This window comes from Streptomyces sp. Tue6028, assembly GCF_002300165.1.
In the GTDB taxonomy this organism is placed as follows: Bacteria; Actinomycetota; Actinomycetes; order Streptomycetales; family Streptomycetaceae; genus Streptomyces; species Streptomyces siamensis.
Window position 1 is genome coordinate 1 of record NZ_MLCE01000036.1, and the last position, 230,686, is coordinate 230,686.

The 230,686-nt window shown below is 72.1% G+C and carries 188 protein-coding genes, 1 tRNA gene and 2 pseudogenes (1 of these 191 cut by a window edge); 108 read left to right on the forward strand and 83 right to left on the reverse strand.

Annotated elements, in window-relative coordinates; translation table 11 throughout:
• The 3 genes from BKI49_RS32840 to BKI49_RS32850 form a co-directional block, all read left to right on the forward strand.
• Positions 1-576, forward strand: a 576-nt coding sequence (locus tag BKI49_RS32840) for a LysR substrate-binding domain-containing protein (RefSeq protein WP_257005052.1), incomplete at its 5' end; no start/stop codon positions are given.
• 131 nt (positions 577-707) lie between these two features.
• Positions 708-781, forward strand: a tRNA-Pro gene (locus tag BKI49_RS32845).
• A gap of 443 nt (positions 782-1,224) precedes the next feature.
• Positions 1,225-3,039 carry an ABC transporter ATP-binding protein gene (locus BKI49_RS32850; RefSeq protein ID WP_095937947.1) on the forward strand — a complete coding sequence of 605 codons (1,815 nt, stop codon included), beginning with the start codon at positions 1,225-1,227 and terminating at the stop codon, positions 3,037-3,039.
• 191 nt (positions 3,040-3,230) lie between these two features.
• Here BKI49_RS32850 and BKI49_RS32855 read toward each other — a convergent pair whose 3' ends face one another.
• Positions 3,231-5,126, reverse strand: coding sequence for an FAD-dependent oxidoreductase (locus BKI49_RS32855; protein WP_095937948.1), 1,896 nt, complete (start codon positions 5,124-5,126; stop codon positions 3,231-3,233).
• A gap of 235 nt (positions 5,127-5,361) precedes the next feature.
• On the opposite strand from BKI49_RS32855, the gene BKI49_RS32860 reads away from it, so the two are divergent.
• The 7 genes from BKI49_RS32860 to BKI49_RS32890 all read left to right on the forward strand — a co-directional run bounded on the left by BKI49_RS32860 (position 5,362) and on the right by BKI49_RS32890 (position 10,682).
• Entirely contained in the window at positions 5,362-6,486 is a 1,125-nt protein-coding gene (locus BKI49_RS32860; RefSeq protein WP_095937949.1) for a SchA/CurD-like domain-containing protein, read from the forward strand.
• 68 nt (positions 6,487-6,554) lie between these two features.
• Complete coding sequence (locus BKI49_RS32865; RefSeq protein ID WP_095937950.1) at positions 6,555-7,037, forward strand: cupin domain-containing protein; 483 nt, start codon at positions 6,555-6,557, stop codon at positions 7,035-7,037.
• Positions 7,034-8,311 (forward strand): beta-ketoacyl-[acyl-carrier-protein] synthase family protein, encoded by a 1,278-nt coding sequence (locus BKI49_RS32870; RefSeq protein ID WP_095937951.1) that lies wholly within the window; start codon positions 7,034-7,036, stop codon positions 8,309-8,311. Before BKI49_RS32865 ends, BKI49_RS32870 begins: the two co-directional genes overlap by 4 nt.
• A complete protein-coding gene (locus BKI49_RS32875) occupies positions 8,308-9,555 on the forward strand; it encodes a ketosynthase chain-length factor (RefSeq protein WP_095937952.1) in 1,248 nt (415 codons plus the stop codon). Before BKI49_RS32870 ends, BKI49_RS32875 begins: the two co-directional genes overlap by 4 nt.
• A gap of 25 nt (positions 9,556-9,580) precedes the next feature.
• On the forward strand, positions 9,581-9,838 hold the full coding sequence (locus BKI49_RS32880; RefSeq protein WP_095937953.1) for a phosphopantetheine-binding protein: 258 nt from the start codon (positions 9,581-9,583) through the stop codon (positions 9,836-9,838).
• 1 nt (position 9,839) lies between these two features.
• Entirely contained in the window at positions 9,840-10,319 is a 480-nt protein-coding gene (locus BKI49_RS32885) for an SRPBCC family protein (RefSeq protein ID WP_095937954.1), read from the forward strand.
• Between the two features lie 27 nt (positions 10,320-10,346).
• Positions 10,347-10,682: a TcmI family type II polyketide cyclase gene (locus BKI49_RS32890; RefSeq protein ID WP_095937955.1), complete on the forward strand. Its 336-nt coding sequence runs from the start codon at positions 10,347-10,349 to the stop codon at positions 10,680-10,682.
• 87 nt (positions 10,683-10,769) lie between these two features.
• Here the strand turns inward: BKI49_RS32890 and BKI49_RS32895 are convergent, their stop codons facing one another.
• The 6 genes from BKI49_RS32895 to BKI49_RS32920 form a co-directional block, all read right to left on the reverse strand.
• The gene (locus BKI49_RS32895) at positions 10,770-11,798 is read right to left on the reverse strand and encodes a methyltransferase (RefSeq protein ID WP_095937956.1); all 1,029 of its coding nucleotides are present in this window, start codon (positions 11,796-11,798) and stop codon (positions 10,770-10,772) included.
• A gap of 52 nt (positions 11,799-11,850) precedes the next feature.
• Positions 11,851-12,915, reverse strand: coding sequence for a right-handed parallel beta-helix repeat-containing protein (locus BKI49_RS32900; RefSeq protein WP_095937957.1), 1,065 nt, complete (start codon positions 12,913-12,915; stop codon positions 11,851-11,853).
• A gap of 179 nt (positions 12,916-13,094) precedes the next feature.
• Complete coding sequence (locus tag BKI49_RS32905) at positions 13,095-13,685, reverse strand: hypothetical protein (protein WP_143658543.1); 591 nt, start codon at positions 13,683-13,685, stop codon at positions 13,095-13,097.
• A 117-nt stretch (positions 13,686-13,802) separates the two neighbouring features.
• A complete protein-coding gene (locus BKI49_RS32910) occupies positions 13,803-14,033 on the reverse strand; it encodes a DUF397 domain-containing protein (protein ID WP_095937959.1) in 231 nt (76 codons plus the stop codon).
• Positions 14,030-14,893 (reverse strand): helix-turn-helix domain-containing protein, encoded by an 864-nt coding sequence (locus tag BKI49_RS32915; RefSeq protein ID WP_095937960.1) that lies wholly within the window; start codon positions 14,891-14,893, stop codon positions 14,030-14,032. The genes BKI49_RS32910 and BKI49_RS32915 overlap by 4 nt, the downstream gene beginning before the upstream one ends.
• A gap of 298 nt (positions 14,894-15,191) precedes the next feature.
• Complete coding sequence (locus BKI49_RS32920) at positions 15,192-17,411, reverse strand: NADP-dependent isocitrate dehydrogenase (protein WP_095937961.1); 2,220 nt, start codon at positions 17,409-17,411, stop codon at positions 15,192-15,194.
• Between the two features lie 322 nt (positions 17,412-17,733).
• On the opposite strand from BKI49_RS32920, the gene BKI49_RS32925 reads away from it, so the two are divergent.
• Complete coding sequence (locus BKI49_RS32925; RefSeq protein WP_095937962.1) at positions 17,734-19,290, forward strand: M1 family metallopeptidase; 1,557 nt, start codon at positions 17,734-17,736, stop codon at positions 19,288-19,290.
• 65 nt (positions 19,291-19,355) lie between these two features.
• Here BKI49_RS32925 and BKI49_RS32930 read toward each other — a convergent pair whose 3' ends face one another.
• The 3 genes from BKI49_RS32930 to BKI49_RS32940 all read right to left on the reverse strand — a co-directional run bounded on the left by BKI49_RS32930 (position 19,356) and on the right by BKI49_RS32940 (position 22,732).
• Entirely contained in the window at positions 19,356-20,456 is a 1,101-nt protein-coding gene (locus tag BKI49_RS32930; protein ID WP_095937963.1) for a mechanosensitive ion channel family protein, read from the reverse strand.
• 474 nt (positions 20,457-20,930) lie between these two features.
• Positions 20,931-21,695, reverse strand: coding sequence for a crotonase/enoyl-CoA hydratase family protein (locus BKI49_RS32935; protein WP_095937964.1), 765 nt, complete (start codon positions 21,693-21,695; stop codon positions 20,931-20,933).
• A 62-nt stretch (positions 21,696-21,757) separates the two neighbouring features.
• On the reverse strand, positions 21,758-22,732 hold the full coding sequence (locus tag BKI49_RS32940) for a lysylphosphatidylglycerol synthase transmembrane domain-containing protein (RefSeq protein ID WP_257005053.1): 975 nt from the start codon (positions 22,730-22,732) through the stop codon (positions 21,758-21,760).
• A 288-nt stretch (positions 22,733-23,020) separates the two neighbouring features.
• Here BKI49_RS32940 and BKI49_RS32945 point away from each other — a divergent pair, with 288 nt between their 5' ends.
• Both BKI49_RS32945 and BKI49_RS32950 read left to right on the forward strand, forming a co-directional pair.
• Entirely contained in the window at positions 23,021-24,943 is a 1,923-nt protein-coding gene (locus tag BKI49_RS32945) for an ABC transporter ATP-binding protein (protein ID WP_095937966.1), read from the forward strand.
• Between the two features lie 403 nt (positions 24,944-25,346).
• On the forward strand, positions 25,347-26,411 hold the full coding sequence (locus tag BKI49_RS32950; RefSeq protein ID WP_179332668.1) for a LacI family DNA-binding transcriptional regulator: 1,065 nt from the start codon (positions 25,347-25,349) through the stop codon (positions 26,409-26,411).
• Here the strand turns inward: BKI49_RS32950 and BKI49_RS32955 are convergent.
• Genes BKI49_RS32955 through BKI49_RS32970 form a run of 4 tightly spaced genes read right to left on the reverse strand, consistent with a single transcriptional unit; the run spans position 26,374 to position 31,004 of the window.
• Positions 26,374-27,774, reverse strand: a complete 1,401-nt coding sequence (locus BKI49_RS32955) for a glycoside hydrolase family 32 protein (RefSeq protein ID WP_095937968.1) — start codon at positions 27,772-27,774, stop codon at positions 26,374-26,376. The two genes, BKI49_RS32950 and BKI49_RS32955, sit on opposite strands and share 38 nt — an antisense overlap.
• Complete coding sequence (locus BKI49_RS32960) at positions 27,771-28,625, reverse strand: carbohydrate ABC transporter permease (RefSeq protein WP_095937969.1); 855 nt, start codon at positions 28,623-28,625, stop codon at positions 27,771-27,773. Before BKI49_RS32960 ends, BKI49_RS32955 begins: the two co-directional genes overlap by 4 nt.
• Before the next feature lie 16 nt (positions 28,626-28,641).
• Positions 28,642-29,598 carry a carbohydrate ABC transporter permease gene (locus BKI49_RS32965; protein WP_095937970.1) on the reverse strand — a complete coding sequence of 319 codons (957 nt, stop codon included), beginning with the start codon at positions 29,596-29,598 and terminating at the stop codon, positions 28,642-28,644.
• Positions 29,595-31,004: an extracellular solute-binding protein gene (locus tag BKI49_RS32970; RefSeq protein ID WP_095937971.1), complete on the reverse strand. Its 1,410-nt coding sequence runs from the start codon at positions 31,002-31,004 to the stop codon at positions 29,595-29,597. The genes BKI49_RS32965 and BKI49_RS32970 overlap by 4 nt, the downstream gene beginning before the upstream one ends.
• Positions 31,005-31,206: 202 nt before the next feature.
• Here BKI49_RS32970 and BKI49_RS32975 point away from each other — a divergent pair, with 202 nt between their 5' ends.
• The 7 genes and pseudogenes from BKI49_RS32975 (at position 31,207) to BKI49_RS33010 (ending at position 39,555) form a co-directional block, all read left to right on the forward strand.
• Positions 31,207-32,748, forward strand: a complete 1,542-nt coding sequence (locus BKI49_RS32975; RefSeq protein ID WP_095937972.1) for a glycoside hydrolase family 32 protein — start codon at positions 31,207-31,209, stop codon at positions 32,746-32,748.
• 167 nt (positions 32,749-32,915) lie between these two features.
• Entirely contained in the window at positions 32,916-33,326 is a 411-nt protein-coding gene (locus tag BKI49_RS36095) for a PAS domain-containing protein (protein WP_095938134.1), read from the forward strand.
• Positions 33,299-34,171, forward strand: a pseudogene (locus BKI49_RS32985) (SpoIIE family protein phosphatase); the annotation flags it as partial. The gene BKI49_RS36095 and the pseudogene BKI49_RS32985, both read left to right, overlap by 28 nt.
• Before the next feature lie 226 nt (positions 34,172-34,397).
• Positions 34,398-34,817 (forward strand): aspartate 1-decarboxylase, encoded by a 420-nt coding sequence (gene panD / locus BKI49_RS32990; RefSeq protein WP_028798813.1) that lies wholly within the window; start codon positions 34,398-34,400, stop codon positions 34,815-34,817.
• Positions 34,818-34,876: 59 nt separating this feature from the next.
• Entirely contained in the window at positions 34,877-35,221 is a 345-nt protein-coding gene (locus BKI49_RS32995; protein ID WP_095937973.1) for a GNAT family N-acetyltransferase, read from the forward strand.
• Positions 35,221-35,931, forward strand: coding sequence for an aspartate/glutamate racemase family protein (locus BKI49_RS33000; RefSeq protein ID WP_257005054.1), 711 nt, complete (start codon positions 35,221-35,223; stop codon positions 35,929-35,931). Before BKI49_RS32995 ends, BKI49_RS33000 begins: the two co-directional genes overlap by 1 nt.
• Positions 35,932-36,444: 513 nt before the next feature.
• The gene (locus BKI49_RS33010; RefSeq protein ID WP_095937974.1) at positions 36,445-39,555 is read left to right on the forward strand and encodes a hypothetical protein; all 3,111 of its coding nucleotides are present in this window, start codon (positions 36,445-36,447) and stop codon (positions 39,553-39,555) included.
• Positions 39,556-39,696: 141 nt separating this feature from the next.
• Here BKI49_RS33010 and gndA read toward each other — a convergent pair whose 3' ends face one another.
• Positions 39,697-41,136 (reverse strand): NADP-dependent phosphogluconate dehydrogenase, encoded by a 1,440-nt coding sequence (gene gndA / locus BKI49_RS33015; protein WP_095937975.1) that lies wholly within the window; start codon positions 41,134-41,136, stop codon positions 39,697-39,699.
• 597 nt (positions 41,137-41,733) lie between these two features.
• Here gndA and BKI49_RS33020 point away from each other — a divergent pair.
• On the forward strand, positions 41,734-42,933 hold the full coding sequence (locus tag BKI49_RS33020; protein ID WP_095937976.1) for a transglycosylase family protein: 1,200 nt from the start codon (positions 41,734-41,736) through the stop codon (positions 42,931-42,933).
• Here BKI49_RS33020 and BKI49_RS33025 read toward each other — a convergent pair.
• Positions 42,923-44,185, reverse strand: a complete 1,263-nt coding sequence (locus BKI49_RS33025; RefSeq protein ID WP_095937977.1) for a DMT family transporter — start codon at positions 44,183-44,185, stop codon at positions 42,923-42,925. The genes BKI49_RS33020 and BKI49_RS33025 overlap by 11 nt on opposite strands.
• Before the next feature lie 210 nt (positions 44,186-44,395).
• Between BKI49_RS33025 and BKI49_RS33030 the strand changes: the two genes are divergently transcribed.
• The 7 genes from BKI49_RS33030 (at position 44,396) to BKI49_RS33060 (ending at position 56,289) form a co-directional block, all read left to right on the forward strand.
• Entirely contained in the window at positions 44,396-45,145 is a 750-nt protein-coding gene (locus BKI49_RS33030) for a (2Fe-2S)-binding protein (protein WP_179332660.1), read from the forward strand.
• A gap of 98 nt (positions 45,146-45,243) precedes the next feature.
• On the forward strand, positions 45,244-46,395 hold the full coding sequence (glgA, locus tag BKI49_RS33035) for a glycogen synthase (RefSeq protein ID WP_095937978.1): 1,152 nt from the start codon (positions 45,244-45,246) through the stop codon (positions 46,393-46,395).
• A gap of 79 nt (positions 46,396-46,474) precedes the next feature.
• Entirely contained in the window at positions 46,475-47,695 is a 1,221-nt protein-coding gene (glgC, locus tag BKI49_RS33040) for a glucose-1-phosphate adenylyltransferase (RefSeq protein ID WP_095937979.1), read from the forward strand.
• 342 nt (positions 47,696-48,037) lie between these two features.
• Positions 48,038-50,563 (forward strand): PA14 domain-containing protein, encoded by a 2,526-nt coding sequence (locus tag BKI49_RS33045; protein WP_373557627.1) that lies wholly within the window; start codon positions 48,038-48,040, stop codon positions 50,561-50,563.
• A 252-nt stretch (positions 50,564-50,815) separates the two neighbouring features.
• Positions 50,816-53,146 (forward strand): GH92 family glycosyl hydrolase, encoded by a 2,331-nt coding sequence (locus tag BKI49_RS33050; protein ID WP_095937981.1) that lies wholly within the window; start codon positions 50,816-50,818, stop codon positions 53,144-53,146.
• A 199-nt stretch (positions 53,147-53,345) separates the two neighbouring features.
• Entirely contained in the window at positions 53,346-54,674 is a 1,329-nt protein-coding gene (locus BKI49_RS33055) for a wax ester/triacylglycerol synthase family O-acyltransferase (RefSeq protein ID WP_095937982.1), read from the forward strand.
• 103 nt (positions 54,675-54,777) lie between these two features.
• Positions 54,778-56,289 (forward strand): SDR family NAD(P)-dependent oxidoreductase, encoded by a 1,512-nt coding sequence (locus BKI49_RS33060; protein WP_095937983.1) that lies wholly within the window; start codon positions 54,778-54,780, stop codon positions 56,287-56,289.
• On the opposite strand, the gene BKI49_RS33065 is transcribed toward BKI49_RS33060, so the two are convergent.
• From BKI49_RS33065 to BKI49_RS33075, 3 genes are all read right to left on the reverse strand, one after another.
• Entirely contained in the window at positions 56,268-57,578 is a 1,311-nt protein-coding gene (locus tag BKI49_RS33065; RefSeq protein WP_095937984.1) for an MFS transporter, read from the reverse strand. The genes BKI49_RS33060 and BKI49_RS33065 overlap by 22 nt on opposite strands.
• A 209-nt stretch (positions 57,579-57,787) precedes the next feature.
• A complete protein-coding gene (locus BKI49_RS33070; protein ID WP_095937985.1) occupies positions 57,788-58,618 on the reverse strand; it encodes an SDR family oxidoreductase in 831 nt (276 codons plus the stop codon).
• 25 nt (positions 58,619-58,643) lie between these two features.
• Positions 58,644-59,204, reverse strand: coding sequence for an HD domain-containing protein (locus BKI49_RS33075; protein WP_095937986.1), 561 nt, complete (start codon positions 59,202-59,204; stop codon positions 58,644-58,646).
• Positions 59,205-59,710: 506 nt separating this feature from the next.
• On the opposite strand from BKI49_RS33075, the gene BKI49_RS36220 reads away from it, so the two are divergent.
• Positions 59,711-59,884, forward strand: coding sequence for a hypothetical protein (locus tag BKI49_RS36220; protein WP_179332661.1), 174 nt, complete (start codon positions 59,711-59,713; stop codon positions 59,882-59,884).
• Between the two features lie 58 nt (positions 59,885-59,942).
• Positions 59,943-60,425, forward strand: a complete 483-nt coding sequence (locus tag BKI49_RS33080) for a GNAT family N-acetyltransferase (RefSeq protein ID WP_095937987.1) — start codon at positions 59,943-59,945, stop codon at positions 60,423-60,425.
• Positions 60,426-60,575: 150 nt separating this feature from the next.
• Here the strand turns inward: BKI49_RS33080 and BKI49_RS33085 are convergent, their stop codons facing one another.
• Entirely contained in the window at positions 60,576-61,916 is a 1,341-nt protein-coding gene (locus BKI49_RS33085; RefSeq protein WP_095937988.1) for an amidase, read from the reverse strand.
• Positions 61,917-62,270: 354 nt separating this feature from the next.
• Between BKI49_RS33085 and BKI49_RS33090 the strand changes: the two genes are divergently transcribed.
• The 7 genes from BKI49_RS33090 to BKI49_RS33120 all read left to right on the forward strand — a co-directional run bounded on the left by BKI49_RS33090 (position 62,271) and on the right by BKI49_RS33120 (position 72,867).
• Complete coding sequence (locus tag BKI49_RS33090; protein WP_095937989.1) at positions 62,271-64,646, forward strand: alpha-L-fucosidase; 2,376 nt, start codon at positions 62,271-62,273, stop codon at positions 64,644-64,646.
• 220 nt (positions 64,647-64,866) lie between these two features.
• Positions 64,867-65,784: a cyclase family protein gene (locus BKI49_RS33095; protein ID WP_095937990.1), complete on the forward strand. Its 918-nt coding sequence runs from the start codon at positions 64,867-64,869 to the stop codon at positions 65,782-65,784.
• A gap of 122 nt (positions 65,785-65,906) precedes the next feature.
• Positions 65,907-67,487 (forward strand): GMC oxidoreductase, encoded by a 1,581-nt coding sequence (locus BKI49_RS33100; RefSeq protein ID WP_095937991.1) that lies wholly within the window; start codon positions 65,907-65,909, stop codon positions 67,485-67,487.
• A gap of 205 nt (positions 67,488-67,692) precedes the next feature.
• Positions 67,693-68,487 (forward strand): SDR family oxidoreductase, encoded by a 795-nt coding sequence (locus BKI49_RS33105; RefSeq protein ID WP_373557628.1) that lies wholly within the window; start codon positions 67,693-67,695, stop codon positions 68,485-68,487.
• 34 nt (positions 68,488-68,521) lie between these two features.
• On the forward strand, positions 68,522-70,006 hold the full coding sequence (locus BKI49_RS33110; RefSeq protein WP_095937993.1) for a cytochrome ubiquinol oxidase subunit I: 1,485 nt from the start codon (positions 68,522-68,524) through the stop codon (positions 70,004-70,006).
• Complete coding sequence (locus BKI49_RS33115; protein ID WP_095937994.1) at positions 70,003-71,043, forward strand: cytochrome d ubiquinol oxidase subunit II; 1,041 nt, start codon at positions 70,003-70,005, stop codon at positions 71,041-71,043. The genes BKI49_RS33110 and BKI49_RS33115 overlap by 4 nt, the downstream gene beginning before the upstream one ends.
• 45 nt (positions 71,044-71,088) lie before the next feature.
• On the forward strand, positions 71,089-72,867 hold the full coding sequence (locus tag BKI49_RS33120) for a cation:proton antiporter (protein WP_095937995.1): 1,779 nt from the start codon (positions 71,089-71,091) through the stop codon (positions 72,865-72,867).
• A gap of 10 nt (positions 72,868-72,877) precedes the next feature.
• On the opposite strand, the gene BKI49_RS33125 is transcribed toward BKI49_RS33120, so the two are convergent.
• The 4 genes from BKI49_RS33125 to BKI49_RS33140 form a co-directional block, all read right to left on the reverse strand.
• Complete coding sequence (locus BKI49_RS33125) at positions 72,878-74,716, reverse strand: glycoside hydrolase family 15 protein (RefSeq protein WP_095937996.1); 1,839 nt, start codon at positions 74,714-74,716, stop codon at positions 72,878-72,880.
• A gap of 165 nt (positions 74,717-74,881) precedes the next feature.
• On the reverse strand, positions 74,882-75,820 hold the full coding sequence (locus tag BKI49_RS33130; RefSeq protein WP_095937997.1) for a DUF389 domain-containing protein: 939 nt from the start codon (positions 75,818-75,820) through the stop codon (positions 74,882-74,884).
• Positions 75,821-76,050: 230 nt separating this feature from the next.
• A complete protein-coding gene (locus tag BKI49_RS33135) occupies positions 76,051-77,037 on the reverse strand; it encodes a magnesium transporter CorA family protein (protein ID WP_257005056.1) in 987 nt (328 codons plus the stop codon).
• Positions 77,038-77,351: 314 nt separating this feature from the next.
• Positions 77,352-78,395, reverse strand: a complete 1,044-nt coding sequence (locus BKI49_RS33140) for a LacI family DNA-binding transcriptional regulator (RefSeq protein WP_095938139.1) — start codon at positions 78,393-78,395, stop codon at positions 77,352-77,354.
• A 230-nt stretch (positions 78,396-78,625) separates the two neighbouring features.
• Here BKI49_RS33140 and BKI49_RS33145 point away from each other — a divergent pair, with 230 nt between their 5' ends.
• The 6 genes from BKI49_RS33145 to BKI49_RS33170 are packed head-to-tail and all read left to right on the forward strand — an operon-like array spanning position 78,626 to position 88,217.
• Positions 78,626-79,915: an ABC transporter substrate-binding protein gene (locus BKI49_RS33145; RefSeq protein WP_095937998.1), complete on the forward strand. Its 1,290-nt coding sequence runs from the start codon at positions 78,626-78,628 to the stop codon at positions 79,913-79,915.
• Positions 79,916-79,921: 6 nt separating this feature from the next.
• Positions 79,922-80,902, forward strand: coding sequence for a carbohydrate ABC transporter permease (locus BKI49_RS33150; RefSeq protein ID WP_345656717.1), 981 nt, complete (start codon positions 79,922-79,924; stop codon positions 80,900-80,902).
• On the forward strand, positions 80,899-81,804 hold the full coding sequence (locus tag BKI49_RS33155; protein WP_095938000.1) for a carbohydrate ABC transporter permease: 906 nt from the start codon (positions 80,899-80,901) through the stop codon (positions 81,802-81,804). The genes BKI49_RS33150 and BKI49_RS33155 overlap by 4 nt, the downstream gene beginning before the upstream one ends.
• A gap of 33 nt (positions 81,805-81,837) precedes the next feature.
• Entirely contained in the window at positions 81,838-83,085 is a 1,248-nt protein-coding gene (locus BKI49_RS33160; RefSeq protein ID WP_095938001.1) for a glycoside hydrolase 5 family protein, read from the forward strand.
• A gap of 54 nt (positions 83,086-83,139) precedes the next feature.
• Entirely contained in the window at positions 83,140-85,170 is a 2,031-nt protein-coding gene (locus BKI49_RS33165) for an endo-beta-N-acetylglucosaminidase (protein ID WP_095938002.1), read from the forward strand.
• Positions 85,171-85,199: 29 nt separating this feature from the next.
• Positions 85,200-88,217 (forward strand): alpha-mannosidase, encoded by a 3,018-nt coding sequence (locus tag BKI49_RS33170; RefSeq protein WP_095938003.1) that lies wholly within the window; start codon positions 85,200-85,202, stop codon positions 88,215-88,217.
• 365 nt (positions 88,218-88,582) lie between these two features.
• Here the strand turns inward: BKI49_RS33170 and BKI49_RS33175 are convergent, their stop codons facing one another.
• Positions 88,583-89,314: a FadR/GntR family transcriptional regulator gene (locus BKI49_RS33175; protein ID WP_179332662.1), complete on the reverse strand. Its 732-nt coding sequence runs from the start codon at positions 89,312-89,314 to the stop codon at positions 88,583-88,585.
• 194 nt (positions 89,315-89,508) lie between these two features.
• On the opposite strand from BKI49_RS33175, the gene BKI49_RS33180 reads away from it, so the two are divergent.
• From BKI49_RS33180 to BKI49_RS33215, 8 genes are read left to right on the forward strand one after another with little or no spacing between them, the layout of a single operon-like run.
• The gene (locus BKI49_RS33180) at positions 89,509-90,588 is read left to right on the forward strand and encodes a sugar ABC transporter substrate-binding protein (RefSeq protein WP_095938004.1); all 1,080 of its coding nucleotides are present in this window, start codon (positions 89,509-89,511) and stop codon (positions 90,586-90,588) included.
• Positions 90,585-92,078, forward strand: a complete 1,494-nt coding sequence (locus BKI49_RS33185; RefSeq protein WP_095938005.1) for a sugar ABC transporter ATP-binding protein — start codon at positions 90,585-90,587, stop codon at positions 92,076-92,078. Before BKI49_RS33180 ends, BKI49_RS33185 begins: the two co-directional genes overlap by 4 nt.
• A complete protein-coding gene (locus BKI49_RS33190; protein WP_095938006.1) occupies positions 92,071-93,096 on the forward strand; it encodes an ABC transporter permease in 1,026 nt (341 codons plus the stop codon). Before BKI49_RS33185 ends, BKI49_RS33190 begins: the two co-directional genes overlap by 8 nt.
• A gap of 59 nt (positions 93,097-93,155) precedes the next feature.
• Entirely contained in the window at positions 93,156-94,511 is a 1,356-nt protein-coding gene (locus tag BKI49_RS33195) for an L-fuconate dehydratase (protein WP_095938007.1), read from the forward strand.
• On the forward strand, positions 94,508-95,272 hold the full coding sequence (locus BKI49_RS33200; protein WP_095938008.1) for an SDR family NAD(P)-dependent oxidoreductase: 765 nt from the start codon (positions 94,508-94,510) through the stop codon (positions 95,270-95,272). Before BKI49_RS33195 ends, BKI49_RS33200 begins: the two co-directional genes overlap by 4 nt.
• Positions 95,269-96,255: an aldo/keto reductase gene (locus BKI49_RS33205; RefSeq protein ID WP_095938009.1), complete on the forward strand. Its 987-nt coding sequence runs from the start codon at positions 95,269-95,271 to the stop codon at positions 96,253-96,255. Before BKI49_RS33200 ends, BKI49_RS33205 begins: the two co-directional genes overlap by 4 nt.
• On the forward strand, positions 96,252-96,566 hold the full coding sequence (locus BKI49_RS33210; protein WP_095938010.1) for an L-rhamnose mutarotase: 315 nt from the start codon (positions 96,252-96,254) through the stop codon (positions 96,564-96,566). Before BKI49_RS33205 ends, BKI49_RS33210 begins: the two co-directional genes overlap by 4 nt.
• Positions 96,563-97,402: an amidohydrolase family protein gene (locus tag BKI49_RS33215; protein ID WP_095938011.1), complete on the forward strand. Its 840-nt coding sequence runs from the start codon at positions 96,563-96,565 to the stop codon at positions 97,400-97,402. Before BKI49_RS33210 ends, BKI49_RS33215 begins: the two co-directional genes overlap by 4 nt.
• 69 nt (positions 97,403-97,471) lie before the next feature.
• On the opposite strand, the gene BKI49_RS33220 is transcribed toward BKI49_RS33215, so the two are convergent.
• On the reverse strand, positions 97,472-98,905 hold the full coding sequence (locus BKI49_RS33220; protein WP_095938012.1) for a lipase maturation factor family protein: 1,434 nt from the start codon (positions 98,903-98,905) through the stop codon (positions 97,472-97,474).
• A 116-nt stretch (positions 98,906-99,021) separates the two neighbouring features.
• Here BKI49_RS33220 and BKI49_RS33225 point away from each other — a divergent pair, with 116 nt between their 5' ends.
• The 3 genes from BKI49_RS33225 (at position 99,022) to BKI49_RS33235 (ending at position 103,487) form a co-directional block, all read left to right on the forward strand.
• Positions 99,022-100,362, forward strand: a complete 1,341-nt coding sequence (locus BKI49_RS33225) for a DUF6777 domain-containing protein (protein ID WP_095938141.1) — start codon at positions 99,022-99,024, stop codon at positions 100,360-100,362.
• A 79-nt stretch (positions 100,363-100,441) separates the two neighbouring features.
• Positions 100,442-102,517: a SpoIIE family protein phosphatase gene (locus BKI49_RS33230; protein WP_095938013.1), complete on the forward strand. Its 2,076-nt coding sequence runs from the start codon at positions 100,442-100,444 to the stop codon at positions 102,515-102,517.
• Between the two features lie 109 nt (positions 102,518-102,626).
• Positions 102,627-103,487: an Fpg/Nei family DNA glycosylase gene (locus tag BKI49_RS33235; protein WP_095938014.1), complete on the forward strand. Its 861-nt coding sequence runs from the start codon at positions 102,627-102,629 to the stop codon at positions 103,485-103,487.
• Between the two features lie 52 nt (positions 103,488-103,539).
• Here the strand turns inward: BKI49_RS33235 and BKI49_RS33240 are convergent, their stop codons facing one another.
• The 3 genes from BKI49_RS33240 to BKI49_RS33250 all read right to left on the reverse strand — a co-directional run bounded on the left by BKI49_RS33240 (position 103,540) and on the right by BKI49_RS33250 (position 105,600).
• A complete protein-coding gene (locus BKI49_RS33240) occupies positions 103,540-104,190 on the reverse strand; it encodes a zf-HC2 domain-containing protein (RefSeq protein ID WP_095938015.1) in 651 nt (216 codons plus the stop codon).
• Between the two features lie 209 nt (positions 104,191-104,399).
• Positions 104,400-104,915, reverse strand: a complete 516-nt coding sequence (locus tag BKI49_RS33245) for a hypothetical protein (protein WP_028798764.1) — start codon at positions 104,913-104,915, stop codon at positions 104,400-104,402.
• Between the two features lie 136 nt (positions 104,916-105,051).
• Positions 105,052-105,600 (reverse strand): sigma-70 family RNA polymerase sigma factor, encoded by a 549-nt coding sequence (locus tag BKI49_RS33250; RefSeq protein WP_095938016.1) that lies wholly within the window; start codon positions 105,598-105,600, stop codon positions 105,052-105,054.
• Between the two features lie 713 nt (positions 105,601-106,313).
• Here BKI49_RS33250 and BKI49_RS33260 point away from each other — a divergent pair.
• Positions 106,314-107,531 carry a CapA family protein gene (locus BKI49_RS33260; protein ID WP_095938017.1) on the forward strand — a complete coding sequence of 406 codons (1,218 nt, stop codon included), beginning with the start codon at positions 106,314-106,316 and terminating at the stop codon, positions 107,529-107,531.
• A gap of 37 nt (positions 107,532-107,568) precedes the next feature.
• On the opposite strand, the gene BKI49_RS33265 is transcribed toward BKI49_RS33260, so the two are convergent.
• The gene (locus BKI49_RS33265) at positions 107,569-108,048 is read right to left on the reverse strand and encodes a universal stress protein (RefSeq protein ID WP_095938018.1); all 480 of its coding nucleotides are present in this window, start codon (positions 108,046-108,048) and stop codon (positions 107,569-107,571) included.
• Between the two features lie 297 nt (positions 108,049-108,345).
• On the opposite strand from BKI49_RS33265, the gene lysX reads away from it, so the two are divergent.
• Together lysX and BKI49_RS33275 are read left to right on the forward strand one after the other, a co-directional pair.
• On the forward strand, positions 108,346-111,624 hold the full coding sequence (gene lysX, locus BKI49_RS33270) for a bifunctional lysylphosphatidylglycerol synthetase/lysine--tRNA ligase LysX (RefSeq protein WP_095938019.1): 3,279 nt from the start codon (positions 108,346-108,348) through the stop codon (positions 111,622-111,624).
• An 81-nt stretch (positions 111,625-111,705) separates the two neighbouring features.
• Entirely contained in the window at positions 111,706-112,548 is an 843-nt protein-coding gene (locus BKI49_RS33275) for a polysaccharide deacetylase family protein (RefSeq protein ID WP_095938020.1), read from the forward strand.
• Positions 112,549-112,587: 39 nt separating this feature from the next.
• On the opposite strand, the gene BKI49_RS33280 is transcribed toward BKI49_RS33275, so the two are convergent.
• Positions 112,588-113,250 carry a class F sortase gene (locus BKI49_RS33280; protein ID WP_095938021.1) on the reverse strand — a complete coding sequence of 221 codons (663 nt, stop codon included), beginning with the start codon at positions 113,248-113,250 and terminating at the stop codon, positions 112,588-112,590.
• A gap of 731 nt (positions 113,251-113,981) precedes the next feature.
• Here BKI49_RS33280 and BKI49_RS36105 point away from each other — a divergent pair.
• Positions 113,982-114,374 (forward strand): annotated as a pseudogene (locus BKI49_RS36105) (hypothetical protein); the annotation flags it as partial.
• A 176-nt stretch (positions 114,375-114,550) separates the two neighbouring features.
• Here the strand turns inward: BKI49_RS36105 and BKI49_RS33290 are convergent.
• From BKI49_RS33290 to BKI49_RS36110, 3 genes are all read right to left on the reverse strand, one after another.
• Complete coding sequence (locus BKI49_RS33290; RefSeq protein WP_095938022.1) at positions 114,551-115,084, reverse strand: hypothetical protein; 534 nt, start codon at positions 115,082-115,084, stop codon at positions 114,551-114,553.
• A gap of 226 nt (positions 115,085-115,310) precedes the next feature.
• Complete coding sequence (locus BKI49_RS33295; protein ID WP_095938023.1) at positions 115,311-116,072, reverse strand: bestrophin-like domain; 762 nt, start codon at positions 116,070-116,072, stop codon at positions 115,311-115,313.
• 16 nt (positions 116,073-116,088) lie between these two features.
• Positions 116,089-116,217 (reverse strand): hypothetical protein, encoded by a 129-nt coding sequence (locus tag BKI49_RS36110; protein WP_257005057.1) that lies wholly within the window; start codon positions 116,215-116,217, stop codon positions 116,089-116,091.
• An 816-nt stretch (positions 116,218-117,033) separates the two neighbouring features.
• On the opposite strand from BKI49_RS36110, the gene BKI49_RS33305 reads away from it, so the two are divergent.
• From BKI49_RS33305 to BKI49_RS33320, 4 genes are all read left to right on the forward strand, one after another.
• A complete protein-coding gene (locus BKI49_RS33305) occupies positions 117,034-117,978 on the forward strand; it encodes an SCO0930 family lipoprotein (RefSeq protein WP_095938024.1) in 945 nt (314 codons plus the stop codon).
• 588 nt (positions 117,979-118,566) lie between these two features.
• Positions 118,567-119,379 carry an SAM-dependent methyltransferase gene (locus BKI49_RS33310; RefSeq protein ID WP_095938025.1) on the forward strand — a complete coding sequence of 271 codons (813 nt, stop codon included), beginning with the start codon at positions 118,567-118,569 and terminating at the stop codon, positions 119,377-119,379.
• Entirely contained in the window at positions 119,376-121,511 is a 2,136-nt protein-coding gene (locus BKI49_RS33315) for a putative bifunctional diguanylate cyclase/phosphodiesterase (RefSeq protein WP_095938026.1), read from the forward strand. Before BKI49_RS33310 ends, BKI49_RS33315 begins: the two co-directional genes overlap by 4 nt.
• Before the next feature lie 101 nt (positions 121,512-121,612).
• Positions 121,613-122,392: an SDR family NAD(P)-dependent oxidoreductase gene (locus BKI49_RS33320; protein ID WP_095938027.1), complete on the forward strand. Its 780-nt coding sequence runs from the start codon at positions 121,613-121,615 to the stop codon at positions 122,390-122,392.
• A 345-nt stretch (positions 122,393-122,737) separates the two neighbouring features.
• On the opposite strand, the gene BKI49_RS33325 is transcribed toward BKI49_RS33320, so the two are convergent.
• Complete coding sequence (locus tag BKI49_RS33325) at positions 122,738-123,619, reverse strand: LysR family transcriptional regulator (protein WP_143658545.1); 882 nt, start codon at positions 123,617-123,619, stop codon at positions 122,738-122,740.
• Between the two features lie 119 nt (positions 123,620-123,738).
• Here BKI49_RS33325 and BKI49_RS33330 point away from each other — a divergent pair, with 119 nt between their 5' ends.
• The 8 genes from BKI49_RS33330 to BKI49_RS33365 all read left to right on the forward strand — a co-directional run bounded on the left by BKI49_RS33330 (position 123,739) and on the right by BKI49_RS33365 (position 131,973).
• Positions 123,739-124,410 (forward strand): succinate dehydrogenase, encoded by a 672-nt coding sequence (locus BKI49_RS33330; protein WP_095938029.1) that lies wholly within the window; start codon positions 123,739-123,741, stop codon positions 124,408-124,410.
• A 1-nt stretch (position 124,411) separates the two neighbouring features.
• A complete protein-coding gene (locus BKI49_RS33335) occupies positions 124,412-126,370 on the forward strand; it encodes a fumarate reductase/succinate dehydrogenase flavoprotein subunit (protein WP_095938030.1) in 1,959 nt (652 codons plus the stop codon).
• Positions 126,367-127,116, forward strand: a complete 750-nt coding sequence (locus BKI49_RS33340; RefSeq protein ID WP_095938031.1) for a succinate dehydrogenase/fumarate reductase iron-sulfur subunit — start codon at positions 126,367-126,369, stop codon at positions 127,114-127,116. Before BKI49_RS33335 ends, BKI49_RS33340 begins: the two co-directional genes overlap by 4 nt.
• A 99-nt stretch (positions 127,117-127,215) precedes the next feature.
• On the forward strand, positions 127,216-128,241 hold the full coding sequence (locus tag BKI49_RS33345) for a hypothetical protein (protein ID WP_095938032.1): 1,026 nt from the start codon (positions 127,216-127,218) through the stop codon (positions 128,239-128,241).
• A 159-nt stretch (positions 128,242-128,400) separates the two neighbouring features.
• Positions 128,401-129,171, forward strand: a complete 771-nt coding sequence (locus tag BKI49_RS33350; RefSeq protein ID WP_095938033.1) for a GNAT family N-acetyltransferase — start codon at positions 128,401-128,403, stop codon at positions 129,169-129,171.
• A gap of 293 nt (positions 129,172-129,464) precedes the next feature.
• Positions 129,465-130,235, forward strand: coding sequence for a lysophospholipid acyltransferase family protein (locus BKI49_RS33355; protein ID WP_218835056.1), 771 nt, complete (start codon positions 129,465-129,467; stop codon positions 130,233-130,235).
• 103 nt (positions 130,236-130,338) lie between these two features.
• Positions 130,339-131,520: a pentapeptide repeat-containing protein gene (locus tag BKI49_RS33360; RefSeq protein ID WP_095938035.1), complete on the forward strand. Its 1,182-nt coding sequence runs from the start codon at positions 130,339-130,341 to the stop codon at positions 131,518-131,520.
• Entirely contained in the window at positions 131,521-131,973 is a 453-nt protein-coding gene (locus BKI49_RS33365; protein WP_095938036.1) for a hypothetical protein, read from the forward strand.
• Here BKI49_RS33365 and BKI49_RS33370 read toward each other — a convergent pair.
• On the reverse strand, positions 131,960-134,308 hold the full coding sequence (locus tag BKI49_RS33370; protein WP_095938037.1) for an ATP-binding cassette domain-containing protein: 2,349 nt from the start codon (positions 134,306-134,308) through the stop codon (positions 131,960-131,962). The genes BKI49_RS33365 and BKI49_RS33370 overlap by 14 nt on opposite strands.
• A 66-nt stretch (positions 134,309-134,374) precedes the next feature.
• A complete protein-coding gene (locus tag BKI49_RS33375; protein WP_095938038.1) occupies positions 134,375-135,388 on the reverse strand; it encodes an LLM class flavin-dependent oxidoreductase in 1,014 nt (337 codons plus the stop codon).
• Between the two features lie 362 nt (positions 135,389-135,750).
• Here BKI49_RS33375 and BKI49_RS33380 point away from each other — a divergent pair, with 362 nt between their 5' ends.
• The 3 genes from BKI49_RS33380 to BKI49_RS33390 all read left to right on the forward strand — a co-directional run bounded on the left by BKI49_RS33380 (position 135,751) and on the right by BKI49_RS33390 (position 140,023).
• Complete coding sequence (locus tag BKI49_RS33380; protein ID WP_179332663.1) at positions 135,751-136,524, forward strand: nuclear transport factor 2 family protein; 774 nt, start codon at positions 135,751-135,753, stop codon at positions 136,522-136,524.
• Between the two features lie 81 nt (positions 136,525-136,605).
• Positions 136,606-137,574, forward strand: coding sequence for an aldo/keto reductase (locus tag BKI49_RS33385; protein ID WP_095938040.1), 969 nt, complete (start codon positions 136,606-136,608; stop codon positions 137,572-137,574).
• 553 nt (positions 137,575-138,127) lie between these two features.
• Positions 138,128-140,023: a ricin-type beta-trefoil lectin domain protein gene (locus BKI49_RS33390; RefSeq protein WP_257005058.1), complete on the forward strand. Its 1,896-nt coding sequence runs from the start codon at positions 138,128-138,130 to the stop codon at positions 140,021-140,023.
• 75 nt (positions 140,024-140,098) lie between these two features.
• Here the strand turns inward: BKI49_RS33390 and BKI49_RS33395 are convergent, their stop codons facing one another.
• The 3 genes from BKI49_RS33395 to BKI49_RS33405 all read right to left on the reverse strand — a co-directional run bounded on the left by BKI49_RS33395 (position 140,099) and on the right by BKI49_RS33405 (position 143,828).
• Positions 140,099-141,343, reverse strand: coding sequence for a polysaccharide deacetylase family protein (locus tag BKI49_RS33395; protein ID WP_179332664.1), 1,245 nt, complete (start codon positions 141,341-141,343; stop codon positions 140,099-140,101).
• Positions 141,344-141,552: 209 nt separating this feature from the next.
• Positions 141,553-142,299, reverse strand: a complete 747-nt coding sequence (locus tag BKI49_RS33400) for a DUF4232 domain-containing protein (RefSeq protein ID WP_095938042.1) — start codon at positions 142,297-142,299, stop codon at positions 141,553-141,555.
• Between the two features lie 143 nt (positions 142,300-142,442).
• Positions 142,443-143,828 (reverse strand): serine/threonine-protein kinase, encoded by a 1,386-nt coding sequence (locus tag BKI49_RS33405; protein ID WP_095938043.1) that lies wholly within the window; start codon positions 143,826-143,828, stop codon positions 142,443-142,445.
• Between the two features lie 46 nt (positions 143,829-143,874).
• Between BKI49_RS33405 and BKI49_RS33410 the strand changes: the two genes are divergently transcribed.
• Both BKI49_RS33410 and BKI49_RS33415 read left to right on the forward strand, forming a co-directional pair.
• Complete coding sequence (locus BKI49_RS33410) at positions 143,875-144,426, forward strand: RNA polymerase sigma factor (RefSeq protein WP_095938044.1); 552 nt, start codon at positions 143,875-143,877, stop codon at positions 144,424-144,426.
• A 169-nt stretch (positions 144,427-144,595) separates the two neighbouring features.
• Positions 144,596-145,087, forward strand: a complete 492-nt coding sequence (locus BKI49_RS33415; RefSeq protein WP_095938045.1) for a phosphatase domain-containing protein — start codon at positions 144,596-144,598, stop codon at positions 145,085-145,087.
• 71 nt (positions 145,088-145,158) lie between these two features.
• On the opposite strand, the gene BKI49_RS33420 is transcribed toward BKI49_RS33415, so the two are convergent.
• Positions 145,159-145,374, reverse strand: coding sequence for a dodecin (locus BKI49_RS33420; protein ID WP_179332665.1), 216 nt, complete (start codon positions 145,372-145,374; stop codon positions 145,159-145,161).
• 290 nt (positions 145,375-145,664) lie between these two features.
• Here BKI49_RS33420 and BKI49_RS33425 point away from each other — a divergent pair, with 290 nt between their 5' ends.
• Entirely contained in the window at positions 145,665-146,927 is a 1,263-nt protein-coding gene (locus BKI49_RS33425) for an extracellular solute-binding protein (protein WP_095938047.1), read from the forward strand.
• 121 nt (positions 146,928-147,048) lie between these two features.
• Here the strand turns inward: BKI49_RS33425 and egtD are convergent, their stop codons facing one another.
• The 4 genes from egtD to egtA are packed head-to-tail and all read right to left on the reverse strand — an operon-like array spanning position 147,049 to position 151,470.
• Positions 147,049-148,020, reverse strand: a complete 972-nt coding sequence (egtD, locus tag BKI49_RS33430) for an L-histidine N(alpha)-methyltransferase (RefSeq protein WP_095938048.1) — start codon at positions 148,018-148,020, stop codon at positions 147,049-147,051.
• Positions 148,017-148,808, reverse strand: a complete 792-nt coding sequence (gene egtC / locus BKI49_RS33435; protein WP_095938049.1) for an ergothioneine biosynthesis protein EgtC — start codon at positions 148,806-148,808, stop codon at positions 148,017-148,019. Before egtC ends, egtD begins: the two co-directional genes overlap by 4 nt.
• Positions 148,808-150,139, reverse strand: coding sequence for an ergothioneine biosynthesis protein EgtB (gene egtB / locus BKI49_RS33440; RefSeq protein WP_095938050.1), 1,332 nt, complete (start codon positions 150,137-150,139; stop codon positions 148,808-148,810). The genes egtC and egtB overlap by 1 nt, the downstream gene beginning before the upstream one ends.
• The gene (gene egtA, locus BKI49_RS33445) at positions 150,136-151,470 is read right to left on the reverse strand and encodes an ergothioneine biosynthesis glutamate--cysteine ligase EgtA (protein WP_095938051.1); all 1,335 of its coding nucleotides are present in this window, start codon (positions 151,468-151,470) and stop codon (positions 150,136-150,138) included. Before egtA ends, egtB begins: the two co-directional genes overlap by 4 nt.
• A 257-nt stretch (positions 151,471-151,727) precedes the next feature.
• On the opposite strand from egtA, the gene BKI49_RS33450 reads away from it, so the two are divergent.
• Positions 151,728-152,558 (forward strand): TIGR02452 family protein, encoded by an 831-nt coding sequence (locus BKI49_RS33450; protein ID WP_095938052.1) that lies wholly within the window; start codon positions 151,728-151,730, stop codon positions 152,556-152,558.
• Positions 152,559-152,567: 9 nt separating this feature from the next.
• Here BKI49_RS33450 and BKI49_RS33455 read toward each other — a convergent pair whose 3' ends face one another.
• The 4 genes from BKI49_RS33455 to BKI49_RS33470 all read right to left on the reverse strand — a co-directional run bounded on the left by BKI49_RS33455 (position 152,568) and on the right by BKI49_RS33470 (position 156,817).
• Positions 152,568-153,014 carry a type II toxin-antitoxin system PemK/MazF family toxin gene (locus BKI49_RS33455; RefSeq protein WP_095938053.1) on the reverse strand — a complete coding sequence of 149 codons (447 nt, stop codon included), beginning with the start codon at positions 153,012-153,014 and terminating at the stop codon, positions 152,568-152,570.
• Positions 153,015-153,169: 155 nt separating this feature from the next.
• Positions 153,170-154,660, reverse strand: coding sequence for an SPFH domain-containing protein (locus tag BKI49_RS33460; RefSeq protein ID WP_095938054.1), 1,491 nt, complete (start codon positions 154,658-154,660; stop codon positions 153,170-153,172).
• A gap of 460 nt (positions 154,661-155,120) precedes the next feature.
• A complete protein-coding gene (locus BKI49_RS33465) occupies positions 155,121-155,339 on the reverse strand; it encodes a hypothetical protein (protein ID WP_179332666.1) in 219 nt (72 codons plus the stop codon).
• A gap of 26 nt (positions 155,340-155,365) precedes the next feature.
• Complete coding sequence (locus BKI49_RS33470) at positions 155,366-156,817, reverse strand: amidase (protein WP_257005059.1); 1,452 nt, start codon at positions 156,815-156,817, stop codon at positions 155,366-155,368.
• A 159-nt stretch (positions 156,818-156,976) separates the two neighbouring features.
• Here BKI49_RS33470 and BKI49_RS33475 point away from each other — a divergent pair, with 159 nt between their 5' ends.
• From BKI49_RS33475 to BKI49_RS33485, 3 genes are all read left to right on the forward strand, one after another.
• Positions 156,977-158,011 (forward strand): LacI family DNA-binding transcriptional regulator, encoded by a 1,035-nt coding sequence (locus tag BKI49_RS33475; protein ID WP_095938144.1) that lies wholly within the window; start codon positions 156,977-156,979, stop codon positions 158,009-158,011.
• A gap of 77 nt (positions 158,012-158,088) precedes the next feature.
• Complete coding sequence (locus BKI49_RS33480; protein ID WP_095938057.1) at positions 158,089-159,267, forward strand: 4-hydroxybenzoate 3-monooxygenase; 1,179 nt, start codon at positions 158,089-158,091, stop codon at positions 159,265-159,267.
• Positions 159,268-159,314: 47 nt separating this feature from the next.
• On the forward strand, positions 159,315-160,751 hold the full coding sequence (locus tag BKI49_RS33485; RefSeq protein WP_095938058.1) for a benzaldehyde dehydrogenase: 1,437 nt from the start codon (positions 159,315-159,317) through the stop codon (positions 160,749-160,751).
• Between the two features lie 54 nt (positions 160,752-160,805).
• Here the strand turns inward: BKI49_RS33485 and trxA are convergent, their stop codons facing one another.
• Positions 160,806-161,327 carry a thioredoxin gene (gene trxA, locus BKI49_RS33490; RefSeq protein WP_306453585.1) on the reverse strand — a complete coding sequence of 174 codons (522 nt, stop codon included), beginning with the start codon at positions 161,325-161,327 and terminating at the stop codon, positions 160,806-160,808.
• Between trxA and BKI49_RS33495 the strand changes: the two genes are divergently transcribed.
• Complete coding sequence (locus tag BKI49_RS33495) at positions 161,308-162,735, forward strand: dihydrolipoyl dehydrogenase family protein (protein WP_095938060.1); 1,428 nt, start codon at positions 161,308-161,310, stop codon at positions 162,733-162,735. The two genes, trxA and BKI49_RS33495, sit on opposite strands and share 20 nt — an antisense overlap.
• Positions 162,736-162,739: 4 nt before the next feature.
• Here BKI49_RS33495 and BKI49_RS33500 read toward each other — a convergent pair whose 3' ends face one another.
• Positions 162,740-164,326, reverse strand: coding sequence for an ABC-F family ATP-binding cassette domain-containing protein (locus tag BKI49_RS33500; protein WP_095938061.1), 1,587 nt, complete (start codon positions 164,324-164,326; stop codon positions 162,740-162,742).
• Between the two features lie 1,105 nt (positions 164,327-165,431).
• Positions 165,432-166,088, reverse strand: a complete 657-nt coding sequence (locus BKI49_RS33505) for a peptide deformylase (RefSeq protein ID WP_095938062.1) — start codon at positions 166,086-166,088, stop codon at positions 165,432-165,434.
• A 222-nt stretch (positions 166,089-166,310) separates the two neighbouring features.
• Here BKI49_RS33505 and BKI49_RS33510 point away from each other — a divergent pair, with 222 nt between their 5' ends.
• Positions 166,311-167,696, forward strand: a complete 1,386-nt coding sequence (locus BKI49_RS33510; RefSeq protein ID WP_095938063.1) for a PepSY-associated TM helix domain-containing protein — start codon at positions 166,311-166,313, stop codon at positions 167,694-167,696.
• Positions 167,697-167,824: 128 nt separating this feature from the next.
• On the opposite strand, the gene BKI49_RS33515 is transcribed toward BKI49_RS33510, so the two are convergent.
• The 3 genes from BKI49_RS33515 to BKI49_RS33525 all read right to left on the reverse strand — a co-directional run bounded on the left by BKI49_RS33515 (position 167,825) and on the right by BKI49_RS33525 (position 169,389).
• On the reverse strand, positions 167,825-168,172 hold the full coding sequence (locus tag BKI49_RS33515) for a tetratricopeptide repeat protein (protein ID WP_095938064.1): 348 nt from the start codon (positions 168,170-168,172) through the stop codon (positions 167,825-167,827).
• Positions 168,173-168,247: 75 nt separating this feature from the next.
• A complete protein-coding gene (locus tag BKI49_RS33520) occupies positions 168,248-168,733 on the reverse strand; it encodes a MarR family winged helix-turn-helix transcriptional regulator (RefSeq protein ID WP_095938065.1) in 486 nt (161 codons plus the stop codon).
• Between the two features lie 89 nt (positions 168,734-168,822).
• A complete protein-coding gene (locus BKI49_RS33525; RefSeq protein ID WP_095938066.1) occupies positions 168,823-169,389 on the reverse strand; it encodes a MarR family winged helix-turn-helix transcriptional regulator in 567 nt (188 codons plus the stop codon).
• A gap of 176 nt (positions 169,390-169,565) precedes the next feature.
• Between BKI49_RS33525 and BKI49_RS33530 the strand changes: the two genes are divergently transcribed.
• Entirely contained in the window at positions 169,566-170,531 is a 966-nt protein-coding gene (locus tag BKI49_RS33530; protein WP_095938067.1) for a pirin family protein, read from the forward strand.
• A 215-nt stretch (positions 170,532-170,746) separates the two neighbouring features.
• Here the strand turns inward: BKI49_RS33530 and BKI49_RS33535 are convergent, their stop codons facing one another.
• From BKI49_RS33535 to BKI49_RS33545, 3 genes are all read right to left on the reverse strand, one after another.
• Positions 170,747-172,117, reverse strand: a complete 1,371-nt coding sequence (locus BKI49_RS33535; RefSeq protein ID WP_095938068.1) for a VWA domain-containing protein — start codon at positions 172,115-172,117, stop codon at positions 170,747-170,749.
• Positions 172,114-172,974, reverse strand: coding sequence for an AAA family ATPase (locus BKI49_RS33540; protein ID WP_095938145.1), 861 nt, complete (start codon positions 172,972-172,974; stop codon positions 172,114-172,116). Before BKI49_RS33540 ends, BKI49_RS33535 begins: the two co-directional genes overlap by 4 nt.
• A 224-nt stretch (positions 172,975-173,198) precedes the next feature.
• Positions 173,199-174,554, reverse strand: a complete 1,356-nt coding sequence (locus BKI49_RS33545; protein ID WP_095938069.1) for a hypothetical protein — start codon at positions 174,552-174,554, stop codon at positions 173,199-173,201.
• 113 nt (positions 174,555-174,667) lie between these two features.
• On the opposite strand from BKI49_RS33545, the gene BKI49_RS33550 reads away from it, so the two are divergent.
• The gene (locus BKI49_RS33550; protein ID WP_095938070.1) at positions 174,668-175,894 is read left to right on the forward strand and encodes a molybdopterin-dependent oxidoreductase; all 1,227 of its coding nucleotides are present in this window, start codon (positions 174,668-174,670) and stop codon (positions 175,892-175,894) included.
• Positions 175,895-176,345: 451 nt separating this feature from the next.
• Here the strand turns inward: BKI49_RS33550 and BKI49_RS33560 are convergent, their stop codons facing one another.
• From BKI49_RS33560 to BKI49_RS33570, 3 genes are read right to left on the reverse strand one after another with little or no spacing between them, the layout of a single operon-like run.
• Positions 176,346-177,197, reverse strand: coding sequence for a class I SAM-dependent methyltransferase (locus tag BKI49_RS33560; RefSeq protein ID WP_095938071.1), 852 nt, complete (start codon positions 177,195-177,197; stop codon positions 176,346-176,348).
• A complete protein-coding gene (locus BKI49_RS33565) occupies positions 177,194-177,814 on the reverse strand; it encodes a TIGR04282 family arsenosugar biosynthesis glycosyltransferase (RefSeq protein WP_095938072.1) in 621 nt (206 codons plus the stop codon). The genes BKI49_RS33560 and BKI49_RS33565 overlap by 4 nt, the downstream gene beginning before the upstream one ends.
• A complete protein-coding gene (locus tag BKI49_RS33570) occupies positions 177,811-178,545 on the reverse strand; it encodes a glycosyltransferase family 2 protein (protein ID WP_095938073.1) in 735 nt (244 codons plus the stop codon). The genes BKI49_RS33565 and BKI49_RS33570 overlap by 4 nt, the downstream gene beginning before the upstream one ends.
• A 511-nt stretch (positions 178,546-179,056) precedes the next feature.
• Here BKI49_RS33570 and BKI49_RS33575 point away from each other — a divergent pair.
• Both BKI49_RS33575 and BKI49_RS33580 read left to right on the forward strand, forming a co-directional pair.
• Positions 179,057-179,791: a response regulator transcription factor gene (locus BKI49_RS33575; RefSeq protein ID WP_095938146.1), complete on the forward strand. Its 735-nt coding sequence runs from the start codon at positions 179,057-179,059 to the stop codon at positions 179,789-179,791.
• A 34-nt stretch (positions 179,792-179,825) separates the two neighbouring features.
• Positions 179,826-180,938: a sensor histidine kinase gene (locus BKI49_RS33580; protein WP_095938074.1), complete on the forward strand. Its 1,113-nt coding sequence runs from the start codon at positions 179,826-179,828 to the stop codon at positions 180,936-180,938.
• Positions 180,939-181,028: 90 nt separating this feature from the next.
• On the opposite strand, the gene BKI49_RS33585 is transcribed toward BKI49_RS33580, so the two are convergent.
• The gene (locus tag BKI49_RS33585; RefSeq protein ID WP_095938075.1) at positions 181,029-182,024 is read right to left on the reverse strand and encodes an NAD-dependent epimerase/dehydratase family protein; all 996 of its coding nucleotides are present in this window, start codon (positions 182,022-182,024) and stop codon (positions 181,029-181,031) included.
• 878 nt (positions 182,025-182,902) lie between these two features.
• On the opposite strand from BKI49_RS33585, the gene BKI49_RS33595 reads away from it, so the two are divergent.
• Entirely contained in the window at positions 182,903-183,697 is a 795-nt protein-coding gene (locus tag BKI49_RS33595) for a SigB/SigF/SigG family RNA polymerase sigma factor (RefSeq protein ID WP_095938077.1), read from the forward strand.
• A 173-nt stretch (positions 183,698-183,870) separates the two neighbouring features.
• On the opposite strand, the gene BKI49_RS33600 is transcribed toward BKI49_RS33595, so the two are convergent.
• The 3 genes from BKI49_RS33600 to BKI49_RS33610 form a co-directional block, all read right to left on the reverse strand.
• Complete coding sequence (locus BKI49_RS33600; RefSeq protein WP_095938078.1) at positions 183,871-184,197, reverse strand: ANTAR domain-containing protein; 327 nt, start codon at positions 184,195-184,197, stop codon at positions 183,871-183,873.
• Between the two features lie 252 nt (positions 184,198-184,449).
• Positions 184,450-185,760, reverse strand: coding sequence for an ABC transporter permease (locus BKI49_RS33605; RefSeq protein ID WP_095938079.1), 1,311 nt, complete (start codon positions 185,758-185,760; stop codon positions 184,450-184,452).
• Between the two features lie 3 nt (positions 185,761-185,763).
• Complete coding sequence (locus tag BKI49_RS33610) at positions 185,764-186,552, reverse strand: ABC transporter ATP-binding protein (protein ID WP_037761948.1); 789 nt, start codon at positions 186,550-186,552, stop codon at positions 185,764-185,766.
• A 177-nt stretch (positions 186,553-186,729) separates the two neighbouring features.
• Here BKI49_RS33610 and BKI49_RS33615 point away from each other — a divergent pair, with 177 nt between their 5' ends.
• Genes BKI49_RS33615 through BKI49_RS33625 form a run of 3 tightly spaced genes read left to right on the forward strand, consistent with a single transcriptional unit; the run spans position 186,730 to position 189,013 of the window.
• Positions 186,730-187,410 carry an ABC transporter permease gene (locus BKI49_RS33615; protein ID WP_095938081.1) on the forward strand — a complete coding sequence of 227 codons (681 nt, stop codon included), beginning with the start codon at positions 186,730-186,732 and terminating at the stop codon, positions 187,408-187,410.
• Positions 187,407-188,078, forward strand: a complete 672-nt coding sequence (locus BKI49_RS33620) for an ABC transporter permease (RefSeq protein WP_095938082.1) — start codon at positions 187,407-187,409, stop codon at positions 188,076-188,078. The genes BKI49_RS33615 and BKI49_RS33620 overlap by 4 nt, the downstream gene beginning before the upstream one ends.
• A gap of 11 nt (positions 188,079-188,089) precedes the next feature.
• On the forward strand, positions 188,090-189,013 hold the full coding sequence (locus tag BKI49_RS33625; RefSeq protein WP_095938083.1) for an ABC transporter substrate-binding protein: 924 nt from the start codon (positions 188,090-188,092) through the stop codon (positions 189,011-189,013).
• A gap of 301 nt (positions 189,014-189,314) precedes the next feature.
• Here BKI49_RS33625 and BKI49_RS33630 read toward each other — a convergent pair whose 3' ends face one another.
• Positions 189,315-190,469 carry a betaine/proline/choline family ABC transporter ATP-binding protein gene (locus tag BKI49_RS33630; RefSeq protein ID WP_095938084.1) on the reverse strand — a complete coding sequence of 385 codons (1,155 nt, stop codon included), beginning with the start codon at positions 190,467-190,469 and terminating at the stop codon, positions 189,315-189,317.
• Positions 190,470-190,817: 348 nt separating this feature from the next.
• Between BKI49_RS33630 and BKI49_RS33635 the strand changes: the two genes are divergently transcribed.
• Complete coding sequence (locus BKI49_RS33635; protein ID WP_095938147.1) at positions 190,818-193,844, forward strand: alpha-L-rhamnosidase; 3,027 nt, start codon at positions 190,818-190,820, stop codon at positions 193,842-193,844.
• 61 nt (positions 193,845-193,905) lie between these two features.
• Here BKI49_RS33635 and BKI49_RS33640 read toward each other — a convergent pair whose 3' ends face one another.
• The 6 genes from BKI49_RS33640 to rhaI form a co-directional block, all read right to left on the reverse strand.
• On the reverse strand, positions 193,906-194,553 hold the full coding sequence (locus BKI49_RS33640; RefSeq protein ID WP_095938085.1) for a LutC/YkgG family protein: 648 nt from the start codon (positions 194,551-194,553) through the stop codon (positions 193,906-193,908).
• Positions 194,550-196,025: a LutB/LldF family L-lactate oxidation iron-sulfur protein gene (locus BKI49_RS33645; RefSeq protein ID WP_095938086.1), complete on the reverse strand. Its 1,476-nt coding sequence runs from the start codon at positions 196,023-196,025 to the stop codon at positions 194,550-194,552. The genes BKI49_RS33640 and BKI49_RS33645 overlap by 4 nt, the downstream gene beginning before the upstream one ends.
• Complete coding sequence (locus BKI49_RS33650) at positions 196,022-196,777, reverse strand: (Fe-S)-binding protein (protein WP_095938087.1); 756 nt, start codon at positions 196,775-196,777, stop codon at positions 196,022-196,024. Before BKI49_RS33650 ends, BKI49_RS33645 begins: the two co-directional genes overlap by 4 nt.
• 98 nt (positions 196,778-196,875) lie before the next feature.
• Positions 196,876-198,264: a rhamnulokinase gene (locus BKI49_RS33655; RefSeq protein WP_095938148.1), complete on the reverse strand. Its 1,389-nt coding sequence runs from the start codon at positions 198,262-198,264 to the stop codon at positions 196,876-196,878.
• Positions 198,265-198,320: 56 nt separating this feature from the next.
• Positions 198,321-200,360, reverse strand: coding sequence for a bifunctional aldolase/short-chain dehydrogenase (locus BKI49_RS33660; RefSeq protein WP_095938088.1), 2,040 nt, complete (start codon positions 200,358-200,360; stop codon positions 198,321-198,323).
• Between the two features lie 131 nt (positions 200,361-200,491).
• Entirely contained in the window at positions 200,492-201,652 is a 1,161-nt protein-coding gene (gene rhaI, locus BKI49_RS33665) for an L-rhamnose isomerase (protein ID WP_095938089.1), read from the reverse strand.
• A 382-nt stretch (positions 201,653-202,034) separates the two neighbouring features.
• On the opposite strand from rhaI, the gene BKI49_RS33670 reads away from it, so the two are divergent.
• The 8 genes from BKI49_RS33670 (at position 202,035) to BKI49_RS33705 (ending at position 210,927) form a co-directional block, all read left to right on the forward strand.
• Positions 202,035-203,549 (forward strand): sugar ABC transporter ATP-binding protein, encoded by a 1,515-nt coding sequence (locus BKI49_RS33670; RefSeq protein WP_095938090.1) that lies wholly within the window; start codon positions 202,035-202,037, stop codon positions 203,547-203,549.
• Positions 203,546-204,586, forward strand: a complete 1,041-nt coding sequence (locus BKI49_RS33675; protein ID WP_095938091.1) for an ABC transporter permease — start codon at positions 203,546-203,548, stop codon at positions 204,584-204,586. Before BKI49_RS33670 ends, BKI49_RS33675 begins: the two co-directional genes overlap by 4 nt.
• Positions 204,579-205,568 (forward strand): ABC transporter permease, encoded by a 990-nt coding sequence (locus tag BKI49_RS33680; RefSeq protein ID WP_028798687.1) that lies wholly within the window; start codon positions 204,579-204,581, stop codon positions 205,566-205,568. The genes BKI49_RS33675 and BKI49_RS33680 overlap by 8 nt, the downstream gene beginning before the upstream one ends.
• 187 nt (positions 205,569-205,755) lie before the next feature.
• Positions 205,756-206,838 carry a rhamnose ABC transporter substrate-binding protein gene (gene rhaS, locus BKI49_RS33685; RefSeq protein WP_095938092.1) on the forward strand — a complete coding sequence of 361 codons (1,083 nt, stop codon included), beginning with the start codon at positions 205,756-205,758 and terminating at the stop codon, positions 206,836-206,838.
• Between the two features lie 17 nt (positions 206,839-206,855).
• Complete coding sequence (locus BKI49_RS33690; RefSeq protein WP_095938149.1) at positions 206,856-207,176, forward strand: L-rhamnose mutarotase; 321 nt, start codon at positions 206,856-206,858, stop codon at positions 207,174-207,176.
• Between the two features lie 370 nt (positions 207,177-207,546).
• Entirely contained in the window at positions 207,547-208,566 is a 1,020-nt protein-coding gene (locus tag BKI49_RS33695; protein ID WP_095938093.1) for a LacI family DNA-binding transcriptional regulator, read from the forward strand.
• Positions 208,567-208,723: 157 nt separating this feature from the next.
• Positions 208,724-210,025, forward strand: coding sequence for an alpha/beta fold hydrolase (locus BKI49_RS33700; RefSeq protein WP_095938150.1), 1,302 nt, complete (start codon positions 208,724-208,726; stop codon positions 210,023-210,025).
• Between the two features lie 65 nt (positions 210,026-210,090).
• Entirely contained in the window at positions 210,091-210,927 is an 837-nt protein-coding gene (locus BKI49_RS33705) for an enoyl-CoA hydratase/isomerase family protein (RefSeq protein WP_095938094.1), read from the forward strand.
• Between the two features lie 17 nt (positions 210,928-210,944).
• Here the strand turns inward: BKI49_RS33705 and BKI49_RS33710 are convergent, their stop codons facing one another.
• Positions 210,945-211,820, reverse strand: coding sequence for an SDR family oxidoreductase (locus BKI49_RS33710; RefSeq protein WP_095938095.1), 876 nt, complete (start codon positions 211,818-211,820; stop codon positions 210,945-210,947).
• A 215-nt stretch (positions 211,821-212,035) separates the two neighbouring features.
• Between BKI49_RS33710 and BKI49_RS33715 the strand changes: the two genes are divergently transcribed.
• Positions 212,036-212,884, forward strand: coding sequence for a pentapeptide repeat-containing protein (locus tag BKI49_RS33715; RefSeq protein ID WP_095938096.1), 849 nt, complete (start codon positions 212,036-212,038; stop codon positions 212,882-212,884).
• Here the strand turns inward: BKI49_RS33715 and BKI49_RS33720 are convergent.
• On the reverse strand, positions 212,846-214,336 hold the full coding sequence (locus tag BKI49_RS33720; RefSeq protein ID WP_095938097.1) for a cytochrome P450: 1,491 nt from the start codon (positions 214,334-214,336) through the stop codon (positions 212,846-212,848). The two genes, BKI49_RS33715 and BKI49_RS33720, sit on opposite strands and share 39 nt — an antisense overlap.
• Positions 214,337-214,443: 107 nt before the next feature.
• Here BKI49_RS33720 and BKI49_RS33725 point away from each other — a divergent pair, with 107 nt between their 5' ends.
• Both BKI49_RS33725 and BKI49_RS33730 read left to right on the forward strand, forming a co-directional pair.
• The gene (locus tag BKI49_RS33725; RefSeq protein ID WP_095938098.1) at positions 214,444-215,052 is read left to right on the forward strand and encodes a TetR/AcrR family transcriptional regulator; all 609 of its coding nucleotides are present in this window, start codon (positions 214,444-214,446) and stop codon (positions 215,050-215,052) included.
• A gap of 118 nt (positions 215,053-215,170) precedes the next feature.
• Positions 215,171-215,896, forward strand: coding sequence for a DUF2470 domain-containing protein (locus tag BKI49_RS33730; RefSeq protein WP_095938099.1), 726 nt, complete (start codon positions 215,171-215,173; stop codon positions 215,894-215,896).
• Here BKI49_RS33730 and BKI49_RS33735 read toward each other — a convergent pair.
• From BKI49_RS33735 to BKI49_RS33745, 3 genes are all read right to left on the reverse strand, one after another.
• Entirely contained in the window at positions 215,864-217,105 is a 1,242-nt protein-coding gene (locus BKI49_RS33735) for a lactonase family protein (protein WP_095938100.1), read from the reverse strand. The two genes, BKI49_RS33730 and BKI49_RS33735, sit on opposite strands and share 33 nt — an antisense overlap.
• Positions 217,106-217,229: 124 nt before the next feature.
• The gene (locus BKI49_RS33740; protein ID WP_095938101.1) at positions 217,230-218,288 is read right to left on the reverse strand and encodes a hypothetical protein; all 1,059 of its coding nucleotides are present in this window, start codon (positions 218,286-218,288) and stop codon (positions 217,230-217,232) included.
• Between the two features lie 65 nt (positions 218,289-218,353).
• Positions 218,354-219,616 carry an FUSC family protein gene (locus BKI49_RS33745; protein ID WP_095938102.1) on the reverse strand — a complete coding sequence of 421 codons (1,263 nt, stop codon included), beginning with the start codon at positions 219,614-219,616 and terminating at the stop codon, positions 218,354-218,356.
• Positions 219,617-219,730: 114 nt separating this feature from the next.
• Here BKI49_RS33745 and BKI49_RS33750 point away from each other — a divergent pair, with 114 nt between their 5' ends.
• Positions 219,731-220,327, forward strand: a complete 597-nt coding sequence (locus BKI49_RS33750) for a TIGR03086 family metal-binding protein (protein WP_095938103.1) — start codon at positions 219,731-219,733, stop codon at positions 220,325-220,327.
• 254 nt (positions 220,328-220,581) lie between these two features.
• The gene (locus BKI49_RS33755; RefSeq protein WP_095938104.1) at positions 220,582-220,923 is read left to right on the forward strand and encodes a helix-turn-helix transcriptional regulator; all 342 of its coding nucleotides are present in this window, start codon (positions 220,582-220,584) and stop codon (positions 220,921-220,923) included.
• 7 nt (positions 220,924-220,930) lie between these two features.
• On the opposite strand, the gene BKI49_RS33760 is transcribed toward BKI49_RS33755, so the two are convergent.
• Complete coding sequence (locus tag BKI49_RS33760; RefSeq protein WP_095938105.1) at positions 220,931-221,425, reverse strand: FBP domain-containing protein; 495 nt, start codon at positions 221,423-221,425, stop codon at positions 220,931-220,933.
• Between the two features lie 82 nt (positions 221,426-221,507).
• On the opposite strand from BKI49_RS33760, the gene BKI49_RS33765 reads away from it, so the two are divergent.
• Together BKI49_RS33765 and BKI49_RS33770 are read left to right on the forward strand one after the other, a co-directional pair.
• A complete protein-coding gene (locus tag BKI49_RS33765) occupies positions 221,508-222,455 on the forward strand; it encodes a DUF3626 domain-containing protein (protein WP_095938106.1) in 948 nt (315 codons plus the stop codon).
• A gap of 123 nt (positions 222,456-222,578) precedes the next feature.
• Positions 222,579-223,541, forward strand: coding sequence for a phosphotransferase family protein (locus tag BKI49_RS33770; RefSeq protein ID WP_257005062.1), 963 nt, complete (start codon positions 222,579-222,581; stop codon positions 223,539-223,541).
• A 48-nt stretch (positions 223,542-223,589) separates the two neighbouring features.
• On the opposite strand, the gene BKI49_RS33775 is transcribed toward BKI49_RS33770, so the two are convergent.
• The 4 genes from BKI49_RS33775 to BKI49_RS33790 are packed head-to-tail and all read right to left on the reverse strand — an operon-like array spanning position 223,590 to position 228,172.
• The gene (locus BKI49_RS33775; protein ID WP_095938107.1) at positions 223,590-224,948 is read right to left on the reverse strand and encodes a GH1 family beta-glucosidase; all 1,359 of its coding nucleotides are present in this window, start codon (positions 224,946-224,948) and stop codon (positions 223,590-223,592) included.
• 29 nt (positions 224,949-224,977) lie between these two features.
• Positions 224,978-225,850, reverse strand: a complete 873-nt coding sequence (locus BKI49_RS33780; protein ID WP_078628812.1) for a carbohydrate ABC transporter permease — start codon at positions 225,848-225,850, stop codon at positions 224,978-224,980.
• The gene (locus tag BKI49_RS33785; RefSeq protein ID WP_095938108.1) at positions 225,843-226,841 is read right to left on the reverse strand and encodes a carbohydrate ABC transporter permease; all 999 of its coding nucleotides are present in this window, start codon (positions 226,839-226,841) and stop codon (positions 225,843-225,845) included. The genes BKI49_RS33780 and BKI49_RS33785 overlap by 8 nt, the downstream gene beginning before the upstream one ends.
• A gap of 14 nt (positions 226,842-226,855) precedes the next feature.
• On the reverse strand, positions 226,856-228,172 hold the full coding sequence (locus tag BKI49_RS33790; protein WP_095938109.1) for an ABC transporter substrate-binding protein: 1,317 nt from the start codon (positions 228,170-228,172) through the stop codon (positions 226,856-226,858).
• Between the two features lie 168 nt (positions 228,173-228,340).
• Between BKI49_RS33790 and BKI49_RS33795 the strand changes: the two genes are divergently transcribed.
• Together BKI49_RS33795 and BKI49_RS33800 are read left to right on the forward strand one after the other, a co-directional pair.
• Positions 228,341-229,639, forward strand: coding sequence for an ROK family transcriptional regulator (locus tag BKI49_RS33795; RefSeq protein ID WP_095938110.1), 1,299 nt, complete (start codon positions 228,341-228,343; stop codon positions 229,637-229,639).
• Positions 229,640-229,768: 129 nt separating this feature from the next.
• On the forward strand, positions 229,769-230,602 hold the full coding sequence (locus BKI49_RS33800; RefSeq protein ID WP_095938111.1) for an alpha/beta fold hydrolase: 834 nt from the start codon (positions 229,769-229,771) through the stop codon (positions 230,600-230,602).
• Between the two features lie 58 nt (positions 230,603-230,660).
• Here the strand turns inward: BKI49_RS33800 and BKI49_RS33805 are convergent, their stop codons facing one another.
• Positions 230,661-230,686, reverse strand: partial view of an SDR family NAD(P)-dependent oxidoreductase gene (locus tag BKI49_RS33805; RefSeq protein WP_095938112.1) — the end only. Its footprint extends 934 nt past the window's final position; the window shows 26 of its 960 coding nt (coding positions 935-960); its start codon lies off the right edge, out of view; its stop codon occupies positions 230,661-230,663.

Sequence of the window (230,686 nt, forward strand, 5' to 3'; positions counted from 1 at the left end):
CTGCGCCGCAGCCACCCGGCGATCACGGTCACCACCCGGGAGGGCGCCACCCCCGTCCTGGTCCGGGCGCTGCGGGCCGGCACCCTGGACCTGGCGCTGCTCGCCTCCGCACCGCCGTTCCGCCCCTTCGACACGGAGACGCCCCCGCTGGTCCTGCGCACGCTCACCGAACGCAGTCTGCGGCTCGCGGTGCCCGTCAACCACCCGCTCGCCGCGAGCGACCACGTCGACGTCGCCGACCTGCGCGGACAGCGCTGGATCGCCGGCCCGTCCGCCGGTGAGGAGAAACTCATGGGCGTCTGGCCCGGCCTGGACGAACGCCCCGAGATCGCGCACACCGCCCGTGACTGGCTGGCCAAGCTGCACCTCGTCGCGGCCGGCTGCGGCCTGACCACCGTGCCCGCCGCACTGGCTCCGGCCGCCCCGCCCGGCGTCCGGATCGTGACGGTGCACGGGGGCCCAGAGGAGCGGCGCCGACTCGTCCTGGCCCGCCTCCCGCGCCCCCTGCCGGAACCGGCGGCACGCCTGGCCGACGCACTGCGGGCCGCGGCCGCCGACCTGCACGGCGGGGACTGACCGCCCCCCGCCCGCACGGTTCCGCGCCCCGGACCGGCGGAGGCGGCCGTCACGACGTGTGCACGGCCATCCACGCACGTGCGGTAGGGTTTACCTGCACGATCACCCGGGGCAGCCCGGGTGGGACGCATCGGGACGTGGCGCAGCTTGGTAGCGCACTTGACTGGGGGTCAAGGGGTCGCAGGTTCAAATCCTGTCGTCCCGACAGCATGAAGGGCCTTCGCGGGCGGAAGTCCGCGGGGGCCCTTCGCACGTCGTCATCCGGCCTGGCGTCGGCCTTGCCTCCGCACCGCCCGAACCCGTCGCGATCGCCCCGTCCGGCGCACTGCTGACGGCCGGACACACGGGACATCCACGGAGCTGCCCCGGTCCACCCGTGGACGCACCGGAGGGCGAGGTGCCGATGGCCGAGAAAAATGCTTGGCCCGGCCAGGTGCCCTCGCGGGAAAATGCGATGTCCGACCTGCCTGTACGCGCACATCGCCGTCCCCGAGAGCCTCGTGGGGGTCCGTCGACGTGCCCGCCGGTCGGAGGGCGCCCCGGCAGGGGCGCTCACCCGGACCGCAGTTCCGCACGGGCACTCCCCAGGCGACCGCAGCTCCGCGGGAGCTCCCGTGGCGGGCTGCCACACGACGACACAGGGTTGGGATGGGATCGCCTGAATCGCGCGAGGTCTCCCCGGGTAGGGGCTCGGTGCTCCTCGCCCTTCGCTACTACGGACGGGAGTTGGCCCGGCTCCGGCCGCTGACGCTCCCCGCCATGCTGCTGCCGGCGCTCGGCAACATCGGCATCAACTACGTGGCGCCGCTGGTCGTCGCGAAGCTCGTCGGCCGGATCGCCGACGACGCCGACACCGGCTTCGGCTCCACACTGCCCTACGTCCTCGGCTTCGCCGGAGTGCTGCTGCTCGCCGAGACGTTCTGGCGCATCGGACTGCACTGCCTGAACCGTCTCGCCGCCCACGGCGTCGAGCGGCTCTACGTGATCGGCATGGACGAGCTGTTCGCCAAGGACGCCGCGTTCTTCCACGACAACTTCGCCGGGGCGCTGACCAAGCGGGTCCTGAGCTTCGCCTCCCGCTTCGAGGAGTTCGTCGACACCATGACCTTCCAGGTGGTGGGCAGGTTCGTGCCCCTGCTGTTCGGGTCGGTCGTGCTCTGGCGCTACGAACCGCTGCTCGTCGTCGGGCTCCTGCTGATGATCGCGCTGACCGCTCTGTGCGCAGCGCCCCTCATCCGCCGCCGGCAGTCTCTCGTCGACCAGCGCGAGGAGGCGATCGCCCGGGTGTCCGGCCATGTCGCCGACAGCCTGATGAACATGGACACGGTCCGCGCCTTCGCGGCCGAGGAGCGCGAGGCCGCCGAGCACCGCTCCCGCGTCGCGACGTCACGGCGGCTCACCCTGCGGTCGTGGGACTACGGCAACCTGCGCATCGACACGTTCGTCGCGCCGATGTCCGTGCTGACCAATGCGCTGGGTCTGCTGCTCGCGGTCACGCTCAGCGGCAGCGGACAGGGCGTGGAGACCGTCGTCGTCGCCTTCACGTACTACACGAACGCGACGCGGATCATGTTCGAGTTCAACCAGATCTACCGCCGCCTGGAGAGCTCGATGACGGAGGCCGCGCAGTTCACCGCACTGCTGCTGACACCGCCCACCGTGCTCGACCCGGCGACGCCGGAACCGCTGACGTCCCGGGCCTCGGACGTCCGCTTCGAGAAGGTGACGTTCGCCCACGCGGGTGCGGAGCCGCTCTTCGCCGACCTCGACCTGGCCGTGCACAGCGGGGCGAAGATCGGCCTCGTCGGCCGCTCCGGCGGCGGGAAGACCACGCTCACCCGGCTGCTGCTGCGGATGACCGACATCGACGGCGGACGGATCCTGATCGGTGGTCAGGACATCAGCAGACTGCGCCAGGCCGACCTGCGGAGCCTGATCGCCTATGTGCCGCAGGACCCGGCGATGTTCCACCGCACGCTGCGGGACAACATCGTGTTCGCCCGCCCCGACGCCACCGACGCCGAGATGCGCCGCGCGGCCGAGGCGGCCCATGTGACGGAGTTCGCCGACGCGCTGCCGGACGGCTTCGACACGATGGTGGGTGAGCGCGGCGTCAAGCTGTCCGGGGGCCAGCGCCAGCGGGTCGCCCTCGCCAGGGCGATCCTGCGCGACGCCCCGATCCTGCTGCTCGACGAGGCGACCAGCGCACTGGACTCGGAGAGCGAGATCCTCGTGCAGGAGGCGCTGTGGCGGCTCATGGAGGGGCGGACCACGCTCGTGGTGGCGCACCGGCTGAGCACGGTCGCCGCGATGGACCGGCTCGTCGTCCTGGACCGGGGGCGGATCGTGGAGCAGGGCACCCACCAGGAGCTGCTCGCCTCCGAGGGCGCCTACGCGAAGCTCTGGCAGCACCAGTCGGGCGGCTTCCTCGACGACAGCCCGGCACGCGCCGACCTGCGCTGACCACGGGAGGCGGAGGCCGCACAAGCACGGCCGTACACGTGAGGCCGTACAAGCACGGCCGTACACGGGAGGCCGTACAAGCACGGCCGTACACGGGAGGCCGTACAAGCACGGCCGTACACGGGAGGCCGTGCCGGACTGCTCCGGCACGGCCTCCCGTTCCTTGTCACGCCGCAGGGCGTGACCGAGGGTCAGCGGCGGTCCAGGACCGCCGCGAGAACCTCACGCAGTGCCGTCGCGGGATCCGCCACCGCTCCTTCCGAGCGCCAGGCGACGAATCCGTCCGGACGGACCAGCACCGCACCGTCCGCGGTGACGCCATGGACCGCGGCCCAGTCGGCGTCGCCCTCCGGGATCAGCTCCGCGTCGCGGCCCGCGCCGACCCGGTACGACTCGAGCGGCACGGACATCCGCCGTGCGACCTCCTTCGCCGCGGCGTGCCAGTCGCAGGCGCCGCCCGCCGCGCTCAGCAGCACCGGCGTCCGCTCGTACAGGTCGAGGGTGGAGACCCTCGCACCGGAGCTGTCGAGCCACATGTGGGGCGCGCGGCTGCCGGGCTCGCCGTTCAGACGCATGCCCTCGGGCACGATCGGCAGCGCCGGGTCGGCACCGAGGACCGCGCCTCGCGGGTACCGGTAGGCCAGCGCCACGTTGAGGATCCCGCCACCGGGTCCACCGGGTCCACCGGGTCCACCGGGTCCGCCGGGTCCGCCGGGTCCGCCGGGTCCACCGGGTCCACCGGGTCCACCGGGACCGCCCGGTCCCCCCGGACCACGGCCGGCAGCCGCACCGGGGCCGCCGGGTCCGCCAGGCCCGCCAGGCCCGCCCGGTCGTCCCGGACCACGGCCGGCAGCCGCGCCAGGTCCGCCAGGTCCGCCCTGGCCGGAGGGCGCACCGGGACCACCCGGGCCCGCGGGGCCGCCGACTCCGGGCTCGGGCGTGTAGCCGGGGTGGCTGTGCTCGACCGAACGGGACGAGGCCCGCGCGCTCGTCGCCTGCGCGACCGGACGGCGTTCGGCGTCGTAGGACGTGAGCAGCTCGGGACCGGCCCAGCCGCCCAGTACCGCGGCCAGCTTCCAGGCCAGGTTGTGGGCGTCCTGGATACCGGTGTTCGAGCCGAAGGCGCCGGTCGGGGACATCTCGTGGGCCGAGTCGCCCGCGAGGAACACCCGCCCCTCCCCGTACCGTTCGGCGACCCGCTCGGCCGCGTGCCAGGCGGCCCTGCCGGTGATCTCCACATCGAGGTCCGGTACGCCCACGGCCCGCCTGATGTGGTCCGCGCACCGCTCGTCGGTGAACTCCTCCAGCGTCTCGCCGTGTTCGGGGTGCCAGGGAGCGTGGAAGACCCAGTGCTCCTTGTTGTCGACCGGAAGCAGAGCGCCGTCGGCGTTCTCGCTGGTCAGGTAGCACACGATGAAGCGCCGGTCGCCGACGAAGTCCGCGAGGCGGCGCGAGGTGAAGGTGACGCTCACGTTGTGGAACAGGTCACCCGGGCCGGTGTGCCCGATGCCCAGGCTCTCCCGGATCGGGCTGCGCGGACCGTCCGCGGCGACGAGATAGTCCGCGCGGATGGTCGTGTGCTCGCCCGACTCGCGGCTCTTCACCCGGGCGGTGACCCCGTCCGCGTCCTGCTCGAACGACATCAACTCCGTGGAGTAGCGCAGGTCTCCGCCCAGCTCCCGGGCACTGCGCAGCAACACCGGCTCGAGGTCGTTCTGGCTGCACAGGCACCACGCCGCGGGGCTGAAGCGGGCGAGGCCGCCACCCGGGTCGATCTGCTTGAACAGCCACTCACCGGCATCGCCCACCAGGCTCGGGGTCTGCATGATGCCGTGGTTCTCCGCCAGGATCGACGCGGCCTCCTCGATGCGCCGCTGCACCCCGGCCACCCGGAACAGCTCCATCGTGCGCACGTTGTTGCCGCGCCCGCGGGGATGGATCGACGTCCCCGAATGGCGCTCGACAAGGGTGTGCGGCACACCCAGACGCCCCAGGAACAACGAGGTGGACAGCCCCACAAGGGATCCGCCGACGATGAGGACGGGCGTGTGGTGACCGACCTCGCCGGCCTCTTCCAATCGGTTCATTGATCGCCTCCAGTGTCACCTGCGACACGAGTCAGGGATGGGGATGCAGGTTCCATGCCCTGTGCGGGCCCGTTCGCGCGGTCGGGGCACCCGGATGACACGCGGTTCACTCGTCCGCACCGTGGGGCTCGCGCACTTCGGGACTCCCACTAACGATCGGCTCATGGCGACCCCGGCCTTTCGGGTACGGCGGTCGTTCCTGACCAATCGTGAAAGAAGAGAAGAGGTGTGCCGGATGACCACTTCGGGACGCATATCGCAGTCGGCGTTCGACGGCTCCAGGCTTCGGGTGATCCTGCTGCTGGACCTGTACGAAGGTGCCCAGCAGCAATTCCTGGACGCGTACGAGCACATGCGCAACCAGGTCGCTTCGGTCCCCGGCCACATCAGCGACCAGCTCTGCCAGTCGATCGAGAACCCCTCGCAGTGGCTCATCACCAGTGAGTGGGAGAGCGCCCCGCCCTTCCTCGCCTGGGTGAACAGCGAGGAGCACGTCGAGACCGTACGGCCGATGCACAACTGCGTTCGGGACACCCGTTCGATGCGCTACAGCATTCTTCGGGAGACCAGCCCGAGCCAGCCGCACGAGGCGACGACGGGCAGGTCGGACATGCAGGTGGAGGCCCGCGTGGGTGACGGTGTGGCACGCCACGCCCTCACTTTCACCGTGAAGCCCGGTTCGGAGTCGAAGGTCGCCGAGATCCTCGCCGGATACCAGTCCCCCGAGGCACGGGTCGACGACACCACCCGGTTGCGCCGTACCTCTCTGTTCATGCACGGCAACCGTGTCGTGCGTGCCGTGGAGGTCGAGGGCGACCTGCTCGTGGCCCTGCGTCACGTGGCGCGGCAGCCGGAGGTACGGGCGGTCGAGGAGGCCATCAACCCGTACCTGGAGCAGGAGCGGGACCTGACCGACGACGACTCGGCGCGGGTCTTCTTCACCCGGGCGGCGCTCCCCGCGGTGCACCACGTGGTGTCCGGCGGGCCGGCCCCGGCCGATCTGCGGCGCCACGCGCTGTTCTACCCGGCCAAGCGGGGCTGCGGGATGGACCTCGCCCGGCTCCTCGCCCACCAGGACGAGGCGGCGGCGGACGACCCGAAGAGCCCCGTGTACGGCAGCACCGTGTTCCAGCGGGACGACATCGTCGTCCGTCTGATCGACGTCGTGGGCGACTTCGACGCCGACCCCGTCGCCTCCCTCGGCCTCAAGGGCCAGAAGAAGGCGGCGGAGCTGGAGCGACTCCTCGACGGTGCGGCCATCGGCGTCGAGGGCTCCCTGGAGACGGAACGCAACATCAACCGCCTCCTGTCGCACGCCGACATGCTGCCCATCACCGACCGCAGCTCGGCCGACTCCTGACGGACAAAGGCGGCCCCGCACCGGGGCCGCCCCACCCGTCCGTCACTGCAACACCGGAGGGAAGAACCATGATCAAGAAGCATCCACGCATCGTGGACCTGAGCGAGACAGAACCCAACACCAGGCGCGGCGGCGACATCCGGGCCATGCTCACGCCCGCCACCGCCGGCTCCACCAGCGGCTTCATGGGGCTGGCCATCATCCAGCCCGGTGAGCGCATCGGCGAGCACTACCACCCGTACTCCGAGGAGTTCGTGTACGTCGTCAACGGCAAGCTGGAGGTGGACCTGGACGACGAGGCGTTCGCGCTGCAGCCCGAGCAGGGCCTCCTGATCCCGATCAACATGCGGCACCGCTTCCGCAACGTCGGCGACACCGAAGCCCGCATGGTCTTCCACCTGGGCCCGCTCGCTCCCCGTCCGAGCCTCGGCCACGTCGACACGGAAGAGACCGACGACGCCGTGTCCGGCCGCGCGATGGCCACCGCCGGAGCGGACCTGTCCGCGCCAGACAACGGACGGCCGTCCGAGCGAAGTGGGGCCATAAAGTGACCCGGCGGGTGGCCGTCACCGGTATCGGTGTGGTCGCTCCGGGCGGCACCGGAGCGACGGCGTTCTGGGACCTCCTCGCCAACGGCCGCACCGCGACCCGCGGCATCACGCTGTTCGATCCGGCGGGTCTGCGCTCGCGCATAGCCGCCGAATGCGACTTCGACCCGCTCGAGCAGGGCTTCGACCCCGACCTGCGAGACCACGCCGACCGGTACATACAGTTCGCCGTGGTCGCCGCCCGGGAAGCCGTACGCGACTCCGGACTCGACACCGGCCAGGAGAACCCCTGGCGCGTAGGCGTCTCACTGGGCAGCGCCGTCGGCGGCACCACCCGCCTGGAACACGACTACGTGCTGGTCAGCGAGCGGGGCCGACGGTGGGACGTGGACCACCGCACGGCCGAGCCGCAGCTGCACAAGGCGTTCTCGCCCAGCACGCTCGCCTCCGTCGTGGCCGAGCAGTTCGGTGCCCAGGGGCCCGTCCAGACCGTCTCCACCGGATGCACGTCCGGACTCGACGCGGTCGGCTACGCCTTCCACACCATCGAGGAGGGCCGTGCGGACGTCTGCATAGCCGGCGCGTCCGACTCCCCGATATCCCCGATCACCATGGCCTGCTTCGACGCCATCAAGGCGACGTCGCCGAACAACGACGACCCGGAGCACGCCTCCCGGCCCTTCGACGCGCACCGCAACGGCTTCGTCATGGGTGAGGGCGGCGCCGTCCTCGTCCTGGAGGAGTACGGGCACGCCCGTGCCCGCGGCGCGCACATCTACTGCGAGATAAGCGGCTACGCCACCTACGGCAACGCCTACCACATGACCGGTCTGACCAGCGAGGGACTGGAGATGGCCCGGGCGATCGACACCACGCTCGACCAGGCCCGTCTCGACCCCACCCTGATCGACTACGTCAACGCGCACGGTTCCGGCACCCGGCAGAACGACCGGCACGAGACCGCGGCGGTCAAGCGGTCCCTGGGTGCCCACGCCTACGACACGCCCATGAGCTCCATCAAATCCATGGTGGGGCACTCGCTCGGCGCGATCGGCGCGATCGAGGTGGTCGCCTGCGTCCTGGCACTGAAGAACCAGGTGGTGCCGCCGACGGCGAACTACGAGACCCCCGACCCCGAGTGCGATCTGGACTACGTGCCGCGCAACGCACGTCCGCGGAAGCTGAACAACGTGCTCTCCGTGGGCAGCGGATTCGGCGGCTTCCAGTCCGCGGTGCTCCTGACCGGGCCGGGCGGGAGGAGCGGGAGGACAAGATGAGCACTGAGCGCCCCCGGGGTGCGGCCATCACCGGCATCGGTGTGATCGCGCCCAACGGCCTGAGCGCCGAAGCCTACTGGAAGTCCGTCAGGGAAGGGCTCGGCGTGATCGACCGGATCACCCGTGAGGGATGCGGGCACCTTCCGCTCCGCGTCGCGGGCGAGGTCCGGACGTTCGACGCCGCGGCCCTCATCGAGGAGCGGTTCCTCGTCCAGACCGACCGGTTCAGCCACTTCGCGATGGCCGCGGCCGCCCTCGCCCTCGAGGACGCCGGGCTCGGTAAGGGAGACACCGCGGAGCCCTACTCGATCGGCGTGGTCACCGCGGCCGGGTCCGGCGGCGGCGAGTTCGGTCAGCGGGAACTCCAGAAGCTGTGGGGACAGGGCTCCCGCTTCGTCGGCCCGTACCAGTCCATCGCCTGGTTCTACGCCGCGAGCACCGGCCAGATCTCCATCCGCAGCGGCTTCAAGGGTCCCTGCGGTGTGGTCGCCAGCGACGAGGCCGGCGGCCTGGACTCCATCGCACTCGCGGCCCGCGTCGTGAGGCGCGGCACGGACGCGGTGGTCGTCGGAGCCGCGGAGGCGCCCCTCGCCCCCTACTCGATGGTCTGCCAGCTCGGCTACCCCGAGCTCAGCACCGTGGAGGACCCCGAGCGGGCCTACCGGCCCTTCACCTCGGATGCCTGCGGTTTCGTACCCGCGGAGGGCGGCGCCATCCTCGTCGTGGAGGACGAGGAGCACGCCCGCGAGCGCGGCACGCCCGTCCGGGCCACCGTGGCGGGACACGGCGCCACCTTCACCGGCGCCTCCCGCTGGGACAAGTCCCGCGAGGGACTCGCGCAGGCGATCCGGGTCGCCCTCGACGAAGCGGGCTGCGCGCCGGAGGAGATCGACGTCGTCTTCGCCGACGCCTTCGGCGTACCCGAGGCGGACCGTGCCGAGGCGCTGGCCATCGCCGACGCGCTGGGCGCGCACGGTACCCGCGTGCCCGTCACGGCCCCCAAGACCGGGATCGGGCGCAGCTACTGCGCGGCACCCGTCCTGGACACGGCGGCGGCGGTGCTCGCCATGGAACACGGTCAGGTACCGCCCACCCCGAACGTGTTCGACATCTGCCACGACCTCGACCTGGTGACCTCCAAGGCTCGCCCCGCCGAGCTGCACACGGCCCTGGTCCTCTCCCGGGGACTCATGGGCTCCAACGCGGCGCTGGTCGTGCGCCGCGGCGGCGACTCCGCCCGGTAGGACCGGGCGGGAAGGGAGAACAGACATGATCATCGAAGTGACTGTCGGCGAACTGGCCACGCTGATGAAGAAGGCGGCCGGTGTCACCGTCGACCCCATGGAGCTCGCGAAGTCGTCCGACTCGCCGTTCGGCACCCTCGGACTCGACTCGCTCGGCCTGCTGGGCATCGTCGGCGAACTGGAGAACCAGTACAGCCGGCCGCTGCCCGTCGACGCGGAGCGCTGCAGGACGCCGCGTGAGTTCCTCGACCTTGTGAACACCACCCTCAAGACTGGAGCCTGAAGTGGCCGGACACACCGAGAACAGCATCACCATCGACGCCCCTCTCGACCTGGTCTGGGACATGACCAACGACATCGAGAACTGGCCCCGCCTGTTCAGCGAGTACGCGTCCGTCGACGTCCTCTCCCGCGAGGGCGACTCGACGACCTTCCGTCTGACCATGCACCCGGACGAGAACGGCACGGTCTGGAGCTGGGTGTCGGAGCGCACCGTGGACCGCGCCGACCGGACGGTGCGGGCGCGGCGCGTCGAGACGGGCCCCTTCGCCCACATGAACATCCGGTGGGAGTACAAGGAGACCGCCGACGGCGTCCACATGCACTGGGTGCAGGACTTCGCGATGAAGCCCGACGCTCCGGTCGACGACGACTGGATGACGGACAACATCAACCGCAACTCCGTCACGCAGATGGCTCTCATCCGCGACAAGATCGAAAAGGCGGCGCGCGAACGTCAGAGCGCGCCCGCCATGCCCCGCTGACCACAGGACGAGGAAGGACGACCCCTGATGCACCACGCCCTGATCGTCGCCCGCATGGCGCCCGGCTCGGCGCCCGCGATCGCCGACGTGTTCGCCGCCTCCGACCGCGGTGAGCTCCCGCACCTGATCGGCGTCGACCGGCGCAGCCTCTTCCAGTTCGGTGATGTGTACCTGCACCTCATCGAGTCGGAGCAGGACCCCGCGCCGGCCATCGCGAAGGTGGCCGGGCACCCCGAGTTCCGCAGCATCAGCGAGCAGCTGTCGGCGTACGTCAGCGCGTACGACCCGCAGACATGGCGCAGCCCCAAGGACGCCATGGCGCAGTGCTTCTACCGCTGGGAGCGGGAGCCCGCCTCCACCTGACCCGACGCAGCGACAGACCCGAGGCCGCCGGCTCCGCGACGAAGCGGAACCGGCGGCCTCGGGTCTACCGGGATCGACCGGGGAGGATCAGGCGGGGGTGGTGCACTCGAAGGCGTGCAGATACGGGTTGACCGGGCGGATCTCACCGATGACCAGGCCGGCGTCCGTCAGCCTGTCGACCATGCTCTGCCGGGTGTGCTTCGCGCCGCCCACGTTGAGCAGCAGCAGCAGGTCCATGGCCGTGGTGAACCCCATCGACGGGGTGTCGTCCACGAGGTTCTCGATGACGACGACACGGGCACCGGGCCGGGCCGCCTTCCGGACGTTCGCCAGCGCCCTGCGGGTGCTGTTGTCGTCCCACTCCAGGATGTTCTTGATGATGTAGACGTCCGCCTGGACCGGGATGTCCTTGCGGCAGTCGCCGGCCACGATGCGCACCCGGTTGGCGAGCGGGCCTCCGTCGCGCAGGCGCGGGTCGGCGTTCTCCACCACCCCGGGCAGGTCGAGCAGCGTGCCGTGCATCGAGGGGTGCTTCTCCAGCAGGCTGGCCACGACCTGGCCCTGGCCGCCGCCGATGTCCGCGACCGAGGACACGCCGCTCAGGTCGAGCAGGGCGGCGACGTCGCGTGCCGACTGCTCGCTGGACGTCGTCATGGCCCGGTTGAACACGTGCGCCGACTCGGGGGCGTCGTTGTTGAGGTAGTCGAAGAACTCCTTGCCGTACACGTCCTCGAAGACGTTGTGGCCGGAGCGGACCGCCTCGTCGAGCTTCGGCCAGACGTTCCACGTCCAGGGCTCGGTGCACCACAGGGCGATGTACCGCAGGCTCTGCGGGTCGTCCTCGCGCAGCAGCCGGGACATCTCCGTGTGGACGAAGGTGCCGTCGGGGCGCTCCGCGAAGACACCCTGGCAGGTCAGGGCGCGCAGCAGCCGGCGCAGCGTGTTGGGCTGCGTCTTCACCGCCGCCGCCAGGTCCTCCACGCTCATGGGCTTGTCGTCGAGGGCGTCGGCCACGCCCAGGCGGGCCGCGGCCCGGACGGCGGCGGCGCGGGCCGCACCGAAAACGAGCTCCCTGAACCGCATGGACGGTGGGGGAGCCTGCTCAACCGTGGTCATCCATTGCCTCGCTTCTGCTGTCGTGCTCTGTGGGGGGTGAGGGAGGGGCCGGTCAGCACATGCCGGCGGGCTGGGAGACAGCGCACCGGTTGCCGCGGAAGGAGTTGCCCTTGCCGGTGTCCCGGTTGGCCAGGTCGGCGGCGCCGTTGCGCAGCACGACGTTGTCGCGGATCACGTTGTTCTGGTTCTGCGCGCCGACGAAGCTCTTGAAGAGGACGATGCCGCCGGACAGCGGGGAGTTGCCCACGTTGTCCTCGACCCTGTTCCTCGTCACGCGCGCGTCCTCGGCGCCGGTCAGGACGATGCCCGAACCCTGGAGGTAGGGCAGGCGGGGGGTCTTGGCGCAGTACTTGTTGTTGGCGTGGATGTAGTTGTGGTCGACGCTCAGGGCTCCGACGCGCGGCTTGTTCTCGTCGCCGACGACGAACACCGCGGTGCAGTTGCCCGTGGCCTCGTTGTGGTCGACGCTCAGGTTGCGCAGCCGTCGCACCGTGACACCGATCCGGTTCCCGGAGGCCAGGTTGTGGCTGATCACCGTGCCCTTGGTGTCCCGGGCGCCCTCTTCGGTGTCGACGGTGTTGGACACGAACAGTCCGGCGTCGCCGTTGTTCCTGACGGTGTTGTGGCGGAACACCCCGCGCACGGACCGCTCCTGGGCGATGCCCCACTGGCCGTTCTTCTCGGAGATCACGTCCCGGACGGTCAGGCGGTCGGTGCCGGACGCCCACAGGCCCTGCTTGGCGAAGCCGCTGAGGGTCAGTGACCTGACGGTGACCCCGGTGACGGGGTTGCGCTCGGTGCCCGTCACGCAGATGCCGTTGCCGGCCTTGGCGCACGTGCTGCTCTTGTCGGCCGCCTTCGGCACGATGACGGTGGACCGGGCGTCGGAACCGCGCAGCGTCAGGTTCGACACCGTGACGCTGACGCTCTCGTGGTAGGTGCCGGGGGAGAGGAGGACGGTGTCCCCCGGCCGGGCGGAGTTCACGGCCTTCTGGATCGACTCGCCGGGGCTGACCCGGTGCACCGTCAGGTGGTCGGCGGACGGGGCGGCGGCGCCCAGCCCCGATGCCACGACGGCCGCGGCGCAGGCGAGGTAGGCCATCTGTCGTTTGGTCATAGGCCGAAGCTATGAGGGGGTGTTCCGGCCCGCCACCGCTGATCCCCCAGGCGGGCAGCGCTTGTCGCCCTTCCGCGCGGGCGGTTCGGCCGTACGCGTGTCCGCCGCCCGTCGACCGTGCCTTTCCCCGTGTCAGGGGGCCGCCGTGCCGGGCGGCTTCGGCCGTCCCCGCGGCGCGGTCACGGCCTGACGAGGGGGAGCTGGCGCGGCACGCGCCGGGCGGGCGGCACGGGTAACTGCTCGACCCGGACGTCGAGCAGCGAGTGCCGGCAGTGGTACGAGGGGACGGTGTCGACGAGCAGCAGATACGTGATCGTCGTGCCGCTGCCGATCCGCCCGGGGCCGATGCTCAGCTCCGAGCCGAGCACCGAGACCGGCGGGGGCTGCGCCGCGCTCGGCTCCGACTCCGCGGCGACCATTTCGAGGTACGGCACGGCGAGGTCCACACGGAAGGGCTGCCCCCGGTCGAACGCGCTGCTCGGGATGTCGCGCCGGCCGGGATTGGTGAGCACCAGCCGCACCAGGTGCGGGTCGGTCAGCAGGGTGCCGTTGCGGCGGATCTCCAGACGGCCGCCGACGAGCTGGTTGACCAGCGGGTCGTGGCCCGTCGTGTACGTCAGGCGCCGCCTGGGGTGGGAGGCGCGCAGCGCGGCCCAGATCGCGCCGCCTCCCATGAGGACGGCCACGGCGACTCCGGCCGCGGTCCAGAAGGTCTCCGCGGTGTAGAAGGCGCCGGACGCGACGGGCGCGAGGGTTCGAACGTGGTACACGGGCAGCCCGACGCGCCGAGGGGCCGGCCGCGCGTCGTACTCCATTCGTACGTGCGGCAACGTTCCGGTACTTCCCTCACCGCCCCGGCCCGCCGACGGTCCCCTGCTGACGAAGGATCAGGGACGGCCCCCGTCGTCGTGGCCCGCCGCGTCCAGGAACGCGGTCCATTCGGCCGGGGCGAAGACGAGCGCGGGACCGCCGGTGTCCTTGGAGTCCCGTACGGCGACGAGGCCCTCGACGAAGGCGACCTCGACGCACGCGCCGTTCCCGGAACTGCGACGGCTCCTGCGCCACGCGGCGCCGCTCAGGTCGATCTGCCGGCCCGTCCGTCCGTCGTGCCTGCTCATGTGCTGTACATCTCCCTTGCGATCTTCTCCAGGGTGGCGGGGGTCTCCTGCGGATCTGGGGCCGCGGCCCGCACCAGGTCGAAGGTCTGGATGAAGGTGCGGACGTCGCGCTCCTTCTCCAGGTACACGTTTCCTGCGATCGAGTTGACGTAGACGACGGTGGGCGTGCGGGGCTCGAACTCCAGCAGGGAGAAGGTCCCGGCGAGCGCCGCGTGGGCGCCCTTCGCCGTCGGCATGACCTGGATGGTCACGTTCGGCAGGGCCGTCGTCTCGGCCAGGTGGGCGAGCTGGGCCGCCATGACGTCCCGGCCGCCGACCGGGCGGCGCAGCGCGCTCTCCTCCAGCACGACCCACAGCTCCAGCGGTTCGGGCTCCCGGGTGAGCAGCGCCTGGCGCTCCTTGCGGAAGCGCACCAGCTGGTCCACCTCGTACGGCTCGTTGGGCCGGGCGGCGGCGATCACGGCGCGGGCGTAGTCCTCGGTCTGGAGCAGACCGTGGACGAACGTGGGTTCGTACGAGCGCAGGGCGCGCGCGTCGGACTCCAGGCCCGCGTAGGTGGCCATGCCCGAGGGCAGCACCTCCCCGTAGTGCGCCCACCAGCCCTGCTGCTGGGCGTCCTTGTGGATCTGCATGACCGTCTCGGTCTGCGCGGGGTCGGTGACGCCGTACCACTGGAGCAGGTCCCGGACGTCGCGTGCCTTGATGGGCGCCTGTCCCGTCTCCACGCGGCTGATCTTGGACATGGAGCATTCCAGGTGCGCCGCGACGTCCTCGATCTTCTTGCCCGCGTGCTCACGCAGTCTGCGCAGCTCGGACCCGAGCTGACGGCGTCGTACGGTCGGTCCACCGGCTGTGGCCATCGTCCCTCCCCACACCGGACGTGCTGGCGTCTTGCTCGACGCAAGTGTGCCCGCCCGCCAACTCCCCTGTCATCCCTTTCAGTTGGTTCGAGACATTTGGCTGACGCACTTGCGTGGAGGAAGTCGCCCGGTCGCGCCGAGGCGTGCGCCCCCGACAGTACGAAACCGCCCCGGCCGGAGGGTCCGGCCGGGGCGGCGCGTCACGGACGAGGTCCGCGGAGGTGTCACGGTCACGGGCCGCACAGGGCCCGTGCGCGGCGCACGGTCACGGACCGGGGCCCGTGACCGAGCGCGTGGATCAGGCGAGGGTCGCCAGCGTCTCGTTCCAGGTCGCCGACGGGCGCATGACCGCCGCGGCCTTGGCGGGGTCGGGCTGGTAGTAGCCGCCGATCTCGGCCGGGGAGCCCTGGGCCGCGATCAGCTCGTCGACGATGGCCTGCTGCTGCGCGGTGAGCGTCTCGGCGAGCGGGCCGAACGCCTTCGCGAGGTCCGCGTCGTCGCTCTGCGCGGCCAGCTCCTGCGCCCAGTACAGGGACAGGAAGAAGTGGCTGCCGCGGTTGTCGATGCCGCCGACGCGACGGGTCGGGGACTTGTCCTCGTTGAGGAAGGTCGCCGTGGCGCGGTCGAGGGTGTCGGCGAGGACCTGGGCGCGAGCGTTGCCCGTGGTCGTCGCGAGGTGCTCGAAGCTGGACGCCAGCGCGAGGAACTCGCCGAGGCTGTCCCAGCGCAGGTAGTTCTCCTTGACCAGCTGCTGCACGTGCTTCGGGGCGGAGCCGCCGGCACCGGTCTCGAACAGGCCGCCGCCCGCCATCAGCGGGACGATCGACAGCATCTTGGCGCTGGTGCCCAGCTCCAGGATCGGGAACAGGTCGGTCAGGTAGTCGCGCAGCACGTTGCCGGTGACGGAGATGGTGTTCTCCCCGCGGCGGATGCGCTCCACGGACAGCTTCGTCGCCTCGACGGGGGACAGGATGCGGATGTCCAGGCCCTCGGTGTCGTGCTCCGGCAGGTACTGCTTGACCTTCTCGATGAGCACGGCGTCGTGCGCGCGGCTCTCGTCGAGCCAGAACACCGCCGGGTCGCCGGTGGCGCGGGCGCGGGTGACGGCCAGCTTCACCCAGTCCTTGATCGGGGCGTCCTTGGTCTGGCAGGACCGGAAGATGTCGCCCGCGGAGACCGTCTGCTCCAGCACGACGTTGCCGGCCTCGTCGACCAGGCGGACCGTGCCCGTGGTGGGGATCTCGAAGGTCTTGTCGTGGCTGCCGTACTCCTCGGCCTTCTGCGCCATCAGACCGACGTTCGGGACGGTGCCCATGGTCGACGGGTCGAAGGCGCCGTTGGCGCGGCAGTCGTCGATGACGACCTGGTAGACACCCGCGTAGCTGCTGTCCGGCAGGACCGCGAGGGTGTCGTGCTCCTGGCCGTCCGGACCCCACATGTGGCCCGAGGTGCGGATCATGGCCGGCATGGAGGCGTCGACGATGACGTCCGACGGGACGTGCAGGTTGGTGATGCCCTTGTCGGAGTCGACCATCGCCAGCTCCGGGCCCTCGGCGAGCTCGGCGTCGAAGGAGGCCTTGATCTCGGCGCCCTCGGGCAGGGACTCCAGGCCCTTGAAGATGCCGCCGAGACCGTCGTTCGGGGTCAGGCCGGCGGAGGCCAGCGTCCGGCCGTACTTCGCGAACGTCTTCGGGAAGAAGGCGCGCACCACGTGGCCGAAGACGATGGGGTCGGAGACCTTCATCATCGTGGCCTTGAGGTGCACGGAGAAGAGCACGCCCTCGGCCTTGGCGCGGGCGATCTGAGCGGTGAGGAACTCGCGCAGCGGCGCGACGTGCATCACGGACGCGTCGACGACCTCGCCGGCGCGGACCGGTACGGACTCGCGCAGCACGGTGGTGGAGCCGTCGTCGCCGGCCAGCTCGATGCGGAGCGTGCCCGCCTCGGAGATCACCGTGGACTTCTCCGTCGAGCGGAAGTCGTCGACGCCCATGGTGGCGACGTTCGTCTTCGACTCGGGGGTCCACTTGCCCATGCGGTGCGGGTGGGTCTTGGCGTAGTTCTTGACCGACGCGGGGGCGCGGCGGTCGGAGTTGCCCTCGCGCAGGACCGGGTTCACGGCGCTGCCCTTGACCTTGTCGTAACGGGCGCGGATGTCGCGCTCCTCGTCCGACTTCGGGTCGTCCGGGTAGTCCGGAAGCGCGTAGCCCTGCCCCTGGAGCTCGGCGACCGCGGCCTTGAGCTGCGGGATGGACGCCGAGATGTTCGGCAGCTTGATGATGTTCGCCTCGGGCGTCTTGGCGAGCTCACCGAGCTCCGACAGGGCGTCCGCGATGCGCTGGCCCTCCGAGAGGAACTCGGGGAAGAGGGCGATGATGCGCCCGGCCAGCGAGATGTCGCGGGTCTCCACAGCGACGCCGGCCTGCGAGGCGTACGCCTGGACCACCGGCAGGAACGAATACGTCGCCAGGGCCGGGGCCTCGTCAGTGTGCGTATAGATGATGGTCGAGTCAGTCACCGGGTGCTCCGCTCCACGTCTGCAACATTGCTCGACATCAAGATATCTCGTGAGCGACCCCGGTTCGACAGGGGTCCGCTCCGGTACGCCGCGCGGCGTACCCGGCCACAGGCCGCCGGCCGCGGAAGGCGACCGAGCGTGACGGCCGAGACACCGGTGACAGCAGTAACCACATGTGAACAGAGAAGTGAACAGAGAAAAGGCGTGCCGCAGGCAACCGCACTCTCCTCTCACGCGTACTGCAAGTGGATCGATCAGCACAGTCGATCACCACATCCGACGGCCCGGCGCCAGACCCGGGCCGTCCGAACGAAAGCGGACCATGAGATATCGCACCAGAGTGACGGCCCCGGCCGCGGCCCTGATAGGCACGGCCGCCGCGCTCGCCACGGGGCCCGGGGCCCACGCACGGACCTCGGCCTTACGGGGTGACGGCGCGGGAGCCCCGGGCGCGGAGACCCTCGGCGACCCCGTCTTCCCGGCACTCGGTAACGACGGCTACCGGGTGGCGGCCTACCACCTCGACCTCGCGTACGAGGCGACCACCCGCCTCGTGGACGCCACCGCGACCCTCACGCTGCACACCACCCAGGTCCTGACCCGCTTCTCGCTCGACGCCCTCGGCCTGGACATCCGCGCCGTACGCGTCGGCGGCGTGCCCGCCGTCTTCGAGCAGGTGGAGGAGAAGCTGCGCGTCACACCCGCCCGGACCCTGCCGGACCGGGCCCGGGTCACCGTCTGCGTCGAGTACACGGCCGACCCGGCCAAGCCGCTCGCGCACACCGCGTGGGTCCCGACGCCCGACGGGTTCGCCGTGTGCCCGCAGCCGAACTCCGCGCACACCGTCTTCCCGTGCAACGACCACCCCACGGACAAGGCGTCCTTCACCTTCCGCGTCACCGTGCCCGGCACACTGCGCGGAGTCGCGAGCGGCACCCTGGTGCGCACGGAGAGCCTCGACGGCGACCGGACCGCGTACACCTACCGCTCCCGCTCCCCGATCGCCACCGAACTCGTCCAGATCACGGTCGGCGACTACACCGTCACCTCACGGCAGGGGCCGAACGGCCTGGCGCTGCGCGACGTGGTGCCGACCGCCCGGGCCGCCGCGCTCGAACCCGCGCTCGCCCTGACCCCCGGCCTGCTGGAATGGCTGGAACAGCGGCTCGGCGCGTACCCCTTCGAGACGTACGGCCTGTTGCCGTGCAACTCGGACGACCCGAACGCCTTCGACTTCACCGGCCTGGAGACGCAGACGCTGACGCTCTACAAGCCGAACTTCCTGCTCCAGGAGGAGAAGAAGATCGGCTCGCACATGATGCACGAGCTGGTCCACTCCTGGTTCGGGAACAGCGTCAGCCCCGCCACCTGGGCCGACCTGTGGCTCAACGAGGGCCACGCCGACTTCTACGGACTGCTCTACCGCTACGAGCGCGGCTGGCCCGACTCGCTCGGCCTGACCACCATGGAAGCCCGCATGAAGGACACCTACGCCAGGGGCGACCAGTGGCGGCAGAGCTCCGGGCCGGTCGCCGCGCCGAACGCCGCGAACCTCTTCGACAGCCAGCGCTACCTGGGCGGCGTGCTGGTCCTGTACGCGCTGCGCGAGGCCGTCGGCGAGGACGTCTTCAACCGCATCGAACGCACCTTCCTGGAGCGCCACCGCAACTCCGCGGCGACCACCCAGGACTACATGGCGGTCGCCTCCGAGGTCTCCGGACAGGACCAGACCGGCTTCCTCGGTGACTGGCTGTACGGCACCAGGACGCCGCGCATGCCGAACCATCCCGACTGGACGGTCACCCCGGTGACTCCCGGCTTCGTCGCTCCCCGCAACCGTGGGAACGGCCATTACCACGACGCGTCCGCCACGCTCTGAGCGGACGGGAGCCGGGCGGACGCGTGCCGCCCGGCTCCGTGCCGTGCCGGGGCCCTACGTCGTGGCTACGGCAGCGTCGTGGCCTCGCGCTGGTGGGGGATGCCCGCCTCGGGGATGCCGGCCTCGGGGACGGCCGGTCCACCGGGCTGCAGAGCCACCGTGCGCGCGGGCGCCGGAATGCGGATGCCCTCCTCCCGGTAGCGCTTGTGCAGGCGCTTGATGAACTCGTGCTTGATCCGGTACTGGTCGCTGAACTCGCCCACCCCGAGGATCACCGTGAAGCCGATCCGGGAGTCGCCGAAGGTGTGGAAGCGCACGGCGGGTTCGTGGTCCGGCACGGCACCGGTGATCTCGGTCATCACTTCCGTCACCACCTCGCTGGTCACCCGCTCCACGTGCTCCAGGTCGCTGTCGTAACCGACGCCGACCTGGACCGTCAGCGTCATCTGCTGTTCGGGCCGGGTGAAGTTGGTCATGTTGGTGCCGGAGAGCTGGGCGTTGGGGATGATGACCAGGTTGTTGGAGAGCTGACGGACCGTGGTGTTGCGCCAGTTGATGTCGACCACGTAGCCCTCCTCACCGCTGCTGAGGCGGATGTAGTCGCCGGGCTGGATCGTCTTCGACGCCAGGATGTGCACACCGGCGAAGAGGTTGGCGAGGGTGTCCTGGAGGGCGAGGGCCACCGCGAGACCGCCCACGCCCAACGCCGTGAGCAGCGGGGCTATCGAGATGCCCAGCGTCTGGAGGACGACGAGGAAGCCCATCGCCAGCACCAGCACCCTGGTGATGTTGACGAAGATGGTCGCGGACGCGGCGACGCCCGACCGGGACTGCGCCACGGCCCGGACGAGTCCGGTGATCACCCGCGCCGCGGTGACCGTCGAGACAAGGATGAGCAGCACGGTCAGGGACCGGTTGACGTTGCGTCCGACGACCGAGGTCAGCGGCAGCACCGCGGCGGCCGACGCTACACCGCCGGCGAACGCCGCCCAGGGCACCAGGGTGCGCAGCGCGTCGACGATGACGTCGTCGCCGCTCCACCGGGTGCGCTCGGCGTGCTTGCCCAGCCAGCGCAGCAGTACTCGCAGAAGGAACGCCGCCAGCAGGCCGGCGGCGACGGCTATGCCCGCGACCATCAGGTCGTCCAGGGTGAGGGCGCGTTTCACCGGTGACCTCCCTCGTGTCCGGGACCGGGGAGAGGGCCCGCGGGCCGAATGCGCTGTGTCGTCACTTGCCACCTGCTCGAATCCGGGAATGCACGATCACGCCCGGACCGGTGTCGGCCGTCCGGGGCGACCGCTCATCCTGCCGTATCCGGCTGTCCACTCGTCACCACCCCCGAACGGAACCGGCCTTGACGTCCGGGGCGTGCGGGACGGAGCCGTCTTTGGTGGTTGGGGCGTGCGGGACGGAGCCGGCCTTGGCGGTTGGGCGTGCGGGACGGAGCCGGCCTTGGCGGTTGGGCGCGCGGGACGGGAACCTGCCGTGACGTCCGGAGCGCGCGGGACGGGTCCGGCCTCGGCGTCCGGACGGCACCCGGGCGGAAACCGGCTTCGGCGTCCGGACCACCACCGACGACGGCCCGAGGCTTCCGGCCGGTCCGTGTCCACCTGCCCGGAGACCGGGGTGGTGAGTTTCCGTCAGGCCGGGTCGAAGGAACCGTGGCGGCCCGCGCCCGCGCTGAAGCGGGCGGCTCCCTCCTGGCTCTCGGCCAGCACGCCCATTCCGTGCAGGAGTTCCGTGCGCATGGCGGCCTTCTCGACCAGTCCCTCCTGGTCCAGGACCGAGGCGCGGTCGCTGCGCAGACACGCCTGCGGGAAGTCGGCGATCGTGGCGGCGAGGAGTTCCGCCTCCGCGCGGGCCCGGCCGGTCGGGACCAGGCGGTTGGCGAGGCCCATCTCGAACGCCTCGCGTGCGGAAACGGCGCGCCCGGTGAGGATCATGTCCATCGCGCGACTGGTGCCGATGAGACGGGGGAGCCGTACCGTCCCGCCGTCGATGAGCGGCACACCCCAGCGCCGGCAGAACACGCCGAAGACGGCGTCCTCCTCGGCGACCCGCAGATCGCACCAGAGCGCCAGCTCCAGGCCTCCGGCCACGGCGTGGCCCGCGACCGCCGCGATCACCGGTTTGGACAGCCGCAGCCGGGTGGGACCCATGGGCCCGTCGCCGTCCTCGGCGACCTCGTTGCCGCGCTCGGTGCCGATGGCCTTGAGGTCCGCGCCCGCACAGAACGTGCCGCCCTCGCCCCAGAGCACGGCGACCCTCGCCGTCTCGTCCGCCTCGAACTCACGGAAGGCGGCGGCGAGTTCGGCGGCGGTCGGGCCGTCCACGGCGTTGCGGGCCGCGGGCCGTGAGAGGACCACCGTGCTGACGTGGCCCTGACGTTCGATGCGGACCGCCATCGGTGGACCCCTTCCTACGAACGGTGCGCTCGGTGCGGGCCGAGGCTACCCGCGTCGGCGGCTCAGATCACCTTCCAGCGGACCAGCGCGCCCAGAGTCAGCGCCCCGGGCAGCAGCGGCAGCCACACCGTGATGATCCGGTACGCCAGGACCACCGCCGTGGCCACGGCTGCCGGGCCGCCCGCCGCGACGAGGGCGACGACCAGCGCGGCCTCCACCGAACCGATCCCGCCCGGCGTCGGCACGAGTGCGACCGCGGCCGTCGCGGCCAGATAGGCGACCGCCATGTGCGCGGGCGGCACCGGCAGCCCCAGTGCCTGCCCCACGGCCGCCAGCCCGGCCGCCTGGAGCAGCGGGAAGGCCAGCGATCCGCCCCACAGGGCGAGCGCCCGGGCGGGCCGCGAGTGCACCGAACGCGCCTCGGCGAGCGCGGTGCGCACGAAGGAGAGGACGGCCGTGCGCAGTCGCCGCACGAGGACGAGGACCGCCCCCGCCGCGCACGCCGCCACGCCGACGCACAGCAGCAGCGGGCCGAGCGCCCCCTCGGGCAGCAGGCTGCCGAGCCGCAGCGCGCCCGGGAAAGCGATCAGCAGTCCCACGAGCAGACCGATCCGGGCGATGGACTCCGCCAGCATGTACAGCGCGAGCGCGGCCGACGAGCGGGCGAGGGGCACGCCGCACACCGTCATGAACCGCAGATTGACCGCGCTGGCGCCCAGCCCCGTCGGCAGCAGGTGGTTGGCCGCGCCCGCCGCGAACTGGGTCGCGAGCAGCCGCCGTGCGGGCAGCCGCTCCACGACCGCTCCCTGGCGGGTGACGGCCGCCGCGACCCAGGTCAGGCAGGTCGCCACGGCCGCCGCGAGGAGCCAGGGCCACTCGGCGGACTCCAGATGGCCGAAGCCCTCGGCGAGCACCGACCGATGGCGCACCCCGACCACCAGGACCAGGGCGAGCGGGAGCAGACACAGGGCCGGCCGGACGGCAGGCCGCAGGGGGAAGCGTCGGGGGAGTCCCTGGGGGAGTCGTACCGCAGTCACATCGGGAGAGGTTTTCCACACCGCACCAACGTGGGGTTGCGGGAGCGGAGACGGCGGCTGACACGCCGGGCAAGGTGCGGGAGGGGCCGCTTCCCGGTGCTGAGGGCTCATGGGCTCCTTCGTACTGACGGACACGCGTGCGACGCGTGCGGACCCGGCGCCGGACTTCCCCGCGAAGTCCGCGGACTTCTTCGCACAAGCCGGGATGCTTTTCGCACAACGTGGCGGCTTCTTCGCCCGGTGGTTGACCTCGACATTGCTTGAGGTCCTACCGTCTCTCTCATGAGCATGGAGACCACAGCCTGGACACAGCTGCACAGCGTCATGACCGCGCAGCAGGAGCGCCGGCCCTTCGCCCGCGCGACGCTGCGCCGCATCGGCGCCTTCGCCCGCCCGCACCGCCGCCGCATCGGACAGTTCGTGGGCCTCAGCGTGGTGACCGCGCTGCTCGCCGTCGCGACGCCGGTGCTCGCGGGGCACGTCGTGGACGCCATCGTGTCCGGCGGCGACGAGGACACCGTCATCCGCCTTGCCGTGCTCATCGCGGTCATCGCCGTCGCCGAGGCGGCGCTCGGGCTGCTCGGCCGCTGGCTCTCGTCGACGCTCGGCGAGGGACTCATCCTCGATCTGCGGACGGCTGTGTTCGATCATGTGCAGCGCATGCCGGTCGCGTTCTTCACACGCACTCGTACGGGCGCGCTCGTCAGTCGTCTCAACAACGACGTCATCGGCGCCCAGCGCGCCTTCAGCAACACCCTGTCCGGAGTGGTCGGCAACCTCGTGACGCTGCTGCTCACGCTCGTGGTCATGCTCACCCTGTCGTGGCAGATCACCCTGCTCGCGCTCGTGCTGCTGCCGGTGTTCGTGGTGCCCGCACGGCGGATGGGCGGCCGCATGGCCAGGCTCCAGCGCGAGGCGGCCGACCTCAACGCCGCCATGGGCACCCGGATGACCGAGCGCTTCTCCGCACCCGGCGCGACGCTCGTCAAGCTCTTCGGGCGGCCCGAGGAGGAGTCCACCGAGTTCGCGGCGCGAGCCCGGCGGGTACGGGACATCGGCGTGCGTACGGCGATGGCGCAGTCCACGTTCATCACCGCCCTGACGCTCGTCTCCGCGCTGGCCCTCGCGCTCGTCTACGGACTCGGCGGCTGGTTCGCGCTGCGCGGCTCCCTGGAACCGGGCGCCGTCGTCTCGCTGGCGCTGCTGCTGACCCGCCTGTACGCACCGCTCACCTCGCTCGCCGGAGCACGCGTCGAGGTCATGAGCGCGCTGGTCAGCTTCGAGCGCGTCTTCGAGGTCCTCGACCTGAAGCCGCTCATCGAGGAGAATCCGGACGCCCGCACCCTGCCCGAGGGGCCCGCGTCCGTGGAGTTCGACGGCGTCCGCTTCACCTACCCGTCCGCCGACAAGGTGTCCCTCGCCTCGCTCGAAGAGGTCGCCGCGCTGGACACCCGGGGCGGCGCCGAAGTCCTGCACGGCATCTCGTTCCGTGCCGAACCCGGGCAGACCGTCGCGCTCGTCGGCTCCTCCGGCGCGGGCAAGTCGACCATCGCGCAGCTGCTCCCGCGCCTCTACGACACCGACGAGGGCGCCGTCCGGGTCGGCGGCGTCGACGTCCGCGACCTGAGCGCCGTGACGATGCGCGAGACCCTCGGCATGGTCACCCAGGACGGGCACCTGTTCCACGACTCGGTCCGCGAGAACCTGCTGCTGGCCCGCCCGTCAGCGAGCGAGGAAGAACTGTGGGACGTGCTGCGCCGCGCCCGCCTCGACGCACTCGTCCGCTCCCTGCCCGACGGCCTGGACACGGTGGTCGGCGAACGCGGCTACCGGCTCTCCGGGGGCGAGCGCCAGCGCATGACCATCGCCCGGCTGCTGCTGGCCCGTCAGCGCGTCGTCATCCTCGACGAGGCCACCGCCCATCTCGACAACACCTCGGAGGCAGCCGTCCAGGAGGCGCTCGCCGAGGCGCTGGAGGGGCGCACCGCCGTGGTGATCGCCCACCGGCTCTCGACCGTGCGGGCCGCCGACGTGATCCTCGTCGTCGAGGCGGGCCGGATCGTGGAACGCGGCACGCACGACGAACTGCTGGAGGCCGGCGGCCGGTACGCGGAGCTGTACCGGACGCAGTTCGACCAGCACGCGGTGAACGGGGCACCGCGGGACGCGGACGTACCGGACATCGAGGCGGCGGGCGAGGCCGTGGCGTGACCGCCACGGCGGCCGGCCCGTGACCCGGGCGCAAGGACGGCCGTTGCCGTTGCCGTTGCCGTTGCCGTTGCCGTTGCCGTTGCCGTTGCCGTTGCCGTTGCCGTTGCCGTTGCCGCAGCCGCAGCCGCCCGGCGGGTGGGGCTGTGCTGCGCCGCTACAGCGGCCGGCCCTGCGGTCCCGGCGCACCGGTGGCGAGGCAGTGGCCGTGACGGCCGCGGCGGCCGGCCCGTGGCACGGGTGCCGCGGTGGGTGAGGCCGTGGCCGCCGCGGCCCCGGCCGGGCCGCGTGGGTTCGCGCCCCGTCACCGGGGGCGCGACCTCTCCGCCCCCGTGTCCCGCGCCCGGCGTCACGGATAGGGTGAGCAGTGATCGACAGGCTGGGCGGGGGAGGAGCGGCGGACGGCATGGGCGGCGCCGAGGAGCGAACGACGACGGGACCCGCGCGACCGACCTCGAAGGACGTCGCGCGACTGGCCGGCGTGTCGCACACCGCCGTGTCCTTCGTGTTCAACGGCCGCGCCGAGGGCAACCTCTCGCCCGCCACCCAGGAACGCATCCGGCAGGCCGCCACACAGCTCGGCTACCGCCCCGACCCCGTCGCACGCGGCCTGCGCCGCCGCCGTACGTCGGTGCTCGGCCTGGTCACCGACGAGATCGCCTCCTCGCCCTTCGCGGGCCGGCTCCTGCGCGGCGCCATGGAGACCGCCTGGGGCAGCGAGAACCTGGTCCTGACCGTGGACTCCGGCGGGGACCCCGCCAAGGAGGAGGCCGCGGTCGCCGAACTCCTGGACCGCCGCGTGGACGGCATCATCTACGCCGCCATGTCGCTGCGCCGGGTCCGGGTCCCCGAGGGTCTGCACCGCACCCACTCGGTCCTCGCCAACTGCCTGCCGGACGACGGCTCGCTGCCCGCCGTCGTCCCCGCCGAGCGGGCCGGGGGCCGCACCGCGGCCCGGCTCCTCCTCGACCAGGGGCACCGCAGGGTCGGCCTGGTCGGCGGCCTCGACGACATCGCGTCGACCGAACGGCTGCGCGGGTTCCGGGACGCCCTGCGGGCCGCGGGGATCACCGTCCCGAAGGAGTGGGTCGTACGGACCGGCGGCGAGATCTCCGGCGGCTACGAGGGCGCGCTGCGACTGCTCGAAGGCGTCGGCCGGGACCGGCGGCCGACCGGGATCTTCTGCTACAACGACCGGGTCGCGGCGGGCGTCCTGCACGCCGCGACCCGGCTCGGGATCGCCGTCCCCGACGAGCTGTCGGTGATCGGCTACGACGACCAGGAGCACATGTCGGCCTTCCTCACCCCGCCCCTGACCACGGTGGGGCTGCCGCACCGGGCGATGGGCGAGGCCGCCGCCCGGCTGCTCCTCGACGCGATCGACTCCGGACGCACGCCCCCGGCGACCGTACGGCGGCTCGCCTGCCCGCTGATCAGCCGCGCGTCGGTGGGACCAGCGCCCACCCCGTGACGTCGGCGTCCGCCCCGGTCACGGTGAGCTCGGCCGTGTCGTCGTCGCGTCGGTAGACCCGTTCGGTGGCCACGGCACGGTCGTCGACGAAGAGCTCGACCAGGGAGCCGTCCACGAGGATCCGTACGGTGGTCCGCGGACGCCGCGCCGCCAGCACGAGAGGTGCCGTGCTCCCGGGGCGCGGCCAGCCGCCGCGGTCCAGGACCACCGTGCCCTCGTCCGGGTCCAGACGGACCGTCAGTTCCGCCCCGGCGGCGGACCGCAGCAGCGAGACGGTGGTCCGTGAACAGGCCGACACGGTCAGGTCGTACGCCTCGGGCAGTCGGCTCCGTCCTCCGGTGCCGGTGACGAACGGCTCGTCCGCGCGCAGCAGTTCGAGTTCCGGCGCCGGGGCGACCCGCAGGGAGCCGTCGGGGTGCAGGTCCACGACCCGGGGCGCCGTCAGGACGCCGGCCCAGCCGCTCCGCTCGGTGTCGGTCCGCGCGCGTGCCTCCCACGACCACCCCCACGCCAGGACGCGCCCCGCGTCCTGGAACACGGCCGGCGCGTAGAAGTCGCGCCCCTGGTCGAACCTGCCGCCCGAACGCGTCACCAGGCGCAGACCACCCTCGCCGTCCTCCTTCAGACAGCCCGTCAGATAGCCGGTGGCGCACGGATCTCCGTCCCACAGCGAGACGACGAGCACCCACTCCCCGTCGTGCGCGGCGAACAGCTGGGGGCACTCCCAGCCGACCGCCCCGTCACCGAACAGACCTGCGGCCACTGGGTCGTTGCCGTCCAGGAGGACCCCGGCGAACCGCCACGCCGTCAGGTCCTCGCAGTCGTAGAGCAGGACCGAAGGGGTGCCGTCGGAGTGGCCCGCCCCGACCAGGGCCCAGCGCCGCCCACCGTGCCGGAAGACGAACGGGTCGCGGAACATCACCACGTCCAGTCCCGCGGGCGGTCCGGTCACCACCGGCGCGGGCAGCGGCCGCCACGTGACCAGCCGGTCGTCGTCGGGCTCTGCGGCGCGGGCCAGACAGATGGCGCCGAGTCCGGTGTGCGCGTGGTCGATTCCCGTGTAGACGGCCGTGGGCACGCCGTCGTCATCCACCACACAGCCCGACCAGCAGCCCGCCTCGTCCGGACCGCCGGGTGTCGGCGCGAGCGCGACCGGATGGTGCTCCCAGCGCGCGAGATCCGGGCTGGAGGCGTGGCCCCAGTGGACGTTCGCGTGCACCGGGGCGTCCGGGTTGTGCTGGTAGAAGAGGTGGTAGCGGCCGCGCCAACGGAAAGGCCCGTTCGGGTCGTTGATCCAGTTCGCGGGCGGACGGACCCGGAAGCGCGGGGCGTGCGGGTCACGGGACGGAGCGGCGGGGCTCAACGGTTGACTCCTGCTGAGGTGATGCCCTCACGGAGAGGGCGCTGGCCGACGACGAACACGGCGACGGCGGGAAGCATGGACAGGACGACTCCGGCGAGGACCACCGAGACGGAACCGGTGCCGAGATTGCCCTGGAGGGAGACCAGCCCCAGAGGCAGCGTGTAGTTCTGGCCGGAGGTCTCCAGGATCAGCGGCCGGAAGAACTCGTTCCAGTGGTAGTTGAAGGCCAGCACGCCGACGATCGCGAGACCGGGCGCGGCCAGCGGCGCGTACACGGACCGGAAGATCCGCCACGGGCCGGCGCCGTCGAGCATGGCCGCCTCCCCCAGGTCCCTGGGCATGCCCAGGAAGTACTGGCGCATCAGGAAGGTCCCGAACGCGGTCGGGAAGGCCGGGACGATCAGCCCGAGCAACGTGTCCGTCAGGCCCATCGACTTCAGGACCAGGAACACCGGCACGATCGTGACCTGGAGCGGCACCATCATGGTCGCCAGGACGAGACCGAACAACGGCTTCTTGAAACGGAATTCGAGGCGCGCGAAGGCGTATCCGGCGAGCCCCGCGGTGATCATCTGCCCCACCGCGATCAGCGCGGTCACGAGTGTGGAGTTGAGGGCGAGCAGCCACACGTCGATCTGGTCGATCACCCCCCGGTACGCCTCGGTCGTGGGGTGCGCCGGAACGATCGTCGGCGGCAGGTCGAAGGACTCGGCCGGGGTGCGCAGGGACGTGGAGACGGTCCAGACGACCGGGCCGAGGGTCAGCAGCGCGCACACGGCCAGCACGGCGGCGCGCGCCCAGGGCGCCAGGGAGTACCGCACGCGGCGGGAGGTCAGGGTCGCTTGGCTCATGGAAGGCTCACCCGGCTCACTGGTAGTGGACGAAACGCCGGCTGAGCCGGAACTGGAGGGCGGTGACCGCCATGATCAGCACGAAGAGCAGCACGCCCACCGCGGACGCGGTGCCGAAGCGGAGCTGCTCGAACGCGGTCTCGTAGATCACCATCACGACCGTGCGGGTGGAGTCGCCCGGACCGCCGTCGGTGAGGACGTACGGCTGCTCGAAGACCTGGAGCGCGTTGATGACGCCGACCACGGACGCCACCAGCAGGGTCGGCGACAGCAGCGGGAGCGTGACGTGCAGGTGCTTGCGCAGACCGGTCGCGCCGTCGAGCGAGGCGGCCTCGTGGACCTCCTTGGGGATGTTGTTCAGGCCCCCGACGAACAGCAGGAAGGAGAAGCCGAACTGCTGCCACACATAGACCAGGACGACCGTGGCCATCGCCCCGTGCTCCGACGTCAGCCAGGGCACGGGGGAGATGCCGACCAGGCCGAGCAGCCAGTTGACCACGCCGAAGTCCTGGTTGAAGAGGTACTTCATCACCACCGAGACGGACGCGGCGGACAGCACCAGCGGGAAGAAGAACGCCGAGCGGAACACCGAGCGCAGCCACACCGGCATCCGCCCGTTCACGGCCAGCGCCAGGGCCAGGGCGATCAGCAGTTGCAGCGCGACCGCCAGCACCATGAAGACGAGGGTGTTGCGGAAGGAGACCAGGACGGTCGAGTCGCCGAACGTCTCACGGTAGTTGGCGAGGCCGGACCAGCGCGGATCGTCGATCACGTTCCAGTGGAAGAGGCTGAGGACGACCGATCCGGCGATCGGGACGACCGTGAAGACCACGATCCCGACGATCGTCGGCGCCAGGAACAAGGACGCCAGCAGTCGCGTGCCCCGCTCGCGGCCACCACGCCGTGCCGGGGCGACGGCGGTCCGGGCAGCGGCGGGCGCCGGCCGTACGGCGGGTATGCGGGTGTTCGTCATGCGTCACGCTCCATGGCCGTCTCCAGGTCGTCCTGCATCCGGCGCAGCGCGGGACGCACCGCACCGGACGAGGCGAGTGCGGTCCCCGTGTGCTTGAGCAGTACCTGCTCGACCTCGGCCACCTGGGGCGGCGCGGGGATCGGCCCGGTGTCGGGGAACCGGTCGAGGGTGTCGTAGAAGACCTGCCAGTGCGCGGGGCCGGACTCCCGGTAGCGGTCCGCGGTCAGCATCGACCTGCGCGCCGGGGTCGTCTGGTTGGCCCTGAACAGCCGGGTCAGGGTGTCCTTGCGGGCCGCGTACTTGATGAACTCCCAGGCCTGGTCCTGCTTCGTCGAGGTGCGCAGCATGGCGTAGCCGGCGGCGCCGAACTGCATGCGCTGGGTGCGCCATCGCGGGAAGTACTGGACGTCGTAGTCGGCCGGCTTCATGCCGGCCAGGTGCAGTCCGCCCGCCCAGAAGCCGCCGGCGGGCGTGACGCCGACGCGGCCGGTGGAGAACACGCCGACGAGGTTGCTGCCGTTGCCGCCCTCGGGGCGGGTGCACAGGTCGTCCCTGATGAGGGAGGCGAGGTAGTCGTACGCCTCCGCCACGCGGTCGTCGGTGGCCTGCGGGGTGGTCCAGCGGAATCCGCCGCCGCGGCCCCGGCGTTCGGCGGCCGGGTAGAAGGTGTCCCACAGCCAGTCGCCGCCGGGCGCCTTGGACTCGGCGAGCAGGTTGGTGCCGTTGGCGAACAGCCAGGGCACGACGCCGCCCCACAGGCGGTTGGTCCAGAAGTACGGGGTGAAGTGCGAGTCGCTGGACCTCTTCATCCGCCGCAGCAGCGCGGTGAAGTCGTCGCGGGTCCAGTCGGCGGGCGGCAGACTGGTGCCGGCGCGCGCGAGGACCTGCTTGTTGAGGTAGATGTCGGCCGCGTTGAACTCGACCGGCAACTGGTGGAGGCTCCCCTCGTACATCATCGACTCGACCAGGGCGGGATGGACGTCGGCGAAGTACTCGCGCAGTTCGGCCGCGTCCCTGCGGACCCAGCGGTCCAGCGGTACGCCGAGCTGTCCCGCGAACAGCTGGACGCCCTCGGTGGCGACATAGACCAGGTCGGGGGCGGTGCCGGCGGCGATCTGGGTGAGGATCTTCGCGAAGAAGTCCGACCAGTCCACGGCCTGCACCGCGTTGACGCGCAGACCGATGTCGGGGTGGACGCGCCGGAAGCCCTCCTGCAGCGCGCGCACGGCGGCCGGGTCGAAGGCGGACCCGAGGGTGGCGACGACGAGGGAGCCGTCGTCGCGGCCGGGGATGTCGGCTCCGGTGAGCCGGTCCCAGCAGGCTGCGGTGCCTGTCAGGGCGGCGGCCCCCGCGCCGTAGGCGCCGTACCGCAACAGGGCCCGGCGGGTGAGGTGCGAGTCGGTCATCGAATGGGCCTAACTCGTGTTAGTCGAAAGTGATGCCCAGATGATGAAAAGCGCGTCACGTGCCTGTCAAGAGTCTCTGCGGCACTTGACCTTTAACGAGTTAGGTCTACAGTCCTGGAGCCACGGACCACTTGCACCGACCGTTCACGAGACGCCGTGACGCGCCTTCGTCGTGCCGTCACGCAGAAAAGGACGATGTGTGATGCGTGGAATCTCCAGGAGAGGGCTGTTCGCCGGTTCGGCCGTGGGGGCGGCGACCGCCCTGCTGCCCGTCACCCCGGCGACCGCGAAGCCCGGGGCCACCACCTGCACGAGCTACCGAGCCCGCTACCACTTCACGGTTCCCGACCAGTGGAAGAACGACCCCCAGCGGCCGGTCTGGATCGACGGCGAGTACCACTACTACTACCTCTACAACGCCGACTACACGGCCGGCGCCGTGGGCACCGCGTGGCGCCGGGCGACCAGCTCCGACCTGGTCTCCTTCAAGGACCGCGGCATCGCCGTACCGAAGGACACCACGCCCAACGGCGACGTCTGGTCGGGCTCCGCGGTCGTCGACACGGACGGCACGGCGGGCTTCGGGGCGGGCGCGGTCGTCGTCCTCGTGACGATGTCGCCGCACGACGGCCCCACCGACCAGGCGCAGTACCTGTACTACTCCACCGACGGCGGCCGCAGCTTCACCCCGCACGGCACCGACCCGGTGCTGCCCAACCCCGGCGTGCGCGACTTCCGCGACCCCAAGGTGATCCGGGACGCGGAGCGCGACCGGTGGGTGATGGTCCTCGCCGAGAACCACAAGATCGGTTTCTACCACTCCGACGACCTCAGATCGTGGACGTACGCCGGCGGCTTCGTCGAGGACGGTCTCGGCGTGCTGGAGTGCCCCGACCTGTTCCGCATCACCGCCCAGGACGGCACCCGGAAATGGGTGCTGGGCGCGAGCGCCAACGGCAAGGGCTCGGGACTGCCCAACACGTACGCGTACTGGACCGGTTCGTTCGACGGCACGACGTTCACCGCCGACGCGGGCGATCCCCAGTGGCTGGACCACGGCTGGGACTGGTACGGCGCCGTCACCTTCGAGAAGCGGGACGCGGACGGCACGCTCGACGAGACGACGCGCCACGCCATCGGCTGGCTCAACAACTGGGACTACGCGAACACCACCCCCACCATCGACTGCGACGGTTTCAACGGCACCGACTCGATCGTCCGCGAGATCACCCTGCGCAAGGACTCCGGCGGCACCTACCACCTCGCCTCACGACCGGTCCCCGCGCTGGACTCCCACGTCTCGCGCACGGTGGACCTCGGTGACGTGGCGGTCGACGGCACGAAGGTCCTCACCTACCGGGGCACCTCCTACGAGCTGTCCTGCGAGATCACCTGGGACCGACTCACCGGTGCGGGCGTGCAGTTGCGCCGTTCCCCCGACGGCGGACGGCACGTCGACGCCGGGATCTACACCGACTTCGCCTTCCTCAACCGCCGGCCCACGGTGAACCCCGACGCCTCCGGCAAGTGGCAGGAGAGCCACAGCCCCTTCGACCCGTCGGCGGGCACCGTGCGGCTGCGGATCCTCGTCGACCGGACGTCCGTGGAGATGTTCGTCGACGACGGGCGCCATGTGCACTCGTCGGAGGTGTTCCCTTACCTGATCGACGACCGGCTGGCGCTGTTCACCATCGGCGGGCCGGCCGTCTTCCGGAACACGGTGATACGGGAGTTCGGCCGCTGAATCCGGACGGGACCCGACCCGGATGTCAGCGCCCTGCCCTGCCCGGCGCCGCGCGGCTGTCTCTCGTCCCGCGTGTCCGAGGAGGCGTCAGCGGGTGCGGGGCCCGTCGGACTGCCGAAGACCGGTGGGTACCGTGAGCGACCGCATGATGAAGAAGCCGAGGTGTCATGACGGAGCACGGCACCACTGCCGAGGAGCCGCCCCCTGTTCCTCCCGGCGAGACGGACGTCGTCACGGCCACCACCGATGTGCGGGGCAGGGTGACCGGGTGGAGCGAAGGGGCCCGGCTCCTGCTCGGCTACCGGGCCGAGGACGTCGTGGGGCGGTCCGCGGTCGGTCTTCTCGCCGAGGATGTCGGGGCTGTCGGGGCAGCCATGGCCGGGCGGCGGAGCTGGACGGGACACGTGGCGCTGTGGCACCGGGACGGCCGCCGTGTGGAGGGCGAGCTGCTCGCCATCGCCGGGTGCTGCGGAGCGGCTGCGACTGGCTCCTCGTGTGGGGGGACGCCCGGGGGGCCGCGCCCGCCGGGGAACGGCATCCCGGTCCCGCACATCTGGACGATGCCGTCATTCGTCTGAACACGGAAGCGCGCGCCGACTCCGACTCCGACCCTGACTCCGACTGCGGCACCGCGGCCCCGGGGGACGTGGGCGCCACGTGCCTCTACGCGATCTACGACCCGGTCTCCCGACGCTGCACCCTCCGCGTCGGGCACTCCCCGCCCGTGGTGCGCGGCCCGGACGGCACCGTGGACCTCCTCGACGTCCCCGCCGGTCCGCCGCTCGGTCCGGGCGGCCTCCCTTTCGAGGCGACCGAGATCGAACTGCCCGAAGGCAGCGTCCTGGCCCTCTGCACCGACGGCCCGGACCTCCGCGACAAGCGGAGCGACGGCGACGCCGCTGACGGGCTCGACAGGCTGCACGACGCTCTCGCCCGGCCCGTCGGCTCGCTGGACGCCGCCTGCGGCGCCGTACTCGACGCGCTGCTCCCCGGACCGCCCGACGACGACATCGCGCTGCTGCTCACCCGCACCCGTGTGCTGCCGGCCGACCGGGTCGCCACCTGGGACATCCCGTACGCCTCCTCGTCCGTCGCCGAGGCACGGAAGAAGGTCGCCGACCAGCTGGCCGCATGGGGGCTGGAGGAATGCGGGTTCGTCACCGAACTGGTGGTCAGCGGACTGGTCATCAACGCGATCCGCTACGGCGGGCCGCCCGTCCTGCTGCGGCTCATCCACGACCGCAGCCTCATCTGCGAGGTCACCGACCGGAGCAGCACGGCGCCGCACCTCAGACGGGCCCGGGTCCTCGACGAGGGCGGACGCGGCCTGCTCCTGATCGCCCAGCTCACCCAGCGGTGGGGAACCCGCTACACCCGTCTCGGCAAGACCATCTGGGCGGAACAGGACGTGCCGCGGCCGTGACGCAGATCTCGATGCGCCTGTGCCGGGGGTGTCCATACCCTGGTCCGGTTGCGTGTGCGGGTGAGGTGACGGTCCGTGACTGACGCGGTGTCAGCAAGGCCGGCCGACGGTCGGAGCGAAGCCCCGTCCGCGGACGAACCTCAGCTGGGCAGCACGCTGTTGTAGCCTCAAAGAACAGCCCTTGACCTGCAGAAAGCGGGCAGGGAGCGAATTTCGGGAGTTCTGAATGCTGCGCACCATGTTCAAGTCCAAGATCCACCGCGCCACCGTCACCCAGGCCGACCTGCACTACGTCGGATCGGTCACGATAGACGCCGACCTGCTCGACGCCGCCGATCTGCTCCCCGGCGAGCTCGTCCACATCGTGGACATCACCAACGGCGCCCGGCTGGAGACGTACGTCATCGAGGGGGAGCGCGGCTCCGGAGTCGTCGGCATCAACGGAGCGGCCGCCCACCTCGTCCACCCGGGCGACCTGGTGATCATCATCAGTTACGCTCAGGTCTCCGACGCCGAGGCGCGGGCGCTGCGGCCGCGGGTCGTGCACGTGGACGGCGACAACCGCATCGTGGACCTCGGCACCGATCCGTCGGCGCCGGTGCCGGGCTCGGACCAGGAGCGCAGCCCGCAGGCTGTCTCCGCCTGAGACCCGGCCGAGGACAGCAGGACAGAGCGACCGAGGCCGCGACGACCCGAGGAGCGTCCATGAGTGACATCGAGATCCGCGACGACCGGGAGGCCGGCCGGCTGGAGGCGTTCGCCGGGGAGGAAGTGGTCGGCCACATCGAGTACTTCGTCCTCGAAACTCCCGCACGGGCGCTCGTCCCGGTGCACACCATCGTGGAGCCCGAGCACGAGGGCAAGGGCATCGCGGGCTCGCTCGCCCGGGAGCTGTACACGATCGCCGGGCGTGAGGGCGTGGTCGTCGCTCCACTGTGCCCGTACGTCGTGAAGTGGGCGGCCCGGCACCCCGAGGAGGCACCGGCGGCCGACCCGGAGCTGCTCAAGTCGGCGGTCCAGTGGCTCAAGGCGCATCCGGGACGCTTCTGATGACGCGGCCCGGACCGCTCGGTGCGGGGCCCGGACCGCTCACGACGGGGCCGGAGTGGCCCGGACCGCTCGCGCTGCTGCACACCTCGCCCGCGCACATCCCCGTGTTCGAGGCGCTGCGCGACCAGGACCACCCCGGTCTGGAGCTGCGGCACACGGTGTCCGAGGAACTGCTGGCCCGTGCCCGCGCCGAGGGGCCCGACTCGGTGGCCGCCGCGGTGCGGGCCGCACTCGACGCGGCCCTCGCCGACGGTGCGCGGGCCGTGCTCTGCACCTGCTCGACGATCGGCGGAGTCGCGGAGGACGCGGGCGCCGCGCTGCCCGTGCTCCGCGTCGATCGTCCGATGGCCGCCGCCGCGGTCGCCGCGGGCACCCGGATCGTCGTCCTCGCCACGGTGGAGAGCACGTTCTCGCCGACCGTCGCCCTCGTCGAGGAGGAGGCGCGCCGCGCCGGGCGTCCCGTGGACGTGCGCACCGTGCTCGCCGGAGACGCGTGGGCCCTCTTCGAGGCGGGTGACACGGACGGCTACGCCCACGCCGTGGCCCGTGCCGCCGACGCGGTCACCGGGGCCGACGCGATCGTCCTCGCCCAGGCGTCCATGGCCCCGGCCCAGCGGCTGACCGGCACCTCGGTCCCCGTGCTGTCGAGTCCGCGGCCGGGCCTCGCCGCGGGGGCGGTGGCCGTGCGCGCCGCGCGGAGCGTCACCTGAGCGGCGCCGGCCAGGCCCACCTGGTTGTCATCCCTCACGCGACGGGGTGAGTGGGTGCGCCGGTGCCGGGTACGCGTGGGACAAGTCCAGGGCCGACGTACCGACTGGCTGGAGGACACCATGACGCATCCGTTCCCCGACCCGGTGAAGCCGGGACCCACCCCGGGGCCGGGGCCCGACCGCCCGCAGCCCTTCCCCGACCCCGCCCCCGACCCGGGTCCGCACCCCGGACCCGAGCCCGTGCCGACCCCGTCCCCGATCCCGAAACCGCCGGGCCCCGACCCGGTACCGGAACCGGATCCCCAGCCCGGGCCGATCTCCTGAACCGAGCCCGGCACCGGGCGCGAGCCGACGCCCCGCGCGGGGTCGGAAGCCGAGGCTTGCCTAACAGAGGGTGAGTATTTCTCATCCCGCAACTCCATTGCGTGACCGCCCGGTCCCTGTCAACGTGGTCTCCAGGGGCGCGTACGACGTGTCCCCGAGGGGCGTGTGGTACGGGGACGGGGGTCCGCGATGGGGGACGGGGCGAGCACGGGCGCGGGCGGGGCGGAGGCCGAGGGAGCCGAGGTCACGGAAGCCGAGGGCACCGGTGCGACGGAGGCCGGATCGGCCCGCGTGAAGGTCGTCGGCGCCGGAGCCACGGGGCGGGTGGGCACCCGCGCGGCAGCCGAGCGTGTGGGTGCCGGCGGGGCGGAAGCCAGGCACGAAGGCGTCGGCGGGGCGGAAGCCGGGCACGAAGGCGAGGACCGGGGGCGTCCGGCGCGCGTGGAGGTCGTGGAGCTGCTCGTGCCCGGCCTCGGACCCGTCGACCGGGAGCGGCTGATCCGGCCCCCGGCGACCGTCGGGAGGGTCAGCGGCGACGAGAAGGCCGGCCTGTACCGGACCGTGGTCGACCTGAACAAGGCACCCCACAAGGTCGTGCGCGAGGTCTACGACTGGACGCGGCTCACCATCGGCGGCGCGTCCCGTGCGCTGTGGCTGTTCCTGATGCCCTTCCTGCTGATCAACCTCGTGGCCTGGATGCAGCCGCGCTGGCCCTGCGGCAAGGACAAGCGCTGGCGCAAACTGGCGGGCGGGGTCTACGAGTTCGGCGCCCGGCTGCTGGCGCTCTCACTCACGGTGCTGGTGGTGGGCACCGTCGGCCAGCTGGCGATGGACCAGTTCGCCTGGCAGTGCAGCCCGCAGGCCGGACAGGACGTGTGCGCCGACGACAATCCGGCCGTCCGCATCCTTCGGTCCTGGGACACCGCGGGACCTCAGTGGGGGTTCGTGGTGGCCGCCCTGGCCCCCGCTCTCGTCGTGTTCGTCCTGTTGCTCGCGGCCCGCGACACCAAGCAGGAGTATCTGCCGGTACTGGAGACCGTGTCGGAGGAGGAGGCCGAGCTGGCCCGGCTGCAACGGGCCGGGAAGGGAGAGGACGGCCACCCGCTGGAGCTGCCCGGATTCTGGGAGCACAACCGCCGCGACCCCGGCATGGCCGCCCAGCACGTGTGGGCCGGACTCCTCACCACCGCGGGGCTGCTCACCTGGACCCCGCTGCACCAGGACCTCCGCGGGAACGGTCCCGAGGGCCTCGGCCGCGCCCTGTTCGCGGTCATCCTGTTCATGACCCTGATCCTGCTGATCTCCGTCCCCTGGGTGCACCGCAAGACCTGCCTTCCGCTGCCTCCGTCCTCGCTCCGGTCACGACTCCTGGAGCGGATCCCGCTCGTCCGGGGGAAGATCGGCGAACGGCGGAGCGGTGGGCGGTACTTCCCGCTGTGGCCCACGCACTATCCGATCGTCGCGGGCATCCTCTGCGCCTGCGTCAACGTGGCCGCGGTGCTCTACTGCCTGGTCCCCGACCGGCGTTGGACCGTGGACCGGGTGCTGCCCGGGATGCAGGTGCAGTCGACGGTGCTGCTGCTCGTCCAGGCCTTGGGCGTCTGTCTGCTGACCCTCGCCTCCCTCGTGCTGCCCGTGGCCGGGACACGGCGCGGCATGGCGCTGCTCGGCCTCGCGGGCCCGGCCATGGCGGTCCTGGCCTGCTTCGTGGCCTGGCTCTACACGACGGCCTCCTCCCAGTGGACGGGCTCCTGGCTCGCCCGGCCCGGCAGGCGTACCGACGTGCCCCAGCCGGTGGACGTCATGGGCATGGTCCTCGCCCCGGTGCTGGTGCTCAGCGCGGTGTGCGGCGCGGTCGTCTTCGCCCTCGTCTGGTTCGTCCACGTCGCGGGGCCCGCCGCTCCGGGGCCCGACGGCCGGCCGGGGCCAGGCCTGGTGAAGCGGTTCGTCCGCGCGTACCGGGCGGACTCCCGGGAGGAACGCGACGACCGGCGGCACCTGCACGAACTCAGGGCCGCCCGGCGCAAGCACGCCTATCTGCTGCGCGAGGCGGACTGGATGATGGGCACCGCCGCGGTCCTCGTCGTGGCCGTCACCGGAGCGTTCTACTTCCCGCTGGGGATCCGGCCGGGGCTGCGGGACGCGCGCGACCTCGCGGCCGGGGCGCTGGGCTCGCTGAGCATCCCCCTGCTCGCCGGGCTGGCCGCGCTGATGCTGCTGGCGTTCCGGACGTTGGCCATCCGCTCCGACATGCGTCAGAACGCCGGTCTCGCCTGGGCGTTCGGGGCGTTCTGGCCGCGCGCCGCGCACCCCTTCGCGCCGCCGTCCTGGACGGTCAGGGCCGTCCCCGAACTCGTCCACCGGCTGCGCGTGCTGCTGAAGGACGAGCGCGGCCGGGTCCTCGTCCGGGCCAACTCCATGGGCACCGTCCTGGTGATGGCGGCCGTGTGGCAGCTGGACGCGGCGTTACGCGCGCGGATCTCGCTGATCACCACGGGCTGTCCGGTCGGCATGTTCTTCTCCCGTAACTACCCCGCCTTCGTCTGCGTCGAGTCGATCGACGCGCTCGGTCCGCGCGGTGAGCGGCCCGGGCTGGCCGGCTGGATCAACGTCTGGCGCGACACCGACCCGCTGGGCGGACCCGTCGGCATCGAGGACGTGGACGTCCGCTGGGCCGACGACGCGGAGGGTGCGGACGGGGGCCCGGGCGCGTACCGGCGGACCCGGGAGGCACCGGTGTTCCCGCCGATCGAGGGCCATCGCGGCTACACCGGCGACAGCCGACTGATGCCGCTGCGCAACCGGCTCCTGGCCGAACTGGTCGCCTCCCACCCACCGGAGCCGCCCCCGGGACCGACCGCAGGAGCGGAGCCGACGGCGCCGCCCGAGCGGGCCGGATCGCCCGAGCCGACGCACACGCCCGAGCCGACGCACACGCCCGAGCCGACGCGCACGCCCGAGCCGACGCGCACGCCCGAGCTGCAAGGGGCGCCTGAGGCGATGGAGCTGCTTGAGCCGGCGAGGGCGGGTGAGGGAACCAGCCCGCCTGAGGGGACCGGTTCGCCTGAGGCGGCCGACCCGGCCGATTCGTTCGGCACATCCGGCGCGACCGGCGCGACCGGCTCGGCCGGACCAGCCGGACCAGCCGGACCAGCCGGATCAGCCGGATCAGCCGGATCAGCCGGATCAGCCGGATCAGCCGGACCGGACGCCCCCACCCCCGTGGCCCCCGACGACCCCCCGGTCGTCCCCGGCCCCGGACACGCAGAAGCCGTCCCGGCCCCGGGACGAGGCACGTGACGGCTTCAGCGACGGGTCGGCGCCCCGCGGCGCATCCTGAAGCACAGGCACAGGCACAGGCACAGGCACAGGCACAGGCACCGACGTCAGCGCCGGACGGGGGCGCACCCCGTGCGCCGCCGCGACGGCGATGCCCGCGTGCTACGCCTCGACCTCGGACCGGTCCCCGCCCCACAGCGTGTGGAACGAACCCTCCCGGTCGGTCCGCCGGTAGGTGTGCGCCCCGAAGAAGTCCCGCTGCCCCTGCGTGAGGGCGGCGGGCAGCCGCTCGGCGCGCAGCGCGTCGTAGTAGGCGAGGGCGGCGGAGAAGCCCGGCGCGGGCACGCCCTGGCGGGTGGCCGCGACGAGCACCTCGCGCCAGTCGTCCTGGGCCGCGGCGATCTCCTGGGCGAAGGTCTCGTCCGACAGCAGGCTGGGCAGGTCGGGCCGGGCGTCGTAGGCGGCCCGGATCCGGTCGAGGAACGCCGCCCGGATGATGCAGCCGCCGCGCCAGATGGACGAGACGGAGCCCAGGTCGATGTTCCAGTCGTACTCGTCGCTGCCCGCCTGGATCTCGTGGAAGCCCTGCGTGTAGGACACGATCTTCGACGCGTACAGCGCCTGCTCCACTCGGTCCGCGAAGGCCGCGGCCTCCGCCTCGTCGAGCTGCTCGGCCTTCGGACCGGCGAGCCCGCGCGACGCGTCGCGCAGGTCGGCGTGCCCGGACAGGGAGCGCGCGAAGACCGCCTCCGCGATGCCGGACACCGGCACGCCGAGGTCGAGGGCGATCTGCACGGTCCAACGGCCCGTGCCCTTCTGCTCCGCCCGGTCCTGGACGACGTCGACGAACGGCTTGCCCGTCGCCGCGTCCACGTGCGACAGCACCTCGGCGGTGATCTCGATCAGGTAGGAGTCGAGCCGGCCGGTGTTCCAGGTACGGAAGATGTCGGCGATCTGCGCGGGGGAGTACCCGGCGACGTCGCGCAGCAGCTGGTACGCCTCGCCGATCAACTGCATGTCCGCGTACTCGATGCCGTTGTGGACCATCTTCACGAAGTGTCCGGCGCCGTCGGGGCCGACGTGCGTCACACAGGGCGCCCCGTCCTTCGCCTTCGCGGAGATCTTCTCCAGCATCGGTCCGAGCGACGCGTACGACTCCTTCGAGCCGCCCGGCATGATGCTCGGCCCGTGCAGTGCGCCCTCCTCGCCGCCGGAGACGCCCGTGCCCACGAAATGGATGCCCTGCTCGCGCAGGGCGCGCTCACGGCGCCGGGTGTCGGCGAAGTGTGCGTTGCCACCGTCGATGATCATGTCGCCGGGCTCCAGGAGCGGGGCGAACTCCTCGATCACCGCGTCGGTCGGATCGCCCGCCTTCACCATGATCACCAGGCGTCGCGGCCGTTCCAGCGCGGCCACGAAGTCCTTCGCGGTCTCGGCCGCCACGAACTCGCCTTCGTGGCCGAACTCCTCGACCAGCGCGTTCGTCCGCGCCACGGTGCGGTTGTGCACGGCGACCGTGTAGCCGTTGCGCGCGAAGTTGCGGGCGAGATTGCGCCCCATGACCGCGAGACCCGTGACGCCGATCTGGGCTGAAGTGCTCATACGGTTGGCTCCTAAGGATCCTGGAATCGGTGTTGCCAGTCGTGCTCGTCAGTGCTGCCGGTCCTGCTCGGCCAGTATTGCCCCCTGCCATCCTGACGCGTGGGGGGTGGGTACGCACGGGAACGCCGGGCCGCGTCGTGCGCCGCCCGCGGAGGGCGCACGGACCCGGCCACGACCGGAGGCCGTGGCCGGGGCACGGCCGGCCCGTCGACGGCCTCCGGACCGCCCGCTGCCTCGGGAATCGGCGGATCGACGGCCGTCGAACGTTTTGCGCCGCGCCGCCGAGCGGACGTCCGTGCCGTCGAACGGGCCCCGCGCCGGCGTTCCGCGCCGGCCGGCCGGCCTGCTGCGACGCCCCGGAGGGCGACGTGGAACGGGCCGACTCGCCTCTCTACTGCGTCGGGTCGGTGGCCCACTGCACGAAGTCCGGCCCGGACGGGCTCCGCCCGCCCCCGCGCCCGGTGCCCGGACGACGCGCCCGCCCCCTGCGTTTCACCGCTCGACCGCCGTTTCGGAGCGACCGGTTGCCGTCTTGTCCTGGCCTGTTCCGCACGCTTACTTTTGCCGCTCCTGACGCATGTCTAGGGGGGCTCGCTCATGGCCGAACGCGGTCGGCACCGCCGGTATCAGCCGAACAGGATCAACCGGGCGTCGCTGACCGTCACGGCGGGCGGCGCGGGCATCGCACTCCCGCTCGTCGGGGCCGGCTCCGCCCACGCGGCCGACGTCGGCACCTGGAACAAGGTCGCCGCGTGCGAGTCCAGCGGCAACTGGAGCATCAACACGGGCAACGGCTACTACGGCGGTCTCCAGTTCACCCAGTCGACCTGGGCGGCGTACGGCGGCACGGCCTACGCGCACCGTGCCGACCAGGCGACCAAGGACCAGCAGATCGCCGTCGCCGAGAAGGTGCTCAGAGGCCAGGGGCCCGGCGCCTGGCCGGTGTGCTCGGTCCGCGCCGGGCTGACCAGGGGCGGCGGCACCCCCGACATCCACCCCGCCGGTACGGCGCCGCGGACGGCGCAGCGCACCGTACGGGACGTGAAACCGCAGACGACGCCCCAGTCGCAGGCGGGCACCGCCGAGATGTACACCGTCGTCCAGGGCGACACGCTGTCCGGCATCGCCGACGCACGGCACGTCCGGGGCGGCTGGCAGGGCCTGTACGCCGCGAACCGCGGGACGGTGGGTGCCGACCCCGACCTGATCCTGCCCGGCCAGCGCCTCGACCTGCACGGCACGCACCGCACACCCGTCCGCAAGGAGCAGTCACCCGCTCCGGCGGACCGGTCCACGACCGACAGGACCAAGGCGCAGAAGACCGAGGAAAAGCGGGCCGAGCAGGAGAAGACCAAGCAGGAGAGGGTCAGGCAGGAGAAGGCCAGGAAGACCCCGTCCGTCGTCGCGCCCGTGAACGCGGCGACCGGAACGCCCTATCGCGCCGCCGGGTCGTCGTGGTCGAAGGGCTACCACACGGGCGTGGACTTCGCCGTGCCCACCGGCACGTCCGTGAAGGCGGTCGCGGCGGGACACGTCGTCAGCTCGGGCTGGGGCGGCTCCTACGGCTACCAGGTGGTGATACGGCACGCCGACGGCCGCTACACGCAGTACGGCCACCTGTCGGCGATCTCCGTGAAGGCGGGGCAGAACGTCGTAGGCGGCCAGCGGATCGGCCGCTCCGGGTCCACGGGCAACAGCACGGGCCCGCATCTGCACTTCGAAGTGCGGACGGGGCCCGGCTTCGGGTCCGACATCGACCCGGTTGCCTACCTGAGGGCGGGCGGGGTCAGGATTTGACCCTCGTGCGGTGGTGGTTCACGAACGGGATGGGCAGGTAGGGCCCGCCGTACATGGCCGTGTAGCGGGGCAGTTCGTCGACCGCGGAGTCCTGCGACGCGCCCTGCGCCGCCGCGGTCGCCGGCGTCCGCCGCGGGGCCGGCAGGAGGACGTCCTCGACCACGGACGGCTCCGGAAGCCCCGCCAGGAGCTCCTCGACGTCCGCCTCGCCCGCCGTGAGGGCGGCGAGACTGGAGTCCGCCTCCGCGGCCGCGACGACCGCCAGGTCGGCGTCCAGCCCTAGAGGCACCTGGTCCGGCAGGGCCAGGTCGGCCGCGAGGACCGTTTCGGCGACGACGGGAACCGCGAGGGGTTCGACGCCGAGACCCCGCGGGGCCGCTTCCTGCGTGAGCTGCGCCGGAACGGGCGCGCTCTCCGGACGGCTGCCGCCGATCCGCTCGGTCGTGAGGAGGATCAGCCCGCCCGCGGCGACGACGCCGCAGCCCAGTGCGAGGGCGGTGCCGGTCGTGCCGTAGCGGAAGGTTTCGCCGAACATCGTGATGCCGACGGCCGCCGCCACCACGGGGTTCACCACCGTCAGGGTCGACAGCGGCGCCGCCAGACCGCCGCCGCGGTAGGACGCCTGCGACAGCAGCATGCCGGCCGTCGCGAAGACGCCGATCACGCCGAGGCTGGACATGTCCGAGAGCGAGACCTGCTGCGACCAGTCCACGGCGACCGTCTTGGTGAACACCGAGGACATGCTGAACGCGACGCCCGCCGCCACGGCGAGCAGCACACTGCGCACCGCGGGGTGCCGGTGCGCGGCCCGCCCCGCCACCATCAGCGCGGCGACCGCGCCGGCGGAGACCAGGGCCAGTGCCACACGCTCGGCGCCGCCCAGGGACTGTGCGTCGGAGGAGCCGACGAGGGACAGCAGGCCCGCGAGACCCACCGTGGCCATGATGGCGCCGCGCCATGCGGTCGCCCCGGCCCTGCGGCCCACGAAGAGGGCCGCCATCGGCAGCGCGAAGACGATGGTCAGCGCGCCCAGCGGTTGTACGAGGCTCAGCGGTCCGTAGGCGAGCGCTGCCACGTGCAGCAGCCCGCCGAGGCCGTTGAGTGCCACCGCGGCCCACCAGCTCGGCCTGCGCAGTGGTGCGTAGGTCTGACCCGGAGAGGTCAGGGCGACCTGCTCCTGCACGATCGCACCGCCTGCGTACGCGACGGCGGAAACGAACGAGAGCAGCACGGACAAAGCGAGGGCGCTCATGGGTCCCTCCTCTGCGTACGGCGTGGGCACTCGGCCCGGCGCGACGAACGGTCGGCTTGCATGGGAACAACGATGCCTCGTGATTTAGTTCTCGTCGTCGTCCCTGAGCAGTCATTGGGTCCTACTGCCGATGGAGTACGAATCGCCCTCGCTCCTCCCCAAGGTGGGCGACATGAGGCCCGGACCCGCTGGTGGTCACCCCTAGGGGGCTTGGTACTACTGCTCTTCGTGGACCTCGACCCCCGGCTCACGGCGCTCGGCGCGCTCGGCGGCTTCTCCGTACTACGCACCGGCGTACCGCCGCGCGGCCCGCTGCCCACCCTCCGGGAGGCCTACGCGGCGACTCCAGAAGATGCCCGGGACGATGTTTACGGGGATCCGGTAACTTTCCGCGTCCGGAAGATCACACAGAGTCTCCGGGCGCCCGAGGTGCGCGTCGCGGTCTCCGTGGCCCAGCAGGCCCTGGCGGCCCGGCTGTGGTCCGTCGCGCTCGGTGCGGCGGCCCTGTACGGACAGGTACCCGATCTCGACCCGGAGCTGCTGCACTGGGACCCGGACGGCAGCGCCCCGGAGGACCTGTGGCTGGCCGAGGTGCGGCCCCTGCCCGACACCGCCGTCGGCCGTCTCGTCCTGGACGCCCACCTCGCCCCGCTGGCAGTCGTCCTGCACTCCCGCTACCACGTCTCACCAGGCCTGTTGTGGGGCAACGCGGGCTCGGCCCTGGCCGGCGCGGCACGCCAGCTCGACCGCTGGGCCCTGGCGCACGGGCGCAGTGACGTCGGGGAGCGGGCCCGGTCCCTCGCCGCGGGGCTCCTCATGGACCCCCGTCTCGCCGCCACCCTCGCCCCGGGGACGCTCCGGCGTCGCAGCTGTTGCCTCTACTACCGGCTGCCCGGCGGCGGGCTGTGTGGCGACTGCTGCTTCGACCGCCCGCCCCGCAGGAAGCCCGCCGGTCCCTGAGCGCGCCCGTCGTTCGCCACAGCCCCGACCGGCGGTCTTCCCCAACCGCCCCGACTGGGTGACCATGAGGGCACCAGTCGCCAGATGGGGGGTTCTGTGTGCGCGTGGGACTGCTGACCCGGGAGTACCCGCCGGACGTGTACGGCGGCGCGGGCGTCCATGTCGAGTTCCTCGCACGGGAGTTGCGCAGCCTCACTGAACTCGACGTGCACTGCTGGGGCGAGGGAGGCGCGGGCGGGGTCGTCCGCCACCGGCCCTGGTCCTCGCTCGACGGCGCCAACGACGCCCTGCGCACCTTCTCCGTGGACCTCTCCATCGCCGCCGCGCTCGAAGGCCGCGAACTCGTCCACTCGCACACCTGGTACGCCAACCTCGCGGGCCACCTCGGCAAGCTCCAGCACGGCATCCCGCACGTGGTGACCGCCCACTCGCTGGAACCCCTGCGCCCCTGGAAGGCCGAGCAGCTCGGCGGCGGATACGCCCTGTCCAGTTGGGCCGAGCGCACCGCCATCGAGGCCGCGGACGCCGTGATCGCCGTCTCCGGCGCGATGCGCGAGGACATCCTGACCTGCTATCCGGCCCTGGACCCGGCCAAGGTCCGCGTCGTGCACAACGGCATCGACACCGCGCTCTACCGGCCCGACCACGGCACGGACGTGCTGGACCGCATCGGCGTCGACGCCGGCCGCCCCTACGTCCTGTTCGTCGGCCGCATCACCCGGCAGAAGGGCGTGCCCCAACTGATGCGCGCCGTACGGGACATCGACCCCGCCGCACAGGTGGTGCTGTGCGCGGGCGCCCCCGACACCCCGGAGATCGACCGCGAGTTCCGCGAGCTCTTCCAGGAGCTGAGCGCCGTGCGGGAGGGCGTGCACTGGATTCCGCAGATGCTGCCGCGCCCCGACGTCATCCAACTCCTCACGCACGCGGCCGTGTTCGTCTGCCCGTCGGTCTACGAACCGCTGGGCATCGTCAACCTGGAGGCGATGGCCTGCGGCACCGCGGTGGTCGCCTCACGGGTCGGCGGCATCCCCGAGGTCGTCGACGACGGGACGACCGGCGTGCTCGTGCCGGTCGACGACGACTTCGAGGCGGGGCTGGCCCGTGCCCTGGACGCGCTGATCGCCGACCCGGACACCGCCCGGCGCATGGGCGAGGCCGGACGGACGTGCGCGGTGCGGGAGTTCGGCTGGGACGCGGTGGCCCGGCGGACCGTCCAGTTGTACGAGGAAGTCCTCAAAGCGGGGTAACCATCGGACAGGCACAGTTCAGCGAGAGGGCCGGTCCGGGACCGGGCACGGCCCGACCGGGCGTAGAGGGGCGGCGGTTATGCGGCGCGGTGGGCCTTCGGTGCTGGGAATCGTACTGGCGGGTGGAGAGGGCAAGAGGCTCATGCCCCTCACCGCGGACCGCGCGAAACCCGCGGTCACCTTCGGCGGCACGTACCGCCTCGTCGACTTCGTGCTCTCCAATCTCGTCAACGCCGACATCCTGCGCGTCTGCGTACTGACGCAGTACAAGTCGCACTCGCTGGACCGGCACGTGACGACGACCTGGCGGATGTCCAGCCTGCTCGGCAACTACGTCACACCCGTCCCGGCGCAACAACGGCTGGGCCCGCGCTGGTACTTGGGCAGTGCCGACGCGATCCTGCAGTCCCTGAACCTCGTGTACGACGAACAGCCCGACTACATCGCGGTGTTCGGTGCCGACCACGTCTACCGCATGGACCCGCGCCAGATGCTCGCCCAGCACATCGAGGGCGGCGCGGGCGTGACGGTGGCCGGGATACGGGTGCCGCGCGCCGAGTCCTCGTCCTTCGGGGTGATCAGTCCGGGCTCCGACGGGCAGACCGTGCAGGGCTTCCTGGAGAAGCCCGCCGACCCGCCCGGCCTGCCGGACGACCCGGGGTGCGTGTTCGCCTCCATGGGCAACTACATCTTCACCACCAAGGCCCTCATCGAGGCGCTCCAGCGGGACGCCGAGGACGAGCACTCGGTGCACGACATGGGGGGCTCGATCCTGCCGATGCTCACCGAGCGGGGCGAGGCGCAGCTGTACGACTTCAGCGACAACCACGTACCCGGCGAGACCAGCCGGGACCAGGGCTACTGGCGCGACGTCGGCACCCTCGACGCGTACTACGAGGCTCACATGGACCTGATCGCCGAGCGGCCGGCGTTCAACCTGTACAACCGCAGCTGGCCCGTCTACACCCACTCCGGTCAGCTGTCGCCCGCGAGATTCAACGCCGGTGGCATCGCGGGGGAGTCCATCATCAGCGCGGGCTGCCTGATCCGCGGGCAGGTCACCCGGTCCGTGCTCTCCCCGGGCGTCGTCGTGGACCCGGGAGCGGTGGTGCAGGGGTCGGTGCTCCACGACAACGTGCACATCGGCCGGGGCGCTGTGGTGCGCGGCGCGATCCTCGACAAGAACGTCGAGGTGCCGCCGGGGGCGACGATCGGCGTCAACCCGGAACGGGACGCGGACCTCTACACGGTCTCCAAGAGCGGGGTGATCGCGCTGGGCAAGGGCCAGCGCGTGTCGTAGACCCGCCGGTTCCACGGCCCCCGGTGCGCCTTTCCGGCACCGGGGCCGTCGTCGTGTCCGCTCGCCGCCGCGAGCCCGGCGTGCTGCGCGGGTTTCCGCCGTGCCCGGCCGCCGCCACCGCGCGTGCGGCGCCGTCCCGCCCTTGTCAGGTCCCTGGACAGGAAGCGGAACCCCGTGTTGTCATGCCAACTGCTCCCGTTTACAACGTTGTTCCACACGTGCAAGTGCCCACACACCCGTCCTCGACGAGGAGGATTCGTGCGCACCACCAGACTCGGAAGACTCAGGGGCCGCCTCGCCGCGCTGCTCGCCGTGGCCCTGGGCCTGGGAGGACTGACCGCCATGCCGGCGGCGGCCGACGACCCCGTGGAGATCCACGGGCTGAAGGGCGAGTACTACACCCAGTCCGCGCCCGGCGCCTTCGACTTCCACGAGCTCAAGGCCACCGGCTTCGACCCCCGGCTGGACTTCGCCGACCTCGAATCCCGGCTGCGCTTCACCACGGGCCAGGACAACGATGTCAGCGTCCGCTGGACCGGCAGGATCGTGCCCGAGAAGACGGGTCCCACCACCTTCTCCGTCATCGGTGACAACGGGTTCCGCCTCTGGATCGACGGCAGGCTCGTCATCGACCACTGGGTGGACGACTGGGACCGCGAACAGACCGCCCAGCCCGTCGATCTGACGGCCGGTCACGCCTACGACATCAAGCTGGAGTACTTCGAGCACTACGGCGGCTCCAACCTCCATCTGCGCTGGACCGAGCCGGGCGGCAGCAAGGTGGCCGTGCCGCAGTCGGCGTTCCGTCTGCCCGACGGCTACGCCTACGACGGCGCCCTCGCCGCGACGGTCCTCGCCGACGGGCGCACCCTCAAGCTCGACTTCGCACGGCCCCTGGACCGCCTGCCCAGCGGCCTGACCGAGCACGTCGAGGCGGTCGTCGGCGGCGCCGAATGGCCGCTCGGGAAGGCCCGGCCCGACCCCGCGGACCCCAGGTCCGTGCTCGTCGCGCTCAAGGAACCCGTCGTCGGCAACAAGACCGGCACCGCGCGTGGCACCGCCGACATCCGCTACGACGGCAACGGCGGACTCGCCGGCGGGGGGAAGGCGATCGGCGCCTTCTGGAGCAGCGGCCCCAACCGCTCCATGTACGAGCTGCGCACCCGGTGGGCCGACGAGGTCGGACCGGACAACGCCCTGCCCGAGTATCCGAGGCCCCAACTGACGCGTACCGCCTGGAAGAACCTCAACGGGCGCTGGCAGTTCGCGGCGGCCGAGGCCGGTGAACGGCCGCCGGTGGGCAGGACCCTGGGCGAGCACATCCTCGTCCCGTACCCCGTGGAGTCGCAGCTCTCCGGCCTCGAACGCCACGAGGACCGCATGTGGTACCGCCGCACGTTCACCGTCCCGGCGGACTGGCGGATCGGCTCCGGCAAGCGGCTGCGGCTCAACTTCGGCGCCGTCGACTGGCAGGCGAAGGTGTACGTCAACGGCGTCGAGGTGGCCGAACACCAGGGCGGCTACGACAAGTTCTCCGCCGACGTCACCGACGCGCTGAAGCCGGGCCGCACCCAGGAGCTGATCGTCGGGGTGTACGACCCGACCGACGCGTCCGGCGGGGAGAACCCGCCCGTCGGCAAGCAGCGGCTGGACCCGAGCGGCATCTGGTACACCCCGTCGTCCGGGATCTGGCAGACGGTGTGGATGGAACCGGTCGCGGCCGACCACGTCGACTCGCTGAAGCTCACGCCGGACGTCCCGGACGGCAAGGTCACCGTGGAGCCCAGAGGATTGCGCGACGGACTGCCGTTCACGGCGACCGCCTACGACGGGAAGCGGAAGGTCGCTACCGCGACCGGGCGCACCGGGCAGCCGCTGGCCCTCGACATCGCGGAGCCGCACCTGTGGTCCCCGGACGACCCGTTCCTGTACGACCTGGTGGTCACCGTGGGAGCGGACCGCGTCGGCAGCTACTTCGGGATGCGGTCGGTCGCCGTGCAGAAGGTGGACGGCACCCCGCGCACCCTCCTCAACGGCAAGCCCGTGTTCATGATGGCCACGCTCGACCAGGGCTTCTGGCCCGACGGTCTGCACACCGCGCCGACGGACGAGGCCCTCGCGTACGACCTGCGGATGCACAAGCAGCTCGGCTACAACGCGGTGCGCAAGCACATCAAGGTCGAGCCCGACCGCTGGTTCTACTGGGCGGACCGGCTGGGCCTGCTGGTCTGGCAGGACATGCCCGCGATGACCGCCGGGGTGAACCCGAGCGCCGCGTCGCGCGCCGAGTACGAACGCGAGATGAAACGGATGATCGACGACCACGTCAGCAGTCCGTCGGTGGTCATGTGGGTGACGTTCAACGAGGGCTGGGGCCAGTACGACGAGGCCCGGATCGCCGACCAGGCCAAGGCCTGGGACCCGACGCGGCTCGTGAACGGCATGTCGGGCCTCAACCTCGGGGCGGACGGCGGCACCGGCGACATCATGGACGAGCACGGCTACCCGAGTCCCGCGCTGCCGCCCTCCCCGGACGGCGAACGCGCCCTCGTCAGCGGCGAGTACGGCGGTCTCGGCCTTGCGGTGCCCGGGCACGCCTGGTCCGTCCAGCAGTCGTACGTGGACGTGGACCCCGCGGCGTACACCGACGGCTATCTGGCCCGCCTCGACGAGGTGCGCGCGCTCGCCTGCCGGGGCGGCAACGGCGCGGTCTACACCCAGATCTCGGACGTGGAGGGCGAGCTCAACGGCCTCATGACCTATGACCGCCGGGTCGTGAAGCCGGACGTGGCCCGGGTGCGGGCCGCGCACGAGGCGCTCATCCGCGACGCGTCCCGGGCCGCGCCCGCGGGCTGCCCCGGAACCTGAACCGGCGCACTCTCCCGGGCGGCCCGCGGGCCGCCCGGGAACCCGGCCGCAACCGTGTGCCGGGCCGCCCGCCCGGCCGCCCGGCCGGCACCTGTCACCCGGCAAGCCCCGCCGGCACCCGTTCCCGGAACCGCGGGCCGCCCGCGGGCCCCCGCCCGCGACACGGCCCGGGCACGGCCCACGGGCCGCCGGAAAAAGTCCCGCCACCCCCACCATCAGGACAACGATGCCGACCCACCGGAGGTCTCCCGCATGAGATGGACCCGGCGCCTGCGCCTGTGCACGGCCGGGCTGGTGGCAGCGTCCGCGCTGTTCGCCCTGCCCACCGCACAGGCCGCCGAACCGAGCGACGGCCGCCTCACCGATCTGGTCAACTCGTTCATCGGCACCGAGAACGAGGGCAACACCTACCCCGGCGCCGCCGTGCCCTTCGGCATGGTGCAGTTCTCGCCGGACACCGGCCACAACACCGGCTACGACTACTCGCAGAACCACATCCGCGGCTTCTCCCTCGTCCATCTCTCCGGTGTCGGATGCGGCCTCGGCGGCGACCTGCCCGTGCTGCCGACCACGGGCGACGTCACGCGGACGGACTACGCGCAGTACCAGGCGGAGTTCGGCCACGAGAGCGAGAGGGCCGAACCCGGCTACTACCGTGTCGGCCTGAAGACGGGCATCGACGCCGAGCTGACCGCGACCGCGCGCACCGGCGTGCAGCGCTACACCTTCCCGGCCACGGACAAGGCCAACGTCCTGCTGAACACGGGCCAGTCGCTGCACAGGACGCTCTCCACCGAGGTCGAGATCCTCGACGACCGCACGGTGCGCACGGCGATCACCGGAAGCGGCTTCTGCCAGGACACCCGGCCCTACACCGTGTACACGATCACCCGCTTCGACCGGCCCTTCACGACCTCCGGCACCTGGAACGGCGACACCGTCACCGAGGGTTCCAAGAACACGACCGGCACCGGACGCGCCGGCGCCTTCGTCCGCTTCGACACCACGAAGGACCGCACGGTCGAGGCGACCACCGCGCTCTCGTACGTGGACGCGCACGGCGCCGCGGTCAACCTCCGCTCCGAGGGCGGCCGTTCGTTCGACGCCGTCCGCGCGGGCGCCCACCGCGCGTGGGAGGACCGGCTCGACGACGTACGGGTCCGGGGCGGCGCCGACTCCCTGCGCCGGACCTTCTACTCGTCGCTCTACCGTTCCTTCCTGGCCCCCAACATAGGCAGCGACGCCGACGGCCGCTACACCGGCTGGGACCAGAAGATCCATCGCGCCCGGGGCTTCACCTACTACCAGAACTGGTCGCTCTGGGACACCTACCGCACCCAGTCGCAGCTGCTGTCCCTGCTCGCGCCGCGCGAGGCACGGGACATGGCGATCTCCGTCATCAAGATCGACGAGGAGAGCGGCTGGCTGCCCAAGTGGGGGTACGGCACGGTCGAGACGAACATCATGACCGGCGACCCCGTCACCCCGTTCCTCACCAACGCCTACCAGCAGGGCCTGCTCAAGGGGTACGAGGAGCGGGCCTACCGGGCCCTGAAGAAGAACGCCGACGGGGTGCCGCCCGCCGACTCGCCCGCCGTGGGACGCGAGGCGAACAAGGAGTACCTCGCGAACGGCTTCGTGCCCTACGTCAAGGACCGCCCGCACGCGAAGCCCGGCGACTCGGACTACGACCACGGCGCCTCCGCGACGCTCGAATACGCCCTGTCGGACGCGATGCTCGGGGCGATGGCACGCGACCTGGGCCACGACGCGGACGCCGCCCGCTATGCCGCACGGGCCCAGAACTACCGCAGGATCCACGACGGTTCGACCGGCTTCTTCCGCGCGCGGGACGCCTCGGGCGCCTTCACCGGACCGGCGGACCCCGCCCTGAGCGAGGGCTTCCACGAGGGCACGTCCTGGCAGTACCAGTGGCTCGTGCCGCAGGACCTGCCGGGCATGGTCGGCCTGATCGGCGGCAAGCAGGCGGCGAACGACCGGCTCGACTCGTTCTTCGCGTACGACCAGCTGCTGACGGACCCGGCGAAGACCGCCCGGGAGGTGTGGGTCAACGGCCCGTACGACTACTACAACGCGGACAAGTACAACCCGCAGAACGAGCCCGACCTCATCGCCCCGTACACGTACCTGTCGACCGGGCAGCCCTGGAAGACGACCGACGTGGTGCACGCCGCCCTGACCCTGTTCACGGACGGGCCGACCGGCATGACCGGGAACGACGACCTGGGCACGATGTCCGCCTGGAACGTGCTCTCGTCCATCGGGATCTTCCCGGTCCAGCCGGGCTACGACACCTGGGGCCTGTCGACCCCCGTGTTCGAGCGGGTGGACCTGACCCTCGACCGGCGCTACTACCCGCGCGGCGCCCTGACCGTCACGGCGCCGGGCACCTCGGACGGCGACCGGTACATCCGGTCGGCCCAGGTCGACGGGACACCGTACGACCGGACGTACCTGACCACCGACACCCTGCGGGACACGCGCGCGCTCTCCTTCACGGTGGGGGCCGAGCCGTCCGAGTGGGGGACGTCCGAAGGAGCCGCGCCGCCCGCCCTGAACTGACCGCCGCCGCGCCGGGAGCACCGGTCGCGCACCACGAGCCCCACGCGGCTCAGCAGTCGCGCAAATGTCCCGCCCCTCACTCTTGGGGCGGGACTTAATCTGCTGTTAACTGTGCGTAGCTTGATCGTACTTGACCGTAATCGCCTGTCGGGGTTTGACTGCTTGTCTCCACCCCCGTCGTCGACGCGAGAGCAAACCTTTGACTTCAGATCCGCTGGCACCACTCGACCTGGCGTTCTGGAACATCGAGTCCGCCGAGCACCCCATGCATCTGGGTGCCCTGGGCGTCTTCACCGCCCACTCGCCCACCGCGGGCGCGCACGCCGCGGACCTGCTCGCGGCCCGCGCCGTCGCGGTGCCCGGGCTGCGCATGCGCATCCGCGACGTGTGGCAGCCGCTGGCCCCGCTCACCTTCGGCAGCGCGACCCGCGAAGCCGCCCCCGACTTCGAACCGCTCGACCACGTCCGGCTGCACGCGCCGACGGACGACTTCCAGGCCGCCGCGGGCCGGCTCATGGAGCGTCCGCTGGAGCGCGGCCGGCCGCCGTGGGAGGCGCACGTCCTGCCCGGCGAGGACGGCGTCTCCTTCGCCGTCCTCTTCAAGTTCCACCATGCGCTCGCCGACGGCCTCAGGGCGCTGATGCTCGCCGCCGCGATCATGGACCCGATGGACATGCCCGAGCCCCGCCCGCGCCCCGCGGAGGCCCCCCGAGGACTCCTCCCCGACGTCCGCAAGCTGCCCGGCCTGGTCCGCGGCACCCTCACCGACGTGGGCCGCGCCCTCGACATCGGCACCTCGGTCGCCCGCGCCACCCTGGACGTGCGGTCCTCGCCCGCGCTCACCTCCGAGCCCACCGGGACCCGCCGCACCGCGGGCGTGGTCCTCGACCTCGACGACGTGCACCGCGTCCGCAAGACCGTCGGCGGCACCGTCAACGACGTCCTGATCGCCGTCGTCGCCGGCGCCCTGCGCTGCTGGCTGGACGAGCGCGGCGACGGCAGCGAGGGGGTCGCCCCGCGCGCCCTGATCCCCGTCTCCCGGCGCCGGCCGCGCACCGCGCACCCACAGGGCAACCGGCTCTCCGGCTACTTGATACGGCTTCCCGTCGACGATCCCGACCCGCTCGGACGGCTGCGCGCGGTGCGCACGGCCATGGACCGCAACAAGGACGCGGGGCCCAACCGGGGAGCGGGCGCGGTCGCGCTGCTGGCCGACCATGTGCCGCCGCTCGGGCACCGGCTCGGCGGGCCCGTCGTCGGACAGGCGGCCCGGCTGCTCTTCGACATCCTCGTCACGAGCGTGCCGCTGCCCAGCCTCGGCCTGAAGCTCGGCGGCTGCCCGCTCGCCGAGGTCTACCCCTTCGCCCCGCTCGCCCGCGGGCAGGCGCTGGCGGTGGCCGTCTCGACCTACCGTGGCCGAGTTCACTACGGACTCGTCGCCGACGCGAAAGCCGTGCCCGACCTGGGGCTGCTGGCGCGTGCGCTGTCCGAGGAGGTGGAGACCCTGATCACCGCCTGCCGTTCCTGATCACCACGGGTTTGGTGCCGCGCACGATTGCTCCGTAAAATTCCGCCTTCGAAAGCGAGCGCGGTTCGAACGCGGCGCACGGACCCGAGGAACGGCCAAGGCGATGACGGTGACAGAGGACGGCCAGGCGACCCCCGCCGTGGACACGGCAGCGGCGGGGTTCTCGTACGGCCCCGGTATCGACCCGGAGCGGCTGGCCGTCTGCCTCAGCGTGCTCGACGAGCTCGACAAGCTGGAGGTCGACCACCCCGACGCCGTCACCGTGCGCCGGGCCACCGCCGGCATCTACCGCACGGTGAAGCAGCGCCGCCGCCAGGAGCGCCGCGCCGCCAAGACCGCCCACGACAAGGCGGTCACCGAGGCCACCGCGACCGGCTCCGCCCAGCGCATCGACGACGAGACCGAGGGCATCCTGCCGTCGTCGGTCACCGAGACGGGCCAGGTCGCCGGGATACTCCAGCGCCCCCGGTCCTGCTACACCTGCAAGGCCCGCTACGTCGAGGTCGACTACTTCTACCACCAGCTCTGTCCCGACTGCGCCCGGACGAACCGCGCCAAGCGCGACGCCCGCGCCGACCTCACGGGCAAGCGCGCCCTGCTCACCGGCGGCCGTGCCAAGATCGGCATGTACATCGCGCTGCGGCTGCTGCGTGACGGCGCCCACACCACCATCACCACCCGCTTCCCCAAGGACGCCATCCGCCGCTTCAAGGCCATGGACGACTCGGCGGACTGGATCCACCGGCTGGAGGTCGTCGGCATAGACCTGCGCGACCCGGCGCAGGCCGTCGCTCTCGCCGAGCAGGTCACCGAGGCGGGCCCGCTCGACATCCTGATCAACAACGCGACGCAGACCGTGCGCCGTCTGCCCTCCGCGTACGCGGCCCTGGTCGACGGCGAGAGCGCCCCGCTGCCCGCCGGGGAGCTCCCCGCCCACCACGTCATCGGCGCCTTCGGGTCCGGCGCCGTCGACGGCATCGCCGCACTGCCCCTCGGCAGCAGCGGACTGGACGCGCAGAAGGTCGCCGACCTCGCGCTCGTCGCGGGCAACGCCAGCGTCGCCCGGCACCTCGACGGCACCGCCATCGACGCCGGCGGCCTCGTCCCCGACGTCGTCGACACCAACACCTGGGTGCAGACCATCGACCAGATCTCGCCGGTCGAGCTGCTGGAGACCCAGCTGTGCAACTACACGTCGCCCTTCATCCTGATCAGCGCTCTGCGCCCGGCGATGGCGGACGCCGCGAAGAAGGCGGCCAGCGGCCGTTCCTACGTCGTCAACGTCTCGGCGATGGAAGGTGTCTTCGGCCGCGGCTACAAGGGCGCCGGGCACCCCAACACCAATGCCGCGAAGGCGGCCATGAACATGGTCACGCGGACCAGCGCCCAGGAGATGTTCCAGACCGACGGCATCCTCATGACCTCCGTCGACACCGGCTGGATCACCGACGAGCGTCCGCACTACGACAAGCTGCGCCTCGCCGAGGCCGGCTTCCACGCCCCGCTCGACCTCGTCGACGGCGCGGCCCGCGTCTACGACCCCATCGTCCGCGGCGAGCAGGGCGACGACCTCTTCGGCGTCTTCATGAAGGACTACGAGCCGGGCAAGTGGTGAGTGCGGGCGGGGAGTTCCGGGACGCCGCCGCCATCCGGACTTCCGCCGTGTGACACGCCGTACGTCCCGGGAGCCGGACGGGGTACGCCCTCGGGTTCCCGGGCTCCGGCCCGCAGCGCCCGGCGCACGACGACGGGCGCCACGAGTCCCGTCACCGTGAACAGGGCACCGACCACGTACCAGCCGGGCCGACCCCAGGTGATGCACAGGGCGATGAGCAGACCGGGCCCGAGGGCCTCGGCGAGCCCCGCCCCCAGACCGAACACGCCCAGGTACTGGCCGGTGGCGTGTTCCGGTGCGAGGGAGAAGGACACCTCGAAGCCCCCGGCGGCGTGCCACAGCTCACCGATCGTGTGCACCACGACGGCGGTCAGCAGCAGCGTCGCCGCCGCCGCGGCAGGCAGGCCCGCGGACAGGGAGATCAGGGAGCACGAGGCCAGAAAGGCCACGCCGGAGCGGCGGTAGGCGCGCCCCCCGGCGGTGGGGGAGTCGACGCTGCGGCTCGCCACCACCTGGAACACGATGACGAGGGCGGTGTTGACGAGCATGGTGCCCGACATCAGCCAGCGCGGGGCGGTGGTGGCCGTGACCAGCCACAGCGGGACGGCCACGGTCAGCACCTTGAACTGGATGGCCATGACGCCGTCCAACGCGGTGAGCAGCAGATAGGGGCGGTCGCGCAGCGCGAGCCGGCGAGGGCCGCCGGGCCTCGGCCGCGGCTCGACCGGCGGCAGGGGTACCAGGATCGCCGCGGCGGCGGCCAGCGATACGGCGTTGCCGAGCACGAGCAACTGGTACGCGGTGTGCGTGCCCACCTGCACGGCCCAGCCCGCGAGGAGCGCGCCCAGGGAGATGCCGATGTTGGTCACGGCCCGCAGATGGGCCCGGAAGTCCTGCGGGCGGCTCCCGCCGTAGTGCCGGATGAGGGGACTGCGTGCGGCGATCCCGGCGGCCTTCGCACCCGTGGCGGCGCCCACGGCGAGCACGAAGGACCAGAAGCCGTCCACCAGCACGAAGCCGGCCGTGGCCAGCGCCTGGACGGCCAGGGTGGCCGCGTAGACGCCGCGGGCGCCGCGCCGGTCCGCGAGATGGCCGACGGCGATGCCCAGGACGAGCGAGACGATCCCCGCGATGCCGAGGCCCAGCCCCACCTGGCCGGCCGGCAGACGCACCGCCTCGGTGAAGTACAGGACTCCGGCGGTCAGATAGAGGCCGCTGCCGACGGTGTACACGAAGTTCGAGGCGGCGATGACGCGTCGGGGACCGGCTTCGGGCAGCAGTGAGGGCATGGCGTGGCTCCGCGACCTGTTCGAGCGGTAAGGACCGGCCCAGCTTGTTGCATATTACTTGCAAGAGCAACCGGGTGGCGAGAAGAGGTTGCTCGGCCGGTGTCCCGTGCTCTCCGGCGGCCATCGCCACGCGGGGTCGGTGGGCGTCGTTCGGCGCGCGCCCGCAGGTTCGGCCCTGGTGCGCCGCTGCCGTGGGTGTGCGGTCCCGGCTAGCCGGCGCCGGGCCCGGAGTCGGGGGTGCGGGTCCGCAGACGGTCCTGGACGGCCCGGCCCGCGCCGTCCGCGGCGTACGCGGCCCGGACGCGGGTTCCGCCGTCGACGAGCAGGTCCGCGCCGGTGATCCACTCGGCCGCGTCCGAGGCCAGCCAGACCACCGCGCGGGCGATGTCCTCGGGCAGTCCCAGCCGGCCGAGCGGAAGCCCGGCCCCCAGTTCTTCCTCGCAGCCCTCCCACACGAAGCGGGCCATCTCGGTGCGGACGAGTCCGGGGGAGACGGAGTTGACCCGGACCTTCGGCGCCAGCTCGCCCGCGAGCTGGCGGGTCAGGTGCAGCAGGGCGGCCTTGCTGGTGCCGTAGGCGCCCACCCGGGGTCCGACATGGCCGGCGCCCTCCGTGCAGACGTTGACGACCGCGCCGCCGTGCTCGCCCATCCACGCCCGCCAGGCGTGCTGCACCAGACGCAGCGGCGCCTCCACGTTGACGGTGAACGCCGCGCGCCAGCGGTCCGGGTCGGCGTCCATCAGGGGGCCGTAGGGCTGATTGGTCGCCGCGTTGTTCACCACGACGTCGATGCGCCCGAACTCCGCGAGCGTGCGGTTCGTCAGCTCCCGCAGGTGCCCGGGATCGGCGACCGAGCCCGCCAGCCCGATGCCGCCCACCCGCTGTGCGGCCCGGTGCACCGCGTCCGCGTCTCGCGCGGTGACGCACACCCGGGCCCCCGCCGCGGCGAGCGCCTCGGCGACGGCGAGACCGATTCCCCGCGAGGCGCCCGTGACGATGGCGACCCGGCCCTCGAACCCGTACGCAGGCGTCGGCGTCATCCGCGTACCGTCTCATGACGGACCGTCAGTCGACAGCCCCGAGCCGCGCGCGCTGTGCGGCGACCAGCTCCAGCACCGTGCGCCAGTCCTCCATGACCCCGGCGTCCAGGCCGACCACCTTGCCCGCGTCGTCGGCCTGCCGCAGCGTCACCGCGTCCTCGGCCAGCGGATCGTGTTCGAACGCGGCCGCCTCCCGCGGCGTCATCGGTCCGCCCTGGCGGGTCAGCGTCAGCGCGCTCTGCGGGGACAGTGCCCGGCCCGGCGACGTGGCGGCGAGGTAACGCTTGGCCGTCACGTGCAGGCGGACCAGGCGGGAGACCCGCTCGCCGAGCAGGGGGCGGACCGCGTCGGCGGCGTGGTCGGCGTGCCCGGCGTCGTCCCCGGGTCTGAGCAGGTGCCCGATGTCGTGCACCAGGCCGGCCACCTGGAGCTCCTTGTCGCTGGGATGGCCGCGCCGCAGCAGCGCGGCGGTCTGCAGTGCGTGATCATGCAGATCGACGGGGTCGCCGCCGCGGTCCGGGCTGTCCCAGGCACCCCGGCAGGCGTGCAGCAGATCCATCAGCTCCTCGACGCTGCGCAGTTCCATGCGTCAGTCCTCCCGCGAGAAAAGCCGTTGCCGTGCGTCAGCAGATCATGGCCGCCTTGCGTTTCGGCCAACGGGACCTGAACTGCACGCCCGGGTTCGGAAGCGACCCCGGTGCCGGTCCCGTCGGCCGTCGGTTCCCGAGTCGCCCATCGATGGTCGGAATTGAGCCAAATGGGTGGTGGCGAAGAGGGCATCATGTTTCAAATCGCCGCAGATCTGGGCCTGATGGGCGTCTCGCGACTTGTGACAGTAACGCTTTGTTTTCGGCCCCATCGAGCGGCCACCCGCTCATTTGGTTAACCTGTATCGGACGGACAGCCCTTCTGGTGTTCCACCCACACCCACGGTCCGTCCCGGGACAAGCCGGTCACCACGGCCTGCTCTCACACGAGTTACCGGCGCCACCGCGTCCCTAACTGCCTTCGACTCAGACCCGAGCGGGCGTCAGGCGACCGGAGCGACGGTGGTGACGTCCCGAGGGTGACCCGACACATAAGGAGTGCGCGGTGACACCGGAGAAGAATCGCGATCAGCGCCCCAAGGAACAGACGGAGCGCACGGGCCGTGGGACCGAGAAGAAGCTCGGCAGCCTGGACGTGTGGGCCAGGTCCGCCCCGATCCGCCTCGCGGGGTACGAGGACGACCTCGCCGAGCCGCACATCCTGCCCAGCGTCGACTGACGCTCCGCGGGAGGCACGTCGCGATCACCGTCGGCATGGGCGTGCCAGACTCACGCCCATGCTGATCAGAGAAGCCGCGGCCGACGACTGGGCGAGCATCTGGCCTTTCTGGCACCGTATCGTCGCCGCCCGCGAGACCTACGCCTGGGACCCGGACACCTCCGAGGAGGCGGCCCGCGCCCTGTGGGCGGGACCGGGCAAGCACGTGTTCGTCGCCGAGGACGACTCCGGGACCGTGGTCGGGTCGGCCTACGTCGCCCCCAACTACGGCGGCCCCGCCGCCCGGATCGCGAACGCCGGTTTCATGGTCGACCCGGACCACTCGGGACGCGGCATCGGCCGCGCGCTCGCCGAGCACATCCTGGCCGAGGCCAGGTCCGACGGCTATCGAGGCATGGTCTTCAACGCCGTCGTGGAGACCAACCCCGCCGTCGGGCTGTGGACTTCGCTCGGCTTCCGGATCCTCGGCACGGTGCCGGACGCCTACGAGCACGCCCGGTTCGGACTAGTGGGGCTGCACATCATGTACCGGGATCTCTAGGGTCGCGCCTTATGTACCGGGTTCTCCAGGGGCGTTCCGTATGCACCGGGATCTCGGAGGCCTGTTCGTGGATACCGGAACATCCAGGGCCTGTCCGGCCCGACAGGCCCTGGGGTCGCCCGCGCGGCCGGACGCGCCCGCGTCCGCGCGCTATTCCACGGGCGCGGTCCGCCGCCACGGGCGCGCCTGTTCCAGCCGGCCCGCCAGGTCGAGGAGCAGGGCCTCGGAGCCGGGGCGGCCCACGAGCTGCACCGCGCACGGAGCCCCGCCCGGCAGGGTGCCGAAGGGCACCGACATCGCCGGCCAGCCGGTCAGGTTCCACGGCGGAGTCATCGGCGAGCAGGCGCTGTTGGCCAGCAGATTGCGCAGCCAGCCCCGCTCGTGCCAGGCCGCGGCGGCCGGACCGCGCCGGGCGAGCGCCGGCGTGAGCAGGACGTCGTGCTCCTCGAAGAACGGCTCCAGGCGCCGGCGCAGTTCCTCGCGGCGCCCGCTGGTGCGCACCCCGGCCACGAAGCGGCGTCCCACGGTGGCGTGCACACGGGTGCGCCGGGTGAGCCGGCGCGGGTCGAGGTCCTCGGCGTCCACGGCGGTGCCCGCCGTCCAGTGCGCGAGCGAGGTCGTGCCCAGCCACAGGGGGTACGGCGGCTCGGCGGGCCGCACCTGGTGGCCCGCACCGGACAGCGCCTCCGCGGCCTGCCGGGCCGCGGTCGTATACGGCCGGGTGACGCGAATCCCGGCCAGGGGACTGCGCACGGACAGGGCGACCTTCCGGGCGGTGGTCTCCCCGGGCTCTGCCACCCCGCCGTCCGCGAGGACCGAGAACATCAGCCGCGCGTCCTCCACCGTCGTCGCCAGCGGGCCGTTCTCCGACATGCCGAACCAGTCGCCGTGACCGATGCCCGCCGGGATCACCCCGTGGCCCGGCTTCAGGCCGATGAGACCGCAGTGGGCGGCCGGGATGCGCAGGGAGCCCATGCCGTCGTTGCCGAGGGCGATCGGGACCATCCCGGCGGCGACCGCTGCGGCGCTGCCGCCCGACGAGCCGCCCGCCGTGCGCGCGGTGTCCCACGGGTTGCGGGCGGTGCCGTGCACGCCGTCCGTGGTGCCGAAGACGCAGAGTTCGGGCACGTTCGTCAGGCCTACGACCACGGCGCCCGCCGCGCGCAGCCGGGCCACCGTCACATGGTCGTGGGCCGCGGGCGTGTCCGAGGTCGCGGCGGAGCCGTTGCGGTTCGACTCGCCCTGCACCGCGAGGTTGTCCTTGACCGCCACCGGCACGCCCGCGAGGGGGAGTCCGTCGAGGTCCCGCGCGGCCAGCGCCTCGGCCTCCGCGAGGGCGGACCCGGCCCGGACGGTGCGGAACGCGCCGATCCCGCCGTCGAGGCGTTCGATCCGCGCGAGGTGCTCGGCCACCACCTCGCGGGGCGTGACCCGCTTCTCGCGAACGGCTGCGGCGATCTCGGCGGCGGTCCGGCCGACCCAGGTGGTCACGGGCGCTCCTAAAACTCGTTCGTGTGCGTCTCGTGGTGTGCGTGCGCACTTCCCGGTGCTCGTGCGCGAACGCTCACCCGAACTCGCGCGCGCACGGGGCGTTCCGCGCACGTCGACGAGTCCGTACTCGTGAGTAGTGCGAGGAGCACTCTGCCCGGACCGGGGCGCCACGTCGAGAGGTACCGCCTCCCGGACCTGCGACGCGGACCTCGTGGACACCCGTGACGCAACCTTCGCGTGCGTCCGGTGGCCGGGAGATCATCCGACCACTTCTCCAACTTCCGCTCCTGCGGGCCCCATTGACAGCTTTTTATGACGCATCAATCATCAGACATCCGATGAATGGAGCCGCTCATGAGCATGCATCCAAGACGTCAGGTACTGGGAGCCGCGGCGGGCGCCGCCGCCGCGGCCGCCCTTCCCCTCGCCGGCCCGGCACACGCGCGGACCGCGGAGCAGGGACACCCCGAGCCGGCCGGGGCCGTCGGCGAGGCAGCCGCGGACCAATGGGGCACGGTCCCCGATCCGGTCCCCGTCCCGCTCGACGCGCACTTCGACAACGACGGCCTCGACACCGCCGCGGCACGCGGCGGGAACTTCGACGGCTCCGGCTACACCTTCCCGGGTGAGGAGCTCCCGGCCGGCCCCGTCGAGGTGAACGGCATCGCGTTTCGGTTCCCCTCCTCCGGTGCGGGCGCCCAGAACAACGTGGTCGCTCTCGGGCAGCGCATCGAGCTGCCCAAGGGGCGCTATCTGTCCGCCCTGTTCCTCACCGCGGGCAGTTACGGCAACGCCTCGGGCCAGACCACTGTGCACTACGCCGACGGCTCCACGACGACCGCCGGACTCGGCGGCTCGGACTGGTACGCGGGGGGCGGTTCCCTGTCGGCGCCGTACCGCTACAAGCCGGACGGCACCAAGGACGCGCACCCCGTCGGGATCGGCACGGCGGAGGTCTGGATGGACCCGCAGCGCGAGGCCGTCGCCCTGACCCTGCCCACCACCAACCCCGCCGAGGAGAACAAGACCTCCCTGCACGTCTTCGCCCTGTCGCTGCAACCCGCCGCCCAGGGGCGGGCCCTGGCCCTGCGGGACGCGCACTCCACCTTCTCGCTCCTGGAGTCGAGCGGCGCCCAGAGCGTCGAGGCCACCGTCGTCAACGCGGGCTCCGTCACCCTCCTCGCCGCGGACCGGGTGACGGTCGGTGTCGACGTACCGGGCGCCCGCACCGTCGAGCCCGCGCACGTGACCCGCCTCGACCCCGGCGAGCAGGCACGCGTCAGGGTCGGCATCCGCAACCGCGTGGGCACGACACCGGGAACCACCCGGCGGGGCACGGTCACGGTCGGCGGACGCGGTGGCCGGGCCGCCGCGTCCGCAGCCGACCTCACACTCGGGACTCCGGACTACCGGCCCACCGAGGATTCGCTCTCCGGCCACCAGGCCCCCTACTGGTTCCACCGCGCCAAGTTCGGCATCTTCATCCACTGGGGCGTATACTCCGTGCCCGCCTGGTCACCCGTCGGCAAGCAGTACGCCGAGTGGTACTGGAACCACATGCAGAGCCCGGACAACGCCGTCCACGCGTACCACCGGGACACGTACGGGGAGGACTTCGCCTACGACGACTTCATCCCGATGTTCACGGCCGAGCGGTTCGACCCCCGGGCCTGGGTCGAGCTGTTCCGTGACGCGGGAGCCCAGTACCACGTGCTGACCTCGAAGCACCACGAGGGATTCGCCCTGTGGGACACCAAGGTCGCCGACCGCAACGCCGTGCGGATGGGCCCGAAGCGTGATCTGATCCGCGAACTCTTCGACGCCTCCGAGCGGTTCACGCCGGAACTGCACCGGGGCCTGTACTTCTCCATGCCCGAGTGGTTCAACCCCGACAACCCCTGGATGGGCCACGCCCCGCGCAATCCGTACACCCAGGAGCCCGTCCCGTACACCGGATACACCGCGGGCAAGGACTATGTGAAGGACTATCAGGCCCCGCAGATGCTGGAGCTGATCCACGGCTACGACCCGTCCGTGCTGTGGTGCGACATCGGCGGCGCCAACGACAGCCTGAACGTGCTCGCGGAGTACTTCAACCACGGCAAGAACCGCTCGCAGCCGTACGAGGTGGCCGTCAACAACCGCGCGGGCATCGGCTTCCACGACTTCACGACACCCGAGTACACGACGTACGAGAACACCGTCGTCGCCAAGTGGGAGTCCAGCAGGGGGCTCGACCCGTTCAGCTACGGCTACAACCGGGCCACGCCGGACGCCGAGTACATGACCGCGGAGGAGGTCGTCCGCAGCCTCGTCGACATCGTCTCCAAGAACGGCAACTTCCTGCTCGACATCGGCCCGCGCGCCGACGGCACCATTCCGGAGATCATGCAGACCCGGCTGCGCGAGACCGGACGCTGGCTGCGGACCAACGGCGAGGCGATCTACGACACCACCTACTGGTCGCGGATGGCACAGCTCGGCGAGGACCTGCGGTTCACGGTGCGGCAGAACGAGGCCTTCTACATCCACTCGCTGGCCGCACCCGGCGCCCGGCTGACCGTCGAGGCACCGGTGCCGGTCCGCGCCGGGGACAAGGTGACCATGCTGGGCCACGACCGGCCGCTGAGCTGGACCGTGCGCAACGGCGCGCTGGTGATCGATGTACCGGAGGCCGCCCGCCGGGCGGGACGGTACGTGTGGGTGTTCAAGGTGGACTGGCAGGTGTAACGGGCGGGGGAGCGGGGCCCGGGATGCGCCGGGCCCCGCGGAGGCCGACATTGGAAGCACAGCCCGTGCTCACGAGGAGGACCTCACGTGACGCTTCGTCCGTACGGAACCGGGCCCACGCCCCGGCACCCGCCCCGGTGAGCCCCGGCGCCCGCCCGCCGTCGTCATGAGCCCGGACCGGCACGACCCCGCACCGTCGCACCCGACGGCGCCGCCACCCATGTCCGAGGCGGCGTTCCGGTCCCTGTACGACCGGCTGCGCGCACAGGCCCTCGGTGGCGGCGCGGACCGGCGGCGCGGAACGCTGAGCCGCCTCACGCCCGACCGCGTGGTGGCCGCCGCGGCCGGGGTCCGCTCCGGACGCACCGTGTCGCTCGCCGCTCCCGTCGAGACCAGCCCGGGCCCGGACGACCCGCACCCGGCGTCCCACTCGATGATCGCCCCGGCGGACGGGGACGCCGACGGGCACGGACTCCGGTTCGCCCTCGACAGATTTGCCATGAACGTGCACGGCGACGCCGACAGCCACCTGGACGCGCTCTGTCATGTGATCTTCGACGGTGAGCTCTACGGCGGTGTCCCGGCGAGCACCGTGACACCCGATGGTGCCGGCGCGCTGACGGTGGACCTCGTGCGGGACGGCATCGTCGGCCGCGGGGTCCTCCTGGACATCCCGCGTCTGCGGGGCGTGCCGTGGCTCGACCCCGGCGACGCGGTGACCGCCGACGAACTGGAGGCCGCCGAGGCCGCCCAGGACGTCACGGTCGGCCCGGGCGACCTGCTGTTCGTGCGCGTGGGGCACCGCCTGCGGCGTCGCAGCCTCGGCCCCTGGGACGCGGCACGGGCGCGTGCGGGCCTGCATCCGAGCGCGATGGACTTCCTGGCCGAGCGGGGCGTCGCCGCCCTCGGGTCGGACGGCAACAACGACACGGCCCCGAGCGTGGTGGCCGACGTCGCGTTCCCCGTCCACGTACTGGCCGTGCAGGCCATGGGAATGCACCTCATGGACTACCTGGACTTCGAGGAACTCGTGCCGGTGTGCGAACAGTCGGGCCGCCGGCACTTCCTGTGCGTGGTCGCGCCCCTGCGGCTGCCGTCGGCCACGGGCTCACCGGTGAACCCCATCGCCGTCCTGTGACGGACGGGGCCCGTGGCGCTCCGGGTGCCGCCGCGCCACGGGCCGTATATGTTCGAGGAGGGGAGGGCCGAGACAGGTTCCGGCACCGCTCCGAGACCGCACGAGCGAGGACGGTGGTCGCCATGGGCGACTTCCCCCACTATGACGTCATCATCATCGGCACCGGCGCCGGCGGAGGCACACTCGCCCACCGGCTGGCCCCCTCCGGCAAACGCGTCCTCATTCTCGAACGCGGCGACTACCTGCCGCGCGAACGGGACAACTGGGACTCGACGGCCGTGTTCGTCAAGGGCAAGTACCGGGCGCCGGAATTCTGGCTCGACAAACACGGCGACGAATTCCCGCCCGAGGTCAATTACTACGTCGGCGGCAACACCAAGTTCTACGGCGCCGCGCTGTTCCGGCTGCGTCCGGAGGACTTCGGGGAACTGCGCCACCACGACGGCGTCTCTCCCGCCTGGCCGATCCGGTACGAGGACCTGGAGCCGTACTACACCGAGGCCGAACACCTCTACCTGGTGCACGGCCGGCACGGTGAGGACCCGTGGGAAGGCCCGTACAGCGGTCAGTACGCCTACCCGCCGGTCGAACACGAGCCGCGCATCCAGCAGTTGAGCGACGACCTGGAGAAGCAGGGACTGCACCCCTTCCACCTGCCGATCGGCGTCGACCTCACCCAGGACGCGAGCGGCGGGGCCACCCACTCCAGTGTCTGCATCCGCTGCAACCGGGTCGACGGCTTCCCGTGCCTGGTCCGCGGGAAGTCCGACGCCCAGGTGATCTGCGTGGAACCCGCCCTGCGGCACCCGAACGTCGAGCTCGTCACCAACGCCCGTGTGACGCGGCTGGAGACCGACCCGACGGGCCGCAGCGTCACCGCGGTCGTCGCCCAGCTTCCTGGGGCGGAACAGGCCCGCTTCTCGGGCGACGTCGTGGTCGTGGCCTGTGGGGCGGTCAACTCCGCTGTCCTGCTGCTCGTCTCGGCCAACGACCGGCACCCGGGCGGACTGGCGAACAGCTCGGACGTGGTCGGCCGGCACTACATGCGCCACAACAACCTGGCCCTGATGGCGATCTCGAAGGAACCCAACGACACCCAGTTCCAGAAGACCCTGGCCCTGCACGACTGGTATCTGGGCGCGGACGACTGGGACTACCCCCTCGGGGGGATCCAGATGCTCGGCAAGTCGGATGCCGAGCAGATCCACGGCGAGGCCCCGCGGTGGGCCGGGGCGGTCGCACCGGACATGCCGTTCGAGGTCCTCGCCCATCACGCCGTCGACTTCTGGCTGTGCGGAGAGGACCTCCCGCAGCCCGGCAACAGGGTCTCCCTGGACGCCGACGGCCGTATCCGTCTGGCACTCGACGAGAAGAACAACATCGCCGGTCTCGACCGCCTGCGGCACAAACTCCAGCACATGCTGGGCCACTTGGGCATGCGTGAGCACCATCTGCTGTCCCACAGCATCTACCTGCACAAGGGCATGCCCATCGGCGCCACCGCCCACCAGGCGGGCACCGTACGGTTCGGCGACGACCCGGCGTCCTCCGCCCTGGACGTCAACTGCAAGGCCCACGACCTCGACAACCTCTACGTCGTGGACACGAGCTTCTTCCCCAGCATCGGCGCGGTCAACCCGTCCCTGACGGCCATCGCCAACGCCCTCCGGGTCGGCGACCACATCGTCGAGCGGCTGTCCTGAACCACGGCGGACGCCCCCTCCGACCGGACGAAGTTCCTCAGCCGCCCAGCGCAACACAGATGCTCCCGACATGCGCGCACGCGTTCACGGTGATCGTGTGACACCCGAAACCTCCGGGCCGCGGCCCGGCCGACCGGGTCCCGTGATCGAGGAGACAGTCATCGTGAGTTCCGAGGGCGCACCTCAGGGCGTGGTCCCCGCCCACCTGCTCAAGGGCCAGAAGGCGCTGGTGACCGGAGCCAACTCCGGGATCGGCCGGGCCACGGCCGTCGCTCTGGGCCGCGCGGGAGCCGACGTGGTCGTGAACTACGTGGCCGGCGGCGAGGAAGCCGAGAAGGTGGTCGAGGAGATCACCGCCTTCGGCGTGCGGGCGGCGGCCTACGAGGCGGACGTCTCCGACGAGGACCAGGTCGTCGCCATGACGGACCGGATGGTCGAGGAGTTCGGCACCATCGACATCCTGGTCGCCAATGCCGGGCTGCAGCGTGACTCCGCCTTCACCGAGATGACCGTCGCCCAGTGGCAGAAGGTGCTGGACGTCAACCTCACCGGCCAGTTCCTCTGTGCCCGGGAGGCGACGAAGGAGTTCCTGCGGCGCGGCGTCGTCCCCGAGGTGTCACGCGCCGCGGGGAAGATCATCTGCATGAGCTCGGTGCACCAGATCATCCCGTGGGCCGGGCACGTCAACTACGCCTCCTCCAAGGGCGGCGTACAGATGATGATGCAGACCCTGGCCCAGGAACTCGCCCCGAAGAAGATCCGGGTGAACGCGGTCGCCCCCGGCGCCATCAAGACCCCCATCAACCGCAGCGCCTGGGAGACACCTCAGGCCCGTGAGGACCTCCTGCGGCTGATCCCGTACGACCGTATCGGCGACCCCGAGGACATCGCCTACGCGGTCGTCGCCCTCGCCTCGGACCTCATGGACTACGTCGTGGGCACCACCGTTTACGTGGACGGCGGGATGACCCTCTTCCCCGGCTTCGCCACCGGCGGCTGACACCCCTCGTCGCGCCGGCCCTGGAGAGACTCACATGCACATCGCTGTCGCCCTGCTGACGGACGCGCCGGCGCAGATGCTCCCGGCCCGATCGATGATGGCCTTCACCCTGGCCTCGCACATCATCCTCGTGCCGCTGGGTGTGGCGCTGCCCCTGATCACGCTCGTCATGCACGGCTACGGGCTGCGCCGCGGCGACCCGGACGCACTGCTGCTGGCGCGGCGGTGGTCCGCGGTCATGGCGGTCCAGTTCGCCATCGGGGTCGTCACCGGCACCGTGCTGTCCTTCGAGTTCGGGCTGCTGTGGCCCGGCATGATGGGCCGGTGGGGCGATGTGTTCGGCATCGGGTTCGGCGTCGAGGCCTGGGCCTTCTTCCTCGAAGCCGTACTCATCGCCATCTATCTCTACGGCTGGCGAAGGCTTCCGTCGCGCATCCACTTCCTGCTCGGCCTGCCCCTGCCCTTCGCGGCCCTGCTGGGTGCCTTCGGCATCCTGGCCGCCAACTCCTGGATGAACACCCCGCGGGGCTTCACCCTCGACTCCGCCGGCAACCCGGTCGACGTGAAGATCTGGAAGGCGATCTTCACGCCCATGTTCGGGCCGCAGTACTGGCACTTCGTCGTGGCGATGTTCGTGACGGCGGGTTACGTCGTGGCCGGCGTCTACGCGGTCGGTTGGCTGCGCGGGCGCCGGGACCGGTACCACCGGCTCGGCTTCACCGTCCCGTTCACGGTGGCCGCGGTCCTCACGCCGGTGCAGTTCATGCTCGGCGACTCCATCGCCCGCCAGGTGTTCCACAAACAGCCGGTGAAGTTCGCCGCCATGGAGATCGTCTGGAACACCGACACCCACGTGCCGGAGTACCTGTTCGGCCGGCTGCACCCCGACGGCACGGTCTCCGGCGGCATCAAGATCCCCCAACTCGACTCGATCCTCGCCGGTTTCCGCCCCGACACGAGGGTGACCGGACTGACCTCCGTCCCCGCGAGCGACCGGCCCACCGCCACCCAGGCCACCATCACGCACTTCGCGTTCGACGCCATGGTCTTCATCGGCTCACTGCTGCTCCTGCTCGCCCTCTGGTACGGCGTCCTGTGGCTGTGGCGCCGCCGACTGCCCACCTCCCCGTGGTTCTTCCGCGGCGCGGCCTGCGCGGGCGTGGCCTCCGTCGTCGCCGTCGAATGCGGCTGGATCACCACCGAAGTGGGCCGCCAGCCCTGGATCGTGTACGAGAACATGCGGGTCGCCGAAGCGGTCACGTCGACGCGTTCCACCGGCCTGTGGATCACCTTCGGCATCGTCGTCGCGGTGTACGTCTTCGTCTTCGGGTCGTTCCTGGTGGTGCTGCTGAAGATGCGGACCCGCTGGCGCCTCGCCGACGAGCGCTCCGGCCCCGCCACACCCGCGGAGACGCCGGAGACGGACACCCCGTACGGGCCGCGGTCCGCGGTCACGGCGGCCGACACCTCCCGCACCGGCGGCGACGGACCCTCCTCCGCCCCGGGAGGCCGACCGTGATCGCCGGAGTCGTCGCCGTCGTCCTGCTGCTCGTGATCACCGCCTACGCGTGCGCCGGGGGCACCGACTACGGAGCCGGTTTCTGGGACCTGACCGCGGGCGGAGCCGAACGCGGCAAGCGCCCCCGCTGGCTCATCGACCACGCGATGGCCCCCGTATGGGAGGTCAACAACGTCTGGCTCATCTTCGTGCTGGTCATCATGTGGACGGGGTTCCCGGTCTTCTTCCAGCAGGTGTTCACGGCGATGTGGCTGCCCCTGGCGCTGGCCGTCGTCGGCACCGTCCTGCGCGGCGCCGGCTTCGCCCTGCGCAAACCCAGCCGGCGGCTGGCCGGCCGCCGCCTGTACGGAGCCGTGTTCGCCGTCTCGTCGCTGCTGACGCCGTTCTTCCTCGGCGCCGCGGCCGGGGGAGTGGCCTCGGGCCGGGTGACGGCGGGAACCATGGCGGCGACCGAGGCGTGGGCCAACCCCACCTCGCTCCTGTTCGGTCTCCTCGCCGTCGCCACGACGGCCCTGCTCGGCGGTGTCTTCCTGGCCGCGGACGCCCGGCGCTTCGACGCACCCGATCTCGACGGCTACTTCCGGCGGCGCGCCCTGGGCGCCCTGGCCGTCGTCGCCGTCCTCGCCCTGGTCACGCTCTTCGTCACCCACGGCGACGCCCCCCACCTGTGGCACGGACTCACGCACGGCGTCGGCCTGTTCTTCGTCGTCGTGGCCGCACTGAGCACGCTCGCGACGGCCTGGCTGCTGATGCGTCCCTCCGGGGGCTGGGCCCGGGTGAGCGCCGTCACCGTGGTCGCGTCGTCCGTCATCGCCTGGGGCATGGCACAGCGCCCCTACCTCATCCCGACGTCGATGACGATCGCCGAGGGCGCGGGTGCGCACACCACACTGCGCTGGTTGACGTTCGTCACCCTCGTCGCGGTCCTGCTGATCATCCCCGCGGTCGCCCTGCTCTACTGGCTGGACACCCAGGGCGAACTGGAGGGCCTCACCGACGCCGATCTGCGCCGCGGCGGCAGCGGTGACGAGGGCTGATCGCATGGCGGCCACACGCGGGGCACGCGGAGGAGCGACGCCGCGATGACCGAGGACGACATCCTGCTCGGCACGGGCCTGACCGTCCTGCTCGCCGTGGGCTCCCAGATCCTCGCGAGCCGGCTGCGGATACCGGCCCTGATCGTGCTCCTGCCCGTCGGGTTCGCCGCCGGAGCCCTCACCGACGTGGTCCATCCCGACCAGCTCCTCGGCGAGGCCTTCTCACCCCTGGTGTCGCTGTCGGTGGCGATCATCCTCTACGACGCCGGTCTCGGGCTGGACCTGCGCCATCTCCAGGGCGCCACGCGCAAGGTCGTCGTACGGCTCATGGTGACCGGTGTGCTGCTCACCTGGGGAACCGTCCTCGCGCTGGGGCCCGCCCTGCTCGGTGTGCCCCTGGCCGTGGCCAGCGTGATCGGCGTCGTCCTCGTGGTGTCCGGGCCGACCGTGGTCGGCCCGCTGCTCGACCACGTCAGGCCGTCGGACAAGGTGCGGCGGATCCTGGTGTGGGAAGGGTCCCTGATCGATCCCGTCGGGGGCATCCTCGGCGCCGTCGCCCTGCACTCCATCGTCTCCGGCGGTCTCCAGGCCGGTCATTTCCGCTTCGGTTCGTTCGTCGCCGGCATCGCCGTCGGACTGGCCGGCGGCGCGGTCGGCGCCGCACTGCTGTGGTTCACCCTGCGCGTGCTCCGCCTCGGCGAGACGCTCGGCACGCTCGCCCAGCTGGGCACCGTCGTCGTGGTGGCCGCGGGCTGCGACATGGTGTTCGCCGACACCGGGCTCATCGCCGCGATCATCGCGGGGCTGACGGTCGCGAACCTTCCCGGCTTCGACCTGCCCGCCCGCCGCCCGTTCTTCGAGACGCTCGTCCAGCTGATCATCGGTCTGCTGTTCATCGCCATCTCTGCCACGGTGGCGCCGAAGGCGGTCGTCCCGGTCCTGCTGCCCACACTCGTGCTCGTCGCCGTGCTCGTCCTCGTGGTCAGACCGCTGGTCGCCCTGGTGTCCACCGCCGGGACGGACGTCGTCGCGCCCGAGCGCGCCTTCATCGGCTGGCTGGCTCCGCGCGGCATCGTCGCGGCGTCCACCGCCACGACGTTCTCCGCCTCGCTCGCCGCCGCCGGCCTGCAGGGCGCGGACAAGATCCTCCCCGTCACCTTCCTGGTGATCGTCGGGACGGTCGTGGTCTATTCGCTGACGGTGAGACCGGTGGCCATGAAGCTCGGCATCGCCCGCCCCGAGCGCGCCCGCCCGCTGCTGGTGGGCGGCACCCCGTGGGTGGTCGATCTCGCCCGGACGCTGCGCGGCGCGGGACTCGACGTGCTGATGTGGGCCGGATCCGTCCAGGACAGGAACCGCATCGAGGAAGCCGGCATCGAGCTGGCCACCGGCGAACTCATGTCCGCGGCCACCGATCCGCAGGCGCGGCTGGAGGGCGTCACATCGCTCTATCTGCTCACGGACGACGACGATTTCAACGCGCTGGCCTCGATCGTCATGGCGGACAGCGTCGAGGGTCCGGTCCACCGCATCGGCCCGCCTCCCGACAGCCGGGGCGTCGTCGCCCCCTACACCGTCGGTGACACGCTCTTCGGCCCGGAAATCGTCCGCCACGCCGTGGCGACCCGCCACGCGCAGGGCGCCCGGTTCCATGTGTGGCCCGCCGCGGATCCGCCTCCGCCGGGCCACGAGACCCTGTTCGTGGTACGGCGCGACGGGCGGCTGGAACCGGTCACCGGGGCACGGCCGGTCACCGCCGTGGCCGGCGACGCACTCGTCCTGCTCGGACCCGCGCCGGTGCCGGGCGCGCCGGTGCACGGCTGACCGGCTCCGGTCATCGCCGGTCGAGTGACGCGTTCAGCGTGATGGCGGCGTCGATGAGTGCGAGATGCGTGAACGCCTGTGGGAAGTTGCCGAGTTGGCGGCCTGTCAGGTCGATCTCCTCGGCGTACAGGCCCAGATGGTTGGCGTACCCCAGCATCTTCTCGAACACCAGCCGGGCCCTGTTGGTCCGCCCCGCGCGTGCCAGCGCGTCGACATACATGAACGTGCACAGCGAGAAGGTGCCCTCCGTGCCGCGCAGCCCGTCGGGCGAGGCCGCGGGGTCGTAGCGGTAGACCAGACTGTCGCTGACCAGCTCCTGTTCCATGGCGTCCAGGGTCGAGACCCACAGCGGGTCCTCGGGGGTGATGAACCCCACCGTCGCCATGCGCAGCAGCGAGGAGTCGAGCACCTCACCGCCGTAGTGCTGGACGAAGGCCCGACGTTCCTCGCTCCACCCCTCGGCCATGACCTGCTCGTAGATGTCGTCGCGCGCTCCGTGCCAGCGTGCTGCCGCGGAGGGCCGGCCGTTCGACTCGGCGAGCCGCAGAGCGCGGTCGAAGGCCACCCACGACATCACGCGGCCGTACGTGTAGTTCTTGCGTCCGCCGCGGCTCTCCCACAGGCCGTCGCCCGCCTGGTCCCAGTGGTCGGCCAGCCAGTCGAGGTTCGTCAGCAGCGACGTCCATCCATGGTGCCCCAGCTGGATTCCGTGCCGGTCCGCGAAGTGGATGCTGTCCAGCGCCTCGCCGTAGATGTCCAACTGGAGCTGGGTGGCGGCGCCGTTGCCGATCCGCACCGGCGCGGAACGCGCGTAGCCCTCCCAGTGGTCGAGAACCTGTTCCTCCAGGTCCGAGGAGCCGTCGACCTTGTACATGATGTTGAGCGGCCCGGAGTCCCCGTCACTGCCGGCCCGCTCCTTGACCCGGTTGCTCAGCCATACGATGAAGGCCTTGGCCTCCTCGGTGAAACCCAGTCCCAGCAGGGCGTACACGGAGAAGGAGGCGTCACGGATCCAGGTGAAGCGGTAGTCCCAGTTGCGCTCGCCGCCCAGTTGCTCGGGCAGTGCCGCCGTCGGGGCGGCCACCAGCGCGCCGGTGGGGGCGTAGGTCATCAGCTTCAGCGTGATCGCGGAGCGCTCGACCGCTTCCCGCCAGCGTCCCGAGTACCGTGACTGCCCCATCCAGGAACGCCAGAACGCGACGGTGTCGTCGAAGAGCCGCTGGTAATCGGCGAGACGGAACTCGTGGGGAGGCCCGTCGGCGTCCGAATCCAGGATCAGCCCGCGCTGCTGGCCCGCTCGCAGGGTCAGGGAGAAGTGCAGATCGTCCTGTCGGTCGATGAGGACGTCGAGCATCCGCTCGTCCTCCGGTTCGCGGATCGAGTGCACGGTGAGTTCCGTGCCGTCCTCCGCGGCGAACACCGCTCCGTGCTCGGTGATGTGCATGCGGTGGGCCTTGCGGCCGTAGTCGAACCGGGGGGCGATGTCGACGTCGAACGTCATGCTTCCGCGCACGCAGCGGACCATGCGGACCAGCCGGTGGCGGGACGTGACCGTCTTCCCCGTCACGGGCATGAAGTCGACCACCTCGCCGGCGCCCGCCTCGGTCATGAACCGGGTCACCAGGACCGCCGTGTCGGGGAGGTACAACTGCCGGGTCGCGTACGTCGCATGTATCGGGCGCACCGTGCAGTGCCCGCCCTTCTCCTTGTCCAGGAGCGCGCCGAACACGCTGGGGGAGTCGAACCGCGGGACGCAGAACCAGTCGACCGTGCCGTCGACGGTCACCAGCGCCGCGGTCTGCAGGTCGCCCAGCAGGCCGTGGTTCTCGATCAGCGGGTAGTCGTCCATCGGCGCGCCCTTCCGGTACGGGATCCAACCCGAACGCACCCCCCTGATCAGCCTAAGTGGAGGGCAGGACTCCGTCCCGCTGGGCCCGGAGCGGGGCAGGACGGGCGCGGCCCCGCCGGCGCGCCGCCCTCCTGCGCCGGTGCGCCCCGGCCACCTGCGCGGACGCTACGGACGCTCGGCGGTCCTGCGGGCGACACGGCGCCACAGACGACGCTGGAGGCGAAGGGTGAGCACCCCGACGCCCACGAGTACGACCACGTTGAGCAGCAGCTGGAGCAGCGATCCCCGTGCCTGACGCCATTCGGTGAAGGCGACCGAGACGGCGATGTCGGAGGCGGCGGGAATCGTCGTCACGGAGATGAACACCCCGAGCAGGGCGCTGCCGCGGGCCTCGGTCAGCGAGACGATCCCGACGACGCCGGCGAGGAAGGCGACGACGACGGAGAAGAAGTCGGGCGTGTCGATGAGGTGGGAGACCGGTCGCAGACCCAGCTCGAAGGCCTGGGACTGGAGGTGGGCGGCGCGCGACAGCACGGCGAACACAAAGGTGACCGCGATGGCCAGCAGGAAACCGGTCGTCAGCGCGCGCGTCCCCTCCCGGACCCGGCGCCGGTTGCCCTGGTCGAGGCCGAGGGCGATGCTGGTGATGGCGCGGTACTCGGGACCGACCACCATGGCGCCCACGATGAGGATCTGCGAGTTCGTCATGATGCCGACGGCCCCGATGATCCCGGCGATGACCAGGAACAGGTAGAAGGAGGGCGGGTAGGTCCCCTCGGCCCGGATGTGGGCCTCGACCGCGGCCCACAGCGGCGCGTGCGCGCCGGGCCGGGCGGCCTCGATCCGTTCCGCGCTGCGCGAGAACATCAGGTCCACGCCGTCGACGGCGATCGCCCCCGCACGGTCGACGCCCAGCTCGCGCAGGTCTCCCAGCACCGCGTCGGCGGCGCCCTTCAGCACGTCGCACTCGACCGCGTCGCCGTCCGGGACGCGAACCGACCGCACGACGACCACGTTGAGGACGCGATCGTCCGAGGTGAGCAGGTCGAGTGCGGGCCGGGTCAGCGCGGCCGGCATGACCATCCGGAAGTGGATCACGTCCATCCGGGCCTCCAGCGGTCGGGAGCCGGACCGTCCACCGGTCGGGCGGGGTCCTGATGCGTGACGGACCGCGGACGGCCGGGGCGACGGTCCGGCGCGCGCTTCGGTACCGAACCGGTCGACCGGGCCACGGACCCGCTACCGTTCCGCGGACACGGGTACGTGTCCGCCGTCACCCGGAGCGCTCCGTGCGGCCCGGCGCGGTACCGGCGCCGCCGCTCGGACCCCGGGGCTCACCGGTCCTCCCAGCCCTCGTCGCGCAGCCGTCGCCAGAGGTTCGTGCGGTGCAGCACGTAGAGGGCACCGACCAAGGAGATCAGCTGCAACCCGACGGCGAGCAGCCAGAAGACCACTCCGCTCTCCAACTCGTCCGTCAGATAGGTGAAGTTCATGCCGAAGTACCCGGTGAGGAAGGAGAGCGGCAGAAAGATGGTCGACACGATGGCCAGCCGGTTGATCACGCCGTTCTGTTCGCCGGAGACCAGGGACGTGTAGCTGGCGAAGGCGCGACGGGTGGCCTCCTGGAGCGACTCGATGTCCGTGAGCACCAGCCGGCACCCCTGCTGGAACTCCCGGGCGAGCCGCTGGCGTTCCTCGGGGAAGGTGCTGCTCAGCATGCGCCGCGTGATGATCTCGTCCATCGTCTGGAGGTAGGGCAGCAGCGAGTGGTGCAGGAGGGCCGCTCGCCGCCGCAACTGCGAGAGACGGTAGACCTGCTCCGCGCGTCGGTTCTCGAACATCTCGTCCTCGAGGTCCTCCACCGTCAGGAGGGCCGCCACAGCGGCCCGTCGGAAGGTCTCCAGCGCCGCCTGCAGCATCAGGAACAGCACGGCCACGGCGTCGGCGGGCCGTTCCTCCCGCAGCTGCGAGGTGAGGTTCTCCAGCGGCTCGACCTGCCCCCGATGGGCCGTGACCAGGTACCGCTCGGTGACCAGGACGTGGACATGGGCGACCCGGTCCACCAGGTACATCGGTACGACGAAGGTGGCCCTGTCCCCCTGGTACTCGGCCCGTACGGGTTCACCCTTCCTGCCGAACCAGGCGTAACGTGCGGCGTCGAGGCCGAGCTGGGGGGCGAGGGGCTCTTCGTCGGGTGCCGCTTCCTCGGGGAGCTCGACGTCGACGAGCAGGAAGGCGGACGTGGCGAGACGCTCACGTGCCTGGGCCACGTCCGTGCGCGTGACGAGCCCTTCCGGCATCGACACCACCGATACGATCATCGCCCCTCACCGTCGTCACGAAGTCCGTACGTCCCACCGTGCGCACACTCGGGCGGGCACGCACGCGGACGGAGGCAGCCGCCCCGGAGGGTGCCCCGAACAGGTGAAACCGCGAGGAGCGCGGCAGAGCGCGGGCGCAGGGCGGAGCAGGCGGGACGCGGGGCGCGGGCGCGGAGCGGAGCAAGCGGGACGCAGGGCGCGCGCGGAGTGGAGCAGCCGGCACGCGGAGCGCGGGGCGCAAGCGGGACGGGCGCGGGGCGCAAGCGGCGCGGTGAGACGGGGCGGCCGGTCGGCCGGCGGCCCGCCCCGGCCGGTCACGCCCCGCAGGGGCCCGTGCTGTCCCGCTCGATCAGGCGCGGCACCGGTACCTGCACCGTACGCGCCGGACCGCCGTCGAGGAGCGCGGTCAGCTCCTGCGCGGCGGTGCGCCCGAACTCCACTGTGTCCCGGGAGAGCGCGGACAGCCAGGGCTTGACCATGCGGCACAGCGCGGAGTCCTCCCACGCCACCACCGACACCTGGCCCGGCACGGAGAAGCCCAGCTCGGTGGCGGCGGCGACGCCGGCGACGGCCATCACGTCGTTGTCGTAGACGAGCGCGGTCGGCGGGGTGCCGCCCTCCAGCACGCGGCGGGTGACCGCGGCGGCCTCCGAGTCGGAGTAGTCGGTGGGCACCGAGCGGACCTCGGTCAGACCGCGCCGCTCGGCCTCGGCACGCAGCGTACGGATGCGCCGCTCGGTGTGGGCGAGCCCCGGCAGACCCGCGATGTGCACGATCCTGCGGTGGCCGAGCGAGTACAGCTCGTCGACGACCGCGGCCATCGCACCCGCGTCGTCCGCCCACACGGTCGACAGGCCGGGGTGCCGGGCGTCCGGTACCCCGCCGATCACCACGGCGGGCAGGCCCAGTTCGTCGAGCAGGTCCGGACGCGGATCGTCGACGCGCGGGTCGACCACCATCACTCCGTCCACCCGGTGCTCGGCCCACCAGCGACGGTAGACACCGCACTCTGCGTCCACGTCCTCGACCACCTGGAAGAGAAGGCCGAGATGGCGCTCAGCCAGTACCTCCTGGATGCCGGAGATGAGCTGGAGGAAGAAGGAGTCGACGCCGAGCGTGTCGGCGGGGCGCGCCACCACGAGGCCGACCGTGGCCGCTCCCTCACCGGACAGCTGGCGTGCCGCCGTGCTGGGCCGCCAGCCCAGTTGTTCGGCGACCCGGCGCACCCGGTCGCGCGTGACCTCCGAGACTCCGGGCCGGTCGTTGAGCGCGAAGGAGACCGCGCTCTCGGAGACCCCGGCGCGCCGCGCGATGTCCTTCATCGTCGGCCGGCGCGCGGGTGACCGCTTGGCTGGCACCTGACCCCCCATTTCTCCGAGCCATGCACTAATGCGCTTGAGTGATCCAACCCTAAAGCGCATTAGTGGGAACCTGCAAGTGTGTGGTGGCACGGCTCTGACCTGGACTAATGCTCTGCGGATTCATTTAGTCCGCACGAATCCATTGACTTTCCCGAAGCGTGCCGGGCAAGGTCGCTGGCGCCACCTCCGCGCACCACCCGCCGACGCCGCAAGGGAGCCGTGTCACCGTGCCCATACCCCGCAGAGCCCTCGTCGCCGCCGCCGTCGCCCTCGTCCTGCCGCTGAGTGCCTGCGGCTCCGGGGACGACTCCGGCGGCTCCACGGACGCCTCCGGCAAGATCGAGGGCGACATCACCTTCCAGACCTGGAACCTGAGGGCCAACTTCAAGCCGTACTTCGAAGGCGTGATCGCCGACTTCGAGAAGAAGTACCCCGGCACCCACGTGAAGTGGATCGACCAGCCCGCGGAGGGCTACGCCGACAAGATCAGCGCCGACGCGGCCGGCGGCACCCTGCCCGACGTCGTCAACGTCTCGCCCGACCTCGTCGCGCCGCTCGCCAAGGCGGGCCTCGCGCTCGACCTCGACAAGTCCGCCGCGCAGTACAAGAAGGAGTACCTCGACGGCGCCTGGGCGAGCCACCAGATCCCGGGGATGAACGGGACGTACGCCTTCCCCTGGTACCTCAACACCGGGCCGCTGTTCTACAACAAGTCGCTCTTCAAGGAGGCCGGGCTCGACGCCTCCAAGCCGCCCACCACGTACGACGAACTCTTCACCGAGGCGCTCCAGCTGGCGAAGAAGAGCGACGGCAAGGTCGCCACGCTCGCCAACGTGCCCACCATCGAGGACTTCGGCCGCTATGGCGTCGAGCTCATGAACAAGCAGGGCACCGGCTTCGCCTTCAACGACGCCAAGGGCGTCGAACTCCTCACGAAGTACAAGGAGTTGTACGACGCCAAGGCGCTCGACCCGCAGGCCCTGACGGCGACCCCCGAGTCGTCCGGCAAGAAGTTCCTCACCGGCGCCGTCGCCATGAACCCGGGCAGCGCGCTGGACCTCGGAAACTTCAAGAAGCAGGCGCCGAACCTGTACAGGAACATCGGCATCACGGACCAGATCACCAGCACCGGCAAGGTGAACATGTACGTGATGGGCGTGATGGTCAACGCGCGCACCAAGCACACGCCGGCCGCCGTCGCCTTCGCGCACTACGTCACCGACGCGCAGAACCAGATGTCCTTCGCCAAGAAGGTCGCGATCTTCCCGAGCACGGCCGGATCGCTCGACGACCCCTACTTCACCAAGGAGGACGGGACCGACGAGACGCGGGTGCGCATCGCCGCCGCCAAGTCCCTGAAGAACGCGGTGAACTACACCCCGGTCCTGTTCAGCGAGCAGATGAAGACGGCGCTGCGCAACGAGGTCGCCAAGGCGCTGCAGGGCAAGGAGAGCCCCAAGGCAGCTCTTGACAACGCTGTCAAGGCCTCCGACCGGCTGCTCCAGCAGCAGGGCTGATCAGGCATGGCGAGTCCCTCCAGTACCGCACGGGTGCCGCGCTCCGCAGCGCGGGGGCGGCACCCCGGCTCCGCGACCCGCGAGCAGGGCCCCGGCGCGCCCCGGCCCGGCTCCCGGGTGAGGCGTCAACTGCCCACCAGCCCCTGGCTGTTCGCAGCTCCTGGAATCCTGGTCGTCGGCGTCTTCATCCTCTACCCCTTCGTCTCCACCCTGGTGAACGCCTTCACCGACCGCCGGACCCTGATGCCCGGCGAGTACGTGGGCCTGGCCAACTTCCGGGAGCTGCTGCACGACGAGATGTTCTGGACCGGGCTGCGCAACAGCACGCTGTACGTCCTCGGGGTCGTCCCCGCGCTCGTCCTGCTGCCGCTGCTGCTCGCCCTGCTCGTCCAGAAGAACATCCCCGGCATCACCTTCTTCCGGTCGGCCTTCTACACGCCGGTGGTCGCGTCCATCGTCGTGGTCGGCCTCATCTGGGTGTGGCTCCTGGACGAACGCGGCCTGGTGAACGCGCTGCTGGAGGCGATCGGCGTCGGCAAGGTCGGCTTCCTCAGCGACCAGTGGCTGCTCCTGCTGAGTGCCATGGCCGTCACGGTCTGGAGGGGCCTCGGCTACTACATGATCATTTACCTGGCGGCGCTCGCGAACGTCCCGCGGGAACTGCACGAGGCCGCCCAGGTGGACGGCGCGGGCGCCGTGCGCCGCTTCTTCACCGTCACCGTACCCGCCGTCCGCTCCACCATGGTGCTGGTCGCCGCGCTCTCCTCGGTCTCCGCCTTCAAGGTGTTCTCCGAGGTCTACCTGATGGCGGGACCCGACGGCGGCCCGGCGGGCGAGGACACCACCCTCGTGATGCTCGTGCAGCGCACCGGCACCGGGCTGACCGGCCGGGTCGGCTACGCCTCCGCCATCTCGGTCGTCGTCTTCCTCGTCACCGTCGTCCTGATGCTGCTGGTGCTGCGCGCCGACCGGAAGGAGGAGACGTGAGCGTCACCGAGAAGGCACCACCCGCCGAGACACCCGCCACGGCCCGCGCGCCCCGGCTCCGCGACGAGCACGGCCGGCGCATCCGGGTGTGGGAACTCGTCCTGCGCTACGCGCTGTTGCTCGGTGTCCTGGCCCTCACCGTGGGCCCGTTCCTGTGGCAGCTGTCCACCTCGCTCAAGGGCCCGCACGAGGACATCTTCAGCTCCCCGCCACGGTTCCTGCCGGGCGATCCGACCCTGCACAACTACCAGCGCGTCGCCGACACCATCCCCGTGTGGGACTACGCCCTCAACTCGCTGAAGGTGGCGGCGGCCAACGTGGTGACCAACTGCGTGGGCTCCGCACTCGCCGGGTACGCCCTCGCCCGGCTGCGCTACCGCGGCCGCAGACTCGCCACCCTGGTCTTCGTCCTCGCCATGCTCGTGCCGGCGGAAAGCATCATCATCGCCCAGTTCACGACCATGCGGGAGCTGGGCCTCAACAACACGCTGATCGGTGTCGTGCTGCCCGGCTGCATCGGAGCGATGAACGTCCTGCTGATGCGCAACGCCTTCCTCAACCTCCCCTACGAGATCGAGGAGGCCGCCTTCGTCGACGGCGCGAACGCCTGGCAGCGCTTCCTCAGGATCGCGCTCCCGTCGGTGAAGGGCACCCTCGCCGTGGTCGCGATCTTCGCCTTCATGGGTGCCTGGGACGACTTCCTGTGGCCGCTGATCGTGCTCAGCGACCCGTCGAAGTTCACCCTGACCATCGGACTCAACTATCTGCACGGCACCTTCGCCAACGACGAACGGCTCGTCGCCGCGGGCACCATCATCGCCGTCGCACCCCTGATCGCCCTCTTCGCCTGCCTCCAGCGCTACTTCTTCCGCGGTGTGGGCGAGGGCGCCGTCAAGGGCTGACCTCCCGTACCACCGATTCCGCAAGGACCCCGCATGCCCCCTGCCGTGCGCTTCGGCGTCAACTACACCCCCAGCGAGGGGTGGTTCCACCACTGGCTCGACTTCGACCTCGACTCCGTACGCGCCGATCTCGACTCGATCGCCGCGCTCGGTCTCGACCACATCCGGGTCTTCCCGCTGTGGCCCCTCTTCCAGCCCAACCGGACGCTGATCCGGCCGCGTGCCGTCGAACAACTCGTCGCGCTCGCCGACGCGGCGGCCGAGCGCGGACTCGACGTCAACGTGGACGGACTGCAAGGACACCTGTCGAGCTTCGACTTCCTGCCGGCGTGGACGCAGACCTGGCACCGGCGGAACATCTTCACCGACCCGGACGTGGTCGAGGCCCAGGCGGAGTACCTGCGCACCCTGGCCGCCGCACTCGCGGACCGGACCAACTTCATCGGGATGACGATCGGCAACGAGGTCAACCAGTTCGCGGCCGGCCCCCACCCCGACCCCGACCGGATCACCTCCGAGCAGGCCGGCCACTGGCTGGACCGGCTGCTCACCGCCTGCTCCGACGGAGCTCCCGGCAAGCTCCACCTGCACGCCTCGTACGACGCCGCCTGGTACCAGGACGACCAGCCGTTCACCCCCGCGCACTCGGCACGGCTCGGCGCGGTCACCGCCGTGCACTCGTGGGTGTTCAACGGCACGGCGCAGCGCCACGGGCGTACGGGTGTCGCCACCGAGCACCACGCCGCCTACCTCATCGAGCTGTCCAAGGCCTGGGCCGACGACCCGCACCGCCCCGTCTGGCTCCAGGAGGTCGGCGCGCCCGCCCCGCTGATCCCCGCCGAACACGCCGCGGCCTTCACCGAGGCCACCGTCGCGCACGCCCTCGACTGCCCCGGACTGTGGGGCGTCACCTGGTGGTGCTCGCACGACGTCAGCCGCGGCCTCGCCGACTTCCCCGAACTCGAGTACAGCCTCGGCCTGCTGACCAACGACCGGCGTACCAAACCCGCCGGCGAGAGCATCGCCCGGATCGTCAAGGAACAGCGCCCGGAGGCACCCGCGCCGCGCACCACCGCGCTGGTCGTCGACACCACACCGGGCCGTTCGGTCTGCGCGCCCGGCGGCCCCGTCTTCGAGGCCTTCGCCCGGCTGACCGCCGACGGGGCGAGGCCCACCACCGTGCTCGCGGGCCGCGCCGCCGACGCGGAACACCTCGCGGCGCGGGGCATCACCGAGGTCGTCACCCCGGACCAGGTCGTTCCGGACCAGGTCACGCGGTGACCGTGGCACCACCGCAAGCACCGTAGTCCGTCCCCCAACGATACGGAGCACACAGTGAACCTCAGCAGACGCACCGTTCTGCTCACCGCGGCCGGCGCCGCGACAGGACTCGTGCCGGGCCTGTCCGGCACGGCGACCGCGGCGCCCCGCGGCGCCGCGGCGACGGCCGCCGCCCGGGACCTCCAGCCCTACGCGTCCTACTGGTACCCCGACTCACTGCCGTCGGGCACCCCGGGCAACGGAATCACCTGGCGCAGCCTCAAGGCATGGCGCGCGGACAGCGACGCCGACCTGGCCTTCAACGCCGCGTCCGTGCCGCTCGCCGCGCGCTTCACCCCGACCCCGGCGAACACCACGGCCCGCTCCGGCCAGGCACGCATCCAGTCCCTGGTCTCCTTCGGGCCCACGTCGGCCAACCCCTCGCAGGGCTCGGCCGACGCCGACTACTACGCCCTCACCCACTGGGCGTACATCGACGAACTCGTCTTCTGGGGCGGCTCCTCGGGCGAGGGCCTGATCCTCGCGCCCAACGCGCCGATCGTGGACGCGGCCCACCGGCACGGGGTTCCCGTCCTCGGCAACGTCTTCCTGCCGCCCGTCGCCTACGGCGGACAACTCCAGTGGACCCGCGACCTGGTGCAGAAGGACGCGAACGGCCGCTACCCGCTGGCCGCGCAACTGGTCGCCGTCGCCGCGGCGTACGGCTTCGACGGCTGGTTCGTCAACGCCGAGACCGGCGGCGGGAACACGGCGCTGGCCACCGGCATGCTCGGCTTCCTGCGCGAACTGAAGTCCCTCGGCGCCGCCAGGGGACAGCGCGTCACCTGGTACGACGCCATGACCCTGAACGGCTCGGTGAGCTGGCAGGGCGCGCTGAACAACCAGAACAAGACCTTCTTCCAGGCCGCGGACTCGATGTTCGTGGACTTCCGCTGGTCCGCCGGCAGCCTGGCCTCCTCCGGGACGACCGCGCAGCAACTCGGCCGCAGCCGCTACGAACTGTGGGCCGGCGTCGACGTCGAGGCGAGCGGCACCGCCGCGTCCGTGAACTGGGACGCCATCGTGCCGGCCGACAAGGCGCACGTCACCTCCATCGGCTTCTACCGGCCCGAGTGGACCCGCAACCACCTCCCCGCGAACCGCACGCCCGGCGACTTCCACGCCGCCGACGACCTGTTCTGGACCGGTGCCTCGCTCGACCCCGCCAGGCCGGACACCCATGCCGCCTGGCGCGCCCCGGCCGTCTCCGTCGCCGATCGCTCCACCGTCACCTCCGTCCCGTTCGCCACCTCCTTCAACACCGGCCACGGCCTGAAGTGGTACGAGGACGGAAAGGTCACCTCGGGCTCCGCCTGGAACCATCTGGGCCTCCAGGACCGGCTGCCCTCCCGCCGCTGGGTGGTGCGGACCACCGGCCGCCGCCCCGCCGTCACCTTCGACTTCGCGGACGCCTGGCGGGGCGGCAGCAGCGTCCTGGTCGCCGGCAGCCCGGACGCGCCCACCACGCTGGACCTGTACGCCACGCGGCTGCCGATCGGTCCGGACACGGTGGTCGAGGTGACCCACCGCACGGAGGCGGGAAGTCCCGCCCTGGAACTGGCCGTCGCCACCGCGGAACCGGGCACCGCGGGCGGCGCGCCCCCGTACACGTATCTCCCGCTGCCGGTGACCCCCGGCGGCGGCTGGCAGACCTCCACCGTGCGGCTCACCGGCCTGTCGGGCACCGTCCGGGCGCTCGGGGTCCGGATGACCGGCGGCGGAGCGGTCCGCTGGCGCCTCGGCGCCCTCGCCGTCCGGGACGCGCCGGTGACCCCCGCCGCACCGGCCGGCCTGCGCGTCACCGACGCCGACGGAGGCAGCCTGCGCCTCGCCTGGCAGGGCGCCCCCGGACCCGTACGCCACTACGAGCTGTACCGGATCCTCCCCGACGGCACGCGCCGCTTCCTCGGCGGCACCTGTCAGCGCGCGTTCCACGTCGGCGGTCTCGCACCCGAACAGGGCGAGACGGCCGCGCGGTTCGAACTGCGCGCGGTGGGGGAGCTGTTCACCGTCTCCACCGCAGCCACGACCACCCACACCTGGTAGCCCGCACCCTCACCTCACGGAGCACTCTCATGCATGACGACCGCACCCTGGTCGAAGCCCGCCTCAAGCGCGTCCTGGACGAGCGCATACGTCCCGCCGTGTACCCCGAGTCCGTACCGCTGGACGTGGCCGTGTGGCACGCGCCGGGAGAGCCGGTACCGGTCGCCGAGGGAATCGCGGCGAGCGTGGAGCCGATCGAGGCGGGCGCGCGCTGGGGTGCTCCGTGGGGCACCAGCTGGTTCCGCGTCACCGGGACCGTCCCCCGGGCGTGGGCCGGCCGGACCGTCGAGGCGCTGCTGGACCTCGGCTTCGACGAGAACATGCCCGGCTTCCAGTGCGAGGGACTCGTCTACCGGCCCGACGGCACTCCCGTGAAGGGCCTGAACCCGCGCAACCAGTGGGTACGCATCGGCGCGCCCGTCGAGGGCGGGGAGGAGGTCCGGCTGCACGTCGAGGCCGCCTCCAACCCGGTCATCCTCGACTACCACCCCTTCCTGCCCACCCAGCTCGGCGACAAGGAGACGGCCGGCAGCGAACCGCAGTACCGTCTGGAGCGCATGGACCTCGCGGTCTTCGACGAGACCGTCTGGCAGCTCGTCGTCGACCTGGAGGTCCTCGGCGAGCTGATGGCCGAACTGCCCCTGGAGTCCGCCCGGCGCTGGGACCTCCTGCGCGCCGTGGAGCGGGCCCTGGACGCGCTCGACCTCCAGGACGTCGGCGGCACGGCGGCCGCGGCACGCGAGCGGCTGAGCGACGTGCTGTCCACGCCTGCCGCGCCCTCCGCCCACCGCATCAGCGCCGTCGGGCACGCGCACATCGACTCCGCCTGGCTGTGGCCGCTGCGCGAGACCGTCCGCAAGGTCGCCCGGACGACCTCCAACATGACCGCGCTGCTGGAGGACGAGCCGGACTTCGTCTTCGCCATGTCCCAGGCCCAGCAGTGGGCCTGGGTGAAGGAACACCGGCCCGAGGTGTGGGCCCGGGTCAAGAAGGCCGTGGCCGACGGGCGTTTCGTACCCGCCGGCGGCATGTGGGTCGAGTCCGACACGAACATGCCCGGTTCGGAGGCGATGGCCCGTCAGTTCGTGCACGGCAAGCGGTTCTTCCTCGACGAGTTCGGCGTCGAGAACGACGAGGCCTGGCTGCCCGACACCTTCGGCTTCGCCGCCGGTCTCCCGCAGATCATCAAGGCGGCCGGCTCCAAGTGGCTGCTCACACAGAAGATCTCCTGGTCGCAGACCAACAAGTTCCCGCACCACACCTTCCAGTGGGAGGGCATCGACGGCACCCGCATCTTCACGCACTTCCCGCCCGTCGACACCTACAACTGCTCCATGAAGGGCAGCGAGATCGCCCACGCGGCGGCCAACTTCAAGGACAAGGGCGTGGCCCGGCACTCCCTCGCGCCCACCGGCTGGGGCGACGGGGGCGGTGGCACCACGCGCGAGATGGTCGCCAAGGCGGCCCGGCTGCGTGACCTCGAAGGCTCCGCCACCGTGGTGTGGGAGACGCCCGGGGAGTTCTTCACCAAGGCCGCCGCCGAGTACCCCAACGCCCCCGTGTGGGTCGGTGAGTTGTACCTCGAACTGCACCGCGCCACGCTCACCAGCCAGGCCGGCACCAAGCAGGGCAACCGGCGCAGCGAACACCTGCTGCGGGAGGCCGAGCTGTGGGCGGCGACCGCGGCCGTACGGACCGGGCTGCCCTACCCGTACGAGGCGCTGGACCGGATCTGGAAGACGGTGCTGCTCCACCAGTTCCACGACATCCTGCCGGGGTCGTCCATCGCCTGGGTGCACCGGGAGGCGCGCGCCACCTACCGCCGCGTCGCCGAGGAGCTGGACGGCATCATCGACGTCGCCCAGCGCGCCCTCGCCGGTGAGGGCGCGACCGACCTGGTGTTCAACTCCGCCCCGCACGGCCGGGACGGGGTCCCCGCGGGTGGCGCCCGTACGCCGCGGATCGAGGGTGTCGCCGCGCTCGCCCCGCGCGTCCAGGGCGGCTACGTCCTGGACAACGGCCTGCTGCGCGTCGAGATCGACGGCCGGGGACTCGTCGTCTCCGCGTACGACCTCACCGCCGACCGCGAGACGATCGCGCCCGGAACCGCCGCGAACCTCCTCCAGCTGCACCCCGACTTCCCGAACATGTGGGACGCCTGGGACGTCGACGAGTTCTACCGCAACACGGTCACCGACCTGGTCGGCACGGACGAGATCACGCCCGGTGAGGACGGCGTGTCCGTCCGGATCGTACGGTCCTTCGGCGCGTCGCGGGTCACCCAGGTGCTCTCGCTCGCGGCCGGCGAGCCCCGCCTCGGCATCGACACCGAGGTCGACTGGCACGAGACGGAGAAGTTCCTGAAGCTCGCCTTCCCGCTCGACGTGCACGCCGAACGGTACGCGTCCGAGACCCAGTTCGGGCACTTCCACCGGCCCACGCACACCAACACCTCGTGGGAGGCCGCCAAGTTCGAGGCGTGCAACCACCGGTTCGTGCACATCGAGGAGCCCGGCTGGGGCGTCGCCCTGGTGAACGACTCCACGTACGGCCACGACGTCACCCGGACCGTGCGCGACACCGACGGGGGCACGACCACCACGGTGCGTGTCTCGCTGCTGCGGGCCCCGCGCTTCCCCGACCCCGAGACCGACCAGGGCGTGCACCGCTTCCGGCACGCCCTCGTGCCGGGCGCCGGGATCGGCGACGCGGTGCGCGAGGGCTGGCGGATCAACCTGCCGGAGCGGCGGGTGAGCGGCGCGCACGAGGTCGCGCCGCTGGTGAGCGTCGAGCAGGACGCGGTCGTCGTGACCGCCGTCAAGCTGGCCGACGACGGGACGGGCGACGTCGTCGTCCGCTTCCACGAATCGCGCGGCGGTCGCACCCGGGCCACGCTCACCCCGGGCTTCGAGGTCGCGACCGTCACGGTCACCGACCTTCTGGAGCGGCCGCTGGCCGACGCGACGGAACCGGGCCGCGACGGCGACCGGATCACCGTCCCGCTGCGCCCCTTCGAGCTGGTGACGCTCAGGCTGCGGCGCGCCTGAGCGGGGACGGGGACGCTCTGACGTGACGGCGACGCCCTGACGTGACGGGGGGGGGCCGCCGCACCGTGACACGGCTGCGGCGGGCCCTCCCCGTACGTCCCTGATGGGGGATCCGTGGCCGGATCACGTCCGGATCAGGTCCGGATCAAGTCCGGGTCGGGCCGAGGTGCGGGGCGCTGGGCGGGCATCCCGGTCCCGAGGGGCGGACGTGCGCGGTCACAGCGGGCACCTCGGTCCGCCGCAGCGGGCACCTCGGTCCGTGGTCGGCGGATGCGCGGGCTGCGGGGTTCGAGCAGGGCGTCCCGGCCCGGAGCGCACGGAGGCGCGAGCCTCCGGGAGAGCTCCCGGGCGGCGAACAGGGCTCGCTACGTGGCGAGTTGGCTGCGCAGCCACTCCTCGACCTCGCCCACGTGGGCGGCCGCCGCCGCCCGGGCCGCCTCCGGGTCGTGGGCCACCAGGGCGCGGTGGATCGCCGCGTGTTCGCGCCGGGTCCGCTCGAACGCGCCCTCCTCCTGGTAGCCGCGCCAGACACGGGCCCGGAAGGTGCGGGAGGACAGACCTTCCAGGATCGCCGCCATCGTCTCGTTGCCCGCGGCCATCGCGATGGCACGGTGGAACGCGAGGTCGTGGGCGATGATCTCCTCAGGGTCGTCCGTCGCGTTCATCGCCGCCAGATGCTCCTCCACCTCGGCGAGCTGGTCCGGCGTGATGCGGGCCGCGGCGAGAGCGGTCGCCGTCGACTCCAGGATGCGGCGGACTTCCAGGAGTTCGACCAGCCGCGGCCCCCGGGACAGATCGGCCACCACGCCGAAGGTCTCCAGCAGGTCCCCGGCCTCCAGCTGCGTGACGTAGATGCCCGAGCCGTGCCGTGCCTCCAGGACACCGAGGACGGTGAGCGCCCGGATCGCCTCGCGCATGGAGCTGCGTGAGATGCCGAGCTGCGCCGCGAGGTCCCGCTCGGTCGGCAGCCGCTGGCCCGGTTCGAGGCGGCCCTCGCCGATCATCGCCTTGATCCGCTCGATGGCGCGCTGCGTCACGGTGCCCTTCTGCGGGGGCGACTCGGCCGACTCCGTCTCCTTGGCCAGGGTCTCGTCCACGCCACATCCTCCTGTTGCCGGGTGCGCCGCAGTCTAACCAGCCATGTGGTCCGACCACTACGGCTGGAAACCGTGAAAATCTGGCGACGGAGGGTGTTGTGACCCCGAAGTGGTCTGATAAATATTCGTCCCGGCTGGAAGAGGGACCTCCGGCCACGCATCCTGCTCGATCACGCTCGATGAGGAGCCGTCAGATGGCCGGCAGAACTGTGCGGAACAGGCGAACCCCGTCGCGAGCGGCACGTGCGGCGCTCGCGGCAACCTGCGCGACCCTCGTGCTCGCGGCATGCGGCAGTACCAAGGACACCGCCGCCTCGGGCGGAGGAGGAGGAGGCGACGGCACCGGCAAGGTCGGGGTGATCCTGCCCCTGCTGACCTCGCCGTTCTGGCAGTCGTACAACGACTACGTCCCCAAGATGGCGAAGTCCGAGGACGTGGACGCGCTCAAGACCGTCAACTCCAACAGCGATCCCTCGCAGCAGATCACCGACATCAACAACCAGCTGAACCAGGGCGTGAAGGGCCTCGTCGTGGCCCCCCTGGACAGTGCCGCGATCGCCGCCGGACTCGACCAGGCCGAACGCAAGGGCGTCCCGGTGGTCGCCGTGGACGTGGCACCTGACAAGGGCAAGGTCGCCATGGTCGTACGCGCCGACAACGTCGCGTACGGGGAGAAGGCCTGCGAGTACCTCGGCAAGCAGGTCGGGTCCGGCAAGGTCGTGCAGATCATGGGCGACCTCGCCTCCGTGAACGGCCGCGACCGCTCCGAGGCGTTCCGCAGCTGCGTCAAGAAGAACTACCCGAAACTGAAGGTCCTGGAGATCCCCGCCAAGTGGGAGTCGGACACCGCGGCCTCCAAGCTGGACACCCTGCTCAACGCCAACCCCGACATCAAGGGCATCTACATGCAGGCCGGCGGCGTCTACCTCGCGCCGACCCTGCAGACCCTCAAGTCCAAGGGGATGCTGAAGAAGGCGGGCGAGGCGGGCCACATCACGATCGTCTCCAACGACGGCATCCCGCAGGAGTTCGACGCCATCCGCAAGGGCCAGATCGACGCCACCGTCTCCCAGCCCGCCGACGCCTACGCCAAGTACGGCATGTACTACATCAAGGCGGCGATGCAGGGGAAGACGTTCCAGCCGGGCCCGACGGACCACGACTCGGAGATCGTCAAGCTGCCCAGCGGCATCCTGGAGGACCAGCTGCCCGCCCCGCTGGTGACCAAGGACAACGTCGACGACCCCAAGCTGTGGGGCAACACGGTCAAATGAGTACACCACTGGTCGAGGCGCGGGGGATCGTCAAGCGGTACGGACCCACCGTCGCACTCCAAGACGGCCGGCTCACCGTCCTTCCCGGTGAGTCGCACGCCCTCGTCGGCCGCAACGGCGCGGGCAAGTCCACCCTGGTCACCGTGCTCACCGGACTCCAGGCCGCCGACGAGGGCACCGTCCACTTCGACGGTGAGCCCGCGCCCGCCCTCGCCGACCGGGACGCCTGGCGCCGCAAGGTGGCATGCGTCTATCAGCGGCCCACCGTCGTCCCCGAACTGACGGTCGCCGAGAACCTCTTCATCAACCGGCAGCCGACCGGCAGGGGAGGTCTCATCAGCTGGCGCCGGCTGAAGACCGAGGCGGCCGAGGTCCTCGACACCTGGGACGTGCACGTCGACCCGGACGCGCGGACCGCCGACCTCAAGGTCGAGGACCGTCAAATGGTCGAGATCGCACGGGCGTTGAGCTTTGGCGCCCGGTTCATCGTGCTCGACGAACCGACCGCCCAGCTCGACAACCGGGAGATCGACCGGCTGTTCACCCGGATGCGGGCGCTCCAGGAGTCGGGGGTGACCTTCCTGTTCATCTCGCACCACCTCCAGGAGGTGTACGAGGTGTGCCAGACGGTCACGGTCCTGCGCGACGCCCGCTGGATCACCACCGCGCCGGTCGCCGAACTCCCGCGCCCGGCCCTGGTGGAGGCCATGGCGGGCGAGTCGATCGCCGAACGCCGGGTCGCGGACCGGACGGTGGCCGCGGACGCGCCGGTGATCCTCGACGTCGAGGGCCTCACCTCGGGCGCCTACGAGGACATCGACCTCACCGTCCGCCGCGGCGAGGTCCTCGGCCTAGCCGGCTCCAGCGGCAGCGGCAAGATCGAGCTCGCCGAGTCCCTCGCCGGACTGCACACCCCGACCGGCGGAACCGCGCGGCTGGACGGCGAGCGCCTGCCGTTCGGCGACGTCCAGGCCGCGCTGCGGGCGGGCGTCGGCTGCGTGCCGCGCGACCGCCACGACCAGGGGCTCGTCTCCTCCATGAACGTCGGCGACAACACCACCATGACCGTCCTCGGACGGCTCGGACGCCACGGATTCATCGGCACCGACCGCAGGCGCACCTTCGCCGCCGACCTCATCGAGCGCCTCGACATCCACACCGAGGGCCCGGAGCAGCCCGTCTCCGACCTCTCCGGAGGCAACGCGCAGAAGGTCGTGATGGCCCGCGCCCTCGCCACGGACCCGCGTCTGCTCGTCCTCATCAACCCCACCGCGGGCGTCGACGTGAAGTCCAAGGAGTCCCTGCTGTCACGCATGGACAGCGCCCGGGAGGACGGCACGGCCGTGCTCGTCGTCTCCGACGAACTCGACGATCTGCGCCGCTGCGACCGCGTCCTCGTCCTTTTCCACGGCCGCGTCGTCGCCGAGCACCCCGCCGGCTGGCACGACCACGAGCTCATCGCCTCCATCGAAGGAGTGGACCATGGCTGACACCAAGGCCCCGCCGCTCACCCCCCTCCGGGCCCCGGACCCGCGTGCCGCCAAGACGATGCTGCTCCGCCGCGCCCGCGAACTCGCCCTCGTACCAGCCCTGTTGCTGCTCATGGTGCTCGGAGCGTTCGTCAACGACTCCTTCCTCACCGAGCGCAACCTCATCTCGATCCTCGGCGCGTCGGCGGCCCTCGCCATGGTCGTGCTCGCCGAGTCCCTCGTGCTCATCACCGGCAAGTTCGACCTGTCGCTGGAGTCCGTCGTCGGCATCGCGCCCGCAGTCGGCGCGCTGCTCGTCCTGCCCGCGGCCCAGTCCGGCTGGGGCACCGAACTCCCCGCGGCGCTCGCCCTTCTCGCGATCCTCCTGGTGGGCGCGGCCATCGGCGCCTTCAACGGCATCCTCGTCGTGAAATTCAAGCTCAACGCCTTCATCGTGACCCTCGCCATGCTGATCATCCTGCGCGGGCTGCTGGTCGGCGCGACCAAGGGCAAGACGCTGTTCGGCATGCCCGACGCGTTTTTCTCGCTGGCCACCACCACCTTCCTGCGCGTCCCGATGTCCGTGTGGCTGGCCGCCGTCGCCTTCGGTGTCGCGGGCCTGGTCCTCAAGTACCACCGTGTCGGCCGCGCCCTGTACGCGATCGGCGGCAACGCGGACGCCGCCCGCGCGGCCGGCATCCGCGTCGAGCGCGTCATGCTCGGCGTGTTCGTCGTCGCGGGAGTCCTCGCCTCGGTCGGCGGGATCATGCAGACCGGCTACGTCGGGGCGATCAGCGCCAACCAGGGCAACAACATGATCTTCACCGTGTTCGCGGCGGCGGTCATCGGCGGCATCAGCCTGGACGGCGGCAAGGGCACCATGTTCGGCGCCCTGACCGGCGTCCTGCTGCTCGGCGTCGTGCAGAACCTGCTCACGCTCGCCCAGGTGCCGTCCTTCTGGATCCAGGCCATCTACGGCGGGATCATCCTGGTCGCCCTCATGATCGCCCGCGTGACGACGGGCCGCGCCCAGGACTGACCCCCGTCGACTCCGTACGGGCCCTCCGTACGCCCCCGTCCCGGACCGAAAGGCCTCCTGTGTCCCCAACTGCCGCCCGTATCAACGCGGTCGACACCTACGACATCCGTTTCCCCACCTCGCGTGAGCTCGACGGCTCCGACGCGATGAACCCGGACCCCGACTACTCGGCGGCCTACGTCGTACTGCGCACCGACGACGCCGGCCTTCCCGAGGGGCACGGATTCACCTTCACCATCGGGCGGGGCAACGACGTCCAGGTCGCCGCGATCGACGCGCTGCGCGGACATGTGATCGGCCGGTCCGTCGACGAGCTGTGCGCGGACCCGGGATCGCTCGGCCGGGACCTGATCGGAGACAGCCAGCTGCGCTGGCTGGGACCCGAGAAGGGCGTGATGCACATGGCGATCGGCGCCGTCCTCAACGCCGTCTGGGACCTCGCCGCCAAACGCGCCCGCAAGCCGCTGTGGCGGCTGCTCGCCGACGCCGACCCCGAATGGCTGGTCGGCCAGGTGGACTTCCGCTACATCACCGACGCGCTCACCCCGCAGGAGGCACTGGACCTGCTGCGCCGCGGGAAGGAGGGGGCCGAGCAGCGCCGGGCCGTCCTCCTGGAGCGCGGCTTCCCCGCGTACACCACCTCGCCCGGCTGGCTCGGCTACGACGACGAGAAGCTCACCCGGCTCGCGGCCGAGGCCGTCACGGCCGGGTTCCGCCAGATCAAACTCAAGGTGGGCGCGGACCTCGACGACGACCTGCGCCGCTGCCGGGTCGCCCGGTCCGTGGTCGGCCCCGGCATCAGGATCGCCATCGACGCCAATCAGCGGTGGAACGTCGACGAGGCGATCGCCTGGACCAACGCGCTCGGCGAGTTCCAGCCCTACTGGATCGAGGAGCCGACCAGCCCGGACGACGTTCTCGGGCACGCGGCCGTCCGCAAGGCCGTGACACCCGTGAAGGTCGCCACCGGCGAACACGTCCAGAACCGCATCGTGTTCAAGCAGCTCCTCCAGGCCGGCGCCATCGACGTCCTCCAGATCGACGCGGCCCGCGTCGGCGGGGTCAACGAGAACCTGGCCATCCTGCTGCTCGCCGCCAAGTTCGGCGTGCCGGTGTGCCCGCACGCCGGCGGGGTCGGACTGTGCGAACTGGTCCAGCACCTCTCGATGTTCGACTTCGTGGCGCTGTCCGGCACCACCGACGACCGGGTGATCGAGTACGTCGACCACCTCCACGACCACTTCGTCGACCCCGTGGTGATCCGCGACGGCCACTACACGGCACCGTCGTCACCCGGCTTCTCGGCCACCATGCGGCCCGAGTCCATCGCGGAATTCACCTACCCCGGCGGTACCTTCTGGGCAGCCGACCTCGCGCAGCAGTCACGGACCGACCGGAAGGGGGCGGCCGCATGACGGACGCACAGGACTTCGACGGGCTCAAGGCGCTGGTGACCGGCGGTGCGTCCGGCATCGGGCGGGCCACCGCGGACCTGCTCGCCGCCCGCGGCGCCCGGGTCGCCGTGCTCGACCTGGACCCGTCATCGGTCGAGGGGCCGCTGCTCGGCCACCGCGCCGACGTCACCGACGACGCCTCCGTCCGCGCCGCCGTGGCCGCTGCCGCCCAAGCCCTCGGCGGCCTCGACGTCCTCGTCAACAACGCGGGCATCGGCGCCCAGGGCACGGTCGAGGACAACGACGACGCCGAGTGGCACCGCGTCCTCGACGTCAACGTCCTCGGCATCGTGCGCACCACCCGCGCCGCGCTGCCCCTGCTCCGGCGGTCCGCGCACGCGGCCGTCGTGAACACCTGCTCCATCGCCGCCACCGCGGGCCTGCCCCGGCGCGCCCTGTACTCCGCCACCAAGGGCGCCGTCCTCTCCCTCACCCTCGCCATGGCCGCCGACCACGTCCGTGAAGGCATCCGGGTCAACTGCGTGAACCCCGGCACCGTGGACACGCCCTGGGTCGGCCGGCTGCTGGACGCCGCCGCGGACCCGGCCGCCGAACGCGCCGCGCTGGAGGCCCGCCAGCCCACCGGCCGACTCGTGACGGCCTCCGAAGTCGCCGGCGCCATCGCCTACTTGGCGAGCCCCCTGTCCGGTGCCACCACCGGCACCGCGCTCGCCGTCGACGGGGGCATGCAGGGCCTGCGACTGCGGCCGGTGGGTCAGTGAGCGCGCTGGGAGGCAGCGGGGTCGAGATCGGTGCGCTGTCCTTCGGCGGGGCGGCCATCGGCGGCCTCTACACCGAGGTCGCCGAGGAGCAGGCGTACCAGGCCGTCGACGCCGCCTGGGAGTACGGCATCCGCTCCTTCGACACCGCGCCGCACTACGGCATCGGCCTCTCCGAACGGCGCCTGGGCGCGGCCCTGCGCGACCGGCCGCGCGCCGCGTACACCCTGTCCACCAAGGTGGGCCGCGTCCTGGAGCCGACCGACGAGGGCGGCGACGACCTCGCCCACGGCTTCGCCGTCCCCGCCACCCACCGCCGCGTCTGGGACTTCAGCGCCGACGGAGTACGGCGGAGCCTGGACGCCAGCCTCGAACGCCTCGGACTCGACCGGGTCGACGTCGTCTACCTGCACGATCCCGACGACCACGCCGAGCAGGCCTTCCGCGAGGGCTATCCCGCCCTGGAGGACCTGCGCGCGCAGGGCGTGGTCGGCGCGATCGGCGCGGGCATGAACCAGACCGCGATGCTCACCCGCTTCGTCCGCGACACGGACGTCGACGTGGTGCTGTGCGCGGGCCGCTACACCCTCCTCGAACACGGCGCCCTCGCCGACCTGTTGCCCGCGGCCGAACAGCGCGGCACCTCCGTCGTCGTCGGCGGCGTCTTCAACTCCGGTCTGCTGGCCGACCCGCGTCCGGGAGCGACCTACGACTACTCCGCGGCACCCGCGGAGGTCCTGGAGCGCGCCCTGCGGCTCAAGTCCGTCGCCGAACGGCACGGCACCACGCTGCGGGCCGCCGCCCTGACGTTCCCGGCCGCCCATCCGGCGGTCGCGAGCGTCCTGGTCGGCTGCCGCTCCGCGTACGAAGTCCGCGACTGCGTCGCACAGTTCACCACGAAGGTGCCTGCCGGCTTCTGGCACGAACTGCGTGTGGAAGGCCTGCTGCCCGCGGGCGCCCCCGTACCCGTACCGGAGCCGTCATGAGAGTCGCCCTGCACACGAAGGTCCGCGCCGACCGGGTCGCCGCGTACGAGGCCGCCCACCGCGAGGTCCCCGAGGAACTGACCGCCGCGATCCGCGCCGCCGGAGCCACCTCCTGGACGATCTGGCGCAGCGGCACCGACCTGTTCCACGTCCTGGAGTGCGAGGACTACGGGCGCATGCTGGCCGAGCTGGAGAAGCTGCCGGTCAACATCGCCTGGCAGGCCCGCATGGCCGAACTCCTCGACGTCGTCCACGACTACTCCGGCGCGGGCTCCGACGCGGGACTGCCCGTGGTGTGGGAGCTGCCGTGACCGTCGACGCCCACCACCACGTGTGGGACCTGTCCGTCCGCGACCAGGACTGGATCACCGGGCCCGGACTCCAGCCACTGCGCCGGGACTTCGGGATGTCCGACCTTGAGCCCGAGGCGCGCGCCGTCGGCGTCGACCGGACCGTCCTCGTCCAGACGGTCACCGTGGCCGGGGAGACCCCGGAGTTCCTGGCCCTCGCGCGGGAGAGCGCACTGGTGGCGGGGGTCGTCGGCTGGACGGATCTGACCCGCCCCGACGTCGCCGAGGAGCTGGCCCGCCTGCGCGAGCTGCCGGGCGGCGGGTACCTGAAGGGCATCCGTCACCAGGTCCAGGGCGAGTCCGACCCGCAGTGGCTGCTGCGCCCGGACGCCCGCCGAGGACTCGCCGCCGTCGCCGCGGCGGGACTCGTCTACGACCTGGTCGTGCTCCCGCACCAGCTGCCCGCGTGCGCCGCGGCGGCCGCCGACCACCCCGGACTGACCTTCGTGCTCGACCACGCGGGCAAGCCGCCGATCGCCCAGGGCGTCCTGGAGCCCTGGGCCGCGTCCGTCCGCACGCTGGCCGCCCTGCCCAACACGGTCTGCAAGCTCTCCGGACTGGTCACCGAGGCGGACCCGGCCGACTGGACGGTCGAGGACCTGCGCCCCTACGCGGACACGGTCCTGGACGCCTTCGGCCCCGCCCGCCTGATGTTCGGCTCCGACTGGCCCGTGTGCACCCTGGCGGCGACCTACGGTCGGGTCGTCGACGCCACACGGGAGCTGCTGTCCGGCCTCGACGGCGAGGAGACCGAGGCCGTCCTCTCCGGCACCGCCACGCGCGTCTACGGCGTCTGACGCGCCCGCCGTCCACCGGGACCGGCTCCCGCGCGCGAGGGGCGGACCACCTTTGTGCTCGGAGGGCCGTCAGTACGGGACGCGGCGGCGCTCGGCGGCCGTCTCCAGGCGCGTCGGAGGCAGGAAGTCGCGCACGTACGTGCGGTGCCAGCAGGCGCCGGTCTCCCGCAGTTCGCGCCATGTCGTGTACCGGTAGCGGTAGAGACGGGCGCGGACGTAGCGGGGCGGCGCGTCGGCGGGGAACGGCGAGCGGCGCAGCAGGCGCAGGGTGTCCCGGTCGTTCTCCAGCAGCCGCTCCACCAGACCCGCGAACCAGGCGCCGGCGTACGCGGGCGACAGCGCCGCGAACCACATCAGCCAGTCCAGCCGCAGATGGTAGGGCGCGAACTGGCGCGGCCAGTGGCGGGGATCGCCCGGCTTGCCCTTGAACTCGTACTCCCGCCACCGCGAGTGCTCACGCGGCAGATCGTCCGCGGTGCCCTCGACGACCACCTCGTGACGCACCCGGCTGACACTGCCGAACGCCCCGTAGGTGTTGACCAGATGGAGCGGGTCGAAGGAGCGGTTCATGACCTGGCGCCGGGAGAGCAGATTGCGGGCCGGCCGGTAACTGAGCGCGAGCAGACCCGCGGCCACGGCGAGCACGACGACCTCGTACCAGAGCGGTGGCCCGGCGACGCGCGGGGCCGTGCCGGGGAACCGGACCGCCGACAGGGCCACCACGATGGTCGTCCAGTTCAGCCACGCGAAGTTCCCGGACAGCACCAGCCACAGCTGGGTGAGGATCATCAGCGAGGCGGCCGCGCCGGCGATCGGCTGCGGCGTGAAGAGGAGCACCGGGACGACGAGTTGGGTGAAGTGGTTGGCGGCCACCTCGATCCGGTGGAACGCCTTGGGGAGGTGGTGGAAGAACCAGCTCAGCGGGCCCGGCATCGGCTGGGTCTCGTGGTGGTAGTACAGGCACGTCAGCTTCCGCCAGCACGCGTCCCCCCGCATTTTGATCATCCCCGCGCCGAACTCCACGCGGAACAGCACCCACCGCAGCAGGAACAGCACGACGATCGGCGGAGCCACCTCGTCGTTGCCGAGGAAGACGGCGAGGAAGCCCACTTCGAGCAGCAGGGACTCCCACCCGAACGAGTACCACGTCTGGCCGACGTTGACGATCGACAGGTACAGCGCCCACGGGACGAGCCACAACAGCATCCCGCCCCACAGCGGCAGCAGCGAGTCGGCCCCCGCGATCAGTGCCACCGACACCGCGCAGCCCGTCCAGGACCAGAGCGCGAAGAAGCGGTCCGAGTAGCGCAGATGGAACACGCTCGGCGCGGCACGGAACGGCACCCGGTCCACGAAGCGCGGGACCGGCAGCATCCCGCGCTCCCCGAGCAGCGCACGGAACTGCAGCGCCGCGCCCAGGAAGGCCATCAGGTACACGACGGCCAGCGCCCGCTGGAAGACCAGCCGGCTCCACCAGTACTCGGGGGCGACGAACCACTCCACGATGAGCCCTCCTCTCCCTTCCATTGTGACGCTGGGTGACCGCTTCGGCTTGCGTGACCCGAGCGGGTGACGCAGACAATGGTGGTCGAATTGCCCGGGATGAACGGGAGAACGTGGTGCACATACCCACCAGGGCCCTCGTCACGGCCTGCACGCTCGCGGCGGCACTCCTCGTCGCCGGCTGCGGCGGCGACAGCGACCAGGCCAGCGCGTCCGGCGCCGCGTCCGGCGAGGACGTCTACCTCCAGCCCGTCGCGGCCCAGGGGCCCGACCCCTTCACCGACTCCACCGCAACCGCCGGCAGGGCGGATCCGGATGTCACCCGAACGCCGCAACCGGCGGCGAGCGGCGGCGCCTTCGACCCGCGGAGCACGCTCGTCGTACCGGGCTCCCTGCCGGGCCTGTACGGCGGCACCCGGAACACCGGGAGCTGCGACGTGGAGAAGGAGATCCGCTTCCTCGCCGCCGACCGGAGCAAGGCGCGCGCCTTCGCCGGGGTCTCGGGCATCTCCCGGTCGTCGATCCCGGGCTACCTGCGCGGGCTGACCTCGGTCGTGCTGCGCGCCGACACCCGGGTCACCAACCACGGGTTCAGCGACGGACGGGCGACCAGTTTCCAGTCCGTTCTGCAGACCGGCACCGCCGTCCTCGTCGACGACCGGGGCGTACCCCGGGTCCGCTGCGCCTGCGGCAACCCGATCGGCACGCCGGCCGCGCGCGGGAGCGGGTCGGGCATCCGCGGCACGCCCTGGTCGGGATATCGGCAGTCCCAGATCGTCGAGGTCGCCCCGGCGCCCACGGTGATCACCGACCTCACGATCGTCGACGTCGACGACCACCAGTGGATCGAGCGCCCGACGGGGCACGACGGCCATCGCCACGACCACGTCGTACCGGCGCCGGACGGTTCGGCCGCGACGGAGCGCCCCGACCGGTCGTCGCCCGGTCCGCACGACTCGGCCCCAGGGGCCGACCCGAACGGGCGGGGCACCGGTCCGGACTGTGGCACGCCGACCGCGGCCGCCCCCGTGCCGTCGCGGCCGACGGGCACCGTCCCGGGCCGGCCCCCAGGGACGGCTCCCCCCGGCTCGGACAGCGGTTCCGATCTGGCCGCGGCGGACGCCGCCAGGTCCGGTCCCACACGGTCCGGCACCCCGACGGGCACCCCCTCGGCCGGGGACCGGGCGGCCCCGTCGGCCGCGTGCCCCACGGCCACGGCGTCGGCGACGGAATCCGGGACCGCGCAGAGCCCGCCGGACAGGAGCACCGCACCCGGACGGTCCGCGTCCGCGGTACCGCCCGCCCCGCCGAGCGACCCGGGCACCCCGGACGAGGACATGGGCCCCGACACGGTGCCCGAGGATCCCGACGTCCCCGACGGCGGTGGGCTCGTCCCCGAGGAGTCCGCCGACACGGACACGATCTTCGACGCGGCGACGGACGTGTTCGGCAGCTGACCGTCCGCTCGGCCCGGGGAGCCCGGAAACGGGCTCCCCAGAAGTCGAACAATCGGACAAACCCTGGCAAGGTGGCCCCATGGTTCATCGGGGAGCGAGCGCCCTGTCACTCCCGGACGACTGGCCCGCCCACCCGGATCCGATCCTGGCGCTCAACCGCATGGGCAGCTTCGACTGGGACCTGGACACGGGTCTGATGCACATGGACGCCCAGGCCCACGCGGTCTTCGACATGCGCCCGGGCGAATACGACGGCAACCCTGTCACCCTGTCCGTGCGCGTGCCCGCCACCGAGTCGTACCGCCTCGACACCATGGTGTCCCAGGCCCTCAAGGACGGCAGCGAGAACTACGGCGCCTACTTCCGCATCCGCTGCCGCGACGGCTCCCTGCGCTGGACGCACACCCAGGGCTACATCCGCCGCGACGAGACCGGACGGCCACGCCGGATCATCGGCATCGTGCGCGACGCCACCGAGGAGCTGAGCGAGAGCGCGGCACGCCGTGAGCAGGCCGCCGAGGACGAGGCCCGCCGGCAGCAGACCAGCGTCGTGCAGATCACCACCGCCGCGCTCGCCCACGCCCGTACCGTCCAGGACGTCATCGACGTACTCAAGGACTCCCACGGCCTCACCCACCTCGGTGCGACGAGCCTGGTCATGGGGCTGGTGGAGGCGGGCCGCATCCGGCTGGTCGCCGAAGGGCCCGCGGGCAGCTTCGTCCCCGGCACCCTGGTCACCCGCATCGACGAGCAGTACCCGATGAGCGAGGTCGTACGGACCCTCGCCCCGCGTTTCATCGAGTCGCCCGAGGACTTCGCCGAGTCCTACCCGCTGCTGTGGCCGCACATCACCGATCTCGAGATCACGTCGGCCGCGTATCTGCCGCTCATCGCCCAGGCCCGCCCGATCGGGGCGATGGGCCTGCTCTACAACGACCGGTACGGCTTCTCGGCCGAGGACCGCAACGTCCTCGTCGCGCTCGGCAGCAGCATCGCGCAGAGCCTCCAGCGCGCCATGTTCTACGAGCAGGAGAAGGACCTCGCGCAGGGCCTCCAGCAGGCGATGCTGCCGCGCTCCATCCCCAGCGTCCCCGGCGCCGACGTCGCCGTCCGCTACCGCTCCGCCTCCCTCGGACGGGACATCGGAGGCGACTGGTACGACCTGATCCCGCTGCCCGGCGGACGCGTCGGCGCCGTCATCGGCGACGTCCAGGGCCACGACACGCACGCCGCCGCCGTCATGGGCCAGCTGCGCATCGTGCTGCGCGCCTACGCCGCCGAGGGCCACACCCCGGCCACCGTGATGGCCCGCGCCTCGGTCTTCCTGCACGAGCTCGACACCGACCGCTTCGCGACCTGCCTGTACGCCGAGGCGGACCTCTCCACGGGGGTGGTCCAGCTGGTCCGGGCCGGCCACATCGACCCGCTGGTCCGGCACACCGAGGGCACCTGCCGCAGGGTGAGCGTCGAAGGAGGCCTGCCGCTCGGCCTGTCCGCCGAGTTCGGGCGGCTGGAATACCCGGTCACCAGCATCGAGCTCGACCCCGGACACACCCTCCTGCTGTGCACCGACGGCCTCGTCGAGCAGCCCGGCACCGACCTAGACGACGGGATGCACACCCTGCGCGAGCTCATCTGCTCGGGCCCGGACGACGTCCGCGAGCTCGCCGACCGGCTGATCGACGTGGCGGAGGACCGCGGCGGCGACGACGACGTGGCGCTGCTCCTCCTGCGCCGTCGCGGCCTCACCGACCAGCGGTCGGGCGGACGGCTCCAGCAGCACGTCGTCCCCGGCGACCCCGAGGCCCTCTCCGAGGCGCGCCACATGATCCGCGCCGCGGTCCGTGCCTGGGGCGCGGGCGAGCGCGCCGACGAGATCGAGCTGGTCGCCGACGAACTGATCACCAACGCCCTCATGCACACCGAAGGCTCGGCGATCGTCACCCTGCGCGTGCTCACCGGGTCCGACCGCCGGCTGCGCGCCGAGGTGGAGGACGCGTCCAGCGCCCTGCCGCGCCGCCGGGAAGCCGGCGAGTCCGGGGTCTCCGGCCGCGGTCTCCTCCTCGTCGACCTCCTCACCGACGTGTGGGGTGTGGAGGCCCGCGGCGGCGGCAAGTGCGTGTGGTGCGAGTTCATCGTCCCTGACCGGGACTGACCGGGACCGACCCGGACCTGGCCCGCGACCCGGACCTGGACCGAGCCGGACCTGCCGCGCGTGTCCGGTGCGCCATGGGGTTGTCGGTGCCGGATGGCACTCTGGACGTATGCCGGAACTGCCCGAGGTCGAAGCGCTCAAGGACTTCCTGACCGACCATCTCGTCGGCCGCCAGGTGGTGCGGGTGCTGCCCGTCGCCATCAGTGTCCTCAAGACGTACGACCCGCCGGTCACCGCCTTCGAGGGACGCGAGGTCACGGCCGTGCACCGGTACGGCAAGTTCCTCGACATCGAGGCGGACGGCCTGCACTTCGTGACGCACCTGGCCCGCGCGGGCTGGCTGCGCTGGAAGGACACACTGCCCGACGGGCCGCCCCGTCCCGGGAAGGGCCCGCTGGCGCTGCGGGTGGCGCTGGAGACCGGCGAGGGCTTCGACCTCACCGAGGCGGGCACCCAGAAGCGCCTCGCGGTGTACGTCGTGGACGACCCGGCCACGATCCCCGGCGTGGCCCGGCTCGGTCCCGACCCGCTCGCCGACGACTTCGACGCGGCCCGCCTCGCGGCACTGCTGTCGGGGGAGCGGCGTCGTCTCAAGGGGGCGCTGCGCGACCAGAGCGTGATCGCGGGCGTGGGGAACGCCTACAGCGACGAGATCCTGCACGCCGCGAAGATGTCGCCCTTCAAGCTCGCCTCCTCGCTGACACCCGAGGAGACGGGACGGCTGTACGAGGCGCTGCGCTCCACCCTCACCGAGGCCGTCGAGCGGTCGCACGGGCTGGCCGCCGGGCGCCTCAAGGCGGAGAAGAAGAGCGGGCTGCGGGTGCACGGCAGAGCGGGCGAGGCCTGCCCGGTGTGCGGAGACACCATCCGGGAGGTGTCCTTCAGCGACTCCTCGCTCCAGTACTGCCCGACCTGCCAGACCGGCGGCAAGCCGCTGGCGGACCGCCGGATGTCGCGGCTGCTCAAGTAGCGACGTCCACCGGGGGCTTTCGTCGGGGGCTCCCGGTGAGCGCGCGGCGTGGTCATCGGGGCTTGAGGGTCACCAGGTGTTTGCCGTCGGTCGTGCGCACCTCGAACTGGCGGATGTCCTCGGGCCGCATCGCTGCGCCGCCCTGCATGCTGGTGGTCCTGCCGTCGTTCGGGGGCTCCATCCAGCTGGTCACCGTCTGCTCGGAGCCGTCCATGCCGACGACGACCAGCTGACAGGCGCGCGGCCCGCCGCTGTCCTTGACCTGGACATCGACCTCGCTGCCCCACACCCGGTCCTGGGTCGTGACCTGGGCCCACACCCCGGTCCGCGTGTCCGTCGCGGAGATCTGGTCCGAACGCGGCTCGTGCGAGGTGACGATCGCGATCGCGGGACCGCCCACCGCGAGCACCACGGAGGCCGCCACGGCGTACAGCCAGCGCCTGCGCCCGGTGCGGTTGCGGGCCGCCACCTCGCCGAGCAGCCGGTCGAGCAGCCGGGGCCCGGGGGCGGCGAAGGGATGCACGGAGCGCGGAGTGGCTCGTCGGTACAGCATCAACTGCCGTGTGGCGGGGCGGAACTCACTCACCTGCGCCGAGCACTGGGGGCACTCCATGAGGTGATCCTCGAAACGGAAAGCCTCCGCCTCGTCCAGCACGCCGAGCGCGTAGGCGCCGACGTCGCGATGCCGTTCCAGGGACCTCATACCGAATACCGAATCCTCGTGGCCATGGTGCGGGGTGGGGGTGGTGTTGCTGTTGCCCACCGATACGCACCGGGCCGGCGAATCATTCAAGACTCGTCCGGAATCGCGGACAAGACATTCGGAGCGGGGGGCCCCGCGGATTGGTGCGAGCCGAGAAAACTTTGCCCGCGGGTGCGACAGCGCCGCCTCGGTGGTGTGCCGACGCCGTCTCAGAAGAGGTGGATCGCCAGATGCCCGAGCGGCAGCCCCAGCCGCCAGGCCGGCGTCCACACCTTCGGGCCGTCGTCCTCGCCGGGCACGGAACCGCCCCCCGGCACCGCGTCCAGGTCGGGCGCGAGCAGCTCGGTCTCCTCCAGCCAGCGCCAGGCCGCGGCCGCGAGTTCCAGGTCCGGGGCGGGAGCGCCGGACGCGGTCGCCTCGGCGGTCCGCCGCGCCATGTGCTCACGCACCCAGTCCTGCCACGGCTGGTCGTACGCCGTCAGCGAGAGCCAGGTGTCGAGCTGGGTGACGACCCGGATGCCGGAGAGTTCGTCCCCGCTGTCGGCGAGGTAGATGGTCAGCGCCAGGGCGTCGCGCCCGGCGCGGAACTCGAAGGACGTGGGCGGCATCAGGTCGCCGGTCCGCAGCAGCTCGTCGGCGATGTACTCGGCGTACAACCAGGCCATGGGGACGGTGAGTTCGCCACCGCCTGTGCCGTCCGTGCTCTCTTGACCTCTGTGCAGCATCCCTTCCTGCCTTCCTCCGGTACGTGCGCGTCGCCCGAACCCGGGCCCCCAGTCCGGAACACGGATGAGGCAAGCTGATTGCTCAACCATGGTCCTCAGCAAGGCGCTTTACGGAGGTTTGACTCAGCCCACGGTTTCACCGCAGGTCGGCCGCGTATCCCGGAAGGACTCGGCGCAGGGCGCGCAGCGCGTAGTACGCGCGGGACTTCACGGTACCGGGCGGAATCCCCAGCGCTGCGGCGGCCTCCGCCACACTCGCCCCCTGGAAGTACACCAGCACCAGGACTTCACGGTGCTCGGGAGTGAGTGTCTTCACAGCTTCCCGCACGTCGAGCATCGCCGCGGACCGTTCGGCGTGATCGGCGCAGACGCGCGCGCTCTCCAGCACCGCGTCGCCGACCTCGGCGGGGCGCGCCTGACGGGCCCGCCGCGCGTCTATCGCGAGCCGCCGTCCGACGGTGAGCAGCCAGGGGCGTACGGAGTCGAAGTCGTCGGCGCGCAGCGCCTCGGGGTGCTGCCAGGCGCGCACGAGTGTCTCCTGCAGCAGATCCTCGGCGCGCTGCCGGTCGCCGTCGGAGAGGCGGAGCAGCAGGGCGAAGAGGGGCCGGCCGTGCTCGCGCTGAAGCGCGGCCAGCTCGTGCTCGGCGGTCGTCCCGTGCGTGATGGTGGTGGTTCCGGCCGTCATGGCCCGTATGCCAGCGCGATGCGCGCCGCTCGGACAGGCCGGGCGCACGGTTGTGCGGTGGGCGGTCGAAGCCGTCGGTGAACGGTGCGCCGAACGGTCAACCGGGTCCGGAGCGGCGTTCGCCGAACGGTCGCGCGGGGCCGGGGCCGCGCTCGCCGAACTGTGGCCCTGAGCCACAGTCGAGGTCGGAGACGGAGCCTCGGCCCGATCGGGAGCCGGAGTCGGAGCCACAGCCGGGTTGGATACGGAGCCTGGGCCCGATCGGGAGTCGGAGCCCGATCCGGAGCCACAGCCGGGTTGGCGACGGAGCCTGTGCCCGATCGGGAGTCGGAGCCGGAGCCGGAGCCTGTGCCCGATCGGGAGTCGGAGCCCGAGCCGGAGCCTGTGCCCGATCGGGAGTCGGAGCCGGAGCCTGTGCCCGAGCCCGAGCCCGAGCCCGAGCCCGAGCCGGAGTCGGAGCCCGAGCCCGAGCCGGAGCCGGAGTCGGAGCCCGAGCCGGAGTCGGAGCCGAGCCCGAGCCGGAGTCCGGGCCGGGCCGTGTGCGACGCGACGCGTGCCCGTCCCCGGCGCTCCTTCGCCCTGACGGGCCCGTCCCGGAGCGCCGGACGGGCTACCGGCGTGCGTTGCTCCTTGACTCCCGGCGGCCCCCATATGTGGATTCTTCTCAATTCCTATCTGTTCATAAGGAAATCCGACTGCATCGGGGCGATTCGATGAACGCACGCACACGACGGACCACCCTGGCCCTCGCGGCCGTGGTCGTCACGGCTCTCACGGGCTGCCAGGCCCGGCACCAGGCCCCCGAGGCCTCACCGTCCAGGCAGTCGTCAGGCCGGTCGGCCGCACCGTCGTCCGGACATCCGGCGGCGCCCGCGCCACGGACCGGGTTCACCCTCGTCGCCTCCGGGGACATGCTGCCCGACACCTCGATCATCGAGCGCGCTCAGTTCGACGCGGGGGGCCTGGGATACGACTTCCGGCCCATGCTCGCGGGGGCCGGACCCGCGGTCTCCGGCGCCGACCTGGCGATCTGCCACATGAATGCGGTCTACGGCGGGGACGGCGACGCGTCCGGCTCCCCGTCCGGCTCCCCGTCCGGCGCCCCGGCCCCCAAGGCGCCGCCGCAGATGGCCGACGCGCTGGCCGCGACCGGCTACGACGGCTGCTCCACCGCCTCGGACCACAGCCTGGACGACGGGGCCGACGGCATCCGGCGGACCCTGGACGCGTTCGACCGCGCCGGCGTGCGGCACGCGGGGTCGGCACGCACGAAGGAGGAAGCGAAGAGCGTGACCATGATGCGCGCCGGCGACGCCCAGGTCGCGCACCTCGCCTACACCGTCGGCCCGAAGGGCCGGTCGCTTCCCGAGAGACAGCCCTGGGCCGTCGACCTCCTCGACCGCGACAAGATCGTCGAGGACGCCCGGGTGGCCCGCAGGGCGGGCGCCGACGTGGTCGTGGTGTCCCTGCACTGGGGCACCGAGTGGCAGGACGCGCCGGACGCGCAGCAACAGAAGCTGGCCAAGCAGCTCACGGCGTCCCGCACCGACGGGCGGGCGGACATCGACCTGATCCTCGGCACCCACGCGCACGTCCCGCAGGCGTACGAGAAGGTGGACGGCACCTGGGTCGTCTACGGCCTGGGCGACCAGATCGCCGGCGAGACGGACAACCGTGGGGTCCGGGACCCTCGGGGCAACGAGAGCACGATCGCGCGGTTCACGTTCGCGCCTCCGGCGCACGAGGGCGAGCGCTGGCCGGTGGCCAGGGCCGAGTTCGTCCCGCAGGCGTTCGACGTGGACGCGGGCCGCGTCGTCGACCTCAACGCCGCCCTGCAGCAGGGCGCCGACGTCGGCGACATGCGCGACCGGATCCGGGACGTCGTCCTGAGCCGGGGAGCGGCCCAGGCCGGGCTGGTCATGGCGCAGTGATCCCGCGCGGACGGGGCGCCGTTCGCCGGCGGCCGGTCTACGGGACGACCGTGACCGGCCAGCGGCCCGCCTTCACCAGCCGGATCGCCACCGAACCGATGATCCGGTGCCCCGCCTGCTCGGACGCGCCGACCACCACGGCGTCCGCCTTCAGCTCGTCCGCGGCCTTCACCAGGCCGTTGTAGGGATCGCCGCGGAAGGTGTGGAACTCCCAGCGCACCTCGAATATCCCCTTGACCCGCTCGGTCGCGTCACGGATGTACTTGACCAGGTCCTCGGCGATCTCGTCGGTCGTCTCCGCGACCGGCACCCCGAGCGCCGCACCCGCCGCCATCACCGGCTGGACGTAGACGACCGCGAGCAGCGCGCGCTGCCGTCTGGCCAGGCCTCCGGCATACGCCGCCGCGCGGAGCGACGAGTCGGAGCCGTCCACACCGACCAGGATGACCTTCGGCCCGTCCGTGCCCCGCTCGAACTGATGCGGCTCGGACTGAGGTGAGTGCTGCTGTTCCGTCACGGCTGTGAGGTTATCGGAATCTGCAGGTCCGGAAGCCGTACGAGACCGAGGGATCTTGCCCGGCCGGCGGAGCGGACCGTGCCCGCCGGGCGACGGGGACCGGCACGCGGGGGCCCGGGAGCCGCGCCACGGTCAGGCGCCGCAGCTTCCCCGGGGGTCTTGAGCCGCCCGGGGCGAGGACGGGACCCGTGGCGCGGTGTACGGAAGGCGCGGCGTCCGGTGGGCGGAGGGCGTCCGCCGGGCGGCCCGATGGGGCTCGACGGGCGGGGGTGCGTCGGCCTTCCTACAGTCGGAACCATGAGTGCCACCGTGGAGGCCCGTCCGCCCAAGGACTCGGCGGGTGCGGCGAGGCGGCCCGGGGCAGGCTTCCCCGACAGGGTGCCGGAGGGCTTCGCCACCTTCTTCGGCGCCCTGGGACTGCTCTGCGTCCTGCTCGCCTTCTTCGCGCCGCTGCGCAGGCTGCTGCGCCCGGTGGTGCGCTTCCTGGACCTGCTGATCGTGCCGGTCAGCGCCAACCTCGCGTACGCCGTCTTCCTCTTCCTGCTGGCCGCGGCGACCGCCGCCCGCAAGAAGATCGCCTGGTGGCTGGTGGTGGTCTACCTGGGCCTGCTGGTCCTGGTGGGCATCCTGGGCGTCGCGGCGGGCCTGTTCGCCCAGTCGATCCCCTCCCTCGTCGTCTGCGCACTGCTGCTGGCGCTCCTGATCGTGGCCCGCGGCGCCTTCTACGCCGACTCCCGGCACGGCGCCGTCCGGCGGGCCCTCGTCGTCCTGCTGGCCGGGCTGGCCGTGGCGATCCTGGTGGGCTGGGGCCTGGTGGAACTGTTCCCCGGCACCCTGCCGCGCGGGCAGCGACTGCTCTGGGCGGCCAACCGGGTCTGCGGCGGACTCGTCTCCGGGCAGTCGTTCGACGGGCGTCCGCCCCGCTGGCTGTTCTTCCTCCTCGGGCTGTTCGGCGCCCTCGCCCTCCTCAACGCCGCCGCCGCCCTCTTCCGCTCCCAGCGCCTGGAAGCGGCGCTGCGGGGCGACGAGGAGTCCCGCATCCGGGCACTGCTGCGCACCTATGGGGCGGACGACTCCCTCGGCTACTTCGCCACCCGCCGCGACAAGGCGGTCGTCTTCTCCCCGAGCGGCAAGGCCGCCGTCACCTATCGCGTCGAGGCCGGCGTCTGCCTCGCCAGCGGCGACCCCGTCGGCGACCGCGAGGCCTGGCCGCACGCCATCGGCTCCTGGCTCGACATGGCCCGCCGCTACGCCTGGGCGCCCGCCGCCATGGGTGCGTCCGAGGAGGGCGCCAAGGCGTACGCCCGATGCGGCCTCGGCGCCCTGCAACTCGGCGACGAGGCGATCCTGCACGTCGCCGACTTCGACCTCGGCGGCCGGGAGATGCGGGTCACGCGCCAGGCGGTCAACAGGGTCCGGCGCGCCGGCGCCACCTGCCGCGTACGCCGTCACTCCACCCTCACCGACCAGGAGATGAGACAGGTCGTCGACAAGGCGGACGCCTGGCGCGACACGGAGACCGAACGCGGCTTCTCGATGGCCCTGGACCGGCTCGGCGACCCCGCCGACGGCGACTGTCTGCTCGTCGAGGCGCTGGGCGCCGACGGCCGGCTCCTCGCGCTGCTCTCCTTCGTGCCCTGGGGGCCGGACGGCATCTCCCTCGACCTGATGCGCCGCGACCGCAGCGCACCCAACGGCGTCATGGAGTTCATGGTCGCCGAACTGTGCGCGGTGGCCGGAAAGTTCGGCGTACGGCGGATCTCGCTCAACTTCGCCGTGTTCCGCTCGGTCTTCGAGGAGGGCGCCCGCATCGGTGCAGGACCGGTGCTCAGGCTCTGGCGCCGGCTGCTGCTGTTCTTCTCCCGGTGGTGGCAACTGGAGGCCCTGTACCGCTCCAACGCCAAGTACCACCCGCAGTGGTACCCCCGCTTCATCTGTTACGGCGAGACCGGCGCCCTCGCACGGATCGGCCTCGCGTCCGGCATCGCCGAGGGCTTCGTCTCCGTGCCGTCGCTGCGCAAGCTCTGGGGCAACGGGCACACCCGTGGCGCACCCGTACCCGCCACCGCCGAGGGCCTGCCCGCGCCGTCGGCCCCCGGGACGGGCGGTACGGAGGAAGCCGGGGCGGAGGAGCCGTACCAGGGCCTGCCCGAGCAGGTCCGGATCCGTCACCGGACCCTCGACCGGCTCCGTGCCGAGGGCACGGACCCCTACCCGGTGGGTGTCCCGTCCCGCACGCACACCCTCGCCGACGTGCCGCAGGGCGCCGACGTCACGGTCGCCGGACGTGTGATCCTCGTACGCGACTTCGGCGGCATCCTGTTCGCGGTGCTGCGCGACTGGTCCGGAGACCTTCAGATCGCCCTCACCCGGGCGGAGTCGGGCGCCGCGCTCGACCGGTTCCGCAAGGACGTCGACATCGGCGACCACATCACCGCGAGCGGTCTCGCCGGCGCCAGCGACCACGGAGAGCGGACCGTCTTCGCCACCTCCTGGCAGCTCACCGGCAAGTGCCTGCGCCCGCTGCCGGACAAGCGCCGGGGACTCGCCGACCCCGAGGCGAAGGTCCGCCGCCGCTACCTCGACCTGGTGTGCAGCCCGGACGCCCGCTCCGTCGTGCGGGCCCGCTCCACGGCCGTACAGGCCCTGAGGCAGGGCCTGCTCGACCGCGGCTACCTGGAGGTCGAGACGCCGATGCTCCAGCAGATCCACGGCGGCGCCAACGCCCGGCCCTTCACCACCCACATCAACGCCTACGACCTCGACCTGTATCTGCGCATCGCGCCCGAGCTGTACCTGAAGCGGTTGTGCGTCGGCGGCCTGGAGAAGGTCTTCGAGATGGGCCGCACCTTCCGCAACGAGGGCGTCTCCTACAAGCACAACCCCGAGTTCACGATGCTGGAGGCCTACCAGGCGTTCGCCGACTACGACGTGATGCTCGACCTCGCCCGCGAGCTGATCCAGGACGCGGCCACCGCCGCCTTCGGCACGGCCGTCGCACGCAAGGACGGCACCGAGTACGACATCTCGGGGCCGTGGCCCGTCAAGACGGTGTACGGCGCCCTCTCGGAGGCTCTGGGGGAGCAGGTCGACGCCGACACACCGCGGGAGACGCTGGTGCGGTGGTGCGACCGCGCCCAAGTGCCGTACGGGCCGAAGGACTCGCGTGGCGACGTCGTGCTGGAGATGTACGAACGGTTGGTCGAGGAGCGGACCGGGCCGCCCACCTTCTACAAGGACTTCCCGACCGAGGTCTCACCGCTGACCCGGCAGCACCGCGTCGACCCGCGTCTCGCCGAACGCTGGGACCTCGTCGCCTTCGGCACCGAACTGGGCACCGCCTACTCCGAGTTGACCGATCCCGTGGAACAGCGCCGGAGGCTGACCGAGCAGTCCCTGCTCGCCGCCGGGGGAGACCCGGAGGCCATGGAGCTGGACGAGGACTTCCTGGACGCCCTGGCGTACGCGATGCCGCCCACCGGGGGTCTCGGCATCGGAGTCGACCGGCTCGTGATGTTCCTGACCGGTCTGACGATCCGCGAGGCGCTGCCGTTCCCGCTGGTGCGCCGCCGCTGAAATGGTCCCATCGGGTGTTTTCGCGGGTCCGCACCCGTGTTGCTCAGCCGCGCCGCCCCTGCTCGGGGTGACTCATGAGTCATGAAAAAGGATCAGCTGTTCACCCGGCGCCGGATGTTGATCGCCGGTGCTGCCGTCCTGGGCGCGGCCGGGGCGGCGGGCACGGCCCGAGTCCTGACGGCCGAGCCGGCCGCGCGACCGGCGAGTGTCCCGTCCGGCCAGGGCCCGCAGTTGCGCACGGCGCTCAAGCCCTCCGCCTTCCGCCTCCAGCCGATGGCGGGATACGGACCGCCTCGGCACCGGCCGGTGAAGACCGCCGTCCGCCGCGAGCCGATCCTGCAGATGTCCGGAAGCGGCCGCCGCATGGTGCTGACCTTCGACGACGGTCCCGACCCGCGGTACACCCCGCACATCCTGAGCACCCTGCGCGAGTACGACGTGCGGGCCATGTTCTTCGTGTGCGGGGAGATGGCCGTCGACAACAAGGACCTGCTGCGCGAGATGGCCGACGACGGCCACATCGTCGGCAACCACACCTGGACCCACCCGCAGCTGACCGAGCTCTCGCGTTCCGCGATCCGCCGCGAGATCGAGCGCACCTGCGAGGTCATCGACGAGGCCTACGGCGAGCCGCCCGCCTGGTTCCGCGCACCGTACGGCGCGTGGAACCGGAACACCTTCAAGATCGGCGCCGAACTCGGCATGGAGCCGCTGGCCTGGACGGTCGACTCGCTGGACTGGACGACCCCGGGCACCCGCACCATCGTCGACCGGGTCGAGGAGGGCGCCGCCCCGGGCGTCGTGATCCTCTCGCACGACGCGGGCGGCGACCGTTCGCAGAGCGTGCGGGCGCTGCGCGAATACCTTCCGCAATTGCTGGACTCCGGCTACCACATCACCGTGCCGCACCGGAAATTCGTGTAGAGACGGCATGCGGGCATTCGCCCGCCCGGCCGGGAACGCTCAGCGAACCTCGACCAGGCGGGCGAACACCACGACATTCCCGTCGTAACCGTGCTGCTTGGAGAAACCGCCGCCGCAGGTGATGACCCGCAATTCCGGGGTGCCCTTGCTGCCGTACACACGGTCGCCGGGGAAATTGCTCTTCTCGAACACGTCGACGCCGTACACCTCGAACACGGCCGTCTTCCGGTCCTCGCGCAGGACCTCGACCTTGTTGCCCTTCTTGAGCGCCCCCAGTCCGTAGAAGACCGCGGGGCCCTTCATGTTGTCCACGTGGCCGACGATGACCGACGTGCCCTTCTCACCGGGCGAGACCGCGCCGGTGAACCAGCCGGCCAGGTTCGGGTCGTCCGGGGGCGGCGCGTCGACCCAGCCGCCGATGTCCAGACCCACCGGCACGGTCGGGGCGTCGACCTGGATCGCCGGGATCTTCACCCGCTGCACCGAGGAGAACGGCAGGCCGGACGGCCCGTTCGAGAAGGTGCCGGCCGACGTGCGGCTGTCCGCCGCGGCCGCCGAAGCGGGCTGCGGCGGACCCACGTCGAACTCACCGGAGCCGTTCCGAATGAGTGCGAGGCCGGTCAGCAGAACAAGCGCTATAACGCCCCAAGGGGCGCGCTTCCTCCGCCTCTCCTCCTCTTCGGCCAGTTCGGACGCAAGCATTCGTCATCCCCTCTCGACGTGGCCGTCGCCACGTCCGTCGAGCATATGAGAACGCTAATTCCAGCACGGCCGTCCGGCGACGGGACGCGAGCGAACGGGTGGCGGAGTACATCGCTCGTGAGCCATCCGAGTCCCCGGGACCAGGAATTTTCTGACGGTCCGTGACCTGCGGCAATATCCGATTGTGTGGAATTCCTTCGGCGTGTCCTCTCACCAGGACGGACCATTCTCGAAATGCGGGCCCGTGCCCGGCATCTGAAGGTCGGACTGGGAGGCGCTGTCTCGCCGATCCACCGGGGACGGTTCCCGGGGCGTCTTCCGCGGAGGATCACATGCGCAACGCACGCGCCCTGGCGGCCTCGGCCGCCGCGGCCGCACTCCTCGGGACAGTCGCCCCGGCGGCTCTCGCCGACGGTATGGGCGGCGGCACGGGCACCCAGAACGGCACCATTGTGGGCGGCGGCACGGGCAACCAGAACGGCACCATCGTGGGCGTCGTGCCCGGCACCGGCGTCGTGCCGGGCAACGGCTTCGTGCCGGGGTACAACAACGGATTCGGCTTCAACAACGGGTTCAACAACAACAACGGCTACAACAACGGCTTCAACAACGGGTTCAACAACGGCTTCAACAACGGGTTCAATAACAACGGCTTCAACAACAACCACGGGAACAACTACGGGTTCGGCAACAACAACGGGTTCGGCAACAACCACGGAGGCGGCTCGCGGAACATCGTCGCCCAGCCCAACGTCATCGCGGCCGGGGGTCGGCTGACGGTGACGGTCGACGGATGCCGCAACGGCGGCACCATGACCTCGCCCGGATTCGGGCGCGCCACCCTCGCCCGGGTCCCCGGCAACAACGACACGGCGAGCGGGACGGCGACCGTGAACCGTGACGCGCGCCCCGGCCCGTACGACATCACCGTCAACTGCGTCGGTGTGGGCGCACTGACCCGCCCGAACGCCTACACCGTCATCGGCGGTGTGCGCGGTGGCCTCGGTGGCAGCACCACCGGTGCGGCGCCCGCCGACATGGCGATCGGCGGCGCTCTGGTGGCCTCGGCGGTGATCGGCGGCGGCGTCTTCTGGCTGCGTCGCAGGTCCGAGAAGAAGATCTGACCGGCGTCCTCCGGAAGAGAACCGGTCCCGTCCCCCTTCGGAGACCGTCCGTCCTCCTCCGGGACCCGTCGGCCCGCGCGGAGACCGCATGTGACAGCCCTCCGCCCCGGATGCCCCCGACAGGGCGGCCGGGGCGGAGGGTCGTGCCGCTCCGGCCCTGGGGCCCTCGGAGCCCGTCATGAGTTGTCGGGCGTGGCGCGGCGGCGCGCCACGTACCACGCGGCGCCGATGGAACCGGTGACGAGAGCCGCTCCCAGGCCGATCTCCCGGAGGTCGAAGCCGTCGCTGCTGCCGCCGACACCGGCGTCGACGCCCTGTTGCGCGGGGACGGTCGTCACGTCGGCCGAACCGCCACCCGCGATGGCGAGATCCGTGTGACCGGTCGTGCCGCCGCAGGAGAACGTCACCTCGTACACGGCACCCGGCTTGGCGTTCCGGTCGACCACGACGGTGGCGGAGGACTGTGCCGCGGGGATGCTGACGGTGTCGAAGACGCCCGAGGAGACCGTGGCCGCGCCGCTGCAGCCGCCGCTGTCCCGCTTCAGCTGGAGCGAGACCTGGCCGCCCGCGACGACCGTCGAGGGCTGGACGGCGAAACCGAACGGCGTGATGTCGGAGTCGCTGCCGTCGTCGGCGAGCGCGGCGGGTGCCGTGCAGGCCAGGAAGGACACGCCGAGCAGTGCGGCCGACGCGACGCGTATCGCGTGCATGGTGAAGCCTCCGGGTCCCGAGGTGCCTCGCTGCGGACCGTTCCGCTCGCGTCGGAAATGCGCCTCGACGGGACGAAACGCTAGGAAAGGGTGCGCGCGGGCGCGATCGCAGTCGCGCGAACGGGTCAGTCGTGTGGGCCGTACGGGGGATGACGTACGTACGGCCGGGGGACGGGAGCGGCGTGGCTCCCGTCCCCCGGCCGCGCGGTGGTCGTCGAGGGTTCCGTCACCCGGTCAGGTGCGGGAACAGCGCGGTGAACGGCTCCGCCGAGGCGGCGATCCCTCTGCTGTAGGGCGCGTCGAAGTCCCAGATCAGGAAGAGCAGGAAGGCGATCAGCGCGGAGAACAGCCCGGCGAGGATCAGCTCCCGGGCGGTGCGCCGGATCTGCAGCGCGAACACCATCCCGACGGTCACCAGGGCTCCGGTGATCAGCCCGAACCACACCACGCCCGGCATGGTCGCCCCGGTCGAGTCGGCGCGGGCGTTGCGCGCGGCGTCCGCCGCCGTGACCTGGTCGACGAGCGGCTGGTAGGCCTGGGCCTCGAAGTCCGACTTCGGCTGGTAGTCGGTGACGTCCTGGCGGATGCGGTCGAGGAGCCGGCCACCCTCGGCGGTCATCCGGCCCTTCTCCATCGCCTTCCACTCGGTCGTGACGACGTGGCCGGCATAGGCGTTGACGTCGTCACGGACGCGGTCGCGCACCTCGGGCGGGTAGACACGGACCCGCTCCGAGATCTCGTGCAGGGCCTGGGCCTCCGCCTGCACATGGTCCTGCGCGGCGCCCCGGGCCTCCCAGACACCCGCGATGGCCAGCCCGAGAACGATGGCGTACACCACGCCGATCATCATCGTCATGTACTCGATGACGTCCGGGGTCTCGGACGGATCTTCGTCCTCGCGGGCCCGGCGGTGGCGCACGAGGACCACGATGAGTACGACGACGCACGCGGCCGCCATCGCGAGGGCGAGAACAAGCCAATCCGACAAGGTTGCCTCCTGGGGGTCAGCGCGGGCGCAGCGCCGCGACGGCGAGCACCGCGGGCGCGGTGATGAGCAGGGTGAGCGAGACGAGCGACGGCCCGCTGCGCGGTGGGTGCTTGTGCGGCGCGGCGTGGTACGCCGGATAACTCACCGGCGTCGGCGACGGCTTGGGGCGCTCGGGCGGCGGCTTCGGTGCCGGCGGGGGAGCGGGCCGTCGTACCACGGGCCGTGGCTCGGGCGCCGGAGGAGGCGGGGGCGGCGGAGGCGGGGGGTCCGGCTTCGGGGGACGAGGCGGCGCCGGCTTCGGCGGAGGCGTCGGTTTCGGGGGCGGGGTGGGCTTCGGCGTGGGGGTCGGAGTCGGCGTGGGCGTGGGTGGGCAGGGCGGCGTCGGCGTGGAGGTCGGGCACCAGGCGGTGTCCCCGGCCACGGCCACCGCGCCGCTTCCCGCGGCGGCCACCGCCGTGGTTCCGTCCGGGCCGGTCGAGGCGTACGCACAGGCGTCGGCCGAGGCCGTGCCGCTCGGCGCCCCGGCGAGGATCCAGGTGAGCGTCAGCAGCGTCAGCACCCGTATGACGAGGGCGGATCGGGTCCGCGGAGGTCCATGCACGACCGAGATCATGGAGCGATCGCGGCTCGGCCACGCCGCAGTGCCGGGGGAATGCCCCGAAGGGGGGACGCCTGCCCCGTCGCGGTTTGACGACCGGGAGGGGCCGCCCGGACAGGTCCGTACACGTGCCCCAGGGCGGCGCGGGCGGGGCGCGCGCACCGGGTCCGCACGCCTGTGCCGCAACGCGACCGGAGCGCGCCGGCGACATGCGCGCTCGTGCGCCGGAGCGCACACCGCGTCACAGGTTCCGGAAAGAAATTTGTGAGCCGGTTGAACACTCCCGCCACCCCCGCCCGTACCTAGGGCCATGCGCGGCGCAGCAGGGCGCTGCAACACTTATGCGAACAGCGGGAGTTACCAATGAAGACCTCCTGGCGGAGCGCCTCGCTCGTAGCGACAGCTGCGGCCGTGCTGGCGCTCACGACGGCGTGCGGTCAGGATCAGGGCGCCCAGTCGACGGGCAGCCAGAACGTGGGTGCGACCGCCGCCGCGGGTGATTACGGGACCGGCACCACCGTCGGCAACGGCTACGGCGCCGATTCCAAGGACCAGCAGAGCGCCGCGGCCCAGGCGGAATCCGCAGGTCAGCTCGATGTCACCGAAAGCACGAAGCTCGGCAAGGTGCTCACCGACAGCGCCGGCTTCACCCTGTACCGCTTCGACAAGGACACGGCCGAGCCGCCCAAGTCGAGCTGCGACGGCGACTGTGCGAAGGCCTGGCCGCCCGTTCCCGCCGAGGGCGCCGAGGCGGCGACCGGTGTGGACAAGGCCTTGCTCGGCGAGGTGACCCGCTCGGACGGCACGAAGCAGCTGACCATCGGCGGCTGGCCGATGTACCGCTATGCAAAGGACACCAAGGCGGGGGACACCAACGGTCAGGCCGTAGGCGGCACTTGGTACGCCTCCGCACCCGACGGCAAGAAGGCGACGCTGGCCGACCTGCCCGGCCTCTCCGTCCACAAGGACCCGAAGCTCGGCGACATCATCGTCGACAAGAACGGCATGACCGTCTACCGCTTCATGAAGGACCAGGCCTGGCCCGTCTCGAAGTCGGCCTGCACCGGTGCCTGCCTGGAGAAGTGGCCGGCCGTCGCGCCGGTCGCCGAGAACGACACCAAGGGCGTCAAGAAGAAGGGCCTCATGCCTTTCACCCGCCCGGACGGCATCAAGCAGATGACGGTCAACTGCTGGCCCATCTACACCTTCTCCGGGGACAAGGCTCCCGGTGACACCAACGGTCAGGGCGTGGGCGGCACGTGGTACGCCGTCGCCCCCGACGGAAAGCCGGTCGGCGCGCAGAAGTAGTTGATCACCTCCCCAGGGTCGATCGTCTCGCCCAGAGAGCCACGGAACGCGGAAGGGAGTGGACGCAGACAGGCAAGTGTGCCGGACCAACGGAACAGCGCGCGCGACCCCGGTCCGCCCCCTCCGCACCGCAACGGAGGGGGCGGACCGCTCGGCGTGCCCGGGCCGGTGCGGCCGGTCGGGCGTGCCCGGACAGCACACGGAGGCGGCCGATCGACACCAGGTGTCGGCGGAGTCCGTGCGCCGACGGAAGTTGACGGAGTCCGTCCGGATTTCAAAGATTCCCATGATCTCCGGCCGACGGTGAATGGCCGTCGATGAAGCGGCCGATCACGGCGACTCTCCGGACGACGTGACCACGCTTCGTCACTCCTCCGAGCTTTTTGGAATGCTTCGGAGCGATTTCGCAGGGGCGGCACACCGCTTGTTCGTGAGCGGTTCGCGGGACGTCAATTCGGCACTTGCCGGAGGCAGTGACCGGGAACGGATGGTCAATTTCCGTTTTGGCTCGCCCGTTTGGCGGGCGATCAGTAGCCTCAGCTCGAACACCGGATCGCCTACGCCGTCGCCTACGCCTTGGAGAGATAGATGGAGCGTCCCGCCTGGGCCCCCCGCAGCATTGACATCTCGATGCCGAGCGTGTCCCGTATGTATGACTACTACCTGGGCGGTTCGCACAACTTCGAGGTCGACCGGGAAGCGGCACGCAAGGCGATGGAGTTCATGCCGGGACTTCCCAAGATCATGCAGGCGAACCGCGCGTTCATGCGCCGTGCCGTGCGCTTCGCCGCGGACGAGGGCATCGACCAGTTCCTGGACATCGGTTCGGGCATCCCCACCTTCGGAAACGTCCACGAGGTCGCCCAGTCGGCAAGGCCCGGCGCACACGTCCTCTACGTCGACCACGACCCGGTGGCCGTCGCGCACAGCGAGGCCGTACTGGGGGACAACGACGACGCGGACGTCCTCGCCGCCGATCTGCTCAAGCCCCACGAGATCCTGGCGAGCCCTCAGCTCCAGCGGCTGATCGACCTGAACCGGCCGGTCGCCCTGCTTCTCGTTGCCATACTTCACTTCGTGGAAGACGCGGACGACCCGTACGGAGCGGTGGCGGAGCTGCGCGACGCGCTCGCGCCGGGCAGCCTGCTCATCGTCACGCACGCCTCGTACGAGGGGATTCCGCTCCCGCCGGAGCGGGCCGAAGGCGCGGTCGACGTCTACAAGAACATCCGCAATCCGCTGATCATGCGCTCGCGCGAACAGATCGCGCGGTTCTTCGAGGGGTACGACATGGTGGAACCCGGACTGGTGCCGATGCCGGACTGGAGGCCCGACACGGCATCGGAGGACGAGGATCCCTATTCCTTCTCCGGGTTCGGCGGCGTGGGGCGCACCGCGTGACCGCCGAGCCGGACGGGCCGGAAGACAGACTGCGCCGGTTCGCGACGATCTGGAGCCGGGCGGTGTTCCCGGTGACCTCGACGTCGCTGACCCGGCCCGAGTTCGAGCAACTGCTGATCCCGCTGGCCCGGCGGCTGAAAGACGCGCTGCGGGCCCGGACCTTCGAGGCGGCCGAAGGGCAGGCGGTCGGCGCCGCGCTCGTGGCCGCGCACTGCACGGACCCGGAGGCGCTCAGCCGCGCACTCGACTGCGTCGACGCCTACCTGGTGCTGTACTGCGGAGAGGACGGGTCCCAGGAGGCGCTGCGGACCCGGTCCGCACGGCTCCAGCACGCCATGGCCGCCGGTTTCGCGCAGGCCCTGCGGGAGCGGACCCTCGCCGAACAGGAAGCCATCTCCCGGGCGGCGTTGAGCGCGAGGAGCGCGGTGGCCGAGGCGCTGCACGCCAGCGAGGCCCGCTTCCGCGCGGTCTTCGAAGGCGCGGCCATAGGAATCGGCATCGCCGACCTGGAAGGCAACGTCCTCCAGGTCAACGGAGCACTGTTGCGCATGTTCGGCGGCTCCGAGCAGCTGATGCTCGGCCGCAAGGTCCCCGAGTGGACCCACCCCGAGGACGCTCCCCAGGTCTGGCGGCTGTACGAGGAACTGGTCCGCGGGGAGCGCGAGCACTACCACGTCGAAAAGGCCTTCTACCGGCCCGACGGCACGGCCCTGTGGACCAATCTGACGGTCTCCCTGCTGCGCGACGCGGACGGCGAACCCCAGTACCAGCTGGCGCTGATGGAGGACACCACCGAGCGGCGGCTGCTCAATCTGCGGCTGCGCTACGAGGCCACGCACGACGCGCTCACCGGACTGCCCAACCGCACCCTCTTCTTCGAGCGCCTGGAGAAGGCGCTGTCCGCGGGGGACGGCCAGCGTTTCGGCCTGTGCTACCTCGACCTCGACGGCTTCAAGACCATCAACGACAGTCTCGGGCACGCGGCCGGGGACCGGCTGCTCGTCGAGGTCGCCGACCGGCTGCAGTCCTGCGCGACCGCCCCCGGCGAGATGGTCGCCCGGCTCGGCGGCGACGAGTTCGTCGCGCTCACCACCGGCACCGGCACCGAGCACGAGGTCGACGAACTCGCCGGGCGCATCATGAACGCCCTCGTCACGCCGATCAGCATCGACGGCCGCGAGCTGACCGTGCGCGGCAGCATCGGCATCGTCGAGGGGCCGGCCGGGGAACGCGGTCCCGCCGAGGTGCTGCGCAGCGCCGACATCACGATGTACCGGGCCAAGTCCGCGGGCGGCAACCGCTTCGAGCTGGCGGACCCCGAGGCCGACGCCCGCGCCATCACCCGGCACGGACTGACCACCGCGCTGCCCGCGGCCTTGGACCGGGGTGAGTTCTTCATCGAGTACCAGCCGCTCGTGCACCTCGGCGACGGCAGTGTCCGCGGCGCCGAGGCGCTGGTGCGCTGGCTGCACCCGCAGCACGGCGTCCTCGGCCCCGACCGGTTCATCCCGCTCGCCGAGCACACCGGCCTGATCGTGCCGCTCGGCCGCTGGGTCCTGGAGCAGTCGGTGCGCCAGGCCCGTGCCTGGCAGGAACGCCACGCCGGCGCCGGCCCGCTGCGGATCAACGTCAATCTGTCGCCGTGCCAGCTGACCCACCCCGGCCTGGTGCAGGACACGGTCGACATCCTGGAGCGCGAGGGCCTCGACGCCGACGCGCTGTGCCTGGAGGTCACCGAGTCCGCGCTGATCGGCGCCGACGACGACCTGCTGAAGCCGCTGCGCCGGCTCGCCGAGATGGGCGTCGACATCGCCCTGGACGACTTCGGCACGGGCTACTCGAACCTCGCCAACCTGCGCCGGCTGCCCGTGAGCATCCTCAAGCTGGACCGATCCTTCACCCAGGGCATGCAGCAGTTCCCCGCGGACCCCGTCGACCTGAAGATCGTCGAGGGCATCGTGTCCCTCGCCCACTCCCTCGACCTCGCGGTCACGGTCGAGGGCGTGGAGACGGGCGCGCAGGCCGAACAGCTGCGGATACTCGGCTGCGACACCGCCCAGGGCTGGTACTACGCCCGCCCGGGACCGCCGGAGCGGCTGCACGAGCTGGCGCTGGTGGACGCCACGGGCTGAGACCGCGCGCGTGCCATGGTCTCCTGGAACGGGGCGGCCTCGCGCCACAGGTGCGGGCGCCCCGACTCCCGGCACACCCTCACGGGCAGGAGCTGAGCGGCATGGGCAAGGAACTCGAGGGCCGGACCGCCGTGGTGACCGGTGCCAGCAAGGGCATCGGGCTGGCGATCGTCGAAGCGCTCGCCGGCGCGGGAGCGAGGGTCGTCGCCGGATCCCGGACCACGACGAAGGAACTGGACGCGCTGGTCGAGCAGGGCTCGGTCGTCTGGGTCCCGGCCGACCTCGCCGAACCGGACGCCGCCGAGCGCCTGATCGCCGCGGCGGACGGGCGGATCGACGTCCTGGTGAACAACGTCGGCGCCGCCCCGGCCCGTACCGGCGGCTTCCTGTCGGTGACCGACGAGGACTGGCAGCGTGTCGTCGACCTCAATCTGCTGACGGCCGTACGGGTCACCCGGGCCGCCCTGCCGGTGATGCTGGACGCGGGCGAGGGCTCCGTGGTGACCGTCGCCTCGGTCAACGCCACCCTGCCCGACCCCCTGGTGATCGACTACAGCGCGAGCAAGGCCGCCCTCGTCGCCTTCTCCAAAGCGCTGTCGAAGGAGGTCGGGCCGCGGGGCATCCGGGTCAACACGGTCAGTCCGGGCCCGGTGAAGACCGAGCTGTGGCTCGGCGGCGACGGGGTGGCCGCGACCGTCTCCTCGGCCGCCGGGATCACGCCGGACGACGTCGTCGCGAAGGCCTCCGCCGCCACGGTCACCGGCCGCTTCTCGATGCCCTCGGAGGTCGCGGAGACCGTGCTCTTCCTGGCGGGCGACCGCGCCCGCAACATCACCGGAAGCGACCTGGTCATCGACGGCGGATTCATCCCGACCCGGTGAGTGCTCGGTGGGCGTGTCCCGCCCGTCGGCCCTGCGGGCCTGACCTCGGCCGGTGACGGTCTGGTCGGCGTGCCCTGCTCGCCGGATCCGGCGGATCCGGTCTCGGCCCGGTGAGTGCTCGGTGGGCGTGTCCCGCCCGTCGGCCCTGCGGGCCTGGCCTCGGCCGGTGACGGTCTCGTCGGCGTGCCCTGCTCGCCGGATCCGGTCTCGGCCCGGTGAGTGCTCGGTGGGCGTGTCCCGCCCGTCGGCCTCGCGGGCCTGGCCTCGGCCCGGTGACCGCCCCGCTTGCGGCCCCGCTGGCGTGCGCCCGGGGCCGGGCGCGCCCCCAGGCGCAAGGGCCGCCCGTCAGCGCTCCAGCAGCATCCGCTGGAGCTCCCGCGCCGCCCGCGGCGGAGCCACGTCGCTGCGGTGGGCGAGCGCGATCGTCCGGTGCAGCCCGGGCCGGGCCAGCGGGGTCACCCGCAGCCCTCGCCCGGACCGCGTCGCGACCATGCGCGGGACGACGGCCACGCCGAGTCCCGCGCGGACGAAGCCGAGCACAGCGTCCATCTCGCCGCCCTCGACGGCGAAGTCGGGCTCGAAGCCCTCGGCGCGGCATGCGGCCACGGTCAGTTCCCGCAGGTCGTAGCCGTGCCGGAACATGACGAGGCGCTCGCCCTCGAGGTCGGCGATGCGCACCGTACGGCCGGTGCCCGGCGCGGGCGCGTCCGGCGACGACACCACCACCAGGTCCTCGCGCAGCAGCTCCAGGGTGGTCAGCGCGGGAGACGGCGTGGGGAGGGGAAGCACGACCAGGGCGAGGTCCAGGGCGCCGCGCGCGAGTTCCCGTACGAGATCGTGCGAGCCGCCCTCCTCGATGAGCAGCCGGATGCCCGGATACCGGTCGTGGAAGGCGCGCAGCACATCGGGGAGCAGGCCGGTGCACACGCTCGGGGTGGCACCGAGGCGGACCCGGCCGCTGCGCAGCTGGGCCAGTTCCTGCACCTCGTGCCGGGCCGTGTCCGCGTCGGCGAGGATGCGCCGGGCCAGCGGCAGCAGCGCCTCGCCGGCGTCCGTCAGCGTGATGTTCCCGCGCGCCCGCTGGAACAGGTCCGCCCCGAGCTCCCGCTCCAGCGCCTTGATCTGCTGGGACAGGGACGGCTGCGCCACATGGACGAGATCGGCGGCGCGGGTGAAGTGCCGGGTCTCGGCGACCGCCACGAAGTACTGGAGCTGCTGGAACTGCATACCTCGACGATAGTCCATGCCTATGGAAACAAGCTGGACCATGTCTTGGACCGATCGGCCCTGTGAGCCCTAGCTTCGACGGCATGGCTCTGGCAACGCGGACGGACCGACGACCGTCCATGGCGCGTACCGTGTGGGACAGCTCCGTCGGCAAGAAGACCGTGATGGCGGTCAGCGGCTTGATCATGCTGCTCTACCTGGTCGCCCACATGATCGGGAACCTGAAGATCTACTTCGGGGCCGGCGAGTTCAACGACTACGCCCACTGGCTGCGCACCCTCGGCGAACCCGTCGTGCACTACGAGTGGACCCTCTGGGTCTTTCGCGTGGTGCTGGTCGTCGCGGTCGTCGCGCACGCCGTCTCCGCGTACCAGCTCAGCCGCCGCGACATCAAGGCGCGCCCCAGCAAGTACGTGCACAAGAAGGCCCGGGCGAGCTACGCCACGCGCACCATGCGCTGGGGCGGGATCATCCTCGGCCTGTTCATCGTCTGGCATCTCCTGGACCTGACGACCGGCACGGTGCACTCCGGCGGCTTCCAGGAGGGCCACCCGTACCAGAACGTCGTGGACACCTTCTCCACCTGGTACGGCAACGTCGTCTACATCGTCGCGATGCTCGCGCTCGGCCTGCACATCCGGCACGGCTTCTGGAGCGCGGCACAGACCCTCGGCGCCGGCCGCCGCAGCCGCGACCGCGCCCTCAAGGCCGGCGCGAACGTCCTCGCGCTGGTGCTGACGGCGGGCTTCATCGCCGTACCCGTCGGAGTCATGACCGGAGTGGTGAGCTGACATGACCGTATCGTCCGAATATGCCGCGTACCGGACCGGTGAACCGGTCGCCGACGCCAAGGCACCGCAGGGCCCGGTCGACGAACGCTGGGACACCCGCCGCTTCGAGGCCAAGCTCGTGAACCCGGCCAACCGCCGCAAGCACACCGTGATCGTCGTGGGCACCGGTCTCGCGGGCGGCTCCGCGGGCGCGACGCTGGCCGAACAGGGCTACCACGTCGTCCAGTTCTGCTACCAGGACTCGCCCCGCCGGGCCCACTCGATCGCCGCGCAGGGCGGCATCAACGCGGCGAAGAACTACCGCAACGACGGCGACTCCGTCCACCGCCTCTTCTACGACACCGTCAAGGGCGGCGACTTCCGCGCCCGGGAGTCGAACGTGCACCGGCTGGCGCAGATCTCCGTGGAGATCATCGACCAGTGCGTGGCGCAGGGCGTGCCCTTCGCCCGCGAGTACGGCGGCCTCCTCGACACCCGGTCCTTCGGCGGCGTCCAGGTCTCCCGCACCTTCTACGCCCGCGGCCAGACGGGCCAGCAACTGCTGCTCGGCGCCTACCAGGCACTGTCCCGGCAGATCGCCGCGGGCAACGTGGAGATGCACCCGCGGACCGAGATGCTCGACCTGATCGTGATCGACGGACGGGCGCGCGGCATCGTGGCCCGCGACCTGATCACCGGCCGCATCGACACGTACTTCGCGGACGCCGTGGTCCTCGCCTCCGGCGGCTACGGCAATGTGTTCTACCTGTCGACGAACGCGATGAACTCGAACGCGACCGCGATCTGGCGGGCGCACCGGCGCGGCGCGTACTTCGCCAACCCGTGCTTCACCCAGATCCATCCGACCTGCATCCCGCGCACCGGCGACCACCAGTCCAAGCTGACGCTGATGAGCGAGTCGCTGCGCAACGACGGGCGCATCTGGGTGCCGAAGGCGAAGGGCGACACCCGCCCGGCGGGCGAGATCCCGGAGGAGGAGCGCGACTACTACCTGGAGCGCATCTACCCGTCCTTCGGCAATCTCGTGCCCCGGGACATCGCCTCCCGTGCCGCGAAGAACGTCTGCGACGAGGGCCGCGGTGTCGGCCCCGGCGGTCAGGGCGTCTACCTCGACTTCGCGGACGCCATCCGGCGGATGGGCCGCAAGGCGGTCGAGGAGAAGTACGGCAACCTCTTCGACATGTACGCCCGGATCACCGCCGAGGACCCGTACACGGTGCCGATGCGGATCTACCCCGCCGTGCACTACACGATGGGCGGGCTGTGGGTCGACTACGACCTCCAGACCACCGTCCCCGGCCTGTTCGCGATCGGCGAGGCCAACTTCTCCGACCACGGCGCCAACCGTCTCGGCGCCTCCGCCCTGATGCAGGGCCTCGCCGACGGCTACTTCGTCCTGCCCTCGACGATCAACGACTACCTCGCCCGCAACCCCCACCACGACGAGGTGACCGACGAACACCCGGCCGTCCAGGAGGTGCTGGCCGAGACCGAGGACCGGCTACGGCTGCTCCTCGCCGTCGACGGCGACCGCACCCCGGACTCCTTCCACCGCGAAGTCGGCGAACTGATGTGGGAGTTCTGCGGCATGGCCCGCACCGAGACCGGACTGCGCAAGGCGCTGGAGCGAATCCCGCAGATCCGGGAGGAGTTCTGGCGGCGCATCAAGGTCCCCGGCACCGGCGAGGAGTTCAACCAGTCGCTGGAGAAGGCCAACCGAGTCGTCGACTACCTGGAACTCGCCGAGCTGATGTGCCTCGACGCGCTGCACCGCTCCGAGTCGTGCGGCGGGCACTTCCGTGAGGAGTCCCAGACCCCGGACGGCGAGGCCGCCCGCAAGGACGAGGAGTTCTCCTACGCGGCGGCCTGGGAGTTCACCGAGACGGGCCAGTCCCCCGTCCTGCACAAGGAAGACCTCGTCTTCGAGTACGTCCACCCCACCCAGCGGAGCTACGCATGAAGCTCAACCTGCGCGTCTGGCGACAGAAGAACGCCGACGCCGAAGGCGCCATGTCCACGTACCAGGTGGACGACATCTCGGCCGACATGTCCTTCCTGGAGATGCTCGACACCCTCAACGAGGAACTCATCCTCAAGGGCGAGGACCCGGTCGCCTTCGACCACGACTGCCGCGAGGGCATCTGCGGCGCCTGCTCGCTCGTCATCAACGGCGACGCGCACGGCCCCGAACGCACCACCACCTGCCAGCTGCACATGCGGTCCTTCCAGGACGGCGACACCATCGACATCGAACCCTGGCGCGCCTCGGCCTTCCCGGTCGTCAAGGACCTCGTCGTCGACCGCTCCGCCTTCGACCGCATCATCCAGGCCGGCGGCTACATCACCGCCCCCACCGGCGCCGCGCCGGAGGCCCACGCCACGCCCGTGCCCAAGCCGGACGCCGACTTCGCCTTCGAGCACGCCGAGTGCATCGGCTGCGGTGCCTGCGTCGCCGCCTGCCCCAACGGCGCGGCCATGCTCTTCACCTCCGCCAAGATCAACCACCTCAACGTGCTCCCGCAGGGCGCTCCCGAACGCGAGTCGCGGGTGCTCGACATGGTGGCCCAGATGGACGAGGAGGGCTTCGGCGGCTGCACGCTCGCCGGGGAGTGCGCGACGGCGTGCCCCAAGGGCATCCCGCTGTTCTCCATCACCAGCATGAACAAGGAGTGGCTGCGCGCGACCCGCTCGTCGGGCAAGCGCTAGCCGTACGTCGTTCGCCGTAAGGGTGCGGACGGGCGGGACCGGGAGTGGTGCTCATCCCCGGTCCCGCCAGGCACCCCCGGCCGTCGGTAGGCTGCCGGCATGATCTTCGACAACAACGGGAGGGAGCGGTTCCTCGAAGCCGTCACGGACTTCGAGGCCGCTGTGCGCGAACGGGACGTCGACCGTTCGGAACGCGCGTTCGGAGAGTTGTACCGTCACTTCGGGGACGCGGGGGAGCGGGAAGTCGGCCGGGCGGCACCGCTGTTGGCCGCGCTGCTGCCCGAGGTGCCCCCGGGGCCGCGCGGCACCGTGGCCGTGCTCGTCGGGGCCTGCGTGGAGCGTGGCGCCGACGCCGGGCCCTGCGCGCCGCACGTCTTCGCCGAACTCGCCGAGACACTCGCCGCCGCCGGTGAATTCTGCGAACGCTGGGAGGAGACCGGCGGAGGGGACTTCCCCGACCCGGAGGACGGTGCGCCGGATCCGGCGCTCTTCGACCGCGTCGGGGCGGAACCGGCCCTGGCCTGGATGACGTTGCCCCAGTTCGAGATGGCGTCCGTCGCCATGCTGAACCACGCCGGGGTGCGCGGCGCCCTCGACAGCGCCCTGCGCAACCGGCTGCTGCGGGCCACGCGGACCGTGGAAGAGGCGTCCGGACACCCCTTCAAGTGCCTGACGTACGCCCTGCTGGTCCTCGACGAACCGCTGATCGTGCTGCACCGCCCGACCGGAACCGGTTACGCGATGCGCATGCGGGGCATCGGCGACAACTTCCAGCTGCACACGCTGGTCGCCGACGTCCTCGTCGGCGGCGGCCACATACCCGGCCGGGCCCCGTCCGCGCAGGAGGCCGCGGTCTGCCGCGACCAGCCCGGACAGGTGCACACCACCGGCTCCTTCAACCTTGTCGCCCCCACCGGGGAGTGGGTGTGGAACGAGGGCACGCCCAGCGACATCCCCGTCGTCGACGGAGTCCGGCTGCTCGTCCTCGACCCGCCGGCCTACGAGCGGAGCTGGCCCTCGGGCCGGTTCTTCCCGAACATGACGGGCGACCTCGTCCTGGAGCGGGTACTCGCCCCCGAGGAGGCCGGGCGCCTGCTCGCCGGGTGCGTGACGAAGGACGGCTGACCGGGCCGGGGACCCGGCGTTCAACAACCCCACATCCACTCTCCTGGCACAGGTCACGCGCACGCCAACCGGCATCGGAAGAACAGGAGCGCACGGACCGAACAACCGCTGGTCCGCGCCCGCCGCACCGCCGAACCGGCCCGTGACCAGGAGAGTGCCATGACCGGCGTTTCCACCCTCGACACCCCGCCCCAGCCCGTCGCCCCCACCCGCTACACCGTCACCCTGGCCCGCGACGAGGCCGACGTGCGAGCCGCGCAGCGGCTGCGCCACGACGTGTTCGCCGGGGAGATGGGCGCCCTCCTGTCCACCCCGCAACCGGGTCTCGACGTCGACGCCTTCGACGCGTACTGCGACCACCTGCTGGTCCGGGACACGGTGACCGGCCAGGTCGTCGGCACCTACCGGCTGCTGCCGCCCGAGCGGGCCGCGATCGCCGGACGGCTGTACTCGGAGAGCGAGTTCGACCTCGGCCCGCTCGCCCCGATCCGCTCCGGGCTCGTCGAGGTGGGACGCTCCTGCGTGCACCCCGACCACCGCGACGGCACCGTCATCGGACTCATCTGGGCGGGGATCGCCCGCTACATGATCGAGGGCGGCCACGAGTGGCTCGCCGGCTGCTGCTCCATCCCGCTCGCCGACGGCGGCACCCTCGCCGCGGGCACCTGGGACCGTGTCCGCACCCGGCACCTGGCACCCGAGGAGCACCGCGTACGTCCCCTGCTGCCGTGGAGCGCCGAGGGCGTCACCCGGCCCGCCCGCACCGAGCTTCCCCCGCTGCTGCGCGGCTATCTGCGACTGGGCGCCTGGGTCTGCGGAGAGCCCGCCCACGACCCGGACTTCGGGGTCGCCGACCTGTATGTGCTGCTGCCGATGAGCCGGGTCAACCCGCGCTATCTGCGGCACTTCCTCTCCCTCGTCCCGGCGTGATGAGCACCCACGACGTGGGGGCACCGGGCCCGGGGACGCTCGGTGCGGGACCGGCCCGTCCGGGTGCCGGGAGCCCGGACCGGTCGCGCGCCGCCGCACCCGGGTCCTGGTCCCGGCCGGACGCCCCGCCGCCGGGTGCCCGGGAGCGTGGCGGTGCCGGAGCCGCCGCCCCGGAGTGGGGCGGTGCCGGAGTCGCCGCCCCGGAGCGAGGCGGTGCCGGAGCCGCAGCACCAGCACCCTCCGGCCCCGGCAGCGCCTGGCTTCCCACCGCTCCCTGCTCTCCCGGAGCCTGCGTGGAGTCGACGGCGTCCTGGACCGCGGTGCCCCGCGCCGTGCTGCGGCTCGCCGCGGTCCTGGCCGTCGTCCTCACCGGAGTCCTGCTCGCCCCGGGGATCGCCCGGATGCGGGCGGTGCCACGGGACCGGATGATCCGCCGCTGGTGCCGGGCCGTCGTCCGGGCGAGCGGCGTACGGACCAGGATCACCGGGACCGCCGTGCCCACCGGTGGCCTGCTGCTCGTGGCCAACCACATCTCCTGGCTGGACATCCCGCTGCTCGCCGCGGTCCGCCCGGCGCGGATGCTCGCCAAGACCGAGGTCCGGGCCTGGCCCGTGGCGGGAGCCCTGGCCGCACGCGGCGGCACCCTCTTCATCGAACGGGACCGGCTCCGCGCGCTGCCCGGCACGGTGACCCGCATCGCCGAGGCCCTGCACGCCGGAGCGGCCGTCGTCGCCTTCCCCGAGGGCAGCACCTGGTGCGGCCGTGCCCAGGGCCGCTTCCGCCGTGCCGTCTTCCAGGCCGCGCTGGACTCGGGAGCGCCCGTGCAGCCGGTGCGTGTCCACTACCGGTCGAGCGGCGGAGAGGAGAGCACCGCCGCCGCGTTCGTCGGCGACGACTCGCTCCTCGCGTCACTGTGGCGGGTCGCCACCACACGCGGCCTGGTGGCCGAGGTCGAGGTACGGCCACCGATCGCGTCCCGCAACCACCCGGACCGCCGGGGCCTGGCCGCGGCGGCGCAAGGGGCGCCGGACTGGGTGCGGGCGCAGACGGCGGTCCACCCCTGAATCCTCAACTCCCCCTTGAAGAAGGGGATTTGAAGTCGACGGCTTCGGTGTCGATTCACCCGAAGCGGGTGCGGGGAACAGGTGACTCGGCGATCATCCGTCCATGACGGTTGCACCGACGCCGACCTGGCCGATCTGCGGACACGGCGGCTGCCGCGGTGTCGTCGTGCCGCGGCGGGGGCGCTGCCTCGCGCACGTCGACGCAGCGGGGCGGCAGATCTCCCTGTTGTCGACCGCGGCGGGCAGTCCAGCCGACTACCGGGGGGTGCCGTTCACCCCGGAACTCCTCGAAGAACTCCGCCGCAGAAGCCAACGCATCCTGTACGAGGCCCGGTTCGAGCAGGCCGTGTTCACCGGGGACGTCGACTTCAGCGGGTTCCTCTTCTCGGGGCCGGTCGACTTCCGCGACGCGCGGTTCGAAGGGACGGCGGACTTCACCCGTATCGGGGTGCGGGGCCATGCCGACTTCCGGCGGACGGTGTTCGAGGACGAAGTGATCTTCGACCGGGGCGACTTCGAGGGGGCCGCGGACTTCTCCCGCGCGGAGTTCCGCGGCCGGGTCTCACTGACGGGAACCCGGGTGGCGCGGAACATGCGGCTGGACATGGCACGGTGCTCCGGGCCGGTCGAAGCCATGATCGTGAGCGGCAGCGAGATCCACCTGACCGGGGCCGTCCTGGAACGCCCCGCCCGTCTGTACGCGGCCACACCTCGTCTGACCTGCCGGGACACGACGTTCGTCGGGCCGTCGACGCTGCGTGTACGGCGGACCCAGGTGGACCTGACCGACGCGAATCTCGCATCCCAGGTGTCGATCCTCCAGCACTTCGGCCCCTTCTGCCTCCCCGACGGAACGAACATGGAGGAGACGCGGCCACTGGGCTGGGGTTCCCCCTTTCTCGCCGAGCTGCTCTCGGTGCGAGGTGTGGACGTCTCCTTCCTCACGGTCGTCGACATGGGGCTGCGTCCTTGTCAGTTCTTCGGGGCCCACCATCTCGACCAGATCCGCATCACCGGCGAGAGCCTCTTCGGGTCGCCTCAGTCGGGCTGGGGCGTGCACGGCGGAATACCGCTGCGCTGGACCAACAGACGGGCCATTGCCGACGAACACCTGCTCCGGCAGCGACTGGAGTCGAGCGACCGCAATCGGCGGGCCTGGACGGACATCGACGACGACCTCCCCGGCACGGTCATGGAGCCCGCCCACGTCGCCCAGCTCTACCGCCAGCTCCGCAAGGCCCTGGAGGACAGCAAGGACGAACCGGGAGCCGGCGACTTCTACTAGATGCGGCGCCTCGACAGGGTCGAGACGACCCGCGCCGAACGCTGGCTCCTGCACGCCTACTGGCTTCTCTCCGGCTACGGCCTGCGCGCCTCGCGGGCCCTCGCGTGGCTGCTGCTCGCGGTCTGTGTCACCGTCGTGCTCATGCTGGGGCTCGGGCTGCCGGACAAGAGCCCCAGCCAGACCGTCACGGGAGATCTGCCCCCGAGCGGTGGCAAGGTCACGCTGGAGGTGGACACCCCGGATCCGGTGCTCACCCTGCCCGTCGCGGACCGGTTCACCCTGGAGCGGTTCGAGAAGACCCTGCGGATCGTGCTCAACTCGGTGATCTTCCGGTCCAGCGGACAGGACCTCACCACCTGGGGCACCTACACCGAGATGATCAGCCGCTTCACCGAACCGGTGTTCCTGGGTCTCGCCGTGCTCGCCGTCCGCGGCCGGATCAAGCGCGGCTGACCAACTGCCGGGCCAGATACGGGGCGGTGCGGCTGCCCGCGGCACGTGCCACCTCCGCCGGCGGTCCCGCCGCGACGATGTGGCCGCCCGCGTCGCCGCCGCCGGGGCCGAGGTCGATCACCCAGTCGGCGCCCGCGACGACCGACATGTCGTGCTCGACGACCACGACGGTGTGGCCCGCGTCGACCAGACCGTGCAGCTGGCGCATCAGCACCTCGACGTCGGCCGGGTGGAGGCCGGTGGTCGGCTCGTCGAGCAGGTAGAAGGTGTGTCCGCGCCGTACCCGTTGGAGTTCGCCGGCCAGCTTGATGCGCTGGGCCTCGCCGCCGGACAGCTCGGTCGCGGGCTGGCCGAGGCGGAGATAGCCGAGGCCCACGTCCAGCAGCGTGGCCAGACTGCGGGCGACGGCCGGGGTGTCCGCGAAGAAGCCGGCCGCCGCCTCCACCGTCAGGTCGAGGATCTGGGCGATGTTCCTTTCCCGGTACGTCACTTCGAGGGTCTCGGGGTTGTAGCGTGCCCCGCCGCAGTCCGGGCACGGTGCGTAGGTGCTGGGCAGGAACAGCAGCTCGACGCTGACGAAGCCCTCGCCCTGGCAGGTCTCGCAGCGGCCACCGGCGACGTTGAAGGAGAACCTGCCGACGCCGTAGCCGCGACGGCGGGCCCCGTCCGTCCCGGCGAAGACCTTGCGCACGACGTCGAACAGCCCCGTGTACGTCGCGAGGTTCGAGCGCGGGGTGCGGCCGATGGGCTTCTGGTCGACCGTGACCAGACGCCCGACCCCGTCGAGTTCCTCCGTCACTTCGCCGATCAGCGTGGACTTGCCGGAGCCGGACACCCCGGTGACCGCGGTGAACACGCCGAGGGGGAACTCGGCGGTGACTCCGCGCAGGTTGTGCCGGGTGACCGGCCCGACCTTCAACTGGCCCTGCGCCGGGCGGAGTTCGCGTACCGGCGCGGGGGACCGGTCGAAGAGGAAACGGGCGGTCGCCGACTCCGGCACGCCCTCCAGGTCCGCGACCGGGCCGCTGTGCAGCACCTGCCCACCGTGCTCGCCGGCGCGCGGACCGACGTCGACGAGCCAGTCCGCGCCGCGGACGACGTCGAGGTGATGCTCCACCACGAACACCGAGTTGCCCGCGCTCTTCAGCCGGTCCAGGACCGTGAGCAGAGCCTCCGTGTCCGCGGGGTGCAGCCCGGCGGAGGGTTCGTCGAGGACGTACACGACTCCGAAGAGACCCGAGCGCAACTGCGTGGCCAGACGCAGCCGTTGCAGTTCGCCCGCCGACAGCGTGGGGGCCGGCCGGTCGAGGCTGAGATAGCCGAGGCCGAGCTCCACGACCGGCGCGACACGCGACCTGACGTCGTCGGTGAGGACCCGCGCCGCCTCCCCGCTGCCGTGCAGCGCCCGCCCGAGCTCGGTCAGCGGCAGCGCGGCCAGCTCGGCGATGGTGCGCCCCGCGAACGTCACCGCCAGCGCCTCGGCCCGCAGCCGGCTGCCGCCGCACACGGGACACGGAGAACTGGTCAGGAACCGCTCCGCCTTGGCCCTGAGCGTCGGGCTCTTCGTGTCGGAGAAGGTCTTCATGACGTAGCGCCGGGCACTCATGTACGTGCCCTGGTAAGGGCGTTGGATCCGCTCCGCGTCCCGCACCGGGTGCACGGTGACGACCGGCTGCTCGTCGGTGAACAGGATCCACTCCCGCTCCCCGGCGGGCAGTTCCCGCCAGGGCCGGTCCACGTCGTGGCCGAGCGTGTCGAGGATGTCCCGCAGGTTCTTGCCCTGCCAGGCGCCCGGCCACGCGGCGATCGCGCCCTCGCGGATCGACAGCGACGGATCGGGGACCAGCAACTCCTCGGTCGTACGGTGCACTCGTCCGAGCCCGTGGCACTCCGGGCAGGCCCCGGCCGCCGTGTTCGGCGAGAACGCGTCCGAGTCGAGCCGCTCCGCGCCCGGCGGATAGTCGCCGGCGCGGGAGAACAGCATGCGCAGCGAGTTGGAGAGATTGGTGACCGTGCCCACGGACGAGCGCGACGTGGGTGTCGACCGGCGCTGTTGGAGGGACACCGCGGGCGGCAGGCCCGTGATCTCCCCGACCTTCGGCGCGCCGACCTGGTGGATCAACCGCCGCGCGTACGGCGCGACCGACTCGAAGTAGCGGCGCTGCGCCTCCGCGTAGATCGTCCCGAAGGCCAGCGACGACTTCCCGGAGCCGGACACGCCCGTGAAGACGGCGAGCACGTCCCTCGGCACGTCGACGTCCACGCCCCGCAGGTTGTGCTCGCGGGCGCCCCGGACGCGGACGTACGGGTCGTGGGGACCGTGCGGGCTGGGCATCGGGGAAACTCCTGTGGGGGCCTTGGGACCGGTACGGCGGCGCGGCTCGGGGCAAACCCCACGATTCTAGGCCGGGGTCAGTCCCGCGACCCGGGCCAGCCCGCGATAGGAGTCGAGCAGGGCGTCCCGGTCGTACGTGCTCGTCGTGACCAGTACCTCCTGGGCGCCGGTCTCCTTGATCAGCGTCGCCAGTTCGTCGGCGACCTGCTCCTCGGTGCCGGCGATGTGGCCGGCGAGTCCGGACTCGTAGAAGGCGCGCTCCCTGCCGCTCATCGTGAGGGTCTCCACCCGCTCGGCGGGAGGCAGCGGCGGGAAGGTGCCGTGCGTGCGCGAGTACGCCATCGACCAGGCCTCGGGGAGCAGCAGGCGGTGTGCCCGCTCGGGGGTCGCGGCGACCGCCACCGTGCCGGAGACGACGACGTACGGCTCCTGTGCCCAGACGGACGGCCGGAACGCCGCGCGGTAGTGGTCGACGCCGCGCAGCATCTTGTCCCGGCTCCTGAGGTCCCCGATGACCATGGGCAGGCCGGCCCGCGCCGCGATGCCGGCGCCCTCGCCCATGGCGAGCACGAAGGGCGGCACGGTCAGCCCCTCCGGCGGGCGCGCGTGCACACCGGTCGGGGAGGTGCCGCGGAACCAGCCGAGGAGTTCGTCGAGCTGTGCCGCGAAGTCGTCGCTCGCGGCCGCGTCCTTGTCCCGTCCGAGCGCCTTGCGCACACCGTCCGTGAAGCCGACGGAGCGGCCGAGCCCCATGTCGATCCGCCCGGGGAACAGGGACGCGAGCACGCCGAACTGCTCGGCCACGACGAGCGGCCGGTGGTTCGGCAGCATCACTCCGCCGGTGCCCACCCGTATCGTGCGCGTGGCCGCGGCGACGGCGGCGGCCAGCACGGTGGGCGCGGATCCGGCGACTCCCGGCACCCCGTGGTGCTCCGAGACCCAGATCCGGTGGTAGCCGAGGGCTTCCAGGTCCTGCGCCAGGCGCACGGTGTCACGCAGCGCCTCGGCCGGCTCGTGCCCCTCCCGGGTGCGCGAGCGGTCGAGTACGGAGAAACGGGTTTCCGCGATCACAGAGCTCACAGGGGGTTCAACGCGTGCGGGCCCTCAGGATTCCCGGTGCCGGTGCCGGTGCCGGTGCCGGTGCCAGTGCTGGTGCCCCTGCCCGTGTCTGCGCCGGTTGCCCGTGCCGGTACCGGCGCCTGTGCTCGCGACTGCGACTCGGACAGCGGGCCCGCTGTCCGTCCCTCCGGTGCACGGGGGAGCCGGGCCTGGATCGAACATGTATCCGAATGTGGGCGCCAGGGCTCCTTTGCCGTCCCCGCACCGCGGACGCCCGGCGACGTCACCCGCACGCGCCCGGAGCCGGGCCGCTGCGGTCGCGCCCGGCCGCGTACAGGCACACGATGCGAAGACGAACGTCTCGCATTCTCACTGGAGTACTCATGGTCTGGATTCCTCAGATCACGGATCTCGTCGAGCGGCTCGGAGCGGCCGACCTCGCCGGTGCCCTGCGCGACCCGGACACGGCCACCGTGCCGGTGGCGCTCGACGACCCCGGCGCCGGGCGCATCTGCGGCGTGGGTGTCCTGGCCGCCTGGCTGGCCGAGCAGGAGAAGTGGCGGACGGAGCACGCCGCCGTCGTGGAGCCGGCCGCCGTCACGGTCACCGGACGGCGCGCCGTGGGCGAATGGGTGGTGCGCCTCGACGGACCGGACGGCGGACGCGTCGGGCTCCCCGTCGCCGTCGCGGTCGAGCCCGCCTCCACCATGCCGGTGCGGATCTACCACTCCCGGTGGCCGCTGCTCGGCCGTCACGTCGTACGGCCTCCGCTGGTGCGGCACGCCCCGGACGCGCACGCCTCCGACGTCGTGGACGTCTACCGGGCGGCCCTCGCGGAGGGGGACGTCGCCGCCGTGGTGGCGGCCTTCGCGCCCGACGGCTACTTCCGCGAACCGTCCGGCGATACCCACCGGTACGTCGGCCACGCCGCGCTCAACGACCTGTTCAAGGGCTTCTTCGCCGCGGGCGGGGGCATCCCGCTGAAGCTGTGCACCGTCACGGACGACGGCACCCGCAGCGCCGTCGAGTACGTCTGCGACCGCTGGGGCGACGCCGACCTTCCGCCGCAGGCGGGGCTCGTCGTCTGCACGCGCGGCGAGGGTGGCCTGATCTCGGCCGTGCACGTGTACGACGACGTGGAGGCGCCCGTCGAGTAGGGCTTCACCGGGCCTGTGGCGGGCAGGGAGACAGGTGGCCGCAGTGCCGCCATCCCACGGTGCGCGAGAGCAGGAGTGAGCATGCAGTACGTGAAGCTCGGTTCGACGGGCCTGGACGTGTCCCGGATCTGCCTGGGCTGCATGAGTGTCGGTCTTCCCGACCGCGGCGTCCACGAGTGGACCCTGGACGAGGAGGCCTCCCGCCCGCTGATCCGCCAGGCGCTGGAGGCCGGGATCAACTTCTTCGACACGGCGAACGTGTACTCGGACGGCACCAGCGAGGAGATCGTCGGCCGGGTGCTCGGCGACCTCGCGCGCCGCGACGAGATCGTCATCGCCACCAAGGTGAACGGCGCGATGCACGACGGGCCCAACGCCCGCGGCCTGTCCCGCAAGGCGGTCATGACGGAGATCGACAACAGCCTGCGCCGCCTCGGCACCGACTACGTGGACCTCTACCAGATCCACCGCTTCGACCCGGCGACCCCCGTCGAGGAGACGATGGAGGCGCTGCACGACGTGGTCAAGGCGGGCAAGGCCCGTTACATCGGGGCGAGTTCGATGTACGCCTGGCAGTTCTCCAAGGCGCAGTACATGGCGCGGCTGAACGGATGGACGCGGTTCGTCTCCATGCAGAACCACTACAACCTCCTCTATCGCGAGGAGGAGCGCGAGATGCTGCCGCTGTGCGAGGACCAGGGCGTCGGCGTGCTGCCCTGGAGCCCGCTGGCCCGTGGACGGCTCACCCGGGACTGGGACACCGCCACGGCACGCAGCCGGACCGACGAGTTCGGCCGGAACCTCTACCTGGACGGCGACCGCGAGATCGTCGACGCCGTCGCCCGGATCGCCGCCGGACGGGAGACCGCGCGTGCGCGGATCGCCCTCGCCTGGCTGCTGCACCGCGGCGTCGTGACCGCGCCCGTCGTCGGCGTCACCGAGCCGCTGCACATCGAGGACGCGGTCGCCGCCGTCGAGGTGGAGCTCACGGACAAGGAGATCGAGGAACTGGAGCGGGCCTACACGCCGAGGGCGATCAGCGGCCACTGAGCGGAAAAATTCCCGGTTCCCGGAATTGAGCGGACCGGGCATCCCATGGGGAGCGCTCCCAATGGGATGCCCCAATGGATCGGTCTCGCGTGCGGTTCGGTGGTGGCGGGGTTTCCGAATTCCGTTTTCCCGGGACCCGCTGACATTCTGTCAATATCGCGGACTGCCAGCGGAAAAGGAAATCGCCGGACCGCTTGTTCCGTCTCGGGAGCCTGTGCAAAGGTGTGCGTTGTCGGCGTGCAGACAATATTGTGCTGCCTTCCGTGCCCGTACGGTGTGGCCGTTCGTCCCCTTGCTTCACGAGTGCGGCCGGATTGCTTCACAGGTGCGGTCCGAGGTGGTCGTGCGCGGCGCAGCCCCCCATGGGTAGGCCGTCCGCCTCGTCGGGCGGTCTACATACCCATTGGTATGGACTAATTTCCGTGTTGCCTTTGGGAGGAAAGCGGACGTGAATGATGCCAGGCTGCCTCATTCCCAGGCTCCGGCGCGGTCGTTCGAGGTATCGGATGAACGGCTCGCGGCCGAGATGAAGAAGAGCCAAGGGAACGCACCCGTGCACTATCCCGTCGGCGAACTGCTGGACCGCCACTGGGAAGCGGTGTACTCCTACGCACGCCTGTGCACTCACGGCGTACGGCCCGCCGGAATGCTCACCACGGCCGCATTCACCCGTCTGTTCGGCGAATCCCTGGACCAGTCGGGACCCGGCGCCGCTTGGCGGCCCCAACTCCTCGTCACCGTCCGGCGCATGGCCGCCGAGTGGCTCACCGACCAGCGGCGCGACATGCTCCACCCGAACCTGCTCACCGGCTCGGACCGCGAGGACCGGGCCGCGGCCCGGCTCCTCCCGCCGGAGGGCAGACGCCTGCTGTCCCGGGCGTTCCAGCGGCTGCCCGAGCCCGCCCGCTGCCTGCTGTGGCACATCGAGGTCGAGGCCGAGCGCCCTGAGGTGCCCGCGGCCCTGCTGGGATACGAAGCCGAGGACGTCCCGCCGGAGCTGGAGCGCGCCCGGGAACGCCTGCGCGCCGGCTGTCTGGAGATCCACCGCGAGCTGGCCCCCGAGCAGGAGTGCCGGCGCTACAACCGGATGCTCGATGTCTCCCTGCGCCGCCGCGGCGCCGGACTCGACCCCGATCTGCGCGATCACATGGCCCGGTGCGGTCACTGCCGCCACACCGCCGACCAGTTGGACCAGTTCAACCGCCCGCTGGGGCTCCCGCTCGCCGAGGCCGTGCTCGGCTGGGCCGCGCGCGACTACGTCGCCTCCCGTCCCGGACGTGCCTCCGCGATCCCCGCGGCCGACGGGGTCCACACCGCCGACGAGGCCGCCGCCACGGCACCCGAACTCACCGGAACTCCCGCCGAGAAGGGGATGCTTTCCTGGACCGGGACGCCCGCGGACACGCCCGCCGTCCGCGAGGTCCCGCTCCCGGCGGGACTCCGCCCGCGCACCGCCGCGCGCGGCCGCGGAGCCGGCGACCCGCGTACGCCCGCGCACCGGGCGCCCCGGGGACAGGGAGCCGGCACGCACAAGGGCCCCCGCCAGGCACCGCGCCGCCGCGACGTGGCGCTCGCCGTCCTCACCGTGAGCACCCTGATCCTGGTCCCGCTGGTCGTCTGGGCGGCCGGCACCAGCTCCGGCGGCGAGAACGGCACGGCCGACAACACCGGCCGCTCGGACGCGACCGGCCCGAGCCGGTCGCCCGGTGCGAACCCCTCGTGGATCGGGACCGGGGCCCGGCCGGGCGAGACCGCACGGGGACTGCTGCGCAACGCCGCGACCGGACTGTGCGTCGGCATCGTGGGCGACAAGCCCGCCAAGGGGGTGGAGGCCCGGCTCACCTCGTGCACCTCGAAGTCCGCCCGCCGGTGGACGTACGAAGCCGACGGACTGCTGAGCGACGCGGCCGACCCCGGCCTGTGCCTGGACTCCCATCTCGGCTACTCGGTCCGGCTGACCGCCTGCCCGGGCGTGTCGGGCCCCGGCGCGAAGGACCGGCGCTACGACTTCACCCTCCAGGGTGCGCTGGTGCCACGTTGGAACCAGGACCTGGCCCTCGCGCCCGCCTCCGCCGACGACGGCGCGGCCCTGCTCCTCAAAGTCCGCGACGACGGGGCCGTCCAGCGCTGGGAGCTCGACACCTCCTCGCCCACGCTCCAGATGGAGGTGGTCAACTGGGGCTCCGCCGACGGCGGACCGGACACCACCCCCGCACCGCCCACGGACTCGACGGAACCCGCACCGCCCGCCGCCCACGGGTCGTCCACCACCCCGTCGACCGCGCAGCCGGCTCCGACGACCTCCGCCCCGTCGTACGAGTACTGCGCCTCCCCGGACGCCTACTGCCCCGGGGACGGGCAGTACGGCTCCGGCCGCGACCCCGGATACGGCTACGGGGACTACGGATACGGCTCCGGACACGAGGGAGGGCGGGGAGGCCGCCGGTGAGTCCGGCACACCCCGCCCGCCCCGCCGCCGTACGGGAGACCACCGAGCCGTCGGCCTGACGGCGGACCCGAACCGTCAGGACGACGGCGTGCCCGAACCGGACGCCGTGCCCAGGAACTCCGCCCAGCCGCCGAGCGGGGACTGCCCGGGACTGAGGGTGCGCAGCTTCCGCAGGACCGCCGGGTCCTGCACCTCCAGCCACTCCACGAGCTGGCGGAAGGACACCATCCTGACCTCGTCGTGTTCGGCGATCCGGGCGATGGCCTGCTCGACGGCGTCCATGTAGATGCCGCCGTTCCAGCGTTCGAAGTGGTTGCCGATGAAGAGGGGCGCCCGGTTGCCCTCGTAGGCGCGACGGAAGCCGGCGAGATAGCTGTCACGGGCCTGCGCGCGCCACGCGGCGAACCGGGAACGGTCGCCGAGCGGGTTCGCGTTCGACTGGTTGGCCATCAGGTTGTAGTCCATGGACAGGACCTGGAAGGAGTGACCGGGGAACGGGATGGACTGGAGCGGGAGGTCCCAGACCCGGCCGCCCTGCACCTTCCCGGGCCAGATCTGCAGCCCGCCGGGTGAGCTGGCGTCGTACTTCCACCCCAGGTCGGCGACGGTCGGCAGCAGGTTGGCCTGCCCCTCCAGGCACGGGGCCCGCCCGCCGATCAGTTCCTTGCGGTAGTCGAAGGGCAGCGGTTCGAGATCGGTGAAGCCGGTGTTCGTCTTCCAGCGCGTGACGAACCCGATCGCCTGGTCGATCTCGCTGCGCCACTCGGCGGGCGACCACAGGCGCACCCCGTCCGCGCCGCAGAAGTGCCCGTTGAAGTGGGTGCCGATCTCGTGCCCCTCCAGCCAGGCGGCGCGTATCTGCTGGAGCGTGGCGTGGATGTGCCGGTCGGAGAGGTAACCGATCGCGGAGGCACCGACCGGGTGCTGCGGCGGGCGGTACAGGTGCTTCTTCGACTCGGGCAGCGTGTAGATGCCGCTGAGGAAGAACGTCATGGACGCCCCGTGGTCGGCGGCGACCTTGCGGAACCGGGAGAACAGCTTGTTGCTGAGCTCGCCCGCGCCGTCCCAGGAGAAGACGACGAACTGTGGCGGGCGCTCACCCGGCTTCAGCCGCTGCGCCTTCGGCTGCTCGGGCTGGGCCCCCGTGTCGGCGGTCGAGCCGTCACCGATCGGCTTGGGCGGCTGGCTCGGCGACCCTTTGCCGTCACTCTCGCCGGTGCTGCCCACCGACCAGTCGTTCGCCGAGCAGGCGGAGAGCGCGCCCAGGGCGCCCGCCGATGCCGCCGCGGTCAGCAGCCGCCTGCGTGAGATACCGCTCATGATCGTCCCCCGGGATTCTCGCCACGGCTCCCGCTCTGCGGCTGGAGCCCCCGTACCTGTGACGCCCCGCTCGGTGCGGGTGCGTCAATCGGTGGGATGCGCGGGCATCCGGAAAGGGTCGCGTGATCCAGGACACGTAGCCGTTCCGTGACAAACCCCGCCGACCTGCGGGGCAGGTGGCGGGGCAGGGGGAATTGGGGCCGCTGGGTTCAGGTGCCGGTGCCCGACCGGACGACCGTCAGGGACACCGTCGAGGCGTTGCCGGAGACCGGCACCTTGCCCTGCGTCCACGTGACCTTGAGCGGGTCCCTCTCGTCGGGAGGAGTGACGATGAGCGCGGCGGGCGTCGCCGTCCTCGCCCCGCTGATCTCGGGATTGGAGAAGGTCAGACCCGCCCACGCGCTCTGCCCCGGCTTCAGCGTGAGCGTCGTCGGCGATTCCGAGGAGCGCTTGGGGTCGGGGCCGAGCTGCCTGCCCGACGCGTCGACGAACGCGGCCCCCGGGAAGCCGCGCACGGTGCAGGTGCGCCCGGACTTGTTGGTCAGGACGACGGGGAAGTTCTCCTGCCCCGCGCCCGGGTCGTTGTTCCCCACGGACGCGCGCAGTTCGGAGGTGTGGCAGCGGCCGCCGCCCGAGGAGTTGCCCGAGGACGTGGAGGCCGCCCCCGACGTCGTACCGGACTTGGTGGCGGACCCGGCCGAGGTGTCGTCCCCGCCCGGGGTGGCCGTGTCGCTCGATCCGCTGTCCGCGGTCCTGTCGCCCGAGGCGGGCTCGGCGGTGCCGGAGAGCGTCTGCGGCGCGCTCTTCGGTGAGCCGTCCGTGCCGCAGCCCGTGAGCAGGCCGAGCACCGCGATGCCCGCGAGCACCGCCGCCCGCCGGGCGTGGGCCGAAGTGCGGTGCGCGGGAACCGCGTCGACCGGGTCCGTGTCCGCCGCTCCGCGCCGGAAGGTCGCCATGTCACCACTCCTTGGGAATCACCGCACGCGTTCCTCACGCGTACGCACGGCGCGTTGTGCCCCGTCACCCCTGTCCGATGCACCGGCGCACGGAAAAGTTCGCGAGATCGGCCGGGAAAATACGCCGGGCCGGGCGCGACCGTTCAGGTGCCGACCCGTACGGACGCGATGACCCGGTCGGCCGTGTCCTTGTCCGCGTGCTTCTGACGGATCTGCACGTAGACCTGGGGCTGCGGGGCACCACCCGCCGGGCTCAACCCCGCCTCGACGACGGAGCCGCCGCTGCCAGGACAGTCGTCCCAGGTCCGGATCAGACCGTGCCAGCGGGCGCCGTTGTAGGCGTGGCCGCCCTGGTAGTGGCATCCGGTGTGCGCCAGTGCCCGCACCTCGGCGGCGACGTCGCCCTGCTCGCTGAGCCCGATGAAGGCGCCGCTGACGTCCGACCGGAGGTCCTGCCACCGGGCGAGGTCGTCCGCGACGGCGAGTCCGGGCTCCCGCCCGTCCCCGAGCCCCAGGGCGCGCGGATTCCAGCCGGAGTCCCGTATCTGACGGCCCCAGGCCTCCGGAACCTGCGCGGTGACCCGTCCCGTGCCGTCCTCGACCCGGACGGTCCCCGCCGAGGGTTCCCGCGTCGCGAGCGTGGCGGCGACGGTGACCGCCCCCGCGAGGACGGCGACGCCCAGCGCGGCGACCAGGCCGCGCCTGCCGCGCCGGCGTGCCGTCAGGGTCCCGACCGGACCGTCCGCGGCCAGCCGTTCGAGTTCCTCCGCGAACCCGGCGGCGGTCGGCCAGCGCCGCTCACGGTCGGGTTCCATGGCCCGCATCAGCGCCCGCCCCACGTCCGCGGGGAGGTCCGCGCGCAGACGGTCGGGCCGTACGACCTTGCCGGGCGGGCCGGGCACCGAGCCGGTGACGAGATGGTGGCCGAGGGCGCCCAGGCTGTACACGTCGGCCCGCGCGTCGATCCCGGAACCGGGCTCGGCCTGCTCGGGAGGCGTGTACCCCGCGGAGCCCGCCGCCATGGTGAGGCCGGACGCCTGGGCCAGGCTCTTGGCCAGGCCGAGGTCGGCGAGCAGGACACGGTCGCCCCCGCCGGGCGAGCCGCGCAGCAGCACGTTGGACGGCTTGATGTCACGGTGGACGATCCCGGCCTCGTGCAGCGCGGCGGCTCCCCGGGCCGCCAGCGCGGTCAGCCGCAGCGCTTCGGCGACCGGCAGCGGACCGGTCCCGACGCGGTCGGCGAGGGTGCCGCCGTCGGCGTACTCCATGACGAAGTACGGCCTGCCGTCCGGGAGTTCGCCGATGTCGTAGACCTGCACGACCCGGCTGGAGTCGGCCCGGCGCAGCAGCCGTGCCTCGGAGAGGAAGCGCTCCCGGATGTCCAGGTGGTCGACCCAGTTCTCGGAGAGCACCTTCACCGCGACGGGCGCCTCCAGCACGTCGTCGTGGGCGAGCCAGACGACGCCGAAGCCGCCGGCACCCAGACGCCGGTCCAGACGGTAACGGCCGATCCGCTCCAGGGAGTGCATGCGACTATCATGCCTGGCCTCTGATCGACAGCGAGGGGAGCACCCGGTGCGGGACGCGGCGCAGACCGAGGAGCTGGCCCTGCGGGCGGCGGCCGGTGACGAGGCGGCCCTGGACGGACTGCTCCAGCAGATCCGCCCCGAGGTGGTACGGCGCTGCGGACGCTTCCTGCCCTGCCGGGAGGACGCCGAGGAGGCCGCCCAGGACGTCCTCCTCCAAGTGGCGCGGAAAATAACCACCTTCGAGGGCCGCAGCCGCTTCGGCACCTGGCTCTACACCGTGGTCGCGAACTGCTCCCGGCAGAAGTACCGGGAACTCAAGCGACGGGCCGCCGAGCAGCCGGTCGCCATCGACGCCTCCCAGCAGGTCGATCCGCGCACCACGAGCGTCATCGCCGGTTCCCGTGTCGACCTGCTGGAGGCACTGGAGCGTCTGGAGCGCGAACACCCCCACCTCGTGGCGCCGTTGGTCTACCGGGACATCTGCCAGCTGGAGTACGCCGAGGTCGCCGAGCGCGTCGGGATTCCCCTCGGCACGCTCAAGTCCCGGCTGCACGAGGCGCGCAAGCAGGTCAGGCCTTGGCTGGCGGACGCGTCCTGACGGAGCCTCAACTGGCGAAGGCTTCCTGACGGAGCCTCAACTGACGGAGGCTTCCTGACGGACCCCAATTCGCGGGCCAGGCACGGGCGTCGGACGCGTCGGACGCGTCGGTGGGCGAAGGGCCGTGGGCGGGCGCGGCGCGGCAGGGGGACCTGCATAGGGTGGGCCCGTGAAGGAGACGAACAGCAGACCACTCGCCGTGTTCGACCTGGACGGCACGCTCGCGGACAGCGCGCACCGGCAGCGGTTCCTGGAGCGCACGCCCCGCGACTGGGACGCGTTCTTCGCGGCGGCGCCGCAGGACCCGCCGCTGCCCGAAGGGATCGCGCTGGCGCTGGAGAGCGCACGCGAGTGCGAGGTGGTCTACCTGACCGGCCGCCCCGAGCGGTGCCGCCGCGACACCGTCGACTGGCTGGCCGCGCAGGGCCTGCCCGCCGGGCGCATCTGGATGCGGCGCAACGACGACCGCAGGCCCGCCCGCCGCACCAAGCTGGAGATCCTGCGCCGACTGGCCCGCGACCGCGAGGTCCGCGTCCTCGTCGACGACGACGAACTCGTCTGCACGGATGCCGAGCGGGCGGGCTTCAGGGTCGTACGGGCGCGCTGGGCGGCCACGTCAGCGGCGCTGAAGGACGCGCAGGAGCGGGAAGGGCGGACCTGACCGAGCCGTCGGGGGCCCGGCCGAGGGGGCCGGGCGGGGCGGCTCGAAGGGACCGGGTCGGGTGAGGGCGCTCAGTCGCCCTCGTCCAGGCGGAAGCCGACCTTCAGGCCGACCTGGTAGTGCTCGATCTGCCCGTTCTCGATCTGCCCCCTGACCTGGGTGACCTCGAACCAGTCGAGGTTGCGCAGGGTCTGCGAGGCACGGGTGATCCCGTTGCGGATGGCCTGGTCGACCCCCTCGTGGGAGGTGCCGACGATCTCGGTGACCCGGTACGTGTGTTCGGACATGCGGGTGCTCCTCTCCGTGGCGGGTGTGCCCCGCGTCATTCCACGGTGCCCCACGGTGCGACGGTCCGCGAGATGTCGGGAGCGTACTGCGGGGAAAGTTGCTCTCCCGCCCCGTCCGGGGGGACCTGGTGCGGACCGTCCGCGCCCGGCTCCGGACGCAGCCTTCCGTAGTCGACCCTTGACGGAATGATTGGTCCATACCAAAATCCAGAACACCCGTGCGAGCGCCATGCTCGTCCCCCACGTCGGGCCCCCTTCCCCCTGTCCGCAAGGCAGAACAGGACCCCCTCGTGAGACTCCGCCTCCTCGCCGTCGTATCCGTCACCGCGTTCCTGGCCACCGCCTGCGGAGCCCTGCCCGACAGCGGATCGGGGCAGCGGACGGTCACGGTGTGGCTGATGAAGGACAGCGCCTCCAAGGACTTCCTGAAGAGGTTCACCGAGGACTTCGAGCGCACCCACGGCGCCCTGCGCCTCGACATCCGCATCCAGGAGTGGACCGGCATCGGCGAGAAGGTGCAGGCGGCCCTCAAGGAGCGGGACAAGTCCGCGCCCGATGTGATCGAGGTCGGCAACACCCAGGTGGCGCAGTACGTCGACGGCGGCGGACTGAGCGACCTGACCCTCGAGTCCATGCGGGACTGGGGCATGAACTCCTGGCTGCCCGGCCTCGCCGAACCCGGCCGCTTCGGCACCCGCCAGTTCGGCGTCCCCTGGTACGCGGCCAACCGCGTCGTCATCTACCGCAAGGACCTGTTCGGCCGGGCCGGCATCAAGCAGCCGCCGAAGAGCCGCGAACAGTGGCTCGCGGACACCGAACGGCTCAACTCCGATGGAAACCAGGGGATATACCTGGCGGGGCAGGACTGGTACACCCTGTCCGGGTTCATCTGGGACGAGGGCGGCGACCTCGCCAAGGAGACCACCAGCGGCAATTGGGAGGGCACGCTCCAGACGCCGGCCGCCGTACGGGGCATGGACTTCTACCAGCGGCTCCAGGCGCTCGGCGACGGGCCCGTGGACGCCGACGAGGAACACCCGCCGCAGTCGGGGGTGTTCGCCAAGGGCCGGGTCGCGCAGATCGTCGCCGTCCCCGGACTCGTCCAGGCGATCGAGCGCACCAATCCCGCGCTCAAGGGCAAGCTGGGCTTCTTCCCCGTGCCCGGCAAGACCGCCGCCGCTCCCGGCGCGGTCTTCACCGGTGGCTCCGACCTCGTGGTGCCCAAGAACACGGACGACCGGGAGGGCGCGACGGCCGTCGTCGCCGCGCTCGCGGGCGCCAAGTGGCAGACCGAGCTGGCCCGCACGATGAACTACGTGCCGAACAAGACGACCCTCGCCGACGCCGTCGCGGGCGAGGAAGGGGCCGCGGCGATGGCGGCCGGCGCCGCCCACGGCCGCGCCACCCCTTCCTCGCCCCGGTGGGCCGCGGTCGAGGCCGACAATCCGATCAAGGTCTACATGTCGAAGGTGCTGAGTGGCGCCGACCCGGCGACGGAGGCCCGGCGTGCCTCCGCCCGTATCACCAAGACCCTGGCGGACGACGGCGAGTGACGCGGGACGGCGCGTGCCGTGGAGCCGGAGCATGCCGGTGCCGGAGCACACCGGTGCCGGGCCACCGCGGTGCCGGGGCGGGCCCCTGTCGGCGCCCGCCCCGGCCCTGTCGGCGATCCTGTCAGCGGTCCTGGCCCGCGACGCTCAGGGACAGCGCGAAGCGGCCCTCCGCGTCCGTCCACCAGTGGGTCAACGCGAAGCCCGCCGAGGCCAGTTCGGCCCGCACACCGTCCTCGCGGAACTTCGCCGAGACCTCGGTGCGCAACTCCTCGCCCCGCGCGAAGTGCACGGCGAGGTCGAGGGCGGGGATCTTCACCGTCTGAGCGGCCCGCGAGCGCAGCCGCATCTCGATCCACTCCTGTTCGGTGTCCCACAGGGCGACATGGTCGAACGCGTCGGGGTCGAAGTCCGCCTCCAGCTCACGGTTGACGACGCTCAGCACGTTCTTGTTGAACGCGGCCGTCACCCCGGCCGCGTCGTCGTACGCGGCGACCAGGACCGACTCGTCCTTGACCAGGTCGGTACCGAGCAGCAGCGCGTCGCCGGGCGACAGCAGCGCCCGTACGGACGCCAGGAACGCGGCGCGTTCGGCGGGCAGCAGATTGCCGATCGTGCCGCCGAGGAACGCGACGAGCCGCGGTCCGGGGGTGTCGGGCAGCGTGAGGGAGCCGGTGAAGTCGGCGATCAGCGCGTGCACGTCGAGGCCGGGACGTTCGGCGGCCAGCGCCTGGCCGGCCTGGGTGAGCGCGCTCTCGCTGACGTCCACGGGGACATAGGTGTGCAGGCCGGGCAGCGCGTCGAGGAGGTGGCGGGTCTTCTCGGACGAGCCGGAGCCCAGCTCGACGAGGGTGCGCGCGCCGCTCGCCAGGGCGATCTCCCCCGCCCGGGCGAGCAGGATCTCCCGCTCGGCGCGCGTGGGGTAGTACTCCGGGAGCTCGGTGATCTTCTCGAAGAGTTCGCTGCCGTGCGCGTCGTAGAACCACTTGGGCGGCAGCGTCTTGGGCGTACCGGTGAGGCCGTGCAGGACGTCCGCGCGCAGCGCGGCGTCCGTGGCGTCCTCGGGGAGGGTGCGGGTCAGAAGGAACGGACTCACGTACGGGGCTCCTTCGGCTGTGCGGGTGCCATGTCGTCGTTCATGTCCTTGAGAGGGGTGAGCAGCACCTCGGTGCGGCTCGCCGTGAGCAGGGTGTGGTCGGGGACCTCCCGCCAGTGCGGGTCGTCGTCGTACGGCTCGGAGGCCACGACGGTGCGGGGGCCGGGCCCGGAGAGGTACCAGAGGGTGTCGCCCCAGGCGGTCGCCACGATCGTCTCGCCGTTGGTGAGCAGCAGGTTGAGGCGGGAGCCGGGGGCCGCCTCGGCGACCTCCACGACCGTGTCCGCCAGCGCCTGCCCCTCGTCGTCGCCGCCGCGCAGCCGGTGCAGGACCAGCGCCCAGACGAGCGCGGAGTCGCAACGGGCCTCCAGCGACAGCACCTCCTGCGCGGGCAGGGTCGTGGCGAGCGGCGCGAGCGTGCCGGGCCACCCGGCGACCGCGCCGTTGTGGCTGAACAGCCAGGGGCCCGCGGCGAACGGCGCCGCCGCGGCCTCCCCGTCGGCGCCCGCCACGGTCGCGTCCCGCACCGCGGCGAGCAGCGCGGAGGCGCGGACGACACGGGCCAGGTCGGCGAACGACTGGTCGCCCCAGATGGGCACGGCGCGCCGGTAGCGGGCCGGCACCGGGTCCCCGGTGGCGTACCAGCCCACGCCGAAGCCGTCGGCGTTGACCGTCCCGTGCCGCTGCCGCCGGGGCGCCCACGCCTGCCGGAACAGGCTGTGCTCCGGCTCCACGAGGAGTGCGCCGAGCGGCTCCTCGGGCCCCAGGAACGCCAGATGACGGCACATCAGGCACTCCCGGGTCCGGCGTCGCGCGCGGTGCGGAACCCGCTGAAGATCTGCCGCCGGATCGGGTAGTCCCAGTTGCGGAACGTGCCCCGGCAGGCCACCTGGTCCACGGCGAACGAGCCGCCGCGCAGCACCTTGTACTCCGGCCCGAAGAAGACCTCCGAGTACTCCCGGTACGGGAAGGCCGCGAAGCCGGGGTAGGGCGCCAGGTCGCTCGACGTCCACTCCCACACGTCACCGATCAACTGCCGGACACCCAGCGGGGATTCGCCCTCCGGATAGCTGCCCGCCGGCGCCGGGCGCAGATGCCGCTGGCCGAGGTTGGCGTGCTCGGGCGTCGGGTCGGCGTCGCCCCACGGATAGCGGCGGGAGCGGTCGGCCGCCGGGTCGTGCCGGGCTGCCTTCTCCCACTCCTCCTCGGTGGGCAGCCGCCGCCCCGCCCAGCGGGCGTACGCGTCGGCCTCGTACCAGGAGACGTGCAGCACCGGCTCGTCGGGCGGTACGACCTCGGTGACGCCGAACCGGCGCCGCAGCCACTGTCCGCCCTCGCGGCGCCAGAACAGCGGCGCCTCGATGCCGTGACCCCGGACGTGGTCCCATCCCTCGGCGGTCCACCAGCGCTCGTCGCCGTACCCGCCGTCCTCGATGAAGGCCAGGTAGGCGGCGTTGGTGACGGGCGTGGTGTCGATGAAGAACGACGGCACCGTACGCCGGTGCGCGGGCCTTTCGTTGTCCAGCGCCCACGGCTCGGTGGACGTGCCCATCGTGAACGGGCCACCGGGGACGAGGACTTCGGAGGGCCCGGTGAACCGAGGCACGGGAGCGGGGTCCGGCGCCGTCAACGCGGCCGGCCCCCGGCGCAGCTGATGGGTGATCAGCATGGTCTCGTCGTGCTGCTGTTCGTGCTGCGCGATCATCCCGAAGGCGAACCCCGCCCGGGTCAGAGGTGTGCCGTGGAACGCGGTGCCCTCCAGGACGTCCAAGGCCCGGCCGCGCACCTCGGCGGCGTACTTCCGGGCCTCCGCGGGCGGCAGCAGCGGCAGCGAGGGGCGCTCGGCGCGCGGATGCTCGAACGCGTCGTACAGCCCGTCGATCTCGGGGCGCATGGCGTCGCGCCCCGCGACCGCGCGCAGCAGCCACAGCTCCTCCTGGTTGCCGATGTGCGCGAGGTCCCACACCAGGGGCGACATCAACGGCGAGTGCTGTGCGGTCAGCTCGGGGTCCTCCACGCAGGACGTGAGGAGCGCGGTGCGGTCGCGGGCCGTGGTGAGCGCGTCCAGCGCACGCTCCCTGAGCGACTCCGGGTCCGTGAGCGTTTCGGGGGCGGTCATGTGCGGATGTCCTTCCCGTGGAACTGACCGTACGAACGACTGTGCGAAGGGTCGAGGATGCGGGCCGGAGAGTGTCCCTGGAGGCTGCTGAGCAGATCGTCGGCGGGGCAGCGACCGCGGGCCACATAGCGATCGGTGAACGCCGCCACGGCGTCCAGGACGTCCCTCGTGGCACCGAGCCGGGGCAGCGCCTCGGCCGCCGCCGCGAAACAGACGGTCGCGGCCTCCCGCAGCTCCGGATCGGCCAGCCCGAACCGCGCGGCGTCACGCCACAGCGGATTGCGCGGGGCGGCCAGGGGGCCGGCCCGCTCCGCGAGCGGCTTCACCGTCCGGTAGGCGGTCTCGGCCGCGTCCGGATCGTCGAAGAGCGCCGCCGTCACGGCGAGCGGCACGATCCAGCCGTCGTCGCCCGGCTGCGCGTCGATCATGCGCAGCTCCAGATGCCCGCGGGGCCGGACCGGCGGGAAGAGGGTCGTCAGGTGGTAGTCCAGGTCCTCCTTGCGCGGCGGGCTGCCCGACCGCGTCCAGTCACGGAACGTCATGTTCTCGGGCACGTCCCAGGGGCCGCTGGACGCCCGTACGCACATCACCGGGGAGTCCAGGACGTGCCGGGCCCAGGCGGCGCGCGGCTCGACGCCCGGCGTCGGCGCGTCGCTGCGCCCCGGGTCCATCGCGGTCCACAGCGACTGGCGGGTGGAGAGCCAGCCGGTGCGCCGCCCCCCGGCCATCGGGGAGTGGGCGAACGCGGCCACCAGGACCGCGCCCAGCTGGTGAGCCAGCCACCAGCGGCGCCCGTGGCCGAGCGGGCCCGGCTCCTCGTACCCGGCGTCCAGGCACACCTGGACGGACGCGGAGGTGCACATCATGGCCCGGCCCTCGGGCCCCGCGCGGTCGAGATAGTGCTCCATGGCGTCGTACCTGGGCTCATGGAGGAAGCGGCGCGGCGGGTTCCACGGGTCCTGGCCGTAGCCGATCAGGCCGAGACCCGCCGCGCGCAACGTCGCGCGGACGGCGTCGAGGTCGGCCGAGACGGACCCGATGCACTCCATCAGGGAGGCGGCGGGAGCGGAACTGAGCTCCAGCTGGCCGCCGGGCTCGACGGTGAGCGTCGAACGCAGGGGCAGGGTCCGCAGTGCGGCATAGGCCGCTTCGAGTCGTGCGGAGGGGACGGGGAGCCGCGGGTGCCGCAGCTCGTGGACGAGCCATTCCACTTCGACACCGAGGTATCGGGGCGGCCCGGTCTTGAAGCAGATGCCTCGGACCAGAGCGTCGACCTCGGCCTCGGTGACGACGGAGTGGGACTCCGTACAGTCACTCACCGAATCGGACATGTAGGGATCCTCCTGAGATTCCAGCATGCCGCCGGCCCGGGATCTTGTGGGCCGGACCGGCAATCACCCGTCCCACCCAAGACCCTCGCGGCGGTTCGCACAAGGGTGCAGATCGCCGCTTTCGGGACCGCCAAACACTGTTTGCGGGGCCGCGAAACTCTGTTGCGCCGCATGACCAGCATCGCTCACGATGCGTTCATGGGCACGACGGGGGAGATCACGCAGGGGGCGCTCGCGGCACGTACGGGGGTCGCGCCATGAGCGCTCGCCTGCGTGCGACGGCACTTCGGACGGAGGAAATCGTCTCGGCGGGGGCCTACCGCGCGTCCGACGGACGTGAGGTCCCGATCGGCGCGGCCGTGGCCGCCGCCCGCGCCGGCACGAGGACGCACGGTCCGGAGCCGGTGGAGATCCCTCCGTTCGCTCCGCGGGAGACGGTCTTCGAGGTCACCGGCGAGAGCAGCCTCCAGGCCGCCCGCAGGCTCACCGGGGACGACCCCGTCGCCGTACTGAACTTCGCCTCGGCGCGCAACCCCGGCGGCGGTTACCTGAACGGCGCGCAGGCCCAGGAAGAGGCCCTGTGCCGGGCCTCCGCGCTGTACACGTGCCTGGCCGGGGTCCGCGAGTTCTACGACCACCACCGCGCCCACCGCGATCCGTTCTACACGGACCGGGTGATCCACTCACCCGCCGTGCCCGTCTTCCGCGACGACCGCGGCGCCCTCCTCGACGCCCCGTACCACGCCGGATTCCTCACCGCCGCGGCGCCCAACGCGGGCGTGATCCTGCGCAGGACGCCCGAGCGCGCGGTCGAGCTGCCGGGCGCCCTCGTGGTGCGCGCCGAGCGGGTCCTGGAGACGGCCGTCACCCATGGCTACCGGCGACTGGTGCTCGGAGCGTGGGGCTGCGGCGTCTTCCGCAACGACCCCGCGCAGGTGGCGGACGCCTTCCACACCCTGCTGGGGGCCGACGGCCGGTTCGCCGGCGCCTTCTCCCACGTCGTGTTCGGAGTGCTCGACCGCACCCGCGGGTCGGTCACCCTGGGTGCTTTCGAACGGACATTCGCAGAGCTGGCCGTGCGCCGGTAGCCGATCCGCTCACCGCCAGCCGTAGCGCTCCCGCAGCCGGTGCACCACCAGGTTGAAGCGCATCCGGTCCAGGGCGCACGCCTCGCGCCGCATGCCGGCCTCGTGCAGCCGCAGCACCCGGTCCACGTCCACCCACGAGTCGCGCCCCGACCGGTCCCACGGACCGCTGCCGATCGGCACCCACTCACGGTCGCCGTCGTGCCGCTTGCTGGAGAGCTGCACGGCGAGGAACGTGCCGGCGGCCTCGCGGGCGACGACGAGCACCGGACGGTCCTTGCCCCGTCCGTCGTTCTCCTCGAAGGGCACCCACGTCCAGACGATCTCGCCGGGATCGGGGTCCCCGTCGTGCGCGGGGGAGTACTCGGTCCGCACCCGGCCCACCTCGCGGGGCTCGGCCTCGGTGGTCGCGGAGGGGCCGTGGCGGCCGGGCACGTCTTCGTCGGTAAAGGCAGTCACGCGGGCCACGTTAGAGCCTGCGGGGCGCGCACCGACGGGCAGGGCCGACCTGCGCTGCCGTGACGCCGGCCCGCGGGCCCCCGGTACGAGACCCCGTGGACATGCGACTTCGGGCGTACGGGAGCCAACTCCCGTACGCCCGAAGGCTCAACGCCTCACCCCTCGTCGTTCTCCACGGCCACCTTCTCCGTGCGCGGCGCCGTGAAGCCGTTGAGCCCGGCGGCCGAGCCGTTCGGCGCGGTGCCGTTCTGGTTCATCGACGCGAGCAGCTGCCGGGCCAGACCGAGCCCGGTGCCGCCCATGGTGAGTGCCTTGGCGAACATGTCCGACATGCCGTCGGCCCCGTTGAGCAGGACCATGTGGTCGACGTTGCCGAACGCGCTCGCGCCCGCCTGGACGATCTCCGGCCAGTTCTCGGCGAGTTGCTGGGCGACCACCGCCTCCTGGTTCTCGGCCAGCGCGGCGGCCCGCGCCTTGATGGCCTCGGCCTCCGCCAGACCCCGCGCGCGCGTCGCCTCGGCCTCCGCCAGACCCTTGGCCTGAGCGGCGGCCGCCTCCGCCTCACCGGTGGCGCGGGTCGCGGTCGCGGCGGCCGCACCCCGGGCCTTCGTCGCCTCGGCCTCGGCGTTGGCGGCCGTCTTGACCCGGTTCGCCTCGGCCGCGGCGGCCAGTTCGGTCTCCTTCGCCTTGGCCTGGGCCGACGAGATGCGCGCGTCGCGGTCGGCCTCGGCGCGGGCACGGATCTCGTACGCCTTCGCGTCCGCGGGCTTGCGGACGTCCGCCTGGAGCTGCTGCTCGCGGCGGTGCGCCTCGAGTTCGGCGACCCGGGTCTCCTGGACGACGACGTCCTGCTGGGCGGCCGCGAAGGCGAGCGGTCCGGCCTGCTGGGCCTTGGCGGCGGCCTTGTCCCGCTCGGCCTGGTAGCCGGCCTGGAGGATCTCGCTGTCCCGGGTCGCCTCCGACATCCGTGCCGCGGCCTGCTGTTCGGCCTCGGTGGCGAGACGATTCGCCTCGGCCTGCGCGATACGCGCGTCGCGCTGGACGGCGGCGGCGTGCGGCATGGCGAGATTCTTGATGTACCCGGTCGGGTCCTCGATCTCGTGGATCTGCAGCGAGTCGACGATCAGGCCGAGCTTCTCCATCTCCGTACCGCACGCGGCACGGGTCTGACCGGTCAGCTTCTCCCGGTCGCGGATCATGTCCTCGACGGTCAACCCGCCGACGATGGACCGCAGATGACCGGCGAACACGTTGTGCACCCGCTCCGACATCAGCTTCTGCTGGTCGAGGAAGCGGCGGCCCGCGTTGGCGATCGACACGAAGTCGTCGCCCACCTTGAAGATGACCACGCCGCGCACCTTGAGCGGAATGCCCTGGTGCGTCACGCAGTCCACGGACAGCTGGGTCTCGTTGAGGTCGAGCGAGAGCTTTCGCACCGCCTGCACGCCCGGCAGCACCAGCGTGCCGCGGCCCGTCACGATGCGGAATCCCATGCCTTCTTCAAGGCCCTCGGTCCGATGCTTCGAACCGGAGATGATCAGTGCTTCGTTGGGCTCCGCGACGCGCCACATGAGCTTGAAGACCACAACGACGAAGATCAGCGCGAGGACGACTGCCCCCGCGACGACGCCGACAACCATCGGCATACGCCCCCTTTGCATGGTGCCCTTTCGGCACCGAACGAACGGGAGTGTGCTCCTGCGCAAGGCCGGGGTACAGACGCTGACAGATCCTTGTCGCAATCTTGACGCATACCGCTCTCACCTGGGACGAAGGCCTCACATACGAGCTGTTGACGACGGTGCGCGGGGCACACGCGGACGGCCGCGCCGCGTCGTCGCGGCGATCGGTTCCCGCCGGGAGGCGGAGGGCGCGGTCACCGGTCGACCCCTGCGAGGTGGGGGCGCGGTCACCGGTCGATGCCCGTGAGATGCGGGGCGCGGTACGCGGTTCACCAGGCATGCCGGAGGGCGCGGTCACCGGCTCAGGGGCCCCGCGGTGCGCGGTGCCGAGTGAGGCCGAGCGGCGGCGCACGCCGAACTCTCCGGTGGCACGCTCCAGTTGGAGTTGGAGTTGGAGTTGGAGTTGGAGTTGGCGTCGGCCGGCTCAGGCGTCGTACGCGGCCGACACGTACACCGTGCGCGGCGGCAGATACTCCACCACCATCACGACCGTGCCCCGCTCGATGCGCTCCTTCGGCGTGGCGGGGTACGCGAGGAAGTGCTCGGCGCCGCCACGCACCCGGACGATCACCTCGCCGACGAGCCCGGGCCCGACCGCGCCGGTCACCCGCCCCATCAAACCCACCATCGACGCGTCGTCCATGGCCACAGAGTAAGCCCGGAACTCCCTCACGCCGCCGGTGAGTCAGCGGAGTCAGTGGAGTCGGCGGGGGTCCGGTGCGGAGGCCACCGCTCGTGCCAGCGCCCGTCCGCCTCCAACTGCGCGGCCAGCGACACCAGCAGGAGTTCGCTGTTCGCGGGGCCGAGCAACTGCGCGCCCACGGGCAGTCCGTCACCGACGAAGCCCGCGGGTACGTTGACCCCGGGCCAGCCGAGGATGTTCCACGGCCACGCGTAGGGGCAGGCCGCGATCATGGCCCGGTCGGTGCCCAGGCCGTTGAGGTTCACCATCGAACCGATCCGCGGCGGGGGAGCGGCGGTCGTCGGCGCGAGCAGCACGTCGTACGTGTCGAAGAGCGCGCCGACCCGCCGGTGCAGGGCGGCCTCCGCCTTCCGGGCGGCCCGCAGGGGCGCGCCGCCGAGCAGCCTGCCCAGCCGGGCGGCGTCGAGGGTGCGCCGGTCGAGCAGGTCCCGCCGTGGCACCTCGCGCACGTGTTCGGCGAGTCCCGCCGTGGCGCGCGGGATGAAGGTGAGGCCGATCCGCCCGTAGCGCGGCTCCGCCTCCTCCACCACGTGCCCGAGTTCCGCCAGCCGTTCCGCCAGGGCGACGACACGCGCGCGTACGGCGGGGTCGAGACGGGCGGGCAGCGCCGTGAACGGCGGCTTCAGCGACAGCGCGATGCGCAGCCTTCCGGGGTCGCGCCCCACCGCGTCCTGGACACGCAGAGTGGGCGGGCGGTGCAGATCGCCGTCGTGGTTGCCGCTCGCCGCGTCCAGGAGGAGGGCCGCGTCGGCGACCGTGCGGGCCAGCGTGCCGTTGACCGTGATGCCCTGGAACGACTCCGGACGCGGCCAGGTGGAGATCCGGCCGCGCTGCGGCTTGATGCCGACCAGGTGCGTCCAGGAGGCGGGGATGCGCACCGAGCCCGCACCGTCCGAGCCCAGCGCGGCGGGAACCAGACCCGCCGCCACGGCGGCCGCCGAACCCCCGGACGAGCCGCCCGGGGTGTGGTCGTGGTGCCAGGGATTGCGGGTGGCACCGAAGGCGGGTCCTTCGGTGAAGGGCCACTGGCCGAGCTCGCACGTGTTGGTCTTGCCGACGACGACGGCTCCGGCCGCCCGCAGCCGGCGGACCGCCTCGCCGTCCCGGTCCTTCGGCGGGAAGTCGCCCGGACAGCCGAACGCGGTCGGCTCGCCCGCCACGTCCATGTCGTCCTTGACCGCCACCGGCACCCCGAGCAGGGGCCGCCGCACCCCGGCCGCCAGCTGCGCGTCCGCGGCGTCCGCCTCGGCGAGGGCGGCCTCGGCGCGCACCACACGGAACGCGTTCAGGGTCGGCTGCGTCGCCTCGATCCGTGCCAGCGCACGTTCGGTCAACTCCCGCGCGCTCACCTCGCCGTCGGCGAGGGCGCGGGCACATTCGGCCAGACCTGCGGCACGGTCGGGAACCATCCGGGACACCTCCGAAGCACTCTGTCTACCGAACGGTAACCTCCGGACGCCCCGACCGGTACGGGAAGGGCAACTTCCATTGAGCCAAATGGAGTTCCGCACGTCGCGGGGCCCTTGGACCCCCGGCACGGAGCGGCTCGCCGGGGTTCTGCAAGGATGCCGTACGTCATGGTGCAGATACCGAAGCAGTCCGCCTCGTCGTCCCCCGCCCAGCGCCCCGTGCCGACGAGCGCCGATGTGGCCCGTCTGGCGGGAGTGTCCCGCGCGACCGTCTCGTACGTCCTGAACAACACCAGCGCCGTCCGGATCAGCGAACCCACCCGCCGCCGCGTCCACGAGGCCGCCAAGGAACTCGGCTACGTCCCGCACGCCGCCGCCCGCAGCCTGCGCGCCGGACACAGCCGCATGGTCCTCATGCCTGCCCCGACCGTCCCGGTGGGCCCCCTCTACAGCCAGTTCTTCAACGAACTCCAATGGGCGCTGAGCCGCCTCGACTACACCGTCGTGCAGTACGGCGGTCTCGGCCTGCACGGCGACGAGGCGGCCCGCGCCTGGGCGGAGCTCCGCCCGGTCGCCGTCCTGGTGCCCGGCAGCGGCCTCGGCCCGGAGGGCCTCGCCGTCCTCAAACGGGCCGGCGCCCGTGCCGTGGTCACCCTGGGGCCCGAACGCGTCGAGGGCGCCCACGCACTGCTCATGGACCACGACCGCGTCGGCCACAGCGCGGGCGCCCATCTGCTGGCCCGCGGCCGTCGCCGGATCGGCGTAGTCATGCCCGGCGAATCCGGACTGGAGATCTTCTCCCGGCCCCGCCTCGACGGTGTCCGCCGCGCCCTGCGCGGCAGCGACGCGTCCGTCACCGAACTGCCGCTCGCGTACGCGGAGGAGGACGCGGCCCGGCTCGCGGCGCGCTGGCGCACCCTGGGCCTCGACGGTGTGTTCGCCTACAACGACGAGTACGCCATGTTGCTGATGCGCGCCCTGCAGGACGAGGGCGTCGGCATCCCCGACGAGACGGCCGTCATCGGCGCCGACGACCTGATGCTCGGCCGGCTGCTGCGGCCCCGCCTGAGCACCGTCCACATCGAGTTGCCGTCCGGCCGCGACCTCGCCGAACTGGTCGACCGCGCCGTCCGCAGGCCGGGTGCCGCGCCCGAGACGCACGAGGTCCTCGGCGCGCGGGTCGTGCACCGCGATTCGAGCTGAGAGAGGCTGGGCCCGCACCCGGGTCTGTGTGAGGCTGGGGGCTGTTCCCCGCGGACACCGGACACCGGAGGCGCGTCATGCGGACCACGGTCGGCATCATCGGCGGCGGGCCGGCAGGCCTGCTGCTGGCCCGGCTGCTGCACCGGACGGGGATCGACTGCGTCGTCCTGGAGAGCAGGACACGGTCCTACGTCGAACGGCGTCAGCGCGCCGGGATGCTGGAGCAGGGCACGGTCGACGCGCTGCGCGAGAGCGGAGCCGGTACGCGTCTCGGCACCGAGGGCATGCTCCACCACGGGATCGAGCTGCGCTTCGAGCGCGAACGCCATCGCATCGACTTCCCCTCGCTCACGGGCGGCCGTACGGTCACGATCTACGCCCAGACGGAGATCGTGAAGGACCTCGTCGCCCTCCAACTCGCCGACGGGCCGCCGCTGCTGTTCGGGGCGCGGGCGCTGGCCGTCGAGAAGGCGGACAGCGAGGCGCCCGTCGTACGGTTCGTGCACGAGGGCCGCGAGCGCACCTTGACCTGCGACTACGTGGTGGGTTGCGACGGCTCCCACGGCATCGCCCGTGACGCCTTCCCCGCGGACGTGAGCCGCACGTACGCCCACGACTACCCCTACTCCTGGCTCGGCGTCCTGGCCGAGGTGCCGCCCTCCTGCGAGGAACTCGTCTACGCGCGCGGCCCGGGCGGTTTCGCGCTGCACAGCATGCGCTCGCCGTCGCTGTCACGGCTGTACCTCCAGGTCCCGAACGGCACCGTCGGCGACGACTGGCCCGACGACCGCATCTGGGAAGAACTCGCCGCGCGCTTCGCGATCGACGCCGACTGGCGGCTGGAACGCGGCCCGATCACCGCCAAAGGGGTGACCCCGATGCGCAGCCTCGTCCACGAACCGATGCGGTACGGACGGCTGTTCCTGGCCGGCGACGCCGCCCACATCGTGCCCCCGACCGGTGCCAAGGGACTCAACCTCGCGGTGTCCGACGTACGGGTCCTGGCCCGTGGCCTCGCCGAGCTCTACCGCACCGGGTCACCCGAACTCCTGGACGTCTACTCGGACTTGTGCCTCGACCGGGTGTGGCAGGCCACCCGCTTCTCGTACGACATGACCAGGATGCTGCACGCGCGACCGGACGGGGACGCCTTCGACCACCAGGTGCAGCTGGCACGGCTGCGCCGGATCACGGCATCCCGCTCGGCGGCCGCCGAACTGGCCGCCAATTACACGGGACTTCCGCTCACCGTGTGAGCCCGCCGGACCCACCGGTGACCTGAGAACGATCGGAGAGAGCCGTCATGCCGTTGCTCGACCCCACGAACTGGCAGTCCCGTCCCCTCTCGGGCGGCGGGCACACCGTCACCGAACCCGCCACCGGCGACTCCCTCGGCGCCGTCACCCTCGCCACCGCCGAGGACGTCGCCACGGCGGCCCGCGCGGCGAGCGCCGCCCAGCCGGAATGGGCAGGACTCCCGCACTTCGCGCGCGCTGCCGTACTGCGCAGGGCGGGGGACCTCTTCACCGCGCACGCCGACGAGCTGCGCGACTGGATCGTCCGCGAGTCCGGCTCCATCCCCGGCAAGGCCGACTTCGAACTGCACGTCGCCGCCCAGGAGTGCTACGAGGCCGCCGCGCTCGCCTCGCGCCCGGTCGGCCAGATCCTGCCGTCGGAGGCGCCCCGCCTGTCGTACACGCGGCGCGTGCCCGTCGGCGTCGTCGGCGTCATCGCCCCCTTCAACGCCCCGCTCATCCTGTCGATCCGCTCGGTGGCCCCCGCGCTCGCCCTCGGCAACGGCGTCGTACTCAAACCCGACCCGCGCACCGCGGTCTGCGGCGGCCTGGCACTCGCCGCCGTCTTCGCCGAGGCGGGCCTGCCCGACGGGCTGCTGCAGGTCCTGCCGGGCGGCCCCGAGGCCGGACAGGCCCTCGTCGCCGACCCGCACGTGCCGGTGATCTCCTTCACCGGCTCGACCGCGGCCGGACGCGCGGTCGGTGAGGCCGCGGGCCGTCACCTCAAGCGGGCGCACCTCGAACTGGGCGGCAACTCGGCCCTGATCGTGCTGGAGGACGCAGACATCGACGCGGTCATCTCCACGGCCGCCTGGGGCTCGTTCTTCCACCAGGGGCAGATCTGCATGACGACGGGCCGCCATCTCGTCCACGCCTCGCTCTACGAGGAGTACGTCGAACGGCTCGCCGCCAAGGCCGACTCCCTCGCCGTCGGCGACCCCTACCGCGAGCAGGTGCACCTGGGACCGATCATCGACCGCGCCCAACTCGACAAGATCCAGGGGCTGGTGGAGTCCAGCACGGCCCACGGGGCGAAGCTCGCGGCGGGCGGCTCGCACGAGCGGCTCTTCTACCGGCCGACGGTGATCGCCGGGGTCGACGACACGACTCCCGCGTACACGGAGGAGGTCTTCGGCCCGGTCGCCCCCGTACGTCCCTTCAGCACACCCGAAGAGGCCGCGGCCCTCGCCTCCGCGGGACCCTACGGCCTCTCACTGGGCATCGTGACCCGGGACACCGCGCGCGGCCTCGACCTCGCCGAGCGCATCCCGACCGGCATCGCCCACATCAACGACCAGACCGTCAACGACGAGGCCGTCGCACCCTTCGGCGGTATCGCCGCCTCCGGCACCGGAGCCCGCTTCGGCGGCGAGGCCAACCTGGACGCCTTCACCGACGTGCGCTGGACGACGGTCCGCGGCGACGTCGCCGTGTATCCGTTCTGAGGACGCGTGCACGGCGGGCCGGCGGTCCCGAGGGACCGCCGGCCCGCCGTCGGCTCACTGACCGTTCTGCTGGGCCTGCTGCTCCGCGATGGACTTGCGGACCTCGTCCATGTCCAGCTTCCTGGCCTGCCCGATGACGTCGTCCAGGGCGGCCTCGGGCAGCGCCCCGGGCTGGGCGAAGATCGCCACCTGGTCCCGGACGATCATCAGCGTCGGGATCGACTGGATGTCGAAGGCGGCGGCCAGCTCCGGCTGGGCCTCGGTGTCCACCTTGGCGAACACCAGGTCCGGGTTGGCCTGAGCGGCCTTCTCGTAGACGGGGGCGAACTGACGGCACGGCCCGCACCAGGACGCCCAGAAGTCGATCAGGACGAACTCGTTGTCCGCGACCGTCTGGTCGAAGTTCTCCTTGGTGAGCTCCACGGTGCTGGTCATGCGCGTTTCCTTCTTCCTCGCGTCCGGGTCATACCGGTTTGCACAACGCCGCCTTCCAGGGACGTATTCCGCGCACGTACCCATGTGGAAACGGCGCACACCACCGACCAGACTGACCCCCATGACGGAAACGGAATCCATCGCCTATGACGTAGTGGTGCTCGGTGCCGGACCCGTGGGGGAGAACGTCGCCGACCGCACCCGCGCGGCCGGTCTGTCCACCGCGGTCGTGGAGAGCGAACTCGTCGGCGGCGAATGCTCGTACTGGGCGTGCATGCCCAGCAAGGCCCTGCTGCGCCCGGTGATCGCCCGCGCCGACGCCCGCCGCGTGCCCGGCCTGCGCCAGGCCGTGCAGGGCCCTCTCGACGCCCCCGCGGTCCTCGCGCACCGCGACTACTACACGTCCCACTGGAAGGACGACGGCCAGGTCGGCTGGCTGGACGGCATCGGAGCGGACCTGTACCGCGGCCACGGCCGGCTCGCCGGACCGCGCACGGTGACGGTGGAGGGGGCGGACGGGACCCAGGTGCTCACCGCCCGGCACGCCGTCGTCGTCTGCACCGGAAGCCGCGCCCTCCTGCCCGACCTGCCGGGACTCGACCAGGTCAAGCCGTGGACCAGCCGCGAGGCCACCAGCGCACACGCCGTGCCCGGACGGCTCGTCGTGGTCGGCGGCGGCGTGGTCGCCACCGAGATGGCCACGGCCTGGCAGGCCCTCGGTTCGCAGGTCACCCTCCTGGTGCGCGGCAAGGGTCTGCTGCCGCGCATGGAGAGCTTCGCCGGCGAACTGGTCGCCGAGGCGCTCACCGAGGCGGGCGTCGACGTGCGCACCGGCACCTCGGTGGCATCGGTGACACGCGAGGGCTCCACCGTGGTCGCCATGACCGACGCCGGCGACCGCATCGAGGCCGACGAGATCCTCTTCGCCACGGGCCGCGCGCCCCGCACCGACGACATAGGCCTCGACACGCTCGGCCTGGAACCCGGCTCATGGCTGGAGGTCGACGACAGCCTGTGGGTGACCGGCAGCGACTGGCTGTACGCGGTCGGCGACGCCAACCACCGCGCACTCCTGACCCACCAGGGCAAGTACCAGGCCCGGATCGCGGGCGCCGCCATCGCCGCCCGCGCCGCCGGGGTGCCCCTGCTGGAGTCCGACCCCTGGGGCGCGCACGCCGCGACCGCGGACCACTCGGCCGTGCCGCAGGTCGTCTTCACCGACCCGGAGGCCGCGGCCGTCGGCCTCTCGCTGGCCGAGGCGGAGCAGGCCGGCCACCGCGTGCGCGCCGTGGACGTCGACATGGCGTCCGTAGCGGGCGCGGGCCTGTACGCGGACGGCTACCGCGGCAAGGCCCGCATGGTCGTCGACATCAACCGCGAGATCCTCCTCGGCGTCACCTTCGTCGGCCCCGGAGTCGGCGAACTGATCCACTCGGCGACCATCGCCGTCGCCGGGCAGGTGCCGATCAGCCGCCTCTGGCACGCGGTCCCGTCCTACCCGACGGTCAGCGAGGTGTGGCTGCGCCTCCTGGAGGCGTACCGCGGCTAGGGCGTCAGGCCAGGGACACCAGCTCCAGGTACTCCTCGCTCCACAGGTCCTCGTCCGCGTCCGGGAGCAGCAGCACCCGGTCGGGACGCAGGGCCTCGATGGCGCCCTCGTCGTGGGTGACCATGACGATCGCGCCCGGGTACGTGCCCACCGCGCCCAGCACCTCGGCGCGGGAGGCCGGGTCGAGGTTGTTGGTGGGCTCGTCCAGGAGCAGCACATTGGCGCCGGAGTGCACGAGGCCCGCCAGGGCGAGGCGGGTCTTCTCGCCCCCGGACAGGACGCCGACGCGCTTGTCGGCGTCGTCGCCCGTGAACAGGAACGAGCCGAGCACCCGCCGCACCTCGCCGTCGGTGAGGTGCGGCGCCGCCGCGGCCAGATGGCCCCGGACGGTGCCGGCGGGGTCCAGCGTGTCGTGCTCCTGGGCGAAGTAGCCGAGGCGCAGCCCGTGACCGGGCACCACACGCCCGCTGTCCGGGCTGTCCTGCCCGGCGAGGAGCCGCAGCAGCGTGGTCTTGCCCGAGCCGTTGAGGCCGAGGACCACGAGTCTGCTGCCCCGGTCGACGGCCAGGTCCACTCCGCTCAGGACGTGGTGATCGCCGTACGACTTGGACAGCGCGACCGCACCGAGCGGCATCCGCCCGCAGGGGGCGGGTTCGGGCAGCCGGATCCTGGCCACCTTCTCCGCCCTGGTCACGGGTTCGAGGCCGGCGAGCATCCGGTCGGCGCGGCGGGCCATGTTCTTCGCGGCGACCGCCGTCGACACGTAGGCGCGCATCCGGTCGGCCTGCGCGTGCAGCGCCGCCGCCTTCCGTTCGGCGTTCGCCCGTTCCCGGGCACGGCGGCGCTCGTCCGCCTCGCGCTGCGCCAGGTAGGCGTGCCAGCCCGTGTTGTGGACGTGGAGCGTGGCGTGGTGCGGGTCCAGGTGGAAGACGCGGTTGACGACATCGGCCAGCAGCGAGGTGTCGTGGCTGATGAGCACCAGTCCGGCCCGATGGTTCGTCAGGAAGCCGCGCAGCCAGGCGATCGAGTCGGCGTCCAGGTGGTTCGTCGGCTCGTCCAGCAGCAGTGTGCCGTGGTCCGCGAACAGGATGCGGGCCAGCTCGACGCGGCGTCGCTGTCCGCCGGACAGGGCGCCGACCGGCTGGTCCAGGACCCGGTCGGGGAGGCCGAGGCCCGCGGCCACCCGCGCCGCCTCGGCCTCCGCCGCGTAGCCTCCGCGCGCCTGGAACTCGGCCTCGGCGCGCGCGTACGCGTTCATCGCACGCTCCGACCCGTCGGCCATCGCGGCCTCGGCCGCACGCAGCGCGCGTACGGCCTCGTCCAGACCCCGCGCCGACAGGATGCGGTCGGTGACGGTGACCGCGGGGTCGGCGGCACGCGGGTCCTGCGGCAGGTAGCCGAGCGCCCCCGTCCGGGAGACGGACCCGGCCGCGGGCCGCGCCTGCCCCGCGAGGGTGTTCAGGAGGGTGGTCTTGCCCGCGCCGTTACGGCCGACCAGGCCGACGCGGTCGCCGGGGGAGACGTGGAAGGAGATGTCGGACAGCAGCAGACGGGCACCTGCGCGCACGTCGACACCGCGAACGGTGATCATGGGAATTCGCTCCGGGAATCAATCGGCAGAAGGACACACGTGTGGCGTGGAAGCGGGTCCTTGAGCTAAGAGATTCGGGGCGTAGCCATGGGCCCAGGCTAACGAGCGCGGGTTGCGGACCGCCACCGGGTTTCGCTCCGCGAGTGGTTGCCGTGTCGGTCGGCGGCCGTGCGGGATCTCGTGGGTCGCCCGGTACCGGTGGGATCGGCCTGGACGGCCTCGTCCTCAAGCGCCGGACGGGCTGAAGGGTGCCCCTGGCTTCAGAGGGCTGCGGGCGTCTGTCGGTGTGCGCGTTGGATCTCGTGGGTCGCCCGGTACCGGTGGGATCGGCCTGGACGGCCTCGTCCTCAAACGCCGGACGGGCTGAAGGGTGCCGGCCGGGTCGAGGGGTGCTCTCCGCTCCTCATTCCGGACAGGCACGGAACGCGCCACCGGATCTCGTAAGCCACCCGGAACTGACCCAGATCGGCCTGGACGGCCTCGTCCTCAAACGCCGGACGGGCTGAAGGGTGCCGGCCGGGTCGAGGGGTGCTCTCCGCTCCTCATTCCGGACAGGCACGGAACGCGCCACCGGATCTCGTAAGCCACCCGGAACTCAGCCCGATCGGCCTGGACGGCCTCGTCCTCAAGCGCCGGACGGGCTGAAGGGTGCCGGCCGGGTCGAGGGGTGCTCTCCGCTCCTCATTCCGGACAGGCACGGAACGCCCCACCGGATCTCGTAAGTCACCCGGAACTGACCCAGATCGGCCTGGACGGCCTCGTCCTCAAGCGCCGGACGGGCTGAGAGGTGCTCTCTGCCCTCAAGGCGGGACGGGATGGGAGCTGCCGCCGGACGGGACGGGAGGTACCGCCGGACGGGCCAAGGGCTGGGCCCCCAGCCCCACTCACACCCGCACCCCGCCCCCTCACCGAAGGGGCCGTGCCGGTGCATCACATGCCCGTTGCGGACGGCGCCACCAACCCACCGCACTGACTCGCCGGACCACACAAGGGCTGCAACGGGCGGATCACCGGCACGGACCCGACCCACCCACCGGACCGACGGCGAAACGGCCGGCAACCACCCCCGCACCCACCGACACGCCCGCCGAGCAGCACGGCTCCCTCACTCAGGCAGTGAAAAACCCAGGACCGCCGCAGCCCGTTCCGGCGTCGGCTGGCTCCAGAGTTCCGCCATCGCCTGGTTCGACGCCAGGGACCGCAACTCGGCGCGGTCCAGGTACAGCGTCCCGTCGAGGTGATCCGTCTCGTGCTGGACGATGCGCGCGGGCCAGCCGCTGAACACTTCGTCGACCTCACGACCCCGCTCGTCCAGCGCCCGCAGCCGCACCTGGGCATGTCGCTCCACGACGGCCTGCCAGCCCGGCACACTCAGGCAGCCCTCGAAGAACGCCGCCCGCCCCGCGCCGACCCCCTCGTACGACGGGTTCACGAGCACCCGGAACGGCTGCGGCACCCGCCCCCGCGCGAGCCGCACCTCCTCGGACACAGGAGCCGGGTCCTCGATCACGGCGAGCCGCAGCGGCACGCCGACCTGCGGCGCCGCGAGCCCCACGCCGGGCGCCGCATGCATCGTCGCGCGCAGCGCGGCGACGAAACGGGCCAGCAGCCCGGCGTCCAGCTGCCCGTCGAAGGGCTCGGCCGGCTGCCGCAGCACCGGGTCGCCGGCCGCGACGATCGGCAACGGCCCTTCGTGGTCGAGGAGTTCCTCGACCAGGTCGTTCAGAGGGCGGGAGAGGCTGGGGTCACGTTCGGATGCCATCGCGCCAGGATGCCAAGCCGGACCGCGCCGAGCGAGGCGGAGCCGGGCGAGTCCCGGACCTTTCTCCCGCACCACCCGCCACGCCCCTGTGACCCGCGCCACACAAGGCGCCGGGAACTCGATGCGCCCGCCCCCCGACTACTGGACCGCCACCCCGAAGGGGAGCCCAACTCCCCGTCCCGTGGCCCCTGTCCGTCCCCTGCCCGACCGGAGACCCTGCCAATGCCCACCGCTCCCTCGACCACGACGGACGACCCCACGCCCGTCACACCGACCCCGTCACGAAGAATCCGGGCCACGCTGCGCCCCCTGGTCCTGCGCCTGCACTTCTACGCAGGCGTACTGGTCGCCCCGTTCCTGCTGGTGGCCGCCGCGACCGGATTCCTCTACGCCGCCTCGTTCCAGGCCGAGAAGATCGTGTACGCCCACGAACTGACCGTGCCGGCCGGCGACCGCGAACTGCCGTTGTCCGAGCAGGTGACCGCGGCCCGCAAGGCTCATCCCGAGGGCACGGTCTCGGCCGTGCGGCCCTCCCCGGAGGCGGACGCGACGACCCGGGTGCTGCTCTCCGGCGTCCCGGGCGTCGACGCCGACCACACCCTCGCCGTGTTCGTCGACCCGTACACGGGGAAGGTGCGCGGAGCCCTGGAGCAGTACGGCTCCACGGGCGCGCTCCCGCTGCGCACCTGGATCGACGGGCTTCACCGGGACCTGCACCTCGGTGAGAACGGCCGGCTCTACAGCGAACTCGCCGCGAGCTGGCTGTGGGTGATCGCGGGCGGCGGCCTGGTGCTGTGGTTCGGCCGCCGAAGGGAGCGGCGCAAGGTGCGCGGCACCACCGGACGGCGCCGCACCCTCGGACTGCACGGCACGCTCGGCGTCTGGGCGGCCACCGGCTTCGTCCTCCTCTCCGCGACTGGGCTGACATGGTCGGCGTACGCAGGGGCGAACATCGACGAGCTGCGGACCTCGCTCGGCCAGGCCACGCCATCCGTCTCGGCCGCGACCGGCGGCGACCACGCGGCGCATGGTGGCGCGAAGTCCGGCGAGGCGACCGCGCGAGACCTCGACGCGGTGCTCGCGGCGGCACGGGCCGAGGGGCTCGGCGACCCCGTCGAGATCGTCGCGCCCGCCGACGCCTCCTCGGCGTACGTCGTGAAGCAGATCCAGCGCAGCTGGCCCGAGAAGCAGGACTCGGTGGCCGTGGACCCGGCGACCGGCGAGGTCACCGACGAACTCCGGTTCGCCGACTACCCGCTGCTGGCCAAGCTGACCCGCTGGGGCATCGACGCGCACACCGGCACGCTGTTCGGCCTCGTCAACCAGATCGCCCTGATGGCCCTCGCGCTCTCGCTGGTGCTGCTCATCGTGTGGGGGTACCGCATGTGGTGGCTGCGCGGCCGGGCGTCGGCGTTCGGACGGCCCGTTCCGCGGGGCGCGTGGCAGCAGGTCCCGCCGCAGATTCTGGTCCCGGCCATGGCGGCGGTCGCCGTCCTCGGCTACTTCGTCCCGCTGCTCGGCATCCCGCTCGCCGCGTTCGTCGCCGTGGACGTCCTCCTCGGCGAGATCGCCCACCGCAGGGGGAGGCGCACTCCCGCCGCCGGGTAGCGCGATCAGTCGAGCGGCTGGCGGTGGCCGGTGACCGGCGGCCGACGACGCACAAGGGGCCGACCACCATGAGCGGCCGGCCCCTTCGTCTCCGGCGGACCTTTCGAGCGGCCTCGCCGGACAAGCGGTCACACCTGCTCGAAGTCCCCCGCGAGCGCGGAGGCGATCCGCATGTGCGACTCCGCCTCGTCGTGCCGCCCCTGGCGTTCGAGCGTGCGCCCCAGCATCAGCCGGGCGTAGTGCTCGACCGGGTCGAGCTCCACGAGCGCGCGCAGCTCCGTCTCCGCGCGGCGCAGCTGGGCCGAGTGGTAGTAGGAGCGCGCCAGCAGCAGCCGGGGTCCGACCTGCTCCGGCACCTCCTCGACCAGCCCACTCAGAATCCGCGCCGCGGCGGCGTAGTCCCTGGCCTCGAAGAACATCCCCGCCCGCTCCCAGCGCTCCGCGGCCGTTCCCTGGTCGTAGTACGTCGTGTCCACTGCTGACCTCCTTCGACGCTCCACAACCGGGGCAGTTGGTTGAATATTCCACAACCCTGCGGAGGCTGCCGACCCCTACGCCCCGACCGCCTCGGTGTCGGCGGACTCCCCGTTCGCCGGCCCGGCATCGGCCAGTTCGGCATCGGCCCGCTGCGTGATCAGCGCCAGCACGCGACCGGCCGTCGCGAGGTCCTCGGCCGGGATGCCGGCGTAGAGCCGGGCCGCGATCGCGTTGCCCCCGGTGCGGACCGCCTCGAACAGCTCCCTGCCGCTGTCCGTGAGCGACACCTGGTCCGCCGCCGGCTCGTCCAGCAGCTTCCGTGCCGTCAGTTCCTCGACGGTCTCGCGGGCCAGCGTCTCGTCGATCTTCAGGGCTCCGGTCAGGCGGCCCACGAGCCGGCCGCGCTCGACGGTCCCGCCGTTGTCGGAGACCGCGCGGAGGGCGACGGACTGGTTGAAGGTGGTGCCGGTGCGGGCCAGGACCTTCTCCAGGGCGGCGCGGCTCGCGTAGTGGGCGAGGCCGATGACCTGGCCGTTGACCGGGGGAGTGGTGGTGGTCATGACGACTCCTTCTCGGAATGCGGATCGGATGGATCGGACGCGGCGGGCTCTTCCTGCGTGCTGGGCTCCCCACGCGCGGCGGGCTCTTCCTATGCGCTGGACTCCCCGCCGGTGCCGGGCACTCCCGGTGTGCCGGGCTCCCCGCCCGCGCCGGACTCTCCCGGCGCGGACGACTCTCGCGCGGCGGGAGAGCCCGGCGCGCGCGGATCGAGAGACACGTCGAGCAGGGTGGCCAGCTCAGCGCTGAACGCCCGTGTGCGTTCCCCGTCGAGCCCGCCGAGAGGTTCGAGGAGCTGGTCCAGGAGGCCCTGGACCGCCCGGATGGCGCGACGGGCGACAGCGCGCCCGTCCTCGGTCAGGGACAGCTGGACCGCCCGCGGGTCCGCCGGGTCCCGTACACGGTCGACGAACCCGGCCGCCTCCAGCGCGCGGGCCAGCTTCGAGACGTAGAGCGGTTCGAGCCCGGTGTGATCGGCGAGCCGGCGCTGACTGGGGCGCAGCCCGTCCCGCTGCATGCCGTACAGCGACGCCACCAGCGAGTACTGCGCGTGGGTCAGGCCGAGCGGGGCGACCGCACGGTCGACCGCCACACGCCATTTCATCGACAGACGCCAGACGAGGAAGCCGGGCGTCGCCTTGTCGGGTACCGAACTCATGGCAATTACCGTACATGGCTACTATGTACATGGCTACTATTTTTCGGAGGGTCCGCCCGATGGCGTACGCGCCTGCGACCGAGGACCTAGGACCCCTGCCGTTTCTCGGCCAAGACCCCCCGTACGGCGGTCCGATGGCCTGACGCAAGGTCCTCGACAGGGCTAGGTTGTGCCCCATGAGCAATCTTGATCGCGAGGCGGTTCCCGCCCTCTGCGGTGGCCGCGGGTTCGTGGTGGCCGAGCCGGTGCGCGAACTCCTCAGCCCCCGCCGGGTCAAGCTCGGCGAGTCCACCGAAGTCCGCCGTCTGCTCCCCAACCTGGGCCGTCGCATGGTCGGCGCGTGGTGCTTCGTCGATCACTACGGGCCCGACGACATCGCGGACGAGCCCGGCATGCAGGTCCCGCCGCACCCGCACATGGGCCTGCAGACCGTCAGCTGGCTGCACGAGGGCGAGGTGCTGCACCGTGACTCCACGGGCAGCCTGCAGACCATCCGCCCGCGCGAACTCGGTCTGATGACCTCGGGGCGGGCCATCAGCCACTCCGAGGAGAGCCCCCGGTCGCACGCCCGCCTCCTGCACGGCGCGCAGCTCTGGGTCGCCCTCCCCGACAGCCACCGCCACACCGACCCGCGGTTCGAGCACCACGGCGAACTGCCGGTCGTCACGGCACCCGGCCTCGACGCCACACTTATTCTGGGCTCGGTCGACGGCGCGACCTCGCCCGGCACGACGTACACGCCGATCGTCGGTGCCGACCTGGCCCTCGCGCAGGGCGCCGACGTACGGCTGCCCCTGGAGCCCGACTTCGAGTACGCCGTGCTCTCCATGTCCGGCGAGGCGCACGTCGACGGCGTACCGGTGCTCCCCGGCTCGATGCTCTACCTCGGCTGCGGCCGCACCGAACTCCCCCTGCGGGCCGAGTCGGACGCGGCCCTCATGCTCCTGGGCGGCGAGCCCTTCGAAGAGGAGCTGATCATGTGGTGGAACTTCATCGGACGGACCAACGCGGACATCGAGCAGGCCCGGCAGGACTGGACGGTCGGCTCACGCTTCGGCGAGGTCAAGGGCTACGACGGCGACCCGCTGGCCGCCCCCGACCTGCCCCCGGTGCCGCTGAAGCCGCGCGGACGAGTGCGTTGACCTGCGAAGACGCCCGCGAATCCAAGGCCTGGCCGGTGATGTCGGCCCTGACCGGACGAACACCGACTCGACGCCGACCTCATCGACCGTCCGCGGGGCCGGATTGACCACCCGTCGGGGCAGGCCGACTCGACTCCGCATTCACCGACCGTTCTGCCCATCCGCGGCACGACCGAGCGGGGGATCGTCGCGGGCGACACCGCTCGCGTGCGCGTTCAGACCGGCAGCAGCCGGGCGATCAGCGCGCTGAGCTGCCGTGCGTTGCGGCACTCGTGCATCTCGACGAGCCCGGCGTAGGCGGGGGCGGCGGAGTCGCCGGTGCCCCACTGGGAACGCGGTTCGGGGTTCAGCCAGTAGGTGCGGCGGGACCGCTCGGAGATGTCCCGCACGGCCGGCAGGTTGGGGTCGCTCATGTTCGTGCGGGCGTCACCGAGGACGAACACGGTAGTGCGGGGGCCCACGGCGTCGGCGTACCGCTCGGTGAACTCCCCGAACGCGACACCGTAGTCACTGCTGCCGTGCCACCCCGTCAGCGTCGCCTCGTCGCGGATGCGGGCACTCAGTCCGTCGGCGTCGGCCGCGCCGCGCCGCAGCAGGCCGGTCACCTCGTCGATCCGGTTGACGAAGGCGAACACCCGCACCTTGCTGAACTGGTCGTGCAGCGCCTGCACCAGCAGCATCGTGAAGTCGGAGAACCCCGACACGGAACCCGAGACGTCGCACACCAGCACCAGTTCCGGGCGGACGGGGCGACGCCTGCGCAGCACGGGCCGCATCGGCACCCCGCCCGTCGACAGCGAGCCGCGCAGCGTCCTGCGCAGGTCGATGGTGCCGCGGGAGGCCCGGCGGCGGCGTGCGGCGAGCCGGGTGGCCAGCTTGCGGGCCAGCGGCTGCACCACCTTGCGCAGTTCGGCGAGCCGGTCCCGCCCCGCGAAGAGGAAGTCGACCCGGTCGGCGGTCGGCGCCACCGCCCGCCGCGCGATCTCGTCCCGGCCGCGCCGCTCGGCCACCCGGCGCCGCGCCTCCGTGGCGACCTGCTGCCGGAACTCCTCGATGCGCCGCCGGATCTCGTCCTCCAGCAGCCGGTCGGTGAAACCGGCGGCGTCGCCGCGGGCACGGACGGTGTCACGCACCCGGGCCATCAGTGTCTGCGGACGCAGCCGGTCCAGCGCCTGGTACGACGACCAGCCGTCACCGCCCGGCGTGGCGCCGTAGCCGCCGAAACCGGTCACGGCCTCCTGCGCCAGCCGGGCCAGCATCGCCCGGTCGTCGGTGGCGAGCGCCTCGGCCAGCCGGTCGCGCAGGTCCTCCCGGTCCACCGTCGCGTCGGCGTCCAGGGCGCCGACGCGGCGCGGGAAGTACACGTCGAAGACCGGGTCGAACACCCGTCGCTGCCCGGGGTTGTGCAGCAGCGTGGCGGCCAGCCCCTCGCGCAGCCGTTCGCGGTCGGTGAGGCCGAGCGCCTCCAGGGCCTGCGCGGCGTCCACGCTCTCCCCGGTGCCGATGCGCACACCGTGCGAGCGCAGCGCGCCGACCAGGCCGGTCAGCCGTTCCGCGAGGTCCGCGGCGGGCGCCGGAGAGGTCACAGGGAGTCCAGGTCGAGCTTGGCCGCCGCCTTGAGGACGTCGTCCTGGTGCTTGAGGATGACGCCCAGACTGTCGCGTACGACGGTCTCGTCCAGGGTGTCCGCGCCGAGCGCGAGGAGCGTGCGGGCCCAGTCGATGGTCTCCGCCACCGATGGCACCTTCCGCAGGTCCATCTCGCGCAGCGCGCCGACCACCCGCACCACGGACTCCGTCAGCGCCGCGTCGAGGCCCGGCACCTTCAGCCGTACGATCCGGCGCTCCAACTCCTCGTCGGGGAAGCCGATGTGGAGGAAGAGACAGCGGCGACGCAGCGCTTCGGACAGCTCGCGGCTCGCGTTGGAGGTGAGCACCACGAACGGGCGGCGGGTCGCGGTGACGGTGCCGAGCTCGGGGACGGTCACCTGGAAGTCGCTGAGCACTTCGAGCAGCAGGCCCTCCACCTCGACGTCGGCCTTGTCGGTCTCGTCGATGAGCAGCACCTTGGGGTCGTCCCCGCGGATCGCCGTGAGCAGCGGCCGGGGCAGCAGGAACTCCTCGCTGAAGATGTCCGTGCGCGTCTCGTCCCACGTCTCGTCCCGCCCGGCGCTGATGCGCAGCAGCTGCTTGGCGTGGTTCCACTCGTACAGCGCCCGGGACTCGTCGACCCCCTCGTAGCACTGCAGGCGGATCAGCCGGGCCTCGCCGACCTGGGCGACGGCCTTGGCGAGTTCGGTCTTGCCGACGCCTGCCGGGCCCTCCACCAGAAGCGGCTTGCCGAGCCGGTCGGCGAGGAACACCGTGGTGGCGACGGCGGGCGACGCGAGATAGCCGGTCTCGGCGAGGCGCGCGGTGACATCGTCGACGGACGTGAAAAGCAACGGGGCCTCCAGCTCGGCACGGGCCAGGTCGGGCCCCACTATCTAAGCGCTTGTTCACGGCTTCTGTCACCTGTGACGGCGCCCACGCCGGAGGCCGCACGGGGTACCCGCCGCAGGCCCGCGCAGAGCATCCGTCGGACGCCCGCTCAGGGCACCCGCCGGAGGCTCACGCCGGGCACCTGCCGGACCCCCTGTCGGGTCGGTGGCACCGGGACGCTGCGGTGTCACCAGCCGGTCAGCAGCAGGTGGTTGAGGAGCAGGGCGAGCACGGCCTGCGCGGCGAGCCAGCCGCGGGGCCGGGGCAGCAGCGCGCCCGCCGCGAGCAGCCACATCGCGAACGGCAGCCAGATCCGCTCCGTCTCCGCCTTGCTCATCCCGGACAGATCGGCGACGAGGAGGGCGAGCAGGGCGGCGAGCACGAGCAGCGCGAGACGGGCTTCCGGCACGCTGCCGGGCATCCGGGGTCCCTTGCGGAGAACGGCCCGTAGCTCACCGAGGACGGGCGTCGCGCAGGCGCGTCGCAGCCCCGCCACCGTCGCCGGGCCCACGACCAGCACCGTGCAGGCGAGGTTCGCCCACACCCAGTAGCCGTACGGCCGGATGCCGCCCGCGCCCTCGTAGTAGCGGGTGACCAGCAGCCGGTACGCCTCCCACCAGTCGAAGCCGAGCAGGGTGAACACCAGCGGCACGACCGCGGCCCCGGCGGCGACGTAGGGCAGCGGGCGCAGTCGACGGGAGCCGAGCAGCAGCGCGGCGGCGGCGATCGGCGCGAACAGCGTCAGCCCGTAGGAGAGGTAGCAGGTGAGGCCGAACAGGAGGCCCGAGGCGAGACCGCAGGCCCGGGGGCGGTGCCCGGTGACGGCGAGGGCGAGGAACGCGACGGCCCACGCGGCGACGGCCGCGAAGTAGCCGTCCGCGGAGGTGCCCATCCATACGGCCGCCGGGGCGAGCACGAGGAACGGCGCGGCACGGCGGGCCAGCGCCTCCCCGCAGAGCACCCGCACGGCCACGAGGACCGCGGCCGGCGCGGCGGCCCCGACGACGATGCACCAGACCCCGGCCCACGCGCCGCCGCCCAGCCCGATCCGGTCCAGCAGGACGAACGTGACGGTGGCGGCCGGGGGATGCCCGGCCACGTGGGCCGGCCAGTGGTCCGGCGAGTGGATCAGGATGTGGTGGGTGAAGTCCCGCAGCGTGCCCGGGATGTCGTGGAATCGGTCGATGACCTGGAGGTACTCGTACTCGGTCGTGAGGCGCCGCGCGATCCCGCGCTGCCAGCCGTCGACCAGCGCCAGGGCGAACGTCCACGCCATGGCCGTGCCCCAGGCGGCCCACAGCAGGGCGCGCCAGGGCAGCCGGGCGGCGAGGCGCGGACCGTACGCGACGACGGCGACCGCCACGACGAGCGCGACGGCGGTGCCGGGTCCCGCGTGCGGTTCCCAGTGGGCGTACAGCGGTGGCCAGGACACGTGCAGGGTGCCGTCGCGGTGTTCGATCCGGTCGCCGATGAGGACGGCGGCCGCGACGAGCAGGGCGGCGGCCGGCACGGCGTACAGGTCACGGAGAAGATCGCGGTTCACACCGGCACGCTAGGCCGCGGTACCCCCTCGACCGCCGCCCCTCGTGTGGACGTCAGAGTTTCGTCATCGTTCGCGGCCCCTTTCGGGTGGTGTCGCGGGCCTACGGTCGGGCCATGCCTCGGTCTCCCTCCTCGCCCGCGTTCTGGCGCAGCCCGGTGCGCGGCCCCTGGTTCACCGCCGTGCTCGGCGTCGTCCTGCTCGGCGGGATCACGGTGCTGTTCGTCACCGGGCTCGTGTCGTACGCCGCCTACAACCCGGACCTGTCACCGGTCAACGACAAGACCCCGGACAAGGGGCTGCTCGGCTTCTACCTGTTCTCCTGGCCGACCGGCCCGGTCTGGCTCTACCGCCTCACCCAGGGCGTGCACGTGACGCTGGGCGTCGTGCTCGTCCCCGTCCTGCTCGCGAAGCTGTGGTCGGTCGTGCCGAAGCTGTTCGCGCTGCCGCCCGCACGGTCGCTCGCCCATGCGCTGGAGCGGATCTCGTTGCTCCTGCTGGTCGGTGGCGGGCTGTTCGAGTTCACCACGGGGATCCTGAACGTCCAGCTCGACTACGTCTTCCCCGGCTCGTTCTACCCGCTGCACTTCTACGGGGCCTGGGTGTTCTTCGCCGCGTTCGTGGCACACGCCGTGCTCAAGATGCCGGCGGCGCTCCGCGCGCTGCGCCACCCGCACGACGAACAGGGCGACCTGGTCGCACCGGAGCCCGCAGAGCCCACCGTCTCGCGGCGCGGCGCCCTCGGTGTCGTGGGCGGCGGCTCGCTGCTGCTGTTCGTCACGACGGCCGGCCGCAGCTTCGACGGGCCGCTGCGCCGAACCGCCCTGCTCACGCCGCACGGCGGCCCCGAACCGGGCGGCGGGCCCGCCGGGTTCCAGATCAACAAGACGGCCGCGTCACGGGGGATCAGCGCGAGCGAGACGACCGAGGAGGCATGGCGGCTCGTCGTGCGGGGACGTGGCCGCACGGTGCGACTGAGCAGGTCCGATCTGCTCGGACTCCCGCTGCACAGTGCAGCGCTGCCCATCGCGTGCGTGGAGGGCTGGTCCACCTCCGACCAGTGGTGGCGGGGGGTGCGGCTGCGCGACCTCGCGGCGCTCGTCGGGTACGAGCCCCAGACGGCGCCCGACGTCCTGGTCGAGTCCCTCCAGCGGCACGGCGCCTTCCGCAGCGCGGCGCTGCGCGACAACCAGGTGCGCGACCCGCGTTCCCTGCTCGCGCTCTACGTCAACGGCGCGCCGTTGACGCCCGATCACGGCCACCCGGCGCGCGTCATCGTCCCCGCGGCGCCCGGTGTGCTCAACACCAAATGGGTGGCCCGGATGACGTTCGGAGACCTGTGATGAGGCGGCCCGTGGTGAGACGACCCACGATGCGGTGGCCCGCGATGCGGTGGCCCGCGATGCGGTGGCCCGCGATGAAGCGGCCCGTGCTGCGGTGGCCCGGTCCCGCGCGGTTCGGTGCGCGGCCGGCCACGCGGCGGTCGCTCCGCTCGTACGTCGGGAGCCCGCTGCAACTCCTGCTGCTCGCCTGCTCGTTCGCGCTCGCCGGATACGCGGGGGTACGGCTCCTCGCGGACGACTGGTTCGCCGTGGCGCTCTGGTTCGTGGGTGCCGCCGTGCTGCACGACCTGGTGCTGGTGCCTCTGTACGCGGGTGCCGACCGGGCGCTGACCGGCGCACTGGACAGGGTGGGCCGCCGGGAGTGGACGCTCTACGTCCGTGTCCCGGCGGCGCTGTCCGCGCTCCTCCTGCTCGTGTGGTTCCCGCTCGTCACCGGGCAGGTCGCGGACCACTACCGGTCCGCGACCGGCCTGCCCGGCGACGGTTTCCTCGCCCGCTGGCTGCTGATCACGGCGGTGCTGTTCGGAGGTTCGGCGGCGCTGCTCGTCCTGCGGACGTGGCGCACCGCGCGGTCGGACCGGTTGCGCAGGGCGGCGAAGGAGCGCCCGCCGGCCGCCCACTGACCCTCCGGGCGCCAGCCCGCGCGCACCCCGTGCCGCAACAGGGCCGGGGTGCCGACGCGGGCCCAGGGGAACGCCGGCCCGCCGGCGCCGCCCTGGGCGTCGAGGGCCCGGACGACATGGACGCTGACGCGTTCGTCGACGTCCACGTCCGGGAGCGTCTCGGCGAGCAGCAGGCCGCCGGGCGCCACCAGCTGGGACAGTCGGCGCAGCAGGGCGGCCGGGTCGCCGCCGATGCCGATGTTGCCGTCGACGAGCAGCGCGGTGTTCCAGCGCCCCTCACCGGGGAGCGGTTCGAACACGGACCGGCGCAGCGCCTGTCCGCCGAGCCGCAGGGTCCGGGCCACCGCGGTCTCGCTCACGTCGATGCCCAGCGCGCGATGGCCCCGGGCCGCGAGCTCGGCGACCAGCCGCCCGGGGCCGCAGCCGACGTCCAGCACGGCGCCCTCGCAGCGCCCCAGGACCTGGAGGTCCACCGCGTCGGCCCGCGCGCACCAGCGTTCCACCTCCAGGGGCAGCAGCCAGCCGTCGGTCCGGCGCAGGAAGAGCGGGCCCCGGCCGCGCGCCAAGGCGTCCGCGTACGGGTCGGCGCCCCAGGTGCCCGGTGCGCCGGTTCCCGGGCCGGTCGCCGGCCGGTCCGGACCGGCGACCTCGGCGGTGGTGATCTCGCGGGCGCCGTTCATCGGTCACCGGCCGCCGCTGCGAGGCGGCCCAGCTCGGCCGCGAAGCGGCCACCGGGTGCCGAGGCGGCGACCGCCTCCGCGTCCGCGGCCGTGTCGACGTCCCGCAGCCGGGGCAGATCGCGCACCCGCAGTCCCGCTGCCGTGAGGCGGTCCCGCTGCACGGCTCCGGTGGTGGGCGTCGACATCGGAACGCCCCTCAGGAGCGCGGGATCGGGTGCGGCGAGCCCCAGAGCCCAGAAGCCGCCGTCCTCGGCCGGCCCGAACCAGGCGTCGCAGTCGGCGAAGTCCACGGTGAGCAGCGCCGGCGTCACCTGAGGCGTGTCCATCCCGATGAGCAGCGCGGGTCCGGTGCAGCCGGCGAAGGCCGCGGCCAGCCGCTGGTCGAGCCCGCCCGCGCACTGCGGTACGACGTCGAAGCCGGGCGGCAGCCAGGCGCCCGGCGCTCCGTCGAGCACCAGGACACGGCGCGCCGCGGGCGTCGCGGCCACCGCGCGCAGGGTGTCCACGAGCGCGGCTTCCGCGAGCGTCGCCGCCTGCCGGGGAGTGAACGGAGGCGTCAGGCGGGTCTTGACCCGTCCCGGCCGCGGTTCCTTGGCGATGACGAGGAGCGTGGTCACTGGGCGGTTCCTCCGGGGTGCGGGGTGGCTGCGGGGGCGGCGCCGGGCGGCTCGGCCAGGACACGGCGCATGTCCCGCACCGCGTGCCAGGTGCCGCGCCAGGTGCCCGTCACCTTGGACGCGCCGGTGCGCGGCAGATAGGGCACGTCGTGCTCGGTGACGCGCCAGCCGGCGTCGGCGGCGCGGACGACCATCTGGAGCGGGTAGCCGCTGCGGCGGTCGGTGAGGCCGAGGGCGAGCAGGGGCTCGCGGCGCGCCGCGCGGAGCGGCCCGAGGTCGCGCAGGCGCAGCCCCGTGCGACGGCGCACCATCCGGGCGAGCACGGCGTTGCCCGCGCGGGCGTGCGCGGGCCAGGCGCCGCGTTCGCGTGGGCGGCGCCGTCCGAGCACCAGGTCCGCCCCGCCGTCCCGTACCTCGCGTACGAACGGCACGAGCAGCGACGGGTCGAGCGAGGCGTCGCAGTCGCAGAAGCACACGATGTCCGCGGTGGCGGCGGTGAGGCCGGCGTGGCAGGCGGCACCGAAGCCGCGGCGCTCCTCGCGCACGACGGTCGCGCCGAGGGCGCGGGCCAGCTCCGCCGAGCCGTCGGTGGAACCGTTGTCCACGACGAGGGCGCGCCAGCCGGGCGGGATGCGGGCGAGCACCCAGGGGAGGGCCTCGGCTTCGTCCAGGCAGGGCAGGACCACGTCGACTTCCGGGTCCGGGGAGGGAGAGGTCGTCACGGCGTTCACCCTACGAACGCGAAGGGGAGATATCGGACTTCGGATCCTTACGAAACACGGACGTCGGACCGGGCCGACCGCATCGGCGACGAGCCGGTGGGAGGCTGGACGCATGCAGCAGCCGTACGAATCCGCAGGCACGCGGCGCCGGGACGCGCCGGCTCCCGACGGTCGGGCTCCCGACGGTCGGGCTCCCGACGGTCGCGGCCCCGCACCGGCCGGCTCCGCCGAGCCCGCGGGACCGGGACCAGGACCGAAGACTCCGCCGGTGGGCGCACCTCGCGACCCCGTGACGGCCGGACCGCACCGCCCGTCCGGCGCCGGACCGCACGCAGGCCCCGGACCTCGTACGCAAGAGGACTCCGGACACGGCGCGCACGAAGGGTCCGGGCGCGGTGGACACGAGGGCTCGGAACACGGTGGATCCGCCGGCTCCGGGCACGGTGGACCCGACAGTTCCGGGTACGGCGGACACGGCGCGGAGCACGGTGTGCACGGCGGCTCCGGGCCCCGTGAAGCCGTGTCCGCCGCGAACGTTCCCGGCGGGTACGGAGAGGCCGCCCGCGTCCTGGTCGTGGACGACGATCCGACCGTCGCCGAGGTCGTCTCCGGCTACCTGGACCGCGCGGGATACCTGGTGGACCGTGCCGCGGACGGGCCTTCCGCGCTCGCCCGCGCCGCCGCGCACCGGCCCGACCTGGTGGTGCTGGACCTGATGCTGCCGGGCATGGACGGGCTGGAGGTGTGCCGGCGGATGCGCGGCCACGGCCCCGTGCCGGTCATCATGCTCACCGCGCGCGGTGACGAGGACGACCGGATCCTCGGTCTGGAGGTCGGCGCCGACGACTACGTCACCAAGCCCTTCAGCCCCCGCGAACTGGTGCTGCGCGTGGAGTCGGTGCTGCGCCGCAGCAGGCCCGCCCCCGCGGCCCGGCCCCTCGCCACGGCCGGACTGGCCATCGACCCCGCGGCCCGCCGTGCGACCAAGCACGGCGAGGAACTCGCCCTCACCATCCGCGAGTTCGACCTCCTCGCCTTCTTCCTGCGCCATCCGGGCCGGGCCTACAGCCGCGAGGACCTGATGCGCGAGGTGTGGGGCTGGGACTTCGGTGACCTGTCGACCGTCACGGTCCATGTGCGCCGGCTGCGGGGCAAGGTCGAGGACGACCCGGCGAGCCCCCGGCTGATCCAGACGGTGTGGGGCGTCGGCTACCGCTTCGACGGCACATCCCGTGAGGAGGCGGTCCGTCCATGACCACCGCCCTGCCGCGCGAGGAGGCGGCCTGACCATGCACGACATACTGCTCATGGCGCTGTACGCCTTCCTGGGCGCCGCGGCCGCCGGACTGCTCGGCGCGGCGGCTCTGTGGCTGCTGCGGCGACGGTCGCTCACCGCGTCGCTCGGCGTCGTCGCCGCGGTCGCCGTGACCGCCATGCTCGCGGGGACGCTCGCCGTGGCCTGGGCGATGTTCCTGTCCTCCCACGACCTGACCGTGGTGACCACGGTCGTCGCCATGGCGGCCGTGGTGTCCCTGGCCACCGCACTGCTGCTGGGCCGCTGGGTCGTGGCGCGCAGCCGGGCGCTCACCCTCGCCGCCCGTTCCTTCGGCGACGGCGGCGACTTCGCCGCGCCCGACGGCCCGGCGACCGCCGAACTGGAGGCGCTGGGCCGGGAACTGGCGGCCACCAGCGCGAAGCTGGCGCGGTCCCGTGAGCGTGAGCGCGCCCTGGAGACCTCGCGCCGCGAACTGGTCGCGTGGATCTCGCACGACCTGCGTACCCCGCTGGCCGGACTGCGCGCGATGTCCGAGGCGCTGGAGGACGGGGTGGCGGCCGACCCCGAGCGCTATCTGCGCCAGATGCGCACCGAGGTCGAACGGCTCAACGGCATGGTGGGCGACCTGTTCGAGCTGTCCCGCATCCATGCGGGCGCCCTCGCGCTCTCCCCGTCGCGCGTCTGCGTGTACGACCTCGTCGGAGACGCCCTGGCGGGCGCGGACCCGCTGGCTCGCGAGCACGGGGTCCGGCTGGTCGGCGACCGTGTCGAGCCGGTCCCGGTCGAGGTGGACGGCAAGGAGATGAGCCGGGTCCTGGGCAATCTGCTGGTGAACGCGATCCGCCGGACGCCGGCCGACGGTACGGTCGCGGTCGCCGCCGAACGGTCGGACGAGGGGGTCGTGCTGTCCGTGACCGACGGCTGCGGCGGCATCCCCGAGGAGGACCTGCCGCGCGTCTTCGACACGGGCTGGCGCGGCACGAACGCCCGTACCCCTCCCGCCGGAGCCGGCCTGGGCCTTGCCATCGTCCGGGGCATCGTGGAGGCCCACCAGGGCCGGGCGGCCGTGCGCAACGTCCCCGGGGGCTGCTGCTTCGAGGTCAGACTGCCCACGGCCGAGGTGTGAGCGGCGCACGCGGGCGAGACCGCGAGACTCTCGCGCAGGTGCGGCTCCGCCACTCCCCACGCGGCCGCGCGGTCGCGGACTCCCGCGTCGCTACTCCCCACGTAGCCGCGCGGTCGCGAACTCCCGCATCCCCTCGGTGAATCCGACCTCGGCCTTCCAGCCCAGCTCGGCCCGCAGCCGCGTCGAGTCGGCGGTGATGTGCCGGACGTCCCCGAGCCGGTACTCCCCGGTCACCACGGGCTCGGGGCCCCGGGAGGCCGCGGCGAGGGCCTGTGCCATCTCGCCGACCGTGTGCGGTTCGCCGCTGCCGGTGTTGTAGGCCGTGAGCGCGCCCGCGCGTGAACCCGCCTCCAGAGCGGCCACGTTGGCCGCCGCCACATCCCGAACGTGCACGAAGTCCCGCCGCTGGCCGCCGTCCTCGAAGACGCGCGGCGCCTCGCCCCGGGCGAGAGCCGAACGGAAGAAGGAGGCGACCCCGGCGTACGGGGTGTCGCGGGGCATCCCGGGGCCGTACACGTTGTGGTAGCGCAGCGACACCGCGCTGCCACCGGTGGACCGGGCCCACGCGGCCGCCAGATGTTCCTGGGCCAGCTTCGTGGTGGCGTAGACGTTCCGCGGATCGGCGGGGGCGTCCTCGCCCACCAGCCCCGGGGTCAACTCCGCACCGCAGCGCGGACACCGGGGCTCGAACCGCCCCGCGTCCAGGTCCGTCACGGCCCGGGGCCCCGGTCGTACCGCCCCGTGCCGTCCGCACGCGTACGCGCCCTCGCCGTACACGACCATCGAGCCGGCGAGCACGAGCCGCCGTACCCCCGCGTCGGCCATCGCGGAGAGCAGCACCGCCGTGCCGAGGGCGTTGCGCGAGACGTACTCCGCCGCGTCGCCGAACCCCGTGCCCAGACCGACCATCGCCGCCTGGTGGCACACGGCGTCCACCGTCGGGAGGGCGGTGGCGACCGCGTCCGCGTTCCGCACGTCGAGGCCGTCGCGCAGGTCGAACGCGAGCGGCTCGTGCCCCCGCGCCCGCAGCGCCCGTACGACATGGGACCCGATGAACCCGGCGTCGCCGGTGACCAGTACTCGCATGCGACTCACGCTAGGGCGGCGGCCCCGCCCCACGGCAGCAGCGCGCCCGTCATGTCACGGCTCCGTAAGACCTCCAGGTCGTGGGCGGCCGACGAGACGGACGGCGAGGGCAGGGCCGACGTACTGCGGACCCTCAGCCTGCACGACCACCCGCACGCGAAGCCCTCGGCGTGCGCCACCACGGCCATCCGGGCCCCCGCGTCCGACGGCGGGTGCCGGATGTCCTCGCCGGGCGCGACGTACCCCGCAGGCCCGCGGCCACGGCCGCGCTGCTCGCCCCCTGCGGGACCCCGACCCCGAGGTGCGGATGAGCGCGGGCGGAGCGCTGCCGGGGTGGGACGGCCCCGGCCTGGACGGCACCCGGGAACTGCTCGCGCCGGCGCGGGACCCGCACCCGGACGTGCGCGGCGTCGCCGCGGAGGCACTGGCCGCGTTCGGGGGACGGCACACCCGCCGTCGCGGACGCGCTCGTCGCCCTGCTCGGCGAGGACGACCGGTCGGTCCGCCCAGCGGCCGCCTACGGGCTCGCCGGCGCGACGATCCGCGCACGGCGGAGGCGATCGAGCGGGTGGGTCCGCTCGGGCCCGCGTCCGCCGAGGGCCACCGGGCCCACCGGCTGTGGTCACGCCACGGACGGACCGGCTGACAGCGGGCCCGTACCCGGTCACGCTCCAGCGTCGCGCGATCGCCGGGTGTCATATGATTCACGAATTTGTTTGCGTGTGTCGAGAGAGGGAAACTGGGAGAAGAGTGCTTCGGACAGGAGGCACGTCCGTGGGAGCCGGTATGCCGGACCGCGGGTGTCTCCTCTCGGCCCGTGTGCGTGCCCTCCCATGGTGACTGTTCAGTCAGCACCTCCTGAGGGAGTTGTGAGCACCATGTCCGTCACGGCGAGAACGACGCATCACCCCCACGACGACGCCCCCGACACCACCGAAGCATTCGAACGTCTGTCCGCTCTTCCCGACGGTCCGCAGCGGCAGGCGCTGCGCGACGAGCTCGTCAGGACCTGGCTCCCCATGGCCGAACGCATAGCCGGACGGTTCCGTGGCCGGGGGGAGTCCATAGAGGACCTCGTCCAGGTCGCCGCACTGGGTCTCGTCAAGGCCGTCGACCGCTACGACCCCGCCCTGGGGCACGCCTTCGAGAGCTACGCCATCCCCACCATCACCGGCGAGATCAAGCGCCACTTCCGGGACCACATGTGGATCCTGCACGTGCCGCGCCGGGTCCAGGACCTGCGCAACCGCGTACGTGCCGCGCTCAAGGAGCTGTCCCAGACGATCCCGGGCCGACGGCCGACCGTCACCGAGATCGCCGAGTGCGCCCACCTGTGCGAGGACGACGTACGGACCGCCCTGGAGGCGCTGGACAGCTTCACCGCCCTGTCGCTGGACGCCGATCTGCCGGGCAGCGACGACGGGTACGCGCTGTCCGACGCCCTCGGCGAGCCCGACACCGGCTACGACCTGGTCGTGGACCGGGAGGCCGTGAAACCCCTGCTGTGCGAGTTGCCCGAGCGGGAGCGGACCATCCTCTACCTGCGCTTCTTCCGCGGCATGACACAGAGCGGCATCGCACGGCAGCTCGGCATCTCGCAGATGCACGTGTCCCGGCTGATCAGCAACTCGTGCAGCGCGGTGCGGGAACAGGCGCTCGCCGATGTGGCGTAGGCACCCCGGTGCCCTGTACACCGAACCGGCCGCCCTGCCGAGTCGACCCGGCAGGGCGGCCGGTGGCGAGCTCACTGCCGAACCCTCCCGGGAGCGGTTGGCCAGTGCCCCGCTCCTTTCGGACTACCGGGGAGGGAGCGATCGAAACACCCGCGCGCCTCGGGCGTCCGGACTCACGGCGGCGGTGGCGCACCCGGGATCTCCGTGGGCCCGTACTTGTCGAGCGTCTCCTCCAGGACCGCGCGCACGTCCGCGGGCAGCTCTCCCTCCTGCCCCCAGACGATGATCATCTCCGCGACGGCGCGCAGCTTGATGTTCGTGTGCTGGGACACCTCCCGCAGGACGGCCCAGCCCTGCTCGGGCGTCACCCGTCCGAGCGCCACCATCATGCCGATGGCCTGGTCCACGACGGCGTGCGAGGTGACCGCTTCCTTCAACTGGTCGATCTCTTCCCGCAGTCTGCGCGGATCGTCGTCATCCGGACGGGCGTCTGGACTCATCGTCCCCTCCGGGCGGGGTGTGTCGTCGGGCAGGGCTCCTGGATCCATCGTCGCCACTGCACCGGGCGTGTGCCAACGCTGCGGAGGACATCGACTCGTCCCCGTACGGAGCCCGGGTCCCGCCCGACGCGTCGCCGTACCGAGCCCGGGTCCCGCCCGGCCCGTAGCCGTGCCGCGCCGCCCGTCCCGCCCCCCGACACGACGGGGGCAGCCGCTCGACGAGCGGCTGCCCCCGTCGCTACCCGTACGCGATCACGCGGCCAGGGTCACGGCCTCCACCGCGGGTGCCCGCACGGCGTGCCGGGCCGTGAGCAGGCTCGTGCCCACCGTCACCAGCGCCGCGACCGCGACGACGCCGAGCCAGATTCCCGGCCCCCGGCCGGGCAGCGGCGTGTCCGACCGGACCAGCGTGAAGGGGAGGATCCCGGCGAGCCCGGCCAATGTGCCGAAGAAGACGCCGGTCACCGTCAGGACCACGCTCTCCACGCCGACCGCCGCGAGGACCTGCCCCGGTGTCGCGCCGGCCAGTCGCTGCCGCCCGAACTCCCCGGCCCGGTAAGTCGTGGCCGCGTACAGGGAGTTGACCAGCATCACGCAGGCGAAGACCACGATGATCCCGACGACCACCAGGTTCAGGGTCTCCAGGTTCTTGGCGTCGACGGACTTCGGCAGGCCGGAGGCGTCGATCGCGTCGTTCTCGACGGCCTGCATGTACAGGGTCGCCGTCGCCACGCAGGTGAACAGGATCAACGGCATCAGGACCGCGGACAGTTCCGCGGCGCGGCGTCGCAGGTTCCGCACGGCGAACCAGCCGCTCGCCCCCGGCAGGGGCAGCCGGTCCAGCACGGTCGTCAGCAGTTTCGGGGACACCAGCGCGCACCCCACGGACAGCAGGATCGCGCCGTAGGCGGGCGGCGCCATCAGGGCGGCGTCCCGCGCCGAGAAGGCGAAGGTCGAGCAGACGGCCACGGCACCGAGCGCCAGCGCCCCGTACGCGAGCAACCTTCGCGCCCCGCGCCGGGGCACGCTCCGCCGGGTGGCCCGGCGCACCGCGAGGAACGCCGCGCCCGCCGCCGCGAGCACCGTGATGCCGATGCCGGACATCAGCGCGACGGGACCGAAGGAGTAGTCCACCGACCGCGCCACCTGTCCGCTGTCCTGGAAGACGCCCAGCAGGGCCCGCCCGCCGAGCATCGCCGGACCGATCGCCAGAACCGCACCCACCAGCGCGATCACGACGGCCTCCCCGACGACCATCCGCCCGATCTGCGCCGGCGTCGCTCCGGAGCAGCGCAACAGCTCCATCTCGGAGCGGCGTTGACGGACGTTGACCGTCAGCGTCGACGCCACCGCGAAGAACACCAGCAAGGTGCCGTACCCGCCGACGACGCTCGCCGCGGTGGACAGCGACTCCGCGCTCACCCGGTCCACGCCCGGGCGGCCGGCCGTGTCGTGCATCGACTGGAACGTCATGATGATCGCCGCGCCCAGGAACGCGGACAGCAGGGTCGCCGTGCAGCGCGCGGGGCGCTTGCGCAGCGAACGCAGGGCCAGAGCGAACATCCCTCACACCTCCAGCAGGACGTCGTCGCCGAGATGGGCCAGCCGCTCGGCCACCGCGTCGACCGTCGGCGCGTGCAGCTCGCCCGCCAGGCGCCCGTCCGCGAGGAACACGACGGAGTCGGCGTACGAGGCGGCCACCGGGTCGTGCGTCACCATGACCACGGTCCTGCCGTGCACCCGCACGGCCTCCCGCAGCAGGACCAGTACGTCCCGCGCGCTGCGCGTGTCCAGGGCCCCCGTCGGCTCGTCCGCGAAGATCACCCGAGGCTCGGTCACCAGCGCCCGGGCGATCGCCACGCGCTGCCGCTGTCCTCCGGAGAGCTGGTCGGGCAGATGACCGAGCCGGTCGCCGAGCCCGACGGCCGTCAGTACCTCCCGCACCCGCGCCCGGTCGACGCGTCGGCCGGCGAGCTTGAGCGGCAGGATCGTGTTCTGGGCGACGGTCAGTGTCGGCAGGAGGTTGTACTGCTGGAAGACGAAGCCGATCCGGCTGCGCCGGAACCGTGTCAGCTCCGCCTCGCCGCCGCCGGTCATCTCCGCCCCGTCCACCCTCACGATGCCGCTGTCGGGGCGTTCGAGCCCCGCCGCGCATTGCAGCAGCGTGGACTTCCCGGACCCTGAGGGCCCCATGACCGCGGTGAACGTGCCGCGCGCCAGACCGAGCGTCACCCCGTCCAGGGCGGTCACGGCACCGGCCCCGGTCCCGTAGGACTTGCCGACCTTGACCAGCCGCAGCGCCTCGGCGGCGGGTCCCGGGTCGTTCGTGCGTCGCGCTCGGTGAAACATCGTCATCACCCTCCGTCGGCACGCCCTGTGCCTCGTCCACGACGCTACGGAGAGCCGGGTCCGCCCACACGGGCCGCAGGACCCCTGTTCCGGGGTGTACTCAGCGACACCCTCGGACGCCGGTCCACCCCGTACGGGTCACCAGAACGCGCCGGGCACCGCCCGCACCGATGGAATGGAGGGGTGACCGCGCCCCCCGACGACTGCCTGGCGCGCAACGAGTGGATCTGCGGCGAGTATCTGAGCACCCGCCGGCACATCCTCCTCGACGCGGTCGCCCAGCACCTCCAGCTCACCGCGGTCTCGGTCCTCTTCGGACTCGCCGTCGCGGTGCCGCTCGCCGTGCTCGCCCGTCGCTGGGGCCTGGCGGCGGGCCCGGTCCTCGCGGCGACCACGGTCCTCTACACCGTCCCGTCGCTCGCGATGTTCTCGCTCCTCCTGCCGGTCTACGGACTGTCCGCCGCGCTGGTCGTCGCGGGCCTCGTCCTGTACTCGCTGACCCTCCTCGTTCGGAACATCCTGGCGGGCCTGCGGGCCGTCCCCGAGGAGACCCGGCAGGCCGCGCGGGGCATGGGGTACGGGCCCGTCCGGCTGCTGCTCACCGTGGAGCTGCCGCTCGCACTGCCGGCGGGCATGGCCGGGCTGCGGATCGCCACCGTGTCGGCGGTGTCCCTGGTCACCGTCGGCGCCATCGTCGGCTTCGGCGGGCTCGGCAATCTCATCTACGCGGGCATGAACACCTACTTCAAGGCGCAGGTCCTCACCGCGTCGGTGCTGTGCGTCGTCATCGCCGTCGCCGCGGACCTCCTGCTCCTCGCGGTGCAGCGGCTCATGACCCCCTGGACCCGGGCGGGCCGCGGATGAACACCCTGACCGAGGCCTGGGGATGGCTCACCGACCCCGCGCACTGGTCGGGCGACGACGGCGTCCGGCACCGTCTCGCCCAGCACCTCGTCCTGACGGTCGTCTGCCTGGTCGTCAGCTGTCTGATCGCGCTGCCCGTCGCCCTCGTCCTCGGGCACCTCGGCAAGGGCGGCGCGCTCGCCGTGAACCTCTCCAACGTCGGCCGGGCCGTGCCCACCTTCGCCGTGCTGGTGCTTCTCCTGCTCACCCCGATCGGGAGGTGGGGCGAGGGGCCGACGGTCGTCGCGCTCGTCCTCTTCGCCGTGCCGCCCCTGCTCACCAACGCGTACGTCGGGATGCGCGAGGTCGACCGCGACGTGGTGCGGGCGGCCCGCGGCATGGGCATGACCGGCCGACAGAGCCTGTTCCAGGTCGAACTGCCCCTCGCACTCCCCATGGTGCTGACCGGGGTGCGGATCGCCGCCGTCCAACTCGTCGCGACCGCCACCATCGCCGCGCTCGCCGGCGGCGGCGGGCTCGGCCGGATCATCACCGCGGGATTCAACCTGGCCAGCACGCCCCAGGTCGTCGCCGGTGCCGTGCTGGTCGCCGTCTTCGCCCTGCTCGTCGAGGGCGTCTTCGAGGTCGTCGAGCGGGTGGCACCGCACCGGGCGAGGGGCTCGCGGTGAGGAGACACGCCGTGCTGACCGGGGCCTTCTTCCTCCTCGCCGGCTGCGCCACCGGACCGTCGCTGGAGAACCGGGGCTCGGTCACCGCCCCGCCCGGCGACAGCAGGCACCTGGTCGTCGGATCGGCCGGATTCACCGAGAGCGACCTGCTGGCGCAGATGTACGCGCTGCTGCTGAAGCAGGCCGGCTACAAGACGTCGATGATCACCGTCGCCAACCGGGAACTGTACGAACCGGCCCTGGAATCGGGGCAGATCGACGTCGTGCCCGAGTACGCGGCGACCTTCGCGGACTGGCTGAACGCCAAGACCCACGGTGCCGACGCGCGCCCCGTCGGCTCGCCCGACCTCGGCACCACCATGACCGCCCTGCGCGCACTGGCGACACCGCGCGGGCTCACCGTCCTCGACCCCGGCAGAGCCGTCGACCAGAACGCCTTCGCGGTGTCCGCCGCGTACGCCAGGGAGCATCACCTCAAGACGCTCGGCGACCTCGGACGGTCCGGTCTCCCGGTGCGGCTCGCGGCGGGCGACGAGTGCGTGCAACGGCCGTACTGCGAGCCGGGGCTGAAGAAGACGTACGGCATCGATGTCGTCGCCGTCGACCCGAAGGGTGTCGGCACCACCCAGGCGAAGCAGGCCGTGCGGAGCGGCCGGGACCAGATGGTGCTGACGACCACGACGGACGCCACGCTCGACGAGTTCGGGCTCGTCCTGCTGGACGACGACAAGCACCTGCAGAACGCCGACTACATCGTGCCCGTCGTCAACCGTTCGCGGGCGGGCGGCGAGGGCGTCACCAAGGCGCTCGGCAAGCTGAACGACGTCCTCACCACGGCCGACCTGGCGTCCCTGAACCGGCAGGTGGACAGCTGGCGACGGCTGCCCGAGGACGTGGCGCGCACCTATCTGCGGGACAAGGGCCTGCTGACCTGACCCCACGGGGCCTCGCCCCGACCGGGCAGGTGCCGGGCGCGCGACCTCTCCGGACAGGTTGACCGGATCGGTCCGGCGCGGCGGGCCCCGGGGCCCGCGGGCGTCTCGACCGCCCCCACCGCGGCCGGAGTTCCAGGCATGCTTCGAGCGCCCCCACCACGCGCGGAGTCCCCCACGCGCTTCGACGGTCCGGCCCCGGCCGGATTTCCCCGCACGCCTCGACCGCCCCCACCGCGGGTCGAGCGCCCCGCATGCCTCGACCGCCCCCACCGCGGGTCGAGCGCCCCGCACGCTCCGCGGCTCAGGCGTCCGCCACCGAGTCGAAGTCCACCTGACCGCGCGGCACGCCCCGCGCGTCCGCGTCCACCGACCTGCGCAGCGCCTCGTGCAGCTTGGCCGGGGTCAGCACGCCGAGGAAGCGCGCCCCGTCCAGTACGGCGACCCAGCCTGCGTCGTGCTGGAGCATGACCCCGAACGCCTGCTTCAGGGGAGCGCCCACGGGCACCCGGGAGTTCATCCGGTGCGCCAGGTCACGGACCCGGCCGCCCGCGCCGAGTTCGTCCCGGCCGACCCATCCGTGCAGATCGCCGTCGGCGTCGAGCACCACGGCCCAGCGGGCGCCTTCGGCCCGCAGCCGTTCCGCGGCCCGCCCGGCGCTCTCGTCCAGCCGCGCGATCGGCGGCTGCTCCAGGTCGTCGGCCTCGATCGTGGTCACCGACAGGCGTTTCAGGCCGCGGTCCGCGCCCACGAAGTCGGCGACGTACGGCGTGGCGGGCGTCCCGAGAACGGCGCCGGGCGTGTCGAACTGCTCGATGCGGCCCTGGCCGTACACCGCGATGCGGTCGCCGAGCCGTACCGCCTCCTCGATGTCGTGCGTGACCAGCAGCACCGTCTTGCGCACGGCTTCCTGCATGCGCAGGAACTCGTCCTGCAACTGCTCCCGCACCACGGGGTCGACGGCCCCGAAGGGCTCGTCCATCAGCAGCACGGGCGGATCGGCGGCCAGCGCCCGCGCCACGCCGACCCGCTGGCGCTGACCGCCCGACAACTGGTCCGGATAGCGCGGTCCGTACGTCGCCGGGTCCAGGCCCACCAGGTCGAGCAGTTCGGCGGCGCGGGCCCGTGCCTTCGCCTTCTTCCAGCCGACGAGAGTGGGCACCGTCGCCGTGTTGTCGAGGATCGTCCGGTGCGGGAACAGGCCGACCTGCTGGATGACATACCCGATGCGCCGCCGCAGCCGTACCGGGTCGACCGTGGCGATGTCCTCGTCGTTCACGAAGATCCGCCCGGACGTCGGCTCGATCAGCCGGTTCACCATCATCATGGTCGTCGTCTTGCCACAGCCCGACGGGCCGACGAGCGTGACGAGTTCGCCCTCGGCCACCTCGAAGGAGAGGCCGTCCACGGCGGTCGTGCCGTCCGGATAGCGCTTGGTGACCTGCTCGAACCGGATCATTCCCTCACGCTAACCGCGTGCCGCGATCACCGCCCACCAGCGGCGTCTCCGCGAGTCGAATCATGGATTCCGTTTTTGAAAAGTTTCAATCAGGGTGTCCTGATCCCCTGTTGCCACCCCTCCCGTAAGCGCGTTCCGTCGCGCGCTTCTGTTGAATTCTGTCTGACAGTTGCGTTGTTGAGACGGTGGACAGCCGTCGCGGACGCCGCTAAGTTCGCCGCCAGTCGGAGTGAAACGTTACAACCAGCGTGCTCCGAGAGCCGAAGGGATGACGGCGTGAACGAAGGAACGGGCAATGTGCGACGCAGAACGGTGCTCACCACGGCCGCGAGCGCCGGAGCCCTGGCGATGGCCGGAGGGATCGGCGCGTCGGGCACGGCACGGGCGGCCGCACCGGCCTCGGACGGGGCCTCGGTCACAGGACTGACGGTGGAGCACCGGACCGACCCGCTGGGCGTGGACGCCGACCGACCGCGCTTCGGCTGGCGCATGGCGTCCTCGGCCCGCGGCCGGCGCCAGAGCGCGTACCGGATCCTGGTGGCCACCTCGCCCGAACGGCTGACCCGCACCCGCGCCGACGTCTGGAACAGCGGCCGCGTCACGTCGGCCGACTCCGTGGCGGTGCCCTACGCGGGAGCCGCACTGCGCCCCTCCACCCGCTACTTCTGGTCGGTGAGCCTCTGGGACGAGGACGGCCGCGCCCTCCCCGACGCCCCGGCCGCCTCCTTCGAGACGGGCCTGCGCAGCACCGACGGCACGACGGGCTGGGACGGCGCCCGCTGGATCGGCATGGCGGGCAAGAAGCCGAACAGCCCGGGGGCGCCGCTGCTGCGCCGTCAGGTCCGGCTCCAGGGACGGAAGGTGCGCGCGGCCCGGCTGTACGTGTCCGCCCTCGGCGTGTACGACGCCTATCTCAACGGGCGGCGGGTCACGGTGCCGCAGGGCGAGGGCACCACGCACGAACTGCTCACGCCGGGCTGGACGAACTACGACCGCACGATCAGCTATCTGAGCTACGACGTCACCGGCCTGGTCGCGGGGGAGCGGGCCGTCACCCTGGCGGCGGTGCTCGGCAACGGCTGGTACAACGCCCGGATATCCGACGGCAGCACCTACTACTCCAAGGACGGCAACCGCCTGGCGCTGAAGGCCAAGCTGCTGATCCGCTACACCGACGGTTCGACGCAGACCGTGGTGACCACGCCCGGCGACGACTGGCGGGCCACGGACACCGGCGCGTACCGCGGCGACGACATCTACGACGGACAGACCTACGACGCCCGCAAGGACATGCCGGGCTGGACGGCGAACGGCTTCGACGACTCCGCCTGGCCGGGGACCGAGGAGGTCGACTTCGCCACCCGGTACCCCGACGCGAAACTGGTCGCCTACCCCGGCGAGAGCGCACGGCTGATGCCCGAGTGGGACCGCAGGCCGCGGTCCGTCACCCTGTACACCGGGGTGACCGGCGAGGCGGGCAGCGCCAACGGACGTGGCCGCATCGTCGTCGACGCCTCCCGGTCGGTGACCGACCCCGCCGCGGCGGCCCGGGCGGCGGTCACGGTCGGCGACGGCGACACCGCGGTCTTCGACCTCGGGCAGAACATGGTCGGGGTGCCGCGCTACACCGTGCGCGGTCCCGCGGGCGCCGAAGTCACCTTCCGGTTCGCCGAGATGCTCAACGACGACAGCGCGGGCGCCGACGGCCCCGAGGGCTCCGTCTACCGGGCCAACCTGCGCTCCGCCAAGGCGACCAGCACCTACACGCTCCGGGGCGACGCGCACGGCGAGACCCACCAGGACTCACTCGCCTTCTACGGATTCCGCTACGTCTCCGTCACCGCCTCCGGCGCCCCCGTCACGATCACCGGTCTGACGGGCAAGGTCGCCACCTCCGCGATCCGTGAGACCGGCAGCGTCACCACGAACGACAGCTCGGTCAACCAGCTCATCAGCAACGTGCGCTGGGGTCAGCGCGGCAACTACCTCTGGGTGCCCACGGACTGCCCGCAGCGCGACGAGCGCCTCGGCTGGACCGGCGACACCCAGCTGTTCTGCAACACGGGTCTCTACAACGCCGACGCGGTCAACTTCCTCAGCCACTTCGAGGACAACCTGATCGACTCGCAGCAGATCTACGGCCTCGACGGCGCCCAGTTCACCGCCGTCTCGCCCGGCAACCGGTACAACGCGCCGGCTCCCGTGAGCGGTTGGGCCGACTGCGGTGTGGTGGTGCCCTGGACCGTCTGGCAGATGAGCGGCGACCGGACCGTCGTCGACCGCAGCTGGGCGGCCATGACCCGCTACCTGGACTGGATCCAGCGCAGGACCGGGGACAGTTACGCCGGCCAGGGCGCCCTGTTCGCCGACTGGCTCGCCCCGCAGAGCACCGGCACCCAGCTCATGAGCGACGTCTACTACGGCCACAGCACCCGGCTGATGGCGCAGATGGCCCGCGCGACCGGCCGGGACACCGAGGCCGACCGGTACGACCGGCTCTTCTCCCGCATCAAGCGGGCGTTCATCGCCAAGTACCTGAGCACCGAGGACGGGAAGCTCACGGTGCGCTCCAGCCTGGGCGGCAAGCCGATCATCGGCACGGACCCCGAGGACAACAGCCAGACCGCGCTGCTGTGGGTCCTCAAACTCGGTCTGTACGACACCGACGCGCAGCGCCGCGGGCTCGTCGACCTGCTCGCGCAGAACATCGGCAACGACGCGGCCTACAAGGCGGCCCACCCCGGCAGCACGCGCGTGCAGTACGCGGAGAACACCCTGTCCGTCGGCTTCCTCGGCGTGAACGTGCTCGCCCCCGTCCTCACCGACCAGGGCCGCGCCGACCTCGCGTACGAGCTGCTCCACCAGGACGCGATGCCCTCCTGGCTGTACTCGGTGAAGAACGGGGCCACCACGGTCTGGGAGCGCTGGAACTCCTACTCCGAGGACGACGGCTTCGGCCCCGTCGAGATGAACTCCTTCAACCACTACTCCTACGGCGCGATCATGGAGTGGATGTACGAGAGCATGGCCGGCATCGCCAAGGACCCCGACCACCCGGGGTTCCGGCACTTCTTCCTGCGACCCCACATCGACCCCACGGGCCGTATCACCGAGGTGGCGGGCTCGCACGTCTCGCCGTACGGCGAGATCGTCAGCGAGTGGACGGTGAAGGGCCGGACCCTCTCCTACCGGGCCGTGGTCCCGGCCAACAGCACCGCCACCCTGCGGATCCCGGCCGCCGACGCCGCCACGGTGCGCGCGGGGCGGACCCCGCTGGCGCGGGTGCCCGGCGTGGAGTTCGTCGGATTCGAGGACGGCACGGCCTCCTACCGCCTGCCGTCGGGCGGTTACGAGGTCACGGCCGTTCTGGACTGAGCGGGCACACGGACGGGGGCGGGCCCGCACGGTTCACCGAGCGGACCCGCCCCCGGGCAGTTCAGACCGTGCCCACCAGGATCACCTCCAGGGTGCGCGGACCGTGCACCCCCTCGACCCGGTCGAGTTCGATGTCGCTGGTCGCCGAGGGGCCGGAGATCCAGGTCAGCGGGCGCTCCGGAGCGAGCCGGGCGAGTCCCTGCGGCACCGAGGAGACCACCTGGTCCGGGACGCGCACGACGCAGATGTGGTGGTCCGGCACCAGGGTGATCCGGCGACGGCCCTGATCGGGGCCGCCGTCGAGCACGATGGTGCCGGTCTCGGCGATCGCCACCGCGCACGCGGTGACCACGCTGTCCACCCGGTCGAGCTCGTGCGGGGTGGTCTCGGCGCGGTCCGCCACGCGCGTGACGTCCGTGTCCGCCAGCCACGACTCGTCCAGGCCCGGCGGGACCACCACGGAGGCCGAACCGCGCTCCGCGAGCAGCCCGGCGATCACACCCGGCAGTCCGTCCGCGTCGCAACGGTGCACCAGCGCCCGGTAGTCGGCCAGGTTCTCGGCGAGCAGCTCGACCGTCTCCGCGACACCGCGCTCCCCGTGCTCGCGCAGATAACTCCGCTCCACGGCCTGGTCGTACGGCGTGTCGTCGTGGCCCGTCTCCGCGAGCGCGCGCCGCACCCGGCCGAGAATCACATCCCTGCTGTTCACTTCGCGTCCTTTCCGCCCCGAGTGCGCTGCCACCAGTCGCGGAACGGCTCCGCGGGCACCGGCGGGAGATCACGGCTCGCGCTCCACGCCCTGCCGGGTCCCGGCAGCGTCCGCGGATGGAAGCGGCGCGTCCGCCCGGCGAGCCGCTGGCCGGTGCGCAGTGCGCCGGGGTGACTGAACGCCCAGCGCGCCGCCCGCATCGCCGCCCGCTCGGCGGCGTGCCCCTTGGCCGGCTTGAGGACGACCTTGTTGCCCTCGCGGGTCGCCGGGCCGCCCTGCGCGACCCGCTCCCGCAGATGCACGAGCACCTCCGGAATGTCGATGGCGACCGGACAGACCTCGTAGCAGGCGCCGCACAGCGAGGAGGCGTACGGCAGGGACGCGTCGATCTCCGAGGCGGTGCCCCGGAGTTGCGGGCTGAGGATCGCGCCGATCGGGCCCGGATAGACGGAACCGTAGGCGTGGCCGCCGGCCCGCTCGTACACCGGGCAGACGTTCAGGCACGCCGAGCAGCGGATGCAGCGCAGCGCCTGACGGCCGACCTCGTCGGCCAGCGTGTCGGTGCGGCCGTTGTCGAGGAGCACCAGATGGAAGGCCCGGGGCCCGTCCTCGTCGGTGGTACCCGTCCAGGTCGAGGTGTACGGGTTCATGCGCTCGGCCGTGGAGGAGCGCGGCAGCGTCTGCAGGAACACCTCCAGGTCCTGCCAGGTCGGCACGATCTTCTCGATGCCGACGACCGAGATCAGGGTCTCCGGGAGGGTCAGGCACATCCGGCCGTTGCCCTCGGACTCGACGACGACGAGGGTGCCGGTCTCGGCCACCATGAAGTTGGCGCCGGAGATGCCGACCTTGGCCCGCAGGAACTTCTCGCGCAGATGCAGCCGCGCCGCCTCGGCGAGCTCGGCGGGCGTGTCGGTCAGGCCGTCGGGGGCGGGGCGGCCCCACTCGCTCATCTCCCGGGCGAAGATGTCGCGGATCTCGCCGCGGTTGCGGTGGATCGCCGGGACCAGGATGTGCGAGGGCCGGTCCTTGCCCAGCTGCACGATGAGCTCGGCGAGGTCGGTCTCGTAGGCCCGGATGCCCTCCGCCTCCAGGGCTTCGTTGAGGCCGATCTCCTGCGTGGCCATCGACTTGACCTTCACGACCTCCGACTCGCCGGTCGCCAGGACCAGGCCGGCCACGATGCGGTTGGCCTCGTCGGCGTCGGCGGCCCAGTGCACGGTGCCGCCGGCCGCAGTGACCGACTCCTCCAACTGCACCAGGTAGCGGTCGAGATGACGGAGCGTGTGGTCCTTGATCCGCTTGCCCGCCTCGCGCAGCGCCGCCCAGTCGGACACCTCCGCGACCGCCTTGGCGCGCTTGGAACGGATGGTGTGCGTGGCGTGCCGCAGGTTGCCGCGCAGCGTGGCGTCGTGCACGGCCTCGTGCGCGGCCTTCGGAAACGCCGGCATGCCGACGAACGTCCCGCTCATGCCCAGGGCTCCTCTTCCGTGCTCGCCAGGATCTCCGCGATGTGCACCGGACGCATGCCCGTGTCGAGGCGGGTCATCGTGCCGCCGATGTGCATCAGACAGGAGTTGTCGGCCGCGCACAGCATCTCGGCACCCGTCGACGCGGCGTTGCGCACCTTGTCGGCGCCCATCGCGGCCGAGACGTCGGAGTTCTTGACGGCGAACGTGCCGCCGAAGCCACAGCACTCGTCGGCGCCGGGCAGCTCGCGCAACTCCAGTCCCCTGACGGCCTGGAGGAGGCGGCGCGGCCGGTCGCCGAGACCAAGGCTCCGCAGTCCGTGGCAGGTCGGATGGTAGGTGACCGAGTGCGGGTAGTAGGCGCCGACGTCGGTCACACCGAGCACGTCGACCAGGAACTCCGTCAGTTCGTACGTCTTCGGCACGACGGGCGCCAGCGTGGTCGCGAGGGTGTCGCCGCGGCCTTCGGCACGCGCCCGCTCACCCATCCGCGGATACAGCTCCCGCACCATCGCCCCGCAGGAGCCGGACGGGGTCACGATCGCCTCGTACTCCCCGAATACATCGGAGAAATGCCGGGCGAGCGGCTCTGCCTCATGGCGATATCCGGTGTTGTAGTGCGCCTGTCCGCAACATGTCTGGGCCATCGGGAAGTCGACGTCGACACCCAGTCTGGTCAGCAGTTTCACCACGGCGCGGCCTGTGTCCGGATACAGCGTGTCGTTGACACAGGTCAGGAACAGAGCGACACGCATCGCGGCTCCTCGTTGTCGATCATCGGATGAGTGCAGCCTACGCGGCGGGTGTGCGGAGCGGGAGACGCCGCGCACCCGCCGTGTGCGGGCGGCAAGGGTCAGTGTGCGGCGAGCCGTTCCTCGGCAGCACGCCAGGCCGCGGTGTCGCCGCGCGGTTCGTACCGCCGCAACGGCTGGGTCCGGGCGAGCAGTCGGCGCATGTGCGCGCGGTCGCCCACCTGGCCGTGCGCCCGCGCCTGGACCAGGACGTTGCCGAGTGCCGCCGCCTCCGCGGGGCCCGCGACGACGGGCAGCCCGCAGGCGTCCGCGGTCAGCCGGCACAGCAGATCGTTGCGGGCGCCGCCGCCCACGATGTGCACGACGTCGACCGGGTGGTCGGCGAGGGCCTGCGCCTCGGCGACCGCGCGGCGATGGGCGAGCGCGAGGGAGTCGAGGATGCAGCGCGTGATCTCCGCGGGGGACGTGGGCACCGGCTGGCCCGAGTCCCGGCAGGCATCGGCGATCCGCCGCGGCATCCGGCCCGGCGCCAGGAACGCCGCGTCGCCCGCGTCCACGACCGACCGCAGGGGTGTGACCTCGGCGGCGGCCGCGAGCAACCCGTCCAGGCCGGGGTCGCCCCACTCGCGCAGGCACTCCTGGAGCAGCCACAGCCCCATGATGTTCCGCAGATACCGGACCGTGCCGTCCAGCCCCAGCTCGTTCGTGAAGTTGGCCGCCCGGCTCTCCTCGGTGAGGACGGGCGCGTCCAGCTCCAGGCCCGCCAGGGACCAGGTGCCGGTGCAGATGTAGGCGAAGCGCTCACCGGCCGCGGGGACCGCGGCCACCGCCGAGGCGGTGTCGTGCGAGGCGACGGTCGTCACCGGGACCGGGCCGGTCAGCCCGGTCTCCTCCAGCACCCGCGGCAGCAGCAGGCCCGCCGGGTCGCCGGGGCGGCGCAGCGGCGCGAACAGCCCGAGATCGATGCCGAGCCGTTCGGCCGGCCCGTACGCCCAGTCGCGCGTCCTCGGGTCGATGAGCTGGGTGGTCGACGCGTTGGTGAGCTCGGTCCCGGCCTCGCCCGTGAGCCAGTACGTCAGCAGGTCCGGGACCAGCAACAGGCGCTCGGCGCGGGCGAACTGAGCCGACGAGCGGGCCGCCGCCAACTGGTAGAGCGTGTTGAAGGGCGCGTACTGGAGTCCGGTCGCCGCGTACAGCTCCGCGGCGGACACCGTCGCCCACACCTTCTCCGCGACACCCTCGGTACGGGAGTCCCGGTAGTGCACCGGGTTGCCGAGGAGCGCTCCGTCCGCGTCCAGCAGGCCGTAGTCGACGGCCCAGCTGTCGATGCCGACCGAGTCGACCTGGCCGGCGGCGCGCAGCCCCTCCAGGACGCCCGCGTACAGGCCGAGGACGTCCCAGCGCAGGCCCTCGGGGAGGCGGACCGGCCGGTTCGGGAAGCGGTGCGCCTCGGCGAGGTCCAGCGAGTCGGGCCCCACGCGGCCGACCATGACGCGTCCGCTGGACGCGCCGAGGTCGACCGCGGCGTACGTGCGGTGCACAGCCGTCACCGCAGGAACGCGGCGGCGACGCCCGCGTCGACCGGGACGTGCAGGCCCGTGGTGTGCGTCAGCTCCCCGCCGGTCAGCGCGAACACCGCGTTCGCGACATGCTCGGGCAGCACCTCCCGCTTGAGGATCGTCCGCTGGGCGTAGAACTCGCCGAGCTTCTCCTCCTCGATGCCGTAGGTCGCCGCGCGCTGCGCGCCCCAGCCGCCGGCGAAGATCCCCGACCCGCGGACCACCCCGTCGGGATTGACGCCGTTGACCCGGATGCCGTGCTCGCCCAGTTCGGCGGCCAGCAGCCGCACCTGGTGCGCCTGGTCGGCCTTGGTCGCCGAGTAGGCGATGTTGTTGGGTCCGGCGAAGACCGCGTTCTTCGAGGCGATGTAGACGATGTCGCCGCCGAGGCCCTGCCGGGTCATCACCCGCGCCGCCTCGCGCGAGACGAGGAACGAGCCGCGGGCCATGATGTCGTGCTGGAGGTCCCAGTCCTTCGCGGTGGTCTCCAGCAGCGGCCTGGAGATGGAGATGCCCGCGTTGTTGACGACCAGGTCGACGCCGCCGAAGGCCAGCACCGCCGCCTTGAAGGCCTCGGTGATCTGCTCCTCGGACGTCACGTCGACGGTGACGGCGACGGCCTTGTCGGGGCCGCCGAGCTCCTCGGCCACGGCGGCGGCGTTCTGGGCGTTCAGGTCGGCGACGACCACACAGGCGCCCTCGGCCACCAGCCGGTGCGCGATCGCCTTTCCGATGCCGCTGCCGGCGCCCGTCACCAGCGCCACGCGCGTCGCGAGCGGCTTGGGCTTCGGCATCCGCTGGAGCTTGGCCTCCTCCAGGGCCCAGTACTCGATGCGGAACTTCTCCGACTCCTCGATCGGCGCGTACGTGGAGACGGCCTCGGCGCCCCGCATCACGTTGATCGCGTTGACGTAGAACTCGCCCGCCACGCGGGCCGTCTGCTTGTCCTTGCCGAAGGAGAACATGCCGACCCCGGGGACCAGCACGATCGCCGGGTCCGCGCCGCGCATCGCGGGGGAGTCGGGCAGCGCGTGCCGCTCGTAGTAGGCCGCGTACTCCTCGCGGTACCCGGCGTGCAGCTCCTTCAGCCGGGCGACCGCCTCGTCGAGGGGCGCGGTCGGCGGCAGGTCGAGGACGAGCGGCCGGACCTTCGTGCGCAGGAAGTGGTCCGGGCAGGAGGTGCCGAGCGCGGCGAGCCGCGGGTGCTCGGCGCGGGCGAGGAAGTCGAGCACGACGTCCGCGTCGGTGAAGTGACCGACCTGCGGGCGGTCCTCGGACGCGATCGCCCGGACGTACGGCGCCAGCGCCGCGGCCCGGTCGCGACGGCCGGCCTCGTCGAGGGCCTCGTAGCCCTCGACGACCGGGCCGAAGGGCTCCGCCGCGCCGCGCTCGGCGAGGAACGTCTCCGCGGTGCGGATGATGTGCAGCGAGTTGCGCTCGCACTCCTCGGCCGTGGCGCCCCACGCGGTGATGCCGTGGCCCCCGAGGACGCAGCCGATCGCCTGCGGGTTGGCCTCCTTGACCGCCGCGATGTCCAGGCCGAGCTGGAAGCCGGGGCGCCGCCAGGGCACCCACACCACGTTGTCGCCGAAGCACTCGGCGGTCAGCTTCTCGCCGTCGGCCGCGCAGGCGAGCGCGATGCCGGAGTCGGGGTGCAGGTGGTCGACGTGCGGTGCGTCCACCAGGCCGTGCATCGCGGTGTCGATGGACGGCGCGGCGCCGCCCTTGCCGTGCAGGCAGTAGTCGAACGCGGCGACCATCTCGTCCTCGCGGTCGACGCCCGGGTAGACGTCGGTGAGCGCGCGCAGCCGGTCCAGGCGCAGCACCGCGAGACCGGCCTCGGTCAGGGTGCCCAGGTCGCCGCCGGAGCCCTTGACCCACATCAGCTCGACGTCGCCGCCGGTCACGGGGTCGGTGTCGGTGCCCTTGGCGGAGGCGTTGCCGCCCGCGTAGTTGGTGTTGCGGGGATCCGAGCCGAGCCGGTGCGACCGGGCCAGCAGAGCGGCGGCTTCGGGATGGGATGCCATGTTCCTGATCCTTTGGAAGTGAGGAGACGTGCCCGGGTGCGCACCCGGGGGAGGGCGCCCTTCAGGGGCGCGGGGGACCGCGCGACCGGCCCGACGCGGCCCGCGGGCCGTGGGCGGCGGGCGGCGCGGAACTACGCCCCCCAGCCCGCCTGCTGCCCGCCGACCCGCTCGGCGGCGATCCGCTCCGCCCAGCCGGACCGGCGGTAGGCGGCGACCGGGTCGGGGTCGAGCCCGAGCTCCGAGCGCACCTCGGCGAGCAGCGGCCGTACGTCCGTGTTGTAGGCGTCCATGAGCACCGCGTTGGCGGCGAGCACGTCGCCCTCGCGCTGCGCGGCGGCCAGGGCGTCGCGGTCGACGAGGAGGGCCTTCGCCGTGGCCTCCTGGACGTTCATCACCGAGCGGATGATCGCGGGGATCTTCGCCTCGATGTTGTGGCACTGGTCGAGCATGAAGGCGACGTCCGGGGTGAAGCCGCCGCCGCGGATCACCTCGTACATGATCCGGAAGAGCTGGAAGGGGTCGGCGGCGCCCACCATCAGGTCGTCGTCGGCGTAGAAGCGGGAGTTGAAGTCGAAGGCTCCGAGCTTCCCCTCGCGCAGCAGCGTGGCGACGATGAACTCGATGTTGGTGCCCGGGGCGTGGTGTCCGGTGTCGACGACGACCTGTGCCTTGGGGCCCAGCTTGAGGCAGTGCGCGTAGGCCGTGCCCCAGTCCGGGACGTCGGTCGCGTAGAAGGCCGGCTCGAAGAACTTGTACTCCAGGAGCATGCGCTGGTCTTCGCCGAGCCGCCCGTAGACCTGGGCGAGGCTCTCGGCGAGCCGGTCCTGGCGCTCACGGATGTCGTCCTGGCCGGGGTAGTTCGTGCCGTCCGCGAACCAGAGCTTCAAATCGTTCGAACCCGTGGCGTCCATGATGTCCACGCACTCGAAAAGGTGGTCGAGGGCCTTGCGGCGCACCGACGCGTCCGGGTGGCAGACCGAGCCGAGCCGGTAGTCGTCGTCCTGGAAGGTGTTGGAATTGATCGCGCCCAGCTTCAGGCCGCGCTCCTGAGCGTGCTTGGCCAGGGCCTCGTAGTCGTCGACCTTGTCCCAGGGGATGTGCAGCGCGACCGTCGGGGCCGCGCCGGTGAACTCGTGCACCTTGGCGGCGTCGTCCAGCTTCTCCTGCGGGGTGCGGGGGACCCCGGGTTGCGCGAACACCTTGAACCGGGTCCCCGAGTTCCCGTACGCCCACGACGGCGTCTCGACGGCCTGGGTCTTGAGCGCGGCCTTCACCGCGGCGAGCTCGGTCACTTCGGGACTCCTACGACTTCGGATCTGAAAAGGACTGCTGGGGCGGATCTCTTCGGGCGGGCCCCGAACGGGTCCGGACGGGCTCGTGCGACGGGCTGTGCGAAGAGCGACTTGCGGTGCTTCCAGAGGGGCTGATGGGACGGCTACCTGCGACGACTGTCTGAAACGATTCAGAAGGCGAAGCTATGAGCCGTCCGAGGGGCTGTCAACCCCTGCGGCGCAGGCCGTTCTCCGTGACTCTGTTGTGACCTTTGACCATCGAAAAATTTCGACACGAACCCATTGACGTGACCTGGGTGACATGCCTAACGTCCCGGCAACCCAATTGAAACCTTTCACGACGCTGTGGGGCCGTCCCGCCGACGTCGTCGAGGAGCCCCTCATGACCCACCCGTCCGATACGGGTCCGGCCCCCGTGCTGGCGCTCAAGGACATCTCGAAGTCCTTCGGCGCCGTGCGCGCCCTGCGGGACGTGTCCCTGGAACTGTTTCCCGGCGAGGTGCACGCGCTCGCCGGAGAGAACGGCGCGGGCAAGTCGACCCTCATCAAGACACTCGCCGGCGTGCACCGACCGGACGCCGGCCAGGTGCTGCTGGACGGTGAGTCCACCGTCTTCCACGGACCCGCCGACGCCCGCGACGCGGGCATCGCGGTGATCTACCAGGAGCCCACGCTCTTTCCCGACCTGTCGATCGCCGAGAACATCTTCATGGGCCGCCAGCCCCGGCGCGCCCTCGGCCGCATCGACCACAAGGCGACCCACGCCGCGACCCTGGCCCTGATGCAGCGCCTCGGAGTCGAGCTCGACCCCGACCGCCCCGCCCGCGGCCTGTCCATCGCCGACCAGCAGATCGTGGAGATCGCCAAGGCCCTCTCCTTCGACGCCCGCGTCCTGATCATGGACGAGCCGACCGCCGCCCTCACCGGCAGCGAGGTGGCCCGCCTCTTCGGCGTCGTGCGCACCCTGCGCGACCAGGGCTCGGCGGTGCTGTTCATCTCGCACCGCCTGGAGGAGATCTTCCAGATCTGCGAGCGCGTCACCACCCTGCGCGACGGCGCCTGGATCGCCAGCGAGCCGCTGGACGGCATGACCGAGGACGACCTGGTGCGCCGGATGGTCGGCCGCGACCTCGACGAGCTCTACCCCAAGCAGGACGTCCGGGCCGGCGAGGTCGCCCTGAGCGTGCGCCGGCTGACCCGCGAGGGCGTCTTCACCGACGTCTCCTTCGAGGTGCGGCGCGGCGAGATCGTCGGCCTCGCCGGCCTCGTCGGCGCGGGCCGCACGGAGGTGGCGCGGGCCGTGTTCGGCGTCGACCGCTGGGACGGGGGCGAGGTCGAGGTCGACGGCAGGACGTTGACCAACGGCGCACCCTCGACGGCCATGGCCGCCGGACTGGCCCTCGTCCCCGAGGACCGGCGTGCCCAGGGCCTGGTGATGGACATGTCCATCGAGCGGAACATCGGCCTGACCGGTCTGCGCAGCACGGTGCGGGCCGGCCTGATGGACCGCGGTGCCGAGCGCAGCCGTTCCCTCGACTGGGCCGTCAAGCTCCAGGTGAAGTACGCCAGGATCGCGGACACCGTCTCCACGCTCTCCGGCGGCAACCAGCAGAAGGTCGTCCTCGCCAAGTGGCTCGCCACCGGCCCCAAGGTGCTGATCGTCGACGAGCCGACCCGTGGCATCGACGTCGGCACCAAGGCCGAAGTGCACCGCCTGCTCAGCGAGTTGGCCGCCGACGGGGTGGCCGTCCTGATGATCTCCTCCGATCTGCCCGAGATCCTCGGCATGGCGGACCGCGTGCTGGTGATGCACGAGGGCCGGCTCACCGCCGAGATCCCACGCTCCGAAGCCACCGAGGAAACCGTGATGGCCGCAGCCACCGGGAGGGCCGCATGACGGTGACCGCTCCCAACCCCGCCCCCGCCGCCGAGGTGCCCAGGTCGAGCGGTACACGGCTGGTCGACCGCGTCTTCAAGATGCGCGAACTGGCCATCCTGATCGTCTTCCTGGTGATGATCGCCATCACCCAGGCGGGCAACAGCCACTTCCTGTCCGAGCAGGGCATCAAGGACCTGCTCCTGAACGCGACGATCCTCGTCCTGGTCGCCACCGGACAGTCGCTCGTCGTCATCACCCGCAACGTCGACCTGTCGGTCGGCTCGACGCTCGGCATCAGCGCCTTCGCGGCCGGCACCTATCTCCAGGGCGGCGGGAACCCCGTCGTCGCCGTGTTCCTCTCGGTCCTGCTCGGCATCGCCTGCGGACTCGTCAACGGAACGCTCGTCAGCCTCGGCCAGGTACCCGCGCTCGTCGTCACCCTCGGCACCCTCTACATCATCCGCGGCATCGACTCCATCTGGGTCGGCTCCCGGCAGATCACCGCGGCCGACCTGCCCGGCTCCTTCGTCGACTTCGGCTCCGGCGGCATCTCGGCCGTCCCCTACCTCGCGCTGATCGCGCTGGCGGTGCTGCTGGTCACCGCGTACTACCTCAAGCACTTCGGCAGCGGCCGCGAGCTGTACGCGCTGGGCTCCAACCCGGAGGCCGCCCGCCTCGCCGGCATCCCCGTCCGCAAGCGCATCCTGACCGCGTACGTGGTGTGCGGGGGCCTCGCCGGACTCGCGGGCGCCCTGTACCTCGCCCGCTTCGGCAACGTCGACTCCGGCACCGGGAACGGCTACGAACTCACCGTCGTCAGCGCGGTCGTGGTCGGCGGGGTCGTCTTCACCGGCGGTTCCGGCAGCGTCTACGGCGCCGCGCTCGGCGCCCTGCTGCTCACCTCGATCAACAGCGTGCTGCCCGCCCTCGGCGTCAGCTCCGTCTGGGTGCTCGCCATCAACGGCATCCTGCTCATCCTCGCCATCGCGGTCGACCGGGTCGTCGCGCTGCGCGTGGCCTCCGCACTGAAGAAGAGGAACGCCCGCCATGGCTGACTCGCCCCTCGCGCGCGCCGTCCGCTGGGACACGGTCGTCGGCGCCCTCCTCATCGTCCTGCTGCTGTTCTCCTTCGGCTTCGTCGACGGTTTCGGCAACGCCCTCAACCTGTCGTTCCTGATCGGCAACACGCTGCCCATCGCGCTGATCGCCCTGCCGATGACCCTGCTCGTGGTGGCGGGGGAGATCGACCTGTCCGTCGCCTCCACGGCCGGCCTGTCCGGCGCGGTCATGGGAGCCCTGTGGAACCAGGGCATGTCCATCGAGACGATCATCCCGCTGTGCCTGCTCCTGGGCGTGGTGTGCGGCCTGGTCAACGGTCTGCTGGTGACCCGGCTCGGACTGCCCTCCCTCGCCGTCACGATCGGTACGCTCGCCGCCTACCGGGGCGTCGCGCAGATCGTGCTCGGCTCGGACGCCGTCACCGACTTCCCCACGCAGTACCTCGACTTCGCGGCCGGACGCATCGGCGACACGTTCCTGCCGCAGGCGTTCCTGCCCTTCCTGGTGCTGCTGGCCGTCGCCGTGGTCGTCCTGCACGCCACCCCGTTCGGGCGCTCCGCGTTCGCGGTCGGCGCCAACGAGGAGGCCGCGCGGTTCGCCGGCGTCCGCGTGAAGCGGCAGAAGCTGATCCTGTTCGTCGCGACCGGCTTCATGGCCTCGCTCACCGGGGTCTTCTGGGCCCTGCACTACGCCAGTGCCCGGTACGACAACGCCACCGGACTCGAACTCTCCGTCGTCGCGGCCGTCCTGCTCGGCGGCATCGACTTCGACGGCGGCAAGGGCACGCTCGGCGGCGCGATCGCCGGCGTCTTCCTCCTCGGCGCCCTGCAGAACGTGATGAGCCTCCTGAACGTCTCCGCGCAGTCGCAGATCGTCGTCACCGGCGTCCTGCTCGTCGTCTCCGTGCTCGGCCCCCGGGTCGCACGGCAGATCTCCGTGGCACGGGCGGGCCGCAGGGCGGCCACGACGCAGACCTAGCCGCCCCGCCCCCGCCCGTTCCACCCGCTCACGACGCACCCACCCGTTCCCGGCGCACCCGCCGGACCGGCCGTCCGACGGCCGCCGGCCGTCCCCGGCCGGCCGCGCCGACGCGGCGGAGCCGCACACCGAGACAGTCCCGCGCCCCGTCGGGGGCGCACCCCCTCCCTCCCGAAAAGGACCCGCCATGCGCAAGTCGTCGATCCGTCGCAGCTGCGCGGCCCTCGCCGCCGTCACCTCGCTCGCCCTGGCCGTCACCGCCTGCGGTGGCACCACCAAGAACGACGTCAAGGACTCCGGCGGCTCGGCCGCCACCGCGGGCAAGGCCGACCCGAACGCGGCCACCAAGAAGGGCCTGACCGTCGGCTTCCTGCCCAAGCAGGTCAACAACCCGTACTTCACCTCCGCGGACAAGGGCGGCGAGAAGGCGCTCGAGGAACTCGGCTCCAGCTACAAGGAGGTCGGCCCCAGCAGCGCCACCGACACCAGCAGCCAGGTCAGCTACGTCAACACGCTGACCCAGCAGCAGGTCGACGCGATGGCCGTGTCCGCGCAGGACCCGGGCGCCCTGTGCACGGCGCTCAAGCAGGCGATGACGAACAAGATCAAGGTCGTCACCTACGACTCGGACACCAAGACCGACTGCCGCAACGCCTTCGTCTCGCAGGCCAGCGCCGAGGACCTGGGCCGCACCGAGGTGCAGCTGCTCGCCGAGCAGATCGACTACAAGGGCGAGATCGCGATCCTGTCCGCCGCGCAGACCGCGACGAACCAGAACACCTGGATCGACTTCATGAAGGACGAGCTGAAGGACCCCAAGTACAAGGACATCAAGCTGGTCAAGGTCGCCTTCGGCAACGACGACGCCCAGCAGTCCTTCCAGCAGACCCAGGGCCTTCTCCAGGAGCACCCGAACCTCAAGGGGATCATCTCCCCGACCACGGTCGGCATCAAGGCCGCAGCGCAGTACCTGTCCGGCTCGAAGTACAAGGGCAAGGTCAAGCTGACCGGCCTCGGCACCCCGAACGACATGCGCAAGTACGTCAAGAACGGCACCGTCGACGCCTTCGAGCTGTGGGACCCGGCGAAGCTCGGCGAGCTCGCGGCCCGTACGGCCGTGGCCCTGTCCTCCGGGCAGATCACCGGCAAGGAGGGCGAGACCTTCAAGGCCGGCGACATGGGCACCTTCACCATCGGCAAGGACGGCGTGATCAACCTGGGCAAGCCGACCGTGTTCGACGCCAAGAACATCGACCAGTTCGGCTTCTGATTCCTCAAGGGGTGTTGATGCAACGCGTGTGCTTCCTGCTGAAGGTCAGGGCGGACCGCCTCGACGAGTACCGCGAGCGGCACGCCGCCGTGTGGACCGAGATGTGCGAGGCGCTCTCGGCCACCGGCTGGCACAACTACTCGCTCTTCCTGCGCGAGGACGGCCTGCTCGTCGGCTACCTGGAGACCGAGGACTTCGCCGCGGCCCAGGCGGGCATGGAGGCCACCGACGTCAACGCCCGATGGCAGGCGGAGATGGCGCCGTTCTTCGAATCGCTGGACGGCGCCCGACCCGACGAGGCCATGAAACCGCTCACCGAAGTCTTCCATCTCGCCTGAGCAGGACCCCTCGCATGAGACGACGCACTCCGCCCACGACGGCCCGCGCGGTCGGCCCGCGGTCCTTCGGGCGCACCTACCGGACACCGCCGCACGGCGGCGGAGGGTCCGACATCCACGCCGATGCCGTCGTCGACGGGACAGCCGTCGTCGACGGGACGGCGGTCCCGCGGGACGCACCCCTCTTCCCGGTCCTCCGGGAGGGGTCCGGCGGGACCACGCCCTCGTCACCGCACCCCGGTCCCCGGTCAGGGCGCGGCACCGCACGGCGCCGGCGTCGGGCTGTCCGCGTGACCACCGGTTCCGGCCCGTGCGCGGGTAATGTGAGGGCCTGCCCGCCGCAACTCGTTTCCCTGGAGGTTTGCGCCTGATGGCCCAGTCGGTGGGTATCAAGGACGTCGCCCGTGCCGCCGGAGTCTCCGTCGGCACGGTCTCGAACGTGATCAACCGCCCCGACACGGTCGCCTCGGAGACCCGGGCGCGGGTGCTGTCCGCCATAGACCGGCTCGGCTATGTGCGCAGCGAGTCCGCCCGTCAGCTGCGGGCCGGACGCAGCCGGATCATGGGCCTGCTCGTCCTGGACATGGGCAACCCGTTCTTCGTCGACGTCGCGCGCGGCGCGGAGCGCGCCGCGCGCGACGCGGGGCTCGGCGTGATGGTCTGCAACAGCGCGCAGAGTGCCGGCGAGGAGGCCGACTACCTGTCGCTCTTCGCCGAGCAGCGGGTGCGCGGGGTGCTGCTGACGCCGACCGACGCGAGCGGGCGCAACATCGACGCGTTCCGCCGCAACGGCATCCCGTTCGTGCTCGTCGACCGGGTCGCCGACGGCACCACCGAGTGCTCCGTCTCGGTGGACGACGTAGCGGGCGGCGCCCTGGCGGTACGGCACCTCGTGGACGCCGGCCACCGGTCCATCGCCTACGTGAGCGGCCCGCCCGGACTCAACCAGGTGCGGGACCGCCGCACGGGCGCCCTGAACGCCTTGGCGGAGGCCGGACTGGGCCCCGACTGTCTGCGCGAGCTGCCCACCGAACGCCTCGACGTGTCCGATGGTCGCGACGCCGGCGCCCGCCTCCTCGGTCTCGCCGAGCGGCCCACCGCCGTCTTCTGCGCCAACGACCTGCTCGCCCTCGGCGTCCTGCAGGCCATGTACGCGGCGGGCGTCGGCGTGCCCGACGACCTCGCCATCGTGGGCTACGACGACATCGAGTTCGCCGCCGCGGCGGCGGTACCGCTGACCTCGGTGCGCCAGCCCGCCGTGACCATGGGCGCGCTCGCCGCCGAGCTGCTCCTGGAGGAGATCGAGACGGAGACCGCTCCGCACGAGCACCGCCGTGTGGTGCTCCAGCCGGAGCTGGTCGTGCGCCGCTCCAGCCTCTCCGCGCGCTGAGCGGCCGTTCAGTTGCCGGGGATGCCGGCGGGCGGCAGCCGCAGCGGTGCGGGCTGAGCGGCTGTTCAGTAGATTTTCTTGATCCCGGGGCCCACCGCCTCAGGAACATGTGCTCAACTGGGACACGGCCTGGAATCCGTACGTCTCGGGAGCCCTGTTGTCCGTCAGCTACCGTCAGCCCGGTGTGGTCCTCACCGACCACCGCTTCGCCGTGCCCCTCGACCACGACGACCCGGCGGGGGAGAGCATCGAGCTCTTCGCCCGTGAGGTCGTCGCGAGCGACAAGGCGCACCAGGACCTCCCCTGGCTCGTCTACCTCCAGGGCGGTCCCGGCTTCGGCGCCAACCGTTTCATCGGCCAGCAGGCCTGGCTCGGCCGCGCGCTGAAGGAGTTCCGGGTGCTGCTGCTGGACCAGCGCGGCACCGGACACTCCACGCCCGCCAACCGGCAGACCCTCCCGCTGCGCGGCGGCCCCCGCGAGCAGGCCGGCTACCTCGCGCACTTCCGCGCCGACTCCATCGTCCGCGACTGCGAGGCCATCCGGCCCCGCCTCACCGGCGGCGCCCCGTGGACCGTCCTCGGCCAGAGCTTCGGCGGCTTCTGCACGGTCCACTACCTGTCCGCCGCCCCGGAGGGGCTGAGCACCGCCGTCATCACCGGCGGCCTGCCCTCCCTGGACGCGCACGCGGACGACGTGTACCGGGCGGCGTACCCGCGCATCGAGCGCAAGGTCGCCGCGCACTACGCGCGCTACCCGCAGGACGTCGAGCGGGCGCGCCGGATCGCGGAGTACCTGCTCCAGCACGAACCGGTCCTGAACGGCGGCTACCGCCTGACCGTCGAGGCCTTCCAGTCGCTCGGCATCCTGCTCGGCGGCAGCGAGGGCAGCCACCGCCTGCACTACCTGCTGGAGGAGGCCTTCGTCCGCACCCCGCAGGGCCCGGCGCTCTCCGACGCTTTCCAGGAGGACGTCCAGAGCCTGCTGTCGTACGCCGGACATCCCCTGTACGCGCTCGTCCACGAGGCCTGTTACGCCCAGGGCGACCGGCCCACCGCATGGTCCGCCGAGCGGGTGCGCGCCGAGTTCCCGCAGTTCGACGCGGCCAAGGCCCTCACGGACGACGGCCCGGTGCTGTTCACCGGGGAGTCCGTGCACCCCTGGACGTTCGAGACCGACCCGGCCCTGCGGCCGCTGCGCGAGACCGCCGAGGAACTGGCGACCCGCACCGACTGGCCGGCGCTGTACGACCCGGCCCGCCTCGCCGCGAACGAGGTGCCGGTCGCCGCTGCCGTCTACCACGACGACATGTACGTCGACGCCGAGCACTCCCTGCGCACGGCGCGCGACGTCCGGGGCGTGCGGACCTGGGTGACGGACGAGTTCGAGCACGACGGCGTGCGGGCGGGCGGGCCGCGCGTCCTGGACCGGCTGCTGGCGCTCGCGCGCGACGAGGTCTGAGATTCCCGGGTCCCTCTAGACTTCTGACGGACTGTCAGGAGTCGTCGGAGTTCCGAGGGGGCACGGTGATCGACACCACGCGCACGGACATCCCGGAGGGCGAGGAGCGGCTGCGCCTCGACGTCGAGGACGACGGCATCGGCGTCCTCACCCTCTGCCGCCCGGCCAAGCTGAACGCGTGGAGCTGGGAATCCACCCGTCAGCTGGGCCTGTTCGCCGACCGGATCCGCTTCGACGAGTCGATCCGGGTGGTCCTGCTGCGGGCCGAGGGCCGGGCCTTCTGCGCTGGCATCGACGTCACGGCGCCGGGCGGGGCGATCACCGGCCGCACCGGCGCCGAGCGGTTCCGCAACTACTACGAGGGCATCCGCTGGGCGCACGAACGGTTCGCGGCCTTCGCCCGCCTGCCGCAGCCGGTCGTCGCCGCTGTCCGCGGCCACTGCCTCGGGTTCGGCTTCGAACTCGCCCTCATGGCGGACGTCCGCGTCGCCGCCGACGACGCGGTGTTCGCCCTGCCCGAGACCCGGCTCGGGGTCGCGGTCGACGCGGGCGGAGACCTGCGGATCGCGCGCGAGGCGGGAGCGGGGTGGGCGAAACTCCTCGCGCTGACGGGGCGGCGGATCGACGCGGCCACGGCCGAACGCCTCCGCCTCGTCCAGCTCGTCACCACGCCCGACGAGACGGAGGCGACCGCCCGCGGTCTCGCGGCGGAGATCGCGGCGAACGCGCCGCTCGCCGTGCAGGGCGTGAAGCACGACATCGACGCGTACACCGACGCCGGGCTCGCCGCGGCCCTCGACCGCGCCGCCGTCTCGGCGGCGCTCACGCTCACCTCCGAGGACGCCCGCGAGGGGTACGCGGCGAAGGGTGCGCGCCGCACGGTCCGCTTCGAGGGGAAGTGACCGTCCGGGACCCGGGCTCAACCGGTGAAGGGTCCCCGCCCCAGCTGGTCCCGCAGAGGTACCACCGGCGGGCTGACGAGCTCCCGGCGCTGCCAGTTCGCGCCGTCCACCACCAGGGTGTGGCCCGTGATGAACCGGGCGTAGGGGGACGCGAGGAAGGTCGCCGCCCAGCCGAGCTCCCTCGGCGCGCCGACCCGGAGGGCCGGCTGGCGCGCGTCGTGCGCGCCGGCCCGCTCCAGCGGCCCGCGGATGTCCCCGGTCATGTCCGCGTGCGGCATGAGCCCCGGCACCAGCCCGTTGACCTGGATCCCGTACGGCCCCCACTCCACGGCCAGTGTCCGGACCAGGGCGCCCACGCCGGCCTTGGCCGCGGCGCTGTGCGCGAAGCCGGGGCCGCCCGTCCAGGCGTACGACGCGCCCACGTCGACGACCGAGCCCGGCGTGCCCGCGGCGAGATGACGGCGGCCGAACTCACGCGTCATGAGGAACGTGCCGGTCAGGGTGATGTCGACGACCGCCCGCCACGCGTTGGGCGACATGTCCTCGGCGGGCACCGGGAAGTTGGCCGCCGCGTTGTTGACCAGCACGTCGGGCGGTCCGCACAGGTCGAACACCTCGGCGACGCGCCCCGCGTCCCGGATGTCGCACACGGCGGTCGTCACCCGCGCGCCCAGCGCCGTCAACTCCTCGCGCGCGGACCGCAGATGTTCCTCGCCGCGGCTGACGACCACCAGGTCGGCGCCCAGCCGCGCGAACTCGGCGGCGATCGCCCTGCCCAGGCCGGTGCCGCCTCCGGTGACCAGGACCAGGGAGCCGTCGTACGTGCCCGGGGGCAGCGCGCTCGCACCGAGCGGCGGAGGGGCGGGCAGGCCGGGGAGGGAGGTGTCGTCCATGGCCGTCTCGATACCGCCTGCGCCGCCAGATCTCCAGAGACAGGGAGCGCCTTCCGGCCGGACCGGGACGCGCTCGGCACCCGTCACGGTGCGCGGAGGACGGGCGGTGGCGCGTGCGGCTCCGTCACGGCACGCCGCGGCCGGGCGGACGAGTGGTCCGGACGAGGGCGTCGCCCCAGTTCAGGGCGGTCCGATCGGCTCAGTACGCTGGGTGCATGCGAGAAGACAGGGGAGCGGTCCCCGGGCGGCGGCTGGAACTGCTCAAGGCCGACTGCGGTGAGTGCTTCGGGCTGTGCTGCGTCGCCCTGCCGTTCTCCCGCTCCGCGGACTTCGCCCTGGACAAGGACGCGGGCAGACCGTGCCCGAACCTGAAGACGGACTTCCGCTGCGGCATCCACACGCGGCTGCGCGAGGAGGGCTTCACCGGCTGCACGGTGTACGACTGCTTCGGCGCGGGGCAGAAGGTCTCCCAGGTCACGTTCGGCGGCCAGGACTGGCGCTCGGGCTCCGCGGCTGACGCCCGGCAGATGTTCGACGTGTTCCCGGTCGTCCGGCAGCTCCACGAACTCCTGTGGTACCTGAGCGAGTCCCTGACGCTCCCCGCCGCCCGGCCGGTCCACACGGACGCGCGCCGCGCGCTCGACGAGACGGAGCGGCTCACCCGCCTGAGCCCGCAGGAGCTGGCCGACCTGGACGTGGGCGCCCACCGCCGGGAGGTCAACGTGCTCCTGCTGCGGGTCAGCGAGCTCGCCCGCGCGGGAGTGGGCCGGGGCCGGAAGAAGGACCGCCGCGGCGCCGACCTGATGGGGGCCCGCCTCAAGGGCGCGGACCTGCGGGGCGCCGACCTGCGCGGTGCCTACCTCATCGCCGCCGACCTGACCGGCGCCGATCTGCGCGGCGCGGACCTGATCGGCGCCGATCTGCGGGACACCGACCTCATGGACGCCGACCTGACCGGCGCGTTCTTCCTGACCCAGCCGCAGCTGAATGCGGCCCGCGGCAGCGCGGACACCAGGCTTCCGGAGTCAGTCAGCCGCCCGGGCCACTGGACCGCCCGCGGCTGAGGCCTCCCGCCGGACCGGAGCACGTCGCTCCAGCCGCAGCCGCAGCCCCTGCGGCATCAGCGTCAGCCGCTCCGCGACCCGCAGCCGGTAGCCGGGGTCGGGCAGCAGCTCGTAGCGGCGCAGCAGCAGCCCGAGGACCAGCGTCGCCTCGTGCAGGGCGAACTGGCGGCCGATGCAGGCCCGCGCCCCGGTGCCGAACGGCTTGAAGGTGTGCGCGGGCCGGGCCCGTACCGCCGTCGCGTCGAAGCGGTCGGGGTCGAACTGCTCGGCGTCGGCACCCCACACCTCCGGGTCGCGGTGCAGCATCGCCGTCAGGACCAGCGTCCAGGCGCCCTGCCGCATCGGATGGATGTCACCGAGCACGGTGTCCTGCCGGGCCTCGCGGGCGAAGGCGGGTGCCGTCGGCCACAGGCGCAGCGCCTCGTCCAGGACGCGGCGGACGTAGCGCAGCTTGGCCACCTGGTCGTAGCCGGGCCGGTCCGTGTCGCCCCAGACGCGGTCGACCTCGGCACGGGCGCGCGCCGCGACCTGCGGGTGCAGCGCGAGGTAGTGCAGGGCGAAGGACAGCGCGCCCGACGTGGTCTCGTGTCCCGCGACCAGGAAGGTGATGACCTGCCGGCGGATGTTCTCCGGCGCCAGCCGTTCACCGGTCTCGGGGTGGGCGGTGTCCAGCATCCGGTCGAGCAGGTCGCCGTCACCGCCGCCGGAGCCTCGGGCCGCGACGACCGCGTCCACCGTGCGATTCAGATACGTGATGTCCGCCTCGTTGCGGCGTGCGGCGCCGCGCAGCAGCAGGGGAGCCAGCGGGCCGGGGATGCTGTTGAGTCGCTGTGCGTACGTCAGGGTGCCCACCATGGCGTTCACGAAGGGGTGCGGCCGGGAGCGCTCGAAGGAGCCGAAGTCGTGGCCGAAGCCGGTCCGGGCGATCGTCTCCAGGGTCAGCTTCGTCATGTCGCCGGGCACGTCCACCGCGCGCCCCGCCGCCTGCTCCCGGTCCCAGTGGTCCGTCAGCCGCTCGGTGACGGCCAGCATCATCGGGTGGTAGCCCTCCATGGCGTCGCGGCTGAAGCCGGGGGCGAGGACGTCGTGCGCCAGCTGCCAGTTGGGCTCGTGGTTGTAGGCGGTGAACAGGCCGTCCCCGGCCACCGGGCGCAGGTTCGCGACGCCCAGACCCACGTGCTTGGCGAACCGTGCCTCGTCCGCCAGGTCGGCCGCGAGGTCCGCGCCCCAGACGAAGACGATCTCCTTGCCGAAGATCTTGCGCCGGAAGATCGGCCCGAGCAGGTGTCCGAAGCGCATGGAGTCCTGGACCGGGGAGCGCGGACTCACGCCCAGCACGTCGCCGGCCAGCGGGACACGGCGCGGCGGGTGCGGGATGCGGTGCAGCTCCGGCCAGCCCAGCTCAGCGCTGCGGAACCCCCTGGGCGGCGCGTCCTCCGTCGTCCGAGCCATCAGCCATCTCCCTTGTGCCTGGGACGGGTTGGGTCTGTTGTACGTGGGTTCAATAGCGGAATTCAGTCTGGTCCCGTTGTTGAACCGACGTCAAGTACAGTGCGGGCATGGCGGGGAAGCAGGGGGAACGCGCACGGCGCCGGCTCAGCACCGAGGAGCGCCGGGAGCAGCTCCTGTCCGTCGGGGCGTGCCTGTTCTCGGAGAGCCCGTACGACGACGTGTGGATCGAGCAGGTCGCGGAGATCGCCGGCGTCTCGCGCGGACTGCTGTACCACTACTTCCCGACGAAGCGGGACTTCTTCGCCGCCGTCGTCGAGCGGGAGAGCGGCCGGATGCTGCGGATGACCGCGGCCGTGCCGGGAGTTCCGGTGCGCGAGCAGCTCGGCGCGGGCCTCGACACCTTCCTCGGCTACGTGGAGGAGCACGCGCACGGCTTCCGCGCCTTCCATCGTGCCGACGCGGCGGGCGACCAGGCCGTGCGCAGGGTCTACCGGCAGGCGCTGGCCGCGCAGGAGCGGCAGATCCTGGAGGCGCTCGCCGCCGACCCGGAGCTCGGCCGGCTGGCCGAGGAGCGCCCCGAACTCCGGATCGCCGTCCGCGGATGGCTGGCCTTCACCACGGCCGTGTGCCTGGAGTGGCTCAGGGGTGCGGACCTGACCCGGGAGCAGGTGCGTGACCTGTGCGCGCGGGCGTTGCTCGGCGCCATCGACCCCTGAGGCGGCACGGCCCGAACGGGACGGCGCGCGGACAGGGGTGGTCCAGGAACGGCGAGGCGTGGTTGGCGTATGCCCGGATCTTCGATAGGTTAGGCAAGCCTTACCTAAGGAGGAATTGATGGGTGACCGTCACGCCTGGACGGCCGCGCCCAGCGCGGCGGAATGTGCCCGATCGATGCTCGCCGTGGCCTGGTCCTGCGCGGTGACCGCGCAGGGCGGCCGCGAGGAGTTCGTCGGCGCGCACACCGTCGCCGCGGACGGCCGGGTGCTCCTGCACGTACCGGAGGACAGCGCACTCCTCGCCGCCGCGATCTGCGCGCCGCGCGGCGAGCCGTCCGCCGTCCTGGAGTTCGCCGACGCCGCTCCCGTACCGCTGCGCAACCGCATCCGCGCCCGGCTGTGGCTCGCCGGATGGTGCGCCCCCGAGGACGGGCAACTGGCCTTCCGGCCGACGCGCGCCGTGCTGCGCCGCCCGTCGGGGACGGTCGTGCTCGACCTCGACGAGTTCGCCGACGCCCGCGCCGACCCCCTCGCCACCGCCGAGGCCCGGCTGCTCACCCACCTCGCCGAGGCCCATCCGGACGCGGTCGAGCGGCTGACCCGGCTGGTCGAGCCGGACAGCCTGCACGGCGCGGTGTGCGTCCAGCCGCTCGCCGTCGACCGGCACGGACTGACCCTGCGCATCGAGCGGGCGCGCGGCAACGGCGACGTACGCCTGCCCTTCCACGCACCCGCCGACGACGTCTCCGAGCTCACCGAACGCATGCACGTCCTGCTCACGCAGGCGAGCTCGGCCTCCTGCCCGCGCCCCCTACAGTGGCAGCGCGCAGACGGCGACCGGTGAGGCGAACGGCTCGCCCGCGAGCCGCAGTCCACCGTCCGCGGCGTCGACGTGGAAGACGCTGACGGTGCCCGACCGCTGGTTCGCCGCGAACAGCAGCCGGCCGTCCGGGGAGAACGCGATGTGGCGCGGGAAGTCCCCGCCCACCGGCACCGTGTCCAGCAGCCTGAGCCGGCCGCCGTCCGCCTCGACGGCGTAGCGCGTCAGGCTGTTGTGGCCGCGGTTGGCGAGATACGCGTACGCCCCGTCGGCCGTCACCAGGATCTGGGCCGGGTAACTCGTGCCCTCGCCCGTGCCCGTGGACTGCGGATCGCCCACCGTGAGCCGCCCGGTGGCCGGGTCGTAGCCGCAGACCGCGACGGTGTTGTCGACCTCGTTGGCGAGGTAGGCGTGGTGGCCGTCGGGGTGGAAGGTGAGGTGGCGTGGGCCCGCGCCCGGCCGTGTGTGTGCCTGCGACACCTCGGTGAGTGTGCCCTTCGACCGGTCCAGCCGGTAGGTGTAGACCGTGTCGGTGCCGAGGTCGACGGCGAGCACGTGGTCGCCGTCCGGCCCGGTGATGAACTGGTGTGCGTGCGGGCCCTGTTGGCCCGGCCCGGGTGCCGGGCTGGAGTGCGTGACGAGGTCGGTGCGCTCGCCGAGCGCGCCCGAGACGTCGATCGGGTGCACGGCCACGCTGCCCGACCCGTAGTTCGCGCTCAGCAGCCAGCGCCCGCTCGGATGCACGGACAGATGGCAGGGACCCGCACCGCCGGTGGAGCGGGTGCCGAGCACCGAGGGCTTCTGGCCGCCCGCGCGCAGCCGTACGGCCGTCACGCCGCCGTCCTCCCGCTCGTCGACGGCGTACAGCGTGCGGCCGTCGGGGTGCGGTGCGAGGTACGACGGATCGCCGACGCCGGTGACGGTGCCGGCGCCGGTGACACGGCCCGTCGTCGGGTCGTAGGAGGCGATGCCGACCCCGGTGCCGCCGCCGTCGACCGAGGTGTAGGTGCCGAGGAACAGCGGGCGCGGACCGGGGCGGGAGCCCTGCGCGGGGGAGCGTGAGGCGGTCGGCGCGGGTGCGGCCGGAGCGGGCGCCGCCCCTGATGGCGCTGCCCCGGGGGCGGCCGGCGCCGGCACCGTCGTCACGGCGGCGGCTCCCGCGAGCACGCCCACGAAGCGGCGCCTGGTCCAGCCGCCGCCCTGGCCCGGGGACGGTCGCGCGTCACTGCTCATGCCTGCACCTCAGGTGTCGATTGCCTCGGCCGTGACAGCCACCTTGGCGTGCGGCACCCTGCGCATGCAAGACCGGCAATGCGCGTTGCGCCCTGCGCAACGCGCGGCCGTGCCCCCGTGGCGCCTACCAGTCGCCGTCCTCGACCGGCTTGCCCGGCGCGTCCCCGAGCGGCTTGACCTGGTGCGGCGAGGGCTGCTGCCAGGGCTCGTGGTCGTCGCCCAGCCACTCGCCCACCGGCTGCACCGAACCCAGCGCGTCCGTCGGGGCCAGGTCCGCGGCGTCCTGGTCGTAGTAGTCGAACCAGGGGAGCCCCGCGCGCGTGTAGGCGGCGCGGTCGACGGGGGACGGCGGGGCCGCCTCGCCGGTGATCCGGCGCCACTCGGGCGGCGTCACGAGGTGGACGAAGACGCGCCCCGCCGGTTCCTCGGCCCAGGCCTTGAGCGGCCGGTCGTCACGGTAGACCTCCTGGCGCATCGAGCCGCCGACGCCGAGCCCCATCGCCGGGGCGCTCCGCGCACGCCCCGCCGGGGCCGCCGCGGGGGCGGGGACCGCGCCCGGCGCCGCCGGCGCGGCCATCGGATAGGCGGCGCCGTACCCACCGCCGGGCGGCGGCATGAAGCTGCGCTCCTGGGCCCGGCGCCGCTCCTCCTCGCGCCACGCCGCCAGCTCCGCGTCGTTGAGCGGGAAGGACTGGAGCTGGACGCCGCCCCACACCTCCTCGCCGGTGACCTGGCCCTCGACCGTGGCCCCCAGACCCAGCGGCACCGCCACGAACTGGCGGACCGTGCCCTTGCCGGAATTGATCCCGTCCAGCCACGGCTGTCGGGGGAGAACCACGTAATTCTGCGGCTTCCGCGTGAGACGGGAGCTCCACCTCTTGCCCGAGATCGCGCACACCTTGCCGACGCCGACCTGCAACGCCGCAGGCTCCGATGACCCGGCGAAATTCAGCCACATCGCCTCGCGCAGATACACCGGCAGCATCACCCCGCCGCGTGACCGCCATGCGGCGGGCACGGTGTCCGGGTAGTCCTCGACGCGGCGCACCGGGAACTCGCCGAGCCCCGGAGGCAGGGCGTGCGTGCCGGTCTCCGGCAGTCGCAGGGTCCGCATGAACCGCACCTGCACCCCGCCCGGCAGTCGCAGCGTGTTCCCGTCGATCCGTACGGCTTCCTCGGTCATGGGACCGCCCCCTCCTCGTCGTACCGTTCCGGCGCCGGAGCGCCCCCGGCGTCGTCACGCTCTCCTCAGCTAGAACGTCGGGAAGCAGCGGGGCGGTTCCGCTTGAGGCGCAGCTGCGGCGGCACGCGCAGCCGCTGCCGCAGCCGGGTGAGCCGGGGGCGGCGCTCACGCTGTTCGCGTGCGCAGCGGTCCAGCTCCTCCAGAAGCCTGCGGGTGCGGTGCTCGGTGTCCAGCTCGTCGATGAGGCGGTTGACCTCGGCCAGCAGCGCGCCGTGCAGCTGCCAGTGGCGGGCGTCCCGCTGGACCTCCTCCAGGAACAGCTGCGCCAGCTTGTCCCGGGTGGAGGCGGCCGTGGTCAGCTCGGCGCTCAGCCGCTCCTCGGCGGACGCGGCACTAAGGCTCGCATCACTGGTCACCAGCACGGCGAAGCTGACGACGGCGTCGGCGACCTGGGCCAGCAACTGCTCGAGGACGGCCCCCGCCTGCGGCTCGAACAGCGCTTCCGGCTCACGTTCCTTGGCGAGGTCGGTGAGGCTGCGTGCGATGACCCGCAGGACCACGGTGCAGATCTCCAGGGTGTCCAGACCGGTGCGCAGCACCACCCGGTGCAGCAGTCCCTCCCGCACCCGCGGATTGAGCTTGAGGCTGTCCTCGGCCTGCCGCAGCGCCGCGTCCACCCCGCCGATGTCGTGATCGAGGCGGCGCGCCTCGTGCAGCCGCTCGGCGGCCAGCCGGAAGGGGGTGCGGCCCGCCGCCTGCTCGCCGACGCGCAGCATCAGCTGCCGCATCCGGCGCGCGAGGTCCTCGATCGACTCACCGGCCGCGCCGACCCATACCGGGGGCGGGAAGACGAGGTTGGCGCCGAGCCCCACGACGGCGCCGATCAGCGTCTCGACGACGCGGGCCCACGCGGTGTCGCCCACTCTGGTCACGCCGAGGACCAGCATCGCGCTGATCGCCACCTCGGGCACGAACTCGCTGACCCGGACGAGGTGTCCGGCGATCAGCGAGGCGAGGATGATCAGGCCCAGGCTCCACCATGTCAGCCCCACCAGGCTGCTGAAGCCGATCGCGATGACGACGCCCGCCACCACCGAGTTCACCCGCCGGACGCCGGTGGTGATCGTGGAGTAGAGGGTCACCTGGACGACCAGCAGGGCGGTGAGGGGCGCGGTGAGCGGCGCGGGCTCGGGACTGAGGTGCACGGCCACGACGTACGCGATGGTCGCGGCGGCGGTCGACCGCAAGGTCTGCAGGACCACCGGCTCCCGTCGCCGCTTCACCATCCGGGCGACGCCGGCCGCCCACTCACCCTGTACCTCTCGCATCTCTGGCCTGTTCCCGTTCCACAGGTGGGCCGAACTTCTTTATTGCGGACCGAAGCTGTCCGCAATCGGGCCTAGGTTGGTGTCATCAGCCGGAGGGACCAGGAGGGGACCGGAATGACCAACGTCCAGGGCGTCGAACTGCTCGCGCGGGCACACACCTACCTGCGGGAGGTTGCCGCGGCCGTGCCGGAGGGCGGCTGGGGAGCGCCCACGCCGTGCAGCGAGTGGACGGCCCGGCAGGTCCTCAATCACGCGCGGCTCGACCAGCAGGCGTACGGCGCCGCGATCACCGGCGCCGGCCGGCCGGAGTCGGACCCCTTCCAGCCCCTCGACGGTCTGACGGCCGACGCGCAGGCGGCACTGGACAAGGTGCTGCGCGGGGTCGCGGACGCCTACGCGCAGCTGTCCGCCGACGCCCCGGAGGTGCCGACCCCGCTGGGGCCGCTGCCGTTGCCCCTGGCCGCCGCGGCGGCCGCCATGGACGCGGCCGTGCACGCCTGGGACATCGCCGTCGCGACGGGGCAGGACGCTCCGCTGGACGAGGAGGTGGCCGACGGCGTCTGGCTCGCGGCGCAGTCGCTCGTCGACCATCTGCGCGACTCGTTCGGGGTGTTCGCCCCCGCGCGTGAGGTGCCCGAGGGCTCCGCCCGGGCCGAGACCCTGCTCGCCTTCCTGGGCCGGGACCCGCACTGGACGCCCGCCGCGTCCTGAGACCACGGCGGCCCGGGAGGGACGTCCCGGGCCGCCGCGGCCGTCGGCTTCCGTGGCGCGCTCCCGTGGCTCCGGGCCTTTCGCGGCGCGCTCCCGCGGCCCCCGGGTGTCCGTAGCGCGCTCCCGCGGCCTGCGGCTTCTGTAGCGCGCTCCCGCGGCCCGGGCCCCGTGCCGCGGCACGGCACCTGTCACCGCATACCGGAAATGGGTTTCACCCTTTTGTATACGTGAATGCATCGCCCTACCCTGGGGGTATGGATGGAGTACCGGAGGCGCACTCGGGGTGGACGTTCCTCACCAACCACGCGCGCGTGCTCGCCGCGATCGCCGAGAACCCCCGGACCCGTATCCGCGACATGGCCGCCCGCTGCCGGCTCACCGAGCGTGCCGTCCAGAAGATCATTTCCGATCTGGTGCAGGAGGGGTATCTCTCCCGTACTCGCGTGGGACGCACCAACTTCTACCGCATCGAACCGGGGACCATCCTGCGTCACCCCGCGGACGCGGGTCTGAGCGTGACCGATCTGCTCGCCCTGCTGGCCCGGCACGACGCGCACCGCGGCGAGGGGGCGACGGGAGCACGGACCGCCGAGTGAGGCCGCGTCAGCCCGTGACCCTGTCCAGGAACGCCGACAGGTTGTGAACGGTCCGGGCGATCTGCTCCGCAACCGTGAGGGTCTCCTCCAGGCGGGTCCCCGACGGCGGGAGCCTCTTGCCGCGCACATAGAGGGAGCAGGCCAGGTCTGTGCAGATGTAGACGCCGACCGAATTGCCCTCGCGGCCCGCCGCGCCGGCCTTGCGGGCCGTCATCAGGGAGACGCCGCCGCCCGGATGGGTCGTCAGGCACAGCGAGCACATGCTGCGGTGCAGGAAGCCGTGCCGCGAGGCGGGGCGGCGCAGCGCGATGCCGACGAGAGCCCCGTCCCGCTCGGTGACGAGGTGGCTGCGGTCGGGCGCCCCGGGATCTCGCCAACCCAGGAAGTCCAGGTCGTCCCATGGGAGTTCGTCGAGGTTCCGGGGAGTGGTGAGGCGCCGCGCCTCCCCCTTGGAGCAGTTGACGAACGAGGCGCGGATGTCCTGCTCGCTGAGTGATCTCATGGGGGAGTCCTTCCGGGGCGGAAACAAAACCTAGGGATACTAGGTAGAGCCCTAAGCTACCTAGCCACGCGGGGGAGAACCAATGCATTTCGAGAACGGCCGCTCACCGCAGGAACGGGCCCTGCGCCACGTCACGGCCCGTTCGAGCGGCCCGGCCGTCGACCCGGCGCTGCGGGTGACCCTGAACTTCCACCCGGACCGGCTGGTGGGCGGCGTCCCGGTCCTCTCCGCGATGGCCCGGGACGGCTCGTACCGCTCGCAGTTCGTGACCGGCACCAGCAACGGCGGCCTGACCGCGCACCCGGGGGGTGACCGGTGGCTCTGGGAGAGCAGGATCTTCGACCGCGCCTACGACACCTCGCCCCCGCAGCAGCGCCCGGTCTACGGCGGGCTGAACTTCCGCCGCCAACTGGTCGGCGCCTCACCCCGGTTCGGCTCCTCGCACTTCCGGATGACCGGCGAAGCGCTGTGCCGCGCCACCTTCTGCTACCCCGACAGCGCGGCCGAACCTGCCGCGTTCGGTGTGGCGGCCGGCATGAACCTCGTCGAACTGGCCGAGGTGGACAGCCGCGACGCGCTCGACGACTACATCGAGGCCCATGTGCACGGTCCGGTCCTGCTGGACCGGGACATGGAGGCACTCGTCCTCGACGCCTCCTTCCGGGGCACCCCCGTCGAGGCGGCAGCCCGGCGGCTGCCGTGTCCGGTCGAGTTCCACCCCGGATACCGGCTCACCGTCGAGGAACTGCGGCGCCACCCCGGCTTCCGCGGCCCGGAGTTCGTCGAACTGGGCGCGCGGATCGCCGAGGACGGACGGCTCGATCCGCGGATCATCGGCGACGCCGCCCGCTCGGGGCGTCACGAGGCGCAGGACCTGAAGAAGGTGTGGCACTGCCTCGCCCGTTTCGGTGCGCCGGAGGGCGCGGGCACGGCGGTGGCCGGCCGCGCACCGGTCGTCGGCGCGCCGGGTGTGCGGACGGCCGGCCCCGTACCGGCGGCCGCGCCGGAGTGTCCCGGCGACCGGCGCTGACGACAGGCGACAGCGCCGCGGCCCGGTGCGAGGTGCGTGACCGGCCCCGGAGAAAGGGGTTTCAGGCCGTCGGGCCCAGCTGGCAGAGTGGGGCCCACGGACGACGAGGGGGCCCTGGTGGCGGTGGTGGACGGCTGGGAGCGGGCACGGCAGGTCCTCGACGGGGCGGGCCTCGCGCCCGGTCTGCTCGCCGGTCGCCGGGCCCTCACGGGCGGGACGTACAACGAGGTCGAGGAGCTGCGTCTCACCGACGGCAGCCGCTACGTGGTGAAGTTCCCGCCGCCGGCCTCGGCCCCGGGCCTGAGCCACGAACGGCGGCTCGTCGTCTCCGAGGCGGAGTTCTGCCGCGCCGCGGCGGCGACCGGCGTTCCCGTGCCCAGTGTCGTCGGCCCCCCTTTTGATGCCCACCTCCTCCTCACGCACTGCCCGGGCACCGCGTGGGGCGACCTCCCCGAGGACGAAGAGAGCTTGCTGCGCGGGGAGTTGGGTGGGCTGGTGGCCCGCCTGCACACGGTGACCGGCCCCGGGTTCGGCTACCCCTCCGGCGCGCTCGGCCACCTGGCCGGCGACTGGCGCACCGCCTTCACCGCGATGTACGAAGCCGTGCTCGACGACGCCCGCCGCTTCCGCGCCTGGCTGCCCCGGCCCGTGGACGAGGTGGCCAGGACGGCGAAGGCCGCCTACGACCTGCTGGACGAGGTCACCGTCCCCCGCCTCGTCCACTTCGACCTGTGGCGGGGCAACATCCTCGTGGAGCGCTCGGATTCAGGGCCACGTGTCGGCGGACTGATCGACGGGGAGCGCATGTTCTGGGGCGACCCGCTCGCCGACTTCGTCTCCCTCGCCCTGCTCGACGACATCGAGCGCGACCCGCATTTCCTGACGGGCTATCAAGAAGCTGGCGGTGAGGTCGTGTTCGACGCCGGGGCGCGGCGGCGCCTGGCCCTCTACCGCAGCTACCTCTACCTGATCATGCTCGTGGAGACGGTGCCTCGCGCACCCGGCGACGCACGGGTCGCCCGGGTGCGCGAGGCGGTGGCGCCGCAGCTGACCGCCGCCCTCGACGAGGCGGGCCAGGCCCTGTGACCGTTCCCGCCCGCCCGGCGGCCGACGCCGGGCACGGACGGACAGGCCCTACGCCGCGCTGCGCCCCCTTCCCCCGTGCGCGCGGATGATCTCCGCGTAGCGGTGCCCGCTGCCCTTCACCGTCCGCCGCTGGGTCTGGTAGTCGACGTGCACGAGCCCGAAGCGCTTGTCGTACCCGTACGCCCACTCGAAGTTGTCGAGCAGCGACCAGGCGAAGTAGCCCGCGAGCGGGACGCCCTTGCGGACCGCGGAGGCGCAGGCGGCGAGGTGCTGCTCCAGGTACGCGACGCGCTCGGGGTCGTCGACCGTCCCGTCGGGGCGCACCACGTCGGGGTAGGCGGAGCCGTTCTCCGTGACGTACAGCTTGCGCGCGCCGTAGTCCTCCGTCAGGCGGAGCAGCAGACGCTCGATACCGTCGGCCTCGACCTCCCAGTCCATGCCCGTGCGGTGCACGCCGAGACGGCGGACCGTACGGACCCGCGGCGCCGGCCCGGTGGGGTCGTCGGCGACCGTGGACGGGAAGTAGTAGTTGAGGCCCAGCCAGTCCAGCGGCGCCGCCATCGTCTCCAGGTCGCCCGGCTGCTCGGGCAGTTCGACCCCGTACACCTCGCGCATGTCGGAGGGGAAGCCGCGGCCGTGGACCGGGTCCAGCCACCAGCGGTTGGTGTGCCCGTCCAGACGGCGTGCCGCCGCGACGTCCTCGGGACGGTCGGTGGCCGGCTCGACGCTCGCCAGGTTGTTCACGATGCCGATCTCGGCGCCGGGGACGGCGGCGCGGACGGCCTGGGTGGCGAGGCCGTGGCCCAGCAGCAGGTGGTACGAGGCCCGCACCGCGACCGCCAGGTCGGTCAGGCCCGGGGCCATCCGGCCCTCCAGGTGCCCGATCCAGGCCGAGCACAGCGGCTCGTTGAGCGTGGTCCAGTGCTTCACACGGTCGCCCAGCCGCTCCGCGACGACGGCCGCGTACGACGCGAAGTGCTGTGCCGTGTCCCGCGCGGACCAGCCGCCCCGGTCCTGGAGCACCTGCGGCAGGTCCCAGTGGTAGAGGGTCACCGACGGGGTGATGCCCGCCTCCAGCAGGCCGTCGATCAGGGCGTCGTAGAAGTCGAGGCCCTTCGGGTTGACGGGGCCGTCACCGCCCGGCACCACGCGCGGCCAGGCGACGGACAGCCGGTAGGCGTTGGTGCCGAGCCGGCGCATCAGCTCGATGTCCTCGCGCCAACGGTGGTAGTGGTCGCAGGCGACGTCCCCGTCGTCGCCGTTGTCGATCTTGCCCGGCGTGTGCGAGAAGGTGTCCCAGATCGACGGCGAACGGCCGTCCTCCGTCACGGCTCCCTCGATCTGGTACGCCGATGTGGCCGTGCCCCACAGGAAGTCGTGCGGGAGAGCGGCGAGGTCGATGGTCACGGAAGTCCTCTCGGAATGGGGGGAGTCGGTCACTTGACGGCACCGGCCGTCAGCCCGGCGACGAGATAGCGCTGCAGGAGCAGGAAGCCGGCGACCACGGGGACGCTGACGACCAGCGAGGCGGCCATGATCTGGTTCCAGTACACGTCGTTGAGCGTTGAGTAGCCCTGGAGCCCGACGGCGAGCGTGCGGGTGGCGTCGTTGGTCATCACGGAGGCGAACAGCACTTCGCCCCACGCGGTCATGAAGGCGTAGACGGCGACCGCGACGATGCCGGGGATCGCGGCCGGCACGACGACCCGGAACAGTGCCCCGAGCGGTCCGCAGCCGTCCACCAGGGCCGCCTCGTCGAGATCGCGCGGCACCGAGTCGAAGTACCCGATGAGCATCCAGATCGAGAACGGCAGCGAGAAGGTGAGGTACGTCAGGATCAGCCCGCCGCGCGACCCGAACAGGGCGATGCCGGTGGCGTTGCCGATGTTGACGTAGAGGAGGAACAGCGGCAGCAGGAACAGGATGCCGGGGAACATCTGGGTCGACAGCACGGTGACCGTGAAGACACGCTTGCCGCGGAACGAGTAGCGGCTCACGGCGTACGCGGAGAAGACCGCGATCACCACCGAGCACACCGTCGCGGCGCCCGCCACGATCAGCGAGTTCATGAAGTACTTCGCGAGCGGCACCGTCGACCAGATGTCGATGTACGGGCGGATCGTCAGCCCGCTGGGGATCCAGCGGAACTTCCCCGAGACGTCCGCGAGGGGCTTCAGCGAGCTGGAGACCATCACGTACACCGGCACCAGGACGAACCCGGTGAGCAGTGTGAGGAAGATCCGCCGGGACCAGAGGAAGGACCGGGGCGGCGCCATCGGGGAGCGGCTGCGGGTCACGGTGCTAGACATCGGCCGTCTTCCTTCCTCGGGAGGTCAGCAGGAGGTAGACACCCGTCACGACCAGCAGGAACAGCAGCAGCAGGACGGACATGGCGGAGCCGGTGCCGAAGTTCCAGGTGACGAACGACGCCTGGTAGATGTGGACCGATATGAGGTCCGCTGCCTCCGGGGCGGTCTTGCCGAACAGCACGTACGGCGTGTTGAAGTCGTTGAACGTCCACAGGAACAGCACCAGCACCAGCACCTGGTTGACCGGGCGGAGCGACGGCAGCGTGATGCGGCGGATCTGCTGCCACATGCCCGCCCCGTCCAGGGCCGCCGCCTCGTAGAGCTCCTGCGGGATGTTCTGGAGGCCGGCCATCACGATCAGGAAGGCGAACGGCCAGCCCTTCCACACCGACACGGTGAGCAGGGCGATGAAACTGTTGTCGCCGATGAGCCAGAAGGACGGCTTGTCGGTGAGGTGCAGCTGGTCGTGCAGGACGTGGTTCACCAGGCCGTTGTCGTGCTGGAACATGAACACCCAGGTGATCACGGCCGTGTACACGGGCAGCGCGTACGGGATGAGGAACAGCGCGCGCAGCAGGCCGCGGCCGCGGAAGGTGCCCTGCATGTAGATCGCGGCCGCCGTGCCGATCAGCCAGCACAGGCCGACCGACAGCAGCGTGAAGGTGACGGTGACGAAGAACGAGTCGAGCAGCGCCTTGCCCACGGGCGCGTCGAAGTCGACCGACACCTTGTAGTTGTCGAGGCCGGACCAGGGCGCGGTGCCCCAGTCGCGGATGTAGAACTGCGTGAGCTCCTTGAAGCTCATCACGATGCCGATGACCATCGGCACCAGGTGGACCAGGAGTTCGAGGACCAGGGCGGGGAGAAGCAGCAGGTACGGCAGCCCGATGCGACGGATCCGCCCGGTGCGGCGCGGGCCGCGTGCCGCACCGGGGGAGTTCTTGCGCACCGTCCGCTCGGCCGCCTCTGCGGTGGCGGTCGTGGTGGTCATGTGGGTGCTCGCACTCACTTCTTCGGCATCTGCTGCTGGGCCTTGTCGAGCTTGGCCTTCACCGAGGCCTCGGTCACCGGACGGCCGGCGGCCGCGTCGGCGAACAGCTCCTTGATCGCCGTGCCGACGGCGGTCTCGAACTGGGACTCGTCGGCGACCTGCGGCAGCGCGGCGGCACTCTGCGCCAGGGTGTCCTTCAGGACCGCGTTCGACGGGGTGTTGAACGTGGCGTCGGACTGCGCGGCCTTGACCGGCGGGATGGAGCTGTACGCCGTGTTGAGGATCTTCTGCTCGGCGTCGCTGGTCATGAACTTCACGAACTTCGTGGCGCCGTCGAGGTTGTCGGTGTTCTTGAAGACGGCCAGGTTGATGCCGGCGACCATCGAGTTGACGTTCGCGCCGGTGCCGGGGGTGCCGGACTGCACGGGCACCGGGGCGATGCCGTACGAGTCCTCGCTCATGCCCTGCGACTTGAGGTTGGCGGAGGCGGACTGCCACAGCAGCATCGCGTTCTTGCCCGTGGCGAAGTCGGCCACGGACTGGTTCTGCGCGTACTCGGCGTTGCCCGGGGCGATGATCTTGTCCCTCGCCATCAGGTCGACGTACTGCTTGACCGCCGCGACCACGCCGTCGGAGGTGAAGTCGGCCTTGCCGTCCGCGGTGAAGAAGTCGGCACCGTGCTGCTTGGCGAAGACGAAGGCGTGGTGGATGTTCTCGGACGGGTTGGAGCCCTCGGCGCCCAGCCCCCACTTGCCGCCCTTGGAGAGCTTCTTGCCGTCGGCGATCAGCTCGTCCCAGGTGGTCGGCGGCTTGGCGATGCCCGCGTCGGCGAACATCTTCTTGTTGTAGTAGAGGGCGTACGCCATCGAGTACAGCGGCACCGCGGCCGGGTCCTTGCCCTGGGCACCCGTCGAGCCGAGGGCCGAGTCGACGAAGCGGTCCTTGCCGCCGATCTTGCCGAAGTTCTTCGCGTCCCACGGCAGCAGGGCTCCGGTGGCCTGGAGGGAGGCGCTCCAGGTGTTGCCTATGTTCAGGACGTCCGGGCCCTGACCGGAGGTGGTCGCGGTGAGGATGCGGTTGAGCAGGTCGGACCAGGGGACGACCTCCAGTTTCACCTTGATCCCGGTCTGCTTCTGGAACTTGTCGAGCTCGGGCTGGAGCACCTTCTTGTCGATCGCGATGCTGGCGCCCTGGTTGGAGGCCCAGTAGGTGAGCGTCTTGGGGGAGTCGTTGGACCCGCCGCTCGTCGACGAGCCGCCGCCACAGGCGGTCGCGGCGGTCAGCAGGGAGATGGTGACCGCACCGGCGGCCGCGGCTCGGATTCTGCGCATGGCTGCTTGTGTCCCTTTCCCGGAGGGATGGCACGAGGGGCGCCCGTGTTCACTTCTCGAACGCCTCTCATGGCTTAATTTAGGACGTGAGTTAAGACCCGGAAGAAAGTCGCGTCAAGGGATCGCGCAGGGGTATCTTGCAGGTCGGGCAGGCCGGAAGGGAATCTCATGGCGGGGCGGAACGGGCGCACAGTGCGTGACCTGCGGCGGGGCAATCGCACCGCCGTACTACAACGGTTGTATTTCGACGGGCCGATGAGCCGCTACGAACTGGGTCCGGTCACCGGACTGAGTTCCGGTTCCATCAGCAACGTGGTCGCCGAACTCGTCGCCGACGGACTGGTCGAGGAGGCCGGCAGCGTCGACTCCGACGGCGGCCGCCCCAGGACCCTGCTGCGCGTCGCGCCCGGCAGCGGCCACATGATCGGCGTCGACGTCGGCGAGACCCGCGTCCGCGTCGAGCTCTTCGACCTCACCCTCACCGAACTCGCGCGCACCGAAAGACCGTTGGAGCGCCAGGGCTACGACGTCGAGGTCATCGTCGGCCATATCCGCGACGGTATCGCCGAGGTGCTCGCCGCGACCGACATCGCGCCGGAGCAGCTCCTCGGCGTCGGTATCGGCGTCCCCGGCATCGTCGCCCGGACCCCGGACCGCGGAGCCGTGGTGCACGGCCAGACGATCGGCTGGGACGCCGTCCCGCTCGAATCCCTGCTCCGCGCCACCTGTGAACTCCCCGACACCGTCCCGTACTTCGCGGACAACGGAGCCAGGACCCTCGGCCAGGCGGAGATGTGGTTCGGCGCCGGGCGCGGCGCCCGCAACGCGGTCGTCGTCCTCTTCGGCTCCGGTGTCGGCGCCTGCCTCGCCACGGAAGAGGTGGACAACGGGCGGTCCGTCGAATGGGGTCATCTGACCGTACGGGTGAGGGGACGCCGCTGCCGCTGCGGAGCCCTCGGCTGTCTGGAGGCGTACGCGGGCGCGGAGGCACTCCTGGACCGCTGGCGCGAGGAGGGCGGCCGTCCCCCGGAGGACACCGACGAGGAGACCGCGCTCACCGCGATGCTCGCCGCGGCCTATCCCCCCGAGGACGCCGAGGACAGCACGCCCGACCCCGTCGCCCTCGCCGTCCTGGAGGAGACCGCCGAGTATCTCGGCGCGGGTCTCTCGGACCTGATCAACCTCTTCCAGCCCGAGCGGATCCTCATCGGCGGCTGGGCCGGTCTCCAGCTCGGTTCCCGCTTCCTGCCCGCCGTCCGCCGGTACGCGGCCTCGTACTCCCTGCGCTACCCCGCCGAGCGCGTCACCATCGACCTCGGCAAACTCGGCCCGGACGCCGTCACGGTCGGTGCCGCGATCCTGCCCCTCGCCGACTTCTTCGCACGGGGCGGACGGCGTGCCGAGCCCGTCCGGCAGGGCCCGTCGCCCGCGTGGCGCACCGCCCTGGAGGAACGCGCCCCGCAGTGATCGCCGGCGACGGAACCCCGCGCTCCGAAGGCCATGACCCCTGAGGTAATCGACCCGCCCGCGCACTCCCGGAACCATGAAGGGCACAGCGCACCGCCCGTCACGCCCCTGGATTCCGGGAGGACTCCCATGCCGTACTTCGAGAGCCCCGTCGATGGCACCCGGCTGCACTTCGTCGACTACGGTCCCGCCTCCGGACGGGTGATCGTCTTCGTCAACAGCTCCTACTTCGGCACCGAGATGTGGGAGTACCAGATGCTGCCGCTGGCCGAGGCCGGGTTCCGGTGCGTCGGGTTCGACCGGCGCGGGCACGGCCGCTCCGACGACGTGTGGGGCGGCTTCGACCTGGACAGCCTCGCCGACGACGTGGACGGGCTGCTGCGCCGTCTCGACCTGCGGCAGGTGACGTTGGTCGGGCACTCCCTGGGCACCGCCGAGGTCGTGCGCTGCCTGACCCGGCACGGCACGGGGCGGGTGGCCCGGGTGGCACTCGTGGCGGGCATGACGCCGGGTCCCGCACGCTCCGCCGACCATCCGGCGGGAGTCGATCCGGCGCTCGTCGAGGCCGGCAACGCGGAGTTCCGCCGCGACCGGGCCGCCTTCTTCGCGGACGGCGCCCGCGCGTTCTTCGCCCTCGACCTGCCCGGCAACGAACTCTCCGAGGCCTATGTGCAGTCGATGGTCGACCGCTGCCACGGGGCGACGGCCCGCGCCGGGGCGGCGCTGGGCGACCTCGTCGTCACCCTGAACGTGGCGCCCGAGATCGCCAAGCTCGATCTGCCCGTCCTCGTCGTCCACGGCACCCACGACGCGTCGGCCCCCATCGAGCTGACCGGCCGCCGTGCGGCGGAACTCGCGCCCGACAGCACCTTCAAGGTCTACGAGAAAGCGGGCCACGGGCTGTTCGCCACACACCGCGACCGACTGACCGCGGACCTCAGGGAGTTCGCGGAAAGCCGCTGAGCCTCCGGGGCGCGCGGCCCGCCGACCGGCGGGCCGCGGCGCTGCGGCCGTACGGAGATCAGGCGAACGCGTTCACCCCGGTCA

Coding starts and splice junctions, on each gene's coding strand:
- BKI49_RS32850 (WP_095937947.1), top strand. CDS start 1,225: ATGGGATCGCCTGAATCGCGCGAGGTCTCCCCGGGTAGGGGCTCGGTG.
- BKI49_RS32855 (WP_095937948.1), bottom strand. CDS start 5,126: ATGAACCGATTGGAAGAGGCCGGCGAGGTCGGTCACCACACGCCCGTC.
- BKI49_RS32860 (WP_095937949.1), top strand. CDS start 5,362: ATGACCACTTCGGGACGCATATCGCAGTCGGCGTTCGACGGCTCCAGG.
- BKI49_RS32865 (WP_095937950.1), top strand. CDS start 6,555: ATGATCAAGAAGCATCCACGCATCGTGGACCTGAGCGAGACAGAACCC.
- BKI49_RS32875 (WP_095937952.1), top strand. CDS start 8,308: ATGAGCACTGAGCGCCCCCGGGGTGCGGCCATCACCGGCATCGGTGTG.
- BKI49_RS32880 (WP_095937953.1), top strand. CDS start 9,581: ATGATCATCGAAGTGACTGTCGGCGAACTGGCCACGCTGATGAAGAAG.
- BKI49_RS32890 (WP_095937955.1), top strand. CDS start 10,347: ATGCACCACGCCCTGATCGTCGCCCGCATGGCGCCCGGCTCGGCGCCC.
- BKI49_RS32895 (WP_095937956.1), bottom strand. CDS start 11,798: ATGACCACGGTTGAGCAGGCTCCCCCACCGTCCATGCGGTTCAGGGAG.
- BKI49_RS32900 (WP_095937957.1), bottom strand. CDS start 12,915: ATGACCAAACGACAGATGGCCTACCTCGCCTGCGCCGCGGCCGTCGTG.
- BKI49_RS32910 (WP_095937959.1), bottom strand. CDS start 14,033: ATGAGCAGGCACGACGGACGGACGGGCCGGCAGATCGACCTGAGCGGC.
- BKI49_RS32915 (WP_095937960.1), bottom strand. CDS start 14,893: ATGGCCACAGCCGGTGGACCGACCGTACGACGCCGTCAGCTCGGGTCC.
- BKI49_RS32925 (WP_095937962.1), top strand. CDS start 17,734: ATGAGATATCGCACCAGAGTGACGGCCCCGGCCGCGGCCCTGATAGGC.
- BKI49_RS32935 (WP_095937964.1), bottom strand. CDS start 21,695: ATGGCGGTCCGCATCGAACGTCAGGGCCACGTCAGCACGGTGGTCCTC.
- BKI49_RS32945 (WP_095937966.1), top strand. CDS start 23,021: ATGGAGACCACAGCCTGGACACAGCTGCACAGCGTCATGACCGCGCAG.
- BKI49_RS32950 (WP_179332668.1), top strand. CDS start 25,347: ATGGGCGGCGCCGAGGAGCGAACGACGACGGGACCCGCGCGACCGACC.
- BKI49_RS32960 (WP_095937969.1), bottom strand. CDS start 28,625: ATGAGCCAAGCGACCCTGACCTCCCGCCGCGTGCGGTACTCCCTGGCG.
- BKI49_RS32965 (WP_095937970.1), bottom strand. CDS start 29,598: ATGACGAACACCCGCATACCCGCCGTACGGCCGGCGCCCGCCGCTGCC.
- BKI49_RS32970 (WP_095937971.1), bottom strand. CDS start 31,004: ATGACCGACTCGCACCTCACCCGCCGGGCCCTGTTGCGGTACGGCGCC.
- BKI49_RS32975 (WP_095937972.1), top strand. CDS start 31,207: ATGCGTGGAATCTCCAGGAGAGGGCTGTTCGCCGGTTCGGCCGTGGGG.
- BKI49_RS36095 (WP_095938134.1), top strand. CDS start 32,916: ATGACGGAGCACGGCACCACTGCCGAGGAGCCGCCCCCTGTTCCTCCC.
- panD (WP_028798813.1), top strand. CDS start 34,398: ATGCTGCGCACCATGTTCAAGTCCAAGATCCACCGCGCCACCGTCACC.
- BKI49_RS32995 (WP_095937973.1), top strand. CDS start 34,877: ATGAGTGACATCGAGATCCGCGACGACCGGGAGGCCGGCCGGCTGGAG.
- BKI49_RS33000 (WP_257005054.1), top strand. CDS start 35,221: ATGACGCGGCCCGGACCGCTCGGTGCGGGGCCCGGACCGCTCACGACG.
- BKI49_RS33010 (WP_095937974.1), top strand. CDS start 36,445: ATGGGGGACGGGGCGAGCACGGGCGCGGGCGGGGCGGAGGCCGAGGGA.
- gndA (WP_095937975.1), bottom strand. CDS start 41,136: ATGAGCACTTCAGCCCAGATCGGCGTCACGGGTCTCGCGGTCATGGGG.
- BKI49_RS33020 (WP_095937976.1), top strand. CDS start 41,734: ATGGCCGAACGCGGTCGGCACCGCCGGTATCAGCCGAACAGGATCAAC.
- BKI49_RS33025 (WP_095937977.1), bottom strand. CDS start 44,185: ATGAGCGCCCTCGCTTTGTCCGTGCTGCTCTCGTTCGTTTCCGCCGTC.
- glgC (WP_095937979.1), top strand. CDS start 46,475: ATGCGGCGCGGTGGGCCTTCGGTGCTGGGAATCGTACTGGCGGGTGGA.
- BKI49_RS33045 (WP_373557627.1), top strand. CDS start 48,038: ATGCCGGCGGCGGCCGACGACCCCGTGGAGATCCACGGGCTGAAGGGC.
- BKI49_RS33050 (WP_095937981.1), top strand. CDS start 50,816: ATGAGATGGACCCGGCGCCTGCGCCTGTGCACGGCCGGGCTGGTGGCA.
- BKI49_RS33060 (WP_095937983.1), top strand. CDS start 54,778: ATGACGGTGACAGAGGACGGCCAGGCGACCCCCGCCGTGGACACGGCA.
- BKI49_RS33065 (WP_095937984.1), bottom strand. CDS start 57,578: ATGCCCTCACTGCTGCCCGAAGCCGGTCCCCGACGCGTCATCGCCGCC.
- BKI49_RS33070 (WP_095937985.1), bottom strand. CDS start 58,618: ATGACGCCGACGCCTGCGTACGGGTTCGAGGGCCGGGTCGCCATCGTC.
- BKI49_RS33075 (WP_095937986.1), bottom strand. CDS start 59,204: ATGGAACTGCGCAGCGTCGAGGAGCTGATGGATCTGCTGCACGCCTGC.
- BKI49_RS33080 (WP_095937987.1), top strand. CDS start 59,943: ATGCTGATCAGAGAAGCCGCGGCCGACGACTGGGCGAGCATCTGGCCT.
- BKI49_RS33090 (WP_095937989.1), top strand. CDS start 62,271: ATGAGCATGCATCCAAGACGTCAGGTACTGGGAGCCGCGGCGGGCGCC.
- BKI49_RS33095 (WP_095937990.1), top strand. CDS start 64,867: ATGTCCGAGGCGGCGTTCCGGTCCCTGTACGACCGGCTGCGCGCACAG.
- BKI49_RS33100 (WP_095937991.1), top strand. CDS start 65,907: ATGGGCGACTTCCCCCACTATGACGTCATCATCATCGGCACCGGCGCC.
- BKI49_RS33110 (WP_095937993.1), top strand. CDS start 68,522: ATGCACATCGCTGTCGCCCTGCTGACGGACGCGCCGGCGCAGATGCTC.
- BKI49_RS33120 (WP_095937995.1), top strand. CDS start 71,089: ATGACCGAGGACGACATCCTGCTCGGCACGGGCCTGACCGTCCTGCTC.
- BKI49_RS33125 (WP_095937996.1), bottom strand. CDS start 74,716: ATGGACGACTACCCGCTGATCGAGAACCACGGCCTGCTGGGCGACCTG.
- BKI49_RS33130 (WP_095937997.1), bottom strand. CDS start 75,820: ATGGACGTGATCCACTTCCGGATGGTCATGCCGGCCGCGCTGACCCGG.
- BKI49_RS33135 (WP_257005056.1), bottom strand. CDS start 77,037: ATGATCGTATCGGTGGTGTCGATGCCGGAAGGGCTCGTCACGCGCACG.
- BKI49_RS33150 (WP_345656717.1), top strand. CDS start 79,922: ATGGCGAGTCCCTCCAGTACCGCACGGGTGCCGCGCTCCGCAGCGCGG.
- BKI49_RS33160 (WP_095938001.1), top strand. CDS start 81,838: ATGCCCCCTGCCGTGCGCTTCGGCGTCAACTACACCCCCAGCGAGGGG.
- BKI49_RS33170 (WP_095938003.1), top strand. CDS start 85,200: ATGCATGACGACCGCACCCTGGTCGAAGCCCGCCTCAAGCGCGTCCTG.
- BKI49_RS33180 (WP_095938004.1), top strand. CDS start 89,509: ATGGCCGGCAGAACTGTGCGGAACAGGCGAACCCCGTCGCGAGCGGCA.
- BKI49_RS33185 (WP_095938005.1), top strand. CDS start 90,585: ATGAGTACACCACTGGTCGAGGCGCGGGGGATCGTCAAGCGGTACGGA.
- BKI49_RS33190 (WP_095938006.1), top strand. CDS start 92,071: ATGGCTGACACCAAGGCCCCGCCGCTCACCCCCCTCCGGGCCCCGGAC.
- BKI49_RS33200 (WP_095938008.1), top strand. CDS start 94,508: ATGACGGACGCACAGGACTTCGACGGGCTCAAGGCGCTGGTGACCGGC.
- BKI49_RS33210 (WP_095938010.1), top strand. CDS start 96,252: ATGAGAGTCGCCCTGCACACGAAGGTCCGCGCCGACCGGGTCGCCGCG.
- BKI49_RS33230 (WP_095938013.1), top strand. CDS start 100,442: ATGGTTCATCGGGGAGCGAGCGCCCTGTCACTCCCGGACGACTGGCCC.
- BKI49_RS33235 (WP_095938014.1), top strand. CDS start 102,627: ATGCCGGAACTGCCCGAGGTCGAAGCGCTCAAGGACTTCCTGACCGAC.
- BKI49_RS33240 (WP_095938015.1), bottom strand. CDS start 104,190: ATGAGGTCCCTGGAACGGCATCGCGACGTCGGCGCCTACGCGCTCGGC.
- BKI49_RS33245 (WP_028798764.1), bottom strand. CDS start 104,915: ATGCTGCACAGAGGTCAAGAGAGCACGGACGGCACAGGCGGTGGCGAA.
- BKI49_RS33250 (WP_095938016.1), bottom strand. CDS start 105,600: ATGACGGCCGGAACCACCACCATCACGCACGGGACGACCGCCGAGCAC.
- BKI49_RS33260 (WP_095938017.1), top strand. CDS start 106,314: ATGAACGCACGCACACGACGGACCACCCTGGCCCTCGCGGCCGTGGTC.
- lysX (WP_095938019.1), top strand. CDS start 108,346: ATGAGTGCCACCGTGGAGGCCCGTCCGCCCAAGGACTCGGCGGGTGCG.
- BKI49_RS33275 (WP_095938020.1), top strand. CDS start 111,706: ATGAAAAAGGATCAGCTGTTCACCCGGCGCCGGATGTTGATCGCCGGT.
- BKI49_RS33280 (WP_095938021.1), bottom strand. CDS start 113,250: ATGCTTGCGTCCGAACTGGCCGAAGAGGAGGAGAGGCGGAGGAAGCGC.
- BKI49_RS33290 (WP_095938022.1), bottom strand. CDS start 115,084: ATGCACGCGATACGCGTCGCGTCGGCCGCACTGCTCGGCGTGTCCTTC.
- BKI49_RS33305 (WP_095938024.1), top strand. CDS start 117,034: ATGAAGACCTCCTGGCGGAGCGCCTCGCTCGTAGCGACAGCTGCGGCC.
- BKI49_RS33310 (WP_095938025.1), top strand. CDS start 118,567: ATGGAGCGTCCCGCCTGGGCCCCCCGCAGCATTGACATCTCGATGCCG.
- BKI49_RS33320 (WP_095938027.1), top strand. CDS start 121,613: ATGGGCAAGGAACTCGAGGGCCGGACCGCCGTGGTGACCGGTGCCAGC.
- BKI49_RS33325 (WP_143658545.1), bottom strand. CDS start 123,619: ATGCAGTTCCAGCAGCTCCAGTACTTCGTGGCGGTCGCCGAGACCCGG.
- BKI49_RS33330 (WP_095938029.1), top strand. CDS start 123,739: ATGGCGCGTACCGTGTGGGACAGCTCCGTCGGCAAGAAGACCGTGATG.
- BKI49_RS33335 (WP_095938030.1), top strand. CDS start 124,412: ATGACCGTATCGTCCGAATATGCCGCGTACCGGACCGGTGAACCGGTC.
- BKI49_RS33340 (WP_095938031.1), top strand. CDS start 126,367: ATGAAGCTCAACCTGCGCGTCTGGCGACAGAAGAACGCCGACGCCGAA.
- BKI49_RS33345 (WP_095938032.1), top strand. CDS start 127,216: ATGATCTTCGACAACAACGGGAGGGAGCGGTTCCTCGAAGCCGTCACG.
- BKI49_RS33350 (WP_095938033.1), top strand. CDS start 128,401: ATGACCGGCGTTTCCACCCTCGACACCCCGCCCCAGCCCGTCGCCCCC.
- BKI49_RS33360 (WP_095938035.1), top strand. CDS start 130,339: ATGACGGTTGCACCGACGCCGACCTGGCCGATCTGCGGACACGGCGGC.
- BKI49_RS33365 (WP_095938036.1), top strand. CDS start 131,521: ATGCGGCGCCTCGACAGGGTCGAGACGACCCGCGCCGAACGCTGGCTC.
- BKI49_RS33370 (WP_095938037.1), bottom strand. CDS start 134,308: ATGCCCAGCCCGCACGGTCCCCACGACCCGTACGTCCGCGTCCGGGGC.
- BKI49_RS33380 (WP_179332663.1), top strand. CDS start 135,751: ATGGTCTGGATTCCTCAGATCACGGATCTCGTCGAGCGGCTCGGAGCG.
- BKI49_RS33385 (WP_095938040.1), top strand. CDS start 136,606: ATGCAGTACGTGAAGCTCGGTTCGACGGGCCTGGACGTGTCCCGGATC.
- BKI49_RS33395 (WP_179332664.1), bottom strand. CDS start 141,343: ATGAGCGGTATCTCACGCAGGCGGCTGCTGACCGCGGCGGCATCGGCG.
- BKI49_RS33400 (WP_095938042.1), bottom strand. CDS start 142,299: ATGGCGACCTTCCGGCGCGGAGCGGCGGACACGGACCCGGTCGACGCG.
- BKI49_RS33405 (WP_095938043.1), bottom strand. CDS start 143,828: ATGCACTCCCTGGAGCGGATCGGCCGTTACCGTCTGGACCGGCGTCTG.
- BKI49_RS33420 (WP_179332665.1), bottom strand. CDS start 145,374: ATGTCCGAACACACGTACCGGGTCACCGAGATCGTCGGCACCTCCCAC.
- egtC (WP_095938049.1), bottom strand. CDS start 148,808: ATGTGCCGTCATCTGGCGTTCCTGGGGCCCGAGGAGCCGCTCGGCGCA.
- egtB (WP_095938050.1), bottom strand. CDS start 150,139: ATGACCGCCCCCGAAACGCTCACGGACCCGGAGTCGCTCAGGGAGCGT.
- egtA (WP_095938051.1), bottom strand. CDS start 151,470: ATGTCCGATTCGGTGAGTGACTGTACGGAGTCCCACTCCGTCGTCACC.
- BKI49_RS33450 (WP_095938052.1), top strand. CDS start 151,728: ATGAGCGCTCGCCTGCGTGCGACGGCACTTCGGACGGAGGAAATCGTC.
- BKI49_RS33460 (WP_095938054.1), bottom strand. CDS start 154,660: ATGCCGATGGTTGTCGGCGTCGTCGCGGGGGCAGTCGTCCTCGCGCTG.
- BKI49_RS33465 (WP_179332666.1), bottom strand. CDS start 155,339: ATGGACGACGCGTCGATGGTGGGTTTGATGGGGCGGGTGACCGGCGCG.
- BKI49_RS33475 (WP_095938144.1), top strand. CDS start 156,977: ATGGTGCAGATACCGAAGCAGTCCGCCTCGTCGTCCCCCGCCCAGCGC.
- BKI49_RS33480 (WP_095938057.1), top strand. CDS start 158,089: ATGCGGACCACGGTCGGCATCATCGGCGGCGGGCCGGCAGGCCTGCTG.
- BKI49_RS33485 (WP_095938058.1), top strand. CDS start 159,315: ATGCCGTTGCTCGACCCCACGAACTGGCAGTCCCGTCCCCTCTCGGGC.
- BKI49_RS33495 (WP_095938060.1), top strand. CDS start 161,308: ATGACGGAAACGGAATCCATCGCCTATGACGTAGTGGTGCTCGGTGCC.
- trxA (WP_306453585.1), bottom strand. CDS start 161,327: ATGGATTCCGTTTCCGTCATGGGGGTCAGTCTGGTCGGTGGTGTGCGC.
- BKI49_RS33500 (WP_095938061.1), bottom strand. CDS start 164,326: ATGATCACCGTTCGCGGTGTCGACGTGCGCGCAGGTGCCCGTCTGCTG.
- BKI49_RS33505 (WP_095938062.1), bottom strand. CDS start 166,088: ATGGCATCCGAACGTGACCCCAGCCTCTCCCGCCCTCTGAACGACCTG.
- BKI49_RS33510 (WP_095938063.1), top strand. CDS start 166,311: ATGCCCACCGCTCCCTCGACCACGACGGACGACCCCACGCCCGTCACA.
- BKI49_RS33520 (WP_095938065.1), bottom strand. CDS start 168,733: ATGACCACCACCACTCCCCCGGTCAACGGCCAGGTCATCGGCCTCGCC.
- BKI49_RS33525 (WP_095938066.1), bottom strand. CDS start 169,389: ATGAGTTCGGTACCCGACAAGGCGACGCCCGGCTTCCTCGTCTGGCGT.
- BKI49_RS33530 (WP_095938067.1), top strand. CDS start 169,566: ATGAGCAATCTTGATCGCGAGGCGGTTCCCGCCCTCTGCGGTGGCCGC.
- BKI49_RS33550 (WP_095938070.1), top strand. CDS start 174,668: ATGCCTCGGTCTCCCTCCTCGCCCGCGTTCTGGCGCAGCCCGGTGCGC.
- BKI49_RS33560 (WP_095938071.1), bottom strand. CDS start 177,197: ATGAACGGCGCCCGCGAGATCACCACCGCCGAGGTCGCCGGTCCGGAC.
- BKI49_RS33580 (WP_095938074.1), top strand. CDS start 179,826: ATGCACGACATACTGCTCATGGCGCTGTACGCCTTCCTGGGCGCCGCG.
- BKI49_RS33585 (WP_095938075.1), bottom strand. CDS start 182,024: ATGCGAGTACTGGTCACCGGCGACGCCGGGTTCATCGGGTCCCATGTC.
- BKI49_RS33595 (WP_095938077.1), top strand. CDS start 182,903: ATGTCCGTCACGGCGAGAACGACGCATCACCCCCACGACGACGCCCCC.
- BKI49_RS33600 (WP_095938078.1), bottom strand. CDS start 184,197: ATGAGTCCAGACGCCCGTCCGGATGACGACGATCCGCGCAGACTGCGG.
- BKI49_RS33605 (WP_095938079.1), bottom strand. CDS start 185,760: ATGTTCGCTCTGGCCCTGCGTTCGCTGCGCAAGCGCCCCGCGCGCTGC.
- BKI49_RS33610 (WP_037761948.1), bottom strand. CDS start 186,552: ATGACGATGTTTCACCGAGCGCGACGCACGAACGACCCGGGACCCGCC.
- BKI49_RS33620 (WP_095938082.1), top strand. CDS start 187,407: ATGAACACCCTGACCGAGGCCTGGGGATGGCTCACCGACCCCGCGCAC.
- BKI49_RS33630 (WP_095938084.1), bottom strand. CDS start 190,469: ATGATCCGGTTCGAGCAGGTCACCAAGCGCTATCCGGACGGCACGACC.
- BKI49_RS33635 (WP_095938147.1), top strand. CDS start 190,818: ATGGCCGGAGGGATCGGCGCGTCGGGCACGGCACGGGCGGCCGCACCG.
- BKI49_RS33645 (WP_095938086.1), bottom strand. CDS start 196,025: ATGAGCGGGACGTTCGTCGGCATGCCGGCGTTTCCGAAGGCCGCGCAC.
- BKI49_RS33650 (WP_095938087.1), bottom strand. CDS start 196,777: ATGCGTGTCGCTCTGTTCCTGACCTGTGTCAACGACACGCTGTATCCG.
- BKI49_RS33655 (WP_095938148.1), bottom strand. CDS start 198,264: ATGGTCGGCCGCGTGGGGCCCGACTCGCTGGACCTCGCCGAGGCGCAC.
- BKI49_RS33660 (WP_095938088.1), bottom strand. CDS start 200,360: ATGGCATCCCATCCCGAAGCCGCCGCTCTGCTGGCCCGGTCGCACCGG.
- BKI49_RS33670 (WP_095938090.1), top strand. CDS start 202,035: ATGACCCACCCGTCCGATACGGGTCCGGCCCCCGTGCTGGCGCTCAAG.
- BKI49_RS33675 (WP_095938091.1), top strand. CDS start 203,546: ATGACGGTGACCGCTCCCAACCCCGCCCCCGCCGCCGAGGTGCCCAGG.
- BKI49_RS33680 (WP_028798687.1), top strand. CDS start 204,579: ATGGCTGACTCGCCCCTCGCGCGCGCCGTCCGCTGGGACACGGTCGTC.
- rhaS (WP_095938092.1), top strand. CDS start 205,756: ATGCGCAAGTCGTCGATCCGTCGCAGCTGCGCGGCCCTCGCCGCCGTC.
- BKI49_RS33690 (WP_095938149.1), top strand. CDS start 206,856: ATGCAACGCGTGTGCTTCCTGCTGAAGGTCAGGGCGGACCGCCTCGAC.
- BKI49_RS33695 (WP_095938093.1), top strand. CDS start 207,547: ATGGCCCAGTCGGTGGGTATCAAGGACGTCGCCCGTGCCGCCGGAGTC.
- BKI49_RS33710 (WP_095938095.1), bottom strand. CDS start 211,820: ATGGACGACACCTCCCTCCCCGGCCTGCCCGCCCCTCCGCCGCTCGGT.
- BKI49_RS33715 (WP_095938096.1), top strand. CDS start 212,036: ATGCGAGAAGACAGGGGAGCGGTCCCCGGGCGGCGGCTGGAACTGCTC.
- BKI49_RS33720 (WP_095938097.1), bottom strand. CDS start 214,336: ATGGCTCGGACGACGGAGGACGCGCCGCCCAGGGGGTTCCGCAGCGCT.
- BKI49_RS33725 (WP_095938098.1), top strand. CDS start 214,444: ATGGCGGGGAAGCAGGGGGAACGCGCACGGCGCCGGCTCAGCACCGAG.
- BKI49_RS33730 (WP_095938099.1), top strand. CDS start 215,171: ATGGGTGACCGTCACGCCTGGACGGCCGCGCCCAGCGCGGCGGAATGT.
- BKI49_RS33735 (WP_095938100.1), bottom strand. CDS start 217,105: ATGAGCAGTGACGCGCGACCGTCCCCGGGCCAGGGCGGCGGCTGGACC.
- BKI49_RS33740 (WP_095938101.1), bottom strand. CDS start 218,288: ATGACCGAGGAAGCCGTACGGATCGACGGGAACACGCTGCGACTGCCG.
- BKI49_RS33745 (WP_095938102.1), bottom strand. CDS start 219,616: ATGCGAGAGGTACAGGGTGAGTGGGCGGCCGGCGTCGCCCGGATGGTG.
- BKI49_RS33750 (WP_095938103.1), top strand. CDS start 219,731: ATGACCAACGTCCAGGGCGTCGAACTGCTCGCGCGGGCACACACCTAC.
- BKI49_RS33755 (WP_095938104.1), top strand. CDS start 220,582: ATGGATGGAGTACCGGAGGCGCACTCGGGGTGGACGTTCCTCACCAAC.
- BKI49_RS33760 (WP_095938105.1), bottom strand. CDS start 221,425: ATGAGATCACTCAGCGAGCAGGACATCCGCGCCTCGTTCGTCAACTGC.
- BKI49_RS33765 (WP_095938106.1), top strand. CDS start 221,508: ATGCATTTCGAGAACGGCCGCTCACCGCAGGAACGGGCCCTGCGCCAC.
- BKI49_RS33780 (WP_078628812.1), bottom strand. CDS start 225,850: ATGTCTAGCACCGTGACCCGCAGCCGCTCCCCGATGGCGCCGCCCCGG.
- BKI49_RS33785 (WP_095938108.1), bottom strand. CDS start 226,841: ATGACCACCACGACCGCCACCGCAGAGGCGGCCGAGCGGACGGTGCGC.
- BKI49_RS33790 (WP_095938109.1), bottom strand. CDS start 228,172: ATGCGCAGAATCCGAGCCGCGGCCGCCGGTGCGGTCACCATCTCCCTG.
- BKI49_RS33795 (WP_095938110.1), top strand. CDS start 228,341: ATGGCGGGGCGGAACGGGCGCACAGTGCGTGACCTGCGGCGGGGCAAT.
- BKI49_RS33800 (WP_095938111.1), top strand. CDS start 229,769: ATGCCGTACTTCGAGAGCCCCGTCGATGGCACCCGGCTGCACTTCGTC.